Origin of the sequence: Bradyrhizobium sp. UFLA03-84 (assembly GCF_002289535.1) — a bacterium.
GTDB lineage: Bacteria > Pseudomonadota > Alphaproteobacteria > Rhizobiales > Xanthobacteraceae > Bradyrhizobium > Bradyrhizobium viridifuturi.
In genome coordinates this window covers 342417-573102 of the sequence record NZ_NSJY01000014.1, presented here as the reverse complement: position 1 = coordinate 573102, position 230686 = coordinate 342417, and the positions used below count along the sequence as shown (strand labels likewise).

Genomic DNA, 230686 nt, shown 5'->3' with positions numbered 1-230686 from the left:
TGCTCGGCACCATGATGATGGGCCTTGCCACCCCGACCGAAGCCGGCGCGATGGGCGCGGTCGGCGCCATCGTGCTCGCTGCGATCCACCACAAGGATTTCAGCGCGAACGGGCGCAAGGTGCTCATCGTCGGCGTGATCGCCGGCGGCATCGGCACCATCGTCGCGATGCTCTACGCCGAGAATCTGATCTTCAGGCTCGCCTTCGCGATCACCTATCTCGCGGTGGTCTGGATCTGCCTTGAGGCCGTGAAGATCCCGGATCTGCGCGACCTGATCAAGCAGGGCTACGAGACCACCATGCGTATCACCTGCATGGTCACCTTCATCCTGATCGGATCGACCTGCTTCTCGGTGGTGTTCCTCGGCGTGTCCGGCGGCACCTGGCTGGAGCACCATCTGACCTCGCTACCCGGCGGTGTCTGGGGCTTCCTGATCTTCATCAACATCTTCATCTTCTTCCTGGCGTTCTTCCTCGACTTCTTCGAGATCGCCTTCATCATCCTGCCGATGATCGCGCCGATCGCCCAGAAGGTGCTGGCGCCGGTGGTCGGCCCGGATGCCGCGCTGATCTGGTTCGGCGTGATGCTCTGCGTCAACATGCAGACCTCGTTCCTGCATCCGCCGTTCGGCTTCGCGCTGTTCTATCTGCGTGGCGTGGCACCGAAGGAAGTGAAGAGCTCCGACATCTACTGGGGCGCGATGCCCTGGATCGGGTTGCAGGCGATCATGGTGGCGCTGGTGATCGCATTCCCGGTCGTCGTCACCGGCCTGCTCGACAAGCCGCTCGACGTCGACCTCAACAAGGTCAAGATCGAGGTGCCGCAGATCGAGCTGCCGCCGCTCGATTTCGGCCAGCCGAAGCAGTAGCCGGCGCCCTGTCACCCGCTGGCCTGCCTCGCGAAGCGAGGCCGGCCGCGGCTGTTGACGGCGGCGAAGCAGCCTGTGAATAGACGAGGCACGGATCGCCCTCGAACTCACAGATTGCCGACCATGCCCCAATCGCGCCCCACCCGCTCGTTCGTTCGCCCGCTGATCGCATCCCTCGGCCTGGCGCTTGCCGCCACCATGGCGCAGGCTGCGCCGGCAGCCGACATTCGCTCGTTGGCACAACAGGAGCAGCAGCCGCTGCTCGACACCCTGCGCGACCTCGTGCAGATCGAATCCGGCAGCAAGGACATCGACGGCCTCAACCAGATCGCCGCACGCATCGCCGGCCAGCTCAAGCAGCTCGGCGGCACGGTGGACATCCTGCAAACCACCGACATCTATCACCTCGACGACACGCCCGAGAAGATCGGCCCGGCCGTGCAGGCCGTCTTCAAGGGCTCGGGCAGCGCGAAGATCATGCTGATCGCGCACATGGACACGGTCTATCTCAAGGGCATGCTGAAGGACCAACCCTTCCGCATCGACGGCGACAAGGCCTATGGGCTCGGCATCGCCGACGACAAGCAGGGCATCGCCACCATCATCCACACCGTTGCACTGCTGCAGAAGATGAACTTCAAGGACTACGGCACGCTTACGGTGCTCATCAATGGCGACGAGGAGATCTCCTCGCCCGGTTGGCGCTCAACCATCACCCGCGTCGCCTCGGAGCAGGACGCCGTGTTCTCGTTCGAGGGCAGCGACGCCAGCGGCACGCTCCGCCTCGCCACCAGCGGCATCGGCTCGGCCTATCTCACGGTGCACGGCAAGTCGTCGCATGCGGGGGCGAGGCCCGAAGGCGGCGTGAATGCACTCTACGAACTGTCGCATCAGGTGCTGCAGATGAAGGACCTGTCCAAGCCCGAGCAGGGCCTGAAGCTGAACTGGACGGTTTCCAAATCAGGCACCAACCGCAACGTGATCCCCGCCGAAGCCACTGCACAGGCCGATGCCCGTGCGCTCAAGGTGTCTGACTTCGACGAGCTCGAGAAAGCCCTACAAGACAAGATCAAGAACCGCCTGCTGCCCGACTCCAAGGTCGACGTGAAATTCGAGGTCCGCCGTCCGCCGCTCGAAGCCAACGACGCCTCGCGCAGCGTGGCCGGCCACGGCAAGGCGATTTATCAGGAACTGGGCTTGTCGATAAACGTCGCCGAGAGGGCCACGGGCGGGGGCACCGACGCCGCCTTTGCCGCGCTCAAGACCAAGGGCGCCGTGGTCGAAGGCATGGGCCTGTCCGGCTTCGGCGCACACTCCAACGATGCCGAATACGTCCAGATCAACAGCATCGTGCCGCGCCTGTATCTTGCCACGCGCATGATCATGGACCTGTCCGGCGGCAAGGTGAAGTAAACCGGTCGTCCCGCAGTACGACCGGTTGCCACGGACCGGGCCGCTCAGGCGGTCGCCGCTTCCGCTTTGGCGAGGCGGAAGCTCAGCGTGAACTGGGCACCGCCGGACGGCAGGTTCTCGACCTTGATCGTCGCGTCGTGATCGTCGACGACGCCGCGGACGATCGAGAGGCCGAGCCCTGCACCATCGGTGCGGTGGCGCTGCCGATCGCCGCGCCAGAAGCGCTGGAACACCAGGCCCTGCTCGGCGGGCGCAATGCCGGGCCCGCAGTCGCGCACCTGCACCGAACCGTCCTCATGCACCTCGACATCGACCGAGGTCGCGTCGGCGGTGTACTTGATGGCGTTCTCCGCCAAGTTGAAGATCGCGCGCTGCAGCATCTCGGCATTGCCCTTGACCCGCACCGGACCATCGGTGCCGCGCAGCGCGATGTCCTTCTGCTGCGCCAGTGCATAGGGCGCGATCGAGCCGACCACCTCGGCGCACACGGCGCGCAGGTCCGCGGTCTCGCCGGGGTCCAGCACCAGCGTATCGAGCTCGGCGATCTCGAGCAGCTGACTGACTATACGGCTCATGCTCTCGATGTCGGCATGCAGCTCCCTGGTCCCCTTGCTCACATCCAGCGTCTCGATCCGGGTCCTCAGGATCGCGAGCGGCGTGCGCAGCTGATGCGCGGCATCGGCCGTGAACTGGCGCTGCGCGTGAAATCCATCCTCCAGACGGTCGAAGGCCTGGTTGACGGCGGTCACCAGCGGCAGGATCTCGCTCGGAATCCCGTCCGTCGGGAGACGGATGTCGGTCCTCGCCGGCCCGATGCTCCTCGCCTCCTCCGAGGCGCGCAGCAGCGGAATCACGGCGCGGCGGAAGATCAGGATGTCGGTCGCAAGCAGGATCAGCAGGATCGGGATGGTGATCCAGCCGACCCGCCGGAAGAAATTGGAGACGATGTCGTCGATGATGACGTCGCGATGCGACAGGTCCTCGGCGACCTGGATGCGCAGCGTCGCGCCGCCGACGAGCTGGGTGACGCTGGCGCCGGAAATCCTATCGGCCGCAGCCGGCGGTCGCGGCGCCCCGCGATGCGACGAAAACAGCAGATTGTCGTCCGCATCGTAGATGTCGTAGCGGTAGCGGCCATAGGCGTCGGAATAGAGCCCTCTCAGGCTATCCGGCAGGTTGAGCTGCACCTTGCCGGCGGAATCGACCGTGAGGTTCTGGCCGAGATCGGCGGCCTGATCGCGCATCGCCTCGCGATGCAGCTGGTTGATCTCCGAGTTCAAGAGCCACAGCAGCAGCAGCGGCAGGAAGATCGCGGCGACCGCGACCGCCATGATGTGCAGGAACACGATCCGCGAGGTCAGCGACGTGAAGCGGAACACCACCCCTACTTCTCCTCCGCCATCAGATAGCCGACGCCACGAATGGTGTGGATGATCACCTTGGCGCGGTGCTCGCTGAGCAGCTTGCGCAGCCGCGACACGTAGACCTCGACGGCATTCGAAGCGACCTCGCCCGACAGTCCGAAGATATGATCCTCGACATTCTTCTTCGGCACCACCCGTCCCTGCCGCCGCAGCAGGATCTCGAGCACCGACGTCTCGCGCGCGGAAAACACGTGCGGCGCGCCGTCGACGAACACCTGCTTGCTCTCGGTGTCGTAGATGAGATTGGCGAGCTTCAGCGATGAGCCGAGCAGCTGGCCGGGTCGGCGCAGGATGGCTTCGAGCCGCGCCACCAACTCTTCCAGCGCGAACGGCTTCGCCAGATAGTCGTCCGCGCCGCTGCGCAGGCCATTGACCCGGTCCTGCAGCCCATTGCGCGCGGTCAGCACCAGGACCGGCAGCGGGTCGTTCTTGCGGCGCAACTCCGACAGCACCGACAGGCCATCACCGTCGGGCAGGCTGAGATCGAGGATCATGGCAGCATAGCTCACGCTGCGCAGCGCATCGCGCGCCTCGGCGACGCTGTTGACGATATCGGACTCATATCCCGCCGCCAGCAGCCCGCTGGCGAGCAATCTCGAGAGTTCGACGTTATCCTCGACGATCAGAAGGCGCATCGCGGCATTCCTGTCTTCATTCGACCGGCCTTCTGTTTGCACACCTTGTTGCGATGCGCCAGCCAAGCGAAAAATCCGCAACAGATCACGCGTTGAGCAAGTCCGATATGCAAACGACACGCATTTGAGCACACCGTCTCGATTGGCCGTCCGGCGCTATGTTTTGGCTATGTGAGGCGGCTCCCATTCCCACGCAAAATAGATAAACCGGCTCTCCCTGCAATCAAAATCGCGCGCCTGGCGCATCCCGGAAAAGGGCAAATGTAAGGCTGGCGTCAGCAAGCCCTGATAACTGTTCATCCGCTCTCACCGGGAGCTCGACGACGGCCCGCCACGCGGCAAGACCTCGTCTCCCGCGTGGAGCTCTCATGCAGTACTGGCCAGGCGGGCGATGTCATTTCGAATGAAGTTTATGGGCTTTGCGGCGATGCCGGTGCTGGCGGCGCTTCTCGTCGGCGCGTGGCTCACGACACGTGCCGACGGTGTCGTAAACGCCAAGGCCGTGCAGGAGACTGCGACGCAGGACGTCAATGTCGAGCAGCAATACGTTGCACTGAATGACAAGCAGGCGGCTTCCATGAAGATCATGGCCGCGGAGCCGCGCTCGTTCCGGACACTGAAGAACGCAGTCGGCTCGATCGATTTCAACCAGAACATGCTGGTGCAGGCGTTCACCCCGAATCCCGGCAGGATCGTCGACACGCCCCTCAACGTCGGTGACGAGGTCGCGAAGGGCGACAGGCTGTTCACGATCGACAGCCCCGATCTGTTGCAGGCCGAATCCTCGCTGCTCGCCTCGGCCGGCGTGCTCGAACTCCAGACCAGGACGCTGGCGCGGGTCAGGCAGCTGCTGAAGACCGGCGGCGGCGCGCAGAAGGACGTCGACCAGGCGACGTCGGACCAGCAGACCGCCGAGGGCAACTACAAGGCCGGCCGCGACGCCGTGCGCATCTTCGGCAAGACCGACGCCGAGATCGACCGCATCGTCGCCGACCGCAAGGTCGACTCCATCCTGGTGGTGCCGAGCCCGATCTCCGGCCGGATCATTGCCCGCAACGCCGCGCCGGGTCTCTTCGTGCAGCCCGGCAATGCACCGGCACCCTATTCGCTGGCCGACATCTCGACGATGTGGATGGTCGCCAATGTGATCGAGACCGATGCTCCCTCCTACCGGATCGGCCAGCCGGTCGAGGTGCGGGTGCCGGCCTATCCGAACGAGGTGTTTCGCGGCCGGGTGACGACGCTTGGTCTCAACATCGATCCGAACTCGCACCGCCAGCTTGTGCGTTCGGTGATCGACGATCCCCAGCACAAGCTGCGCGCCGGCATGCTGGCGAACTTCACCATCGAAACCGAGCCGCCGAAACTGTCGGTGAGCGTTCCGCTGGACGCCATCGTGCGTGAGGGCGACGGCACGATGACGGTGTGGGTCACGACCGACGGCCGCAAGTTCGACCGCCGCTCGGTGACGATCGGCATGGAGCAGGACGGTTGGCGGCAGATCCTCAGCGGCCTGCAAGCGGGCGAGAAGATCGCCTCCACCGGCGCGATCTTCCTCAGCAACAAGTTCGCCAACGCGGCCACCGGCTAGGCCCGTGCCAGCCGCGCCCTGGTCCGCTCAAGAGTAAGTGCACCTTGATCAAGAGCCTCCTCCAATTCGGTCTGACCCGAAGCGCCGTCATCGTGCTCGGCCTTGCCGTGTTCTGCGCCGCGGGCATCGCAGCGTTCAGCAAGCTGAACATCGAGGCCTATCCGAACCCGGCGCCCGTCATCCTCGAGATCACGGCGCAGGCCGCCGGCCTCTCCGCCGAGGAGATGGAGAAGTACTATACGATCCCGATGGAGATCGGGCTGTACTCGACGCCGGGTGTCGTCAACATCCGCTCGACCTCGTTCTACGGCCTGTCGTTCGTGAGGGTGACCTTCAGATACGGCGTCGACTATTATTTCGCGCTCTCGCAGGCCACCAACAATCTCACGCAGAACGTCCAGCTTCCCGGCAATCAGATCCCGCAGATCCAGCAGTCCAGCCTCGTTGGCGAGATCTACCGCTACCAGCTCGTCGGTCCGCCGAATTTCGGCCTGACCAACCTCAGGACCTTGCAGGATTACGTCGTCGCCCGCCGGCTGACGACGATACCGGGCGTCGTGCAGATCAACTCCTGGGGCGGCACCACCAAGCAGTTCAACGTCGACGCCGACCTTGCAAAGCTCGAGGCCTACAACATCACCGTGCCGCAGCTGATCAGCGCGCTCGGCAACGCCAACATCAACGTCGGCGGCCGCGAGATCGCGATCGGCCAGCAATCCGTCAACATTCGCGGCATCGGCCTGATCAACTCCGGCGGCGACGACGACATCACCAAGGGCTACAGGGTCCAGGACATCGAGAACGTCGTCCTGACGCAATCCAACGGGCTGCCGATCCAGATCAAGGACGTCGCCAAGGTTTCGGTCGGCTTTGTGCCGCGGCTCGGCATCGCAGGAAAGGACAAGAACGACGACGTCGCCGCGGCGATCGTCGTCATGGGCCGCACGCAGCATACCAACGACATCGTGCCGAAGGTCGAGGAGGAGGTCGCCAAGATCAACAGCGACGGCACCCTGCCGCCCGGCGTCAAGGTGGTGCCGTATTACGATCGCACCTCGCTGGTCAGCGTCACGACCCACACCGTGCTGCACAACCTGATGTTCGGCTGCCTGCTGGTGTTCGTGATCCAGTGGGTGTTCCTGGGCGACCTGCGCAGCGCGCTGATCGTCAGCGCCAACATCCCGTTCGCGCTGTTCTTCGCGATCATCATCCTGGTGCTGCAGGGCGAGGACGCCAACCTCTTGTCGCTCGGCGCCGTCGACTTCGGCATCATCGTCGATTCCGCCGTCATCATGATGGAGAACATCTTCCGCAACTTCCAGTCCAGCCCGGAGAACCGGCTGCGCGTGCTGCAAAACCTCGCCGAGGGCTATTGGGGAGGCGATCCCACCACGCGCAACGGCCAGCCCGCGCCGGGCTGGACCGAGCGGCTGCGGATGATCTTCGTCAGCGCATTGCAGGTCGACAAGGCGGTGTTCTTCACGGCGGCCATCACGGTGACCGCGTTCGTGCCGCTGTTCACCATGCAGGGCGTCGAAGGCCAGATCTTCGGACCGATGGCGCGAACCTACGGCTACGCGCTCGCAGGTGCGCTGCTGGCGACCTTCACGGTGACGCCAGTGCTGGCATCGCTGCTGCTGCCGAGGCACATCGAGGAAACCGAGACCATCATCGTGCGCTCGCTGCGCAAGGCCTACACGCCGGTGCTGCGCTGGTCGCTGACGCATCTGCGGGTCGCGGTCGCGGCCGGCATCGTTTTCCTCGGGCTCAGCGGCCTCGCCGCGAGCCAGCTCGGCAGTGAATTCCTGCCTGCGCTCGAGGAAGGCAATTTCTGGATCCGCGCCTCGATGCCATCGACCATGTCGCTCGACGCCGGCACTGAACCGACCCGCAAGATGCGCGAGATCCTGTTGCGGCACCCCGAGATCGTCACGGTGGTGTCGCAGCACGGCCGTCCCGACAACGGTAGCGACGCCTCGCCGTTTTCGAATGTCGAGCTATTCGCGCCGATCAAGCCGTTCGACCAGTGGCCGCCCGGCCTGACCAAGGAAAAGCTCACTGAGGAATTGCAGAAGGAGTTCGACGAGGAACTGCCGGGCGTCACCTTCAACTTCTCGCAATACATCCAGGACAACGTCGAGGAGGCGCTGTCGGGCGTCAAGGGCGCGAACTCGGTCAAGGTCATCGGTCCGAACCTCGCCGTGCTCGAACAGCTCGCGACCAAGGTCGCGCAGGAGATGGCCAAGGTGCGCGGCGTCGCCGATCTCGGCATCTTCCACCTGGTCGGGCAGCCCAACCTCAACATCAAGGTCAATCGCGAGAAGACCGCGCGCTACGGCCTCAACACCGGCGACGTCACGACCGTGGTCCAGGCCGCGCTCGGCGGCAGCAGCGCGACGACGGTGCTCGAGGGCGACCGGCAGTTCGGCGTGGTGGTGCGGCTCGATCCCAAGTTCCGCCAGAGCATCGACGAGGTGCGCGAGATCAAGGTCGCCTACCAGACGCCGTCCGGCACCAACGCCTACATCCCCCTCAGCGAGCTCGCCGACATCTCGCTCGATACCGGCGCGTCGTTCATCTATCGCGAGCGCAGCCAGCGCTACATCCCGATCAAGTTCAGCGTGCGCGGCCGCGATCTCGGCAGCACGGTGGCGGAGGCGCAGACGCGCGTCGCCGAAGCCGTGCAGCTTCCGGCCGGCTACCGGATGATCTGGTCCGGCGAATTCGACAATCTCGAAGCCGCCAAGGCGCGCCTGATGATCGTCGTGCCGGTGACGCTGCTGCTGATCTTCGTGCTGCTCTACAGCCTGTTCAACTCGCTGCGCGACAGCCTGCTGGCGCTGGCCGGCATTCCCTTCGCGGTCGGCGGCGGCCTGATCGCGCTGTTCCTCGCCGGGCTCGATTTCTCGATCTCGGCCGCGATCGGCTTCATCTCGCTGTTCGGCGTCGCGGTCATGGACGGCATCCTCAACATCACCTATTTCCGCGAATTGCGGGCCTCCGGCATGGATATCGCGGAGGCCGTGTTCAACGGCGCCGAGCAGCGCATGCGCCCGATGCTGATGACCGCGCTGTCGGCAGGCGTCGGCCTGTTCCCCGCCGCGCTGTCGCACGGCATCGGCAGCCAGGTTCAGCGGCCGCTCGCCACCGTGGTGGTCGGCGGCATGTTCATCGGACCGCTGCTGCTGCTCGTGGTGGCGCCCGCCTTGCGCAAGATATTCCTGTCGCGGGCAACGGAAGTTGCGAGCGAGGACAGCGCGGCCGAAGCACCGCCCGCAGCGGCGCATGAAGGGGGCGGCTGATGTCCAGGACCGTCACAAGGATCGTTGCCGCAATCGCACCGTGCGGGATGCGCGCGCTGCGCCCGGCGCTTGGCGCCGGGACCGCCGCCCTGTTGCTGGCAAGCTGCGCCGTCGGCCCGAATTTCGTGCCGCCCGCGGTTCCGGACGTCGATCGCTACACGCCGGAGCAGCTCTCCTCCCCCAGCATGAATGCCGGCGGCCCCAGCGTGCCGAAGCAGCATTTCGTCAACGGCGAGGACGTGTCGCTGCGCTGGTGGACGGCATTCCGGTCGAAGCCGCTCGACGAGTTGATCAAGATGTCGGTCGAGCACAACCCTTCCCTGCAGTCGGCGGAGGCTGCGATCAGGATCGCGCAATACAACGCGCTGGCCCAGCGCGGGCTGTTCTTCCCGCAGATCGGCGCGAACTACACGCCGTCCCAGCAACAGATTTCCGGCGCGTCGGGATCGGGACCGGGCGGCCAGTCCCCTTCGGTGTTCTCGCTGCACACCGCGCAATTGAACGTCAGCTTCGTGCCTGACATCTGGGGCCAGAATGTTCGCGCGGTCGAGAGTCTCGACGCGATCTCCGAGCAGCAGCTGTTCCAGCTGGAAGCGGCTTACCTCACGCTGACCGCCAACGTCGTCACCGCCGCGATCCAGGAAGCGTCGCTTCGCGGCCAGATTGCAGCGATCCAGCGCGTCGTGAAGATCGAACGCGGCATCCTGGAGATCGTGAAGAACCAGTTCAACGCGGGCGGCGCCGCCCAGGTCGACGTGCTGGCCCAGGAGGCTGCGCTGGCCCAGTCCGAGCAGCTGCTACCGCCGCTGGAAAAGCAGCTTGCGGTTCAGCGCGACCTGCTGACGTCGCTGGCCGGGCAATTCTCGGCCGACGAGATCCTGCAAAAGTTCACGCTCGACCGCCTGGCGCTCCCCGCCAACCTGCCGGTGAGCCTGCCGAGCAAGATGATCCGCCAGCGTCCGGACGTCAGGGCCGCGGAGGCGCTGCTGCATTCGGCGAACGCCCAGATCGGTGTGGCGATCGCAGCGCGGCTGCCCAACATCACGATCACCGGAAATACCGGAGCGGCCGCCTTTACCCTGGCCGAGTTGTTCACGCCGGGAACCAGCTTCTACGCCATCGCGGCGAGCGCGACCCAGCCAATCTTCGATGGCCTGACGCTCTACCACAAGCAGAAGGCCGCAGAGGCCGCGGTCGACCAGGCGGACGCGCTCTATCGACAGGCTGTGGTCACGGCGATGCAGAACGTCGCCGATGCCTTGAGAAGCCTGCAGGCCGACGCGCGCGCCTTGCAGGCTGCGGTCAAGGCCGAACTTGCCGCCAAGGCCAGCCTCGACATCATTCAGAAGCAGCTTGCCCTCGGGCAGGTCAGCCAGGTGGTCGTGCTCAACGCCCAGCAGGTCTATCTGACGGCTGCGGTCGTCCGCGTTCAGGCCCAGGCGACGCGCCTTTCGGACAGCGCCGCCCTGTTCATGGCGCTCGGCGGCGCTTGGCCGGCCAACTGCGCGTCCGACGACTGGCGCAAATGCGTGCTGGACGACGCACCCGCCCCGACGGCGCAGCGGGTCAGCGAAAACGGGCCTCCCGCGCGCTGACCTGGCGGCACGCGGTGCACGAACCGGAGAAATCGGCGAATGAAAAACATCCTCACTTTGGCAGCAATCCTGCTCGCGATATCGGCGGGATCCGCGGCCGCACAGAGCGCGGTCGGCGGCCCGAAAAAGCCGAGCAATCTCGGCGGCCCTACCGTCCAGAACAACCCGGTGGTGCGGGCTCCGCAGGGTAATGCTCCGCCGCCGCTATCATCGCCCAAGCGATTGCCGAAGAAATAGCGGCACGCCGGCACAATTGAATTGGCTCCCGGTATCCACGCTGATCGGCTCGATGAGACAAAAATGAAAAACACAGCGCGTCTGTTTCTTATCGCCACGGCCATCGCCGTGACGGCATCGGACGCCTGCGCGGCGCCCGTTCACGTCGCGAGGCTGTCGTCGCAACGGCCGGTGGCCGCCGTCCGGGTGCGACTCGCCTGCGACCAGGACTGCCGCTGCTGGCAGGCCCGTTATCAGCAGCGCAGGGATCGCCGCGCAACCGCCGATCAGACGCGCCTGGATCCGAACTACTGTCCAGGCGGCGGGCACTATAACGGCCATTACCGCACCGGGCCGGCGACCGGATTGAGCTTCGAGAGCCGCACGCCCGTGCGCGCCTTGCCGTTTCCATTCTGAGCGACGCGAACGCGCGGGCGCCTACCAGATGACGACCGCGCAGAGCAGCGCCAGCGGAAGCGCGGCGCCACCGATGACGACCCACCTGCGCATATCAGCCGGATCTCTCGAATACCTGAATATCTGAACGCCGACGAACAGGCAGACCGCGGCGCCCAGGATGATGCGAAACAAATCGGACGGCGTATCGTAGGCCGACCAGATGGTTTCGTTTTGCGGGCTTGCGACCCGTGCAGTGATGACCACCACAACGATCAGAAACAGCGTCCGAAGGAAAAGCCCGAGGAAACGCATGTGGCGCCCTGATTCATGCTGCCTCGACGAGGCTAGCACGAATCGGGCCCAAGAATCATTCGTTCGGACAAAGAGGCATTCAGCCTGCCCTCGCCGGCTTCAAACAAAACCCCGGAGCTCTGCCCCGGGATTTCCGCTTGCACTGAACGCGAGTGGCGTCAGGCCTGAGAATGCCGCGCCATGAAACTGTCATATCCGACTTCGGCAACCTGAAACCACTGATAGCCGTTGTTGGAGAACGACGTCAGCGAGTCATAGACCTTCTTGAAGTTGGCATTGCCCGCCGCGACCTCGGCATGCAGCTCCTTGGCGGCCTTGAAGGAAGCCTCCATCACCGTAGCCGGGAACGGGCGCAGCTTGGTGCCGACCGCGAGCAGCTTCTTCAGCGCGAGCGGGTTGGCCTGGTCGTACCGCGCCATCATCCAGTTGTTGGCGAGATGGCCGGCCTGCTCCAGCACGAACTGATAGTGCTTCGGCAGCGCGTTCCACTTGTCGAGGTTGATCATCGCGACCAGCATCGGGCCGCCTTCCCACCAGCCGGGGAAGTAATAGTTCGGCGCGACCTTGTAGAAGCCGAGCTTCTCGTCGTCGTAGGGACCGACCCACTCCGCCGCATCGATGGTGCCCTTCTCCAGCGCCGGATAGATGTCGCCGCCCGCGAGCTGCTGCGGCACCGCGCCGAGCTTCTGCATCACCCTTCCGGCAAAGCCGCCGATACGGAATTTGAGACCCTTGAGATCGTCGACGCTGTTGATCTCCTTGCGGAACCAACCACCCATCTGGCAGCCGGTGTTGCCGGCGAGCAGCGAAGTGACGTTGTAGCCCTTGTAGAACTCGTTGAGCAGCTCCTTGCCGCCGCCCAGCATGAACCAGGCCTGGTTGAGGCGCATGTTAGGCCCGAACGGCACCGAGGAGCCGAAGGTGAAAGTCGGATCCTTGCCGAAATAGTAATAGGGCGCGGTATGCCCCATCTCGACGGTGCCGTTCTGCACGGCGTCGAGCACCTGCAGGCCCGGCACGATCTCGCCGGCGGCAAACGTCTGGATCTGGAACTTGTTGTCGGTGGCCTCACCGACGGCCTTGGCCATCAGCTCGGCGCCGCCGTGCAGCGTGTCGAGCGACTTCGGCCAGCTCGTCGTCAGGCGCCATTTGAGCTCCGGCATCGACTGCGCAATCGCGGGAGCTGCGACTGTTGCCGCGCCCGCGACGCCGAGACCCGTGACCTTGATGAAATCTCTTCGCTTCATTTGAATCCCGCCCTGTATGATTGTGTTGTCCGAGCGTCGACTGCTTGCGATCGTCGCGCTGCTTTTCTTTGCCGTCATGACCGTTGACCGATCACACGCCGCCTTCGTGCCGAGGCTTCGGCGGCGAGCATGGAACATCCCCTCGGCGAATGCCAGACGCAAAAAACCCGGCCCCCTTGCGGAGGCCGGGCTACTTAAGTCGAAGCTTCTTAGCGCGTTCTCTTCTCGCGAATGCTCGAAACGCCTCAGCCGCGGGTGCGCGAGCGGATCATGAAGCTGTCGAAGGTGTACTCGGCGACCTGCCACCACAGATACTGGTCGGAACGATACGCCTGCATGGCATCGATCGACTTCTTGAAGTCGGCGTTCTTGGCCGAGATTTCACCCCACAGCTCGTTGGTCGCCTTGAGGCAGGCCTCGAGCACCTCGTTGGTGAACGGACGCAGCTGCGTGCCGCTGGCGACCAGCCGCTTCAGCGCCGAGGGGTTCTGCATGTCGTAGCGCGCAGCCATCCAGCTGTTGGCGTTGGCGGTCGCGTTGGTCAGGATCGCCTGGTAGTTCTTCGGCAGCGCGTTCCACTTCTCGAGGTTGCAATAGGCGTGCACGGTCGGGCCGCCCTCCCAGAAGCCCGGGTAGTAGTAGTACTTGGCGACCTTCTGGAAGCCGAGCTTCTCGTCGTCATAGGGACCGACCCACTCGGCGGCGTCGATGGTGCCCTTTTCCAGCGCCGGATAGATGTCGCCGCCAGCGAGCTGCTGCGGCACCACGCCGACCTTCTGCAGCACCTGGCCGGCAATGCCGCCGATGCGGAATTTGAGGCCGGAGAGATCGGCGACGGTCTTGATCTCCTTGCGGAACCAGCCGCCCATCTGGGTGCCGGTGTTGCCGCAGGGGAAGCCGATCACGCCGAACTTCTTGAAGAACTCGTTGCCGAGCGCCTCGCCGCCGCCCTGGTACCACCAGGAATTCTGCATGCGCGCGTTGAGGCCGAACGGCACCGACGCGTAGATCGCAAAGGTCGGGTCCTTGCCGACATAGTAATAAGACACGGTGTGGCACATCTCGACCGTGCCGTTCGACGTCGCGTCCAGCGCCTGCAGGCCGGGGACGATTTCACCCGCCGCGAACACCTGGATCTGGAACTTGTTGTCGGTCATTTCGGCGACGTACTTCGCCACCTGATCGGCGCCGCCATAGATGGTGTCCAGCGACTTCGGGAAGCTCGAGGTCAGGCGCCACTTGATTTCAGGCGAGGACTGCGCGATCGCCGGCGCGGCAACCGCCGTCGCGGCAGCACCGGCCGCAGAAACTTTCAAAAAATCACGACGCTTCATCGTAAGGCTTCTCCTTGAGGGGCGTTTCCCAGTGACCGCAAGCAGCTCTCCGGCAGGAGGCTCGCAAGCCGAACGCTTGCAAACACCCGCCGAGGCGCTCTGGGTCGGCCCTTTAACACGGAAGGCGGCCTCACGGAAACGCGACAATGGCATGACCGCGGCAATTAAACGAAAGTCTGATGACGCCGGAAATATGCCGGAAAATGCGGCTCGGGCTGCGACGATGACACCGCGCCGCCGCTCGCGGACCTTGCTGCCCATCACGCGGTAAATCGCCGCGCGCGGCCGGCCGGAGTGATCAGCGCCGCGTCGCTTCCCGCGCCTTCTTGGCTTTGTCGGCCAAATGCCGCCCGCGCCGGATCCAGCTTTGCGCGGTTGTCTTGCTGACGCCATACATCTTCGCGATCGTCGCTGCAGCTTCACCGATCGAGCCGGATTTCTTGGCGACGTTGAACGCCATCCGGGAGGCCTCTTCGCGCTTCTCCCGCGTCAGATGCTTGCGTTCCTTGCCTGCTTCGCGCGATGTTGCCATGTCGATGGTCGCCCCACGACCTTCCCGCGGTTTCGGCTTCATCCCCTGGCCACCTTCAACGGATCGAAGGGTGGTATGATTCGGCCAGTCCCGCACAAACATACAGGCCGGAACCGATTCAGCAATCGCCGCGGTACGACGGGCCTGTGAAGAAAGCCCGCCGCCGCGCCGCGGCCCCCAGAACAACTGCGCGGGCTCAAGCCACCGCGATCACGCCCTGCAACTGCTCGCGGACCTTATCGCCGATCGCGCGGTAGATCGCGGCGTGCGGGCCGTCCGGTTCGCTCTCGACCACCGGATTGCCGGCATCGGAGGCGGTGCGGATGGCGATGTGTAGGGGGATTTCGCCGAGGAACGGCACCCCGAGCTTCTCGGCTTCGTGGCGGGCGCCGCCATGGCCGAAGATATCCGAGCGGGTGCCGCAGTGCGGGCACTGGAAATAGCTCATGTTCTCGACAATGCCGAGCACCGGCACGTTGACCTTCTTGAACATCGCCAAGCCCCGCCGCGCGTCGATCAGCGAGAGGTCCTGCGGCGTCGAGATGATGACGGCGCCCTTGAGCGGGACGTTCTGCGCCAGCGTGAGCTGGGCATCGCCGGTGCCCGGCGGCATGTCGACCACCAGCACGTCGAGCGTGCCCCAGGCGACGTCGCGCAGCATCTGGGTGATCGCGGACATCACCATCGGTCCGCGCCAGATCATCGCCGTGTCCTCCTCGACCAGGAAGCCGATCGACATGATCGACAGGCCGAAGCGCACCAGCGGGATCATCTTCTTGTCGTCGTTGAGCTGCGGCTTTTCGCGGATGCCGGTCAGCCGCGGCACCGACGGGCCATAGATGTCGGCGTCGAGCAGCCCGACGCGCAGGCCGAGGTCACGCAGGCCGAGCGCAAGATTGAGCGCCGTGGTCGACTTGCCGACCCCGCCTTTGCCGGAGGCCACCGCGATCACGGCGGCGATGCCCGGGATCTCGGCCTGGCGCGCCATCGGCGATTGCGCACCGGGCGGATGCGGATGGCGGTGCGTGGACGCCGGCTGGACGCCACCGGTCGGCCGCGGGCTAGGCGCCGCACCACTGCCCGCTTTGCGCTCCGCGGTCAGCGCGATCATCGCGACGCTGACGCCGGGAATGCCGCGCACGGCGTTCTCGGCCTGCGCACGCACGCTCTCCCAGGCGCGGGCTTCCGCGGCATCGACGTTGATCGAGAAGAAAACCTTGCCGTCGGTGACCGTGATCGCCGACAGCACATTGGCGTTGGTCAAGGGGACGCCGCGTGGCGACATCACCTTGGCAAGGCAATCGAGAACCTGTTGCTGCGTCACGCTCACCGCGGATCTCCTGAAAAGTTCAAGAGACGACCCAATAGAGCGTTGCGGCGCAAAAGGCTACCTCGCTCCGACGTCGTCCCGCCGCTCGGCGGGGGCTGCCGAGCCGCCTTCCTTGGCGGCCTCGTAGTTCAGCTCGATCATGACCCCGTTGGGGTCGTTCACGAAGATCTGCCAGAGATCGCCGCCGGGAACCTGGCGCGAGTCGAATTCCATGCCCTTGGACTGAAGCCGCTTCCGCATCCCGTCAAAGCCCTGGCTGGCAAAGGCGACGTGGTGGACGACGCCCGAGTCCGGCTTTTGCGCCTCGTCGGTCGAGGAAATGTCGACCAGATGCACGACCGCCTTGCCCTCGCTGTACATCCACGCACCGGGGAACGCGAAGTTCGGGCGCGCGCCCTTTTCCAGGCCCAGAATGTCCTCGTAGAACCGCACCGTGGCGGTGAGATTCCGGGTCCGGATATTGAAATGATCGAGCACACCGACGCTCATGCCCATGCGAGACACTCCCTTTTTTGTGAGGTTCTTAGGTAGCCCGATCCTAGCACAAAACCGGGGTCTGCCATCCAACGAAGCCGTTGCCCTCCGCTGCGCAGGGGGTATGGTGCGGCTCCTTCCATGGACGGAATGCCCTGCCCGCCGCGACGATTTCCGGCGGTCTTGCGGGGCGATCACCACGGCAAATCACAAGGTATCAGACATGGCTAAAGTCGCTTTCCTCGGTCTCGGCGTAATGGGCTTCCCGATGGCGGGACATCTCGTGAAAAAGGGCGGCCATGAGGTCACCGTTTACAACCGGACCGCAGCGAAGGCGAAGGAATGGGCCGACAAGTTCGGCGGCAAGACCGCGCCGACCCCGAAGGCCGCCGCCGAAGGTCAGGACTTCGTGATGTGCTGCGTCGGCAACGACAATGACCTGCGCTCGGTCACGATCGGCCCCGACGGCGCCTTTGCCGGGATCAGGAAGGGCGCGACCTTCGTCGATCACACCACCGCTTCCGCCGAGGTCGCCCGCGAGCTCGATGCCGCCGCCAGCAAGGCCGGCTTCAAGTTCGTCGACGCGCCGGTGTCGGGCGGCCAGGCCGGCGCCGAGAACGGCGTGCTGACGGTGATGTGCGGCGGCGCCGAAGACGCCTATGCGGGCGCCGAGCCGATCATCACCGGCGCCTATGCGCGGATGTGCAAGCTGCTCGGACCGGCAGGCGCCGGCCAGCTCACCAAGATGGTCAACCAGATCTGCATCGCAGGCCTCGTGCAGGGCCTGTCGGAGGGCATCCACTTCGCCAAGAAGAGCGGGCTCGACGTCGCCGCCGTGATCGAGACCATCTCCAAGGGCGCCGCGCAGTCCTGGCAGATGGAAAACCGCTACAAGACCATGAACGAAGGCAAGTACGATTTCGGCTTCGCCGTCGAGTGGATGCGCAAGGACCTCTCGATCGCACTGGCGGAAGCCCGCCGCAACGGCGCCACCCTGCCCGCTACCGCACTGGTCGACCAGTTCTACGCCGAGGTCGAGAAGATGGGCGGCAAGCGCTGGGATACGTCGAGCCTGCTGGCGCGCCTGCAGCGCTGAGATCGGGCACGGAGCGAACAGTACGGGCGCGGCTCAGCCGCGCCCTTTTTGCAGGCGATGAACAGCCATTGCACAACGCTATCGGCGGTTCGCCGGCCGCGCCGCCAAAAGTTAATTTAACCTCCGGTTAACGAGTTTCTTTAGCTTCTTAAGTCATCGCTTAATGATTTGGCGTCACAGATAGACAATGCAAAAGGCCCGCGCGGTTCGCTGGCAGGATTTGTGTTGTTTATGAGTAATCCCGCAGAAAAGCCTGAAGTTGTAGCGCTTCCGGCAGGACCTCAGGTGGCAGCGCCGGTGAACAGCCGGCGCGTCGCTGCGCAGCGGGTGCGCGAGGCGCGGGATCGGTTAACGTCAACCAGTGGAACCCGCCCGGCGTTCGACGCCGAACTGCTCCGCCAATACGCCCAGACCCGGATCTCGGCGTCCTACGTCGTGATGCTGCTCGTGGTTGCAACCGGCGTGCTGTTCGGCCTCTGGATGAAGCCGTTCGTGGCAGGTGCCTGGACGGTCGGCATCCTCTGCGTCCATCTCCTGATCATCCGCAGCTGCTCGCACTTCCTCGCCGAGCCGACCTCGGTCGCGGTGACCCGCAAGTGGCGGACCCGCTTCGTGCTGCTCGACCTGCTCTACGGCCTGTGCTGGACGGCGATCCTGATCCACCCCGCCGGGCGCGATCTCGCGTCCAACACGCTGATGATGTTCCTGATGCTGCTGGTGATCGCGGTCTCCAGCATGCTGGCGGCGAGCCTACCGATCGCAGCGCTCGCGGCCACCGTTCCGGTGACGGTCGGGATCGCGCTCGACCTCGTGCTCAACGGCGCGTTCGACAATTACGTGCTGGCGCTGCTGGCGCTTGCCGCCGAGGGCTATTTCGCGCTGCTGGCGCACCGCCTGCATTCGACCACGCTGGCGACGCTGGAAGCCCGCGCCGAGAAAGACGCGCTGATCGGCGAGTTGGAACAGGCCAAAGCGATCTCCGACGAAGCGCGGCACCGCGCCGAATCCGCCAACGTCGCCAAGTCGCGCTTCCTGGCCCAGATGAGCCACGAACTGCGTACACCGCTCAACGCCATCCTCGGTTTCTCCGAGGTGATGAAGAGCGAGATCTTCGGCGCGCATGCGGTGCCCGTGTACAAGGAATACTCCGCCGACATCCATAATTCCGGCGTGCACCTGCTCAACCTCATCAACGAGATCCTCGACCTGTCGCGCATCGAGGCCGGCCGCTACGAGCTGAACGAAGAGGCCGTGGCGCTGGTGCATGTCGTCGCCGACTGCCACCATTTGCTGAAGCTGCGCGCCTCCAGCCGCGGCATCACCATCCACGAAGTATTCGAGCACGGCATGCCGAGGATCTGGGGCGACGAGCGCGCTATCCGCCAGGTCGTGCTCAATCTGCTCTCCAACTCGATCAAGTTCACGCCGCAGGGCGGCGAAATCTGGCTGAAGGTCGGCTGGACCGCGTCGGGCGGGCAATATCTGAGCGTCAAGGACACCGGAAGCGGCATCGCCGAGGACGAGATCCCGGTCGTGCTGGCCTCGTTCGGCCAGGGCTCCAACTCGATCAAGTCGGCGGAACAGGGTGCCGGCCTTGGACTGCCGATCGCGAAGAGCCTGATCGACATGCATGGCGGCACCTTCACGCTGAAATCGAAACTGCGCATCGGTACCGAGGTGATCGTGACCTTGCCGCCGGAGCGGGTGATGAGCGCGCTGGCGCCGATGGCGGAAGAATCGCCGCCGATGCAGCCGGAGCCCGCCGAGCCCACGATGGGCGCCGACCGGAAACGCGTGCGCCGCAAGTCGATCATGAGTGCCGGCACCGGATTGTAGAGCATGTCGCGGACAAACGTGACGCGGGTTTCAAGGTCAACAAACGGAAGGCGTTCGCGCCGGGACCATGCTCGCGACAAGAAGCCCGGGCGTGATGCAGCATCCCGCGCCGCTCGGCTTGCACTGTCCGCCGAAACCGTTCAACAGTCCAAGTATGAGCTCAGAAACGCCGTGTATCGCAGTCTGCATGATGGACCCCAGGACGAAGCTCTGCTTCGGCTGTGGCCGCACGCTTCCGGAGATCGCGCGCTGGCACAAGATGGACAGCACCGAGCGGCTATCTGTCATGGCGACGCTGCCGGCGCGCATGGCCGAGGCCGGGCTCGCGCGCATGGAGCCGCGCCCGAAGCGCGCCTGACGGCCGCCGCGACCGGGGGTGCAGCATGACCCGCATCCTCCTCGTCATCCTGCTGCTGATGGCAACCGCCGGCGCCGTCGTCGCCTATGGCGATCCCGACCAGATCGCGCGCGCCAGGGAGAACCTGACCCAGATCTTCGGCCGCAGCATCGTCGCGTCGGCCTCAGCCCCCTCCTCCGCGCCCGCGGTGCAGATCGCGCGCAGTCAGGGCGGTGAGTTCGCGTTCCGCGCCAAGATCAACGGCGTCAGCGCGCCGATGGTGATCGACACCGGCGCGACCTCGGTCGTCCTGACCTGGGAAACCGCCAAGGCGATCGGGCTGCCGACCGAGATGCTGGAATACAATGTCGATCTGGAAACCGCCGGCGGTCACACCAAGGCAGCGCGGCTGACGCTCGATCGTCTCGCGGTCGGCAAGCTGGTCGAGAAATCGGTGCCGGCGCTGGTGGTGCAGCGCGGCCAGATGAAGACGAACCTGCTCGGCATGAGCTTCCTCGACCGGCTCGAAAGCTGGGGCGTCCGCTCCGACACGCTGTCGCTGACCGGTTACCCCGACGTCACCGGCAGCATCAGCACCTCAAGCCGGCATCGGCGGCCGCGCACGGCGGTCGATTAGCGCTATCTGTCGTCGTCGTGGATCGACGATGGATGGCGGCACAGCGGCGTGACCTGGATCTCCATGAAGGGAAACAGCGGCAGGCTGGACAGGATGTCGTGCAACTCCTGCGCGCCCGATACGTCGAAGATGCTGACATTGGCGTAGCGTCCGGCCACCCGCCACAGATGGCGCCAGGCCCCGGAGCGTTGCAGCTCCATGGCGCGAACGCGTTCGGCCTGCTTCAAAGCATCGACCTTCTCGGCCGCGATGTCGTGCGGGATCCGGACATCCATTTCGACGTGGAACAGCATGGCAATGAACTCTCTCTGCAAAGATAGGGCCGCCACGCGGTCGCGGCGGCCCCATCGGACTGTCTACCAGATCGTCAGCCCTGCACCAGCCCGCGGCTGACGAGGTTGATATCATCGGGATTGACGAGGTCCTTCGCCGTCCAACCCGAGACGTCGTAGTCGCTCATGCAGTTGCGCACGAAATCCTGCATGGCGCCGAGATCGCCGGTCGCGCTCGCGGCCATCAACGTCTCGACGCGCAGATTCTCGTAATTGCCAGCGTAGTTGCGCTCGTAGAGCTCGTGACGGCCACCGAACTCGGAGCCCACCGCGTCCCACAGCAGCTTGAGCAGCTTGATCCGGTCGATCGCGGCATAGCCGTTGGAGCCGCGCACGAAGCGGTCGAGATAGGGCCGGATCGCCTCGCTCTCGAGGTCGGCCGAACTCGACGGCAGATAGATCAGGCCGCTCGCGACGTGGCGCTCGATCAACTCCTTGATCCGCGGATAGGCCATCGGCGCGAACACGCGATAGGCCAACCCGTAATTCAGGTTGGGCAGATTGTAGCCCTCGGTGCCCTGCCAGGCGATCGGCGACTTCACCATCGCATCGGCAATGCCGTGGAACAGATTGCGCCAGGCGATCACCTCGCCGACCGCGGTCTGCACGCCGCGGAAGTCCTTCGAGCCGGTCGCCTCGACCGCCATCGAGAACAGGCCGGCGATGAAGTCGAGCTTGACGGCAAGCCGGGTCACGCCGTGCAGCGTGAAGCGCGGGATGAAGCCTGACGCCGGGAAGAACTGGTTGATCTTGTCGACGTCGCCATAGATGAAGACGTTCTCCCAGGGCACCAGCACCTTGTCGAACACGAGGATGGAATCATTTTCATCGAAGCGGCTCGACAGTGGATAGTCGAACGGCGAGCCGGTCGCGGCCGCGGTGAATTCGTAGGACGAGCGGGCGATCAGCTTGATGCCCTTGGCGTCCATCGGCGCCGTGAAGATCAGCGCGAACGACTTGTCCTTGATCGGGATGCCGTAATGGGCGATGAAATTGTAGTGCGTCAGCGCCGAGCCGGTCGCGACCACCTTCGCGCCTGACACGATCAGGCCCGCATCTGTCTCCTTCTCGACATGCATGAAGACGTCGCGCACTTCTTCGATGGCGCGGTCGCGATCGATCGGCGGATTGACGATGGCGTGATTCCAGAAGTCGAGCCGCTCCTGGGTCCGCGAATACCACTTCTTCGCGTTGCCCGCGTATTCGCCGTAGAAGCCCGAATTCGCACCGAGCGTCCCGAGGAACGCCGCCTTGTAATCAGGTGAGCGGCCCATCCAGCCATACGCGACCTTCTGCAATTCGGCGATCGCATCGCGGCCCTTCACAAGGTCGTCGGCCGTTTTCGAGCCGAGGAAAAACGGATGGGTGATCTGTCCCGAGCCGGTATCGGTGAGAACGCCGATCTGATCCTTCTTCTCGTGAAAGCGGTCGTACCAGCGCGCCACCATCCGCGCCGAATTGCGGAACGCGGGATGCTGGGTGACGTTCTTGACGCGCTCGCCGTAGATGAAGATTTCTCGGCCGTCCTGGATGCTGTCCAGGAATTCCGCGCCGGTATAGACACTGGTCGTCGACGCAGGCGCGTCGGCTCGCAGGGCTGCTGCTGTAGTCATGGCTTCTCCTCCGCTGTGTCGTGGGACCGGCGCGGCGTCGCCGCACCGGCCCGGACCATCCCGTCACGCTCTTGGTCGGCGTGACATCGGGGGAAAAGCTACGCGCTCACCCTGAGCCGGCGAAAGGTATCACACCATACCGCGCGGACCGCTGCGGCTCGGGCTATGACAAGACGGCACGGACCGGACGACGATGATCGTTCGGCCGACGCAACGCCGCCACTGACGCAGTCGGCACGGCAAGGGAGCGCGCCATGGGCAAAGGCTTGGCCAAGGGTTTTGACAGCAGCGCTGTCGCTTTCCATCGCGATCGGGAATTGGCCCTGACGGCCAGCGTCGTCACCATCGGCGCGTTTGACGGCGTCCATCGCGGCCACCAGGAACTGCTTCGGCAGACCATTGCGGCGGCGCAACGCCGCGGGATCCCGGCCGTGGTCTACACGTTCGATCCGCCACCAAAGGTGTATTTCGGCCAGGCCGAGGCGCTGATCTCACTCGACGAAAAGCTCGAGCGCATCGCAACATTTGCGCCTGACCATGTCATCATCGCCGACTTCAACCAGATCTACGTCAGCCGCACCGCGGCCGATTTCCTCGCCGAGTTGCAGGTCCTGCACCCTCGCGAAGTGATCGTCGGTGAGGATTTCCGCTTCGGGTCCTGCAAGGGCGGCACCGCGAAGCTGCTGCGCCGACATTTCGAGACCCGCATCCTGCCGCCGGTGCGTTGCGGCAATGGCGAGATCGTCTCCAGCAGCCGGATCCGCTCGCTTCGGCGGTCCGGCCTTGCTGCTGCGGCGTCTGCACTGGAAAACTGGCGAGACGTCTTGACCGCGCCACCGGCCAATCCATCCAGCCTCGCCCAACTCGAGGTCATCAGCCAATGACCGCCATCGATCCGCGCGAGCTGCGCAATGCCTGTGGCCAGTTCGGCACCGGCGTCACCATCATCACGACACATTGCGAGGGACGCGATCACGGCATGACGGCCAATGCCTTCATGTCGGTTTCGCTCGATCCGCCGCTGGTCGCGATCTCGATCGCGAAAAGCGCGAAGATGCTTCGCAACATCCAGAGCACCGGCCGCTTCGCGGTCAGCGTGCTCGCCGAGGGCATGGAGGATCTGGCCTGGCATTTCGCCGGCAAGCCCAAGCTCGACCTCCGCGACGTGTTCGAGCGCCACAACGAGCTGCCGGTCATCGCCAACGCGGCGGCGTATTTCGTGACCGATCTCGCCGACGAGATCATCGCAGGCGACCACACCATCTTCCTCGGTCATGTCCGCGAGATGTCGCTGCAGCAGTGCAAGCGGCCGCTGCTGTTCTTCCGCGGCCGGTTCGGCGGCCTTGCCGACCCGCACCCTGCGCCTGCGATGCTGGAGAATGCCGCTTACGAATTTGTCTGGTGAAGCGACCAGTGGAAATTCCCGAAAACGGGAATGCAAGTTTGATCAAACTGCAAGAAAAGGAGGAAACGACCATGCTGAACGTCAACAAGGACACCATCACCGACCACGTGATCGCCGCGCTCTCGCCGGACATTCCGGATCGCAACCGCCAGATCATGACGAGCCTGATCCGCCACATGCACGCCTTCTGCAAGGAGGTCGACCTGACCTTCGCCGAATGGTTCGCGGCCTGCGAATTCCTGCGCCGCGCCGGCGACATCTCGGACGAGAAGCGCAACGAGTTCATCCTGATCGCTGACATCCTCGGCGTCGAAGTGCTGGTCGACATGCTCGACCACCGGGTGACCGACGGCGAGAGCGAGTCGACCGTGCTCGGCCCGTTCTACCGGGAAAACCCGCCGGTGCTGCCGAAGGGCGCCTCCATCATCAAGAAGACGTTCGACAACGCGCAGACCGTGAAGGTCTCGGGGCGCATCAGCGATACCGCGGGTCGGCCGATCGAAGGCGTCACCATCGACGTCTGGGAAGACGCGCCGAACGGGCTCTACGATCTGCAAGACCCCGAGCAGCCGGCCTACAATCTGCGTGGACGCTTCACGACCGATGCCAACGGCGAATATGCCTTCGTGGCGCTTCGCCCCGAGCCCTACCCGATCCCCTATGACGGCGCCGGCGGCGAGCTGCTGAAGTACATGGGTCACCATCCCTGGCGTCCCGGCCACATCCACTTCATGCTCTCCAAGGACGGCTATCAGTCGCTGATCTCGCAGATCTACGATTCCGAGACCAAATATCTCGACAACGACTCGGTGTTCGCCGTGAAGCAGAGCCTGATCGGCACGTTCGCCAAGGCGCCGGCCGGTGCCGACACCGATCTCGTTCTCGCCTTCGACTTCAAGCTCAAGAAGGCCGCGGTCGAGCGGCTCGTCGCGGCCGAGTGATACGTACCAGGCCCGCCGGACCTCGAAGGCCCGGCGGGCTCAACTTGAACTGACCTGCGAGGACATATGAGCCGTGCCGTGATTGAGATCGCCGAGCCTGTGGAGCAAGGGCGCCCCCTCGCCAAGGACACTGTGATCCGCAGTATCCGCGCCACCATCGTGGAAGCGCCGACCCGTCGGCGGCACAAGCTTTCGAACACGGAAGTCACGCATCAGGACTACGTGCTGGTGCGCGTGCTGCTCGACAACGGCGTGACGGGGATCGGCGAAGCCTCGACGCTCGGCGGACCGCGCTGGGCCGAGGAGAGCGTGGAATCGATCAAGGCCGCGGTCACGAACTACCTGGCGCCGGCGCTGCTCGGGCAGCCTGCCCTCGCCTTCGAGGCCAACGCCCTGCGCATGAGCAAGGCCGCCACCCGCAATTTCGCGGCCAAAGGCGCGATCGAGTCCGCGCTGCTGGATGCCGCCGGCAAGACGCTCGGCCTCGCGGCCAGCGCGCTGCTCGGCGGCGCCGTGCGCGAGCGCATGGAGGTGATCTGGGCGCTGGCCTCGGGCGACAGCGGCCAGGAGCTGGAGGAAGCCAGGGAAAAGCTGCGGCGCCGCGAGCACCGCCAGTTCAAGATCAAGTTCGGCTTCAACCGGCCGCCGGCCGATCTGAAGCGGCTTCAGACGCTGCGCGCCGGTCTCGGCGACGAGGTGCGCCTGATCGTCGACGTCAACCAGGCCTGGACCGAGGCCGAATGCATCCGCTTCATGCCCGCGCTGGAGGAGCTGGACGTCGCGCTGGTCGAACAGCCGGTGTCGGCGCTGCAGCTGGACACCATGGCACGCATCGCTGCGCGCACCTCGATCCCCTTGCTGGTCGACGAAGCGGCCTTCACCAAGGAAGAGATTGCGCGCGTCGCCATGATGGGCTGCGGCAGCGTCTACTCGCTGAAGCTCGTGAAGAGCGGCGGCCTGTTTGAAATGAAGCGTGCAGCCGCGGTCGCCGGCGCGCATGGCCTCGAACTCTACGGCGGCTGCCTGCTGGAGAGCAGTATCGGCGCGGCCGCGCATCTCGCCGCCTTCGCCACGCTGCCGAGGCTCGAATGGGGCACCGAGCATTTCGGTCCGCGGATTCTCGTCGAGGATCTGGTCGTCAATCCGATCAAATTCGACGCGTTCGAGATCTGCGTCCCTGACGGCCCGGGTCTCGGCGTCGAGGTCGACGAGGACAAGATCCGTGCCTTCGCCCGCAAGGACTAGTCAGATGGCGTCGTCCCCGCGGGCAATTGACAATCCCGGGACCCACGCCCAGTCTTCGCATAGCAACCATCGTGTCGAACGCGCGCTGATGTCCACGCGGCACCAAACCCGATCAGCCTTCCCGGCAGCTTCGCTTGAAGCGCGCGGCCGAACGTCCGGCTAACCCCCGTGACCGAGCGCGACGATGTCATGGACCTCAGGCGGCTGGTCTATTTCGTCGCCGTCGCCGAGGAATTGCATTTCGGCCGCGCCGCATCGCGGCTTGCGATCGCGCAGCCGCCGCTGAGCCGGCAGATTGCTCAGCTGGAGAGCGATCTCGGCGTCATCCTGATTGACCGGAGCCGCAGCCAGATCCGGCTGACCCAGGCCGGCAGCGTGCTGCTGGAACGTGCCCGCGACGTGCTGGAACGGCTCGACCGCACGCATCGCGAGATCAAGCGGATCGGCGAAGGTTTCTCAGGGCACCTTCGCGTCGCCTTCGTCGGATCGGCGACCTACGGCGTGCTGCCCAACGTGATCAAGGCGTTTCGTTCGGCCTATCCGGATGTCGAGCTCGCGCTGTCGGCGATGAACAATGCCGAGCAGAAGCGCGCCGTGATCCAGCGCGAGATCGATATCGCCGTCGCGCGGCCCTCGCTCGACGACGAGGAGTTGAAGTCGGAGCCGTTGCTGCAGGAGCCGTTGATCCTCGCGCTGTCCGACACCTCGCCGCTGCTCGAGCAACAGGTCACGCGGCTATCGGCATTGAAGTCCGAGACATTCGTTCTCTATCCGCGCAAGCCACGCCCGAGCTTCGCCGACCACATTCTCAATATCTGCCTCGAAGAGGGTTTCATTCCGAAATCACAGGTGCTGGCGCAGGACTATCAGACCGCGATCAGCCTGGTGTCGGTCGGCGTCGGGATCGCGTTGGTGCCGAAATCAGTCTCGCAGGCGGAACGCCCCGGCGTCGCCTATCGCGCCTATGAGGGACACAATCCGGGGACCGCGCTGTCGCTGAACTACCGGCGCGACAACCGGATGCCGCATTTGTTCAACTTCCTGAAGGTCGCGCAGGACGTGGTGCGGCGTCAGCGCAAGCAATAGCCGGCGCGGTCAGGCCGCGACCGGCGCAAGCGCGCGGTCGTCAACGCGCGCGACGGCGTCGCGAAGCACCTCGATCCCGGCGCCCGGCCGCACGCCGTTCTCCGCAAGGTGCCTGCGGAACGCACGCGCCCCAGAGACGCCGTGGAAGGCGCCGACAAAATGGCGCGTGATCGAATGCAGCCGCGTGCCCTCGGCCAATTGCCGCTCGATATAGGGCAGCATCGCTTCGAACACGTCCTTCATCGTCGCATGCGGCGACACCTCGCCGAACAGTTCGGAATCGACCGTCAGCAGCCGCCACGGCTCCTGATAGGCCGCCCGCCCCAGCATCACGCCATCGACCTGCGACAGATGCTGCTTCGCTTCAGCGAGACTCGTGATCCCGCCGTTGATAATGATGGGGACATCCGGCAGCGCCGCCTTGAGACGATAGACGCGATCATAGTCGAGCGGCGGGATGTCGCGGTTTTCCTTCGGCGACAACCCATTGAGCCAGGCCTTGCGTGCATGCACGACCAGCACATCGGCGCCCGCGGCAATCACGCCGCGCGCCAGCGCATCGAGCGCGACTTCCGGATCCTGGTCGTCGATGCCGATCCGGCATTTCACCGTGACGGGAATTTTCACCGCGCGTTTCATCGCCGCAACGCCCTCGGCGACCAGAACAGGCTCCGCCATCAGACAGGCGCCGAAGCGGCCGTTCTGCACCCGATCGGACGGACAGCCGACATTGAGATTGATCTCGTCGTAGCCAAAATCCTCGCCGATCTGGGCGGCGGTCGCGAGATCGCGCGGATCGGAACCGCCGAGTTGCAGCGCCACCGGATGCTCGCTGGCATCGAAGCCGAGCAACCGCGCCCGGTCGCCGTGGATCACGGCGCCGGTGGTCAGCATCTCCGTATAGAGCCGCGCCCGCCGCGACATCAGGCGATGGAAGACCCGACAATGCCGGTCCGTCCAATCCATCATCGGAGCCACAGAAAAGCGATAGTCTTGCGATTTCAATGATTTACTCTACCGTCTCACCAGGATGAAGCATCGGCCTGTCCGTCGTCAGGGCCAAAGTCGCCGACGTCGCAGCTTGCGGAATCCCTGCTTCTTTGTCGAAGGACAACCACCTTGGAATTCTGCGTCCTGGCAGTGCGCCGAAACTCGCCCCTTGTCCAGCATCTCTCGCCGTCCGGCAGCAAGCCTTGTCGCTCGAGGCGCAACATCCAGTTGATGGGATTGATTCAATCACGACACTCTTGCCAACCAGCGTTGCTCGGACCGGCGCGGAATGTGTGGCGCCAACGGTGGGATGAAAGGCACGATACCGAGCATCCCGCGACATGAATGGCGCGACGCATCCTCAACGCAACGGCACTAGCGCGCGGCTTCGAATCCGCCGAGCACGGCGGTCAGATTGGCACCGAGGATGTCGGAGAGATAGCCGCCCTCCTGCACCAGCACCGTCGGCAGGCCGAACCGGGCCAGCCCCTCGCCGATGCGGCGGAAGCCGTCGGTGGTGACGGCGAGGCCCGCCAGCGGGTCCTTCTCGGAGGCATCGAGGCCGAGCGCGACCACGAGCGCGGTCGGCGCGAAAGAATGGATCGCCCGCTCCGCCGCCGCCAGCGCCTTCATGTAATCGTCGTCGCCGGTGCCCTTGGCGAGCGGAATGTTGAGATTGGCGCCGAGGCCGGGTCCGGCGCCGCGCTCATGCGCGTAGCCCCAGACGAACGGATAGAAGAACGACGGATCGGCGTGGATCGAGACGGTGAAGACATCGCCCCGCTCGTAGAAGATGCCCTGCGTGCCGTTTCCGTGATGCACGTCGACATCGAGGATCGCGACGCGCTCATGCTTCTGGCGCAGATGCTCCGCCGCGATCGCGCTGTTGTTGAGGAAGCAGAAACCGCCGGCCATGTCGCGATAGGCATGGTGGCCGGGCGGACGGCACAGCGCATAGACGGCATCCTCGCCGTCCAGCACCATCTGCGCGGCGGTGACCGCGACGTCGCTCGAGGCGCAGGCACCGGCCCAGGTGCCCTCGCCGATTGGCGCTGCGGTATCCGCCGTGTGCCAGCCGAGCTTGCCGACGATATGGGTCGGATAGGTGGCGGCGTTGCGCACCGGGTGGATGTTCGCGATCATCTCCGGCCCGGCATCGCCGAGCGCAGACCATTGCTCCCACGCCTCGGCGAGAAAGCTCAGATATTCCGGACTGTGCACGCGGGCGCGCGGCCCCTGCCCGAATTTGGTCGGCTCGATCAGCGTGTGCTTGCCGGCCTTCAGGCCCGCCAGCAGGCGATCGGCGCGCTCGGGCTGCTCGGTGGTGCGCTGGACCACGCCGCGGACCAGGAAGAACTGCGGATCATGGCTGCGGTGCAGGTCACTGTAGACGGCCTTCACGGGACACTCCTGTTGGATGAATCAGAAAGATCGCAACATCGCGCGCGGCTATTTCGCCGCCGCCGGCCATGGCGGAATCTCGCGCACCAGCCGTCCGACTTCGCGCCAGGCATGGCCGATATGATAGTCGACATGCGCGACGATGCGCTCGGGATGACCTGCCTCGATCGCAGCGAGCACCGGCTCATGCGTGCGCGCAATCTCGTGCGGATCGTCATAGAGGCGACCAATCAGGCCGATCACCATGCGCAACTCGGAGGCGAGATCGTCGAACAGCCGCAGCATGCGCCGGTTGCCCGCGATCTCGCAGATCAGACGATGGAAGCGATAGTCTTCCTCGACCTGCCGCGCCGGATCGTCGAGATCGGCGGTCTCGTGCAGCACGTCGATTTGCCGTCGCAGCTTGTCGCGCGTCTCCGGCGTCAGGTTGCGCGCGGCAAGCACCGCGGCATGACGCTCGACGCACAAACGCAGGTCGTAGATCTCGTCGATATCATCGGCAGCGAACTGCCGGACAAAGAAGCCGCGGCGCGGATTGGCGACCAGCAAGCCCTGCTGCTCGAGCAGCCGCGCGGCCTCGCGCACCGGCGCCCGGCTCACCCCCAGCTCGCGCGCGATTCCGGCCTCGACGACCTTTGATCCCGGCGGCAACCGCCCCTGCACGATCGCTTCGGTCAGACGGCGGGCGACCTGACCGACGAGGTCGGTCTCGTTGAGGGCCGGCAAGCCGACCGGAGGGGAAATCGTGCGCATCAAATGGGTCCGTTTCGACCCTTGTACATTATTTAATCGTCGATTGTCGACAGTTTGATCTTGATCAATTCTTAGATTGTCGACAGTTTAGTGGCGCGGGCATTGCAGTGCAACAAAAACGGCCCGCGGACAGGGACTAGCAGCAACGATGACGACGCATGTGCGGCCCGACGCCGTGAAGGACCAGAACCAGCAATTTCGCATCGACCTCGCGGCGGCCTACCGGCTGATCCACCGGCTCGGGCTCGATGACAGCATCTACACCCACATCTCGGTGCGGCTGCCCGGCAGTCATGACCGCTTCCTGATCAATCCCTACGGCATGCGCTTCGAGGAGGTGACGGCGTCCAACCTCGTCACCGTCGATCTCGACGGCATCGTGATCGACGATCCGCTCGGGCTCGGCATCAATCCGGCCGGCTTTACCATCCACAGCGCGGTGCATGCCGCGCGGCCGGACGTCGCCTGCGTGCTGCACACCCACACAGTGGCCGGCGTCGCGGTGTCCTGCCAGAAGCAGGGACTGCTGCCGCTCAATCAATGGTCGATGCAGTTTACCGGCTGCCTCGCCTATCACGACTACGAAGGCATCGCGCTCGATCTCGACGAACGGGAGCGCCTGGTCGCCGACCTCGGCGCCAAGTTCGTGATGGTACTGCGCAATCACGGCATGCTGACCTGCGGCCGCTCGGTCTCGGAAGCCTTCAAGCTGATGCACAATCTGGAGCGCTCCTGCCGCGCGCAGCTTGCGATCCAGTCCGCCGGCGCCGAGATCGCGCCGCTGTCGGGCGCGGTCGCGCACAAGACCGCCGGGCAATACGCAACCTTCTACGACAGCATCGAGAGCAACGGCGTGCCCGATACCGAGTGGGCGGCCTTCAAGCGAATGCTCGCGCGCACCGATCCGGATTTCGTGAACTAGAGCGCTTTCAAGCAACGTGAATACCGGTTCGGAGCTGCGGCCGGGCAAATCGAACAAGAGAGCCTGAACATGTTGACGCGAGTTCTGTTGAGTCTTTTGGTGGCGAGTGCCCTGAGCACCGCGGCATTTGCCGAGGAGCCGAAATCCGGCGGCGTGATCAACGCGGTGATCCAGCCGGAGCCGCCGGGCCTGATGGTCGGCCTGGTGCAGAACGGCCCGACCCAGATGGTGGCCGGCAACATCTATGAAGGCCTGCTGCGCTACTCGCCCAAGCTCGAGCCGCTGCCAGGTCTCGCCGAAAGCTGGAGCGTCAGCGAGGACGGCAAGATCTATACCTTCAAGCTGCGCAAGGGCGTCACCTGGCACGACAACAAGCCGTTCACCTCGGCCGACGTCGCGTTCTCGATCGAATTCCTCAAGCAGACCCATCCGCGCGCCCGCGGCAACCTTGCCCAGCTCGACAAGGTCGAGACACCTGACGACTACACCGTGGTGTTCACGCTGAAGCAGCCATTCGGCCCGTTCCTCGGCATCTTCGAGGTCGGCTCGTTGCCGATGATCCCCAAGCACATCTACGAAGGCACCGACTACAAGACCAATCCGGCGAACAACACCCCTGTTGGTACCGGCCCCTTCATGTTCAAGGAATGGCAGAAGGGCTCGTTCATCCACCTGGTCAAGAACCCGAACTACTACATCAAGGGCCTGCCGCATCTCGACGAGATCTACTGGCACGTGATCCCCGACGCCGCGGCGCGCGCGGTGGCGTTCGAGACCGGCAAGGTCGACGTGCTGCCGGGCGGCTCGGTCGAGAATTTCGATGTGCCGCGTCTCACCAAGCTCAAGAATGTCTGCGTCACCGGCGCCGGCTGGGAATTCTTCAGCCCGCACTCCTGGCTGTGGCTCAACAACCGGCAGGGCCCGACCGCGAACAAGAAATTCCGCCAGGCGCTGATGTATGCGATCGACCGCAACTTCGCCAAGGACGTGATCTGGAACGGCCTCGCCAAGGTCGCGACCGGCCCGTCGGCCTCCACGATCAAATACTACACCGACAAGGTGACCACCTACGACTACGATCCGGCCAAGGCCAAGGCGCTGCTGAAGGAGGCCGGCTACAAGGGCGAGAAGGTCCGCCTGCTGCCGCTGCCCTATGGTGAAACCTGGCAGCGCTGGGCTGAAGCCGTGAAGCAGAATTTGCAGGACGTCGGCATCAATGTCGAGATGATCGCAACCGACGTTCCCGGCTGGAACCAGAAGGTCTCCGATTGGGACTACGACATCGCCTTCACCTATCTCTATCAGTATGGCGATCCTGCGCTCGGCGTCGGCCGCAACTATATCTCGAGCCAGATCTCCAAGGGCTCGCCGTTCAACAACGTCGAAGGCTACTCGAACCCCGAGATCGATCAGCTGTTCGCCGACGGCGCCACCGCCTTTCCCGACTCCAAGCGCGAGGACATCTATCTCAAGGCGCAGAAGATCCTGACCGACGACGTGCCGGTGGCCTGGCAGCTCGAACTCCAGTTCCCGACCATCACCCGTTGCAACGTCAAGAACCTCGTCACCACCGCGATCGGCGTCAACGACGGCTTCCGCGACGCCTGGCTCGACAAGTAACGACCCGTCTCGCCGCTTCGCCGTCCAGCGCCGCGGCTTCTGCCGTTTCCTCGAACGCAACGACGTCACCCATGCTCTCTTTCATTGCCCAGCGACTTGCCAAGGCCGTCGTCGTGCTGCTCGCGATCGTGGTCTTCAACTTCATGCTGATCCGGATGGCGCCGGGCGACCCGGCGATGGTGATGGCGGGCGAGGCCGGCGCCAGCGACAAGATCTTCGTCACCCAGTTGCGCGAGAAGTTCGGGCTCGACCAGCCGCTGCCGGTCCAGCTCTACCGCTACGTCAAGGGCATCGTGACGCTAGATCTCGGCTTCTCGTTCCGCCAGCAGATGCCGGTCGCCAAGCTGATCGCCGAGCGGCTGCCGGCGACGCTGCTGCTGACTGTCACGGCCTTCGTGATTTCGCTGCTGCTCGGCGTCCTGTTCGGCACACTCGCCGCACGTTTTGCCGGCACCTGGGCCGACACCGCGATCACGATACTGGCCCTGATCTTCTACGCCACGCCGTTGTTCTGGGTGGCGTTGATGGCGATCCTGCTGTTTTCAGTCGCGATGGATTGGCTGCCGAGCTTCGGCTACGAGACCGTCGGCGCCAACTACACCGGCTTCGCCCATGTGCTCGACGTCGGCGCCCATCTGATCCTGCCGGCGACGACGATGGGCCTGTTCTTCATGGCCACCTACGCCCGCATGACCCGCGCCTCGATGCTCGAGGTGAAGCGGCATGACTTCGTCAAGACCGCGCGCGCCAAGGGCCTGCGCGATGCCGTGATCCAGCGCCGCCATGTGCTGCGCAACGCGCTGCTGCCGGTGGTGACGCTGGCCGGCTTGCAGGCTGGCACGCTGGTCGGCGGCGCCGTGCTCACCGAGACCGTGTTCGCCTGGCCTGGCATCGGCCGCCTGATGTACGAGGCGCTGCTGCAGCGCGACTACAACCTGCTCCTCGGCGTCTTCGTGGTGTGCTCGGCGATGGTACTGGCCTTCAACCTGATCACCGACCTGATCTACCGCGCGGTCGATCCCCGCATCGAGTTCGCCTCATGAGCAAGTTCTGGCGCACCATGCTGCGCAACCCCGGCGGCGTGATCGGCCTTACGATCCTGCTGCTCGCGATCGCGATCGCGATCTTTGGACCCCTGCTGTTTCCGACCTCGCCCTGGCGCATGGTGCAGCGGCCGTTCCTGCCGCCGTTCACGATGCCCGGCCTGCCGCTCGGCACCGATGCGCTCGGCCGCGACGTGCTCGCCGGTATCATCTATGGCGCCCGCGTCTCGCTGCTGGTCGGCCTCGTTTCAACCATGGCCGCCCTCGCGGTCGGAATTCCCGTCGGCGCCCTCGCCGGCTATTTCGGCGGCAAGGTCGGCGACGCCCTGATGCGCTTCACCGAATTCTTCCAGACCGTGCCGAGCTTCGCGCTCGCCATCGTGCTGGTTGCGATCCTGCAGCCTTCGATCGTCTCGATCGTGCTGGCGATCGCGATCGTGAGCTGGCCGCCTGTCGCCCGCCTGGTGCGCGGCGAGGTGCTGTCGCTGCGCACGCGCGAATACGTCCAGGCCGCGATCGTCACCGGACAGAGCCACAGCTGGATCATCTGGCGCGAGATCCTGCCCAATGCGCTGTCGCCCGTCATCGTGCTGGCCTCGCTGATGGTCGCGACCGCGATCCTCCTGGAATCCTCGCTCTCCTTTCTCGGTCTCGGCGATCCCAATCTGATGTCCTGGGGCTACATGGTCGGCGCCGGCCGTACCGTGATCCGCCAGGCCTGGTGGATCACGCTGTTCCCAGGCATCGCGATCCTGCTCTCGGTGCTGGCGCTGAACCTGATCGGTGAAGGGCTCAACGACGCGTTCAATCCGCGCCTCAACAAGGAAGGGCGTTGACGCATGTCGGCCGCACCCGTCGTCTCGATCAAGAATTTGAAGCTCGCGCTGCCACCGGGCTCCGACCGCCCCTACGCCGTCGACGGGGTCTCGTTCGATCTCGTGCCCGGCAAGATCCTCTGCGTGGTCGGCGAGTCCGGTTCCGGCAAGTCGATGTGCGCACATGCGCTGATGGGGCTGTTGCCCGACACCATCATCCGCGAGGCCGGCGAGATTGCCTATGACGGCCAGAACCTGCTCACCCTTGACGATTCCGGCTGGCTTGCGCTTCGCGGTCGCCATATCGCGATGGTCTTCCAGGAGCCGATGACTGCGCTCAATCCGTTGATGCGGATCGGCGACCAGATCGCCGAGATGTTCGAGGCGCACAATCTGTTGACGCCACGCCAACGCAAGCAGAAGGCATTGCAGCTGCTGCGCGAGGTTGGCCTGCCCGAGCCCGAGCGCTCGATGCGCGCCTACCCGCACCAGCTGTCCGGCGGCCAGCGCCAGCGTGCGATGATCGCGATGGCGCTCGCGCTCGAGCCCGCCGTGCTGGTGGCGGACGAGCCGACCACTGCGCTCGATGTCACGACACAGGCACAGATCCTCGAGCTGATCCGCGATTTGCAGCTCCGCCGCAACATGGCAGTCATGTTCATCACCCACGACTTCGGCGTCGTCTCCGATATCGCCGACCGCGTCGTCGTGCTCCAGCACGGCAAGGTGGTCGAACAGGGTGCGGCTGACGACGTATTGCGGCGCCCCCAACACGCCTACACGCGGGCGCTGCTCGCGGCGGTGCCCTCGATGCAGCCGCCACCGCGCGCGCCGCTCGCGGATCGCGCCAAGGCGGTCGAGGTCGTCGGTCTCGACAAGACCTATGTCAGCGGCGGCGGCTGGTTCCAGCCGGGGCGGCGGGTACGCGCCGCGAACGAGGTCAATTTCGACATCCTGCAAGGCGAGACCGTCGGCCTGGTCGGCGAATCCGGCTCCGGCAAGTCATCCGTCGCCCGCCTCGTGATGCGCCTGATCGAGCCGGACCAAGGCACGGTCCGCCTCGGCGACACCGATTTCACCCGCGTCGCCGGCCGCGCGCTGCGCAGGGAGCGCAGCCGCATCCAGATGATCTTCCAGGATCCGTTCGCCTCGCTCAACCCGCGCCGCAAGGTTGGCAACATCATCGCTGACGGGCCGATCGCCCATGGCACCGATCCGGCGGTCGCACGTCAGCGTGCCGCTGAGCTACTTGGTCTCGTCGGCCTCAATGCCAGCGCGATGGAACGCTATCCGCACGAATTCTCAGGTGGCCAGCGCCAGCGCATCGGCATCGCCCGCGCGCTTGCGCTCGAGCCGGAAATCATCGTCGCCGACGAAGCCGTCTCGGCACTCGATGTCTCGGTGCAGGCGCAGGTGCTGAACCTGCTGGAAGACCTCAAGGCGCGGCTTGGCCTGTCGATGCTGTTCATCACCCACGATCTGCGCGTGGCGGCGCAAATCTGCGACCGGATCGCGGTAATGCAGCGCGGCGCGATCGTCGAGCTGAAGCCGACCGCGGCGCTGTTCTCGGCGCCCGAACATCCCTACACCCGCGAGCTGCTCGCCGCGGTGCCCGGGCAGATTTCCTCGTCGCGTGCGGCCTGAACCATGCGTTGTGCCCTGATCAGCAGCAGCCTCGATCTGCGCGACTATTTCGGCGCGGAGCTTGCCCGCATTGCGCCGCACATCGAGGTGGTCGACCATGCCGGCGATGCTGCGGATGTCCGGCTCGCCCTGGCCTGGCATCCGCCCGACGACGCGTTCGAACGCTATCCCGAGTTGCAGGCGGTGTGCTCGATCGCCGCCGGCGTCGACAACATCATGGCCTGCCCGAGCCTGCCGCCCGGTGTCGACGTGGTGCGCGTGGTCGATCCTGGACAGGGACAGATGATGTCGGGCTTCATCGCCTGGCATGCGATCGGGCATCAACGCGGCTTTGCCGCCTTCAGCGCCCAGCAGCGCGACCGGGTCTGGCAACGCCGCGCGCAGCGGCGCACGCAGGACGTTCCGGTCGGAATCCTCGGCAATGGCGAGATCGGCCGGCGCGTCGCCGTCGACCTCGCCCATCTCGGCTTTCCCGTGATGTCCTGGAGCCGGACCGCCAAGGTGATTTCATCGGCGACCCGGAGTTTTCACGGGCCCTCCGGTCTTGCCGCGATGCTCGGCGAGACCGAGGTACTGGTCAATCTGCTGCCGCTCACACTGGAGACGCGCAACATCCTCAACGGCGATCTGTTCGGCTGCATGCGCCGCGGCGGCTACCTGATCCAGGTTGGGCGCGGCGAACATCTTGTCGAAGCCGATCTGCTCGAAGCACTCGACAGCGGTCAGCTGTCAGGAGCTGCGCTCGACGTGTTCGCGACCGAACCGTTGCCTGCGCTACATCCGTTCTGGCGCCATCCGCGAATCGCCGTCACGCCGCATGACGCCAGCGACGTCAGCATCAGCGCCGTCGCGACGACGCTTGCCACGACCGCAGACGCGATCCGCGCTGGACGGCGTCCCCCGCACGCAATCGACCGCGCCCGCGGTTATTGATTGCGAGATCGAGGAGCGCCAGATGCAAATCCCCCGTTCGTCCGCCGATGCCGCGCACCCGCTCGACGGGCTGCGCGCTGCGGGGCCGATTACAGAGGCGCAGGCACAGACGCTGGTCGGTGAATATTACGGCCTGTCGCCCGACATTCGCCGGCTCGACAGCGAGCGAGACCAGAATTTCCGGCTGCGCACGCAGGACGGACGCGAATACGTCCTCAAGATCGCCAATCCCACCGAGGATCGCGCCGTCACCAATCTGCAGACCGAGGCGCTGCGCCACGTCGCGGTCCGTGACCCGCTGCTGCCGATTCCGCGCATTATTCCGGCGCGGAGCGGCGCGACCGAGCTCGAGATCTGCTTCGAGGACGGCTCGATGAGGGTGGTGCGGCTGCTGACGTTCCTTGCGGGAACGCCGATGCACCAGGCGCCGCCGTCGGCAGTGCTGCGCGGTGATGTCGGCCGCTGCGCTGCGCAGCTCGCCGTTGCGCTGCGCGACTTCGTTCATCCCGGTGCAAATCACAAATTGCTCTGGGACATTCAGCATGCCGCCGAACTGCGGCCGTTGCTCGGCGCGGTGCCATCTGCCCAGCGCGAAATGGTCGAACGCGCCCTCGATCATTTCGAGGCCGACGCCGTTCCTGTGCTGGCGCAGCTTCCGCGGCAACCTCTGCACAACGATCTCAATCCGCATAACATTGTCGTCGACGCCACTTCGCAGGCCCGCGTCTGCGGCATCATCGATTTCGGCGACATGACCGCGACCGCCCGCATCAACGACCTCGCAATCGCAGCGGCCTATCAGGTGACCGACAGCGACGCGCCGCTGGCGCCGGCGCTCGATGTGATTGCGGCCTATCATGCGGTCTCGCCACTCGAACCGCGCGAGCGCGGCATCCTGTTCGACCTGATCGCGACCCGTATGGTGATGACGATCGTGATCAGCAATATCAGGGCCGCTCGCTATCCGGAGAACAGCGGGTATATTCTGCGCAACAACAGACAGGCGTCGGCCCGGCTTGCCCGGATCGCGACACTGACGCGAGCACAGGCCACGCAGCAGATCGAGCGTGCCTGCCAGGGAGAGTGACACGATGCCGGCCGACACCTCGACCCAGCAGCTGATCGAGCGCCGCAACCGCCTGCTCGGCCCCGCCTACCGGTTGTTCTACGAGCAGCCGGTGCATGTGGTGCGCGGCGACGGCATCTGGCTGTACGACGCCGCAGGCAAGTGCTATCTCGACGCCTACAACAACGTCGCCTGCCTCGGCCACTGCCATCCGCACGTCATCGAGGCGATCGCGCGGCAGGCCGCGGTGCTCAACACCCACACCCGCTATCTGCACGAGACGATCCTCGACTACGCCGAGCGGCTGCTCGCGACCTTCCCGGCCGAAATCGGCCAGATGATGTTCACCTGCACCGGCAGCGAGGCCAACGATCTGGCGCTCCGCGTCGCCCGCACCTGCACCGGCGGCACCGGCGTCATCGTCACCCGGACCGCCTATCACGGCGTGACCGGCGCACTTGCCGAATTGTCGCCGTCGCTCGGCCTGCCCGAACCGACCGCGCCCCACGTTCGTCTGGTGCCGGCACCGCAGTCCGCCGGCGATGAAACGGGCGAGATCTTTGCGGGCCACGTCCGCGCAGCGTTTGCCGATATGACCCGCAGCGGCATTCGTCCGGCCGCACTGCTGGTCGATACGATCTTCTCCAGCGACGGCGTATTCGCCGATCCGCCGGGCTTCCTGCGGCCGGCGGTGGAGGCCGCGCGTGCGGCTGGCGCGTTGTTCATCGCCGACGAGGTGCAGCCCGGCTTTGGTCGCTGTGGCGAGGGCATGTGGGGCTTTGCCCGCCACGGCGTGGTCCCCGACATGGTCACGATGGGCAAGCCGATGGGTAACGGCCATCCGATCGCGGCGATGGCGGCACGACCGGAGTTGCTGAAGGAATTCGGCGCCCGCTCGCGCTATTTCAACACCTTTGGCGGCAATCCCGTATCCGCCGCCGCCGGTATGGCTGTGCTCGACGTAATCGAGCGGCAAGGCTTGGTCGAGAACGCCAGGCGCATCGGCACTTATTTGCGCGAGCGGCTCACCGCGCTGCGCACGCGGCATGAGCTCGTGGCGGAGGTTCGAGGCGCCGGTCTCTTCATCGGTGTCGAGCTCCGCCGCGGCGACTCGGCCGCCGCGGGTGAGACGACGAAACTGGTCAATGCAATGCGCAGACGGCATGTTCTGATCAGTGCGGCCGGTCCCGGCGCGAATGTGCTGAAGATTCGGCCGCCCCTGACATTCGGCATGGAGCACGGCGATCTACTGGTCGAGGCGCTCGACCAAGCGCTAAAGGAAAATTCGATTGACTGACGGTCTGGCGGATTGCTGGTCTTCGCCGGCAGAGGACAATACCGTCACGCGAGGACACATTTTCCTTTGATTTCCGCTACCTGCAGCCGATCGCGAGAGGCCGGTGATCCGCCAGCTCGTGCGGCATCTCGCGGGCACGCGAGGCCATCGAGTGATCGCCGGGCGGCCGGAGAAGATTGCTGACAACATCCGGATCTGGTTCGGGAACGGCGCGCCGACGGCTTCAATGTCATGCGACCCCGGTTGCCCGGCGGGCCTTCAATCTTTTCGCCGAGCAAGTCTTGCTGATCCTGCGCTGGCAGCGATGCTCGCTTTTTATTTTAAACATAAAATATCTGCGCTCGCCGGGGAACGCTGGCGCACTCGTCGCGAAACCACGGCGATCGCCATCCGGCGGGCTGGACACCGCAGATTCGGCACACCGTGTGCGCCGGTCCGCGCCCCCTGAACGAGCCTTGAATTTACTTTTGGCACGAACTATCTTGCAGCCTACATCGAGGCCGACACCTTCAACGGGCCCGGATGCCCGAGGAGATTCGATTTGGCAGTCGCGAAGGCGTCCCCGCCTGTTTCGCCCAAGAACGGGGGCGATCAGGAGGCCGAGTACAAGGCTCAGACACGGCTTTGGCTTCGGCTGCTCGCCTGCACGACCCTGATCGAGGGTGAGCTGCGGCGCCGGTTCCGCGAGGAATTCGATTTCACGATGCCGCGCTTCGACGTCCTGGCCCAGCTTGACCGCGAGCCGAGTGGACTGGTGCTGGGAGAGCTGCCGAAGCGCCTGATGGTGTCTGCCGGAAATCTGACGCCGATCGTCGATCGGCTGGTCGAGGACGGCTTCATCACCCGCACGCCTTCAAACCTCGACCGGCGCGTGCAGATCGTTTGCATGACTGTCGAGGGCCGCAAAGCCTTCAGGCGCATGGCCAAGAGCCACGGCTCGTGGCTGGCCGAGCTGCTAGCGGGATTTCCCGCTGACCGGCTCGATGGGTTGACCCGCGAGCTCGACGAACTCAAGGGCGCCGTCAGGGATACGACGCAGAAGCCGTAGGCTGGCGCTGCAACTCGCGCCGCAGCCGAACGCCCTCCGGCACACTCCGCCGCTCAATTAGGGCAGCAGCTTGTACTTTCCGTCCTCAATCTGAACCAGGATCCGCGCGCGAACATCGACACCGTGCCGATCCGCCGGCGTGTAGGTGTATACGCCCTGCGTCCCCGCCAGTTCCTTGGTGGTGAACAGCGCCTGGCGAAGCGCGGTGCGGAATTCCGGCGAGCCCGGCTTGGCGCCGGTCGCTATCGCGCGCTTGGCCGCATCGACGAGCAGCAGCCAGCCGTCGAACGAATAGGACGAGAACGAGTCGGTCGGCGCCTCGCCGTTCGCCTTCTCGAAGGCGGCGCGGAAATCCAGCGCAACCTTCTGGATCGGATTGCTGGCCGGAAGCTGCTCGGCCGCGGTCACCGGCCCGGTCGGGCAGATGATCCCGTTGGCGGCCTTGCCGGCGAGCCGCAGGAAGTCGGCGCTGATGAGCCCGTGGTTGCCGTAAAGCGGTCCCTTGTATCCACGTTCGGACAGAGCGATCACCGGCAATGCACCCGGCGTTCCCGTGCCGCCGAGCATGATGGCGTCGGGCCGCGCCGCCAACGCGCGCAGCACCTGGGCGGTCACCGACGAATCCGATCGGGCGTATCGCTCGTTGGCGATGACCTTGATGTCGGCCGCCTTGGCGCTTAGCGACAGCGAATCGTACATCAGGTCGCCAAAGGCATCCGAGAAGCCGATGAACGCCACCGTCTTCAACCCCTGCGCCTTCATGTGATCGACGATGCCCTGGACGAGAAGCGGCGTCGGTTGCGGCGTCTGCACCACCCAGGGCCCGCCATCGCCCGACGGCACCGGCGCGATCGGCGACACCGCGATCATCGGAATCTTCATCTCGATCGCGGCGGTCGCCATCGCCAGCGTCTGCGGCGCGCCCGATGTGCCGATCAGGATGTCGACCTTCTCCTGTTCAACGAGCTTGCGCGCGTTGCGCGCCGACGCCGTGGGATCGGAGGCGTCGTCGAGCTGAATGACGCGGAGCTTCTCACCGCCGACTTCGCCGACATAGGCCTCGCCGGCTGCGATGCCCTTTGCATTGGGAATCCCGATCGACGACACCGGCCCACTGAGGCCGGTGACGAATCCGACCAGGATCTCGGCCTGGCTGGCCTGCGGAACTGCGACAAGCAATGCGGCCGAGGCCAGCAGGGTCTTCATCGAGATCATTGCACCTGTCCTTCTTGATTTGCGTTTCTTGTTTCGGGCAAGCGCCATCCGCTCGCTTCAGTTCGCCGACACCAGCGCGATCACGCGCAGCGGGCTGCCGGAGCCGTTCTGGATCTTCAGCGGCGACGCCACGATGACGGCGCCGGTAGCGGGAAGCTGATCGAGGTTGCAGAGGCATTGCAGGCCGTAGCGGCCGGCGCCATGCAGGAAGTGATGCGCCGGATAAGGCGGCTCGAAATGGCCGGCCTGCCCGGCGTCGGTGCCGATCGTCTCGGTGCCGAAGCCGATGATGCCGCGCTCCTCCACCAGCCACTTCATGACGGCCGGATTCGGACCCGGCGTGTGTGCGCCGTCATCCCTGAGGTTAGCGTAGTCGCGCCAGCCCTTCTTCGACCAGTCGGTCCGCAACAGAACCCAGTGCCTTTCGGGAATCCGTCCGTGCTTTGCCTCCCAGGCTTCGACGAGCGGAACCGTGATCAGGAAATCAGGATCCTTTGCCGCGCCCGCCGAGCAATCGATGACGCAGGCCGGCGCGATCATGTCCTTGGCAGGCATCGTATCGACAGAATTGTTCGGCAGGTCCTTGCCGGTGAACCAGTGAATCGGCGCGTCGAAATGCGTGCCGGTGTGCTCGCCGAACGTCACATTGTTCCAGTACCAGGCCGGACCGCGACCGTCATAGCGCGAAATCTCCTGGATCCGGACCGGAGCGGCCTGGCCGAACTCCGGCGGCAGCACGATGACCGGGAAATCCGGACTGAGCGTGAAGGTCAGATCGACTACGCGCACCGCGCCGGACGAAATTGCACCTGCGAGCTCCAGGAGATTCTTGCCTTGCATCGTCACGTCCTCCCGTCTTGTTGAGATCCTGATCTTATCTGTCGAGCTCGCGCTCGAGCGCTTTCGGGTTGGCGGCAAGACGCTGCCTGATTTCCTCGGCGACGTCCCCGACATAGATCTCCTCGAGCCCGCCCCGGAGCCCGGACACGATCGCCTGCGCAACGGCGCGCGGCGCGACCTTGGGCGGCGGCACGGTCTGAAACCACTCGGTGTCGACCGGTCCCGTGAACAGGTTCATCACCTTGACGCCGCCGGGCCTGAGCTCGGCGCGAAGACAGTGCGACAGTGACAGGCAGGCGGCTTGCGACGCCGAGTAGGCGCCGAAAGCGGGCCAGTTCGCCAGCGCGTAGACAGACAGGATATTGACCCAGGCGGCGCTACTGCTGACACCATCCGCGCCCCGCATCCGCATCGCGGGACCGAAGGCCTGCGCAAGGTTGATGAAGCCGAGATAGGCCTGGTCGATCTCATCCCGCGCGATGCCGGTGCCCCTGCGGTCGAGAAGGCCGCCGGGCCGCACATATTCCGTCGTGTTGACGAGGATGTCGACCTTGCCGCCAATGTCGGCCGCGAGGTCAGTCGCCGACTTTTCATCGGCCGCGTCGAGCGTCACGACCTCGATCCCCTGTTGTCCGCGCAACAGCTGCTCGCCGGCGAAAGGCCGCCATGGTTCGGAAACGCCGACGAACACCGTCTTCGCGCCCGCGGCTTTCAGCGCCGCAACGGCCTCCTGGCCGATCAGGCTGCGGCCGTTGGTCACGAGCACTCGGCGGAATTTCGGATCGGCCGTCATTTCCCGCCATTGCCGGTCGTCTGCCATGTTGGGCGTCTCCCCCTCGGGTCGGGCAAAGGCCACCGCCTGACCGCTCTTATCGAGTTGAAACGACATCAGGACGGGCGCGCCCTCGGCACAGTCGGCATGCAGATGCGCCACCATCGTCGGACCGCAGTCCATCTTGACGAGACCGATGCGCCAGGGCGCCCGCTCGCGGAAATAAACGTCGCTCGGCACCCGCGCCGTCGTCTCGGCCAGCAGCGCGCCGCGCCGCGGCGCATCGACGAACGCAAGACCGGCCGACAGGCAGGCGGGGCATGCCTCGCGCGCCGGGTAGGCGAAGGCGCCGCAGGCCTCGCAGCGTTGCAGCATGAAGCGTCCTTCGGCGGCGGCGCGCGTGAAGCCGTGTGATGTCCGGCTGCGCGGCCGCGGCGGCGACGCGGGAAGCCGCGTCCGCAGCAGCGGGTTCTTGCGCCGGGGTGGCTCAATCGGATCGATCATCGCGCAGGCCCTGCAAAGATCGCGGCACCGGAGGCCAGGCCGCGGTCATAGTTGATCATACCGAAGCCCGAGGCCAGAGCGAGGGTTGCATCCTTGACTTGCGTCGGGCCGGCTTCGCCCAGGACCTGCCGCAATCCTTCGACCAACCCGAGATAGGCGCCGGCGGCACCGGCCTGCCCGGCGGAGAGCTGGCCGCCCGAAGTGTTGTGCGGGAAGTCGCCGCCAATCGTCAGATCGTGCTGACGAACGAAGGCCGCGCCCTCCCCCTTGTTGCAGAAGCCGAGATCCTCGAACTGCATCATCGTGATGACCGGATAGTCATCATAGGTCTGGACCACATCGAGATCGTCGGGCTTCACGCCGGCCATCGCGTAGAGCTCCCCGACATCCATCGCCCAGCCGCCGCGCACCTGCATCGGATCGTCGGCGAAGGCGTTGTGCCGCTCGATGGTCGACAGCAATCGCGCGGCCGGCAAGCCGAGCGATGCCGCGGTCTCGTCCCGCATCACCAGGAAGGCCTCGGCGCCGGCACACGGCATGACGCAATCGAACAGGTGAATGGGGTCGGATATCGGACGCGCCGCCAGATACTGCTCGATCGTCAGCGGCGTCTTCATCAGCGCATGCGGGTTGCGCAGCGCGTTGGCGCGCTGGGCGACCGCGATCCGGCCGACGTCCTCCCGCGTGACGCCATACGTCCGCATGTAATTGCGCGCGATCAGCGCAAAACTCGCATTGGCGCCACCCGCACCATAGGGATAGACCGCGTCCTGGTTGAAGCGCGAGAAATTCTCGAGCGTCAGGCGGAAGGAATCGACATGGTTGGTATCGCCGGCCACACAGGCGACGATATCGACATCGCGTGCCTGCACCGCGCGCGCCGCCTTCCGCAAGGCCGCGATGGCGCTGGCACCGCCGAGCGGGATCGTGTCCAGCCATCGGACGCACAGCCCGAAATGCTGCGTCAGTCCAATCCCGCTGTCGAGCCCCATGGTGAAGCTGGAAACGCACAGGCCGTCGATGTCGGACGCCTTGATGCCGGCCTTCGCGACCAGCGCGCTCAGCGCGCGGCCAATCCACCATTGCGCGCTCTCAATGGAATAGCGCGCATAGGGAATCGTGACGGGAGCCGCCATCACGATGCCCTCATACGGTGTGCGCAGCGAATTTTTCACCAGCCGCCTGCCTTGCCTGCCGCCTCAGATCACCGTCAGCTTCACGTCGATATTGCTACGAATAGCATTCGAATAGGGGCATCGCTCGTGCGCGCCCGCGACGATCTCCTCCGCCACCGCCTTCTCGACGCCGGGCAAGTTGACCCTCAGTTCGACCGCGAGCGCATAGCCGACAGGAACCGGTCCCATGGCAACCTTCGCGATGACGGACGGCTCGGCAGAGGGCGTGATCTTCCCGGTGCGCGCCACGAGCTTGACCGCGCCGAGAAAGCACGCGGCATAGCCGGCCGCAAAGAGCTGCTCCGGGTTGGTCCCCTCGCCGCCGGGGCCGCCCAGCGATTTCGGCACGGACAGCGACACCGACAGCAGTCCGTCGGCACTTGCCGTCGCGGCCGCCCGTCGCCGTCACCTCGGTCTCGTAGAGGATCTTCTCGGGTCTCATCATGACTCGTTCTCCAGAACTGACCGGCTGTTCCCGTTAGCGCTTGTTGCGCGCGAGCATCGCCCGGAAATCGTCGCGGGCGAGCGCGCTGGCGCGTTTGAAGCTCGGCCCGCGGCTCGGCTCGGTGCCGTTGAGCTGCCTGAGCTGCACCCACATCTCGGCGCTCTTCAATGCCACTGCAGCACAGTTCACCACTGGTGCGTGGCCGACCTTCAGGCCGTGCTCCCGCCCAATCAGCAGGCCCGGCAGCACGCCGGCGGGGATCACCACGTCGGCTCCGCGCTCCACCAGTGGAAGGGCGCAGGCCAGAAAATCCTCGATCATCCGGCCATGGGCCGCCTGATCGCCCGCGAACGCTTGCGCGAAATCCTCCGGCTTGCAACCGAGGCCGGTCACATGAACGACGCGATCACCGAGCCCGTAACGTTCGGCCTGCTCGTAGTGCCAGACCTCGAACACCGGATCGAGCGTCACGAGGCCGAGCCGCCGGCCGAGCTGCGAGGCCGCAAGCAACGTCGCCTCGCCGGTCCCGATCACTGGAATGTCGAGCGTCGCACGGAGCTCGTAAAGCCCGGGATCCTGGAAGTGGCCCATCACGAAGGCGTCGAACCCGCTCTCTTCGGCCGCGATGCCGTTGTCGATGGCCTGAACCGCGCAGCGCAGTTCGGCGAGCCGGCCGAACTCCCGGTCCGGCGGCGAAATGCCCTCGACCTGAACCGTCGTGCCGGGCGCGGCGATGTTGTTGAGGTACTCCGACAGCCGCGACATATAGGGCGCGTTCACGCTCGCATCGACGAAACTCTGCCAGAAGATGCGCATCGCCCTTCTCCTCAAGCGGTGACGGGAGCATCGGCCGTCGGCCTGCCGACGCAGATATTTCAACCATAAACTAATTGACGCGTCAAATGCGCGCGGCGGAGCCTGCCAAGGCGACTGCTCCATCGCAGCCCAACGACCCAATTTTCGGGAGAAAGAAATGAAGGAAAATGGCGCGCGCGGACGAAATTGTATGCAACAACATTTTTTTCTGACAGCCCCGTGACACGTGTTGACGGCGCCACGGAGAATACTTTAGGCTTTAAGTAATCGACCACCGGCCGCTGCCGGTGGCCATGAAGATGATGTTGCAGGGCACCGATTTTGAGAAACTCAATCGCGTGGACTAGCGTCGGGCCGCAATGGCCGGCAGCAGCATCGCCGGTCGCGCAGCGCGTCGACGGCATTCGTCTTCTTTCGCCTCGACAGACGCCCGCGGGCTGCAGTCGCCCCGCCCGCTATTCAAGCGGCACGCGTTGCCATGGCCGCTGACGCCCCGGCCGAGCGAAATTTCCCCTCGCAGCGCCCGGCGTCTGGCGCTGCAGCAATGCCTTCAACCGGTTCGTTCGTAGCTCGGGCTCCTGCCCGGCTTGCAGACATTCGTACCCAGCATCAACGGAGGACAACGCAAATGCGGCAGAAGACCCTGGGGTTACTCGCACTTGTCGCCGGCGTGTTCGCGGCACCGGCGGCGCAGGCCGACATCACGATCGGCTTCGTCACCTCGCTGAGCGGCAACGGCGCGTCGATCGGCATCCCCTATGGGCGCGGCATCAATGCCGCCTATGAATACAAGAAGACGATCAACGGCGAGACTATCCGCCTGATCCAGCTCGACGACGGTTCCGATCCGTCGGCCGCGACGCGCAACGCGCGCAAGCTCGTCGAGGAGGAGAAGGTCGACCTCATAATCGGTACCGCGACGACCCCCTCGACCATCGCCATGGCGGCCGTCGCCAGCGAATTGAAGGTGCCGATGATCGCAATCTCGCCCCTCGGCAAGCTTCCGGACTCGCCGGAGCAATGGGTGGTCGCGGTGCCGCAGCCGGCCTCGCTGCTGGTTAAAATCGTCGCCGACCGGATGAAGCGCGACGGCATGAAAAACATCGGCTATATCGGCTTCTCCGATGCGTGGGGCGACCTCGTCTACAACGGCGCCAAGGCCGCCGAGCCGACCGACGACATCAAGGTGCAGACCAACGAGCGCTATGCCCGCACCGATACCTCGGTGACCGCGCAGATCCTGAAGGTCATGGCCGCGCGTCCCGACGCGGTGCTGATCGGCGGCTCCGGCACGCAGGGCGCGCTGCCGCTCATCACGCTTTCCGAACGCGGCTTCAAGGGCAATACCTACGGCACCGTGGCGCTGGTCAATCCGGACTTCGTCACCGTGGGCGGCAAGGCCGCCGAGGGCATTCAGGTCTCCGCGGGCCCCGTGATCGTGGCCGAACAGCTTCCGGATGAGCACTTTGCCAAGAAGATCGCGCTCGATTTCCGCGCGGTCTACCAGAAGACCCACAACATTCCGACCACCGACGGGTTCTCCGCCTACTCCTTCGATGCCTGGCTGATCTTTGCCAATGCCGCCGAGCGGGCGCTGAAGACCGCAAAGCCCGGCACGGCCGAATTCCGCACCGCGCTGCGCGATGCCATCCTCAGCACCAAGGAGCTGCCCGGCGTGCATGCCGTCTACAACTTCAAGCCCGGCGCGGTGACCGGCGTCGACGAGCGCTCGCTGGTGGTGGTCCGCCTGACCGGCGGCGCCTGGAAGTACGCGCCGTAGGCGAAAGATGGCCGGCGGGCAGAACGGGGGAACGGCGTCTCCATGACGAGCGACATCGCGGCCATCCTTGCGATCGACGGAATCGCCACCGGTGCGGTCTACGCGCTGGTGGCGATCGGTACCGTCCTCATCTTCACGGTGACGCGGGTCATCTTCATTCCGTTCGGCGACATCGCCGCCTTCACCGCGCTGACGCTTGCGGCCCTCGATGCCAAGCGCTTTCCGGGGACCGGCGCGCTGGTCGTTGTGCTCGCTTGCCTTGCGACCCTGATCGAGATCATTTCGCTCATTCGAAACGGCGATATCCGCCTGCTGCCGCGCGCGCTGCTGTTCTATCTCGCCATTCCCCTGGCAGTGGTCGGTATCGCCTGGCTCGCCATGCGGACGGACCCGCCACTTGCGGTCCGGCTCGTGCTGGCGCTGATGCTGATCACGCCGATCGCTCCTCTGCTGGACCGGATCGTCTTCCGTCCGATCGCCGACGGCACCGTGCTGCTGCTGCTGACGGTCTCCGTGGCGCTGCATTTCGCGCTGGTCGGTCTTGGTCTGCTGTTCTTCGGCCCCGAGGGGGTCCGGACCGAGCCGCTGACGTCGTTCTCGACCGAGTTCGCCGGCGTCCTGATCTCGGGCCAGACCATGCTGATCGTGATCGCCGCGCTGGTCTTCAGCGGCCTGCTTTATCTGTTCTTCGACTTCACGCTGGTCGGCAAATCGCTCCGCGCCACCGCGGTGAACCGGACCGGCTCGCGGCTGATGGGAATCCGACCGGCGCGCGCCGGCACCATCGCCTATCTGCTGGGCTCGCTGATGGCCGGCGTATCGGGCATCCTGATCGCGCCGGTCAATACCGTGTTCTACGATTCCGGCTTCCTGATCGGCCTCAAGGCATTCGTCGGCGCCATCGTCGGCGGCATGACCAGCTATCCCGGTGCCGCGATTGGCGCGGTCGGGGTCGGTATCCTCGAAAGCTTCGCATCGTTCCAGAGCAGCGCGCTGAAAGACGTCATCGTGTTCTCGCTGCTGATCCCGATCCTGATCTGGCGATCCCTCGCCTCGCTGCATTCCGAGGAGGAGATCGAGGAATGACGCGCCTTCATGTTCAGCTCGCGGCGATAGCGGCACTGGCGTGCCTCGCACTCGCACCCGTCGTGCTGAGCCCGTTCAGCATCACGCTGATGAACTATATCGGCATCTATTCGCTGGTCGCCATCGGCCTTGCGCTGCTCACCGGCGTCGGCGGCATCGTGTCGTTCGGACAGGCCGCGTTCGTCGGCATCGCGGCCTATGCGACGGCGTGGGTCTCCGCCCTGAACGGGCAATCGCCCTGGCTCGGCCTGCTGTTCGGGGTGGTGCTGACCTGCGGCGTCGCGGCTGTCCTCGGCGTCGTCACCTTGCGCCTGCAGGGCCATTTCCTGTCGCTCTCGACCGTCGCATGGGGGCTCGCGATCGGCTTCCTGTTCGGCAACGTCGATGGGCTCGGCCGCTTCAACGGCATCTCGTCGATCCCGCCGATCAGCCTCGGCTCCTTCGCACTCGTCTCCAGCGCCCAGATCTATTACCTGATCTGGGGCATCGTCGCCCTGGTGCTCCTGCTCGGCTACAATCTCCTGGACTCGCGGCTCGGTCGCGCCATGCGGGCACTGCGCGGCGGCAACACGCTGGTCGAGAGCCTCGGCATCAACGCCTTCCGGATCAAGCTCGTGACATTCGTGATCGCGGCGTTCCTGGCCTCGCTCTCCGGCTGGCTTTACGCGCATATGAGCCGCTTCATCAGCCCGGGTCCGTTCGATGCCAGCATGGGCATCGAGTATCTGATGATGACGATGGTCGGCGGCGCGGGCAGCCTGCTCGGCGGTGTCGTCGGCGCTGCCATCGTCACCCTGCTCAAGAACAGCGTGCAGGATTATCTGCCGCTGATCGCCAAGGGCGCGTCCGGGCAGCTCGAGATCGTCGCCTTCTCCGCGCTGTTCATCCTGTTCCTGCAATGGGCGCGGCAGGGCATCGTGCCTTCCATCGCGCGCTATCTGCCGAAGATCAGGCGCGAACGGCCGCAGCCGGCGCCACCGCTGCCGCGCCGCCCGCAGCCGACACCGGGCGAGCTGCTTCTGAAGGTCGATGGCGCCGAGCGCCGTTTCGGCGGCCTCATCGCGGTCAACAATGTCAGCTTCGAGGTGAGATCGGGCGAGATCCTCGCCGTCATCGGCCCGAACGGCGCCGGCAAGAGCACGATGTTCAACTGCCTGACCGGCGCTCTGCGGGTCAGCAAGGGCGAAATCGCCTTTGCCGGACGCTCGATCACGCGCGATCCGCAGTCCCGCATCGCCAAGGCCGGCGTCGCCCGGACTTTCCAGCATGTCAAGCTGCGGCCGCGCATGAGCCTGCTGGAGAACGTCATGCTCGGCACCTACAGCCGAACCAGCAGCGGCCTGTTCGCCGGCGCGTTTCGCCTCAACCAGCGCGAGGAAGCCAGCGCCCGCCACGAGGCGCTGATGCAGCTCGAGCGCGTCGGGCTCGGCGACAAGCCGTTCGAGCTCGCCGGCAATCTTCCGCTCGGCAACCAGCGCATCCTGGAGATCGCGCGCGCCCTCGCCGCGGATCCCGCGCTGCTGGTCCTGGACGAGCCGGCGGCCGGCCTGCGCCGCCAGGAAAAGCTGCGACTGGCGGAGCTGCTCCGCTCGCTGCGGGCGGATCACCTGACCATCCTGATCGTCGAGCACGACATGGAGTTCGTGATGTCGCTGGTCGACCGCATCGTGGTGCTCGATTTCGGCTCCAAGCTCTGCGAGGGCATCCCGAGCGCGATCCGCAGCGATGAACGGGTGCAAGAGGCCTATCTCGGAGGCGTCGCGTGAGCCGGATGTTCTCCATGACCGACGTGACCGTCTGCTACGACAACGTCGAGGCCGTCCGCAACGTGTCGCTGTCGGTCGACGAGGGACAGATCGTGACCGTGATCGGTCCGAACGGCGCCGGCAAGACCACGCTGCTGATGGCCGCCATCGGCCTGCTCGCATCGCGCGGCAGCATGGTATTTCGCGGCAGCGACATCCGGAAGATGTCGGTCGAGGATCGCGTCGAACGCAGGCTCTGCCTCGTTCCGGAGAAGCGCGAGCTGTTCTCCGACATGTCGGTCGCCGACAACCTTCTGCTCGGCTCCTACAGCCTGCGCGACCGCTCGGGCGTCCAGAAGACACTGGACGAGGTCTATGATCGCTTTCCCCGGCTCAGCGAGCGGCAGCGCCAGGCCGCCGGCACGCTCTCAGGCGGCGAGCGCCAGATGCTCGCGCTGGGACGCGCGCTGATGGCAAAGCCCGCGCTGCTGATGCTCGACGAGCCCAGTCTCGGCCTTGCGCCGCTGATAGTGCGCGAGATCTTCCGCACCATCGCCTCGCTCCGCGACCTCGGCGTCTCGATCCTGCTGGTCGAGCAGAACGCCCGCGCCGCGCTCGAGACGGCCGATTACGGCTACGTGCTGGAGACCGGCGAGATCGTGCAGTCCGGCCCCGCCAAGGACCTGATTCACGATCCTCGGCTGATCACCGCCTATCTCGGCGGGCACTGACACCAAAATATCGAAAACAACCCCATGCACAGTCGCCGGCCGGTGCCGGGCGTTATTTCGCTTTTTACGAAATCACCTTGACACGTCGGGCAAATCAGGGGTGCACTGCCATCATCGCAGCGCAGGTCCGCTATCCGACCAGACGAGGGCGGCGTTGGTTTGCGAGCGGGTTCTCGAGCAGCACGGCGCGCAGCCATTCGCGGAAGCTGACGACCTCGGGACAATCTGCGGTGCCTTCAGGCGCAATCAGCCAATCCCCCAAACCGGATCCCTCGTTGAGCCGGTCGCAACGATAGCCCGGATGGTGGCCAAGGCCGCGGACGATCAGGAGGTCGACCTTGCCCTCGACCAACTCGTGCAAGCCCGCGGGCTGCAGCACCTGCAGACCGATTTCCAGATGCGCACTGCGAAACTCCGCCAATTTGAGGCGGCGCAGGTCGAAGCTGCCATGGACCCCCAATTGCAGCAGCACCGCAGCCGCCGGTTTCAATTGCGAGGTCGCGTCCGCGATATGGCGAAAGCCTTCGGAGATTCCCGGCAAATAGGCCTGCCCGGCCGCAGTCAGGATCAGTTGCTTATGCAGCCGCTCGAACAACTGCACGCCGAGACGCGCCTCCAGCGCTTTCACCTGCTGCCCCACGGCGGCAGGCGTCACGTGCAGCTCGTGCGCGGCCAGTTTGAAACTGAGATGCCGCGCAGCGGCCTCGAAGGCACGGAGCGCGTTGAGAGGTGGCAGGGCGTAGGTCATCGCGCGGGAGTTTGACACCGACAGGCGGTGGCCTTGCAATAGATTTTCTTGCGTTGAACCGCAGCAAACATGCTTTGCGCCGCGGCGACACAGCCGGATACGGTCAGGCCGCAATCCGGAGACACCCATGCCCGCAGCTCACATCGTCAGCCACAATCCCGCAACGGTCCACCCGCCCGCCGGCGGGTACTGCATGGGACTTGAACTGACGCAGCATCGCCGCCTGCTCTTCATCAGCGGCCAGGTGCCTGAGAGATGCGACGGAACCGTGCCCGAGGGCTTCGAGGCCCAATGCGAGCAGGCCTGGCGCAATGTCATCGAGGTGCTCGCCGCCGCCGGCCTTCGCGTCGAGCATCTGGTCAGGGTGACCACGTTCCTGACCGATCGGGATCAGCTCGTGGCCAACCGCACCGTTCGTCGCAGGATGCTCGGGGAGCATCAGCCCGCGCTGACGGTCATGATCGCCGAGACCGTCGACAGCAAATGGTTGCTGGAAATCGAGGCGATCGCCGCCGCATGAAACCAGCTTCCTCGACTTCGCAATGATCCACTGATTCAGGTGTCCAATGGCCGAGACCATCCATCCGTTCTATGAGCAGTATCGCGGCGCCATGGAGGCCGCCATGCGCCATCGCCTCGACCTCGCCGAAGCGATGTTGCGCGAGCGCGCGCATCTCACCGATGTCGACCGAGTTCGGCAGGAGGTGATGGGCGAATTCCAGATCGTGCTCACCCAAATGCCGTATGTCGGAGGTGCGGCAAGTCGCATGACTGATTTCTTCATGCGTCTCACCGGCTTCATGGCCATCAGCCGGGTGCTGCGGCGGCACGGCGTTCCGCCTCCGGTGATCGGCGAAATCGAACGGGAAACCTACAAGGCGCAATTGCTCGGGGAGCCCGAGGCGGCACGCCTTGCCTCAGGGCGTCAATTCATGTCGTCAGAGAATCAGGCCTTGCTGCGCGAACAGGCGATAGAAAGCGCGACAGAGAGCCATCAGAAGGAGTTCCCGGAAGATTTCGTCTACGATTTCGTCGAACCAGGTCCGGGCGACGAGTTTGAATTCGGCATCAATTACAGGGCTTGCGGCTTTTGCAAGTTCGCGGCTCGCCATGGAGACAAGGAAATCCTGCCGAACATTTGCGGGCTTGATTTCGACGCCTATGCAACGCGAGGCATCCGCCTGGAAAGAACGCAGACATTGGCCGGCGGCGCGAGCCACTGCAATTTCCGATTCTCGCGGCTCCCGTCGGACTGAGGCGCAACGGCCTGGGTTTTTATCTCATCACGCGGCTGGCCGCACCACCCGCGTCAACATCGGGAAATGCTTGTTGCCGCCCGCGAAGGGCGGAAACTGGACGAAGTCGGCGCGCATCCGCTTGATCACGTCGGAGCCCAGCGCGCGCGCAAGGGCCTGCGGGCTGTCGAACATCAGCCTGTTGCGCTGCATGTACTCGACCCGCTGCGACGGCAACCGGTCGACCCAATCGACCCGCGTGTAGATCTCGATCTGGCGGACGCCGGGGAAGGTCCGCATGATCGACGGATGATGCTCCAAATAATGCAAATTCCAGGCGTTCATGTCCTCGGCCGGCCCGGGATAATGCACGAGGTAGCTGCACGGCGTCACCGTGCCGCCCGCATGCGTGGCGTCGTCGACCGGAAAAGCGCGCGTCACCATTGCCTGGTGTGTCACGTCCAATCCGGCGAGGCTCGGCAGTCCGCGACCTGCTGCAAGATCTGCAAGCACGCCGTCACGATCGATCGCGGCCTCGCACGCAAACAGGTCCGGAAAATGCAGCTGGAGCGCAAAGACCGGCCCGGCCCCGTCGGCCTTGTAGGGATGATCGACCGACTGCTCCAGCGGCGTAAACAGCAGGCCCTCGGCCATCCCCGGGATCGACCCGACCATGGCGACCACAGCCGCAAGATCGTCCACATCAATTCGCCGCCCGCCTGTCGGATCGGAGAACGTCATGAACAGCGAGATCATGATGCCGCCGCCTCCTCGCCGGCTTGCAGATGCGACATGAGCGCCGCGCGAACGTCGTCGGGCCACGGGATCGCGTGATGGTCGATAAGCGACGTCGCGGCCAGGATCTGTTGCGCGCGCCAGCGCAGGCCATCCGCGCCCGTGACCACATGCGACAGATGGAGCGACGCGCGGCCGATCTTAACGATGTGCAGGCCGAACCACAGGCGGTCGCCGAACTTCGACGGCCGCGAGAAATCACAGGTCAAATGCACCGTCGGCGTCCCGATCTTCCGGATCGTGATCAGCTCCGGCCAGGAGAACCCGATCGTCGACCAGAACTCCTCAACCACGCCGTTGAGGATGTTGAGGTAGGACGGAAAATAGGCGATCCCCGACGGATCGCAATCGCCGAACCTCAGCTCGCGATCGAACGAGAATGACGTCATCAGATCGCGACGACCGGGTGGCGGATGACGCCAACGCCATCGACGCCGGCCTCCACCACGTCGCCGGGCCACAGCCATTCCTGCGGGCTCATGCCGGCACCGACGCCCTCAGGCGTTCCGGTCGCGATGATGTCGCCCGGTTCGAGCGTCATGCCCGACGAGATGTCGGCGATCAAAGCCGGAATATCGAAGATCATGTATTTGGTGTTGGAGTCCTGCTTCATGACGCCGTTCTTGGTCAGCCAGAGTCTGAGATCATGCGGATCGGGAATCTCATCCGCGGTCACGATGCAGGGGCCGAACGGCGCGTAGGTATCCATGCCCTTGGAGAAGATCCACTGCCCGGCGCGGCGATTGTCGCGCGCGGAGATGTCGATCATCACGGAATAGCCGAACACGTGATCCATCGCCTTCTCGACCGGGATGCGGGTCGCGGTCTTGCCGATGATGACCGCGAGCTCGACCTCCCAGTCGAGCTGCTGGGTCATGCCGGCATTGTGCTGGATCGCCGCGCCCGGCCCGATCACCGAGGTCGGCGGCTTGGAGAACACGACCGGCTGCTTCGGCAGGTCCTTGTCGGTGTCCAGGCTCTTGGCGGACTCCGCAACATGCGCACGGTAGTTCAGCCCGATGCCGAAGATGTTCTTGCGCGGGCGCGGGATCGGTGCCTGCAGCTTCACATCCTCGATCGGAACGGCTGCACCGGCCGGCAGGCTACCGTTGGCGCTGTCCAGGCACTGCTTCAACGCCGGCAGCAGCGTGACGGCGTTATCGATGAAGGACAGCATGTCGGCCGGCCAGGCAACGCCGCGCGCCGCGCCGAGGCGCTCGACATCGACGACCAATCCGTTAACGACGACCCCGAGGCGGGCGCCGCCGGAGCCCAAGGTGTAGGTGACAAGACGCATGAAAGCTCGATCCGGTTATTCGGGTTGAATTCTGCGCAAGAATGTCAGGCCGCGACCGGCTGATGGCCGGCATTGTCGCCATAGGCCTCTTCCCGGTAGAGGCCGAGCCCCTCGATGACGGGCAGATCGTTGAAGCAGAACAGGCAGGCGTCCTCGCTTTCCGAGGCGTTGCCGTGCTCATGCCAGGCCCAGGACGGAACGCAGAAGATATCGCGCTCCTGCCACTCGAACCGCTGACCGCCGATCACGGAATAACCGTGCCCCTTGGCGACCTGGTAGACGAAGCTGCCGGTGTGCCGGTGCGACCTGGTCTTCTCGCCCGGCCGCAGCATCTGCATGCTGGCGCCGATGGTCTGCATCACATGGCCGCCGGTGACCGGATTGACGTAGTTCATCAGGATGCCGTCATAGGGCGATCCGTCGGTCGCGGCGGCATATTTCAGCAGCGACTCGTAGGTCGGCTCCCACTCATATTTGAACATCGGCGAATAGCCGTTCGACCACCGCGAGCCCGCCGGCCGAAGACCGGGATTGCCCCAGGTCTTGGTCATGTCGTCGATGGGGTAGCCGGACTCCTCCTGCTGGATCTTGGGGTGCACGACGAAGAAATTGGCCTCCAGCGCGTTGACGAGCGGAATGTCGAGCCCGTCCTGCCAGATGCAGACCGAACCGTTGGCCTCGACGCCATGCTCGTGCCAGGTGCCGTTCGGCGTCAGCACGAAGTCCCGCGCGCCGAGCGTCATCTTGTGACCGTCGACGATGGTGTAGGCGCCCGCCCCTTCCATGATGAAGCGCAGGGCCGAAGCCGAATGCGCATGAGCCGATGCCACTTCACCGGGGTGCATGACCTGCAAGCCCGAATAGAGCCAGCCGACCGCGGCCGACACGTCACGGCGACCGGGATTGTTGAGGTAGATCACGCGCCGGCCCGCCTTCTCGGGCGAGACCAGTTCCACCGAGCGCAGCACGTGCGCGCGCAGATCGCTGTAGCGCCAGAGCACCGGAACGGACGCCGACTGCGGCTGCCACGGTTCGATCTTGTTCGCGACCGTCCACAGCGCGCCCGCCTCGAACTTCTCGAGATCCTTGTAATAGGCCTTGAGCTCCGGAGTGTCCTCGACATTGGCCCGGCCGATGATGTTCTCGCCCATGCTGTCCTCCAATTCTTGTCTCGTGACGTCCGGTTTCATGTAGTCCCGTCGCTATATCCACCGCTGTCGTCCTGGCGAAAGCCAGGACCCATAACCACCGTATTCGATTGTGAAGGGGATCGTGGCCGCGGATCGCTCGCCGATGACCAGTCGGGGTAATGGGTCCTGGCTTTCGCCAGGACGACGGTGAGGAGAGTTCGCGCTTCGTGGCGTTCCATCACTCCGTCCTGCCGAGAATTGATGTGAAGCTCGCCTGCTCCGCGGCATTCAACGCTGTCGTCCTGGCGAAAGCCAGGGCCCATGACCACCGCATTCGATTGTAAAAGGGATCGTGGCCGCGGATCGCTCGACGATGACCATTCGGGGTAATGGGTCCTGGCTTTCGCCAGGACGACGGTGCGGAAGGTTCGCGCGTCGTGGCGCCGCATCATTCCGTCCTGCCTGGAATTGAGACGAAGTTCGCCTGCTCCGCGACATCAGCTGCCTGGCCTTCGCCTTCCGCAAGACCGAGCGGCGCCTGCGGACGGCGGTTGACCCTGAGATCGAAAATATCGAACCGGTTGTAGTGCCCGACGATGTCGTGCATCTGCTTCGGCTGGATGCAGCGCTCGAGATCGATGTCGGCATAGACGATGCCTTCATCGTCGATCAGCGGCTCGCCGACGAGACGGCCGTCCGGACCGATCACGCCGGAGAATGCGCTCGACTTGCGCTGCAGGCGCGCCCGCGCATCGGGCACGACGGTGTGCATCGCCGCAATGATCTCCTCCGACACGGTCGAGCAGGACACGATCGTGAAGATCTTTCCTTCGAAGGAATGGGCAATGGCGCGCAGCTTGATCGCTTCCGCCATGTCGTAGTCGGGCGGCGCGACGGGCAGCGAAATGTAGCTCGCGACGTGAACCAGCTCGCCCTGCCCGAGCAGCGCAAAGCGCGCGAGCGTGTTGGTGTTCTCGCCGCAGGCGAGCCCACCGAGGCGCCCGATCTCGGTGTCATAGACGCGCAGGCTCGATCCGTCGCCGCCGGTCCAGGTCAGCTTCTCCGCCCAGGTCGGCACCAGCTTGCGGTGCTTGCCGAGCAGCGTTCCATCCGGGCCGATGAACACCAGCGTGTTGTAGATCGCGCCGAGCGACACCGGGCTGCGCTCGTTGACGCCAAGGACGACGTAGCATCCGGCATCGCGCGCGGCCTTGCGAACGATGTCGATCTCGGGGCCCGGCACCAGCACCGATGCCTTGACGAGCTTCTCGAACCAGGCGCTTCCGGTGACGGGATCGGTGATCCAGTTCCAATAGGGATAGCCGGGCACGAACACTTCAGGGAATGCGACCAGCCGCGCGCCGTTCGCCGCCGCCTCACGCACCAGTGAGGCAGCCTTGTCGGCGGTGGCGCTTGCATTGAGATATACAGGTGAAGCCTGGACGGCGGCGGCTCTAAAGCGCGGCAGCTTCAGCATTGGCCCTACCCTGTCGCTGGCTCGGTCGCCGTTCGGAGCAGACGATCTACAAAGTCGGACGGCACTCGCAGCGTTGACTTACTTTACATGTAAACGTATGCTATCGCATATTTCTGGAGGGTGCAATGGCTGAACGGTCTTTTGCTCGTGAAGTCGAGGATCTCCGGCTCGGCGACGGCGACACCTTCCGCGGCGAAGGCATCCTCGCCATCACCAAGGCGCTGCTGCAATCCGGCGTCGCCTATGTCGGCGGCTATCAGGGCTCGCCGATCTCGCATCTGATGGACGTGCTGGCCGACGCCAAGGACGTGCTCGACGATCTCGGTGTCGTGTTCCAGAGCTCCGCCAACGAAGCGGCGGCCGCGGCGATGCTGTCGGCTTCGGTGATGTATCCGCTGCGCGGCGCGGTGGCGTGGAAGTCGACGGTCGGCACCAATGTCGCCTCCGACGCACTGGCCAATCTCGCCTCCGGCGGCGTCACCGGCGGCACCATGATCATCGTCGGCGAGGATTACGGCGAAGGCTCATCGATCATGCAGGAGCGCACCCATGCCTTTGCGATGAAATCGCAGATCTGGCTGCTCGATCCGCGCCCCGACCATGAATGCATCGTCAATCTGATCGAGAAGGGCTTTGAGCTCTCGGAAGTCTCGAACACCCCCGTCATGCTGGAGGTGCGCGTCCGTGCCTGCCACATGCATGGAAGCTTTGCCTGCAAGGACAATGTCAGGCCGGCGCACACCATCAAGGACGCCCTGAACAATCCGAAGCGCGACGTCGGCCGCATCGTGCTGCCGCCGGCGGCCTACGAGCATGAGCAGGAGAAGATCAAAACGCGGATGCCCGCGGCCATCAACTTCGTCCGGGACAACAGGCTGAATGAATGGATGGGACCGAAACAGGGCAAGGTCGGCATCATCATGCAGGGCGGGATGTACAACAACGTCATCCGCGCGCTGCAATATCTCGGGCTGTCGGATGCCTATGGCAACACCCAGATCCCGCTCTACGTCATGAACGTCACCTACCCCGTGATCGACACCGAGGTCGCGGAGTTCTGCCTCGACAAGGACGCCGTCCTGATCGTCGAGGAAGGCCAGCCGGAATATCTGGAGCAGGCGATCAATACGGTACTGCGCCGCAGGGATATCCAGGCCCGCGTCCACGGCAAGGACGTGCTGCCGATGGGCGGCGACTATACCGCGCAGGTGCTGCTCGGAGGCGTGCGCGAGTTCCTCGAGAAGACCGAGCCGCGGCTGCTCGGCAACCGGCCGCCGGCGCCGGACGCAAGCACCGTGCTCAGCCATCCCGAGGTCGAGAAGCTGAAGCAGGTCGTGCCGGCGCGTCCGCCCGGGCTTTGCACCGGCTGTCCGGAGCGGCCGATCTTCGCCGCCATGAAGCTGGTCGAAAGCGAGCTCGGCGAACACCACGTCTCCGCCGACATCGGCTGTCATTTGTTCTCGATCCTGCCGCCCTTCAACATCGGCGCCACGACGATGGGTTTCGGCCTCGGCCCGGCCTCGACCTCGGCCTTCAACGTCAAGGCCGACAAGCGCTCGATCGCCGTGATGGGCGACGGCGGCTTCTGGCACAACGGGCTGACCAGCGGCATCGGCAACGCCGTCTTCAACAAGCATGACGGCGTCTTCGTCATCGTCGACAATTACTACACCTCGGCGACCGGCGGTCAGGACATCCTGTCGTCGCGCGCGGTGAGCAAGCGGCGCAACACCAACAACTCGATCGTGCAGGCCGTGAAGGGCATCGGCGGGCAATGGGTCCGGCAGATCGACCGCACCTACGATGTCGGCCGGATGCGCGACACGCTGAAGGAAGCGCTGACCACCAAGGAGCAAGGCCCGAAGGTCATCGTCGCCTCCTCCGAATGCATGCTGAACAAGCAGCGCCGCGTGAAGCCGCAGATCAGCAAGGCGATCAAGGACGGCGTCCGCACCGTCAAGGAACGGTTCGGCGTCGACGAGGATGTCTGCACCGGCGACCACGCCTGCATCCGCCTCTCCGGCTGCCCGTCGCTCTCGGTCAAGCAGCTCGACGATCCCCTGCGCGACGATCCCGTCGCGGCGATCGACAATTCCTGCGTCGGCTGCGGCAATTGCGGCGAGGTCGCGGATGCAGCCGTGCTGTGTCCCTCGTTTTACCGCGCCGACGTCATTCACAATCCGACCGGCTGGGACAAGTTCAAGTCGGGGATCGCGATGGCCGTGATCGGCTGGCTGCAGCGGCGACGCGATCGCCGGCGGCCGGCGCTCGAGGCTTTGGCATGAGAATTTGGACATGAGAGACGAGACCGTCCAGCTGGCGCTTCCAGCCGCGGGTGATGCGACCGAGCGGCCGATCTCGATCGCGATCGTCGCGATGGGTGGCCAGGGCGGCGGCGTCCTCACCGACTGGATCGTCCAGCTCGCCGAGAACCATGGCTGGGTCGCACAGTCGACCTCGGTGCCCGGCGTCGCCCAGCGCACCGGCGCCACGATCTATTATATCGAGGCGATGCCGCCGCTCGATGGTCGCAAACCGATCCTGTCGCTGATGCCGACGCCCGGCGACGTCGACGTGGTGATGGCGGCGGAATTCATGGAAGCCGGCCGCTCGATCCTGCGCGGCCTGGTGACGCCGGACCGCACCACGCTGATCGCATCCAATCACCGGACGTTTGCGATCGGCGAGAAGATCGCGCCGGGCAACGGCATCGCCGACCAGGGCGCGGTGACCGGCGCCATCGGGATCGCCGCCAAGACCGAGATCATCTTCGACATGAATGCGCTGGCGATCGCCAACGGCAGCGTGATCTCAGCCGCGATGTTCGGCGCACTCGCAGGCGCCGGCGTGCTGAGCTTCAGCCGCGACAGCTATCTCGACGTGATCCGCGCCGGCGAGAAAGGCGCGCAGGCCAGCATCCGCGCGTTCGACGCCGCGTTCGACCGGGTACAGTCGAAGTCTCCGGAGGTTGCGGCACCTCCGCCATCGGAGACGGCCACGACGCCCTCCTCGCCGGCTGTTCTGGATCCCCGTCTTGCCGGCCTCGCCGCCCGGCTGACGCAGGAATTGCCCGCGGCCGCGCAGGCCATCGGCCGCGCCGGGCTGAAGAAGGTGGTCGATTTCCAGGACGTCGCCTATGGCGGCGAATATCTCGACATCCTCGGCAGGCTCCACGCCGCCGATCGCAGCGCCAATGGCGCCGAGCGAAATTTTGCCTTCACCGAGGCCGCCGCAAAATATCTCGCCAACGCCATGACCTATGATGACGTCATCCGCGTGGCCGACCTCAAGACCCGATCGGCCCGCCGCGCGCGGATCGAGGGCGAGCTCGAGCTGTCCGGAGGCCAGGTGCTGCATACCACCGAGTTCATGCATCCCCGCATGGAAGAGGTGATGGGCATGCTGCCGGTGGGATTTGCCCGCTGGCTTGGCGACAGGCCGGGCCTGGTCGGCTGGCTCGACCGCCGCGTCAACAAGGGACGACGGGTCAAGACCTACTCGCTGCCCTGGTTCGTCGCGCTCTATGCCGTCGGCGGACTGCGCGGCATGCGCCGCCGCTCGCTGCGCCATGCCATCGAGACGGCGCACCGGGACGAATGGCTCAAGGCCGCGACAGAGGCCGTGCAGGCGAACTATCAGTTGGGCGTCGAGATCCTGCAATGCCGGCGCCTGGTCAAAGGCTATTCCGACACCCACAGCCGCGGCCTGTCGAAATTCGACAAGACGCTGGCCGCGATCAAGCTGGTCGCGCCGCGCGAGGATGCCGCCGACTGGGCGCGCCGGCTGCGGGAAGCCGCGCTGAAGGACAGCGCCGGCAAGGAACTCGACGGCGTGATCCAGACCATCAAGAGCTTCGCATGACGTCGTCGGCCCTCAAGGGGAGCACGGCTCCCGCCTTCGGGCAGGTCGAAACCAGGCTGTGGCTGCAACTGCTGTCGCTGCATGGCGAGCTGTTTGCGTCGTTGAATTCCATGCTGAGCTCGGAGTTCGGGTTGTCGCTGGCGAAATTCGACGTGCTGGCGCAACTCGATCGTTACCCGGATGGCCTCGCGCTCGGGCAGTTGTCGCAGAACCTGAAAGTGTCCGGCGGCAATGTCTCGGGCCTGGTGCAGCGCCTGCTGGCCGACGACCTCATCAGCAAGGCGATGTCGAGCGAAGACCGCCGCTCGTTCATCGTGCGCGTGACGCCGAAGGGCGCGGCCCTGTTCAGGAAGGCAGCCGACGTGCATAAGAGGCACCTGAGCGAACGGCTCGAAGGCATCCCAGCGCGGGAGCTGGAGACGGCACTGTCGATGTTGCGGTCGCTCTCCTCGAAACTCGGCAGCGAAAGCAAAAAGCAGGGTCGCAAGACATAATGGCCAAAGACTCCAGGAGCAGATGGAAATCCGGTCCACCGCGGACGCGGGACCAGCTGCAGAGCTATATTCCCTATCTGTTCAACCGGCTCGCCAATCGCTGGAACCTGGATCAGAACCGCGATCTCAGCGAGCACAACATCAACAACGTCGTGTTCCGGACGCTGTCGGTGCTGTTCATCTACAAGACCCTGACGGTCAACGAGATCGCCGTGCTGGCCGTCACCGAGCAGTCGACCGCGAGCCGCATGGTCGAGTCGATGGTGACATCGGGCCTGGTCAAGCGCGAGATCGCGGAAGAAGACCAGCGCCGCCGCGTCGTCGGCTTGACGGCGGAGGGCGAGGCCCTGCTGCGCAAGATCTGGCCGATCATGGAGAACAATTACGACCGCCTCACCGTCGGGATCGATCCCGACGAGATCGAGGTGTGCGCCCGCGTGCTGGCCAAGATGGTCGAGAACATCCGCCAGAACCAGATCTGATTCAGGGACCGAGGCCGGCTAGGCTGGTGCCGCCGCAGACATAGAGCACCTGGCCGGTGACGAAGTCCGAGCGCTCGTCGAGGAAGAAGCTGATCGCATGCGCGACGTCCTCGCGCGTGCCGAGCCGCCCGACCGGAACGTTGCGTGCCATCTTGTCCTGCTGCTCGGAGCCCTTCGGGACGATGCCCCAAAAATTGTCGGTCAGGATCGGGCCCGGCGCGACGACGTTGACCGTGATCCCGCTCGACGCCAGCTCCAGCGCCCAGGTCCGCGCCATGCCGTGCACGCCGGCCTTGGTCGCCGAATAGGCCGAGCGCGTGACCGCGCCCATCGCGGCGCGCGAACTCACGAACACGATCCGCCCGAACCGCCGCGAGCGCATCCCGTCCATCGCGGCCTGGGTCAGCAGCATCGGCGCGCCCAGATGCAACTGCGCCAGGGTCAGGATGTCCTCCGGCTTCGCATCGGCCAGCAGGTTCGGCAGGATGATTCCGGCATTGTGCACGAGGCAGTCGACCGCGTGATCGCGGGTGATCTCCTCGGCGATGGCCCGCGTCTCCGCGAGGCTGGTCAGGTCCGCGCGATAGGCGGTGAGCAGATCATGGGTCCACGCAGGTTCCTCAAGCCCGACCGAAACCACCCGCTGTCCTTCGGCGACGAGCTTCTTCGCCAGCGCCTCGCCGATTCCCGAATTGCCTCCGGTGATCAATGTGGTGCGGGTCTGGCTCATGATCGGCTCCCTGCAAGCGGCACGGGTCACTCCTGCCGCCGCTTGAGGTCGCGAAGGTCGAAGAACGCGCCTTCACGCATCAGCTTCGCGACGACATCCTTCAATCCGCCGCGCTGGATCTTCTCGGTCGCGGTCAGCGGCAGTTGATCGACAAAGCAGATCCAGCCCGGCGCCTTGTAATAGGCCATCTGCTCCAGGCTCCAGCGCACGATCTCCTCGGCGAGCGCGCGGTCGGCCCCCGGCTGCTCCGCGATGATGACGGCCGCGACCTCATCGCCACGCACCTGGTCGGGAGTCGCTGCGACCGCGGCCTGCCGGATCGCGCCATGGCGGTTGAGCACGGACTCGACCTCGACCGCGGCGATGTTCTCGCCGGAGCGGCGGATCACGTTCTTCTTGCGGTCGACGAAATGCAGATCGCCATCGGCATCGCGCGAGACGATATCACCGGTATGCAGCCAACCGTCCTTCCAAGCTTCAGTGGTGGCTTCCGGATTCTTCAGGTATTCCCTGAAGAAGCCGTAGCGGGGATCATCCCCTGCCCGCCGCACCAGCAGCTCGCCCGGCACGCCCGCCGCCGCATCGTTGCCGCCGTCGTCGACGATCCGAACCTCGACTTCGGGCGCCGGACGACCGAAACAGCTGGTGCCGACCTTGCGCGGCTCGGCATTGGCGGCGATCACGCCGCCGCTCCCGGTCTCGGTCATCGCCCAGGCCTCGAGCAGCGGGAAGCCGAAGCGCGCCTCGAACGGCGCGTGCAGCAGTTTGTCGACGCCGGCGCCGAAGCCGAACCGCACGGTGTGCGCGCGATCTTCATCAGATGGCGGCGCGCTCATCAGCATCGAGGGCATCACGCCGAGATAATGCAGGCAGGTCGCGCGGCTGTCGCGCACCGATGCCCACCAGCTGCGCGGATGGAAGCGATCGAGCATCGTCAGGCAGCCGCCGACCGACATCATCGCCATCAGCGACACCGCCATCGCGTTCATGTGGAACAGCGGCAGCGGCGTGATCATGCGCTCGCCGTCACGCCTCAGATCGATCAACCCGCCGACGTCGCGATACCAGTCTCCCGAATACAGGAAGTACGTATTGGTCAGCACGCAGCCCTTGGGCTGGCCGGTTGTTCCCGACGTATAGAGCAGCGCGCATTCGCTCGCACCGTCGCCGGCGCTCGCCGGCCGCGCGCCGCCGAACGGGCCCGGAACTTCGCCGTCATCGGTCACAACCGGAATCGGCCGGCCGGCCTGGCGCGCCGCCGTCTCGACCTCGTCGTGCCGCTTGGCGAGGACGAAGGCGGCATTCATCTCGGAATGGGCGATAATGTATTCGAGCTCGCTGACCCGCAGATCGGGGTTGATCGGCACCACGGAGACCCCGAGCGCGTTCAACGCAAACCACAGCTCGATGAAGATCGGCCGGTTCTGCAGCAGAAGCCCGACCCGATGGCCCGCACCATAGCCGCGGTCGGCAAACGCCGCGCGCCACCGCTCCACCCGCCCGAGCATGGTTTCGTACGAGATCTCCCCGGCGGCGATGCCGTAGATCCCGGCCGTCTCCGGCAGCACGTTGAGAAAGCTGGCTTCCCCCCGGCGGAGCGCGGTCTCGCGGAAGCGGGCATAGACTGTGGTCGCTGTGGTCAAGACGCACTCACATGAAAAGCTGGATATTGCCGAACGGCGCGTCGAAATTCACGAGATCGATGCGCTTGAGCTTGATCTTCAGGCCATCGCCGACCTGAACGAGATCGTGCGAGGCCCATCCTGAAAAGCGCTCCAACGTGTCGCCGCGCGTTTCGGTGTAGATAAAGGACGTCCGCGCCTTGAAGATGCCGGCCGCCGGATCGCAGGCAATGATCTGCGGCGCCTGCAGCAGATGATGGCAGCGGCTCTTCGGCTTCTGGCTGAAGGTGCGCTCGCCGGCCAGCCGTTCGATACGCACCTTCATCAGCAGCAGGTCCTCGTACATCAGTGACGGCTGCAGCACCGGATCCTGCTGTTGCCATTCCAGCGGCATCCAGTAGCGCCCCTCCGGGTGAAACAGGTCGAGCCAGGCCTGCCACTGCATGGTGTCGAGCAGATCGGCTTCCCGATAGACGAAATCGGTGATGGTTTTTTCGCTGATCATTCCGCGGCCTCGACCGGCTCGACCATATCCATGGTCATGAACTTGGCCCAGGCATGAAACTGGTTGCGCATCTGCCGCTCCGAGGTGCCGTTGATGACCGCGGTGACATCAGCCTCCTCGTTGCTCTCGTACAGCCGCCGCAGATTGACCCACTGATTGCCGTTGGTTTTCAACCCTTCCTGCGCCCGCTCATACATTTCGAGATCGTCGTGGCCGACGATCGAGGTCGGCGCGTTGATGAAGCGGTTGTACATCAGCGCGCGCTCGTAGAGCTTGTCGGGCGCGCCGACCAGACGATAGACCCAGCTCTCCACCAGCGTCCTGTCCACTGCGATCGGGATGAAGTTGCGCAGGATCTGCACCGCGCCCTTCACCATGATGTTCGGGAAATAGACCGTGTTGTGCCGGACCTCGCCCAGAATCTCGTGGGCCCGCTTCTCGCCATAGGCCGCCACCATCCGGCCGAGATAGCCCTCGATATCAGAATAGTTGGAATGGATGGAATTGGCGACGCCGGTATGACCATGGCCGTTGGGCCAGATCCGGATGCCGCTCTGCTCGTAGAACTCGTACGGGCTCATGAACGGCCCATAGAGCTGCACCGCCATCGGCGTTTCCTTGGAGGCGCCCTGTTCGCGCTGCCAGACCTTGATGGCGGTGCCGGCCGAGCTCTCATGCGCCACCATCGGATGGCAGGTGTCGGTCTGGTTCTCGACCAGCATCTTCCAATTGCAGGTGTGCATGTAGCGGATCGGCGCGGCCTCGACGGCGAGCTTTCCCTCCGGCGAGCGGTCGACCATGTTGTCGATGGTCGAGAGGCTTTCGCCGAAATAGTCCGCGAAGCCGACGCCGGTTTCGCTCAGGCGCGCGAAAATGAAATCGCGGTAGACGACGACGTTCTTGATCCGCGACAGCCCATTGTTCGCTTGGGTGTCGGTGAATCCGGTGCCCTCGTAGCCCTTCTTCAGCGGGATCGCCAGCAGCGAGCCGTCGGTCTTGAACGACCAGGCGTGATAGGGGCAGCGGAAGAACTTTCCGGTGTTGCCGCACGGTTCGGAGGCGATCTTGACGCCTTTGTGCGGACAGCGATTGTAGAACAGGTGGATCGAGCCGTCGGTGTGGCGGCTCGCCACCACCGGCTGCCGGCCGACATTTGCGGTGATGAAGTCGCCGGCCTTCGCCAGCTGGCTGGCATGCCCGACATAGATCCAGCTGTTGGGAAACAGATGCTCCATCTCGAGATCGAAGATCTCGGGATCGACATAGACGTCGCGATGCACCTCGGCCTCGCGCACCAGCCCGCCGATCGCGCGGGGATTCTTTCCATATTTCGCCATGGCGCCTCTTGCCTCCGCTCAGAGATCCAACACCAGCCGTTCCGACTTCGCACGCGACACGCAGATCTGCATGACCTTGTTGGACGCCTTCTCCTCGTCGCTGAGAATGACGTCGCGATGATCGGGCACGCCGGCGATCACGCCGCACTGGCAGATGCCGCAATCACCGCGCTGGCAGTCGTAGAGCACGTCGAGCCCGGCCGATTCCAGCGCCTGGATGATACTCTGATCGGTCGCGACCGTGATGACCTGCCCCGTCGACTTGAGTTCGACCTCGAACGGCTTGTTCGGCGACGTCGGCTGCTCCGCCTTGAACAGCTCGAAATGGATGCGGTCCGCCGGAATGCCCCTGGCGAGTGCCGCCGCCTTCACCGCGTCAATCAGGCCGGCCGGGCCGCAGACATAGACGTGAGCGTCCGCCGACGCATCGCCGAGCACTGCTGCGATATCGAGGCGGGACTCGTCGCTGTCGTAATGAATCGCCAAACCGTCCGAGCAGATCGCCTGCAACTGCGGCAGGAACGCCAGCAACCCCGGCATCCGCCCGGCATAATGCAGGCGATATCGAGCCCCCTGCGCCTTCAGCTCGGCCGCCATCGACAGGATCGGCGTAACGCCGATGCCGCCGGCAACCAGCAACGCCGGCGCGGATCCCTCGTGAAGGCCGAAATTGTTGACCGGCGCGCTCGCCCGGATGACGTCGCCGACCTGAAGGGCATGCATGAACTGCGAACCGCCGGCCGACGTCTCCTCACGGAGCACCCCGAGCGCAACCGCGCCCTCGGGCAGATCAGGCAGCGCCATCAGGGAATACGGCCGGTCGCCCCCGCCCGGCAGCAGCACGCGAATATGCGCGCCCGCTTGCCAGTCCGGCACAGCACCGCCCTCCACGTCGAACACAACGCTGCGAATGACTGGCGTCTCCGCAACGACCGACTGCACTCTGAGCTTGAGCGGATGCGCGTCCATTCGGGCATCTCATATTATATGAATTTGCATATTTTTATACATGTAATAATTGGCTGTCAATCGTCGAAGCAACGGGATGTCGGTGTCGCAAAGGAAGGCCCGCGCCCGGGCCGGCGCGGGTCCTCCGCGGCGAGCGGAGCGCGCAATCCATTCGGCAGGCAAGACGCCGTCGATCGCTGGGTGGGAAAGACCGCGAGATGCGCACGACGCATGAGCACGGCTGTCCCGGTTGGTTCAGGCTGCAACGTCCGTGGGGTTGCTCAGCAACCGACATCGTCGGCGATCGCGAGCGATCGCCATTGATGCGTTAGCGTTCGAGCGGCAGCGATGACCTGCCTGCGGTGGCTTCCGTTAAAGGGACGCGCGATCGCTACGTGCCGCCTGGCCCGGCATACGAGACCGCGAGCGTCGCCAGGACGGTCCTGTTGCTGATCTCGAGCTTGCGGAAGATGTGATGCAGGTGAACCTTGATGGTACCGTCGGCCACTTTCAAACGGCGGCCAATCTCCTTGTTCGACAGGCCTTCCGACACCAGGTTCATGATCTGACGCTCGCGCTCCGTCAGCATCGCGAGATACTTCTCCGGCATCGCGGTTTGCGAACAGGAGATGGCCTCCTCCCCCGAGGGCGGCGGCAGCATCTTCTGGCCGTCCGCGACCTGACGTAATGTCTGGATCAGGGTCTCAGGCTCCTCGTCGTGGAGAATAACGCCGTACGCACCGGCCGCTGCCAGCATCGCCAGATCGCGATCCTCAATGGAGGTAGCCAGAAAGACGAAGCGCACGGCAGGCGCTCCGCAATTGCCAACGTCGATCGTTGCCTGCTCAAAGATATCAGGCATCGACATGTCCAAAATGGCTATGTCGGGCGCTAGACCCCTCACTGCGTCGAAACAACTCGCAGTATCATTGCAACGAGCGACAACCTTGAAATCACGTTCTGCTTCGAGCAGGCAATTCAGACCCAATAAAACAACTGGATATCTGCTAGCAATCACCACACGACTGAAATGCATCTACGACCGATCCTCAATCCCTCCAGTTCAGCTCGGCGCCCAATCGATTAATAAGCTACTCCAATCTTAAGCTTTTTCGTAAGGTTTTGTTGTCGCGGGGGACCCGTGAATTTACTGCCCTGAAGTGTGTCAATGGACACATTTCAGCAACGCGTAATCGCAAGTCCAGAAGCACTCACCCAAAGCGGGTGCCCATCGAAAGGTGCTCGGCGCGCGTCCCACGAGGTCCGCCGGCTCTTTCTGATGACGATCGACATTTGAAACGCCGAGCGTCATCTCCGGCAATGACTATAACCAAAGGTATATAGGGATATTGGGGATTAGCATCTAACATTCTTAAATATTTAGAGTGGGCTCAGACTTTTTCGACCTCAGATTCGCCCGTTCGATCGGACAAGTCCGAGGAAGCGTTTTGAATACGACTTCTTTTTTTAGCTGGGTGATGAGCAACAAAATGAGCCGGCTTCAGCCGACCCGCCCATTGTTTCATTGTAGCGTCCGGGAGAGTTTCCATGAGACGACGATATCCTTTTGCTATTGTACTTGTTGGTGAAAATAGTCTTCGTAAAGAAGGTCTTGCAAGAATTCTGAACTCGGAGAGTTTTCAAGTCCTGACTTCGATATCCGACGCCGACGATTTGCTTGGCGTCGCCACGCCCCAAAGGGCCGCAGCCAATCAGCCATTGCTGCTCCTCATTGTTCACACCGGCGACGATTTTCGCCCGACAATCGAGCAGATCGAGTCCTTCACACGCCGCCACGCCGATGGACGCGTAGCCGTCGTCGCGGATCAATATCGTGTGAGCGACCTGGCTGCCGCGCTTCGGGCAGGCGCCACGGGGTACTTCATCGACGTGATGAATTGTGACGCGTTCATCAAGTCCATCGAACTCGTCATGATGGGTGGCACGGTCTTTCCGCCGGCGTTCCTGACGTCCGCACTCGACACCGAGGAACGCGACGCAGACGATGCACCCGTGCCTCATGACGACGATCCTGCTGCCGCGGAAGCGAACGACAGGCTCGCTCGGCAACTTTCGCCGCGGGAAATCTCGATTCTGCAGTGCCTGATCGAGGGCGATTCCAACAAGTGCATTGCCCGCAAGATCAACATTGCCGAAGCCACGGTGAAGGTTCACATCAAGGCGATCCTTCGCAAGATCAGGGTTCAGAATAGAACGCAGGCAGCGATCTGGGGCTTGCACCATCGCCCAGCGGCCTGGTCGAATGGCCACGGTTCGTCGCACCAGGCCACCGACGCCGAGCGGCCTCTCCCGCCGAAGCGAGAAATTCCCAAGGTCGCAAGAGCGAGCCGGCCGGCACCACTTGGCCCGATCGAGCACACGACGAACTATTTTGAAGTGCCCCTCACGAACGGCCACGGCCACAACGGCATGAGCTCGAAGATCGACGGGGCGATCCGGCTTCGCAAATAGCCGAAGCCTTCCCGTTTGATGTCCCGCCGGGTAATCCCGGCGGGATGTCGCGCGAACTGAAAGCCGCACAAACGGACGCGATGCGCGATGACCGATGCCGAGGTCCGCGCCAGACGATCGCGCATCAACGTATCGGCCGCCGCCGCAGCTAACCGTGGGCGTTGATCGCTCGTCGCCGTCGACGAGCGATGCGGAGCGATTGCCCGAGAGAGGCAACCTCCTCAATGGCCCCGCGGACGGGCAGACCTTTGTCGCTGGCGTCTTTCGGCGAGCAACGACAGCAGACCGCCGAGCACCAGAGCAGCGAGGAACGTCAGCGCGAACAGCAGCGGACCGTTGGGACCGGAGGGGATCGTCACCGCCTCCGCGGGCAGCAGCGTTTGACCCGCAGCGAACCTGACCATGTCAGTCGCCGGCGTGCCGTCCTGGTTGTCGGACGCGACATCCTTCTCCGCGCCCTCCACCACCTCCTTCAGACGTTCGAGTTTGGCTTGAGCGCTGAGATAGGTGGGATGACGCGGACCCAACACGGCCGAAAGCCCGGCCAATTCCCGCTCGGCCGCAGCGTACGCCTCGGTCGTCTGCGCGCGCAGCCGCCCACGCAGATATTCGGACGCTACCCAATTCGCCAAGTTGGCCGCGCGCTCCGGGTTCGACGTGGTCACGGCGATCGCGATCAAATAGGACCGCGGATCGTTGGTAACGGTGATCTGTTTCATGAGGCGCGTGATCGCGAGTTCGCGCGGCGTTGAGGTGTGATGAGCCCAGACATGGGACAACGCGCGCTCCAGGCGGCTCGGGCGCGTGTATTCGGGGTCCTGGTCGAGCCGCAATGCCGACACGACCGCGCTGGCGGTGCCGCGCGACCGGATGATGCGCGCCGAGCTGTCCACGACGGCAGTCGCATCGACGGCCGCTGTCGATTGCAGCCTCTCGCCGGCCATATTTTCGTTGCGGACAAAGTCGAGCTGTATGATGGCTTCGCCGGTGTAACGCGGTGCCATAAACATGAACGCGACCAGGAAGGCTGCCAGTGCCAGCACGACAGTTCCCATGACGAGCCGTCGCTGCCTCCATACGACACCCAGCGTATCGCGCACGACCTGCTCATAATGCATACGTGGGGCGCTGATCGCACCTGTCTCGACAAACATGTCCTGATCTCCCGAACGGGAACGGGTCCCCGATCTTTGCGAGTGGCCAAAGCGGCCGGCCTGTAGCCGATGGCTCAGTGACGTCATCGTATGAAAATCCTGAAAGTGGCCCGGTTGAAAAGCGCGCCGACCAGCGCACGGGCCTGAAGGCGGTCGGCTACCCTGAGCAGATCCAGAAACAGGCGCTCGCCGTCGGATTGGTCGGCCGGTTCTATCCGGCCATCGCACCCGTCGGCCTTTCGGTCGACAAGGGCGCCGACTATATCGAGCAGACCCCGCTGATAGGAATGGCGCGAGACTGTGCAGCCGAGCAGCCGCGCCTCTCGCTTGCATCGGATTTGCGCCGGGGCAAAGCTGCGCGTAGCCGTCCTAAACATCGGCAAATCGGCTTCGGTGTCGCCGATCGCAATCGTCTCGGCGTCCGGCCCCAGGACCCGATCGCGCAGGGCCGCCAGGCCTGTCCCCTTGTCGACGTCCTTTGCCACCACGGTGGTATCGCTCGTGGTTTGACGGAAGCAAAGCCGGTCGAGCCGCAGCGTCGTGATCAGATCGCGCACGATCAGCGTTGGCAGCGGGACCGGAACGCCCTGACCGACGGTGAAGCGGCGCATCCGCGATAGCAGGCTCTGGGGTTTCTTCTCGATCATGTAGGCCCGGATGGAATATCTGTGACGCTCGTCGAGAAATACGCCGGGAAGTTGCCGCAGCGCTCTCCTGAGCTCATCGAGCTGGACCAGCGTGTTCTGATCGATCAACGGCAGCCCGTGTCCGGCAACGGCATCCCACAAATACGCGCCGCTTTCCGCCACGCCCCCGGCCAGCCCGTAGGCTTCACAATAGTCCTTGACCTCGTAGACCGACCGCGCCGTGTTGAGCGCGACCGAGCAGCCGTGCTTCGATAGCAGGGAGAGCGCCTCGATGCCGGCCGCCGTCGTGGACGGATAACCGAAGATCCGTCGATCCAGGACGCCGTCGATGTCGAGGAAGACGAGCGGCGAGTGCCAGGACGCCGCTCGGGACGGCCGACACCGCGCACCGCAGAACTGAGCGGTCTGCACGGTCAGGAAATCCCACGCGCCGAGGAAGCGCCGGTGCTGCTCCTGTTGTTGCTTGCCGCACTGCACGACACTGAAGAGATTCTCCTGCGCGGTCTCCATTGCCCACAGGCCGGCGAGCAGCTTGTTGATGAAGAGCCGGTCTGCAACCGACGCGTCGCCGGAATGCTCGACGTAACGGCGGAGCAATCGATCCTCCTCGTCGGGCGACAGCTCGAAGCTCAAGATGGCGTCCGCGAGGTCGTAAGCTGGGTCGACGCTGTTCAGCAAGGTCTTGCCGAGGCCATGCCCGTAATAGCCCGTCTTCAACAGACCTGTCCTGTCCCCGATCCACTTGCCAGCTTCCATGTTGCCATCGATCAGCGTGGGATACGGGCAATGCAATTGATAGAGGCGCTGCTGGATCAACGACCGCATCGGTACATCGAGCACGAAACTGCCATACGCGCGACCGAACGCCTCCGCCAGCAGCGTCCAACCGTTCTCGTGCACGGCCTTGCCCGCAACACGCGACTTCGGCAGGGCCATGAGACGGGTGCGCGCAGCAACGTAGCAGGCCATCCTGTCGATCCAGGAATCGCGATTCAGTCCGACATCCGTCGCAGCCTGCTTTTGCGGAAGCCACTCACTGTAGAGGATGCCGTCACGCAGCCCGAGGACCGGCGCAACGAACTCGGACAGCCGCTGCGCGACAAGGAACGCCGGGTAACCGAGGTATCCCAGCCCAACGCCCTTCGCCACGAAGTGACGGACCTCGCGATCGCCTTGCGCTGCCTGCAGCTGCACCTTGAATATCCGCTTCAGCGTCGCGCCGCGTTTGCCGCTCGCGCCGTGCTGCTGACTGCCATCGAGCTCCTCCGCCCACCAGCTATCAAGAATCTGGACGTCGGCGAACCCACGTGGCGCAAGATATTCGGCCAATCGTGCCTGAACGATCCGGGGATCAAGCAACTGCTGCTTTCGCCAGCGCTCCGGCTCGAGCGTGATCACCAGGCCGTCAGGCAACATCGCGGCCCAGCCGGGCGTTGCCGGATGCGTCGGCACCAGCACCCTTATGCTGGAAAGGTCGAAGCCCGCCTGACGCGCGATATCGACGGCCAGAACGATCGTGCCTCCCGAATTCGGAGGGTCGTCTACAATGACGAGCGTGAAGCCCTTCCGGGCGTACTCCGACAACTGCCTGCGCTCCCGCTCGCTCGGGCCCTTTTTCGGTTGCACGGTGAGCGCGGCGATCCGGCTGTAACCTTCCGCCTTGAAGAAGGAGCACAGCAGCGCGGAAAAATAGGTGCCAGCCGTTCGCAAACCCAGGACGAGAACCGGCTGCGACCTGTCGGCGCTCTCCCGCATAAACTGCCGTCCCAGCTCGAACACATCGTCAGGTGTGAGATCGAGCCGATTGAATGCGGACGGTATGCCGAGGCGAGCGTCGCGCAGACCGGATGGGAGCCGCCGGCGCAACAACGCCGACAGCTTCCCGACGACCCCTGCGAACGGCGCCGCATCGCTGTCCGATCGCATCAGGTCGGCCAGGAGGATGTCGAGCCCGTTCTGCCACTCCTCGCTCCAGCGGCGAAGCTCGTTCTTGTGGCGCAGCGGGATCTTCTGCGCGGCTCTGTCGGTGGTCCGTAACGCGAGCCGTCCGAGCCGGGTTTTTGCTAGCTGCGGGGGTAAGCGCAGCGTGTGGCCGCGCAGATATTCGTCGACGCCATTCAACAGCGAGCACGAAAGCAGATATATGTTTGTCGCAACGTCCCGCGCCTGCCACCCCGGTTCAACATCGCCGAGCCGATCGAGCTCGGCGGCAAGTCGCTCGCTCGCTTCGCCGACCGTCAGATGAGGATCGAGGCACCAATCATAGGCGGAATAGAACTTGGTCTCGGCCGGCAGCGGGTCCAGCGCCACCGTCGATCGCCCGATTATCGCCTGCCTCTCCAGCATCAACATCGCTATTTCGGCTCCGATTCCCTGGAGGTTACGCCGCCGAACCCGCTTCGATTTCGGACAGATCGTGTCCGGCGTATTGATCGATCGCACGTGCATAGACCGCCATCAGCGCGTGGTAGTTGGCTTCGGCGGTGAAATACTGGTCAAACGTCTCTCGCGCAGCGCGGCGCATCTCAGTCAATACCGATGCCTCGGACCAGAGCGAGCGCACACATGCCGCGAGATCGTCCGCGTCGCCCGATGCAAAGCACACGCCGTTGTGCCCATCGACGATGTCTGCCATTGCGCCATGTCGGGGAACGATAACGGGCGTGCCCTTGGCGAACGCCTCGATCACGACGCGAGGGAGTGCCCCCTCGTAACATTGCGACGGCAGGATCAATGCCGCGGCGCCGCCGATCAGTTCGTAGACGTCCTCGTGGGCCACGCCGCGCAACCAGTCGATCGCCGCGTTACGCGCGGCCGCCTCGCGAACCAGCCCATCAAGTGGACCGTCGCCCACGATCTTCAGCGGCACCTCCAGCCCTTGCCAGGCCTTCAGAAGCGCTTGAATGCCCTTTTCCTCGGAAAGCCGGCCGACATAGACGGCGTAGCCGCCATCGCCGACGCCGACGCGCGGCTCGGGAAAGAGGAAGTTGGGCTTGACCACGATCTTTTCCGCGGGAAGCCCCCCTTCGACGAACTTCCGGCGACTGAATGCACTCAGGGCGACGTACGCATCGACGGCGTGTCGCCAGGTCCCCAGCATGCGATGCGCCCCAAGCATCGTCGCGACGGTCGCGCTCGCCGCTGTGCTATGCCGGTAGCAGTTGTGCGCGACGCCACGCCACAACGTCGCCTTGCCGAGGCAATCCTCACAAGGCTTGCCATCGCGGAACAGCAGCGCATTGACGCAAACAAGACGGAAATTGTGCAGCGTCTGCACCACCGGAACGCCCTCGGCATGCGCGGCGTAATAGGCGGCCGGAGACATCAGTGGAAACGTGTTGTGGAAGTGAACGACCTGCGGCCGATGCGAACGGATCAATTGCCGCATCTCGGCTATGGTCTGCCGGCTCCAGATCGTGCGGCTCGCGAGCTGCAGGCGCCCCATGTCGTCGATCGAGTCGTTGGAGAGGCAATACTGCGTCACCTCGTGGCCGTGCGCCCTGAGCAGCGCGACCTCGGCGGCGACGCATTGGTCCTCGCCGCCGGCGAGCTTGTAGAAATTGTGCGCCACGAGAATGTTCATCGACGTCCTCCTGCAGCTGCAGCTTCCGCGGCGGGCACCGTCTGACCGGACGCCGCGACGGGCGGCATCGGCAAGCGGCAAAGCTGCCCGTTGCTGACGGCCGGCGCCTGCCGCGCGAATTGCCCCATCAGGCGCAAGACACTCTCCAGCCGCTGCCACTGGTCGAGCTCCTCCAACTCCCAGGAATGTCCCCAGAGATGGAAGACGCCACCGCGCGCGACGACCTGAGACAGCAGCGATTCCGCAAGCGCGGGCCAATCCGCCGTGCGGCCGTGGCGGATGTAGCGCCAGAGGTTGCCGAAGGCCATCCGCTTGATCACGTTCCTCGCCAGCGCGGCACGGCGGTGCGGAAACGCCTGGACGGTCGTCGGTATGTGCAACAGGCCGGCCAGCGATCGCGGAAAGTCGATCGCAAGAAGCTCGACGGTGCGCAGGCCGATATATCCCGCTCGCTGGACCATGTGCACATGCTCCTTGCGATAGCGGCCGATTGGCGGGCAGAAGCACTCGCAACGAACGCCCGTGCTGTCCTCGATCCAGGACTTGGAATCGGCGATCTCCCGCGAGGCCGTTTCCGTCGTCACGGACGTCAAATCGACATGGTTGAGCGTGTGTGCACCAATTTCGAAACTTTTGCTGAGCTCGCGCAGCTGCTTGGCGGACATGGTCGGTCGGTCGCTCGTCGTCGCCGGCACGTAGAAGGTGCCCTCCAGTCGATATTTCGAGAGCAACGCCGCCACGCGATGATCCAGCGGATGGCCGTCGTCCCAACTGGTCGTGATGTAGGCCGGAAACGTCATGGCCTGCCTCCGACCACACTCAGGCGATGGCGCATCCGGACGTTCGCCTGTGCGGTGGCGAGCATCCGATCGATGCGGGGCATCGCGATGCTTCGCTGAATCAGGCGGAAAAGCCCGCGCGGCGACCATCGCAGGTCGAGCAGATTGAGCTCGGCCCGTGCGAACGCGCGGATTTCCGCGATCAGCTCCGGCTCCCGCTCCGGTGCTTCCATCATGGTCAGGAAGGCCGACAAGGCGTTTTCCGCGAACGTCCTCTTGCTCAGGGCCACGCGCCGATCGATGGTACGAATGTCAGTCGCCACATCGCAAAGCAGGACACCCAGATCGTAGGCCGCTGGGTCACTTCGGTTGAGTACGGCGCCGGCGCAAACCGGCCTGTCGGCGTCGACGAGCGTGAGAATGCGATGCGCAGGATCGTAGAGGATGTTCTGAAGGCAGAGATCACCATGCGCACTGCCCGCGGCCCAGTGCGGCTGCAACACGGTGACGAGAACCCGAGCCATGGCCGCCAGCACCTCGGGAGGTTGATCGCTATGGGCGGCAAGGGACTTGTTGAGGTCGGTGCCGGCAGCCATGGTCATCACCAGGGCCGGCGGCGCTTCGGAAACGTGAAGCGGCAATGGCGCGCGTAGCGTCCAGTCATGAACCGTCCTGCCGTCGACCGAGCCGTGCAGCCGCACCTGGGCGTCGAACTGCCGCCTTGCCGTTTCGACCGCGGCCGGCTCGTCGGGATAGAGCTTGACCGCCAGATCGCGATATCCCTGCCAGACCGCATCGTCCCTGTGGGTACGGATGCCGTAGATCCGGCCCTGGAATCCCTGCCCGATCTGCCTGATGTCCCATTCGACAGCCGGGTTCGGTTCCGCCAGTTGTTGCAGGACCTGCACGATCGGAGCGCGGACGTGATCCGCAGGACCGGGCCGGGCCGCGATCGTCAGGAATGCGGCCCAGCGCGCCACCGAGCCCGCAACGCTGCCGGCCAATATCCCGTAAGCCGCTCCGATCAATCCCCATTCGACGGTAAATGCCCAGACCGCCGCCGCCGTGACGACCGCTCCGGCCGACGTCGCGAACACGACCGCACGCGGCCGTTCCATGCTTGCCATTGCGTTGGAGGCCGACGCCCCGGCGGCAGTCGCAAGCACTGCCAGCGCCAGGATCGTCACCACGCTACCGCGCCCGTCGTATCCATGATCGTGGTAGACCACGCTCATCAAGGTGTCGCCGCTGAAAAGAATCACGACCCAGAACAGCGACATGATGCCGACAAGCAGAAGCGCGTCGCGCGTTGCTTGACGGCGCAGTCGCTCGACGCCCCCCTCCTTGAAAGCAAGGACCGAGCGCGGCGTCAGCGTGTTGCGGAATGCGCTCAACAGCGGGTTGGCCAGAGACGCGATGCTGTTGCAAGCCGCAAAAATGCCGGTCTCGACGAGGCTGATCAACAGCGGCAGCACCCAGTAGCTGACATAGCTCTGGATCGTGACAGCCATCTGTCCGGCACACAGCCATTTGCCAAGTCGCCAGCTCTCCGCGGTCGCCTGCCGCACGCGGCCCGTCGGAATCGAGAAATTCCGTCGCGCCAGGTAGAACCAGACGATGCTTGTCAACGCGCAGGCGCTCCCCAGCGCGATGCAGGCGCTGACAGCGGACATCCTGTCGGTCCATCCGAGCCAGGCCAGCAAAGGCAGTTGCACCGCCGCCACCCCGGCGTCCAGGATCAGCGCGTTCGCCACATTCAAATGCGCGAATGCATAGGTTCGATTGAACTCCCGCTGCAATGCGAACGGAACGGTCAGCACCAGCGTGCAAACCAGCCAGGTCAAATCCTTCCCGGCCCAGAACCCGATCATCACGCCGGCCGCGATTGCCAGCACGACAATGGCGGCAACTGACAACCACGCGTTATGCAGCAGCGCGAGCCCGGCATGCTGCGCGGGGCTTCGCGACGGGCGGTGCCGCTGTATCGTATACGGCATCAGGATGAGGGCGTCCTGCACGGCCAGCACAAATCCCAATACGGACAGCCCGATGGCGTAGATGCCGAGTTGGCTTGGCTGGGTAAAACGACCAACCAGCACCGTCGACAACAGGCTGGTGCCGCTCACGACCGCCTGGTCCGCCAACGCCAGGACGTGCGTTCCGAAGATGATGCGGGTGATCGCCGCCCACGCTGTGGCGCTCCGGCTTGCGGGTTCTTGCACAACGTGGGGCTTCGGGTGCGGCAGCGGATTGCGGTCCACACCAAGCACCAGGGAACGGTCTTTCACTCGGATTTTCCGCATTCCAACCTTCGACTTACCCGGCCTCACGCGACGGCATCGCACCGGTCGACTTTCGACTTCGCATGGCGTGTTGCAATAGCTCACCCGCCGCAAGGCAGGAGAATCCCGGGACGATGTAGGCGTAGCGCCGCCACAGACGCTTCGGCTCCGAGCACAGCCGGAACAGCCATTCGAGGCTATGACGCTGCATCCACAGCGGCGCCTGACGCTTGGTTCCCGCGAGGAAGTCGAACGCCGCGCCGACGCCGACCATCACCGGCGCATCGATCTGCTCGCGATGCGCCGCCATCCACCGCTCCTGCTTCGGCGTGCTCAGGCCGACCCAGACGATGTCCGGCCGCGCGGCGTTGATCATGTCAACGATTGCGCGGTCCTCCTCCGGCGTCAGTGCGCGAAACGGCGGCGAGATGGTGCCTACCACCTGCAGTCCAGGAGCGGTACGAACCAGCATGTCCTTCAGCTTCTCGGCGAGGCCGACATCTCCACCGTAGTAGAACTGGCGATAACCCCGCCTTGCGGAAAGCGCGGTCATCGCTCGCATCAGATCCGGCCCATAGACCCGTTGCGTGCGCTTCTTGCCGACAAGGCGCAGAAAATACACGAGCGGCATGCCGTCCGGGGTCACCATGCCGGCCTCATCGTGGATCTTGCGCAGCGACGGATCGCTCCGGCACTCCATCACGCCGTGCACCCCAGTGACGCAGACATATTCGCGGCGCCGCTCCTCGATCCAGCTCTCGAGCGTCGCGACGGCGTCGTCCATGTTAATGGCGCTCACGCCGACACCGAGCACGTCGCCACGATCAAGCGCTGATTCGGCCCTGGCGATCACTGGGGCATCTTCCACACGAGCTTGTCAGCCTCGCGCGGATCCGACAGCAGCTTGTCGAAATAGTCGATGGTCTTGCTCAGTCCTTCCGTCACACTCACGACCGGCGCCCAATGCAGAAGCTCGCGCGCGCGGGAAATGTCGGGCCGGCGCTGGCGCGGATCGTCTTGCGGCAACGGGCGGAACTCGAGCCTAGAGCGCGATCCCGTCAGCGAGATGATGAGCTCGGCGAGCTGGCACATGGTCATCTCGGTCGGATTGCCGAGATTGACCGATCCTTCAATGTCCGTACTCGCGTTCATCAACCGTGTCAGGCCATCGATCAGATCGTCGACGTAGCAGAACGATCGTGTCTGCATTCCCGTCCCGAAAACCGTGATCGGCTCGCCTCTGAGCGCCTGCACGATGAAGCTGGACACGACGCGGCCGTCCTGCGGATGCATGTTCGGGCCGTAGGTGTTGAAGATGCGGGCAACGCGAATATCCAGCCGATGCTGCCGCCGGTAATCGTAGAACAGCGTCTCCGTGCAGCGCTTTGCCTCGTCGTAACAGGCGCGCGGTCCGGCGATGTTGACGATGCCGCAGTAATCCTCGGTCTGGGGATGGACATCCGGATCGCCGTAGACCTCGCTGGTCGACGCCTGAAGGATACGGGCATGCAGCCGCTTGGCGAGGCCCAGCATATTGATCGCGCCGAGCACGCTCGTCTTCGTGGTCTGGATCGGGTCGCGCTGGTAGTGAATTGGCGATGCCGGGCAGGCGAGGTTGTAGATCTCGTCGACCTCGACATAGAGCGGGAAAGTGACGTCGTGCCGCATGACCTCGAACGCCGGCTCGCCGAGAAGCGGCTCGATATTCCGACGCATCCCGGTGAAGAAATTGTCGACGCAAAGCACCTCGCATTCCTGCTTCAACAGTCGCGCACACAGATGTGAGCCGAGGAACCCAGCTCCCCCGGTGACCAGAACACGTCTTTTCACGCTGCGTCTCCGCCAGTTTGCATGTTCGCCGGACAGTCTCCGGCGTTGCTGATCTTGCGGGAGCGAAGAGGCCGCCAACAGTCGCGCTCATGGATAAGCCGCAACGAATAGGAGCTATCCGGCGCGAATCGAGGGGTACCACCAGCGAAGTACCGCCGACGCGCGTCTCATTAGCCCCTGTTTTTCCGCACTTGGCCCACGCAACCACTAGTCTTGACGGCGCCGGCCATGGAGCGTCTGCGCGCATCCAGCTGGCAACGCGTGGAGTTCTCCGTGGATAGTGATCACCGACCGATTGCTTCCGGCACCGGCCCGTCGACGCCGATCCGCCGCTTGCTGACATCGTTGGCGGCGGCGTGTGTTTCCGTCCTGTTGTGCTCCGGCGTTGCGCCGGCAGGCCAAACGACCTACCGCCTTGCGCCGGGTGACCGCATCACGGTGACCATCTTCGGGCAGCCTGAACTCTCGGGTGACGTCCTGATCGATGATGCCGGCACCATCAGCCTGCCCCTTGCCGCGGCGATCGAGGTCAAGGACCTGACCGTGTTTGAATGCCAGGAACGGATCAACGATCAGCTGCTGGCCGAAGGCCTTCTTCGCACGCGATCGGTCGGCGTGCGCATCGCCGAACTGCGGCCGCTCTATGTGCTGGGCGACGTGCGGCTGCCGGGTGCCTATCCCTTCCGCTACGGCAGCACGACGCAGAGTGCAGTGGCACTCGCCGGAGGATATGGCCCCGTCGACGCACTGCGCCAGACCGCACTCTCCGACTATCTGTTAGCGGAAGAGCGCGTCCGCCAGCTCACCAACCAGAAGCGCACCATGCTCGTCCGTCAGGCTCGTCTCGAGGCGCAGCGCGACGGAAAGGACAGCTTCTCTCCGCCGGATCTCGGCAACGCGGCCAACGACAAGGAAACGCTCCGGATCATCGCAAGCGAGCAGGACATCTTCCGGGTCCAGTCTGCGATCCTGCAGGGCCAGATTGACCTGCTTCGGTCGCAGAAACCGCTGCTGAAGGAGCAGATCGAGGCCAACAGCGAACAGGGCAACGCCGGGAAGAAGCAGCTCGACCTGATCCGTCAGCAAATCGATCGATATGCCAACCTTCTCCGGCAAGGATTGGGGACACAGAACAACGACTTCAACTACCGCGTCCTCGAGGCAAACCAGGAAGCGGCGGTCTGGCGATCGCTCTCGGACGTCTCGCGGCTGCAGGTCGATGCGGGAAACGTGGATTTCAGGATCAAGGAGGTTGACGCGGCATTCAAGCGCCAGGTCGCGATCGATCTGCAGCTGACGCGCGATCAGCTCAACGACCTCGAAATCACGCTGCCGGCGGCCACTGCGGTCCGCGACGCCAGATGGCGGAACGTCGGCGGCAGCGCCGGTGCCAAGCATTTGATCAGCATCACGCGCATGCGCAATGGTCACGCCGTCGTCTCGGATGCCGACGAGACGACGCCCGTCGAGCCTGGAGACGTCATCGAGATCAAGAACGAGATGCCGGCCGGCATGACGTCGAACGACCAGGCCGCCGCGCAACCGCTTGGATCGCGATCCTCGGGGACTGAACAAGCCAACGGCCGGGACTCTACCAGCCCGATTGCCAGATAGCAGGTTGCGCCGCCATACGGACTGCCGCCGATGAATTGCGACTGCGCCTCCGGGAGCCATGACAACACCCGCCTCAACCGCGCGCGCCTTGGCTCCGGGGACAGCTACGTCCTCCTGGCATGTTGCGTTCTCACGGGTTATGCGCTGCTGGGAAACGTCTCTGCCTATTTTGGCCACCGGCCGATCCTCGTTGGTGAATTGACCTTCATCGCGGGATCGCTTGCTCTACTTCGGCCACGCCGCCTGATCGCCCTGCTCGCATCTGCTCCCTGCAACCTGCACACCAACCTATCGCGCGCCCTCGCCGGCCGGCGCATGCCGAGGCTCGCGGTCGGGCTGACGGCGTTGATCTGGCTCGTCTCGGCGCAGCCGGCGCTCTGCGGCCCCGTCGAGGAGCCGTGCCCGGCCGATGCCATTCCGATTCTGCCGGACCAACCGATCCAGCCCGCCGTCGATCGCGCCGAAATAGGTGCGGCGTTCTGTCTGAAGAACGGCATTCATCGCAGCCAAGCTGTCCGGCCGCGCAAAGACCAGCGCTTTTATGGAGAGGGCCGGACAATCCTGAATGGCAGCCGCGTTCTCACCGAGTTCAGCCGCGAAGGAACTTACTGGGTTGCCAGTGGCCAGACCCAGCAAGGACGCAGGGTGGGATCATGTGTCAAGTCGATGCCAGCTTGCAATCTGCCCGAGGCCGTCTTCGTCGACAACGTTCCGCTCACGCAGGTGCTGACGAAGAACGACGTCACTTCCGATCGCTTCTACTTCGACCATTCAGCCGGAAAGATATTCCTCGCCATTGACCCTTCGGCCCATACGATCGAAGTCACCGTCGCAGCGTTCGCATTCGACAGCACCGCACCCGGCATCCTGATCAAGAACCTCATCATCGAGAAATATGCCAGCGTCGGCCAGAAAGGTGCGGTCCAGGCCCAGGACGCCATCGGCTGGGTGGTCGAGAACTGCGAGCTTCGGCTGAACAGCGCGGCAGGGATCGCGGTCGGTTCCGGCACCCGGATCCGCGACTGCGACGTTCACCACAACGGCCAGATCGGGATCACGGGCGTCGGCCACGACGTTGTGATCGAACGCAATCGCGTATTCGAGAACAACACGCGCGAGTTCAATCCAAATTGGGAGGCCGGGGGCGTCAAGCTTGCAGTCAGCTCGAATGTCGTCATGCGCGACAATTTCGTCTACAACAATCGCGGCCCAGGCCTGTGGTGCGACATCGAGTGCCGCGACGTTCTCTACGAGGGCAACATCGCCGAAGGAAACAGCGAAGCCGGAATATTTCACGAGATCTCGTTCGCAGCGGTGATCCGCAATAACAAGCTTCGACACAACGGCCTCGGCAAGGGTGGGTTCTGGGGCAACAACCTCCTGATTGCCGCATCGCAAGGCGTCGATGTCTATGGCAACGAGCTGGTCGTAAGTCCCGGAAAGTGCGGCGTCATCCTTGTCGATCAGGGCCGCCGCACCAAATCGGGCGAGCTCTACAAGACCCGCGACAACCACATCCATGACAACGACACGACGTTCGAGGGTGCAGTTTGTGCCGGCGCCGCCTCCGACGTCGGACCTGACAACGCAAACGCCGATGTCATCGAGAACGGCAACAACCGGTTCGATCACAACATCTATCGCATCTCACGTGGCGGCGCGCCGGTCAGGTTCGCATGGGGACGTGCCGTGCTCGATTGGGATCGATTGCAACACGCCGGGCTCGAACAACACGGTAGCCTCCTCGTCCATTGACAGGAATCGGACCGCGACTTGTACGCCGCGCGCATCGACTGTTGTTTGGTTGGCTTCTGCGATTTTGGACTACCACCACGTTTCAATCGGGACTTTGAAACGGTCCGGCTAAGGTTGGCATCCGACGTTGCTCAATCCCTTCCGCGACTGATGTAGCTCAGGCAGCTACCGAGAGAACATGGAGGCGCGACAATGCGAGGCAGGAAAACGGCGCTCGTCACGGGTGCCGGTGGGTTCATCGGCCACCACTTGGTTAAGTACCTAGTCGGGCACGGATACTTCGTCCGTGGCGCCGACATCAAGGCTCCCGAATACGAAGAGACCGCCGCCGACGAGTTCATGATTGCCGACTTGCGTGACCGCGCGGAGTGCCTGCGTGTCACGAAAAACATCGACGAGGTCTATCATCTTGCCGCCGACATGGGCGGCATCGGCTATATCAGCACGCAGCACGCAGAGATCACGCTCAACAACACCCTGATCGATGCGCATATGCTGCAGGCCGCACAGCTCAACGAGGTCAAGCGCTTCCTGTTTTCCTCGTCCGCCTGCGTCTACCCGCAGCATCTGCAGTTAAATCCGGACGTGGTTCCGCTGCGCGAGGACGATGCGTTTCCGGCCGATCCGGAAGAAGGATACGGGCTCGAAAAGCTCTATACCGAAAAGCTCTGCCAGTACTTCACCGAGGACTGGAACCTGCCCACGCGTGTCGTCCGCTTCCACAACGTCTACGGTCCGCTCGGAACCTATGACGGCGGTCGCGAGAAGGCACCCGCGGCTCTTTCGCGCAAGATTGCTGGTCTCCATAGCGGAGACGAATTGCAGATCTGGGGCGACGGCAAGCAGACACGCTCGTTCATGTACATCGATGATTGCGTCGAAGGCATCCATCGCATCATGCAGTCCGACTATTCCCGTCCACTGAACCTTGGCACCGACGAACTGGTGACGGTCGACGAACTGGTCGACATCATTGCCGCCATCGCCGGCAAGTCCGTGATCAAGCGTCACGACACATCGAAGCCGCAGGGCGTGCGCGGCCGCAACAGCGACAATTCGCGGTTAAGGACGGTCCTCGGCTGGGAACCAAGAACGACGCTGCGGCAAGGCCTCGTTCCCACCTACCGCTGGATCGAAGGGCGAGTTCTCGGCAAGCCGGATCTCTCCAACATCGCAGCCGCATAGCCGTGGACGTCCTCCGGCATTGGAGCCGGAGGACGCTTTCCATTCGATAGAACGGAAGCAAGTACCAGCATGACGGACCAGGGGCTGAACCTGCGCCAAGCGAGCCGCGCGGACCTGCACTCCGGCGACCAACGTGGCCTTGGGTTGGTCCGTCGAAATCACAACTGGATCGTGACAGCCTGGCTGATCAGTGGCGATCTTGCCGCCGCCCTGGACGCGGGCTGCTGTACCGGCTTGCTGGCACGAGCGGCCGGGCTGCCGGCGCCGCAGCATCTAGGGGTCGCAGTGCTCCTCGCCGTTTTCGCGTTCTTCGTAACCGGGCTCTACAACGGTCGGAGGCCGGAACCCTACCAGCGCTTCCGGCAGCGCGCCCTTGGCGTTGGCATCGTCGTGGCGGTGTGGAGCCTTGTCACGGTAGCGCACCGCGGCGGCGAGAGCATCGCCCATGTCATCTTCATCCAGACCGCCTATGCGGGCTGCCTCCTGGTGATCAGCCACTATGTGGAAGTCGCACTGCGAACTCTGCTGATAGATTTCGGCCTGTGGAATGCTCCAACCATCCTGGTCGGTCCGGTCAGCCAATACCGTGACGCTGCACGATTTTCGCGGCAGAATTGGCTCCTCAAGCGAATGCTGGATCTCGTACTTGCTGTTCCGCTGGCGTTGCTCGCGCTGCCCGTCGTGACGCTGGCCGCGATATTGACCAAGTTGATCGACCCAGGTCCGGCTTTCTTTGCCCAAGAGCGCATCGGATACGGCGGAAAGCTGGTGAAGATGCACAAGTTGCGGACCATGTATGCCGACAGCAGTCGGCTGCTGGAGGAGCATCTCAATCGTGACCCGCATGCGCGCGCCGAGTGGCAACAGTTCTTCAAGCTGCGGAACGACCCGCGCATTCTGCCGATTATCGGCAACTTCCTGCGCCGCTCCAGCATCGATGAACTGCCGCAGCTCTGGAACGTCATCCGTGGCGACATGAGTCTGGTCGGCCCTCGCCCTCTCCCCGCTTACCATATCGAACAGCTCGATGAGGAGTTCCAGTCACTGCGCTCCACCGTTCTGCCGGGACTCACCGGACTGTGGCAGGTTTCGTCCCGCAGCGATGGCGACCTGCAAGTTCTGAGAGAGCAGGATCTCTCTTACATCCGCAATTCGTCATTCTGGCTGGACGTGTTCATCATGCTGCAGACCCTGCCGGCCGTGCTGGCAGCAAAGGGAGCTCGCTAGCCGTCCAGCCCATGCACCTGATCCGGCTTTGGAGCCATGAAGCGCATTCAACGCAGCGGACGGAAGAACTGTTTACGATGGTTGCCGCGTGACCGCCATGAATCACGGTCGAGGCGCGGCACGCGTTTCAGCCTGTTTGAGCCAGGCGACAGCCAGGAGGAAGGCCCGTGATCGTGAGCTATTGTCGCGTCGGTCCACGCGAACCCATCGAGCGACTTGACGCCCAGAAGCGCGACCTGGCCGCGCTCGGGGCGCAAGAGCACTTTTGCGAGAAGGCCAGCGTCTTCGGAAAGATGCCGGAGCTGGAGCGTGCGATCGAGGTCACCCGGAAAGGGGACGTGATAGCGATCACGAAACCCTATCGCGTGGCGCATTCGACCCGGGGCGTGCTGGCGCTCATCGAGCGGCTGGGCCGCAAGGGCGTCGGCCTTCGCATTCTAGGTACGCCGATTGACACGAGTACCACGACCGGACGGATGATCCTCGGGTCGGCGCCGCTTTGGTCGCTTGGCGCTTCCCCGCTGCGGTCCGTGCTATGGGATCTGAGCATCGGTAGGTGGCGCGGACGGTGACGGCCGCTTCCAACGTGCGGCGAGACGCCACTTAAGATGCCGAAACACATCTATTTTGAAAGGTGCTCGGTGTATCCAGTCCTGGAAACGCTAATCGCTGCCCGGCGAATGCGGGTTCTCCCGCCCCAGGCCGACTAGACGACCACCGGAACTGCTTTCGCGGTCGCCAAGACGGTGGCTGCCACGGGCCCCTCGATACGCAAGCTCGATGTACTGCCGTGCGACACGAAAACCATCGAACTGTTGGGCCATTCGACGGGCGCCGGCCGACAGCCGTAGCCAAAGAGCGTCGTCATTCAGGACGGATCGGAGCGCAATCGCCATCGCATCCGGGTCTGTATCGGTCACAAGCCCGTTCACGTCGTTCACGAGAACGTCCCGGCTGAGCCGTGAGGAGCCGACAATAGGCGTTCCGCTGGCGATCGCCTCCATGACAGTTGCAGACGCGACGGGGATCGCATAGCGCGTGGGGAAAGTTGCGACCCTGACCCGACCGTGCAGCATCCGTACGGTCTGCCCATCCGCGGACCCGAGGAGAGTAACGCGCCCGCGAAGCCGATCTGGGAGAGCATCCACCGCGGCTTGTGTCGGTCGAGTGATATCGCCTGCAACGTAGAGGCCCACCGACGGATCGTTGAGCACACCGAATGCCCGGATCGTGGCGACGGGATCCTTGTAGGGCGCGGTTCCGGAATGAAGGATCGCCCGCTCACGCACGGCGAGGTCGCCCCCGCGGTAAGCCTGAAGTTCAATGCATTTGGGGATCACGGCAAGCTCGCGCCGTGGCATGCCAAGATCGCGGACGAGTTCATCGCGAAGCTCCGTCGTCGTCGCGACCACGTAATCGCACCGCCTGGTGCTGTACCGCCGAATGCTCCGCCACAATGGAGCAAGCCGGCCGCTGCGAGGTTCGAGATCGTGGACAACCTGGACGATCGTGCCGCGGAGCGGGACCGGCACTGCTTCGCTATGGACAACGAGATCGGGCCTATAACGATCAATGATCCGTTTCGCGCCCAGCCAGGCCGCGGCGGAGGCAAGCCCCGTCAAGGGCGTGCGGCTCAGGGCAACGATCGGGAGATCGAGACGAGGACCTAGCAGGCGCCGGTACTCTTCATGGCTCTGGAGGCTTCCGACAACAATCGTCACCTCGTGATCAAGATCAGCCAGAGCTTGAGCAAGCGATACGATGAAAATATTGACGCCGTCGGGGCAGTCGAGAGCCTCGCGCCGAGTGAGGACAACACGCATACAACCTCTCCCTCTGTGATTTTGGATCACAGAGGGCACAGGCGCAACCATCGACGGAGGGGTACTCCATACGCCCGGACCTCCTGCCCTGACGGAGCCATCTGGGGCGCGGCGGTGCTTGCGCTGCTCTGACCGTTGAAATCATGCACTCGGCTAACTCACGGGGCATGGCCGGGAGGAAAGCCCGTCGCGTTGGCGCTTGGGGACGGCTCCGGTGACGACCCGAGCATGGAACCCGCAAACCGCGAACCTGGTACCCCCAGCGAAGTACTTCCGAAAGGCATTCCGGTAGCCCGTGTTTCTCGGCAACAGGGCGTACGCAACCACTAGTCTCGGGATCTCGGGCCGACAACATGACCAACGCGAGCCTGCGCCACGATGTATCGATCCTTCACGGGCTACGGTCGGATATCGACAATTCCCGCAAGCCGATCCCGCGCCGCGGCGTTTGCGCGGACGATCCTGCAAGGCGGGCGAGAACCGGTTCTGGCCGGATCGAGGTCCAGTTTCTCGCTGATCCCGGCTGGCGCCAGCTGCGGCGGCGTCACGAGAATTCTTGCGTAGTGCGGATGTTGGAATCGGGAACGGCGGCCCACGGGCATACGAAGGGTGAACCACCAAGATGAATACTCCGATCTGTCCTCAATGCAGGCACCAGGGAGACGCTTGCGTGCACTGGCAGGCGCCCCGCTTCCTGCGCTGCCGTGAATGCGGCACGATATTCCGTGATCCCTATCCGGACGAGTCGGAGCTTGCGAGCTATTACCGCGAAGGATGGAAAGAACCTGACCGAAACCCCGTCGAAACCGGCGCTACGGATGAAGCTGTCGCCCGATGCCTCGTGGATTCACTGACAGATACGCTGGGCGTACGTGGACTCTCCGGCATGCGCATCCTGGATTTCGGTGCCGGCCGCGGCGCAATGACTTTCGAATTGATGAAGCGCGGCGCCAAGGTCGCCGCTGTTGAACCGTTCGGATATCAGTTCCTTGCCGAACGCGGCATTGCAGTTTACCGGGATCTTGCAGCTATCCCCGATGGATCGAGCTTCGACGGGATCGTATCCCTCGAGGTCATTGAGCACCTTCGCGACCCCAGCGCCGTGCTGGCAGGCTTGTACGAGCGCTTGTCACCGGGCGGCTGGCTCCTGATCACCACTCCGAATGCAGCTGGCTTTCCGGCACGGCTGATGGGTCAGCGTTGGCGCGAAGCGGCAAGGCCAGGTCATATCGTCTTCTTCACTCCCGCAGCGCTCGCCAGGATCCTGAAGAAGAATGGATTCAACCGCGTCCAGCGTCAGCGCTGGCATGTTCGGTACCCTGAGGCCTCTCCGTTACGTGCGCTTCTTCACGTCGGGATGCAGAAGCTCGCTGTCGACGGAGGTTTGCGTATGGTCGCCTACAGGCCGTAAGCAAGGGGGTGAATTCCTGAATTGTCATGACCAGCCCTCTCCCACGTTCACCATCTGCAGGTCTGGGCGACCGCTATACCCTCGCGCTCTGCTGCGCCTTGGCGGGATATGCGCTGATGGGAAAGGGTTTCGCCTATTGGGGCTATCGGCCGCTTTTCGTCGGCGAGATCGCTTTCCTCGCCGGGGTGTTTGTGCTGTTGCGGTCAGGTTGCCTGTTGGCCGTATTCGCATCCGGACCGAGCCTGGTCCTCGCGGTGGCCATGGGCTGGGCCTTGTTGCGCACATTTCCGTATCTTGACATCTACGGCTTCGACGCATTGCGCGACAGCGTGATCCTCGTCTATGGGGTCTTCTCCTTCGTGGTCGCAGCCCTTCTGATCGAAGACTTTCGCCGTATCGATACGGTCATTGGTTACTACCGGAAATTCCTGGATATCTACGTTCCTGTCGTCCCCATCCTGTTTCCGCTCAGCTTCTATTTTGCAGACTATATACCGGATGTGCCCGGCACCGACGTCGGTCTGATCTGGCTCGGCGCCGGCGAAGTCGCGACACACCTTGCAGGCGCCGCCGTGTTCGTTCTCGCGGGCTTGCGCAAACCAACTCCGATCTGGACGGCCAGTCTCATCGCGGGAGTGGTTGTCATCAGCGCCGTCAGCCGTGCGGCCTTTCTGGCATTTGCCGTGCCAGTCACTCTGGCGGCGCTGGCGGTCGGTAAAGTGCGCCCGCTCCTCGCCGTCGTCGCGACCGGCGCAGTGCTCCTTGCCGCTTCCTATGCGATCGAGATGAGCATCTCCGGCTACCAGGAAGCCCGCGTCTCGACCGAACGGCGGATCAGCGTTGCGCAAATCGTCGAGAATATTTCCAGCATCGTCGGCCAGGGTGGCGCCCAGACCGAGGACACCACGCAATGGCGCGCGAATTGGTGGCGGACCATCGTCGACAAGACGGTGCATGGACCGTACTTCTGGACCGGCCGCGGATTTGGGGTGAACCTGGCTGTCGAGGACGGGCTTGCGAGGGCTAACAGCGAGCGGCCCCTGCGCAGTCCGCACAGCGCCCATATGACGATCCTGGCACGCGCGGGGGTGCCGGGGCTTGTGCTGTGGGTAGCTTTCCTCGCCGCTTGGTTTGGCACGCTGCTTCGCGCCATGGTGCAGGCCCACAGCCGAGGGCACACCGAATGGGCCGCACTGATGCTGTTTATCGCCTGCTACGTCTCATCCTGCATCATCAACGCTTCGTTCGACGTCGCGCTCGAGGCGCCGATGCAGGGGATCTGGTTCTGGTGCCTGATCGGCTTCGGTATCGGCACGACGATGCTCTACCGCTATCTGCTGGGGCAGGACGAATACGAAGTTGGAACCGGCGCTCTCAAGCATGCCCACGAATGACAATCTCAAGCGCTCTCCGAAGGGGTAACACCGATGAACCCAGTGGCGCGAAGACCTGTCCGCTAACATCGACCACGCACATGCACTCGTGGGGTTGAAGCAATGTCGGCGGAGACAGAGATTTTCGACTATATCATTGTCGGCGCCGGGGCCGCGGGGTGCATATTGGCCAATCGACTGGCTTCCACGGACGGCTGCACCGTTTGCCTGCTCGAAGCCGGCCCGCCGGACTACAGTGTCTTCCTGCGTGTCCCCGCCGGGGTCTATAAGGCCGCATCAATTCCCAAATTTGCATGGCAGTACGAAACGGAGCCGAACCCGGCAACGGCGAACCGTGCCATACCGATCCCGCAGGGCAAGACGCTCGGCGGTTCGACTGCCATCAACGGAATGAACTACAACCGGGGCCATCACGACGATTTCGATGGTTGGGCCCGACGCGGCAACCGGGGCTGGGGCTACGCCGACGTGCTGCCGTACTTCAAGAAAACCGAACGAAGAATCGGGACCTGCGACACCACGTACCGAGGTGTCGAGGGAGCGCTGCCGATCACTGACTGCGATTGGAAACACCCGATTTGCGATTCACTTATTGAGGCTGCGCGCAACCTCGGTCTCCCGCACAATTCCGACTACAACGGCGCAAGGCAGGCAGGTTTCGGATACTATCAGCGCTACATCGAGAACGGCTGGCGCGTAAGCGCCGCGCGGGCATTTCTGCGACCCGTTGCCAAGAAGAAGAACCTGGAGATTCGGACCAGGGCCCAGGCCACCGCCGTGCTGTTCGAGGGAAAGCGAGCGGTTGGTGTTCGGTACGCCCAAGGACCTGGCCAGCCCGCTCGCGAAGTGAAGGCGCGTCGCGAGGTGATCCTCACCGCCGGAGCTGTGAACACGCCGAGGCTGCTGCAGATTTCAGGGGTCGGCTCACCGGCATTGCTTGCAGGCTTCGGGGTTCCGGTGCTGCATGACCTGCCTGGCGTCGGCCAGAACCTGCAAGACCACTACATGATCCACTTCATCGTCCGGGTGAAGGGCAAGACGGTCAGCGGGCGCGGCCTGAATCTGCTTCGGGAAGGCACCAAATGGATCCTCGGTCGTCCGAGCGTTCTCGCTCTCAGCCCGTCGCTCGTGTACGGCTTCGCCAATTCGCGGGATCTCTCCTCCACGCCGGACGTTCAGATCGACGTTGCCATCGGGAATTATTCCAATCTCCGGGAGCGCTTTCCCGTCCTCAAGCCCGGTTTCTATCAGCTACGGCCGCACAGCACCGGGTTCGTCCACGCGAACTCAGCAGATCCCTTCCGTGCCCCAATCATTCAGCCCAACTTTCTCGTCGACGAAAGGGACCAGCGCGTTGCTGTCGACGGCATCAGGATGATGCGGCGGCTGCTCGCCGCCCCCGAGCTTCAGCCCTACTACTACGGAGAGGAATTGCCCGGTCCTTCGGTCACGGACGACGCCGAGTGCCTGCAATTTGCGCGGGAAGCCGGACTGACGTCGTATCATCCGTGCGGGACGTGCCAAATGGGCCCGCAGGACAACCCGGCGTCCGTCGTCGATGATCAGTTGCGTGTCCACGGTTTGGAGAACCTGCGGATAGCCGACGCTTCGATCATGCCCACCGTGCCCTCCGCCAACACGTCCGCGGCCGTCTTCATGATCGCAGAAAAGGCCGCGGACATGATACTGGGACGGCATTCGCCCGCAATGCATTCTGATCCCTCCGACCGAGTCCAGCGTCCTCAGCGCGCCTTGATGGCGTAGATCGCAATCCCGAGGCCCTGCTGGTCAAAAGGTGAATGGAGGACCTGTCCTTGAAGAGACGAATCCTCGTTGCTTCCGACTTTAACGCGAAAGATCGAGCCCACTTCGCATCGTCCTACGAGTTCTGCCGTATCGTCACCGAGTGCGATCATGCAGACCTCGTCGCGCCTGGTATCGACAACTACCTGACGAAATATCTCAGCGGCATTCTGCCATCCCATGACAACCAGAGCGTCCAGCGCGACTTCAACAGGCTGGTCAACGGTGTCCGCAAGGGGGTCGGACTGAAGAACGCGCCGACGGTTGAGCGGGTCGATCTCGACCAGAACTACGACGTCTTCTTCTTTGTGGCCTGGAGCCCGCAAAGTTTCGTTGAGCTCTCGCGTATCCGAAACTGGCGCAGTCGATGCAAGATCGCCGTCGCATATCTGATCGAGCTCTGGTCCAGCACACTCGAACAGGACCGCCAATACCTGAGACTGTTGGACCAGTTCGACCACGTGTTTCTGCTTCACAGCGCAAGCGTTGCGCGCCTTTCGGCGTACACGCGCACCCCCTGCTCCTTTCTGGCGACGGGCGTCGATTGCCTGATTGCCACACCGTATCCGTCGCCCCCCGAACGGGTCGTCGATATTTATTCGATGGGCAATCGTGCAGCGGGGCCACATCGCCAATTGCTGGCGCTGGCTGAACGCCGCAATCTCTTCTATCTCTATGACTCGCTCTCGAGCGGCAATTCCCAGGTCAAGGACTGGCGCGAGCATCGGCTGCTCCTTGCCAATACGATCAAGCGCACCCGTTACTTCATGGGCTTCAATCCCTCGGCAGTCGCGGGCGCAAACTCGCACAAGGTCGCGGGCGAGCAGGTCCTGCCGTCACGTCTGTTCGAGGGCGCCGCCGGCGGCGCCGTCATCCTTGGAAACGCGCCGCAATGCGCCGAGTTCAACGAATACTTCGATTGGCCGGATGCGGTGATCGAGGTATCTCCGCAGACAACCGACATCGCCGCCGTAATCGAGGAACTGGATGCGCAGCCGGAGCGGATAGCGCGCGTGCGCCGGACCAACGCGGTACGCAGCCTGCAGCGACACGATTGGGTCTACCGCTGGGAGCACATCCTGTCTGCAATCGGAATGGAGCCGCTTCCGCAGCTCCACGATCGCAAGTCCAAGCTCAGCGAGGTCGCGGCCGCTGCCATGTCGCCATTGCCGGCATGACGCACAGCCTGAGATGCCCGCACTTCCGGCCGTCGTAAGAAGCAGCGGAAATTTTCCGCTCGCGACCAATGATGTTTGTGGTCGCCATCCGGCCTACCCCCAAAGAGTGAATGTCGCGCGGCAAGAACTGGCGTCTAATGCATCCAGAGGTTTGAGCCATCGTTCACCTTGGAGAACCGGGCGTATGCGCACGATTCGATCTGAATCACCACATGTGCAGCCGGTGATCTCGACACCACCGGAGACGTCGGACGTCATCTCGATGCATTTCGAGAATGTGCGGCGTGTGTTGGCGGAAGTTCAGGTGCACGCAGTCCGGAGACTGGTCGATATTTTTCGCGAGGCTCGCGACCGGGGCGCCTTCATCTACATCGCGGGAAATGGCGGCAGTTCTTCGACCGCCTCTCACTGGGTAAATGACCTCGGCAAGGCGACCAAACGCTCGGGCTGCCGACCGCTGAAAGTCATGTGCTTGTCCGACAACGTGTCCTGGTTCTCGGCTCTGTCGAACGACGAAGGCTACGAGCGGGCATTCTCCGGCCAGCTCGAGAATTTCGCGACGCCGGGAGACGTGTTGGCCTGCATTTCCGCGAGCGGCAACTCCCCGAACCTGGTTCGCGCGGTCGAACTGGCTCGGGGGAAGAAGCTCACCACCGTGGCACTCCTTGGATTTGACGGCGGCGCGCTGAGAGGCCTGGTCGATGAGCCGGTGTGCGTCGAGACCGAGAAAGGCAAATACGAGCTCGTCGAGGACGTCCATTCGGCGATCTGTCACGCGGTCACAAGGTGCCTCGTTGCCGACAGACCGGGTCTGAACTAATGGCCGCCCTCGACGGCACGTCTCGCCCAGCGCTGATCGAAGGCCGGATCTATGATCGGCCGACACAGGCGGTCATCCTTGCCGGTGGCCGCGGCACCCGAATGCAGCCGATCACGAATGATCGGCCCAAGCCGATGGTGCCGATTCTCGGGCGTCCTTTTCTGGAGTACCAGATCGAGCAATTGCGCGACCAGGGCTTTGAACGGGTCCTGCTCCTTCTCGGGTACTTGCCCGAGGTCGTACAGAGTCATTTTGGCGATGGTCGTGAGTGGGGTGTGCACATCGAGTACTCGATAACGGAACCCGACCAATTGACCAGCAGCCGAGTTGCAACTGCTCGGCACATGATCGATCCCTGCTTCCTGCTGCTGTACTGCGACAACTACTGGCCGATGCAGATGGACCGGATGTGGGCGCGGTTCCGCGAGGCCGGGAAGCCCGGTTTGATCACTGTCTATAACAACAAGGATCATTACTCCCGAGGCAGCGCCCTGCTCGACCACGACGGTCACGTGAGCGTATTCGATCGTTTGCGCACGACGCCCGGACTTCAGCAAGTCGAAATCAGCTACGCGATCCTCACAGACCTCGCCCTCGCGCTGCTGCCCGAGCAGGACACGCTGCTCGAGGAGGCGATCTATACACCGCTCGCCCAACAGGGGCGGCTCACCGCCTACGCGAGTGATCACCGCTATTACAGCGTCGGCTCGCTGGATCGGCTGCCAGCGACGGAAGCTTTCATGCGGCGCAAACCGACCGTGATCCTCGATCGCGACGGCGTGCTCAACCGCAAGCCGCCGCAAGCGCAATACGTACGAAACTGGAATGAGTGGTCGTGGTGCCCCGGCTCGCTGGAAGCACTCCGGCTCCTGCACGAGCGCGGTTACCGCACGATCATCGCCTCGAACCAACCCGGCATCGGCCGCGGCGTCATGAGTGAAGCCGACCTCGAAGCCGTACATGACCGCATGAAGCGAGAGGTCTCGCAGGCGGGAGGACGGATCGACGCGATATACTACTGTCCGCACGGTTGGGAGGACGGCTGCGAGTGTCGCAAGCCGAAACCCGGTCTCCTCTACCAGGCCCAGCGTGACTTCCACCTCGACCTCACGCGCACGCTGTTCGTTGGTGACGACGAGCGCGACGCTGCCGCAGCGTCGGCAGCCGACTGTCCCTTCCGCCGCGTGACCGATGCCTGCTCGCTCCTCGACCTCACCCGACAAATGCTGAACGGAACCCCGGAATATGCCTGACAACAAGCGCATCCTGATCACCGGCAACAATGGCTATATCGGATCGGTCATGGCGCCCTGGCTCCAGCGCCAGGGATTCGACGTGGTCGGTCTCGACACCGGATATTTCTCTGCCTGCACACTCGTCCCCGACCTCGGTGAGGTCCCGACGATCCGTCAGGACCTGCGCGAGGTTACCGCCAAGGAGCTCGCCGGCTTCGACGCAGTGATTCATCTGGCCGCACTCAGCAACGATCCGATCGGCAATTTGAACGAAGCCTGGACGCGGGAGATCAACTCGCAGGGGACGATCCGGCTTGCGAAGCTGGCGAAGCAGGCGGGCGTCACGCGCTTCATCTTTTCATCCTCTTGCATCATGTACGGGACCTCCGAAGCGGCGGTCGTCGACGAGAATGCGCCGCTCGCGCCGCGCACCGAATATGCTCGCTCCAAGGTCGAAGCGGAGACGGCGTTGCGCGCCCTCGCCGACGATCGTTTCTCTCCGACGTATTGCCGCAACGGGACCGTCTACGGCCTGTCGCCGCGAATGCGGTTTGACACTGTCCTCAACGATTTCATGGGCAACGCCTTCACGACGGGCCGCATCGTGATCCAGAGCGACGGTACGCCCTGGCGACCGGTCGTCCATGTCCAAGACGTTGCGCGCGCGTTTCAGGCGGTGCTCGAGGCTCCGTTGGAGACTGTCCATAACCAGGCCTTCAACGTCGGTGCTGACCAACTCAACCACCAGATCCGCGATCTTGGGCAGATTGCTGCGCAAAGCGTTCCCGGCTGCGAGCTCGCGAGCGTGCCGCAGCCCGGAGCTGATCAGCGCACCTACAAGGCGGATTTTGCCAAGTTCAAGCGAACCTTTCCGGAGTTCAGCTTCCGATGGACGGCAACGGACGGAGCCAGGGAGCTCTATACCGCGTTCCAAAGAATCGGCCTCAAGCATGGTGCGTTCAAGGACAAGCGCTTTACGCGTCTCAGCTGGTTACGACATTTGCTCGACAGCGGATCAGTCGACGAGTCGCTCAGGTGGACGGAGATCAGCGCCAACGTGAGTCGAATTCGAGCCTGAGTCTGGAACGGTTGGGAGGCCGAACGCAGTGGAAACTTTAACGACGCGGGAACGGGAACTCGGGCATACATCCGTCGTCCCTAACACGGAGCTGATCCGAGCCGCCAACGCCAGCTGGCGTCCGACCGATATCGTCATGACGCGGACCCCGCTGCGCGTCAGCTTTGCGGGAGGCGGCACGGATTTGCCGGAATTCTACGAGGTTGAGGAAGGCGCGGTACTGAGCGCGGCCGTCGACAAATACGTCTACGTCACCGTGAAGCGCCACAGCGACCTCTTCAACGAGCCGATCCGGCTCAACTACTCACGCACCGAGCAGGTCAATACGATCGAGGAGATCGACAACAACATCGCGCGTGAGTGTCTCAAGTTTCTCAACATCGAGCCTCCGATTTTCATCAGCACCGTTGCCGACATGCCAGCCTCCACCGGCATGGGCGGATCGAGCGCCTTCGCAGTGGGATTGCTCCACGCGCTCCATGCCTTCCGTGGCGAGCGCGTCACTGCCGGCCAGCTGGCCGAGGAGGCCTGCCATATCGAGATGGAGGTTCTCAAGGAGCCGATCGGAAAGCAGGACCAATACGCCGCAGCGTTCGGCGGCCTGAATCTGCTGCGGTTCGCGCGCGGCGGCCGCGTGACGGTCGAGCCGCAGCCGGCCCGAAACGGTTCCGTTGCCTATTTGTTCAGCAGCATCATGATGTTCTGGACCGGTCATCAGCGCCCTGCCGCCTCGGTGCTCACCGAGCAGAGAAGCAACACGTCGCGAAACCTGGACGTTCTGCGGCACATGCGCAACGACGCCTTCGAGTTTCGTTCCATCTTCTCCGGTCAAAACATCGAGCTCGAGCAGGTGGGCGGGGCCCTGCACCGCGGCTGGACGCTGAAGCGGGGTCTTGCTTCCAAGATCTCCACCTCCGAGATCGATCGCTACTACGCACGGGCCATCGAGGCAGGCGCCGAAGGTGGCAAGCTCTGCGGCGCCGGCGGTGGCGGCTTTCTCATGTTCATCGTGAAGCCGGAGAAGCGCGAGCGGGTGCGCCAGGCGCTCTCGGACCTCCCCCTGGTTTCGCTCGGGTACGAGGTGCACGGCTCGCGAGTGCTGTACCCGGTCGGGTGACGCTGGTCTTGGAGGATTAGATGATTTTCAAGACCACCGAGATCGAGGGCGCATGCACGGTAGAGCTCGAAAAGCGAGCCGACAGCCGTGGCTTTTTTGCTCGTGGCTGGTGCAGCCAGGAGTTCGAAGATCACGGCCTACCCAGCCGGATCGCCCAGATGAACATCTCCTTCAACCGCCAAAAGCACACGTTGCGCGGCTTCCACTACCAGGTCGCTCCCCATCAGGAGGACAAGCTTCTGCGCTGCGTTCGCGGCGCCGTGCACGACGTGATGCTCGATCTGAGGCCCGACTCGCCAACGTTCATGCATCACATCTCGGTCGAGCTAAGCGCTGAAAACTACCGCATGCTCCTCGTCCCGAAAGGATGCGCGAACGCCTTTTTGACCCTCGCGGACGAGACCGAGGTCACGTACCTCGTGTCCGAGTTCTACACGCCGGCCGCCGAGCGGGGTGTGCGCTGGAACGATCCGGCGTTTCGCATCAGGTGGCCCGCCGATCCCGCCGTCATCTCGGAGAAGGACTCCAGCTGGCCCGATTTTGTGGACGAGCGCCGGCTCGTCGCGACTGCCGATGAGAGGTAGACAGCATGTTCATCGTCGATCGCGAACTCGAGCGGCTGCAACGGAGCGGCACCCCGATCAGGGTGGGAATGGTGGGTGCCGGCTTCATGGCCAAAGGCATCGCGCGTCAGATGCTGCAGTATACCAAGGGCATCGAACTCGCGGCGATCTGCAACCGCCACCTCGACGAAGCCCGCAAGGCCTACGCCGAATCCGGCGAGAGCAACGTCACACAGGTAAGCCGCGTGGACGAACTGAATGACTGCATCGCCCGGGGCCGGCGCGCGATCACCGACGATCCAATGCTGCTTTGCAACGCTGATGGGATCGATGTGATTCTGGAGGTCACCGGCACGATCGAATTCGCGGCCGGCGTGGTGATGCAGGCGATCGCCCGAGCCAAGCACGTCGTCATGATGAACGCCGAACTCGACGGCACTCTCGGCCCCATCCTGAAGACTTATGCCGACCGCGCCGGCGTCGTCATCACCAACACGGAAGGTGACCAGCCGGGCGTCATCATGAATCTGTACCGGTGGGTGAAGGGATTGGGTATCAAGCCCGTTCTGTGCGGGAACATCAAAGGCCTGCACGACCCCTACCGCAATCCGACAACCCAGGAAGGGTTTGCCAAAAAATGGGGAATGAAGGCCCCGATGGTCACGTCCTTCGCTGACGGCACCAAGATATCCTTCGAGAATGCGATCGTTGCCAATGCAACGGGAATGCGGGTCGCGAGGCGCGGAATGCACGGACCAGTCGTGGAGGCCGGCACCCCGATCCAGGAAGCGGTCAACTGGTATCCGGTCGATGAGCTTCTCGAGGGTCCCGGCATCGTCGATTATTGTGTGGGAGCGATGCCGAACCCAGGCATATTCGTACTTGGGACAACGAACGATACGGTCGAGAAGCACTACCTGTCGCTCTACAAGATGGGAGCAGGGCCCCTCTATTGCTTCTACTGGCCCTATCATCTTTGTCACTTCGAAGTCCCGTTCACCGTTGCCCGCGCGGCGATCTTCGGGGATGCGACCATCACTCCGCTCGGCGCCCCGCATGTCGATGTGGTTGCTGCTGCCAAGAGGAATCTCAGGGCTGGCGAGGTCCTCGACGGGCTTGGTCACTACATGACCTACGGCTTGTGCGAGAACGCGCAGGTCGTTCACTCCGAGCGCCTTCTTCCGATCGGTCTCGCCGAAGGTTGTCGTCTTCGGCGGAATGTCGCGCGAGACCAGGTGCTCGCATACGACGACGTCGAGATTCCGGCGGGCCGAATGTGCGATGCGCTTCGCCAGGAGCAAGACACTCTCTTCTTCGGCAGGCCGTCATTCATACGCCCCGAAGCTGCCTGAGCCGGGATCGGCTTCGCACGGTTCGGCCGCGCGTGATTTGAGCTGGACCGCCGCATCGACATGCGGCGGCGCAGAGAAAAATAATCAATTCAATTCAATACAATACCGTGTCACTGCAGAACGCCGGAATCGGTCTCGCAGTCTGCCGGGATGCGCTATGCCGGACCAGTCCGGTTCCGCCGGTAGCGCGCAGGGCTGCCCGTATGCGGCGCTCCGCTGACAACGATCGCCTGTCGCCATTCGTGCGGCAGCCAACCAGGACCGCGAGCGAAAGTCGCGCCCGATTCGATCTCTTAGGTCAGCATCGAAATGATCGACTGCAGCTGATCGGATGCCGACGTCACGAGCCCGTCGAACGACGTCTGGCCGTGGGCTGCCGCCCGCAGGATGCATTCGGCAACGGCCGCCTTGAGGCCGAACACGGATTGATCGGCCGGCACGCTTGCCATCACCGTCTCTAGCGCATCGCGCATCGTCTGGATCAGTTCGGCGCTGAACTTCATGGCTATCCTCCGCACGCTCAGGATAGACCCGGCGCGCCATGCCACCACTCACAAGCCCGCGATTCCAAATTGCCTTTTCTTAATGCGATGACAGATCGGTGAACCGGCGCGGCGCTAGAGCTCCTTCTCGGCCAGCTTGCGGAAATCGTCAGGCACCGAACGAGCAACCTCCAGCGCCGCCGAACCGTATCCGATCGCATCCCAGCCAAAACGATCGCGGACCTTGTCGACGGCACGGTCCGCCGCCCACCGCGCCATCCCTGCCCGGCTGCCGGCGCGCAGCGCTTCATCGGCCAGTCCAAGCGGAAGCTCGAGCGCAAGATCCCAATGCTCCTCGAGGTGCGACACCGAAATCGCCAGCAGCGAAATGGACTTCTCGTCCGGATGGTCGGCAAGGGCGGCGCGCACCAGACTCTCGGCGAGCCGGGCGAGGATCATCGTCGTGCACACCGGCGCATCGAGCGTCATCGAGCGCGTCACCGATTTCAGGTCGGCGAAGCGAACACGCACCGTCACGGTTCGTCCGGGCCGCGACTTCGCCCGCAGCCGCGTGGCGACGCGGTCGGCGAGATGAAGCAGCGTCGGCCGAATGACCCGCTCGATCGCGGGCTTTCGGCCGAGCGCCGATTGCGCTCCTGCCGAGCGCGCGCGCCGATGCGGCTTGAGTTGTCGCGGATCGCGGTTCCAGGACAGCGCTGCAAGCTTCTCGCCCGCCGCAGGACCCAGCAACCGGGTCAGCGACTGCTCCGACAATCCAGCAAGCTGGCCGATCGTCGAGACGCCGATCGCGTCCAGCCGTGTCCGGGTGACCGGCCCTACCCCCCACATCAATTCAACCGGCAATTCGTGAAGGAAGCCGAGCTCGGCGTCGGGATCGACGACGACAAGTCCGTCGGGCTTGGCGACCTGCGAGGCGATCTTCGCGAGATGCTTGGTGCGGGCGACGCCGACGGAGATCGCAAGGCCGAGTTCGGTGCGCACGCGTCGCCGGATCGCCGCGGCAATTTCGGCGGGCGCTCCGAACAGGTGCGTGCAGCCGGCAACGTCGGCAAACGCCTCGTCGATCGAGATGCGCTCGACGAGCGGCGTGAAGTCGCCGATCACCTTGATGGCCGCATCACCCAGCCGCTGGTAGTCGCTGAAGTGGCCGCCGACGAAGATGAGCTGCGGGCAGACCCGACGAGCTTCCCGTCCCGACATGCCACCGTGCACCCCGAAGGCCTTGGCCTCATAGGACGCCGCGAGCACAACCCCGCCCCCGACGGCGATCGGCTTGCCTTGCAGCGACGGTTCAAGCAACTGCTCGACCGACGCGTAAAATGCGTCGAGGTCCGCGTGAAGGATGGTGGCTACTGCTGCCATCTCAACCCGTTCATCCCTGACCTGACCCAGACCGCCCGGGTTTGGACGCTACGACGGCCACAAGAACAAATCAAGAACATCGTCAATCGGGTCAACCCGGAATTTGCCGCAAGCGCACATGGCTCGGGCGATGCCGTTCCGTCAGCGGAGGTTCGCATTGGCGCTGACCTTGGCTCGCGCGATATCGGAGCGAGCTACCGTGGGGGGTTGGCGGATCGCCCGGGCATCCCGCGCGACGACGCACGGTTCGCGTATCCCCGCCGCACCGGCGTGCAAGGGCCGGATGATTTGACCGACCGGCTTTTTCGGGTAGATATCCCGGAATGACCGACCCCTCTCATCAGGTGGACTTCCAGGCCGCTGCCTACCTTTACAAATGGCCCTCTCTCGGCAATTCCAGACGAGAGGATCGCGCGCCGTATATGATCGTCAACGGAACGCTCGACCAATGCATTCGGGACTTCATGGGCAAGCCCGACAAGACCCGACATCTCTACGAGATCCGGACCAAGTCGCAGCCTCCCCTCGTCCCCGATGTGCTGTCGCCCGAGCACGTGATCGAGCTCTCCAGGCTTCGCGAGTTTCTCTGAGTTCGCCGGTCGACCTGATCCTGGCGCTCTCATCCGCGGGCAGACTTATCCATCTGTCGTGCGCCTGAAGGCGGATTGTTTGCCCGCTGGCGAGCCGCTACAGTCGCCGGGCTCTCCGACTGACGGGCGTCCGCGACGGCATGTTTGATCCGCTTCGACCTCCACTGAGGTTCGCACGTCGCCGGCACGGCAGAGCAACGGCTGCGCGACCGCTTGATGGGACATCGAGGGGCGCCACATGAGATTCAACCTGGCGATCCTGAGCGTGCTGGCCGCAAGACCCGAGCAACGGATCCCGCTCGACGAGGTCAGCCGCGAAGTCAAACGCATGATCGCGGCGGGCGATGCGGCCACGAAGTTGAAGCGATCCTCCGAGCTTGGCGACGCCGACGTGTTCCAGTCTGGATGGGCCTCGATCAATGAGACCGGGCTCCAGATCACGGAGTCCGGCCTTGCGCTATGGCACTCGCTCGAAGCGTCGCGCGTCGAACAGGAACGCATCGAGCAGGAGCTCGACGAGCCGGAGACCGGCGAACCGCAGGCCGAGCAATTGGAGATTGTTGCGGCCGACAGGCGCGATGCGAACGGCAATGCTGCGGTCGAGCAGCCCGGCGACATTGCCCGGCAACTGCCTCGCCTGATGGAAGAGCTTGCCGGTCGCGCGACCTCGAACGCAAGCCGCCCGACGGCGCCATCCGACCTGCCCGCACCCGCTTCGATGGTCCCCGAGCCGGCATTCGGCTCCATTCATCGGATCGATCGAAACGATTCCCGGTTGTCGCAGCTTGCCGCCTGGCTCGGCGCCAGCATGCCCAGGCTCGGCCGCGCGCGCAAACGGCGATCCGCGGTCGAAGGACCGGATCGACGCACCCAAAGCCGCGGCGGAATGACCGGGCTGGCCGTTGCGTGCCTCAGCCTGATTTCGGTCGTTGCGTGCGTTGCTGCCGCGATCGCACTCGGCCAGATCTCCTCGTTGAAGTCGGACAATGCCGCGCTGCGTCGGGAGCTGGTTCCATTGAGGGACCGTCTCGCAAGGCTCGAGCAGGACGCCGCGAAACGCGAAGCCGCCGAGCAGGACGCAGCGCAAGACAAGGCCGAAGCGGAAAAACGAGCGGCGATCAGCGAGCAGGCGGCACTCAATCTCTCGCGAGAAGAGGCTCAATTGATCAAGGAATACATCAAGGCAGCGCCTTCGGCTGGCGCAAGCGGCCCGCCGGTCAACGTCGGTGATCCCGTCACCGGCGCAATGATCCCGCTGCCATCACCGCTGACCGATAAAATTCCGAGACTCGTCGGTGCGAGATTTGCCATCCGCAACGGCGCCATCATCATCAGCACGAGAAGCAGCCGGCGCGTCGATGCGGTGCTGACGAATTAGATCGCGCGGGCGGCGTGAATTGGCCGATAGGGATCCCAAGTGGCGGAAAAGCGGACGGTCCCGAAGCACCTTCTCTTGCTTTACGAGAATGTTTGAACGGACTTGGGCCCGAAGCCCAATTCCCTGCATAACAGGGCAATAACAGGGACTTTGTCGCGTTTCGTTGCCCTCGAACAAGCCCACTCAGCGAACAAAAGCCGCCTTCTAAGGAGCTTTCCGGAAAACAAGAGCAAAAATTAACAGGCGGAATATGCTGCGATAACAGGAGTAGATTCTGCATTATCAGGGAGCAGGCTCGCTGTAACAGGGCAAAACGGAAGCGCGCCCCTTTTTCGCCAGCGCCTCTATATTGGCGGGATCGTTAGCAGGTCGCTTTGTGCAAGGAGGAGTATGTTAACAACATCTAAACGCCGCCGGGGACGCCCGCGAGGACCCACGTTGAGAAATGCTGATTTCTACGCTCAAGTTTGGGTTGCTGTCCGGCTGCTGCGTATTCGCATTTTCGCCGAGACCAGGAAGACCCCCTCGATCCTTCGAGTTTGTAATGAATTGTCGGCGCAGGGTGGCATTCATTCCCTTGTGGGCGGAAACGTCGAGGCTCTCGCCGATGTGGCCGCCAACGCAACGAAAAAATGGCATCGATTTGCAATCGATTCGACAAGATCGGCGCTGACGCCGAGCGCCAAGGGAACCATCTTTTCGAAGCACAGCGTGACGAATGCTCACACATTGAGAACTTGTTATGTAGATGCTGATGAGATGGTCAAGCGTGACCGGCGTCTGCGACTCGTGTGGATGAACCTGTGCCGGCAGCACCTCGGCATGCCGCCCAAAAATCCTCGGGCGATCGTTACGCATTCCCGAACCGGGTAATTTTATTTCGCTTTTTCCGCGCAACATTGCCCGTCGAATCAGTATTATTGAAGTGCTCCGATAAACCCGGAGCACGCGCTTTGACCCAAAAGAAGCAGACCACCCCTACCCCGTTGGCCCCTCAGCAGGCCGCACGCCCCGAAGCACGAGGGCGCACGAACGCTGGCTTGGTCGAAATCCACATCCAATACCGTGCGGTCGCGGACCTCCTGTTGGACGCCCGCAATCCGCGCCAGCACTCCAATCGTCAGGTCAATCAGCTCGCCGACAGCATCCGAGAGTTCGGTTTCGTGATGCCTATTGTCACAGATGACAAGGGGAACGTGATCGTCGGCCACGGACGGGTTCTCGCGGCCCAGAAGCTCGGAATGCCGAAAATACCTGTGGTCGAGATCCGGCACCTGTCGGCCGCGCAGCTTAAGGCACTCCGGATCGCCGACAACAAACTGGCATTGAATGCGCATTGGGACGAACGCCTGCTGGGCGAAAGCCTCCTGGAGCTGAAGGAGCTCGACCAGGATTTTGATTTATCGGTGACGGGGTTCACCCTGCCCGAGATCGATTTGACGATTCAGAAACTTAGCGAAGTGCCTGTCGAAGATAGTGAAGATACCAGCGCTGTCACGGGCGTGCCGGTGTGCCGGGTTGGGGATCTTTGGCAACTTGGCGGCCATCGCGTGTATTGTGGCGACGCCAGATCGGACTCCAGCTTCGACAGGCTCATGGCAACGGAGCGCGGTGACGTTGTCATCATCGATCCGCCCTACAATGTTCCGATCGGCGGCCACGTCTCCGGCAACGGGAAAACGGTCCACCGCGAATTTGCTCAGGGCGTCGGCGAGCTGAGCAGGGAGGAATTCACTCGCTTCCTGATCGATAGCTGCGGGCTGCTGGCGAAATACAGCAAGAGTGGCGCCATCCATTATGTCTTCATGGACTGGGCGCATCTTGACGAGCTCCTTGCCGCCGGCCGCGAGACCTATAGCGAGCTGAAGAACATCGTGGTCTGGGTCAAGAGCTCAGCCGGCATGGGGTCGCTCTATCGCTCGCAGCATGAACTCGTGTGTGTCTTCAAGTCCGGCAAGGAGCCGCACACCAACAACATCGAACTCGGCAAGAACGGCCGAAATCGTACCAACGTTTGGAAGTACGACAGCGCCAGCACCGAGTCTAGAAAAGGCAACAACGTGCTCGAGCTGCATCCGACGGTCAAACCCCTCCCGCTCGTGATGGACGCTCTGCTGGATTGCTCGCATCGCGGCGAAATCGTCATCGACTCGTTCTTAGGCAGCGGCACTACGCTGCTTGCCGCAGAACGAACGGGCCGCGTCTGCCGCGGGATCGAACTCGATCCTCTCTATGTCGATACCGCTATTCGGCGCTGGCAGAACCTGACCGGGCAAGATGCCATTCGATCCTCGGATGGTAGGCGGTTCGGTGATATCGAAGCTGAAGCGGACGGGGCCGCCCGTGATTAAAAAAACGGAGAGCGGCGATATGGTCGGCTACCGAAGGCCACCCGTTGGCACGCGCTTCAAGAAGGGGCGGTCGGGGAATCCGCGCGGGCGCCCTAAAAAGAATCGTCAGGAATTTCAGCCTGGAAAGATCTTGCAATCGATCGATAGCGAGGAGCTTGTCGTCAACATCAACGGCAAGCCCATACGAATGTCCAAAGCGGAGATTCAGTTTCGGCAGATGTTCACCAAAGCGATCAAGGGAGACATGAATGCAGCGAGGATCATAGCAAAATTGGCCAAGCAATATTTCGGTCCAGAGGCCGAGGGCCCGCCGGAGATCGAATTCATAGTTGCGCCTGCAGGAACCGCGCACGCCGCAAAAAGCTAATGTCGGAACAGTCCAATGAGCACTCGAGGCAATTCGAACAATACACAATTCCAAAAGGGCCGCTCGGGAAATCCGAAAGGTCGACCAAAAAAATCGAAGCGACCGATGTCGGTCGGCTTCCTGTTTCGCAAAGTCGCTCAACAGGAGATTCGACTCGAGATCGATGGACGCATAGTCACCATGTCTCTCTGGGACGCCTTCGTGAGCCAGATCTATACCATGGCCCTCAACAAGCGCACTGATGCGGTGCGCCTGTTGCACCAACTTCGCAGACAATTTCCTGGTGATCCGTTGCCTGGCGATAAAATAACGATTGGTATCAGCGAAGCCGACGCGAAGCTCTGAAATAAGTCACGGCCGCGTGCGCGAATGCGCTTGGCCTATAACGAACATCGCATAATGCTATGCCAGCAGCGGGACGATTGCCCGTATCTTTACGGTATGGGCGGCGGCGTCGAATTGCTAAATCGCGAAGGCGTTACGTTCAGGGTGTCGACGATCAATTCGAGATCATCATCGAGCTCCGGTGAAGTGGCGGGTGGCTCGACTGCCACGGGAGCGGAACGTTCGTGAGCATAGTTCAGCCGGGCAAAGACGCCTGACAACAAAGGCCCTGCGAGGTGGCACACGCTGAGGCCGAGGACGAACGTCATGTCGGGTAAGTCTGCGCCAGCACGAGCGCGGCCGCAATAGAACTGCATGTCAGGTGCAGTGACCCATCCCAGTAACGGCTCCGACGCTCACCGGGGTTGGCTGGCAACGCGCCGGAGCCGTGCCCACTAAACGCTCCGGTGGGAGCGCCGACTTTATCTTACTGAGAAGAGCGGCAGTGGCGACGACGCACCCGGATTACCTCTCCGACCCCAGCGAGAGGCCGACTAGAAAAGGGTCCGTCTCACGCGACGGCCCCTCTACCGGACAAATGAAAATTGCTTCGGGATGAAATCTAGCCCCGGTATCAAGATTTTAGAATCAAATGGCCCTGATGTTGACTCCGTAGAATCATGGAGCGGAAAAAGCCCCCGGCGCGCGGCCAGGGGTTCTGGGAGTTTTCCTATGCGTCAACTAAAATCGGGACGTGACCCGATGCGTTTAGGACTAGCACGTCACGGCTTCATTCATCCATAGCAATTACCACTTTTTCCCGACCGAAAAGCAGCGGCCCTGCTACGCCTAATCTAGGCCGGCTATCTCACCCAGCACGGGTGCGCCCGGCCCAAGCTCGATGTCGTTGTCATCCGCAAGATGTCGACCGGCGCGAGCTACATCGGCTAACTTGCGGAGCCCGTGGTGAATCAGTAAGCCACGCTCGAGACCCACGGATGCGTTGGGGTTTGGCAGTTCCGAGCAAACCATCGAAAGTATCGATCTGCGATCGAGAGTTAGATTGGGTTTGGACTGCAAGCGGCCGCAAGGTTCGCCACTGGTCGAGCGCCGCATCACGGCGGATTGAGAGCGGTTCGCTAACGCAGACCAAATTTGGAATAGCTTCCTGCGCGTTCTGCAGCACGGAGAATAGGCACCCAAGTGAAGTGGAGTAATTTTCCTTGATGTCAGGGGCGTAGCTCCTTGGTCGTTAGCCTGCTAATCCGGAATTGCCACTTTGTCCCGCCGCCAGATCTGCGGGATCCAATTTGCCTAGACTTCCACGTGAAAAGGCTTGCCTTCCGCCATCATGTCGGCCTCCGCTAGTCCTCACGTCTCGGGCGCCTATTTTTTGCCCACTTTCGATGATGGCAGCGAGTTCTATTGAAGAAGGCTGCAATGCGCCGATGACGTGCTTGTTTGAACTACGCGCCTCATGGTTGCGAGCAGTTCATCGCGGTTCTGACCAAAGTGGTAATCCCTCGTCGGTATTTACCTAGGCTATGTCGTTGATCAACCTACGATGATTACGTGCGCGATCGTTGATTGCGCCAGGTCGCAAGCAAATATCGCCACACCATTTATGGTTTTTTGCTTTCCCGGTTTGCATCCCTCGCCGCAAATAGTTACGGCGAACTGGAGGGCGCATGCCGCAACGTTCGATCATTGATGTATCGGAGTGCTGGCCATCCAGCGGCGCTCCAGGCAAGGTCAATTGGCCAGACCGGGAGTTTTGATACCTCCGCCTGGCCCCCGTTTTTTTTGAGTACCGCACTCGTGATCTTCGGCAACGATGCCCGGAGACCGACGCGCCGTGGAATTTCTGTGCCGTGCAGTTGCCATCAGCCTGATCGTAAAGCTCACAACTCGCTGAGGAGCATGCCATGTCACTTACCATCACCAGCAAAGTTATTGAGGACGAGAACCTCGGGCTGACAACCCTGGCCGCCGACGTCGACGCCACCGATCCCGACAACAACGTCGTTCTCTCCACCTTCCAGAGCAGCATCAGCACCTCATCGTCGCTCGGGACCGAGCTGACGACACTGGGGATTTATCTCGATACGACCACGAACGCCGGCACCGGCACGAAGCAGGCGATCGGGATCGCGGAGAACGCGATCGTCAGCACCACCGACCAGAATTTGAAATTCACCACCAGCAGCGGCGGGACCCTGAGCGCCGTCGATGCCGGCTTCAAGGCCGATGATGGCAACGAGATTTTCCTCTATTCCGATCCGAGCAATCCCGACATCGTGCTCGGCCGCGAAGGCACCGGCACGACCGCAAATCCCAATGGCACGGTGGCCTTCGCGCTCCTGCTGCAGCCGACGGCCGGCGGCGCGACGATCTGGGTCGTGCAGTACGAGGCGCTCTTCAACACAAATCCGTCGGCGGGAGAGGACGCCAACACCCTCGATCTCACCAACAAGGTCTACGTCAGCGGCTCGTCCACCTCCACTTCCTCGTTCAACATCGGCACCAAGCAGCCCGGACAGAACTACTGGTTGCCGTTCGCCAACACGACCAGCACCCAGACTGTCCTCGTGACCGGGCTCGATGCGAGTTCGTCCAATCCCGACACCGTCAACACCAGTTCGGTCGGCGACGGCAGCGACAGCCAGGCGGTCACCCCCGGCCAGGCGCTACGCTTCGATTTCGTCAGCAGCTATGCGGTCGGCTCCGGCGGCAGCACCAAGGACAAAACCTTCCTCACCGACGGGACACTCAACACCCTCGTCTATACCGAAGGCACGGGGGCGAGCTTCGACATCAGCCAGGTGACCCCCACCCACAGCCTGATCAACGTGAAGATCATCGCACAGAACGAGTCCGCCGCCACGTTCGGCTCCGCGCAGACCAACACTTCCACCAGCACGGTCGCGATCGGCGAGATCAAGGTCTGGACCGGCGGGATCGGTGGGACCCTGATCGCCGACTCCGCGCGGACGACCGGCAACAACGGCATCACCTTCGGCGGCTCCACCAGCGGCCCCGACGGTACCGTCAACGGCCTCACAGCGGGAGAAACGATCCAGTTCACCTCCCTGGGCAACGCGCAATTCGACCAGTTCGTGGTCGAGAATACCCTGCCCCCGGGCAACACGCCGGGCTTCGATATTCTCAACGTCACGGAAGCGCAGACGAACACGACCACCGACACCACGGAAGTCGGCTCGCACATCCTCTTCGAGGACAGTGCGCCGACGGCGAGCACAGCCACGGTGACGGCCACGGTGGACGAAGACGCCCTGGCCGGCGAGACGACCGGCGAGACCGGCTTTGGCGGCACGTCCACCGGCTCGGTGACCAGCCTGTTTAATTCCGGCGCCGACAAGCCATTGACCTTCACGCTGTCCGGCTCCACCTCCGGACTGCCTGCCTTGACGTCGGACGGCGTCGCGGTGACCTATTCGATCAGTAGCGCCGCGGGCGTCGACACCCTGACCGCCAAGGCGGGGACGACGACCGTCTTCACCTTCGCACTGACCGAGGCGACGGGAGCCTACACGTTCACACTGTCGGCCCCGATCGATCAGGAGACCCCGCAGAACGGCTCGCCGGAGGGGACGTTCTCCTTCAGCAGCCTCAGCTCGCTGATCCACGCCACGGACGCTGACGGCAGCATAGCCACCGCTGCCAGTGGTGCCCTGACGCTGACCATCATCGACGACCAGCCGACGGCGAGCACGGCCACGGTGACGGCCACGGTCGACGAGGACGCCCTGGCCGGCGAGACCACCGGCGAGACCGGCTTCGGCGGCACGGCCACCGGCTCGGTGACCAGCCTGTTCAATGCCGGCGCCGACAAGCCATTGACCTTCACGCTGTCCGGCTCCACCTCCGGACTGCCTGCCTTGACGTCGGACGGCGTCGCGGTGACCTATTCGATCAGTAGCGCCGCGGGCGTCGACACCCTGACCGCCAAGGCGGGGACGACGACCGTCTTCACCTTCGCACTGACCGAGGCGACGGGAGCCTACACGTTCACACTGTCGGCCCCGATCGATCAGGAGACCCCGCAGAACGGCTCGCCGGAGGGGACGTTCTCCTTCAGCAGCCTCAGCTCGCTGATCCACGCCACGGACGCTGACGGCAGCATAGCCACCGCTGCCAGTGGTGCCGTGACGCTGACCATCATCGACGACCAGCCGGCGTTCGTCGCTAACGCATCGTCGTCGGGAAGCGTCGACGAGGACGCGCTTTCGACCAACCTTCTGCCCGACGCGAGCGGGGCGAGCGCGACGGCATCGGGCTCGGTCAAATCGTTGTTCACAACGGGGGCGGACGCGCCGCTCTCGTTCAGTTTGTCGAGCATAGTCACCAGCCTGACCAGCCAAAACCTGGTTTCGGGCGGTACGGCGCTGACCTATTCCGTTGCAAGTAGCGGCGGGATCGACACGTTGACCGCGAAGGCGGGCTCAACGACCGTCTTCACGCTGGAACTGGCCGACCATGATGGCGTGACTTTCCCCGACGAAACCGGCAGCCGAACCGCCGGTGACTGGTTTTTCAAGCTCTTCGCGCCCGTCGATCAGGCGCCTGGTGCCAACGACTCGAGCAACACCAAGATCGACTTCAGCGCGCTGATCCAGGCGACCGACGCCGACGGCAGCATGGCAACCGCCCCGGCTAACGCCTGGACGGTCACCGCGATCGACGACGTGCCGGTGAACTTTAATCCGGAGGCCATCGTCGCCGCGGATAACGTGCAGGATGCTGCCGGCTCGACTTTCACCGCGAACCTGGTCAACACGGTCGCGGCCGACGGAACCGTCGACGCCAACTCGTCGCTCACCATCGACCAGCACGCCGGCGCCGACGGCTACGGCGCGCTGTTCTTCACCGGCACCAACGGCTCGCAGCTGTCGGGTCAAATTGGCGGCTCGACCCAGAACCTGAAAGCGAACGGGAGTAATATCTACCTGTTCGGGTTCGGCACGGGCACGCTGACGGCGACCACGGATTCGACCGGCGCCGGGCTTCCCGGCGGTGCGAGTGGATCCCCCATTACGGCGGATGAGGTGTTCACGATCGCGCTGAACCACACGAGCGGTCAGTACACCTTCAACATGCTCCAGCCGATCAGCAACGGTGCCAACTTCACGTTCAGTGATTTCGCCGACGTGCCGCCCAACAACTACGCGTGGTTCTCGCTGCCGTTCAACCCGACGACGAAGCAGCCCGTCAGCCCTGGAAAATCGGTGGTCTTCACCGGGCTCAGCCCCGGTGTCGACACTGTCAATCCTAGCTCGACCGGGGTCGGCACGGACAAGCAGTCGGTGGCCCCGGGTGCGGCCATCCGTCTTGACTTCGTTGACAACGTCCACTCGATCACCAGCACGACCGACCTGAAGTCGCTCAGCACCCTCGGCTATCTCGATCACTACGAGGTCAACAACAGCGGCTTCACGCTCTCGCAAGTTAATCCGAGCGGAAAGGCCGTCGACATTCGCCTGGACGCCTACGAGATGCCGGAAGCGACGTCGCTCTCCCCCGGCGGGACGTTCCCGGCTGACTCGAGCGGCACGCATGAGGCGATCACCGAGGTCAAGGTCGTGACCGAGGACGCTAGCGGCAATATCACCGGCACTCTTGCGGACTTCACGGCAGATGGGACGAAGACGTTCACCGGTGGCGGCGTCAGCCAAACCGTGACAGCGGATTTCGCACCAACAGGCGACAGTAATGGCGTGGACCTGCAAGGCCTTAAACTGGCCCCCGGAGAGTTCGTGCTGGTGAGCACGGCGACCGGGTTCGATCGCCTGCTGGCGACCAACATCGGCAGTGTCTACAACAACAAGAACACGTTCGACATGGGCGCGGTGTCAGTCTCGACCCTCAACGTCGGTCAACCCGTCAGCATGGCCTTCAATCTCGCGCTGCAGGACTATGATGCGTTCCACGCAATGGGAGGAGGCGTCACTAACCTCACGGAGGTGGGAACGGGCACGCTCAACATCAATCTGACCGCGCCGACGCACGCATGAGTGCTGCGATGCGATCGGCACTTGCAGGCAATCCTGGGCCGGGCGATCAGCCCGGCCCAGGTCCGGCGCAGCACCGAACTGCGCGGAGCGCGAGATGAGCGACGTGGCGGCGCGGGCGGAAATGGCCGAGGTCAAGCCGGCGACCGCCGGCACGCCTAACGTCGAACCGCGGTCCGGGCCAATCACGGCGATGGACTTCGGACTGGCCGGGCTCGCCGTGATCGCGGGATATTACCGGATCGCGGCCGACCCGGCGCAACTGCATCATGAACTCGCGTTGACCGGCCGGTTTGCCGAGCCGGAGGATATCGTCCGCGGCGCCAGCCAACTGAAATTGCGCTCGCGCATCCTGCGCGGCGTCACGGCCAAGCGCCTCGCCGCCATTCCCTATCCGGCGCTGATCCGTCTTGCGGACGGCACCTTCAACGTGCTGGCCGCCTCACCCACGAAGGGGCTCGCGCGGCTGCTCGATCCGATCGCCCGCATTGCGCAGGAGCTGCCGATCGAGGAGATCGCGGCGCGGTCATCGGGCGAGGTGGTGCTGATCACGCGCCGCCTCGGCGGAGCCGGGACAAACCCAAGGACGTTTGGATTCCTCTGGTTCCTGCCGTCGATCCTGCGCTACCGGTGGCCGCTTACCCAGGTCGCGATCGCATCGCTTTTCGTGCAGCTGTTCGCACTGGTCACGCCGATCTTCTTCCAGCTCGTCGTCGACAAGGTGCTTGTCCACAAGGGCCTCTCTACGCTGACCGTTCTGATCGTCGGTCTGTTCACGCTCGGACTGTTCGAGTGCGTTCTGCAATTCCTGCGCTCCTATACGCTGAGCCACACCACCAACCGGATCGATGTCGAGCTCGGCCGGCGTCTGTTCCATCATCTGTTTCGGCTGCCGCTGGCCTATTTCGAGACGCGCGCCGCCGGCCAGACCGTCGCGCGCGTGCGTGAGCTCGAGACGATCCGCAGCTTCTTGACCGGTCAGGGGCTGACTTCGCTGCTCGACCTCGTCTTCACGCTCGTCTTCTTCGTGGTGATGTTCATCTATTCGTCGAGACTGACGCTGGTCGTGCTCGGCACGATTCCGGTCTATCTTCTGATCGCGGTGCTCATCCGCCCGATCTTGCGTGAACAGATCAACGAAAAATTCAACCGCGGGGCGAGATCGCAGCAGTTTCTCGTCGAATCGATCGTTGGGGCGCCGACATTGAAGGCAGCCAGCGTCGAGCCGATGATGCAGGCGCAGTGGGAGGAGCGGCTCGCGTCCTATGTTCGCACGTCGTTCGATGCCGGGGTCACCGGCTCGCTCGGCCAGAACCTCGTTCAGTATGTCAGCAAGGCAACGACGGCGCTGATCCTGCTGTTCGGCGCACAGGCGGTGATCGACGGTGCAATGACCGTCGGCGAGCTGATCGCGTTCAACATGATCGCCTCCCAGGTCGTGGCGCCGGTTCTCCGCCTCTCCCAGCTCTGGCAGGACTTCCAGCAGGTCCAGGTTTCCGTGGCGCGGCTTGGCGACATCCTGAACACGCCGCCGGAGCCCACGCCACAGAACCTGTTGACGCTGCCGCCGCCGAGGGGCGCGATCGAGCTGCGCGGCGTGTCGCTGCGCTATCGGGCGGATGCGGCCGCAGCGGTGCGCAACGTCACTCTGTCGATCGCCGCGGGCGAAGTCATCGGCTTCGTCGGAGCGTCGGGCTCGGGCAAGTCCACCCTCGTCAAGCTGGTGCAGAGGCTTTATGCGCCGGAGGCGGGACAGGTGATGCTTGACGGCGTCGATATCGCCCAGCTCGATCCGGGCTGGCTTCGTCGCCAGATCGGCGTGGTGTTGCAGGAGAACATCCTGTTCAATCGGTCGATCCACGAGAACATCGCGCTCGGCGATCCCGCCGCGCCCCGGGCGTGGGTGATCGAGGCGGCGAAGCTCGCCGGCGCCGACGAGTTCATCGCGCAGATGCCGCAGGGCTACGACACGATCATCGAGGAGCGCGGCGCCAATCTCTCCGGCGGTCAGCGCCAGCGCATCGCGATCGCGCGCGCGCTCGCCACCAATCCGCGCATCCTGATCTTCGACGAGGCGACTTCGTCGCTGGATTACGAGAGCGAGCGCATCATTCAGGAGAACATGCGCGCGATCGTGCGCGGCCGCACGGTGCTGATCATCGCCCATCGGCTGGCGGCGGTGCGTCCGTGCACGCGCATTGTGGGAATGGACAAGGGCGAGATCGTCGAGGTCGGAACCCATGAGGAGCTCCTGGCGCGTCGAGGCGGCCTCTACGAGCGACTCTGGGCGTTGCAGTCGGATCAGGCGAGGGCGCAGGCATGAACCAAAGAGCCGCACCGCTGCCCGCACCAGCGCCCCGTCCACCTCCCTCCTCGCCCGCCGTGATTGTCAGCGGCCGCGACCGCGAATTCCTGCCGGCCGCGATCGAGATCCTGGAAACGCCGGCACCGCCCCTGCCCGCCGCGACGATGCTGACGATCTGCCTGTTCTTCGCGGCCGCGCTTGCCTGGTCGTTCTATGGCCGGCTCGACGTGCACGCGGTGGCGCCCGGCAAGATCGACACGGCCGGGCACGCCAAAGTGATCCAGCCGCTCGATCCCGGCAAGATCGCCGCCCTCCATGTCGAGAATGGACAGCACGTGAGGGCGGGCGACCTGCTGCTGGAGCTCGATCCCGCGGAAGCGGCCGCGGAGGAAAGTACCCAGCGCGATGCGCTCTATGCGGGTCTCGCCGAAATCGCCCGCCGACGCTTCGCCATCGCGACCGCGCGCGCAGTGCTCAACGGTCCAGCGAAATCGAGGGAAGCAGGCGCGCACGAGGCCGTTATCGCGCAACTCGAGCAAGTCGCCGCGGACCCGGCGCCGCGCATTGTCTGGGGTGCCGAATTCCCGGAAGCGATCCGCTTGCGCGAGGCTGCGGTGTTGACGGCCGACGTCAACCACCTCATCGGCGACTTGCAAAGCATCGACAAGCAGATGGCCCAGAAGGAGGCGACACGCCGCCGCCTGGACATGAGGATCGCCTATCAGGACAAGCTGATCCAGACGCTGACCGAGCTCCTCGGCGTGCGCCAGCAATCATATGATCTCAAGGTCGGGACCAAGATCAATCTCTACGACGCCAGGGGCGAACTGGAGAAGTCGCAATCATCGCGGGCCTCCGACCAAGGCGAGTTGATCGAAACCGAAGCTGCGCTGACGGAGCTCGCGAGCGAGAAAATCAAGACCCTGTCGCAATTCGTCGCCGATAACGGAAACAAGCAGGCTGAGGCCGAGCGCAAGGCGGACGGCGCCAAACAGGCGCGGGTCAAGGCGTGGGTGCGGCTGGCCCGCACCAGGCTCCATTCGCCGGTCGACGGCGTCGCGCAACAGATCGCGGTGACCACGGTCGGTCAGGTCGTCACCACCGGCCAGCAGCTTCTGGTCGTGGCGCCGACCGAAGGGGCGCTGCAAGTCGAGGCGCTTGTCGCCAATCTCGACATCGGCTTCATCAGGCCGGGCCAGACCGCAGCGATCAAGGTCGACGCCTTTCCCTTCACCCGTTTCGGCGTTCTGCACGGAACGGTGATGCGTATCGCATCCGAGGCGGTCGAGGAGCAGGAAGCCAAGCGCGGTCTCGCCAACGCGCCCGCCACTGCCAATACGGCTGGCGCCCCGCCCGCCAGCCAGGCCGGGCAGTCCCCGAGCTTCGTTTTTCCGATCACAATCGCACTCGAAGAACAGGCAATAAACGTCGACGGTACGGTGATGACACTCACCCCGGGCATGACCGTGACAGTGGAAATCAAGACGGACAGCCGCCGCGTGATCGACTACCTGCTCTCGCCGCTTGTCAAGGTTGCATCCGAGGCGTTTAAGGAGAGGTAGGAGCCGCGCGTGGTCGGCCGTGGCTTGGACCTTAGAAATCGAGTCGCAACTGAAGCCGCAGGGTTACCTCTCGCTAGGTAAGAAACGCTACACGCTAACGCAGTTCTCTCCTCGTCAGGATTTTGCACTTCAATCCTGGGGCTAGAGCCAATGCTGCCCGTATGCATTTTAAGTGGGAAGTGTTGTGCCCTGGTCGTGGCCGATCGAGACCACCATGCCAAAGATGAGCGGTCACAAGTGCAAAAGTGCGCAGAGGACCGGGCCAGCTTCAACCAAAGGACCAATCCCGCAATGCTAGGACGAAAAGAGTCGCGAGTACCAACACCAACGGTTTGATGGTGGGGTTAGGTTGAAGACGAACAAGTGGCGGCGGACCGCCGATCGCAGTCGCCCCCGTGCCGCCGCACACCGCGCGCTGAATTTTTCCTGCCCCAACGCAGGGATTGCAAAGTTCGATACCGTCGCCGCCCTTTTTGGAACCCAGCCATGACTGCAAGCGCCCCCGGATACGGCGCCTTTCCTGATCCTCCACACTAGAAGCACGCAAGCCATCTAATCGAACACTACAATACTGGCGTGCGGATGATTGAGCGGCGTCTCACGCAACAAGCGCGCACCTACAACGAGAAACAAGGTACTCGCGGCAGACGCCTTGATGCCGCCAGTACAGGGCTCTCGGTTGTTTTCCGCTGTTCGGAATCCCCCGTAAAATTGGCGCTTTCGTCGGCAGGCTGTATTCCTTAATTCGCCGTCGTTCCTCACTATCGAAGCGCAAACGGTAGCTTGGGACCTAGGCTCGGAGGATGGTTTTGATCGGAGGAACACGTGGTTGGAAAACTCAAGCCGCTCGATGTCGAACGCGAAACGAGGCGCGGAAAGTATCCGGACGGCGGCGGTCTCTACCTGATCGTGACTGGTTCCTCGGCGAAGAGCTGGTCCTATCGTTATTGGAAGGACGGCAAGGAGCGATGGCATGGCCTCGGCTCCTTCAGGGATGTAACCCTTAAGAGCGCTCGTCTCGCACGTGATGCAGCTCGCCTGCGTGTGAAAGGGGACCAAAATACAGCCGGCATAGACATCGTGCAGGAGCGCCGTGAGGCTGGCCAAAAGGCGAAGGCCGTGAAAGTGCAGGATACGGCGACGCCGACCTTTGAAGATTGCGCAGAGATCTACATCCGCGCGCTGTGGTCCACGTGGAGCGAAAAACACCGCGATCAGTGGCCCTCCTCGCTTAAGCGATATGCCTATCCGACGATCGGAAAGCTAACCATCGCGGACATCAAGCCAAGCCACATCCACGACCTGCTCGTGCCCATCTGGTTGACGAAACGCGAGACCGCTAACCGGGTGCGCGGCCGGATCGAAACTATTATCGCAAAGAACGCCGACATTGACGACTTCCACTTCCGCAATCCAGCGGAATTGACGAAGCAGCTCCGCGAGAAGCTACCAAAGCGGCCGAAGCGTTTCGTTCGCCACCACCCGGCCCTTCCCTATGCGGATGCGGCGCACTTTATGAGCGAGCTTCGTACGGCTGAGGGACGCGCTGGGATGGCGCTGCGCTTCCTAATCTTCACGGTGTGCCGCACGAATGAAATCCTCGGCGTCAGATGGTCCGAGATCGATCGGACCTATCCGACCGGTGCGGTGTGGCGGATCCCCGGCGAGCGGATGAAGATGGACCAGGACCACTGCATCCCGCTCCCGCAGCCCGCGCTGGATGTGCTCGACGAGCTGAGCAAAGGCCAGCAGAACGAACTAATCTTCACCAACCCGGACGGTCACGAGTTTTCTAAGAATGCGATGCTCGCTGTACTCGATCGGATGGGCTACGGGCACGTCACTGTCCATGGCTTCCGAGCGACTTTTGCGACTTGGGCGGAGGAATGCACAGACTATCCCGACGGAGTGCGAGAAGCTGCGCTGGCCCACAAATACAAATCCGAAACGACCGCCGCCTACCAGCGTGGGGCCAAACTGGAAAAGCGTCGAGCTCTTATGCATGACTGGGCCGAATTCCTCCTTGCGTCAAGCAATGCAACCCGCTTGGCGCGTGACTAGAATTTTCGTTAGACACGGCGCCTAGCGTCAAAATGATTTGCGCGCCGGATCCCCCTGCGGGGTCGACCATCGGCGAGACCGTCTGTAAACCAGAGCACACTTCGGCCCCGTAAAACTACGTCCGTAGTTGTGTCACCGTCTCTGAGCTATTCTTAATGAGAGCATTGACGAGGCTCTATGGGGGCAACCGACGAATGAAGGTTTGGATCTATACCGACACAAGCAAGAACGTCGGCGGCCCGTTGCATCTGCAGGTCTTTGCGACCACGGAAACGGCACAGCACTGGTTCAAGCAGAACGATCCCGAAGGCGTCGCGTACGCTTACGAGGTTACTTTGGGGGCACACTACCTCGCCAAAACGCTGTTGGTGCTCGTCGTCCTAATCCTTGGAATCGCCGATCTGTTTACCACTAACACGATCCTCAATCTCGGCGGGGGCGAGGCGAATCCATTCATGCATGTCGCGCAAAGGCTGCTGGGTTCTTGGTGGCTGATCCCGAAGCTAGCTTTCACCTACCTCATGATGTGGCTACTTTGGCGCAGCCACAATCCTTACAATATCGCGCTCGTAGTGGCCTTCTGCTCCACGCCAGTACTGAACAATCTTCTAATCATCGCGAGCGCACAGTGAACTGTGGCGCTGGCGATATCACCTGATCCAGGACAAGAGAGCCATTTCCCGACAAAAATCAGCATCGTCGCTAACACGATAAAGGCTGTTCACAGTGATGGCACCCAAGTTGATGGTGACGTTCTGGGTAGAGCTTCCGCCGAGGCTCTGACCAGGTCGCCGAAACGACACGGTCTCACCGGTTGTGACGGGGATTTTTGCCCGCAGTTTGCATTGGCGCCATAACCGCCCGGCGATTGACGGCTTGCTAAAAGCAAACTGATCAGCCGATACGGGAGACAACTTTGACGCGACGCGGGATCCACTCATTTCGATCGGCCCTAACGAGCCGATCCGCCTCTCCGCGACGTCGAAGTTCTCCGGAACGAAGCCAAATCGGTCTTTTGCCGCTCACGCTTGCTTTGATCTTAGCGAGCGAAGAGCGCGCTTCTGCGCGGCGAACGCGCTGCGCTCGTAGCGCTCCAGGCTCTTTAGGCGCTGCAGGGTTTCTGCGGCCGGATATTCTGATAGGTTGGCCAACATCGCCTGCCGGACCTCTCGTGTGCACAGCAAGTCTCGCTTGGCCTCTGCGACGGCAGCCAGCAACTCCGCCGCCGCCGGGTGGCCGAGGCAAGCGCCATCCAAGACGGACATGAAACGTGTCAGCTGCGCAGCATCGTCTTGGCGCGGCCGCGCCAGGCCATGGCGGTAGGCGTTTTGGCTGGACCTCGCTTTTCCATCCGCCGTTTTCGGGCCGGTGCTGCGCTTGGCATTGATGCGATTGGCTTTGATTTGTCGAAATGACGCCATTGGCCTGCCTTTGCGCGCTCGGTTTTGCGTTCGGTAGCATCCCTCCAGGGCCTTGCAACATCAAGTTTTTCGGGCTCAAAAGAGCAACAATCTTGCTGCGGAAAGGACTGGCCTTCGCCGGCAAAACGAGCGTTACTGATTCGACCGGGCCTTGCCGATGGCCTCGGTATCTCCCCCGCAGTTGCGGGGCTTTTGGCAGTGCGGCGGCAAGCCGCGTGATGTCAAACCAAGGAGATACCGGTGGCCACAATTCAAGCTAACGGCGCCGAGGCGCCCCGTTCCGTTATCAAGTTCACCCATCATGATCGGCGAGCCTTTATCGGCGGTTCGGATGCGCGTATCATCATGGGCGACGATCAGGACAGGCTCGTTCGCCTATGGCGCGAAAAGCGCGGCGAGCTCGCCCCAGAGGATTTTTCGCGCAACCTGATCGTTCAACTCGGCGTAACCACCGAAAATTTGAACCGCAATTGGTACCAAGGCTGTACGGGACAAACCGTCACCGACGTCCAGAAAAGGGTTCGACATCCCGTCCATACGTGGATGGCTGCGACGCTCGACGGCATCGTCGAACAGACCGGGGCGGTGTTCGAAGCCAAGTTCATGTTGCCCTGGGCCTTTAGTGAGGAAGCCGCAGCCGGAAAGCACATGGCGCAGCTGCAGCACAACATGTGGGTGATTGCGGCAAGGTCGGCGGTGCTGTCGGTGATCACCGGGGGTGGCAAATGGATCGAGATCACGGTGCATGCCGACCCGCTGTACCAACACCTTCTGCTGACCGCGGAGAAGAAGTTCTGGCGCTGCGTGCAAAGCGGTGAACAACCGGCCCTCTTTGGGAGCGAGGCGCCACGCCCGCGCCTGGCGGCCGTCAAGGTCGTCGACATGACCGCTTCCACGCTATGGGCCGAGTACGCGGCAAGCTATCTCCATACCCGTGTTGCCCACGGCGACCACGAGCGGGCGAAATCGGAGTTGAAAAAGCTTGTGCCCGAGGATGCCAAGGAAGCGTTCGGCTATGGCGTTCGCGCCAAGCGCGCGAAATCTGGCGCCATCAGCTTTGATCCGCTTGAGATGGAGAGCGTCGATGCATCAGGCCAGTGAGCATATCGGCGCGATCGCAGCCGCGCTCGCCAAAGCGCAAGCCGAGCTGACCAACCCGGAAAAAACTCAAACCGCGATGATCCGCTCGCCGTTCCTGCGCGATGATGATCGGACCTTCCGCTATGCGTCGCTCGCCGCGGGTCTCGACATCGTGCGCAAGACCCTGAGCCGGCACGAGATCGCCACCATCCAAACCACTCGGATCGAGACTAGCACCGGGCACATTCACCTCACCACCCTGCTCGCTCACGCCTCCGGAGAATGGATTTCCTCGGACTGGCCGGTTTGCGCCGTCAAGGACGTCGAGGCGCCGCACCGTATGGGAGCGGCACTCACATATGCCCGCCGCTACGCCCTGTTCGCCCTGGTTGGCATCGCAGGCGAGGACGACCTCGACGCACCAGACGCTGTGGCCGGTCCACCGGCCTCGGCGCCACGATCGCCCATTGACGCGAGAGCCAAGTCCGTCAAGGGCGTTCTCAACCGGGGGCTGGTGTTGGACTCATTGCAATCGGCTGAACTCCGGGAGAGGCTGTTAAGCGAGCTCTCAGTCCTGTCTGGCGGCACCGACCTACTCATCTGGGCCAAGTCCAGCCTTCCGCTGAAAAACACCCTTTGGGAGGCGGATGCCAAACTAGTCGAGGCCGCCTATCTGACCAAGCTGCAGGAGGCAGACCGAAACGGCATGGTCGAACGGGGTCCTGTCTTTCCCGACCCAGGCGTTGCGGCAGAGCCGTGCCCGGCGACTCCTGCGAGCCTCGAGGATGCGCCGCAAGCCCTCTTACCAGCGGCGCCCGAGACGGAGCTGACTTTTCCCAAGGATCCGCCGCGCAAGCGAAGCAAGGCGCACCTGTTGTTCGTCCGGGACCAGCTCTGCCTTGTCTGCCGGCTAAGTCCATGCGATGCGCACCATTTGAGGTTCGCCCAGCCAAGGGCTCTCGGTCGCAAGGTTAGCGACGAATATACCGTTCCATTGTGCCGCGCCCATCACCAGGATCTCCATCGGCATGGAAACGAAAGGGCTTGGTGGGCGAATCTGAAGATCGAGCCGTTGCAGGCGGCGCATGACTTATGGTCAGCGAGTCCGATCCACAGCCCGCTTGAGACCGCCGTCGTCAGCGCCGCCGCGCCCTCGCACTTGGGATCGGAGGTTACTCGACCATGAATGGGCCAATCCAAAGCTCGCTTGAGCTGACTGCAACAACACCAACCCCGCCGGTCGAGTTTGAGGTGTTGGCGCCGCCTCCCCTACTGCTCCCCGGTGAGCGGCATGAGCATTACCAGGCGCTGCGCCAAACGATCTTCGCCGATTTGGCGCCACGGTCTGCCATCGAATGGTTGCTCGCAATCGACGTCGCCGAACTCTCCTGGGAGATCCAGCGTTACCGCCTTTTACGCCACAGGCTGCTGGTGACCTATCGGCAAAAGGCGGTCGAGGCCGCCCTACGCAATATCGACATGGTCGGGATTGCGCCTGAGTTCGAAGCCGAGGCCGACTATTACACCCGTCAAAACGCGCTGAGTTGGCGCCTCGATCCGGTTGCCACGAACGAGATCGAGACACGTCTGGCGTCGTACGGTTTCGATCAGCATTCCATTAATATGGACGTCTACGTCCAGGCCCGAGAGGTCTTCGGCTTGTTCGAGGGCCTACTCAATGGAGCGCAAGCCAGACGCCTTCTGCTGATCAGAGAGATCAAGAAGCATCGCTTCCTAGCTTAGCACCTTCGAGGCCAAGGCTCCGTCGAAACCGGCTCGCGAGGTTCGAACGTGCTCTCAAAGGCGATAAGTGCTCAATTGAGCTGCTGCCGGTTTGATGGACACCGAGATTGGGTGTTTCATGAAGCCGGAGGTGGGTCACGGGGAGACGTAGGTTTAGTCGAGAGTTCAAGGTCGAGGAGGTCAGGCTGGTGAAGGATCGCGGGGTCTCGGTGGCGCAAGCGGCGCGGGATCTGGACGTTCGTGAGAACGTGCTGCGCACGTGGGTGAAGGAGCTTGGCAGCGATCCAGCGCATGCTTTCCCGGACCACGGGCAGATGAAGCCCGAGCAGCAGGAGATTGAGCGGCCGCGTCGCGAGGTCGCCAGGCTGAAAGCGGAGCGGGATATCCTAAAAAAGGCCGCAGCCTACTTCGCGAGGGAATCGACATGAAGTTCGGCTTCATCGCGAAGCACCGGACGATCTGGCCGGTGGCATGGCTATGCGACGCACTGGGTGTGTCACGGTCGGGCTTCCATGCCTGGCTGACCCGCTCGCCCAGCGCCAGATCCCGCAGCGACGACGCTCTCGGCGCACAGGCCAAGGCCAGCTTCCTCGGCAGCGATCGCACCTACGGCGCGCGCCGGGCGTGGCGCGATCTGCTCGCCAATGGATCGGAATGCGGCCTGCATCGGGTCGAGCGGCTGATGCGCTTACAGGCCTTGCGGGCGCGGCCGCGACGTCGGCGCCTACCGAAGGACGAAGGCTCTCGCCAGCTCGAGGTCATGCCAGTCAATCTGCTGGATCGGCAGTTCGACGCCGAGGGGCCGATCCAGAAATGGATCGCCGACTTCACCTACATCTGGACCGCCGAGGGCTGGCTTTACGTGGCGGCCGTCATCGATCTGTTCTCGCGTCGCGTGGTTGGCTGGTTGATGAGCGCCGGCATGCCGGCGCAACTGGTCGCGGATGCTCTGCTGATGGCGATCTGGCGTCGCGGCAAGCCAAACGCGCTGCTGCACCACTCCGATAGGGGCAGCCAATACACCAGCGAGCAGTTTCAGCGGCTGATGGCCGACAGCGGCATCGTGTGCAGCATGAGTTGAGCGGGCAAAGTCTGGGACAACTCGGCGATGGAGAGCTTCTTCTCGTAGCTCAAGACCGAGCGCACCGCGCGGAACCAGGAACGAGGCCAGAGCCGATGTCTTCGACTATATTGAGCGGTTATACAACGCCACCCGACGGCACTCGCGACGATCGGCTATCTCAGCCCGGTTGAGTTCGAGCGAAAGGTGGGATTAAGCTTAACTGAGCGTCCACGAAACCGGCAGCAGCTCAATTTCGGCAGCGCATATTGCAGCCACCGGAGCGAGCATATTTTCCAGCCCGACGCTCACGATGAACTGCCAGCCAACCATCAAGAAATTCGGAGTGGGGAATATGGGCCACCTCTTCTCCAAAGCGGCGAGTGCAATATTAAATTCCCATGTACAAGGCGGCGTAGTCAGCCGTGCGCCCCAATTACACTATCGGTCAGAAATGACGGGAGCATCTGTACCCCTGAGGTTGTGATTGCAGCTTTGGCTGGATTGAGTTACCCACCGGAGGTTGCTGGTTGTACGCCTCTTTCGCATCCATCGTGATTGTGGTGGATCTCTACAAATACGCATTTCATCGATTACAACGCGCGATTCCGACCCTTTGGTCGATGCATTCGTTTTATCACAGCGCGAATGCCGTCACATTCATACCGGCGGCCGACATTATTGGCTCAAGCGGGTGCTTTCTGACGCCTTACTTCCAATCAATGTCATCTTGTTTCGGGTCCCGACACACATGGCATTAGCCGTGGGCGTAGTCATCTTTATCCCCGATACGGGTTCTCACTTACTTCGGTCGGTTTGCGACATGGATCAACAACCCGCAATGGCATCGGATCCATCACTCAGTGCGGCTGGAGCATCGAGACAGGAATTTCGCCGCGTTTTTCCGTTCTGGGACATAATGTTCGGCACGGCGTGGGTGCCGACCGCGGATGAATATCCTACAACGGGACTTGTGCCTGCTGAACGAGCGGACATATCAATAGCTTGAGCTGGCCAATCCGGCATCTCCGGCATCGCAAGGATCAGAACGAACTAGGTAAGGAAAGCCGGACACCCGGCGCCAAGCGCCGGCCTGCAGAAATCATCGATCTGTTTTGGGCCAGGTTCAGATAGCGAACAAAGCGTGCCGCTCACGGCTTCGAGACTGCGGCGCAGCGCGGGCTCGGCCTCCGGCTGCCGGATTGTTTGAGGCGTCGATTGGTCTGCCATTTGTCGCGCTCGCGCGACCGCCCCTGCCCCTGCCGCAGAAGGCATGATTAGAACGAAGCCGCCGCCCCGCGAGGGGCCAGCTCCTCTACGGCTGATTGTTCGGCGGCCGCTCGATGAACTTCCGGCTGCCGTTGAGCAGCTCGAGGTTGTTGGCGATGACCGGGTTGCCCGGATCGAGCGAATACGCCTTCTCGAACTTGCGCCGCGCGCCGCCCAGATTGCCGCGCAGCATGAGGGAATATCCCTGGTCGTTCAGGATCTGCACGGTTTCGCCGCCAATCCGGATCGCCTGCGCATAGGCCTGATCGGCAAGATCGAAGCGGCGCAACTTGTCATAGCTCGCCGCAAGCCCGACCCACGCCGTGACGTCCTTGGGCGCCTTCTCCACCGCATCCTTGAAATAGCGCTGGGAGATGCCGTAGTTGCCGCGATTGTACTGCTCGAGCCCCAACCGCACCGGCTCGTCCGAGGGATAGTATTTGACGTCGGTCGGCTCCTGCACGGGGTCGCCGCCGGGCGGGTCTACCGGCGCGACGATCGCAGCTTCCCGCGTCGTGTAGTCGCAAGCCCCAAGGCCGGTCGCCAGGCAGCAGCAGAGCAACGCCGGCGCGAGACGACGCAACCCTCGTCCCGTTCCCCAAGTCCAGCGCATCTCTTGCCCCATTCGAAACATCATCGCGAAACTACCTACGAGAAACAGACCGCGCGACCGAAACACCGAGGCCAGCGCCAGAACCCAACGTCGCACTTCCCTTTCGAGCCCGCCCCGGCATCTGGTCCCCGCCGCCGGGTCAGCTCACGGCTACTTGCCCCCAACCCCGACGGCCACCGAGCCTCCGGTCCCGGCTCCCAATCCGGTCGTGTTGACATTCTGAATCGTGGTGACCGGCGGCGCCTGACCCATCGCCTTGGTCGGTTCGCCGAAGTCGGGCAGCTGATCGACCGGCCGTGACGTGGTGCCGTAGCGCTTCACGCTCTCGGTCGCACGACGTGCGTCATACGCGATCCGGCGATCGCCGACATAGGCCGGCCACGGGTGGATCGTGTGGGTGGCGGCGTTGACCTCCTTGGCATTGCCGGCACTCATCGTGATGGTGTCGGAACGCTGCACGTAGCGGTCCATCTCGTCATGCCCGTAAACGCCGTAGCAGCCGCCGAGCAGGAAGGGTGCGAGCAGAGCCAGGTATCTGAAAGACATCTCTCGCCTCCTCTAGTTCAGGGTCTTCACGACCGGCTGGTCTGCAGCGGCGGCCGGTGGCGGAGCGCGGACGACCGCATCGGGCGCGATGATGTGGCCATAGGGGCCCTTCACGTCGCCGCCGGAATTGACGTAGTCGTTATAGCGCTTGCGGACTTCCATCTGGCCATTGAGGAAGAAATCGACGTCGTTGGCCGGCAGGCGCGAGTCGAGCGGCGATGCCAGTTGCTGGCCGGGCGCCGCCGGCGCGACCAGGCGCGGCGTCACGATGATGACCAGGTCGGTTTCCTGCTGCTGGTAGGACTTGCTGCTGAACAAGGCTCCGAGCACCGGCACCGAGCCGATCCACGGCAATTGCGAGACGTCCTGCTGGTTGCGGGTCTGCAGCAGGCCGGCGATGGCGAAGCTCTGGCCGTCGCGCAATTCGACCGTGGTGCGTGCGTCGCGGCGGGTTAGTGACGGGACGTTGGTGCCCTGGATCGTGACCGAATTGGCGAAGTCGAGCTCGCTGACCGAGGGCTCGACGCGGAGGTTGATCAGGCCGCGCGAGAGCACGGTCGGGACGAAGGCCAGCTCGACGCCGAACTTCTTGTACTCGATCGCCACGGTCGGGAACCCGTTCGACGATTGGCTTGGGACCGGCACCGGAAATTCGCCACCGGCTAGGAAGCGCGCGGCATCGCCGGAAAGCGTGGTCAGGTTCGGCTCCGCCAGCCGGCGCGCCAGTCCCTTGGTTTCCAGCGCGGTGATCAGAAGATCCACCGAACTGCCGTTGCTGGTCCTGAGGATGCTGGTCAGCAGGCTTCCGAATGGCGCCGGAGACACGCCGCCGGCGGACCCGACGAGCGTATTTATCGTTCCTAGCACTGGAAGGCTGCCGGTGGGTGGGGCACCGACTGGACCGCCTCCGGCACCGAACTGGCCATTGTTGGTGTTGATACCCCCAATGGGAGCTCGGCCAGCGGCTGCAACGCCACCCGCCCCCGAAATGCCGATGTTGGTGCCGTTGGCGTTGGCTGCCATCAGGTTCACACCGAGGTCGCGCCCCGCCTGGCGGCTGACCTCGAGGAAGCGCACCTCGAGCATGACCTGCTGCGGCGCAGCGACGCTCATCGCGTTGACGACGATGCCGCCCTCGGGAACGCTGCCCTTGGCAATCGCCAGCGCCTTCTCCGCGACGACCGCGTCGGCGGCCATGCCGCTCAACACCACCTGGCCTTCCGACGCCGATACGCGAATGCCGCGCGTTCCCGTGCCGGACTGAATGTTCTGCTGCAGATTGCTGATATCGAACGTCACCTCGACGTCGAGGATGCCGATCTGCTTCATCGAGCTGTCGAACAGGATGACGTTGGTGGTGCCGGTCTTCTTGCCCTGGACATAGACCAGATGGTCGCTCAGCGACTTGACGTCGGCGATGTCGGGCGAGCCTGCGACGATCGTCGAAAATGCCGTGTCGACCCTGAAGGTCCGTGACTTGTTGACGGTCACCCGGACGCGCTGGACGTCGCTCATCTCGCTGACGAAGACGCCGCCGGTCTGAACCCGCCGCTCCGCGGCGGCGGCTGGATCGGCGAAATGAAACAGGGCAACCGCAGCGCCAAACGCGATCGCGCTCAAGGCGACCAGCCCAAGTCCCGCATCAACCGAAACGCGACTTCCCATCATGCCAATCCCCTTCGCCGCGTCTCCACGACGATCCCCCGTAAACCTACGGCCTCGGCGTCCCGATCACTCCAGCTCGTGCACCACGCCGTAGAGCTTACAGTCTGTCCGACTACAAATAGTTACTCGCGAAATTCCCATTCCCTGGCGTGTCGAGCTGAACCAAAACGCAGTTCGCTCCGTGATCCCCACCCGCCAGGCCGCTAATGGCGGCTCCTGATAATCTCCCGCCACGCGTCCTGATTGCAAGGAAAGAGCCCGGCCGGGCAGCGCCGACCCCTGAGAAAACTGCCCGATGTTGCCACCGCGCACCACTTCCGTAGCCCGGTTGGGTTATTTGCGGGCGCGCCCAATGGCGCGGACGCCCAGGCGGCTGCCTGCCCGAACGATCCAAGCCGGGACTGCCTCGAATCGGGCTTGTCAGAACGGAATCTGGGTGGACGCGCTCGGGGCGTTGAACGAGGTGCCCCAGACCGACATCATCATCTGGAAGTTGGGCGAAGACGCCGTCACGGTCAGCGCCGAGGCGCCCGCAGTGGTGGTCACCGTCGGCGAGAGTCCCACACTGGAGTTATACAGGAAGGGAGCGGCCGCTTGCTTCTGTGTATCCGACAAATAGTCAGTGGTACAAGCGGACGGTGATGTGCCCGCGATGACGGCAGGTGTGTAGCATTGAATGATGTTCGCCCGCGCGCCGGCATCAGCAAGCGCGCGCAACGACTGCATCGTGATCGCGTACCGCCCGAAATCGATGATGGCAAAGATCAGGGTGAACAGCGGCACCGCAACGATGCAGAATTCCAGGGCCGCGACGCCGCGCTGATCGAGCTTCCTCATCACTGCACCAAACGTACGGTTTGAACATTCGGCCTGCTCGCCCCATCGGACGTACACTTACTGTTGTCCAGCGTCGTATTGCCTTGGAATGTCACGGCGTAGGCTATGACCTGATAGCAGCCGGAAGCGGGGGCGCCCGACGTGCTGTTCCCTCCGTATGTGACGGGAGCATTCGGCACATAAACCGTGCCGTTGAAATAGCTTGTGGAGGTGCCACTGATGTTGACACCTTGCTTTGAATAGGCCTCACCATCGTAGATCAGAAGATCTTTCATCTGCGCCTTGACCGAAGCTGACAATACCGACGGCCCGGAAGGCGATTTCATTGCCGTCAACTGGATCGTCGGGCTGCCGGTAATCGTGAGCGATGCTCCTGCGAAGAATATCAGGGTGGCCGTACCCGTTATGGTTGGATTCATATTGATTTTGACGTTCCCCGAAAAATAGTACGTGCCACTTAGCGCGGAACCAAACGTCGGATTATTGCTGCTATTGTAACAGCTGCACGTCTCATACGGCAAAGGCGTCGAGCTGTTGTTCTTGCTCGCAAAATCTGACGTCTTCAACGCGGATAGCGCAGTGTTTACGGCACTCAACGGGTCGGGAATCGGCTGCTGATAAGTCTGCACGCCCGTGCATTGGCTTCCTCCGGTTTGAGAGCAGCCGCCGACCGTATAGCTTGGCGCACTGACCGAGATGCCGGAATTGCCGATGAAGCCGATTGCATTTGACGCCGCACTGTCCGACGAAATACCGCATGTTGTCGACGTCACAGTTGCGCTGCCTTGAAATGTGACAGCGTCCTTCAGAGCCAACACGCATGGCGGCTTGGCGAGACTATCAACTTGGGCGACTGCCAACGCGCCAACATTGATCGTCGACATACCGAGGACCGTGGCCAAGTAGGCCGGCTGCTGCTGGCTAACGATGGCCTGGACGAACGTTCCCGCGTTTCCATTCCACGACGTCAGCGAAGCGATCTGGACACTCTGAGAAACGTTGCTCGGAAGGCTCGTCGAGCAAATGGAGCCGGGATACGATGTGTCGCCCGAATTGCAGAACGCATTCTGAGCGGCGACCTGCTTGCCGCGATAATCGTATGCCTGTGAATTATTGCAGCTTACGCCAGGTTGTGGAGCACTGTCGCACGCCAACCGCAAGGCGCCCGCATAGGCGGCCGCGTCAGCCGCCCCCTGGGCGCGCTGCTGGGTGACGTACCACATTCCTGCCTCTCCGCCGAGCGCCATCACTCCGATCAGCGGCACCAGCGCAATGACTGTTGCGAACGCGGCCGAGCCTCTACGGCAATGGAGCATGTTTCGCATGGAACACCTATTGAAACCGTTCCGAGTAATACAGCGTAAAAGCACAGGGATTGGTATTGCCGCTGACGCACAACACTGACTGCAGCACCATCGGCGCCAACGTGACCGTTGTTGCGTATGAGTAATACTTCGGCTGCGAAGGATCGGAGTTGCTTGAGGAGCAGACAGCATTGCTGTCGCCACAAATCAGCTGAAAGTTGGTGATCGGATATCGGCTATCGGCCTTGGCGGTCGCGGTATTCTGCCAAGTGGTCGCACTGGTGACGTCAGGAGGCGGGGAATACAAGATGGATTGGCCGAACCCGCGTAACGCTGCGAACGCCGATATGTACTGGAAGCCCGCGACCGCAAGATCGGCAAGCGGCAGAAGAACGACCAGGAGCAGGAAAACGTAGACGACCGGCACCTCCAACGCGACGGCGCCGCGCTGATCCGCGATCAGCAAACGCTTGAGGCTCTTACGACTCTCCCTGCTAGGCATGGCAGCTCACCAAACGTAGGGAATCAATCTCCAGCGCGATGCCTCGTAGCTGGAATATTCAGGAAGCGTACGCCGAAGCACGTCCTCCTCGTAGAGGATCCGGCTGACCTGGATGCCGATGTGCAGGATCAGCAGGGCCACGGTCATCCAGCTCAAATGCTGCAACACCACCCCGAGGAACACGATCTCTTCCGATAGATAGAGAGGATGCTTGATCCATTTGTACGGGCCGGTCTGCACCACCGAACGTGCCTGCGGCACCAGGCTGAACGACCGTCCAAGGTGCCGAATCGTGACGAGGATCATGATCACGCCCGCCAGCACGCAAACCGTGGATGCCAGGTTTGCCAGCGTCCCTTCGGTCTTGTCGAAGAACGTGATCGTCCATGGGAAATAGGTGCCGACGAAGGCCGCAATCCGCGGCAGCAGGCCTTCCGCCTGCGCCTTGGCAGGCCCCCGGGTGAGGATCAGCAGAGCCAGCAGCAGGTAGAACACCGCGACGCAAAGGCTCGACACGATCGATGGCCAGGGTTCGCCACCCATCGTTCCGAGCTTGAGCGTGACGACCAGCCCGAGAAGGAAAAACCACGCGCTGCCGAGGACCCGGGTGATCCGATCGTAGGCCAGGCTTGCCGGCAATGTCATTGTACTTGCACTCATGGTAGTTGCGCTCTTGGCTTAGTGACCGAGGTTGGTGAATGTACGCATGAGGTGGAGGAACGGGCTTCCGCCCAGGATGACGAACATTGCCGGCAGCAGGAACAGCACCATCGGAACCGTGAGCTTGGCGCCCAGCTTGTGCGCCCTCTCTTCCAGCTTGGTGATGCGCTCCCGGCGCAAGTCCGTCGCGATGCTGCGCAGCGCCTGGCTCAGCGGCGTGCCGTATTGCAGGCTCTGGCTGACCATGGTGCCGAAACGACGGAGCCCATCCGACGTCGTAGCAAGCTTCTCGAACGCCTCTGCACGGGTCGGCAGGATCCGCAGATCATCGAGCAGACCGTGCAACACATGGGCGATCGCAGGATTGGTCTCCCGCATTTCGTCCGCCACGCGTTCCAGCGCGCTCTCCAGGCCCATGCCGGCTTCGCTGCAGACCACGAGCAGGTCGATCATGTCGGGCGTGCCCGCGCGAATTGCCGCATCGAAGCGCCGCTTCGTGACCATCAGAATCAGGCGTGGGGCCATGATTCCGACCGCCAGGCCCATGAACGTGAAGATCATCACGTCGCTGAACGGCCTTCCCAGAACTTCCGAGATGGCGAAGGCCGCGATCGGAAGCAGGAACGAGCTCACCATCTTGAAGCCGATCCAGATCGGCAACATCCGATAGTGATTGAAGCCGGCCGATTGCAGGACCAACCGCAGCTCGGCGAGATTTTCCTGCGCGTAGAAGCGCCTGTAGCGCGTGCCGACCGATGAAAGCCACCCGATCAGGTCCTGCGGCGAGTTGGATCGGTCGGGGATGCCCAGCACCGCGTTCGACACGCGCGTGTCCAGGGCGCGGAGATGGAGCTCGCGAATGATCAACAGGAAGGTCGCAGCCGCGACTGCGACGGCGAGCCCCGCCAAACCGACACCGGCCGTCATAGCGACGTTTCCCTTCTCACCATCCAGCGGATGACAAAATGACCCATCACGACCGAACACACCGCGTACGCAAGCAGCATGTTTCCTTGCGGATCGGAGAACAGCAGGTCGACAGACCGCGGATTGATCCAGTAAAGCATCCCGCCAATGAGCGCCGGCGCGGCCGTGAGGGCGCGCGAGGAGAAGATCACCTCTCCGGCCAGCGCCTTGGCACGGGCCGCCAGCGCGACCCGCTGGCTGACCGTCTCGCCCAGCGTCTGCAGCGTTTCCGCGAGACTGCCGCCGGTCTTCAATTGCACCGCAAGCGTCACCGCGAACATCGCATATTCCGGCACCTGCGTTCGCCGATAGACGTCTTCCACGGCCTCCTCAGGCGACCTGCCGAGATTCAATTCATTGCAGACGATGGCGAATTGCCCGGAAGTCGGTTGCGGCATCTCGCGCGCGATGGTGCGGAACGCTTCGTTGACAGGCAATCCCGACCGGACGGTACCCGTCACCAACTGGATCGCGTCGGGAAGCTGCTGGAACAGTTGGTTTGCGACCCGCCGCTGCTGCCATCCAAACAGGCCGCGCACGACCAGCAAGGCGACGATCGCGGCTGCGGTACCCGCCTTCAGGCCGGAGAATTTCAAGAACTGGTTGGCATAGAGGACCCCGGCCGCCGCGAATGCCGCGGCAAGCAGCACATAGACCGGACGCACGGCGTACACCATCTGGGGCCGGTAGTTGGCCACGCGATTGAGCAGATTCCAACGCGAATCCTTGGCCGCGCGACGAATGGACACCAGGGTTGCCGCCTGAGCCGTTGGCAGCGCGATCTCGAGCTGGCGGTCCATGCGCCGCTGTCGCGAATCGAGCCACAGCGTGTTGAGCGTCGCACACAGCAGAAGCGCCAGAACGATGACCAGGGGGGTCGACATCAGATCTGCCTCATCGCATCGGCCCAGGCCCGGTCAAGCCCGTAATAGACTAGGCGGCTCTTGAATTTCGGGACCGCGTTGGTGGACCTGTAGGTACCTGAAATCCGCCCGTGAATGTCCTCGTCCTTGTACTCGAACAGCGCAATGTCATTGGTGGTGATCACTTCGCCCTCGAGACCGATCACCTCGCTGACCTGCACGATGCGTCGCTGACCGTCCCGCATGCGCTCGACCTGCACGATGAGATCCAGCGCGGCGACGATCTGGGAGCGGATCGCACGCGAGGGCAGATTGACCTGCCCCATCTGCACCATGTTTTCCACGCGAGTCAGTGCATCGCGCGTGCTGTTGGCGTGCACCGTCGAGATCGATCCGTCATGACCGGTGTTCATCGCCTGCAGCATGTCGAATGCCTCGGCGCCGCGCACCTCGCCCACGACGATGCGGTCCGGCCGCATACGCAGTGCGTTCCACAACAGATCGCGCTGATTCACCTGTCCCGTGCCTTCGAGGCTCGGCGGCCGCGTCTCCAGGCTGATCACATGCGGCTGCTGCAGCTGGAGCTCGGCCGCGTCCTCGATCGTGACGATACGCTCGCTGTGGTCGATGAACTGGCTCAAGGCGTTCAGCAAGGTCGTCTTGCCCGAACCGGTGCCGCCGGAGACCAGCACGTTGAGCCGACAACGCGAGGCGATCTCGAGCAGCTGGCCAAGCGCCGCGTTCATCGTTCCGTTCTCGATCATCGCGGCGATGTTGTAGCGCCGGCTCGGGAACTTGCGGATCGAGATGCACGGGCTGTGGATGGCCAGCGGCGGCAGGATGATGTTGACGCGGCTGCCGTCAGGCAGACGGCAGTCCACCATCGGGCTGGATTCGTCGACGCGGCGGCCGACCTGCGAGGCGATCTTCTGCGCGACGGAGGCGATGTGGTCATTGTCGCGAAACCGGACCGCTACCCGCTCCAGCTTGCCGGCCCGCTCGACATAGACGTTGCTCGGCCCGTTGATCATGATGTCGTTGATCGTCTCGTCGAGCAGCAGCGGACGAAGCGGCCCGTAGCCGGTCATGTCGTCGGCGATCTCCTCCGCCAGGAAGAGCTGCTCGCGGCCCGACAGCTCGAGCCGCTCCTGGTTGGCGATGCCGTGGATGATTTCCTCGATCTGCCGCCGCAGCACGTCGCGGGAAACTGTCGTTGCCACCGCCGGCTCGATCTGCTCGATCACCCGTTCGCGCAGCGATGCCGGCATCACCGGATGGTGCGAAGGCTCTTCACGCTTCGGCGCCGACGCAAACAGGCTGGGCGGCGATGGGGCCGCGCCTGGTTCCACCGGCGGCAAGGGTGGCGGGACCGGCTGCACGCTTGCTGCCGGGGTCGGCGCGACCAGCACCGCACCGGGCATCCGCACCGGCATTTCATCTGCGCGCCTGCCGAACTTTTTCATAGCCCGAGCCACCTCTTCCACCCGGCCTTCTTGTTGGCGCCGACGCCGGTGATCTCCCGTACGATCGGAGCCAGGTGACGCCGCAACCCGGATACGTGCTTGAGCGCGGGAACGCCGAGGTTGACCGCCTGGGTCATGCCCTTGCCGAGATCGGGGATCACCATGTCGGGCTCGGCGCCAAGCGCCTTCACGATCGTCGCCCTGGGCAGGCCGCCAGGCCGGCCGGCACGGTTGAGCAACGTGAAGACCCGGTCCTTGCCCGCGATGTTGGTGACGGCGTTGCGGAGCGCGTGCGCGTTGCGCAGGCCGGTCACCTCGGCTTCCAGCAGCACCAGCACGTGACGCGACATCTGGATCACCGGATAGATCGATGCCGGGAACGGCACCGGCACGTCGACCACGACGTAGTTGAACCGCTGGCGCAGCAAGCCCAGAACGTGCCGCACGCCTGCCTCGGTGATGTCGAGCTTGGCATCGAGATCTTCGTCGCCGGCGATCAAGCAAACCCGATCGTTCACCTCGATTGCCGCGCGCTCCAGAAACAGCGTGTCGGCCCGCATCGGATTTTCGAGCGCGATGCGCAAACCAGGCCCCGGACGGACACCCAGCATCACCGCGGTTTCGCCATTCTGCAGATGCAGGTCGAGCAGCGCCACTTTCGCCTTGGTGGTCTCTGCCAGTTGTATCGCGAGGTTGATCGCAATGCTGGTCGCGCCGGCGCCGCCCTGTGCGCCGCAGATCGAGACCACGTGCCCGCCGCGGTCATTATGCGCAGGCGCGGCATCGCCGATCAGCTTCGGACGCAGCTGGTCCAGCACCATATCCCGGGTGATCGGCGTCGGAAGGTACTCGGTAAGACCGATCTCCATCAGCTCGCGGTAGAAGGTGATCTCCCTGTTATCGCCGATCAGGGCCACCTTCACGTCGGGCGGACAGACGCTGGCGAGGCGCTCCAGCTCGGTGAAGGGATCATCCAGCCCGCTGATGTCGGTCACCAGCGCGTACAGATCGGTGTCGGTCTCGAGCATCCGTGTCGCATGCCGGATGGTGCCACGCCGGATCACCAGATTGCTGCCGTCCAGACCCTTGCGCAGGGCTGCCGCGCTCAGTTCGTCGTTCACGAAGCAGACGATACGATTACGCGCAACAAGGGACGTCGTCGTCTCTTCGGGCGGATCAACCATTGCCATGTTCACACTCATCAACGTTTCTCCGCCCCTTTGACAAGGTCGCTGGCCGCCGCTGTGGTCTGAGCCTCGAGCGGGGACGGCCCATCGCATCCTGCACGGTAGTCGTCGTCCGCATCCTGCTTTTTGACCGAGTATTGCTTCATCCCGCTGCCGGAATAGATCGCCACCGTGGTGCTCTGGCCGGCAACCGCACTCTGACGCGCCAACTCGGGCGAGACATCGCAGCTCGATGTCGCACCTGTGTCGGCCTTGTCCCACTGCTCGGCCGCAGCCCGGACCACGAGCGACAGCGTTCCTAGCTGCTTTGCGACGGCGACCTTCTTGACTTGCTCCGGCTTGAGCTCCAGCGAAACGGTTTGCGCGGTCTTGCCGACGACGGCGTTGCTGACGGGACGCCCGCCCTGTGCAATCTCCTGGTCGATCGCGATGACGCGCACATTGGACAGAACGGTTTCGCTGACGGCGCGCTTCACCGGATCCGCCTTCTCGAACACCTGGGTCAGCACCACGTCGACATTGTCGCCAGGCCTGATCAGACCCGAGACGCCGGTTTCCTCGTCGACCTTGATGCTGATCGCGCGGCTGTCCGGCGCCAGCACGCTGGCGAGGAAGCCACGATCCTTCGGACGGAGGATGTCCTCCAAGGTGATGGCGCTGCCGGCTTCGACGAACTTGCGGACCAGAGAACCGGGAAGTCCGGCCTTGCTGTCAGGCGTTTCGAGGATTGCCCCTGCCGGGACAGCTTTCGGCACCGCCTGGCGCACCGCGAAATCCTCGTCCCGCGCCAGCGTTCCCTTCGGCAGCGGACGCGTCGCAACGAAGTAACCGACGGTCGCCGCCGGCGCCACCGGCGCTACCTGCTTTTCCGCTACCTCGGCGACAACCACGTCCTTGCGGTTCGCGTTGTAGGCAATGAGCCCGAGTGCCGTAGCCGCGAGCAGCAGCACCATGATGATCGAGACGCGCAGGGCGGACGACATGTCAAAATCCTTTGCTCAAAATAGCCCAGATACCGCCGCATGCGATGGCGACCCCGTAGGGCAGCGGTGCATGCCTCAAGTGACGCCAGCGCTCGACCGCATAGACCCTTCGCGCAAGCGAGGATCCGGCGGGCGCCAGCCTCGGATATGGCAGACGGCGCATCATCAAATGCACTGCGGCCAGAGCGCCACCGGCCAATGCAGTTACGGTCAGCAATTCAATCACGCCGGCGAGCGGCAGACCGATCGCCAGGGCAACCAGCAATTTGAGATCGCCGCCGCCGATCATTCCCTGCTGGTAGATCACGAACAGCACCAGAAACAGGATTGCAGCAACGATCAGCGACTGGCCAATCTGCATCGGACCGGCCAATTGACCAACGATCCCGAGGAACGCCAGTGCCAGACAAACTTCGTTTCGGATCAACCGTGTCGCGATATCGATCGTTGCGACATAGAACAACAATGCGATTTCCAGACACGAGGTCGTGGACGCAATCCAATTCATAAAATATACGCCTCAGAAGTAGCGGGGGCATAAAATGATGCCCCCGCCGAAGCGAGATCTTCCCTGCTTAAGCAGAAGCCGCGGCGGTAACAGTGCTCGTGATGGTGCTAATCGCACTGGACAGCGCAGAGCCGATACCGGTCGTGGCGTCTGTTCCGAAAGCGGCAGCAACAGCGGCGACGATGCAAGCGGCCACGATCACGTATTCGAACGACACGACGCCGTCCTTGTCCGTGCGCAGACGCAGCAACGTTTCCCTGGCCTTGATGTAACGCAACATGGAGATAACCTCCTCTACCTTGCCGACATCGCAATCCGGTTGACGACTGTTGGCAGAATGACTCTGCCAACGCCGTCGATGTTCGGATCAGGCCGAGACCGCAGCGGTGACGTTGGTGGTGATCGTGCTGATCGCGGAGCTCAGCGCCGAGCCGATGCCGGACCCGGTGCCGGTTCCGAATGCCGCGGCGACGGCAGCGACGACGCAAGCGGCCACGATCACGTACTCGAACGACACAACGCCGTCCTTGTCCGAGGCGAGACGCTTGAAGGCTTCGGTGGTCTGGATATAGAGATTCAACATAGGAAAATATCCCTTTTACGATGAATTTACGCAATACGTTGGCGGGCAAAATCCAAAGCCAACTAGGATTTTCTTATAATGCGTCGCGAGAAAGCTGTCACTTGGTAATCGTTTATTAACCCTACTGGCGTAGGCGGCCGACATGCTCGTCGGCCACGACGATGTGGAGGCAATGGCGGGAACCCCTTAAATTATAGGGATTTCCGCATTTCGTGACGTTTCCATGCGATCACTCCGTGCGAATACGGTCAGAGCAGCCGCCGCTCGGCGCCGCCGCCTATGCGGCCGCCGAGCCCGACCGCGGCCCCCGGTATTTTGCGGTCCCAACCAGCCAATGGGAGCCTGCCAGGCGGTCATGAAGTATCGAGCTACTTCCGCAATGGCGCACTGTCGCCCTGCCGTCGCCGAACGTGGACGACGGCCACGTCATCGGCGTAGACCCGCTGCCACTCCGGCAACCGATCGAGCAGCCCTACCGCAGGAGTCGACGGCGCCAGGAGCGTCGCGTCGATCTTGAATTCATCGAGCATCCTGACGAAATCCGGCAGGTCATAGAGCGAGATGGCATTCACGTAGCGATCGAGAAAGGCCGATCCGTACAGTTCGGCCCGCGAATCAATGAACACCGGAATGTCCTGGAACATCAGATATCCGCAGAAGAAGTAGGCATTGAGGACGCGACTTGCGCCTTGCTCCTTCAGCTTCTCAACCGCGGCGCGCGGCACGAGTGGTGGCGAGAGTTCCTTGACCGCGATCATCACGCCGCTGGCGATGACGAGAGCGGTGATCGCTGCGATCATCGTCGAGCGCGCCGGGGCGACAACTTTGCGGTCGTGCCGCAACTGCGGCCACGACAGGTGCTGCGCCAACGGACCCGCAACGAAGAACGGCGCAACCAGTGCAAAAACATCGACATAGCGCACGTGGACGAGCATCTGATAAACCACCGCCAGGAGCATCGCGATCCTGATCGGTGGGAGCTTGAGCCCGCTGTAAAGCAGGTAGGCGAGGCCTGCTATCAGGCATGGCGTGACAGCATTGAACGAGCTGAAGTCGATCGGCTGCCACTCGCTGATATGGGCGAGCGCGCCTCCCAGGTGCAAAATGCGCCCGATCACCAGCATCGATTCCGGCCCATACGGGGTGATGCAAGCCGCCCCAAGCGCCAGCACCCCAAAGCGAATCCATTGGACTGCAATCCTGACGCGGTCCGATCGATCCGACATCCAGAGCGCCTCCAGGGCGAACGGCCCAATCAGCGCCAAGGCCAGCGTGAAGCTTCCGTGAAGGTTGGCCCAGAGCGTGACGAGTGGGAGATAGACCAGGGAAGGCGCCCGTCGCTCGCCGCTGGCACTGACCAGAGCGTCAGCCCATACCACCATCAGGGGAAAGACCAGGACATGCGGGCGGGTGAACACGTGGAACGACGTCATGACGATTGCAGCCGACGTCAGGATCGCGGCCGGTATGTTCGGCAATCTTTTCAGCAGCAGGAGCGCAAGCAGGTAGTACGCGGCCGACGCCGATAGCGCCGCCAGCATCACGGGTCCCGTCCATCCGGTCAGCTTGTAGGCAACGAAAAAAAGGACTTCCGAGAGCCACTCGCTGGTGATCCAGGGTGCACCGCGCATCGTGAAGGAGAACATATCGGCGTGAGGCACGGCACGATGATCGACGATCCACTGGCCGACCATGATGTGCCAGTAGATGTCGGCATCCTTCAGCAGGAAAGTGCCCCTGGCGACGATCGTGAGATAGGCAGTCGCAGCGAGCAACAGCGGCAACCAGGGCCGAAGGTAGTCGCTGCGCCCAGAATTCACGCTCGGCCCCGTCTCGTGGCTCACTTGAAGTGAGTTACCGCCTGACTGCATGCTTTACGTCCCTCACCGCCGATCATCGTCGACTCGGACCGGTGGGTGCAACCCAGCAGTCCCCAGAAATCGCTTTCGTCAAAAACAAGTCGCAGCGTCGCCTCCGAGCCGGCCACACCCCTCCGGGTTGGATTGTCGCCATTGCGTGGCTGCGAGAGGCGGCTTGCTCACGTCGGCAGGCGCCGCCTCCAGCCTGCTGCGCTCTTCGTCGAGGAGTTGCGCATGGAGCTTCTGGATCTGGACGTTTCGCTCAAGCAGGGACATCGTCCTCGCCTGGACCTGCTCTGCCAGCGCCTTGCGCAGCGCGTTCTCCCGATCGAGCAATTCAGGAAACGGCAACAGCGGCCGTACCGGTTCGGTTGCCTTGATCACGCAAGCCGCCCTCGCCACCGCCTGCGTAATCTGATCCGGGAAGGTGTTGCGACATTCAGCGAGTGCGCCGCTCAAATTGACCGTTTCCGACGCTGGTGACGGCGTCCTTGTCGCCTCCGGGGGCGGTGCCGGTATCGTTGTCGCCGCTGGTGTCGGCTCGGTGGCCGCTGTTACCGTCTCCGCTGTCGGGTCTGCTGCCGGCCCCGCCTCCTTTTCATTGGCCTGCCGCGCAGCGCCGCAACAGGAGAGCAGGACACAGAGCAAGGCCACGAGTGCGCAACGAAAATAGTCCCTCAAAGCTTGCGGGAATTTTGACTTTATCACCACACGTATCATGGGCTCAGCTGGCGGCGCCGAGCGCAACGGCCGGACCACTCAGCGCAACCGCGGGCGCGCGACCACCCCGCGTTACCAGGCCGACGTCCTACATTGGGCCACGCCGCAGCTGCGCGGTTATTTGTGAGCTCACATCCATCGCCCTGCCCCCAATCGAGCTCAATCATTGCATCCCATCTTGCAGTCATTTCTGCCGGAACGAATTATTGAACGACATGATGAGCGGCCCGACGATATACTCAAATGCGGTGCGCTGGACCGTTGGAACCATGACGGTAGCGGGCATTCCTGGATAAAGGTGGATATTGGGAAGGTCTGCGAGCTCGTTCTCGTCGATCCGCACGAAAGCAACGTAGTATGGATTGTTGGTCTTTGGATCGGTGAGACGGTCGGCCGAAACTTGAATGACATCTCCGTGGATGATTGGAACGATACGCTGCTTGTAGGCCGTCAGATGGACTTCGGCACGCATATTCGGACGCACATCGCTGATGTCGTCGACCGCAATCTGCGCCTCAATTGTCAGAAGGTCTTGATCAGGAACGATGTCAAGGATCTTGTCGCCTCGCTGAATGACACCACCAACCGAGAATACCGAAAGGCCAACCACACGGCCCGCATACGGGGCCCGGATTTCCATTCGCCCGAGGACCGCTTTGGCATTCATTGTCTTCGGGATCACCTCAAGTATCTTCGCCTGAGTATCGCGTAGATCCTTTGTCACGTCGGTCATGCGATCATTGTCGAGCTGCGCGATCTGTTGGTCTTGTTCGGCGATCGCCTGGCGGGCCTTGGCGATGCTGGCATTGGCGTCTGCAATCTGGCCCTCGAGCCCGTACGCGGAGCGCTCGAGCTGAAGAATTCGTGGTCTTGCGATGAGTCCGCGCGCGACCAGTGGCGCGATGTCCTTGGCTTCCGCACGGACCGACGTGATCTGATCGGTAAACGACTTGACCTGGGCTTCGGCTCCTGTGATCTGCGATCCAAGCTGATTAATCTTCTCGCGGATGACACTGCGCTGGCCCTCCAGGGCCGACTTGCGGCTTTCGAACTGACTAACCTGCCCGTTCCAGACGCTTTTCAGATAAGGATCGCCGGATCGGGCCTTCAGGTCGTCGGGCATCGAAAGTGTCGAACCGTGATCAAGCTCCGTGAGCAGGCGCACCTCGGTTGCGCGAAGCACGAGGTATTGCTGCGAAAGGACATCGTATTCGGCCTGCGCCTGGGTCTCGTCGAGGACGATCAGCGTATCGCCGAAATTGACTTTGTCCCCTTCTTTGACCCGCAGCTCCTTGACGATGCCGCCATCCAGATGTTGCACGCTCTTGCGGTTGCCGTCGACCTTCACGACGGCGTTGCCGACGACCGCGCCATTGAGGGGCGCAGTGACAGCCCACGTACCTATGCCGCCGAAAAAGATCGCAATGATGATCCAGCCGACCAGCGCTATGCCGCGGATGGAATCGCTCTGCGCTTGATCGGCAGGCGTCTTCCGAGGAATTGGCGCGGAAGGCGATTCCCGAACGCTGATGTCCAAGATGCTCATGGGCTGCCCTCTAGCTCGCTGTACTCCGCACGGCAGGAACCGGCACCGGACGCGTGAGACGCGCCAAAATCTCGGCCCGGGGCCCGAACATCTCGGCGACGCCATCTCTCAGCACCAGGATCTTGTCCACGACCCCAATCGTTGCCGGTCGGTGAGACACGATCACGACCGTTGTTCCCTGCTTCTTCAGCTGCACGACGCAATCTGCGAGCGCCGCGTCCCCGTCCGCATCCAAATTCGAACTCGGTTCGTCGAGCACCACGAGACTTGGGTTTCCAAACACCGCACGCGCCAGGCCGATGCGCTGGCGATATCCGCCTGAGAGGATCGAGGCTCCCTCGCCGACCTGCGTGTCATAGCCTTCGGGCAGGTGCAAAATCATCTCGTGAACGCCGGCCATTTGCGCCGCAAAGATCGTCTCCTGGTCCCGGCCTTTCTGAAAGCGACTGACGTTGGCCGCGATCGTATCCGCGAACAGCTCAATATCTTGCGGCAGATAGCCGATATGGTCGCCCAACGAGGTTTTGACCCAGCTGGAAACCTCGCCTCCATCCAGTCGCACTGCGCCTGCGCTCGGCCTCAGGACGCCGACAAGATGGCGGGATAGCGTCGACTTGCCCGCACCCGACGGGCCGATGATCCCGAGCACCTCTCCCGGCTCGATCGCAAAGGTGACCCCGCGAAGGATCGGCCTGTTCGACATCGGCGGGACAAAGGTCACCCCCTCGACCGACAATCGCCCCGCAGGGCGCGGCAGAGAAAGTCCGCTATCTCGGACCGGGTTGGCCGACAATAGGTCCTGGATCCGCCGAAAGGCGGCTCGCGCTGACACCAAATTGCGCCAGGAGCCGACCAGTTGCTCCACCGGCTGGAGCGTGCGTCCCAACAAGATGCTAGCCGCAAACATCGAGCCGGCCGTGGTCATCCGCTCGATAACAAGATAGGCGCCAAGACCGAGGATCAGGGATTGCATTGCGAGCCTCAGAAAACGGATCAGGCTCTGCATCGTTGCCGCGCGATCGCTTGCCAGGACCTGTCGTTCGAGCATCCTGTCGCGATCCCGACGCCAGCGCCGCAGCAGACCACCGGTCATGCCCATTGCGCGCACGACCTCGGTGTTGCGCAGGCTCATCTCGGTGAAACTGTAGTTGCGTGCGGAGCTCTCTCCGGCTTCGGTCAACGGCAGCTTCGTCAGCCATTCATTAAGCAGTGCCATCAGGATGAGCAAACACACGCAACCGAGCGCAAAGGCGCCAAGAAACGGGTGCAACACGAAGATGACGGCAACGTAGATCGGGGCCCACGGCAAGTCGAAGATCGCATTGATACCGGGGCCAGTGATGAACTGTCGGAACGTATCGAAGTCGCGCAGCAGTTGGCTGCGCGTGCCGCCGGCATTGGCAGATCGATCAATGATCGCGGTCATGACGCGCGCCGCAATCTTCTGGTCGAGCCGGACGCTCGCCCGGGTCAGCACGCGGGCACGAACCGCGTCCAGTCCGGCAAGCGCCATGAACGCCAGCAGAAGCGCGATCGTCAGCATCAGCAACGTCATCTCGCTGGCGCTCGAGATCACGCGGTCGTAGACCTGCAGCATGTAAAGCGGGCCCGCCAGGTACAGCAGGTTGATGGCGAGGCTGAAGATGCCGGCCGTCGCGAAGTAACCTTGGCAGGTCTGGAGGAGGTGCCGGAGTTCGTCCGGCCTCTTGGAAGGCACGCTCACGCAACCTGGCGGATGACCGCCCCTCTCATAAAAAATGACCGCCAGTTCACCCGGCAGAGCTCAGAACGCATTGGCCGCAAATTACAATTTTCGAATAATTTGACGTAATATTTAGCACAGACATCGCTGCTCAAGGAAGCAACGCGTGTTCGAAGAGTTAAAGCGCCCGTAGAGCTACGGAGTGTCCAGACGGGTTTGGTGGAGCGGATTTCGATCTCGCCAGCAACATGAAACCTGCGTCGCGTTACGGCGGAGTTTCCTGGGCGCACATCATCCTTCGGCATACCGACGTTGTCTGCCGTCCCGTCCGAAATCGCACAACGCGCGGGCACCGATTCAACCATACGGTGCCCGACGACTATCGTCAGATCAGGTGCTCCTGGCTCAACGTGTGCCAGAAATTGTCGAGGTCATTGGCGTGAACGTTCTCGAACGTGCCGTTGTTGTTCCAGGCAACTTGGGAACCGTTCTGCGAGACCACAAGCTGGCCCTGGTTGAACCACCCCAACGCGTTCGCAATATCCTGGCCATTGACCATGAACGGCCCACTGCCGTCCGCGGGGGAGACAGCGTGGTCCGATCCCCAAGTTCCGTTCCAGCCGGCGCCTCCGGCTCCGAGCACCACCTGGTTCTTGGAGACAGTGGCCTCCGAATTCGTAAGTACGCCGTCGGCGAGAATGCCACCGGTGCCCTTCAGCCAGGTAATCGCTTCGTCGACCAACTTCTGCGGCTCGAGGTCGGCAACACCATACTTGTTCCAGTCGTTGTTGATGTTGAGCTGCGTCGCGATCAACTGAGCCAGCATGATTCCTCGCGGATCGCCCAACTTGGCGGACGACTCGAGGGACTGCGCAAGCTTAAGATCGATCGACAGGTCGAAAGCGTCGTCGGCGATACCATTATGGTTGTCATCTCCGATGATGAGCTGGGTCTTGTTCCAGTTGGCCTCGGCCGCAACGTCAGAGGGACTCGTCGTCTTTCCGAGGCCCGGATTTCCATCCCAAGCGGCGGTATGTGAGCCCCAGTAGCCTTGGGTCAAGGTAGCGGCCGGCTTGAACAGATAGTTGGCGAAGTTCTCGCCCGTCGTGGTGTTGCCGCTGGTCGCCGCGACCGTATAGCCGGCCGCGCCATAGGTCTCGGTATCGCCGGCCGGCAGCGTCTCCTGCACGAAGTAGCTGTGGCCCGCCGCCAGCGGACCGAGCCCGGTGAACGAGTAGCTGCCGTTCACGCCGGTCAGCTGGCTCGTGATCAGCGTGTCGGTGTTGGTGGCGCCGTTGTGGTCGTACAGGTTGATCGTCACCCCGGCGAGCACCGTGTCGTCAGACCCGATCGCGGTCTGGTTGTCGTGACCGTCGACGTCGGTGTACTTGGTGCCCGAGATCGAGAACTGCTGGAAGTTGGCGAAGTCCTCGCCCGTCGTGGTGTTACCGCTGGTCGCCGCGACCGTATAGCCGGCCGCGCCATAGGTCTCGGTATCGCCGGCCGGCAGCGTCTCCTGCACGAAGTAGCTGTGGCCCGCCGCCAGCGGACCGAGCCCGGTGAACGAGTAGCTGCCGTTCACGCCGGTCAGCTGGCTCGTGATCAGCGTGTCGGTGTTGGTGGCGCCGTTGTGGTCGTACAGGTTGATCGTCACTCCGGCCAGCACCGTGTCGTCAGACCCGATCGCGGCCTGGTTGTCGTGGCCGTCGACGTCGGTGTACTTGGTGCCCGAGATCGAGAACTGCTGGAAGTTGGCGAAGTTCTCGCCCGTCGTGGTGTTGCCGCTGGTCGCAGCGACCGTATAGCCGGCCGCGCCATAGGTCTCGGTATCGCCGGCCGGCAGCGTCTCCTGCACGAAGTAGCTGTGGCCCGCCGCCAGCGGACCGAGCCCGGTGAACGAGTAGCTGCCGTTCACGCCGGTCAGCTGGCTCGTGATCAGCGTGTCGGTGTTGGTGGCGCCGTTGTGGTCGTACAGGTTGATCGTCACCCCGGCGAGCACCGTGTCGTCAGACCCGATCGCGGTCTGGTTGTCGTGACCGTCGACGTCGGTGTACTTGGTGCCCGAGATCGAGAACTGCTGGAAGTTGGCGAAGTTCTCGCCCGTCGTGGTGTTGCCGCTGGTCGCAGCGACCGTATAGCCGGCCGCGCCATAGGTCTCGGTATCGCCGGCCGGCAGCGTCTCCTGCACGAAGTAGCTGTGGCCCGCCGCCAGCGGACCGAGCCCGGTGAACGAGTAGCTGCCGTTCACGCCGGTCAGCTGGCTCGTGATCAGCGTGTCGGTGTTGGTGGCGCCGTTGTGGTCGTACAGGTTGATCGTCACTCCGGCCAGCACCGTGTCGTCAGACCCGATCGCGGCCTGGTTGTCGTGGCCGTCGACGTCGGTGTACTTGGTGCCCGAGATCGAGAACTGCTGGAAGTTGATGAAGTTCAGGCCTGATTGCGTGCCGCCGGCGGCCACGGTCACGGTGAATTCATCGGGACTCTGCGGTGCGAGTTGGGTCCATCCCGCTGGGAGAACTTCGCGAACCGTATAGGTGCCTGCAGCGAGGTTCGTGAACGTAAATTGTCCGTTCGCGTCCGTTGTCGTCGACAGTTCGCCAGAGTCCAGCTGGTTGTTATTGTTTGCATCGATATAGATGGTCCAGCCGGCACGCGGCGTCTCGTCGCCCGTGGTCTGAAGGTTGCCGTCGGCGTCGATCAGCTTGGATCCCGTAATTGTCGCCGATGCCTTCGAGACGCTCCATTCTTCGTAGGTACTGTCCTGAACGTAGCTGATGCCGTTGACCGTGCCTTGATAGCCGAACGCGGAATACAGCAAAACATCGGAGGTCGAGGTGGCGCCTGCAGCGGTGAAGTAGGAGTCCGGGATCAACACCCGGTAATTGGTCTGTCCGTTACCTGCGTTCAGGTCCTTTAGCGCCAGCCATGTATCGCCGCCCCCATCGAGATCGTACACGAGGGTGCCACCAGCTACGCCGCTTGATGCCGTACCGTCCTGTTGAAGCGGTCGATCCATCGTCGAGACGGTCGCGAGGCTTGCGCCACCGACGTAAACTTGGAGCGAATCCAGCGAGAGGTAGGCCTGATCGTTGCTGCCGTTGCCTGCTTCACCGAGATCGAGGCGGAATTCGCGATACTGAACGCCGCCGACAGTCACGATCGGCACAAGGTTCAGCGTTAGCGAGTGCGTGAAAGTAAGGCTATCGATATCGTCCAGCGGCGCTTTCGGCGGGGTACGGAAGTCTGTGTTGAACCCCTCTTCCGTCGTAGCCGAGCCGTCGGTGTCATTCGGCGCGCCGTTGACGCGCAAGAAAGCCGTAACCGAGCCACTGCCGGTGCCTGTGCCGGTCACTTCCTGGAAGATGGCACCGCCGACCGTCCCCTGAGCGCCCGCTGTCGTCAGATCGAGGGCTGCGGGACTCGGGTTCGGCGTTGCGAGCTGGATGGCCGGCGTCGTGCCGTTGTTCGGCGCATCCGTGAATGTCGTCGTCGCAAGGTAGCCCGTCGTCTGATCCATCGCGCTGAGTACGAACGATTCGCCGGCTGCATCCTGGCCCACCGCCCACGTGGTCTGGATCACTCCGTTCGCGAGCCCATCGAGATCCCCTGGCCCGCCATCGGTCACCGTCCAGGGCTGGCTGGTACCGGAGATGGCCTTGCCAAGGGTGTCGCTCACATTGAAGGTGATGATGTCGCCGATTCCGACATTCGCAGTAAAGTTTGCTGTCGAGCCTGGCGCGTAATCGGCAAGATCTGTCGCGACCGAGAAATTGGCGATTGAAGGATCGGAACCAAGGAGAGTCGAGCCATCGACGAGAACGTACGTATTGGTGCTTGCGTCGTACTTGTAAACTGACATGACTGAAATCCTTCCAATACTTGCACTGGATCAGGCACGCGTCGCTCGTAACCGGCTCGCTCAGGACCAGCGTAAGAAGACCTATTGAGATGACGGAGTGGACATGCCGCTTTGCTTCACGTCTTTCAGCAACCAACAAACTGTCTGCGCAATCAGGACGGAAAACCGTCGTCGTTGACTTGGCGAATCGCTTCGTATCGACGAAAATTGAATGTGCGAAAAATCGGCAATAAGAAATCGCGGCCGGGCGAAACTGCGCTTAGGTCGCTCAGTCGAAATTTAAAAGTGTTTCTGTCGGTAACGCAATAGTAACCTTACATCGCCGGCTGTTGCATTGCACAATGCTCCCGACCTCTATGGCAGCGCTTGGGCCCGAACTGCGGTCCACTGGCATGACGTTCCTCGCCTCCAGCGGGCGGCGTTCGCGTTATGCCTGCTAACCCCGGCGAAGGCGCATTGGGCCTTGCGAAGTACCTCTCATCCAAAACCACGCTTCGATGGCTGGCCGGAGTCGCTTTTGCCGCCGCCTTATCAATGCGCGCACGATCCGCGTTGTGCTGTGGGAAAATCCTTCTCCTTCCCGAGCAAAACCCACTAGGGTTAATCATTTCGTCTAGGGTGCTCCCACAATGCGCTCAAGCACTTTTCAGTACCAAAGCGTACAGAGACTGATCCGGTGTGACGGGGATTTGAATGACCGATCGCATTGCCCTTTTTATCGATGGTGCGAACCTCCACACCACCGTCAAGAACCTCGGGTTCGAAGTCGACTTCCGTCGACTACTCACGGAGTTCGGCAAGTACGGGCAGATCCTCCGTGCCTATTTCTACACGGTCGTGAGGGACGACGACGAGTTCAGCAGCCTGCGGCCGCTGGTGGATTGGCTCGACTACAACGGCTATGCGGTCAGGAGAAAGGCGGCCAAGCAGCATGAGGACGGCGATGGACGGCGGCGCATCAAGCGCAGCATCGGCATCGAGCTCGCGGTTGACGCGTTGGAAATCGCGCACCGCATCGACCATGCCTTCCTGTTCTCTGGCGATGGGGACCTGCGCGCCGTTGTCGAAGCCGTCAGGCGGATGGGCGTACGCGTCACCGTCGTTTCCAGCATTCGAACGAAGCCCCCGATGATCGCCGATGAGCTGCGCAGGCACGCCGACGTATTCGTCGAGCTCGAGAGCCTCAGGTCATCGATCGAGCGTCCACCGCATCCAATCGCGCCGGAGTGACGATGCGCCTTCCAACGTCCGGTTGAGATTGACCGGCAGCGGGCACGCAGCCGGGCCCGTACATCACCGAGTTGCGCTGGCTGGGCCGAGGCCCCTATGATTCCAACCAACGCAACGGTGGAAGGAAAAACCAATGTGGAGGTCGGTCGGCTGCGTCTTGTTGTTGCTGGTGACGACAGGCGCAGCGATAGCTCAGCCTTCAAAGTTCAGCTGTGACACGCCGCGAGGCAAACGGGTTGAGGTGGGTACGTCCGGCAAGGCCGGCGACGTGCAGTGGATCGAGGACGATCTGGATGCGGTCCGGCCGTCGGTGGTGATCGACGGCGAAACCTTCTCGGTCACCTGGGGGACCTCCGTGGCGACGGAAGGCAAGGCAGCCAAACTCACCACCTATGTCTTTGCGGCTGCCCACCGCACCGCTGCATCAATCTTCGCGACCCGCGTGGACGAGTCCACGGCCGAAATCTTCCGGTTCTATTTTGCCAGCAAATCGCTCTACAAACTGACGAGCCAATTGGCGGGGCCCTCCCCGGATGCCAAGGCCGCGCCCCTGGTTGCGACCTACCTGGCGATCTGTCGTGAGCAGTAGGCGGCAGCCAGGCGCACGTTAAGACAAGCTTAACTGACCTTTCCGGTTCCGATCGCCGGTGTTGCCGGCGGGCACCATCCCCGGGGGCCAAGGAACAGAAGCCAAAGCATTGGATTTTAATAAAAATCTCGATTTCTCCGGCCGCCGACGCACGATTGCCCCGCCCCTACTTAGAGCCGCTGTGTGGCGGAAATGTCATAGGTTACGGAACCATCCGCTGTTAGCCTTCGCCAGATTCTACGTAATATTTTTGTGAGTAGGGGCGGAGATTATGAAATCGGCATACACGGTAATTGCGTGCCTCTGCCTGGCGGCAGCGTCAGCGCGTGCCGAGGTTTTTTCCATTAACGATGCTTTGCGCCAGGCGATGCAGACGAACCCCGGCGTGGGCGAAGCCTCCGCCAATCGGCGAGCTACGGAAAGCGAACTGAGACAGACTCAGAGCACACTGCTGCCTCAGGTGCGTGTTGACGCCAGCTACGGGCCGGAAAAGTTTGATCAGTCGCCGGGCTTCATCAGCCCTTCTCTGCAAGTGCCGACAGCGGGATCCGGACCGTGGCGCAACGGCAGCCAGGAATCCGTAGTTGTACGGCAACTGCTCTGGGATGGCTTCTCCTCAATCTATGATGTCTGGCGTCAGACCGCGCGGGTGAATGCCGCGGCCTCGCGCGTCAAGGAACGAACCGAGTTGCTGGCCCTCGACGCCGCCGAAGGCTACATGGACGTCGTGCGCTATATGCGGCTGGTGAGCCTCGCCCAGCAGAACGTCGCCAATCACGAGAAGATCTTCGCCAACGTGAATTCCCGCTTCTCCGGCGGCCGGGCCGGCGAAGGCGACCTTGAGCAGGCGCGGGAGCGCGTCGAGGCCGCGCGCGCCGCGCTCGCCGAATTCCAGCGCAGCCTCGATGACGCACGGGCGAAGTACCGCAAGACGGTCGGCCTCGAGCCGATCAATGTTCGCTTCCCCGCCCCACTCGCGGGATTGCCGCACAGCCGTGACGAGGCGCTGGCGACCACGCTGCGCTTCAATTCGACGATTGCGGCGGCCCAGTCCGACGCCGATGCCGCCAAGCATGCGTTCAAGGCGACCGACGGCACGTTCGGCCCAAAATTCTATCTCGAGGGACGCGCGACCCACTACGACAACTCGTTCCCGTACGTAACCGCGCCGGGAAACCCCTCTGTGACCCATGAGGATTACAGCGGCAAGGTGGTGATGTCCTGGGACATCTTCCGCGGCGGCCAGGACGCCTGGAACAGGTCGGAGAAGGCTGAGCGCTATACCGAGGCCACCATGCGCCACGCGCGCTTGCAGCGCGACGCCTATGAGTCGATCGACAAGGCATGGAATGCCCGTACGATTACGGCCACGCGCATCGCGGCCCTGACCCGGCAGCTCGAAGCCGACCGCAAGACCATCTCGGCCTTCCAGAAGGAGTACGAGCTCGGTCAACGTTCGCTGATCGATCTCTTGAACGCGCAGAACCAGTTCTTCAACGCATCGGTCTCACTCACCTCGGCTCGCAGCGTCGTCGTTTTCGCCGACTACCAGCTGCTCGCCGCGATGGGGACCCTGATCGAGTATCTGAAAGCTCCGCCGCCGGTCGACGCGGCGCCCACCGACATGCTGTCGATTGGTTTGCCGCGCTATTCGTTCCCCACCCTTCGCGTGAACCTGCCGCAAACGGGCTCCGAGCCGCTGCATGTCACCGCTCCGGCTCCCGTCGCCTCGGTCCGGCCCGCCAAGGGCTACAAGGAGGGCTATGCGGCAGCCCAGCCGGCAAAGGATGTCGGGTTTGCTGACCGGTTCAGCGGTTCGACCACGACCGCTTCGGTGCCCGGCTCCTCGGAATGGATGCAGCAGCAAAAGAGCGCTGCGGACGGCCCGAACGTCATTTACGCGGATCCGTCGGTCACGGCGAATGCGAGTTCCTATGCGTCGACAAAGCCGCACTGGCTCCTGTCGGCCTTCCCGAGTTCCGCTCAATAGAAGCGGCGAGCCGCCATCAGGACTTCCGAAAGGGCCCCAAACGGGGCCCTTTCGATTCCCGTATTAATACTTAAAGCAAGTTTCGCTGATTTTGTTCGCCATTTGTTGTAGCCTGCCCGAAATCATCGAATGTGATTTCTGCATTTCCATTTTGGTTGTCGAGGTTTCAGTTGTTGTTTCGAACCCCCAGCGCGGCGGCTGACGCCGTTCGCCCTTCGCCGGATGACTCAACCTCGAAGCCTCCCGCGCCAAGTCGGCCGCGTGCATTGGGCGACGATCCCCTCACCGCATCGCTGACTTTTCTCGCGGCGCATCACGGCCGCGCCGTCAGCCGCGAAGCGCTGCTCGGCGGCCTTCCGATCACGGACGGGCGGCTGTCCGTCTCGCTCTACGATCGCGCGGCAAGGCGCGCGGGTCTGGAGACCGAGGCGATCAAGCGCGACATTTCGAACATTCCCGCTCTGGTGTTGCCGGCCGTCCTGATCATGAAGAACGGCTCTGCGCTGATCCTGCTCGGCACGGACGCGGCGGGCAAGACGATCAAGATCGTCGATCCGGCCACGCCGAATGCCCCGCGCGTCGCCGACATCGCTTCGCTTGCCGCGGACTATACCGGCTACGCGTTCCTGGTGCGAAGCGCCGCGCAGGCCGACGCACGCACTGTCGCCGCGGGAGACATTCCCAAGAACCACTGGTTCTGGTCGGTGGTGAAGACGCACTGGCGCAGCTACGGACACATTGCGATCGCCGCCTTCCTGACCAACATCCTCGCGCTGGCGACGCCGCTGTTCACGATGAGCGTCTACGACCGCGTCATCCCCAACGGGGCGATCCCCTCCCTGATCGCGCTGTCGATCGGCATGGGGCTCGGCATCGTCTTCGATTTCATCTTCCGCATGGTCCGCAGCCGTATGATCGACGTGACCGGCAAGACCATCGACGTCGTGCTCGCCGCCAACATCTTCGAGCACGTGATGTCGGTGAAGATGGCGCAGCGGCCGACCTCCGTCGGCATCATCGCCAACCAGCTCCGCGACTTCGATTCGGTGCGCGAATTCTTCACATCCGGAAGCGTGGTTTCGGCGACGGACCTGCTGTTCGCGATCCTGTTCGTCGGCGTGCTGTTCATCATCGCCGGGCCGCTGGCCTGGATCCCGCTGGTCATGCTCCCGCTGGTGATGCTGATCGGCTTCCTGCTGCAGCGCCCGCTCGATCGCGCGATGAAGCGGCTGCAGGCCGAATCCGCCGCCAGGCACGGCGTGCTCGTCGAGTCGCTGTCTAGCCTCGAGACCGTCCGCGCGACCGGCGCCGAAGCGCGGATGCAGACCCTGTGGGAACGCTCGGTCGCGGCGACCGCCCGATCCGGTGAGGACGTTCACTTCTGGTCGTCGATGTCGCTGACCAGCGCGGCCACCGCCCAGCAGATCACCAGCCTGCTCCTGGTCATCGTCGGCATTTTCCTGATCCTCGACGGCAAGCTGAGCGTCGGCGCGCTGGTCGCCTCAAACATGCTCGCCGGCCGCATCCTGGCGCCGATCGCCGGCATCGCCTCCGTGATCACCAAGGGAACGCAGACGCTGTCGGCGCTCAAGGCCATCGACCGCATCATGTCGATCGAGCGGGAACGCTCGCCGACCCGGTCCTATGTCGCAAGGCGGATCGACGACGGCAAGATCGCCTTCGAGAACGTGTCGTTCGCCTACCCCAACGCGCCGGGCAACGCGCTCGAAAAAGTCAGCTTCAAGATCGAGGGCGGAGAAAAGGTCGGCATCATCGGGCGGGTGGGATCAGGCAAGACCACGGTCGGCCGCTTGCTGCTCGGATTCTACGAGCCGAAGGAAGGCCGCATCCTGGTCGACGGCGTCGACTCGCGACAATACGACCCCTCGGACCTGCGCGCCGGCATCGGCTTTGCGATGCAGGACACCGACCTGTTCTACGGCAAGCTGCGCGACAACATCGCGCTCGGCAAGCCGGAGGCGACCGACGAGGAGATCCTGCTTGCCGCGCGGCTCTCCGGCGTCGAGAGCTTCATCGCCGGCCATCCGATGGGCTATGACATGCCCATCTCGGAAGGCGGCCGCAGCCTGTCGGGCGGCCAGAAGCAGGCGATCGGACTGGCGCGCGTCCTGATCCGCAAGCCGCGCGTGCTCTTCCTCGACGAGCCGACCGCGCACTTCGACATTCGCAGCGAGCAGGAATTCCTCGAGCGGCTCAAGGGGCTGCGCGACGACCGCATGACCATCATCATTTCGACCCATCGTCTGTCATTGCTGAACATGGTCGATCGCCTGCTGCTGTTCGACAACGGCCGCCTGGTGGCCGACGGCCCGCGCGACAAGGTGCTCGCCCTGCTCCAGGGCAAGCCCGCGGCTGCGGCGCCTGCGCCCGAGAATACGATCCAGCCGAAATCTGCATAACGAGCGAATATTATGGCGTCTTCCGATTTTGCCTTTGCAAACGACATCCGCTCCGCGGCGCTGCTGCGCACGCCCCGCACCTCCCGCATGCTGTTGTGGACGTCCTGCGCGCTGCTGGCGACGTTTGTGGTCTGGGCGCATTTTGCCGTGCTCGACGAAGTCAAACGCGGCAGCGGCCGCGTCGTGCCGTCGCGGCAGATGCAGGTGGTGCAATCGCTCGAAGGCGGCATCGTCGGCGACATCCTGGTGCGCGAAGGCGACATCGTTCAGCAGGGCCAGTCGCTGATGCGCATCGACGATACCAAATTCGCCTCCGAGTTCGGCGAGATCCGCGAGCGCCGCGCCGCGATGGCGGCGCGGGTGGCGCGCCTCGACGCCGAGGCGCGTGGACGCAGCGAGATCACCTTCCCGGACGATCTCGACAAGATCATTCCCGCAGCCGTCGCGACCGAGACCAGCGTGTTCAAGATGCGCGGGCAGAAGGTCGCGCAGGACATCGACGTCCTCAACCAGCAGGTCACCCGCCTCTCCGGCTCGCTGAAGCTGCTGGAACGTGAGCAGACCCTGACGCGCAAGCTGTATGATCAGAAGGTGGTGCCCGAGATCGAGATGCTGCGGCTCGACCGGCAGGCTACCGAGATGAAGGGACAGCTGGCCGAGGCGCAATCGAAGATCGCCAACATCACCGCGTCGTTCCGTTCGCAGGCCGACGAGGATCTGGCCAAATCGCGTGCTGACCTCGCCGTGCTCGACGAGAACATCAAATCCGCCCAGGACCGGGTGCGCCGCACCGATCTGAAGGCGCCGGTCCACGGCATCGTCAATAAATTGAACATCAGCACCATCGGTGCCGTGGTGCAGCCCGGCGCCAATCTGATGGACATCGTGCCGCTGGACGACACGCTGCTGGTGGAGGGGCGGATCCGTCCGCAGGACATCGCCTTCATCCGCCCCGACCAGGATGCGGTGGTCAAGATCAGCGCTTACGATTCCTCGGTCTATGGATCGCTCAAGGGCAAGGTCGAACGCATCAGCGCCGACACCATCGTCGACGACAAGGCGGAGAAGACCGAGCGCCAGGAAACCTTCTATCGGGTGATGGTGCGCACCGATAAGAACCATCTCGGCACCGAGCAGCATCCGCTGCCGATCATTCCCGGCATGGTCACCACGGTCGAAATCCTGACCGGCGAGAAGTCCGTGCTGGACTACATCGTGAAGCCCGCCCGCCTGCTGCGTGACGAGGCCCTGCGCGAGCGCTGATCGGGAACACGGTATCGGTGGTTAATCGATCATGACTTCAGGTCGTTCAATTTCGAACGAACCGGCAAACCCTGGATTGACCGCCTTCTCGACAATCCAGTCGGCGCGCCCCTCCACTTAACCCGCCTTAAGCGGCCAAGGCGCCAGTCTGCGTCCCGATAACAGCGGGGACGCAGATCGACGCACAGACGTTGACGGTCCCCGGCATTGGGGACGTCATATGAAGTCGCTGAAGTTCGCTTCGTCGGCCGTCATGGCCGTGGCTGCATTTTCAATAAGTCTTTGTGGTACGCCGTCCGCGTTTGCCGCGGACGAGCTCTCTTTCGGCACTCCCGCCGGCGAGCTTGCGCCGGCTTCGGATGCCGCGTCGAATCGCCCGCCGGCCACCTTCTTCACCATCACCGACGTCCTCGCCAAGCTCGATCGGCAGCGCGGCCGTGGACCGAACGCCATCCGCACCGCCGCGCTGACGCCGCCCAATACGGCGACCGATGCAATGCCGGCGGCAAAGCCGCTGCTGCCCGAGGGCACCGAGCCGTTCGGCCTGTTCACCTTTCGCGCGCCGGAGAACGGCCTGTGGCGCAAATGGCGTGGTCTTGAAGCCGATCTCGCCAGGGAGCACACCGTCCTCGAGCAGTGCCGCGAGAATGCGGCGGGCTGTCCGCCCAATGCCGCGCAATTCCTGCGGCTGATCGGCGCGGTCAAGGCCAAATCCGGACGCGAGCGACTGGATGAAGCCAACCGCGGCGTCAACCAGGCGGTCCGCTATGTCAGCGACTTCGCCCAGTTCGGCGAGGCCGACCGCTGGACGGCGCCGCTCGCCACCTTTGCCACCGGCAAGGGCGATTGCGAAGACTACGCGATCGCGAAGTACATCGCGCTCAGCGAAGCCGGCTTCCCGCGCGAGGAGCTGCGCCTGGTGCTGGGCCGCGATCGCGCCATCCGCCAGGATCATGCCGTGCTGGCGGCGCGGCTGGATGGCCATTGGCTGATCCTGGACAGCCGCCGCTCCGAGCTGATCGACGACGGCGAACTCGCCAACTTCACGCCGATGTTTGCGATCAACGAACGCGGCGTGCAGCTGTTTGCGGCGCCCTACGCCAAGCGGCTGCCGCTCGGCGACGAGCTCGACGCGGCGCCCGCCGCAGCGAATGTGGCGGAGGCCGAATGGACCGGCGCGGAGCAGTTCGAGGCGGCAGGGCCGCTCCCCGGTTTTCTGCCCGTGCTCATGTAGCAGCGCGCAAGCAAAAACAAACCCCGTCGAAAACTCGACGGGGTTTGCAGAATTCGTAGCGCCGATCAGTAGACGTGAACGTTTGTTGCGGCCGGCACGCCGGTGCTGACGTGCGCAAGGTCCACCTTGTCGGTGCCGGTACCGTTGGCCGAATACCACAGTTCTTGTGTTGCGGCGTTGAACACGAACTCCTTCCCGGTACCGCCATTCCAGGTCGCAGCGTTGGTCTCGTCGCCGGTATGGAAGTTGGCGGCGGCAACCGTGGATGCCTGGCCGATCGACAGATTGTCGCCGAGGTTGACGAAGATCTGGTCGGACAGCGCGTTGAAGTTGTTGATGGTGTCGTGTCCGCCGCCGTTCAACTGCAGGACGAAGGTGTCGTTGCCGGCGCCGCCGTTCAGGGTGTCGTTGCCGGCACCACCGTCGAGATAATTGCCGCCGGCGGCGAGGCCGGTCAGGGTATCGTTGCCGCTGCCGCCGAGAATGCCCTCGATGCTGCTGTAGGTATCACCCTGGGCGCTGCCACCAGTACCGGTACCGGTCTGCAGGTTGACCGTGACGCCGGTCGTATCGTCCCGATAGTCGACGATGTCCGTGCCTCCGCCGCCAACCACCGTATCGGTGTGCGAGCTCGTTGCGATGACGTCGGCGGTCGCGCCGCCCGTCAGCGTGAAGTTACCGCTGGAGTCGCCGGCGACGACATGGATGCCCAGCGTCGACGACGTCGTGTGATCGCCATCGCCATCGGTCGCCACGATCCCGAACGAGAGGTTTTGGTCCGATGGCAGAACCGTCTTTCCGATCTCCGCTGCTGTCAGGCGAATGCTCTCGTTTCCGACTCCCGTAACCTGCAGCAAATTGAATGAGATCGTTGGATCGATCAGCAGATGTCCAGTCGCATCCAGCGACGCCGTGCCGGATTGCGTGATGTTATGAACCGTGTCCGTCGCGGTCCACGACACGGTGTCGCCCACGTTGCCGGAATTGACGCTGAAGTTGACGAAATCCACAAACTGAGGGTTCGAATTTGGGAGGTCGTTGGTTCCAACTCCTGTCCCCGGCACATGAAACTCCATCGTGAACGTTTCCCCGCCATTGAGGAAGTTGTTCCCGACGCCAAAGCCTTGCGTTGAGGAGTTGATATCACCCGGAGAGGAAAATTCGATGCTGCCGTCAGCAAGTTCGACCCACGGAACGTGTCCGCTGGTCAGACCCAGCAAACTGTCGGTGACGGTCGTCGCCGCCTGCGGATGCAGCAGGTCGAACGTGTAAGTGCCGTCCTCGAACACCTTCAGATCGAACACCTGGGTCGCGCCGGCCGACCCGATCAGCTCCGTGCCGATCGCGTGACCACTGGCATCGGTCAACGTGACCGTCGAGTAGGCGATGCCCGCAATGGTCGGACCGGTGAGCGTGAACCCGCCGAAACCATCGGCGCCGAAGTTGACGGCGAAGGTACCGTGCACCGAGCCGATGTCGTTCGGCAGCGTCCCGTTGACGAATGCGCCGAGGGTCGGGCCGTCGTCGAGGAAGCTGATGTGTGTGCCGATGTCCGCGGACGAAGTCGCATGATCGCCATCGGAGTCGGTCACCGTAACCGTCGCGCCGACCTTGCCAGCCGCCATCGTGAGAACGTCGTTGGGGTTGGTCGTGTCGTTCTGATGCAGCGACAGGTATTCCGCCACATAAAGCTGACCGGTCGCCGGATCGATGGCGATCGCAAACGCCACCTTGCCGGTCAGGCTGGGGTTGGCGGCATCAGCGCCGACCGTACCGATGATCCGGCCGCTGGCATCCAGGGACAGCGTGATCGCCGTACCATCCGTCAGGGTCAGACCGGACGCAGCATTGAGCACCGACAGGGCATAGACCGTCGTCCCCGCGCCATCCGCACCGTAGCTGCCGCCGGATGCCGTCAGGATGCTGGCGGCCCCCGTGGAAGCGAAGCTGAGCGCACCGTTGTCCAGCACCGCGGACGATACGTCGGTATCGGTGCCCGCGTTCGCGACGGTCGCGAACAGACCGGCAACCGTCGCCGCAGCGCCATTGAACGTAATCGCGGTCGAGCCAAGAACGTCGCTTGCGCCACCGACCGTTTGGACGCCAGGCGTCTCGTCGACGCCCACCGTTGCCGCACTCACCGTCAGCGTCGGCGCCTTCGGACCGTCGTCACCGAACGAGATCTGGTGACCGACGTCGATCGAGGCCGAGGCCGTGACCGTCTTGTCGCCTTCGCTGTCGGTGGTGAACGCGCTTGCCTTCAGGTCGATCAGGTTGGCCGCAAGCTGCTTGACGTCGTTGATGTAGGAGCCGCTGTAGGTGTCGGTCTGCGAGTGGTCGATCGACTCGAACTGCGTCAGCGTCACGATGCCGGTGGTCAGGCCGACGCTCAGCGTGAACGCGGTGTTGCCGGCATTGATGCCGGCCTGGGTGGCCGAGGTCGAGCCGGTCACGATGCCGGTCACGCTGTCGAGATACAGGTAGATCGTGCTGCCGGCATGGGTCAGCCCGCTGGGGCTGCCGTTGGCCACGCCGCTATGCAGGCCGAGCGTGTAGTTGATCGTGGTCGCGCCGGCCCCGTCAGCACCATAGAGGTTGGTATTGCCGATGGTGAACGCGCCGGAGAAGTTCTCGGTCGCGATCGTCGCCGACGGATTGGTGTCGTGCGAATCCTGCGTACCGACGAAGTTGCCGCCGGCCAGGCCGCCGTCGAACGTCAGCAGCACCGGCGCCGTGAACGCCGCCAGCGTCACGGTCGGGGTCTGCGGACCGTCGTCACCGAACGAGATCTGGTGGCCGACATCGATCGAGGCCGAGGCCGTGACCGTCTTGTCGCCTTCATGATCCGTCGTGAACGCACTTGCGGTCAGGTCGATCAGGTTGGCGGCAAGCTGCTTGACGTCGTTGATGTAGGAGCCGCTGTAGGTGTCGGTCTGCGAGTGGTCGATCGACTCCAACTGCGTCAGCGTCACGATGCCGGTGGTCAGGCCGACGCTCAGCGTGAACGCGGTGTTGCCGGCATTGATGCCGGCCTGCGTGGCCGAGGTCGAGCCGGTCACGATGCCGGTCACACTGTCGAGATACAGGTAGATCGTGCTGCCGGCATGGGTCAGCCCGCTGGGGCTGCCATTGGCCACGCCGCTATGCAGGCCGAGCGTGTAGTTGATCGTGGTCGCGCCGGCCCCGTCAGCACCATAGAGGTTGGTATTGCCGATGGTGAACGCGCCGGAGAAATTCTCGGTCGCGATCGTCGCCGACGCATTGGTGTCGTGCGAGTCCTGGGTACCGGTGAAGTTGCCACCGGCCAGGCCGCCGTCGAACGTCAGCAGCACCGGCGCCGTGAACGCCGCCAGCGTCACGGTCGGGGTCTGCGGACCGTCGTCGCCGAACGAGATCTGGTGGCCGACATCGATCGAGGCCGAGGCCGTGACCGTCTTGTCGCCTTCATGATCCGTCGTGAACGCACTTGCGGTCAGGTCGATCAGGTTGGCCGCAAGCTGCTTGATATCGTTGATGTAGGAGCCGCTGTAGGTGTCAGTCTGCGAATGATCGATCGACTCCAGTTGCGTCAGCGTCACGATGCCGGTGGTGAGGCCGACGCTTAGCGTGAACGCGGTGTTGCCGGCATTGATGCCGGCCTGCGTGGCCGAGGTCGAGCCGGTCACGATGCCGGTCACGCTGTCGAGATACAGGTAGATCGTACTGCCGGCATGGGTCAGCCCGCTGGGGCTGCCATTGGCCACGCCGCTATGCAGGCCGAGCGTGTAGTTGATCGTGGTCGCGCCGGCCCCATCAGCGCCGTAGAGGTTGGTATTGCCGATGGTGAACGCGCCGGAGAAGTTCTCGGTCGCGATCGTCGCCGACGCATTGGTGTCGTGCGAGTCCTGGGGGCCGGTGAAGTTGCCGCCGGCCAGGCCGCCGTCGAACGTCAGCAGCACCGGCGCCGTGAACGCCGCCAGCGTCACGGTCGGGGTCTGCGGACCGTCATCGCCGAACGAGATCTGGTGACCGACGTCGACCGAGGCCGAAGCCGTGACCGTCTTGTCGCCTTCGCTGTCGGTGGTGAACGCGCTTGCGGTCAGGTCGATCAGGTTGGCGGCAAGCTGCTTGACGTCGTTGATGTAGGAGCCGCTGTAGGTGTCGGTCTGCGAGTGGTCGATCGACTCGAACTGGGTCAGCGTCACGATGCCGGTGGTCAGGCCGACGCTCAGCGTGAACGCGGTGTTGCCAGCGTTGATGCCGCCTGCGGTCGTCGAGGTCGAACCGGTGATGACGCCGCCGACGTCGTACAGGTAGATCGTGCTGCCGGCATGGGTCAGGCCGCTGCTAACGCCGTCGGCGACGCCGGTGTGGAAGCCCAGCGTGTAGTTGATCGTGGTCGCACCGGCTCCGTCAGCGCCATAGAGGTTGGTATTGCCGATGGTGAACGCGCCGGAGAAGTCTTCGGTCGCGATCGTCGCCGACGCGTTGGTGTCGTGCGAGTCCTGGGCACCGGTGAAGTTGCCGCCGGCCAGGCCGCCGTCGAACGTCAGCAGCACCGGCGCCGTGAACGCCGCCAGCGTCACGGTCGGGGTCTGCGGGCCGTCGTCGCCGAACTCGATCTGATGACCGACGTCGACCGAGGCCGAAGCCGTGACCGTCTTGTCGCCTTCGCTGTCGGTGGTGAACGCGCTCGCGGTCAGATCGATCAGGTTGGCCGCGATCTGCTTGATGTCGTTGATGTAGGAGCCGCTGTAGGTGTCGGTCTGCGAGTGGTCGATCGACTCCAGCTGGGTCAGCGTCACGATGCCGGTGGTCAGGCCGACGCTCAGCGTGAACGCGGTGTTGCCAGCGTTGATGCCGCCCGCGGTCGTCGAGGTCGAACCGGTGATGACGCCGCCGACGTCGTACAGGTAGATCGTGCTGCCGGCATGGGTGAGGCCGCTGCTAACGCCGTCGGCGACGCCGGTGTGGAAGCCCAGCGTGTAGTTGATCGTGGTCGCACCGGCGCCGTCAGCGCCATAGAGGTTGGTGTTGCCGATGGTGAACGCACCGGAGAAGTCCTCGGTCGCGATCGTCGCCGACGCATTGGTGTCGTGCGCATCCTGCGTACCGGTGAAGTTGCCACCGGCCAGGCCGCCGTCGAACGTCAGCAGCACCGGCGCCCTGAACGCCGCCAGCGTCACGGTCGGGGTCTGCGGGCCGTCATCGCCGAACTCGATCTGATGACCGACGTCGACCGAGGCCGAAGCCGTGACCGTCTTGTCGCCTTCGCTGTCGGTGGTGAATGCGCTCGCGGTCAGATCGACCAGGTTGGCCGCGATCTGCTTGATGTCGTTGATGTACGAGCCGCTGTAGGTGTCGGTCTGCGAGTGGTCGATCGACTCCAGCTGCGTCAGCGTCACGATGCCGGTGGTGAGGCCGACGCTCAGCGTGAACGCGGTGTTGCCGGCGTTGATGCCGCCCGCGGTCGTCGAGGTCGAGCCGGTGATGACACCGCCGACGTCGTACAGGTAGATCGTGCTGCCGGCATGGGTCAGCCCGCTGTCGACGCCGTCGGCCACGCCGGTGTGGAAGCCCAGCGTGTAGCTGATCGTGGTCGCACCGGCGCCGTCGGCGCCGTAGAGGTTGGTGTTGCCGATGGTGAACGCGCCGGAGAAGTCTTCGGTCGCGACCGTCGCCGACGCATTGGTGTCGTGCGCATCCTGCGTGCCGGTGAAGTTGCCGCCGGCGAGGCCGCCGTCGAACGTCAGCAGCACCGGCGCCGTGAACGCCGCCAGCGTCACGGTCGGGGTCTGCGGGCCGTCATCGCCGAACTCGATCTGGTGACCGACGTCGATCGTGGCCGTCGCCGTGACCGACTTGTCGCCTTCGCTGTCGGTGACGAACCCGCTCGCCGTCAGGTCGATCAGGTTGGCCGCGATCTGCTTGACGTCATTGATATACGAGCCGCTGTAGGTGTCGGTCTGCGAGTGGTCGATCGACTCCAGCTGCGTCAGCGTCACGATGCCGGTGGTGAGGCCGACGCTCAGCGTGAACACCGTGTTGCCGGCGTTGATGCCGCCTGCGGTCGTCGAGGTCGAACCGGTGATGACGCCGCCGACGTCGTACAGGTAGATCGTGCTGCCGGCATGGGTCAGCCCGCTGGCACTACCATCGGCGACGCCGGTGTGCAGTGCGAGCGTGTAACTGATGGTCGTGGATCCTGGACCATCCGCTCCGTACAGACTGGTGTTGCCGACCGTGAACGCGCCGGAGAAGTCCTCGGTCGCGATCGTCGCCGATGCGTTGGTGTCGTGCGAGTCCTGGGTACCGGTGAAGTTGCCACCGGCCAGGCCGCCGTCGAACGTCAGCAGCACCGGTGCGTTGAACGCTCCCGGCGTCACAGTCGGGGCCTGCGGGCCGTCATCGCCGAACTGGATCTGGTGGCCGACGTCGACCGAGGCCGAAGCCGTGACCGTCTTGTCGCCTTCGCTGTCGGTGGTGAACGCGCTCGCGGTCAGATCGATCAGGTTGGCAGCAAGCTGCTTGACGTCGTTGATGTAGGCGCCGTTGTAGATGTCGGTCTGCGAGTGGTCGATCGACTCCAGCTGGGTCAGCGTCACGATACCGGTGGTGAGGTCGACGCTGAGCGTGAACGCGGTGTTGCCGGCGTTGATGCCGCCCGCGGTCGTCGAGGTCGAACCGGTGATGACACCGCCGACGTCGTACAGGTAGATCGTGCTGCCGCCATGGGTCAGCCCGCTGTCGACGCCGTCGGCGACGCCGGTGTGGAAGCCCAGCGTGTAGTTGATCGTGGTCGCACCGGCTCCGTCAGCGCCATAGAGGTTGGTGTTGCCGATGGTGAACGCACCGGAGAAGTCTTCGGTCGCGACCGTCGCCGACGCATTGGTGTCGTGCACATCCTGGGTACCGACGAAGTTGCCGCCGGGCAAACCGCCGTCGAACGTCAGCAGCACCGGCGCCCTGAACGCCGCCAGCGTCACGGTCGGGGTCTGCGGGCCGTCGTCGCCGAACTCGATCTGATGACCGACGTCGACCGAGGCCGAGGCCGTGACCGTCTTGTCGCCTTCGCTGTCGGTGGTGAACGCGCTTGCCGTCAGATCGATCAGGTTGGCCGCGATCTGCTTGATGTCGTTGATGTACGAGCCGCTGTAGGTGTCAGTCTGCGAGTGGTCGATCGACTCCAGCTGGGTCAGCGTCACAATGCCGGTGGTGAGGTCGACGCTGAGCGTGAACGCGGTGTTGCCGGCGTTGATGCCGCCTGCGGTCGTCGAGGTCGAACCGGTGATCACGCCGCCGACGTCGTACAGGTAGATCGTGCTGCCGCCATGGGTCAGCCCGCTGTCGACGCCGTCAGCGACGCCGGCGTGGAAGCCCAGCGTGTAGTTGATCGTGGTCGCACCGGCGCCGTCGGCGCCATAGAGGTTGGTATTGCCGATGGTGAACGCGCCGGAGAAGTCTTCGGTCGCGATTGTCGCCGACGCGTTGGTGTCGTGCACATCCTGCGTGCCGGTGAAATTGCCGCCGGCCAGGCCACCGTCGAACGTCAGCAGCACCGGCGCCGTGAACGCCGCCAGCGTCACGGTCGGGGTCTGCGGGCCGTCATCGCCGAACTCGATCTGGTGGCCGACGTCGACCGACGCCGAGGCCGTGACCGTCTTGTCGCCTTCACTGTCGGTGGTGAACGCGCTCGCCGTCAGATCGATCAGGTTCGCCGCGATCTGCTTGATGTCGCTGAGATACGAGCCGTTGTAGGTGTCGGTCTGCGAGTGGTCGATCGACTCCAGTTGCGTCAGCGTCACGATACCGGTGGTGAGGTCGACGCTGAGCGTGAACGCGGTGTTGCCGGCGTTGATGCCGCCTGCGGTCGTCGAGGTCGAGCCGGTGATCACGCCGCCGACGTCGTACAGGTAGATCGTGCTGCCGGCATGGGTCAGCCCGCTGTCGACGCCGTCAGCGACGCCGGCGTGGAAGCCCAGCGTGTAGTTGATCGTGGTCGCACCGGCGCCGTCGGCGCCATAGAGGCTGGTATTGCCGATGGTGAACGCGCCGGAGAAGTCTTCGGTCGCGATTGTCGCCGACGCGTTGGTGTCGTGCGAGTCCTGGGTGCCGGTGAAGTTGCCGCCGGCCAGGCCGCCGTCGAACGTCAGCAGCACCGGCGCCGTGAACGCCGCCAGCGTCACGGTCGGGGTCTGCGGGCCGTCATCGCCGAACTGGATCTGGTGGCCGACGTCGACCGACGCCGAGGCCGTGACCGTCTTGTCGCCTTCGCTGTCGGTGGTGAACGCGCTCGCCGTCAGATCGATCAGGTTCGCCGCGATCTGCTTGATGTCGCTGATATACGAGCCGTTGTAGGTGTCGGTCTGCGAGTGGTCGATCGACTCCAGTTGCGTCAGCGTCACGATACCGGTGGTGAGGTCGACGCTGAGCGTGAACGCGGTGTTGCCGGCGTTGATGCCGCCTGCGGTCGTCGAGGTCGAGCCGGTGATGGCGCCGCCGACATCGTACAGGTAGATCGTGCTGCCGGCATGGGTCAGCCCGCTGTCGACGCCGTCGGCCACGCCGGCGTGGAAGCCCAGCGTGTAGTCGATCGTGGTCGCACCGGCGCCGTCGGCGCCGTAGAGGTTGGTGTTGCCGATGGTGAACGCGGTCGAGAAGTCCTCGGTCGCGACCGTCGCCGACGCATTGGTGTCGTGCACATCCTGCGTGCCGGTGAAGTTGCCGCCGGCGAGGCCACCGTCAAACGTCAGCAGTTCTCCAGTTTTCAATCCCGAGAGCGTAACCGTCGGCACCTTCGGACCGTCGTCGCCGAATTGAACGTTGCCGCCCAGATCGAGCACGGCCGAGATCGTGGCGGAGGTATCGCCATCGTTGTCGGTGGTAACGGCACTGGCCTTCAGATCGATAAGGTTCGCAGCCAGCGACTTGATGTCGTTGATGTACGAGCCGTTGTAGGTATCCGTCTGCGAGTGATCGATCGACTCGAACTGGGTCAGCGTCACGATGCCGGTGGTGAGGCCGACGCTCAGCGTGAACACCGTGTTGCCGGCGTTGATGCCGCCTGCGGTGGCCGACGTCGAACCGGTGATCACACCGCCAACGTCGTACACGAAGATCGTGCTGCCGGCATGCGTGAGTCCGCTGGCGCTGCCGTCGACCACGCCAGCGTGCAGGCCAAGCGTGTAGCTGATCGCCGTTGTACCGCCGTCGGCACCGGCAGCGTTCAAATTGCCGAACGTGAACGCACCGGAGAAGTTCTCCGTCGCGACCGTCGCCGACGCATTGGTGTCGTGCACATCCTGCGTACCGGTGAAGTTACCGCCGGCCAAGCCGCCGTCGAATGTCAGCAGTTCTCCCGGATTTACTCCAGACAGCGTCACCGTCGGATTGAGCGGACCATCGTCCAGGAACGTCAGATGCGGACCGACATCGGCAGTCGCGGTGCCCGTCTGGTTGAAGAGATCCGTCACCGTCGCCGTCAGCGTCACCATCCCGGCAGGCAGATGCACGCCTTCGTTGATGTCGCCGCCCGCCTCGCCGACGCCCTCGTGCATCGCGCGCAGATCGGTGAGCGTGATATGGCCGGTTGCGTCCACGGAGATCGTGAAGTCAGCGAGGCCGTTCTGGCCTCCTTCCCTGCCGACGACCTGCCCGTTCTCCAGGAACAGGAACACGTGGTTGCCGGTCTGCGAATCGATCAAGCCGGAATCGACGCCTTGCGCACTGACCGACAGCGCGAAGGTCAGCGATTTCTCGCCGCCGGGCACGGAGATCGAGAACGGCATCAGCCCCGTCGCCACGGTCGACCCTGCGGGCCCCAGTCCGGAACCGGCGACGCCGTTGGTCGCAACAGTCAGGAAGCTCTCATCGACCGCCAGGTCCGGCGCAGTGCCCAATGAAATCGTCGGAGCCGGAGAGATCCCGTTGAGCACGAAGCCGGTCGGCGCGTTGTCCGTGAAGCCCGGCAGTTCTTCGTTCCCCGCCAGCGCGTTGGTGCCGACAGGGGCGAGCGGATCAACCGCGAACGGGCTGAAGTTCGCACCGCTCGCCTGCGCGTTGCCGTTCGAGTTGCCGCCATTGTCGGCTGCCGGCAACACGGAGCCATCCGTGCCGATCGGAAACAGGCTTGCAAATTCCTGCACCGAGACGTCGCGCCCCGGCGCCATTTCGATGGTGATGTTGTGCTGCCCGTCCGTGCGGGAGTCGAAGAACGGCTCAACCGTGACGGTCGACTGGTTGTCGAACAGGATGATCAGCTTTTCGCCGATGTGAACCAGCGTGATCTTTTCGTTGGCGATCGACGAGAAGTCGACCTTCACCTTCTGGTCGTATCCGAGATTGACGACCACTGCCTGATCGGTCAGCGGCTTCGTCAGCTTGTAAATTCGTACGGGAGCCGAATTGGTGGAATTGCCGGTGCCGGTAGCCTGAGCGACCTGAAACGAACCCTGCATTATCAACTCCGCAAAATGCGATTAGAGGAAAAATTGTAGAAAAATTTAGTTTTAGGCTATTGTTAACCCTCCCCCCGGTCAAGGAATGTATTTGGTTAATCAATGCTTTCCGTGGAAGTGTGGTAAAGATCGGACAGGTCGAGGCTGCAAGAACAACGGCTTAGCCCGATTTACTTGGTCGCAAGGCAGTATTTGCCCGGCCCTGTTCGTCCCGATCGGCGATTTGGAGCGGTCGATGCGTGTGATTCTTCAGGCGTGCGCCGCCATTTTGATTTGCGGCTGTTTCGGTGCGGCGGCCGCGCAGGCCCCCCAACAACCGGTCCCCTCCGAGACCACGGTCGAACGCCAGTATCGGGCGCTGGCCAACCGGGACACCCAAATCGGCATCTACCTAAATGTATTGCCCGACTGCACGTCGGGGCCATTGCCGACCATCCGCCTGGTCAGTCCACCCACCGCCGGGAAGGTTGTGGTGAAGTCAGCGAAGGCCAAGGCCACCAATTACAAGGCCTGTCTGGCGCTCGAGGTGCCCGCCTATGTCGCCTTCTACAAGGCGCCGCCCGAATTCCTTGGCGACGATGTCCTGACCATCGAGGTCAAGTACCAGGGCGGCCGCACCGAGATTCAGAAGATCACCGTCAAGGTCAGCGGGCCCGGCGGCCAGCAGAAGATCTGAGGCGCCAGAGGCGATTGCTCCCGCCGATCCAGCGGGTGCATCGGCATGAAGCCGCGCCAGGCCTGAACGCCGCCCTAGAGCGGCTCGCCCTCTGCCGTCTCCTGCTCCACATCGTGCGCGACCTCGCTCGGCGCGGCGGCCGGCTGACGAAGCTGCGCCCGGTCCTCGTGGCAGTCGCTGATCCGGCGCGCGACCACCCGGTCCGTCCGCGGCGCCTGGCCGTGGACTTCATTGACCTCGGTATAGGCCTCGTCGCTCAGCACCGTGATGACGGTGCTGACCGGCCCCATGTAGTCGCAGCGGTTGGAAAAGACGTACTTGTTGTTCACCTTCTCCGGCCTCGACGAATGGCAATTTCCGATCGACGGCGACGAGAACGTCGCCTTCATCGCCTGGGTCGGGTCGACACAGCGCAGCATTTCGCGCTCGAGCAGCTTTTGCCGGACATTCGAGGGCGACACGAGCTCCATCGTCCGCACGAACCGCCACATCCCCTTTCGGAAGGTCGGCCCGCTGAAGCTCTCCTCGGCCACAGCACTCCGGGAAGCGAGCAAGGATAGGGAAAGCGCCATCACGGCACCAAGCGCGCAGGCGAAGACCTTCGACTGCCCGAAGCCCTCACGCGAAGTCATTTGATGAATCCTTATCGGCTGCACGGTGCGCATCGCGTGACTTCACTTGAAGCACGCCCAACCTCACTTCATTCCAGAACACTTCGCGTTAAGGTCGAGTAAATACTCGTCCTTTTGGTTGAGGTTCTCCGCGGCCAAATGCTCGACCCGGCGCGAGGCAGCATCAAGGCTGACCGCGGAAAACCCGCTCCGTAAAAATACGGCCGGGGGCGGCTCCGCCGCGAAACCGGGCCCACGCGTCAGCCCCTGGCGAGCTGACGCCGGCACGAGCCTTTGGCCGATCGCGAGCTAGTGCTGCAAGCGCGCCGCGGCGGTTTTTTCGGAGTTGGCGGCGCCGGCATCGTCACAGTCGCCGATCCGCGTGGCGACCACCGTGTCGGTCCTTGGATGCTCGCCGGTGCTGACCTCGTTCAGCTCGGTATACGCCTCGTCGCTGCGCACGGTGATCACGGTGCTGACCGCGCCCATGTAGTCGCACCGATGCCCGAAGGTGTATCGATTGCCGACCTTCTCAGGCTTGTCCGAGACACAGCCTCCGACCGGTTCTGGCGAGAAGGTGGCCTTCATGGCGAAGGTCGGGTCGACGCAGCGCGTCGTCTCCGCGTTGACCACCCGGTACTTGAAATTCTTGTTCGCGCTCCTGACGACGTCGAGCGTTCGGATGAAGCGCCACAGGCCCTTGCGAAAGCTCGGGCCGGAGAACGATTGATCGCCTTGGGCGGGTTGAGCCGCCGCTGTCCGGCCATTCACCGGCTGAGGAGATGGCGTCTGCGCGTGCACCGTCAGCGACGACACGGGGACGATCATGAAGGTCAGTACCGAACCTGCAATGGCACCACGGAAGTTCATTCCCACCCCCGATGTTCGTCCAAAACCCGTTCGCGATACGATCCGGCCTGGCGCGTGAAGCAGTCCCTGCGCAACGACTCAACTACCCCCACCACTTGCAGGCCAATTGTGGCCAGTAAAGGCACGTTGTCGCAGCCGGACGATCTTCAGCTCAATTCAGTTCCACTGCAGCAAACTTGCAACAGTTTGCGCTCCAACACGGTGCATGGCGCTGCCGCAGGTTTGACCTTGGAGCCTTTTTTTGCTCATTTAGCGCCAGTTATTTTTCCTCAATTACTTAGCCTATCGCTGGACGAGGGGGCACTGATGCGGATTCGGTTTTGCTACATGGTCGCGGGCATTTTGGCTCTGGGTGCAACGCTGTCGGGCCATGCGAGGCCGGCGGCGGCCGCGGATCTCGGCCTGGTCACGAAAGCACCGGTCGGCACCTGCACCGAGATCGTGTTCACCTGCGAGAACGGTCATCAATATCCGCTGTGCCCGCGCGCCGTGTCGGTCGAGGGCGAGGTGGTCACGGCCTCCCTGCTCACGGGCCGTGGCGGCATCCATGTGCGGCACGTTCCGATGGGCGTCGGCTATCGCTATGCCGGCCGCGGCGTCTGGCTGGATGGCTTCCGGGAAAATGCGCTGCTCAACTTCGGCAAGCACCATCAGGTGGCGTGCACCATCGCGCACTCATAAGGCGCAGGCGCTCTGCGTCACTCCGATTGGCGTGACGCAGAACTCTTCAAACCGCGAAGTTGCTCCTCACCCCTTGGTGCGGAGCACGACGCGCGACGATCGTGAGAACATATACGCCTTCGGATGGACGTAGACCGGGCAGTAATCCTGCCACTGGTACAGCTGCCAATTCCATTTCCAGCAGCCAGATTCAATCTGCGGCTCCTGCACGTAGTCCAGCCGGTACGGCGGATCGCCGAACGGATAGTCGCCGCATTTCGCCGCCGTCGATGACAGGACGACGATGGAAGCGGCCGCAGCAATGATCACGGAAAATGACTTGTTCATAACGCCCCTCGATCGAATGACGTAACGGCGCAAGAGTGCCAAATCCACCGGGCCTTATCAAGGTGCCGGCCGCCACACCCCGCCGCCAATCGACCGTTCCAGAGCGTTTTCGAGCGAAGTGGATCCCGGTTCGCGTGAAGAAAACGCGTCAGACAAAAATCTAGACCGCGCGATTCTGCGTCGGCGCGCGGCCGCCGCCATCGGCGACCAGCACCGCTCCCGTCACGAACGACGCCTCGTCGGACGCCAGGAACAGACAGCACGCCGCGATCTCGGCCGGCTCGGCCATCCTGCCCAAAGCGATCCGTTGTTCGACGCCGCGAAACTCTGTCTCGGCATTGGTGCCGTTCTGGTCCGCGAGCAGTTGCATTTCATAGGTGCTCATCGGCGTCCGCACCCAGCCGGGCGCCACGGCATTGGCTCTGACGCCGTCGGCGCCGTGCGCGTAGGCCAGCGAACGCGTATAGGCGACGACCGCCGCCTTGCTGGCGGCGTAGCTTGCGCTGTCCGGGCTGGCATTGAACGCGGCAACCGAGGCGATGTTGACGATGGCGCCGCCGCGCTGCCGCAGCAGCGGCAAGGATGCCCGGCAGACCCGCATCGTACCCGTCAGGTTCACGTCAAGCGTTCTGGCCCAGACCTCGTCGGAGACGCTTGCGGGCTGATCCGGCACGATCAGGCCGGCGGCGTTGACGACGATGTCGAGCCACGCGCCGCAGGCGGTAACGGCCTTGGCGACGTCGTCCGGCCGGGTGACGTCACCATGGACCGCCTGCCCACCGCACTCGGCCGCCGCGGCCTCAAGCTCGGCGTCGCCGAGGCCGAACAGCACGACGCGCGCGCCGCTCAGCGCCAGCAATGTCGCCGTGGCCCGCCCGATCCCGGTGGCCGCGCCCGTCACCAGCGCCGTCTTTCCATCCAACCGCGGCATCAATGCATGATCCGGAAAGGTGGAAATCTGCGCACCGAAGAGATCATGCCCATCTAGAGCCCCCACTGCCGTTCGACGGCAAATCCGGTCTCCGGCAGCGTCGAACCGCCATCGACCACGATGGTCTGCCCGGTGACGTATCTGGCCTCAACGGAGGCGAGATAGAGCATGGCGCAGGCGATATCGTCGGCGCTTCCCATATGCCCCATCGGAATGAAGCGTTCGAGCTTCGCCTTGTTCTCCGGCGCGCTCATGGTGCCGCGGCCGGGCTTCTCGATGAAGCCGGCCTCCACACCGTTGACCGTGATGCCATCGCGCGCGAGCTCGAAGGCGGCACCGCGGATAAACGCGTTTGCGCCCGCTTTCGCCGCCGAATAATGCGCGCCGCCGCCCATCGCAACGCGCGCGGACACCGAGGACGTCACGAGGATGCGCCCGAACTTGTTGGCACGCATATGCGGAATTGCCGCCTGTGCAAGCCAGATGCTGGCGTTCAGGTTCAGCGCCAGCGTCTCGTCGAGCCTGGCTTCATCGAGTTCTTCCAGCGAGGCCCACGGACAGCCGCCGGCATTGTGCACGACGATATCGAGCCGGCCGTATCTGGCGGCCACATCGTCGACCATTGCGCGCAAGCTGCTGCGATCGAGCCGGTCGAACGGGACGCAATGCGCCGTCCCGCCTTCTGCCACCAGTTCGCGCGCGAGCGCTTCGGCGACGTCGGTCGTACGGTTGGCAATCACGGCGATCGCGCCGACCTGCGCGAGCCGCCTCACGATGGCCGCGCCGATCCCCCTGCCTCCACCCGTGACGATGGCGACTCGGCCGTCAAGGTTGAACGGACCCGCCTGCATCAGATTGCTCCCGCACCTTTCAGCAAATCGATGAACTGCGCGAACGCCGCCGTGTGCATGTCGACGTCCCGCGCCGAGGTCGCCGGGCACATCAGCAACATCGTGTGGAACGGTGTCACCAGAATGCCCTCGTTCATGTAGAACGCATGCAGCAGGGTCTCGAGATCGGGTTGTCTGCCTGCGATGACGTCGGCGCCGCTGCGCGGCGGCTGCGGCATGAACATGATCTCGGCGCGAGCGCCGATCTGGGTGACGTGCCAGGGCAGACCGACCGCTTCGATCAGCCGGCGCGCTTCCTGCGCGAGCCAGGTCGCCGTTCCGATCATCCGCTCGTAATTCGCAGAGGTCAGGACCTTCTCAAGCACCGCGCGCATGGTGGCGACCGTCAGCGCGTTGCCGGCGAGCGTGCCGCCGAAGCCGAGATGCGCGGACTGCCGCTGGCGCGGATTGACGTGCGGAACGAGTTTCCAGAGCCGCTCGGCGATCTCCTGGCTGAGCCCGAACACGCCGGCGGGGATGCCACCCGCGATCGCCTTGCCGGCGACAAAGATGTCGGACTCCAGGCCATACGCCTGGCTGTAACCTCCCGGTCCGCAGGACAGCGTGTGGGTCTCGTCGATGATGAGCACGGTGCCGGCGCGCCGGGTCAGGTCGCGCAAGGCCTGGTGAAAACCAGGATCGACCGGGATCATGCCGAAATTCGTCATCAGCGGCTCGGTCAGCACGCAGGCGACGTCGCCCTGCGCCAGCGCCGCCTCGAGTGCCGCGACGTCGTTGAACTCGACCACCCGGCTCACCGCGTCATGATCGATGCCGTTGGGATGGATCATGTTGCGCAGGCCGACCCGGCCGTCGCGGATCTCGACATGCGCTTCCTCGACGCCGCCATGATAGCAGCCGGAGAACACCAGCACCTTGCGCCGGCCGGTGATCATGCGCGAGATCCGGATCGCGGCGCGATTGGCGTCGGTCGCCGACGTCGTCAACGTCCAGTATTTCGGACCGAAGCGGCGCGACAGTTCGGCGCCGACCCAGAGACTGTCTTCGGTCGGCAGCATCATGGTCGCGCCACGCTTGAGCTGCGCGAGCGCGGCTTCCGTCACCGCCTCCGGTGCGTGCCCGCACATGCCGCCGGTATCGCCGAGGCAGAAATCGATATAGTCGCGCCCGTCGATATCCCTGATATGTGCGCCCTGCGCCTCCTCGGCATAGATCGGAAAGCCGCCGGCCCAGCGCCGCATCCAGTGCGACGGGCCGCCATAGAGGTAATGCTGCCGGCCTTCCTGCCACGCCGCGGCCGATCGCGGGTGCAGCGCGCGAAAGCGCTCCTGCTCCGCATCGAGCAATCGGTTCAGAATGCCGGCTCGCTCAGTCGTTGCAGATGTCATAGCGCGATCCAGGCGGTCTTGAGGTCGGTATAGGCGTCGAGGGCGTGGAGCGACTTGTCGCGTCCGAAGCCGGATTGCTTGAATCCACCGAGCGGCACCGTGATGTCGGCGCCGCCATAGGCATTGACGTGCACGACGCCCGCCCTCACCGCGCGCACCATGCGGTGCGCTGTCGACAGAGCGCCGGTCCACACCGCCGACGCAAGCCCGTAGGGTGTCGCATTGGCGAGCGCGATGGCATCGTCCTCGCTATCGAACCGCGTGACCGAGAGCACCGGACCGAACACCTCCTCGCGCCAGACCTCCATCTCCGGCGTTACCTCGGCGAGGATCGCCGGCGCCATGAAGTTGCCGCCGCTCTCAATGCGGATCTGCTCGCCGCCGATCAGCCGCGTCGCACCCTGCTCTTCCGCGCGGGCCACGGCATCGAGGTTCTTGCGCAGCTGCTCCTTGCTCGCGACGGCGCCGATATCGGACGTCAGATCGAGGGGATCGCCAACCCGGAGCTTCGCGGTGGCACCGAGCAGTTCGTCCATGAAGCGGTCATAGATCGCAGACTGCACCAGCAGCCGCGAGCCGGCGACACAGACCTGGCCGGAGTTGCGGAAGATGCCGTTGGCCGAGACCCTGGCCGCGTGCTTGATGTCGGGCACATCGGCAAACACGATGTTGGGCGACTTGCCGCCAAGCTCGAGATGCACCCGCTTCAAGTTCGACCGCGCCGAGCATTCCAGCAGCCGTCGGCCGACCGCGCCCGAGCCGGTGAAGGCCAGCACATCGACATCCATATGCAGCGCGAGCGCCTCGCCGGCCGATGCGCCGCGGCCGGTGACGACGTTGAACACGCCGTCCGGCAGGCCCGCTTCGGTCGCGAGCTCAGCCAACCGTAGCAGTGTGAGCGACGCCAGCTCCGGCGGTTTGACCACGACCGAGTTACCTGCGGCGAGCGCAGGAGCGATCTTCCAGGCGCCGATCATCAGCGGGAAATTCCATGGCACGATGACACCGACGACGCCGAGCGGCTCACGATGCACCAGCCCGAGCACGTCGGCGGAGGTCGGCGCGATCTCGCCATACACCTTGTCGATCGCCTCGGCGTAGTAGCGGACAGTGCCTGCCGCCGACAGCGGTTCGGCCTTGTAGGCCATGCCGATCTCGGTGCCGTTGTCGCGCACGCCGAGCACGGCGATCTCCAGCGCATGCTGCTCGATGAGATCGGCGAACCGCAGCAGAACCTTCTTGCGCAGCGCGGGCGCAGCGCGCGACCAGCGTCCCTGCTCGAAGACCTGCCGCGCCTGTCTCACCGCATGGTCGACATCGGCAGCATCGCCGTCGGCAATGCTGGCCAGCAGCTTGCCGTCGATCGGCGACACGACGTCGAGCCGCGCCGTGCCGACCGCCTGCACGACGCGGCCGCCGATGAAGAGCTGCTGTGCCGGAATGGCGGCGGATCGGTACAGATCGATCTGGGCTTGCTGCATGCGAGATCAGTGTGACGGTGACGAAAGCGGCTCGCGATCGGGATCGCTGGCATGACGCAATCCTCGCCAAATCAAGGCTTTGGCAGCAATCAACCGATAGGTGGATGTCACCGCGGCCACTCCCCTCATAGCGTGATCGCACGATGGCCGAACGCTCCGCACGCTCGGTGCAAATCAGTCGCCCACGATCATCCACGCCTGCCGGCGAGCACCGACAAGGTCATGTCCGAGATCACGCAGCCCCGCATTCTTCTGATCGGCACTGGCGACACCAAGGCCGACGAACTGCTGTTCATGAGCGAGTGCATCGCGCGCGCCGGCGGCAGAACGGTCATGATGGACATCAGCGTGCTCGGCGATCCGCCGTACCAGCCCGCACATGACAAGCACGCGGTGGCTGCTGCCGCGCAGACCACCATCGACGCCATCGCATCGAGCGGCGACGAAAACTCCGCGATGTCGCTGATGGCGGTTGGCGCCGCCAATCTTGCGCGCGAGCTCGCGGCGCGCGAGGCCATCGACGGCGTAATCGCGATCGGCGGCACGATGGGCACCGACCTCGCGCTCGACGTCGCGCAGGCGCTGCCGCTCGGCCTGCCGAAGTTGATCGTCTCGACGGTTGCGTTCTCGCATCTGATCCCGCCCGAGCGCGTCGCCGCCGACCTGATGATGATCCTGTGGGCCGGTGGCCTCTATGGCCTCAACGGCACCTGCACCGCGGTGCTGTCGCAGGCCTGCGGCGCGATCGTCGGCGCGGCCAGGAGTGCGATCAAGCCGCGCAAGGACCGGCCGGTGGTTGCGATCACCTCGCTCGGCAAGAGCTGCCTGCGCTACATGGTCGAGCTCAAGCCGCAGCTCGAGCGGCGCGGCTACGAGGTGGTCGTCTTCCACACCACCGGCATGGGTGGCCGCGCGATGGAGTCGATCGCGGCCCAAGGCGGTTTCGCCGCCGTGCTGGACCTCAGCCTGCAGGAAGTCGCCAACCAGCTTACCGGCTCGGTGGTCAATTCCGGCGCCGATAGGCTGGAGAACGCGGGCAGAGCCGGCATTCCGCAGATCGTCGCCCCCGGCGCGATCGACATGGTGGATTTCCCGGCGTGGCTGCCGGTTCCGGACGAATTGTCGGATCGTCCGTTCCACGCGCATAACCGGCTGCTTGCCTCGGCGACGTCGCGACCGGTCGAGCGCCGCAGGATCGCGAAGGGGATTGCGGAGAAACTGTCCCACGCCAACGCACCGGTCGCCTTCGTGCTGCCCGCCGGCGGCATCCAGCAATGGGACCGCGAAGGCGAGGCCCTGCACGACCCTGACGCCCTCGCCGCCTTTGTCGACGCCATGCGGTCGGCGATCCAGCCACCGGTCGAACTGCACGAGATCAAGGACCACATCAACAGCACGGCATTCAATGAAACCGTGCTCGGCATCTTCGACCGCTGGGTTGCCGCCGGCATTGTCCGCCCCGGCCACTCGACGGCTGCCGCATGATGCGGCCGCACGCCCAGGCGCTGGTGCTCGATTTCGGCGGCGTGATCTCGAAGACCCTGTTCGAGACCCATGATTTGACCGAGCGCACGCTCGGTCTCGCACCCTGCACGCTGAAATGGCTTGGACCGTTCGCCCCCGACAGCGATCCGCTGTGGACGTCGATGCAGCGCGGCGAGATTTCCGAACGCGACTACTGGCTGACCCGCAGCCGCGAGGTCGGCCGGATGCTCGGCGAGGACTGGCGCGACATGGAGACCTTCGTGAAGCGCGCACGCGGCGCCGACCCTGATACCGTGATCCGGCCCGAGGCGACGCGCGCGATCAATCTCGCCGCTGACGCCGGGGTCCGGCTCGCGATCCTCTCGAACGAGCTCGACCTGTTCTACGGTGCCGATTTCCGCACCCGGCTTTCGATCCTGAAGCGCTTCGATACCATCGTCGACGCGACCCATACCGGGATCCTGAAACCAGACCCGCGCGCCTATCAAAGCGTGCTGGACGAACTGGCGCTGGAGGCAGACAATTGCGTCTTCGTCGACGACCAGCGCCGCAACATCGCGGGCGCCGTTGCGTGCGACATGCGCACGGTGCTGTTTGATGTGCGCAACCCGGCCGCGTCCTACGGCGAGGCGCTGCGGCACTTCGGGCTGCAGTTCGAGTAAAGCGTTTTCGAGCGAAGTGGGTACCGGTTCGCGTGAAGAAAACGCGTCAAAATGAGAATCTGGAGCCTCCGTTCCATCGGGACGGAAAGGCCCCTAGCCGGACAGAGAGCAATCATGCGCGACAGAAACTTCCTGGTTGAGAACAACGCCAAGCCGATCTGGCACCCGATGGCCCACCCCGCCGAGATGCGGGCGCAGCCGCCGCGGATCGTGATGAAGGGCGAAGGCGTTCATGTCACCGACATCGACGGCAAGACGGTGATCGACGCGGTCGGCGGGTTGTGGAACGTCAACCTCGGCTACAGCTGCGATCCGATCAAGCAGGCGATCACAGAGCAGCTCAGCGCGCTGCCGTATTACTCGGGCTTCCGCGGCACCTCATCCGGTCCCTCGATCGAGTTGGCCTACGAGCTCACCGAATGGTTCAAGCAGGAAGGCATGGTGCGCGCCTTCTTCACCTCAGGTGGATCGGACTCGGTCGAGACCGCGCTGCGGCTTTCCCGGCAATACTGGAAGATCAAGGGCCAGGCCGACCGCACCAAATTCCTGGCCCTGAAGAAGGGCTATCACGGCACCCATTTCGGCGGCGCGTCGGTCAACGGCAACGCCAATTTCCGCCGCAACTATGAGCCGATGCTTCCCGGCGTATTCCACATCCCGGCGCCGTCGACCTATCGCAACCCCTTCAACGAGACCGATCCTGCAAGACTCGCGCAGCTCTGCGCGGCAGCAATGGAGGAGGAGATCGCATTTCAGAGCGCCGACACCATCGCGGCCTTCATCATGGAGCCGGTGCTGGGAGCCGGCGGCGTGATCGTACCGCCGGACAGTTTCATGAAGCTCGTGCGCGAGATCTGCGACCGTCACGGTATCCTGATGATCGCGGACGAGGTCGTCACCGGGTTCGGCCGCACCGGCGCATGGTCGGGCTCGCGGCTGTGGGGCGTGAAGCCCGACATGATGACGATGGCGAAGGCGATCACCTCGGGCTATTTCCCGCTCGGCGCGACGCTGATCGGCGAAGCCGTTGCGGAAGCCTTCGAGTCTGATGCGACGACGTTCGGTTCGATCGGCCATGGCTATACCTATTCGGGCCATCCGGTCGGCTGCGCTGCAGGTATCGCGGCGCTCGCCGAGACCCGCCGCCTCAAGCTCGACGAGAATGCCGCCGCGCGCGGCAACGACCTTGCGCAGGCGTTGGCCGCGCTCAAGGCGAAGCATGCGCTGGTCGGCGACGTCAGGGGCAAGGGCCTGATGGCCGCGCTTGAGCTGGTCGCCGATCGCGACAGCAAGAAGCCCGCGGACAAGAAGACCATGGCGAAGGTTGCGGATGCCGCCTATGAGGCCGGCGTGATGCTGCGCGTCTCCGGCAACAACCTGATCCTGTCCCCGCCCCTCATCCTCACCTCGCTGGACGTCAAGGCGATCGCCGAAGGAATCGACGCCGGCCTCTCAGCGGCCGGCTGATGACAATGTGCTGACGCAGGCCATGGCGCGCTCGAACGGCGCGCCATCGGCTTTGTCGCGGTCGAGGCAGTCGGCCAGCGAGGCCGCCGACATCCTCTGATCAGTGCAGAAGATCCGCATGAAGTCGGCCGCGAGCGCAACCTTGCCCGGAGAGGACTGCCGCTCCCAGTCGTCGCTGCTCAGATAGAGCAAGGACGCAGTGTCCGTACCGCCTTCAGCCGAAGCTGGCACACCGCGCGCTGCCTGCCCGATCGCCAACGACAGCAGCAGCACGCGGGCCGTTGTACCGATGCAATGCACGCGACCGCGCATTTGATGCCCTGGCATTCGCCGTCGAGGTTGACGGCGCTGCAACGCTGAAGCTTCCGCGTAACCGTGTCAACTGGCGATCAAGCTCGACCTGGCATCGACGCCCAATTCTGTCCCTTTGCGTAAGTCTTATCTTGACGGCAGCGGAGAGATTCAGCGAACGGCGCGCGAGGCGCGTCAAGTTCCACTGATCGCGCTCCGGCGGCTGTCGCATGCCCTGATCATTGACAACGGGAGTTCCATTTCAAGGTGAGATGTATCGCTTGCATGATACTTGCAAGCGAGAATCCGGCCCGACGGAACATAACCTTAGGTTGCAATGTCACGCCGAAGTCACGCCACATGCAGAACATGACGATTGCAACCTGCCGCCACATAAGCGCCCTCAGTTGCTCCTTGAATGGATGCGAACCGCATGATTGTGGCTTGGGACTAAGGGACAGCGATGATGCCGATAGCCGTACAACGGTTGACACGACTATTTATTGTGCTTGCGACGGCGCTCTTCTCGTTCCCTGTCACGGCTCAGGTGAGCAAAGGCAATCCGTCCACCGCAGTGTCAGCGTCATCAGCCAAGGTCACGCTGGGTGCTATCAGGTGGGACAACTGGAGTCTCGACAGTCCCTATGGACAGGTCCTGGCCGACCCCGGATTGCGGGAGCGCGCGCCATATTACACGGAGCGTCTGCCGAACGGGCAATTGGGCTTTCCCGGAAACACCGAACGGGCGCTCAATGCGGACGTCCATTATGCGAAGTCCGCAGGCCTGGATTACTTCATCTTCGGCTACTACCTGGAGAGTTCCGCCTGGGGACGCGATCCAAAGCGTGCCGTGGCGCTCAATCGCGCCATGGAGAATTTCGTTCGCCTGCCCAACAAGCTCGGCGTCAAATACGCGCTGAATTTCAACCTGTCATTTCCTTCCCGCGACGTGCCGATGGTCAGCGATGCGATCAGCAAGGCCGTGCGCGGGCCCGACTACATGCGGACGAACGACGGCTCTGCGCCGGTGTTCTTCCTCGTGAATTCCATGACTCCATGGCTGAAGGGCCTCGGTGGCGAGGACAGCGCAAAGGCAGCCCTCAAAGACATCAAGGATCGCGTCAAGGCCGCGACGGGCCAAAATCTCTATCTGGTCGCCTTGCTCTTCAACTTGCCAGAAACAGGACCCGTCGCTCACAGGATCGGATTTGATGCGACCAGCACATATGCCACCGCCCTTGGGTCGAATGGAAAGTCCCTGCCCTATGCGAGTTGCGCCGCCCTCGCGCAGAGCGCATGGCGCGCGGAAACCAAGGGTGGCATGGGAGGCTTCCTGCCAACCGTTACGCTCGGGTGGGATTACCGTCCGGCGTTGCGCGATCCGCAGGAAATGAAAACGCGCAAGCCGAATCCTGATTGGTGTCAGCCTGCCACCGATGAGGAATGGACGCGGCAGATCCGCGGTGCGATCAGCGAGGCGTCCAGCAATCCGCGCAACGGTCGCTTCCAGAGCGTCGTGATTTATGCCTGGAACGAAAGTTCGGAAGGTGGCTGGATTCAGCCGACGTTGTCAGAAGGCGTACGACGGCTCAAGGTGATAGCCAGTGCGACGGGGCGGCATCCGGCAATTCCGCCCTTCAAGCTCGCATGGCCGACCCGGATTGACCCGAAGGCCTGCGCCGTTGGTTCGTCATCCATCTCAACTACAACGGCAAGCGCCGGATGCAAATCGGCCGATGACTCGATGACGACTGCCTGGCCATGTCCGCCGGGCATGCAGGTTGCCAGCGAAGAATTGCGCGAAGGGCCTTCAGAAGAAGGCGAGAAAACGCCGCTCATCTGGCGAGAGAGGCTCTGCTCACCGCAGGGCAAATGACAACGACGATCCTAATAGCGACAGGGGGTTCCAATGGATGAAGTCTGGAGTGATGAGAACAACTTCGTGATCAACAACATGAAGTTCAATCTAATTAGACAGAACTTCAACGATGCCAGGACGACGAAAGATACCGTAGCGATCATCAAGAACCGCGGGATGATCGATCGGTACAAGAGCCTCATTCGCGAGAACGGCGTAACCAACATCCTGGAATTTGGCATCTTCGAAGGCGGCTCGGCTTTGCTGCTTGCCGCAATCGAGGAACGCATCAAGTTCGTCGGCATCGACATCAGACCTGCGAGCCCGGCGGTCCTCGGCCTGATACGAGACCACGGTCTGACGGACCGCGTAAAGCTTTACTACAATACGTCGCAAGGCGACACCGCCCGTGTCCAGGAGATCATCAGGAAGGAATTCCCCGGACAACGGATCGATATGATCATCGACGACGCCTCTCATCAATACGAGCTCTCCAAAGCAAGCTTTGAGGCGTCATTCCACTATCTCAAGAGCGAGGGTCTCTATCTGATCGAGGATTGGGCCTGGGCTCATTGGGAGGAGCCGTATCAGACGCAGCTATGGACTGACATGCCGGCGCTCACCAACCTGATTTTCGAGCTCGTCATGCTCTGCGGCAGCCGGCCGGACATCATATCGGAGATGAGCGTTCAAAAGGCGATCGCGATTTTTCGCAAAGGCAGCCAGGAAGTCGGCAACTTCAGCCTGTCAAAGCTCTACCGTCATCGCAACAGATGGACCCCCGCGCTTTAGAGATCGCGTCTCGCACGCATCTCACGTGCACCCGACCTTGATGATCCTTCAAAGGGATCGCCAAGGCGGGCAACGCGCGGGCCCTCGTCATTTCGTTTCCCTGGCCGTGGTGACGGGCGGCACGTCGAGCGCCGGATTGCGGTCGAAGAAATTGAACGGACGCAGCCGGAAGCCATGCCACAGGCCGGGCATCACGGGCCAATCCTCGGCGCGCGGCACGTGGCGGAAGCCGACGGTGTACCACAGCACAAGGTCGCGATCCTCGATCGGCCGCTTCGCTGCGGTCCATTTCGGCAGGCCATCGACGTCAGGGTTTTCGTTCGGATACGTGCCGGCGGCGTAGCGCTCGTCCTTGGCGTAGGCCGAGGTCCACAGCGTGTAGGCGCTGAAGCCGGCGCGCAACTGGATCGGATCGTCCTTGGCGAGCAGCGAGACGTCGGAATGGCCGGGCATCAGCTGATAGCTGGTGCGGTAGCCCTGTTTGTTGGTCTTGCCCGTGCTCTCGATCCGAAACTGCGCCGCGCCCAGCGGCGTCGTCACCGGGCCCTCGGTCGCGACCGGCTTGGTGTCGACCTGCCACAAGCTCTTGCGCTGGCCCTGCTCCAGCCGCCGGACGCTGAAGCGATCCTCGACCAGCCGGTTCGCGGTGCCGTCGACGTCCATGTCGATTCGGAATGTCATGTAGTGATCGTGATTGACCGCCAGCAGCCGCTCGTCGACCAGCGTTCCATAAGCGGTATCCTGCGCGGCGGTGGGGTCGCTCAAATTCCGGCTTGCCACCCCTTTGGTCGCATCGATGCCGTAGGCGCCGAGCCGCACATCGATGTTGCCGGCGCGGTCGAACACATAGTCGACCAGATAGTCGTAATTGCCGACCACCGGCGCCATCCGCACCACGAGCTCGTTGTTCGGCCTCACCTCGGCAGTGTTGTTGATCAGCTCGCTGTGCCGCCAGATCGGATCGCCGGTCGGCCGCTCGAAGATGCAGACCGCGCCCTTGGAGACGACCGGATTGCCCTTGGTGTCCGAGATGGTCAGATCGAGATAATGCGCACCTTCGGGACAATCGATGCCGCGCTGCAATTCGCTGGAGAGCACGCCGAAGCCATACTCGCCGATATCCATGTAGGCGCGGAACGACCAGGTCGGCGCCGGATCCATATAGGGCACGAACATCTCGCTCGCCGACATCTGGTAGGCGATGTCGCGGAACGTGCCGTGGTCATCGTAGCGGATCAGCGACAGCACCGCGCCGACACGCGGCTCGAGGCGGACGTGGAACGACCAATTGTCCCAGCGGACCTGGCCGCCCTCCACCTTCACATTGCTGCCCTCAGGCGCGGTGATTTCGATCGGCTTCGGCGGCTTGCGGTATTTTCCGGAGTCGGCATAGGCGTGCGACGGCGACTGCGCCGGGGGCGGCACCACACCGAGATCGGTCACCGACAGCACCGTCCGGCTCTTGAGATCGACCTGGGCCACCAAATTCTCGATCGGCTTGCCCCAGAGATTGTTGCCAGCGCCCGTGGTGTCGACGCAGGGAACGTTGAGCAGGCGGCGGCCTTTCAGCGCCGGGTCGCTCACCGGCCCGACGGTCAGCGGCAGGCACAGCACGTTCTTGAAGTCGGTGATGCCGCGCTTGGCCATCGCGGCGATCCAGCGCGGGTCCTGCTTCGGCAGATCGCCGGCGGACATCAATTCGTCGATGGTCAGCGCGGCCTCGTGATCGCTGACCTCGTCCCAGCCGACGAGACTGCGCGCGGCGAGGTCGACATGCGCCTCGTAGAGATGCCCGCCGCTCAGCAGGGTCGCGTGCGCCCGGCGTACGAAGGGCTGTCCGGGCTTCCACGCCCGCACCTCGTCCTTGGGGTCCTCCTCGACCGTCATCGAGACGACGCGCGCCGCATCGTCGAGCTTGCCGGCGCTGCGGAGGATTTCGGAGACCGAACGGATCTCATCCGTCGTCAGCCCATCCATCGGGTGCGTCGCGGCCGCCTGCGGCCACATCCTCCGCTCGGCCTGTGCCGGCGTCGCCAGTGTCGCTGCGACCAGGCCTGCCAATGCCCATCCGCCATGCCGCGATATCAGAGCCATCACGCCCTCCACTCAAAACCAGAACGGTCAGAATACAAGCTATGGTGACGGCGTGAAGCCCTGCCTCATCCGGTAACCCGTTCCGACACACCCGGCGGGATGGTCGCGGTGGCCGGGCGCGGCGCGGCGCGATGGACATCGAGCAGCCGCACGCCGAGCCGATCTCGCAAGGCCGGCCAGATGCCGCGCGGCGCCACGATCATCACGACCACGGCGAGGATGCCGAGCCCAACCAGATACCAGCCGCCGGACAGGCCGAGCGGGCCGGTCATCAATTCGCGCAGGCCGAAGAAGATGATGACGCCCAGAATCGGACCTTCGAGCGTGCCGATGCCGCCGATGATCACGATGAACATCATGTAGACCGACCAGTTGACGTCGAACGCCGCCAGCGGCGCGATGAACAGGTTGCCCATGAAGCTGAGCGCACCGGCCAGCCCGCATCCCGCCGCCGACAGCACAAAGGCGATGAAGCGGTTGTGGCGGACGTCGACGCCGACGCTCATCGCGGCAAGATCGTTGTCGCGGACACTCATCAGCCCGAGCCCGAAGCTCGAGGTCATCATCTTGTACAACGCGGCGATGGTGACAAGCGTCAGGCCGCCCGCGAGCCAGAACATCGTCGGCTCGAACCAATCGAAATCGATCAGCTTGCTGGTCGCGAGCGGCACGCCCGAGGTGCCGCCGACCGCCTGCGATTTCATCGTGAAGGCGCCGATGATCTCGGCAAACACCCACATCGCGATCGAAAAATAGGCATCGCGCAACCTGAACAGCGGAAACGCGATGATCGCGGCGACGGCCGCGGCCACCAGCGGCGCCACCGGCAGCACCCAGATCGGGGTCACCTCGAGCCAGCCCGAGGTCAGAAACAGCGCGTAGGCGCCGAAGGCGATGAACACCTGGTGGCCGAGCGAGACCAGCCCGGCATACCCGGCCAGCAGATTCCACATCTGTGCCATCGTCAGCAGCAGCAGGCACTCGGTCGCGAGCCGCAGGAAGCCTTCGTTCAGCACGAAGGGCGCACCGGCGATCACAGCGATGAGCACGATGCAGCAGGCCAGGAGAAGTGTCCGTGTCGGCATCGGCTTCACACCCTGCTCGACACAAGACCCGACGGGCGGATCAACAGCATGATGAAGAACAACAGATGCGCATAGAGCAGCCCGGCATTCGGATCCATCTTCAGCCCGATCAACTGCGCCATGCCGAGCGCGATGCCGCCGAGCAGCGCGCCCCAGAACGAGCCGAGCCCGCCGAGCACCACGACCTCGAAGGCGATCAGGAGCCGCTCGGCGCCCGAGAACGGCGTGAAGCTCGAGCGCACCGCGAGCAGGACGCCGCCGATCGCGCCGAGTGCGAGCGACAGGCCCATGACATAGTTATAGACCCGGTCCGGCTTGACCCCGGACAGCCGGACGATGTCGCGGCGGTCGGCGGTGGCGCGCACGATGCGGCCGAATTCGGTGTGGCGCAGCACGAGTTGCAGCGCCATGAACAGAAGTGCCGCGAGCACAAGCGTCAGCAACGGCATGATTCCGATGTTGAGGCCGGCAATCTCGAGGCTGGCGCGCGAGAGCTCGCCGACCTGCAGGCTGCGCACGTCGGCGCCGAACACCTCGACCATCACGTTGCGCAGGATCACCGAGACGCCGAAGGTCAGCAGCAATGGCGACAGCGGATCGGGCGACGTCACCACCCGGTTGACGATGACAGCCTGGTACAGCCATCCGACCGCAAAGGACAGCGCGATCACCGGGATCAGCATCAGCAATGGCGGCACCTGCGGAAACAGGCTGGAGAGCAGCACGGCGCAGAACGCGCTCAGCACCATGAATTCGCCATGCGCGATGTTGACGACTCGCATTACGCCGAACACCAGCGCGAGCCCGATGCCGAGCAGTGCATACAGCCCGCCCAGCAAGGCTCCGTTGATCAATGTCTCAACCCAGATCATGTTCGTTGCCAACCCTGGCTAGTTTCCGAAATAGGCGTGCGTCAGCTGCTCCGGCTGCAACCCCTGCGCAGGGCCGGTCAGCGACACCCGCCCCTTCAACAGGCAATAGATCCGCTCGGAGGTCGCAAGCGCGCGCTTGACGTCCTGCTCGACCAGCACCACCGCGGTGCCCTCGCGGCGGATGTCGGCAAACGAGCGATAGATCTGCTCGACCACGACGGGCGCGAGCCCGAGCGAAATCTCGTCGCACAGCAGGAGGCGCGGGTTCGACATCAGTGCGCGGCCGATCGCTGCCATCTGCTGCTGGCCGCCGGAGAGCTGACCGGGAAACATCCGCCGCCGCTCTTCCAGGATCGGGAACAGGTCGAACACCCGCCGCAGGGTCCAGCTGCCCTTGCGCCGGTTCACCGTGCCCATCAAGAGGTTCTCCTCGACGGTCAGCGAGTCGAACAGCAGGCGTCCCTCAGGCACCATGATCAGCCCGAGCCGCGACACCTGCTCGGCCGGCATCTGCGAGATGTCGATGCCGTCGAAAAGTACCGCCCCGCGCCGCTCCTCGTTGAGCCCGACCAGCGCCTTCAGGAAGGTGGACTTGCCGGCGCCGTTGGCGCCGACCAGCGCCACCGCCTCGCCGTCCGCCACGGTGAAGTTCATGTCGAACACGGCCTGGAGATCGCCGTAGAAGATCTCGAGGCCGTTCACATCAAGCAACGCCATCGGCCTTCAATCCCATGTAGATCTCGCGCACCACGGCGCTGTCCATCACCTCGGCCGGCGGCCCTTCAAGCACCTTGCGGCCGAAATCGAGCACCAGGATGCGATCCGACACCGCACGCAGCGCATGCGGAATGTGCTCGATCCAGATCATGGCGTGATCGGCCTTGACCGACTTGATGATCGCGACCAGCCGCTCGACCTCGGGCTCGGTCAGCCCGGCGGCGATTTCGTCGAGCAGGATCAGCTTCGGCTTCGAGGCCAGCGCCTTGGCGAATTCCAGCCGCTTGCGGTCGATCAGCGGCAAGGCGCCGGCGAGCTTGTCGGCCTTGGCCTCGAGCCCGGTCCGCTGCAACACCTCCATCGTCCAGCTCGATGCCGCCTCGCCATAGAGGCCCGCGCCGTAGGACGCGGCGACCAGCGCGTTCTCGTAGACCGACAGATGCGGGAACGGCTGCGGGATCTGGAACGCGCGCCCGAGCCCCATTCGTGCCCGTTGGTGCGGCGGCAGCCCCGTTATGTCCTTGTCGTCGAGCATGATCGAACCGCCGTCGGCCGTGAGCAGGCCGACGATCAGGTTCAACAGCGAGCTCTTGCCGGCGCCGTTCGGGCCGATCACGCCGAGGCATTCGCCGCGCGCCAGCTCGAAGCTGACGGCGTCGGCGACCACGATCTCGCCAAAGCGTTTCGACAGCCCACTGACGCGCAGAAGCGGTGCCATCTCAGGCGAGCTTCGATAGCAGCTGGAGATCGGCCTGCTTCGGGATGAACGGGGCGGTGCCGTTGTGCACGATCAGGAGCTCGTATTTCGACTTGCCGCCCTTGGACTTGCGCCACTGCCCGCCCGACAGCGAGGTCACCGCGACGTTCTTGATCGGGCTGTCCTTGAACTTGACCCGGCCGACCACGGTCTCCATGTCGAGCCCGGCAATCGCATCGCGCAGCGAGTTCTTGTCCTTGGGATCGCTGTTCTGCAACGCCGCGAGTCCGACCTCCCACAGCGCGTGGGCATAGCCGATCGGCTGGGTCCACTGCTTGCCGGTGGTCTTCTCCCACTCGGCAGCAAGTTCGGCAGCGCTCTGCCCGGTCAGCGACGACTTGAACGGATAGGCCGGCGTCCACCACACCTCGGTCGACATGCCGTCGCCGCGATCGCCGAGCGCGTTCACCGCGGCCGGGAACAGGAAGGCCGCCGCCACCGTGCAGATCTGCGGCTTGAAGCCGGCCTGCGCGGCCTGGTTCCACAGCGTCACCCAGTGATTGCTGAAGGTGAAGCCGGAGACGATATCGACACCGTTGCTCTTGAACAGCGCGATCTGGTTGGTGAAGTCGTCGGTCGCGATCTGGAATTTGCCGGCCGAGAATTCCTGATAGCCGGCCCCCGAGATACCCGCCGGCAGCCCGAGCTTCGGATCGGAGAATGCCTGGCCCGGCGGATTGTCGATGTAGAGCGTGCCGACCTTCTTGTTGGTCTCGACCGACTGCCACATGCCGAGGAAGTTCCTGGCGACGTCGTCGGCGCCCCAGAAGAAGTGATAGCTGTAGGGAAAGCCCTTGTCCGGCGTCGACTTGCGCGGGAACATCCAGCCCTGCCACGGCACCTGGGTCGAGATCGTCGGAATGCCGCGGGCGTCGGCGAGCTCCTGCACCGGCGGCTGGGCGTCGCCGTCCTCGATCAGGATCAGGTCGCACTTTTCACGCAGCACCAGTTCACTCGCGATCACCGACGACCGGTTCGGATCGGATTGATTGTCCTTGAACACCAGCTCGACCTGATAGGTCTTGCCGCCGATCTTCAGGCCGTCTTTCAGACGCGCCTTGATGCGCTCGTGAATCCAGGGATCGGGCTCGGCGAACTGCGCGCGGACGCCGGAGAGGCACCCGACCCAGCCGATCTTGATGGTGTTGCCGGCGGCGCGCGCGATGTTCACCAGCGGCACGTTCATCGCCGATGCGAGTCCCGTGGCGCCGGCCGCCTTCAGCAGCGTGCGCCGGTCGAGCCGGCCGGACGCTGTCGTCTTTGAATTCTCAGTCATGTCCCTCTCCCCTGAAACAATTGTCTGAACTACGTCTCGCCTCAAGCCGCAGATCGTTGAATCGCCGCACGGCTCACCGCGGCAAACTTGCACAAGGTGTTTTCGATGATTTGGCGCGGGATGCCGCGCACGATGAAGACGAGCCGCGAGCGCCGATCCGCCGACGGCCAGCCGGCGAGCGTGATCGGCGGATGGAAGACATGCTGCACGCCATGCACCACCATGGGCGCATCCGGCTGCTCGGCGACATGCACGATCGCCTTGAAGCGCAGCAGATCCTCGCCTTTCAGCGCCGCGACATAATCGAGCCAGCGCGCGAACGCCTCGCGCTGGATCGGCTCGTCGATGATCAGGCTGTAGGAGGACACGCCGGCATCATGCGTGTGATGGCTGTGATGACCGCAATCTGCTCCATGGCAATCGTGATCGGCGTGTTGATGCGGCGCATTCGCCGCCTGCGCTGCCAGATCGAACCAGCGCACCACGTCGGCGGAACGGGCCGCCGGATCGAACAGCCCGGCATCGAGGACCTTCGCCGGCTCGACCATTCCATCACGGACCTGGTGGCGCACGGCGACCGGATTGATCGCCGCAAGTTGCGCGTCGAGCCGCGCCGGCGTGTCATCGGCGGCAAGATCCGTCTTGGTCACCAGCAGCCGGTCGGCGACCGCGATCTGCCTAACGGCCTCGCCATGCGTTGCCAGGGTGTGTACGCCGTTGACGGTGTCGACAGTCGCGACCACGCCGTCGATCCGGTAGCGACTGAGAATATCGGGCGCCGTCATCAGCGTGTGCAGCACCGGCACGGGATCGGCGAGCCCGGTGGTCTCGACCAGCACACGATGAAACGGCGGAATCGTGCCGGCGGCGCGACGCGCGGCGAGATCGGCCAGCGTCTCGATCAGATCCTCGCGCACCGAGCAGCAGATGCAGCCATTGTCGAGCAGCGCCAGCCGGTCCTCGCTGCTCTCGACCAGGAGATGGTCCAGCGGTACCTCGCCGAACTCGTTGATGATGGCGACGACGCCATTGAGCTCCTTCTGGCGCAGCAGATGGTTCAGCACCGTGGTCTTGCCGCTGCCGAGGAAGCCGGTCAGCACCGTGACCGGGATCTGATCCACAGCACTCATCATGCACTCCGCTCGTAGACCTTGCGGCCTTCGAAGAAGGTCATCTCGACCCGCGTGTCGGCCAGCTGGTCCGGCGGGATGTCGAAGATCATCTGGTCGAGCACGATCAGATCGGCCGACTTGCCCACCTCGATCGAGCCGATCGACTGGCCAAGGCCGGCCGCGCGCGCGGCATCGATGGTGTAGATGTCGATCACGGTCGCAAGGTCGAGCGCCTGCTCGGCCCACAGCGACTTGCCGGGAAAGTCCCCGGTCGGATTTTGCCGCGTCACCATGCCCTCGATCCCTTGCCAGGGATCGGGGATCGGGATGACAGGCCAGTCCGAGCCGCCGGCCATCAGCGCGCCGGCCTCCTTCAAATCCTTGTTCGGCCAGAAGCGCTGCGCACGCTCCTCGCCCATCGCGGCCTTGTGCGCCTCGAGGAAGATGGTCGGATACCAGATGATCGGCGACAGGTCGGCCGCGACGCCGAGCTCGGCGAAGCGCTTGATGTCATCGGGCGCGATGTAGCTCGCATGCGCGATCTGGTGCACCAGATGGGTCGGACCGTTGAAGCTGCGCACCACATCGATGGCGTCGAGCGCCTGCGTCACCGCGGCATCGCCGGCGCAATGGATCTTGGCGGCCAGGCCGAGCTTCTCGCAGCGCCCGAGCCAGCGGATCAGGTCCGGCACGGTCAGCATGGTGGCGCCGCGGAAGCAGCAGCCCCGCACGGGATCGGCGACATACGGCTCGTGGAACGCCGCCGTCTTGGCGCCCGGCACGCCGTCGAGGAACACCTTCACATAATCAGGCTTCACATGCGCGCCGCGATACTGTTCGCGCAGCGCAAACAGCTCCTCGCCGGCCTTGCCGAACATGAAGCCCGGCTCGACCACCGGCATCGCACAGACCGCCCAGGCCGTGAGTTCGCCGCGGTCGTCGAGCCCCTTCAGCGCCGCCATGATCGGCTGCATGCTGGCGGCGTCGATGAAGGCGGTGACGCCGTAGGTGTTCAGGACCGAAATCGAGCGCGCCACCGCCGCACGGTCCATCTCGGCCGTATAGTGACCGGAGGCTGCAAGCGCCCGCTCCACCAGGCCCGAGGCGGCCTCGATCATGATCCCGGTCAGCGTTCCGGTCTTGAGGTCGCGGCCGATCTCGCCGTCGGTCGGATCAGGTGTGTCGGCCTGCACGCCGGCAAGCCGCAGTGCCGCCGAGCTGGCCCAGCGATTGTGATAGGTGTCGTCGCGCAGCACGACGGGATGCCCGAGGGACGCCGCATCGAGCAGCGCGCAGGACTCCGCGGTATTCGTCTCGTTCAGCAGATTGTTGCCGAACTGCCCGCCGACGATCCAGGCGCCGGGCGCTGCCGCCGAGGCGGCCTTGTGCAGGGTCTCGGCAATCCTTGGAATGCTGTCGGCGTTGGAGAAGCGCAGCTCGTAGAGATCGGCCTGCCCGCCCATCATGATGTGGTTGTGGATGTCGACGATCCCCGGCATCGCCATCCGGCCGCCGAGATCGACGGTCGCCGTCCCCTCGCCGATCAGCGACGCGACGTCACGCTCCTCGCCGACCGCGATGAACCGGCCGGCCTTGACCGCCGCGCATGCCGCCCAGGGCTGCGCCCGGTTCGACGTGTAGATCCGGCCGTTGCGGAAGACCGTGTCGGCGAAAGTCCTGTTCATGCGGATCAACTTCTCGATTGGGAAAGCCTGGAGCGCTCACTGTGCGGTGCACAGCGGCCGAACCGCGCACGACGCAAGCGTGACGCCAAACGTTCGGCATGTCGGCATTTGGAACAATCCACCGTCCGGTGGATGCTACGGCTGAGGCGGAGTCGGAAGGCCGAAACGGGCAGCCGTCGGGGAGCCGCACCATCGACGCGGCTCCCATTCTCTCCGTCGCGCGCTGTACGCCGGCGCCTGCGTTACTTGGTGAACATCGGGCGCTTGGGCGTCGCCGGCTCGTCCGGCGCCCACAGCCGGAAGCTCAGATTGGCGAACACCGAGTAGCCCTTGGTAATTGACGCAGTATCGATTCCGGGCAGGCCGGCAGTGCCGCCGGAGGCATTCGAGGAGAACTCGTGCGTCGCCCAGACCGTCAGCGCGGCCGGCCCGAAATTGTAGCCGACCAGGCCGCCGCCGGCCCAGATGTTGTACCGGTTGACGTTGATCGCGCCGTTGTAGAACGCGCTCGACGTATCGCCGGTCACCTGTCCTGCGTAATAGGCGATCGGCCCGAAGGTCCAGTTGCCGATCGTCTTGGCGGCGGTGAACTCGGCGTGGAAGACGTCGCCGGAGCGATAGCCGGTGATCGAATTCCTTGTGTTGATCTCGTGGTACAGATTGGCCGTGAGATTCCAGCCGTCCTTTAGATAGGACACGACCAGCTCGGGCTGGAAGGTCCACCAGGGATTGCCGACATTGTTGAGGCCGGACGGACCGCTGATCGACCCGTTCGGCACGTACATGCCAAGGCCGGTCTTGACGAAGAAACCGCTGTCGCCGAGCTTCCAGCTCAACTCCCCCGGCACGATGAAGGTGTTGTGCATACCCGCCTGCTGGACGTTAATCGGGCCGCCGACATCGGCCATGATCCAGGGCTGCACGATGACCGCATCATACGTCGCGCCGAGGAAGGTCCAGCCCGGCACCCACAGGAGACCGGATGCTTCGACGGCGGCATGGACCGGCGTCGACGCACCACCGACGTTGGGCGCCCCCGGACCGACGATGTTCGCCTGATAGGTGAAGACCTGATTGAAGCTGTAAAGGCCGGGCGGCGGCGTGCCGGCCGTGCCTCCGCCCAACGTGATGCCCGGTTTCTGCGCCCAGCCGGGAGAACCAAACTCATACGCGTTGGCCGATGTTGTAGCCGCACCCGCCACGATCAGCGCAGCAGCAGCGATTGTCCGATATGTTGTCATGTACCCCCCTGTCCCCAACCGCGCTGCACTGCATTTCGATCGACGATCGATCGTGCGGGCTCCGCGCGGAGCGGGCGAAATCTAGAAAGGGGATTTCAAGCGGCGTTATCCGGAATCGGCAGAAGCAACTGCCGCGCAGTGAAAATTCCTAGCGTGAGGCGGATGTCACACGCTGCACGGTGTGCGAGGGCAGCTCGCCGAACAGTTGCCGGTAGTTTTCGGTGAAGCGGCTCCAGTGCCAGAAGCCCCACCGCGCCGCGACGTCGCCGATCGAGACCGGCTGGCCCGTCGCGGCAACGGCACGCAGCTCGCGGCGCACCGCGTTCAGCCGGAGCGTGCGCAAATACTGCAACGGCGTCAGCCCGAGCGCGTCCTGAAAGCAACCTTGCAAGGTCCTGCGGCTGACGCCGACATGACGGCAGAGTTCGGCGATGCGCGGCGGATCCTCGACCCGCTCGAACACATATTCGCGGATGCGGTCGACCGTCTTCTTTTGTGCGGTGCAGCCGCGAACGTGGGCCCAGTCGTTCTGCGACAGGATGTCGGCGAGCGCGCCGACAAGGGTGTCCTGAAGCGAACGGCGCACGTGCTCGAACCCGAGCGCCGGTCCGAGCCGCTCGCCCTGGTCGCAGAGCTGGCGAAGGCCATGCTGAAGGCCGGCCAGGCCGGGCCCGCTGAAGAAATGCTGCTGCCCGCGCAGGCCCGCGATGAAGTCGGCCGCGCGGGTCTCGCCGAGCACATCCAGGCACCGCGACAGCCGATTGCGCGCGACCACAACCGATACGACATCGACCCGCGTCGAGGTCAGCAACGGCAGCAGGTTGGCGCCGTCGCTGAGCAACAGCTGCGGAAACTCCAGCGGACGGCCGTTGTAATACCCGGGGTTGGATATCGCGAGCGGCAGGCTGAAGACCAGCGCATCCGGCCAGGCAGATCCCTGCTTGAGCAAGGCCTGCGTCGTCGTCTCCCGGACGATCTCGAGACCGCGGAGGCGGATCATCACCAGCCGCCCGGCGAACCTTCCGGGCGACACCTGGTCCATTCGCATGTTCCAGCCGCTCATGCGACCGGCATGGTCGTTCGCATCGACCGACTCGACGATCGACACGCCGGCCATCTCGGTCGCGGCGCGCTTGTCGCTCATGATGCACTCCCCCAGCATCCAGCTTGGAGAGCGCGCGACGCGGTAACAATCAACCGTTCGAACGATACCGTCGAGGTAACCTAGTTTGTGGCTAGAAACCTAGCGCCAGCCCATCCTTGCGATGGTCGGAAGCGCCGAACAGCACGCCGCGCGCATGGTCGATGCGGATCGCCTGGCAGCCGCCGATCGGGTCCTCCGAGAATCGCGCATCGTGGCCGCGGGCGCGAAGGTCGTCACGGATATCCGGAGAGATCGTCGTCTCCAGCGACAGCGCGCCGTCGAAGGCAAAGGAGCGCGGCGCCTCGGCCGCCGCCTGGATGTCCATCTTCAGATCGAAGATGTTCGACAGCAGATTGGCATGGCCCGTGGCCTGGTAGTGCCCGCCCATCACCCCGAACGACATCACGGTCTTGCCGTCCTTGCGCAGGAGGCCCGGGATGATCGTGTGCATCGGGCGCTTGCGCGGTCCGAGCGAGTTGAGATGTCCGGGCCTGGCACGAAAGCTCCAGCCGCGGTTGTGCAGCAGGATGCCCGATTTCGGCGCGTAGATGCCGCTGCCAAACGGATAGAACAGCGAGTTGATCAGCGAGACGGCGTTGAGATCGCGATCGACCACCGTGACATAGACGGTGTCGCGGTGCTCGATATCGTCCCACGTTGCGGGCACGGAAGCGCTGTCCATGTCGATCTTGCTGCGGATCCTTCCGATATAGTCTTCGGCCAGGAATGCAGCCGGATCGACCTTGCTGGTCGCCGGATCGCAGAAGAAGGCGTCGCGCGCGCGGTAGGCGGCCTTGGTCGCTTCGGCGAGCAGATGAATGCGATCGGCCTGCGCAAGGGCGCCGACATCGAAGCCGGCGAGCGTGCGCAGGATCATCAGCGCGGCGAGGCCCTGCCCATTCGGCGGACACTCGACCACGTCATGGTCATGGTAGCGCGCCGAGATCGGCTGGACGTAATCGGAGGTCTGCGCGGCGAAATCCTCGCTGCTGTGCGCCCCGCCGAGGCCACGCAAGATGCCGGTCATTTCATCGGCGGCTTCGCCCGCATAGAAGGCGTCGCGCCCGTGCTGCGCGATCCGGCGCAGGGTGCGGCCGAGCGCAGGTTGGGCACGGATGTCGCCGACGTCAGGCACCTTGCCGCCGGGAAGGAACTGCGCCGCCGCATTGGCGTCGATCTCGATCCGCGCCCGGAAGCGGCGCCAGTCCTCTGCGACGCGCGGCGTGACGCAGAAGCCCTGCTCGGCAGCCAGAATCGCCGGCCGGAAGATCTCCTCCAGCGATTTGCTGCCGTGATCGGCGACCAGCCGGCACCAGGCGTCGATCGCGCCGGGCACGGTCACCGCCTCCGGCGCGGTCGGCGGAATGTCGCGCGCCTCGCTCGCGGAGTATTTCTCGACGTCGGTGGCTGCCGGCGTGCGGCCGGAGCCGTTCAGTGCGATCGGCTCGCCGGCCTTCGGCGAATAGAGCGCAAAGCAGTCGCCGCCGATCCCGGTCATCTGCGGCTCGACCACGCCCTGCACCGCGACCGCGGCCACCGCGGCATCGACGGCATTGCCGCCGGCCTTCAGCATCTCGACCGCGGCAAGCGTCGCCTGCGGGTGCGAGGTCGCGGCCATGCCGCGCTCCGCAACCGCCACCGAACGGCCGATGGCCATGAAATCACGCATGTCGTTATCCTCTGATGCTGCGAGCGGCAGCCGCTCGCCAACATTGTCGAAAACGACACCGGTCCTTGGGGAAATCTCGTCTCGTGCGTGCTGTAGCGGCAATCCACCTAACGGTGGATCAAGCAGGCAAGTCATGTCGCGAGAATATGGGACCTGTTACTTAGAGGCCGCGCCACTCACTCGGTGTCGTCCTGGCGGAAGCCGGGACCCATTACCCCAAATGGCAATTGCTGTGCGACCCTGAAGCCACACCCCCGCTCACAATCAACGGCGGTGGTTATGGGTCCTGGCTTACGCCAGGACGACGCCTGAAGGCAGCCGGAGCGCGACCCTCGCCCTAATGCGGCCGCGACATCATCGCCACCACGGCAGACCGGGTCTCGACGCCGAGCTTCTCGAAAATATGGATCAGATGCGTCTTCACCGTCGCGAGACCGATGTTGAGGCATTCGCCGATCTCGCGATTGGTCCGGCCGCAGCATAGCAGCTCGACCACTTCCATCTCGCGCGAGGTCAGTCCGTAACGCGCGGGCTCGTCGGGATTCGACGACAGGCGGCCGGTCAGGTTGAATTCGAGATAGTCGTGGATCTTCTCGGCAATGTGCATGCTGCCGTCGGGAATCGCGCAGCCCGGCGCCCAGAGCACGCTCATGCCGGCGACGATGCGGTCGTTGCGGCGGAAGAAGAACTCGATCATGTCGGCAACGCCGCATTGTCCGGCGAAGGCGCGGTAGGTCGCCGCCTCCTGGGACGCGCATTGGTCGAGGGCCGTGCTCAGCCGGGCAATCGGCCGGTTGCTCGCCGAGCGCGGATGCAGCGGATCGAGCCGGTTCATGCCGGCAAGATACTGGTCGTGGAAGCTCGGCGGAACGTTGCTGGAGAGCACGAAGCGGTTGAGAGTCAAATTGCCGTCGACTTCGTAGAACGCGGTCGCGGAACCCTCGAGAATTCCTCGCGCGAACTGAATGGCCTGCGTGGTCGCCGGATCCGGTCGGCCCAGAAGCGCGATCATGACCTACCTCCCGATGTTCCCCGATGGCGAACGTCTGCGCGTCGCATGCCCGGCACGCTGGGGCAGACGCAGGGCGTAGTCAAGCAATTTGCGGGCCAAGCGCACATCCTGGAAACGGTTACGCCGGAGTAACCTGATGCCCCTCTCCACCATCCGGTTGATTGCGGACGGCGCGACCCATGCGGAACCTTCGCACCTCCCCACGCATCATTGGATCAAGAATGAATTCGCGTCGCATCATGGCCGATTTCCCGTCGGCGCCGGACGAACAGGTCACGCTCGCCAACTGGCGTCAGCATCCTCACAACGAGTGGGCATTTCGCAATGTCCGCGAGCTGCTGCCCACCGCGAACATCGCGCGCGCATCGGCGCCCGCGCCGTTGTCCTTTGCGCCGCGCCATCTCGACGACGTCAGCTTCGCCGACCCGCGCGGCGAGACGGTGGGCGTCCGCCACGCGCTGCGCGCCAGCCACAGCGACGGCATCGTGGTGTCGCACCGCGGACAGGTCGTGTTCGAATGGTACGCCCACGGCATGACACCGGACACGCCGCACCTCATCTTCTCCGTCAGCAAGTCGGTCGCCGGGACGCTGGGCGGCATCCTGGCCGATCACGGCAAGCTCGACCCCGACGCCCCGGTGACGCGTTACATCCCGGAGATGGAGGGATCGGTCTATGGCGGCAGCTGCACCGTGCGCCACCTGCTCGACATGAGCGTCGGCATCCGCTTCGAAGAAGACTACATGGCGCGCGACGGCGACATCATGAACTACCGCCGATCGACCGGCTGGGAGCCGCCGGATCCCGCGATTCCGCCGAGCAACCTGCGCGACTATCTGCGCACGCTGCGGCCGAACGGCGCGCCGCACGGGCAGACCTTCCACTACGTCTCGACCAACACCGACGTACTCGGCTGGGTCTATGAGCGCGCCTGCGGCATGTCCTATGCGAAAATCCTCTCCCACTATCTGTGGCAACCGATGGGCGCGGAGCACGACGGCTACATCACGGTCGATTCACGCGGCGCGGCGCGCGTCGCCGGCGGCGTCTGCGCGACGCTGCGCGACCTCGCCCGCTTCGGCGAGATGATGCGCAATCACGGCATCAGCAACGGACGGCAGGTGGTGCCGGGCTGGTGGATCGACGACATCAGGCAGAACGGCAATGCCGAAGCCTGGTCGCGCGGCGACCTGACCAAGGTGTTTCCGAACGGCAATTACCGCAACAAATGGTACACGCTCGACCGGGGCGAAACGCCGTTTGCGGCCGTTGGCATCCACGGCCAGTGGATCTACATCGATCCGGTCAACGAGACCGTGATCGCGCGCGTGTCCTCGCAGCCGCTGCCGATGGACCTCGATCTCGACCACATGTGGATGCGCGGCTATCGCGCGATCGCGGCAAGGCTTGCCGGCACGGCCGTGACCGACTGACAGCGCTATTCGATCGGCGGCCGCCGCGTATGCCAGTCCGTTATCGACTGATACGCGGCGCCGGCGCGGACCAGCACGTCTTCGGACAGATGCGGGCCGACCAGTTGCATGCTCAGCGGCATCTGGTCGGACGCCATGCCCATCGGCAAGGTGATGGTCGGGCTGCCCGAGAAGTCGAACACCGCCGTGAAGCGCAGGATGCTCAGCAGCACGTTGGGGTCGGCGCCGTATTCGCTCATCTTGGTGAGAGTCGGGATCGGCACCGGCATCGTGGGGATCAACAGGAGATCGATATCCTCGAACATCGCGGCAAGGCTGCCTGCGAACTTCAGCCGCTCGTGATGGATCGCCGCAATATCGACGCCGCTCATCGCCCTGCCCTGCTCGATCAGCTGGGCGAGGTCGGGGCCGTATTCCGACTTCCGCGACGGGTAAGTGTCGAGATGCGCCTCCGCCGTCTCCACCGAGCACATCGCAATCCACTGGCTGACGAGCTTCTGATAGGGCGGGAAATGCACCTCGCGGATCTCGGCGCCGAGATCGGCCAGCGTACGCTCGGCTTGCACCAGGGAGCTCACGACCTGGCGATCAATACCCTCCTGGGTGTAGCGGCGATCGACGCCGATCCTCAAACCCCGGATGCCCTCGCCAACGCCGGCCAGATAGTTCGGCACCGGCGCCCGCAACGCGGTCGGATCGTTGGCGTCGGCACCGGCGATGACGCCGAGCATCGCCGCGGCATCCGCAGCACTCCGGCACATCGGTCCGACGTGATCGAGCGAGTCAGCCAACGGGAAGACGCCGTAGCGGCTGACGCGGCCCCAGGTCGGCTTGATGCCGGTCAGGCCGCAAGTCGCCGACGGAAACCGGATCGAGCCGCCGGTGTCGCTGCCGATCGAGCCGTAGCAAAGGCCGGCCGACGTCGCGACGCCCGAGCCGCTCGACGACGAGCCGACCCAATAGTTCACATTCCACGGATTGAGCGGAGCCTCGACGGCCGGATGGTGGCTGGTATAGGCGCCCTCCGTCATCTTGAGCTTGCCGAGCGTCACCGCGCCGGCGACTTCGAGCCGGTCCACGATCGTGGCGTTGAAGGACGGCACGAACTTCGCGTGGATCGTGGTGCCGCCCGCGGTCGGAGCAAACGACGTGTAGCAGAGGTCCTTTAGCCCGATCGGAACGCCATGCAGCGGGCCGCGCCAGATACCCCTGGCGATCTCGGCGTCGCGCTGCTTCGCCTGCGCCATGGCCCGCTCCGCAAGCACGAGCGCGTAGCCGTGAAACTGTCCATCCAGCTTCGCGATCCGGCCGAGGATTGCCTCCGTGACCTCCGAGGATTTTGCATCGCCGCGGCGAATGAGCCCGGAGATCTCGGTGATCGACTTGTAGTGCAATGGATCCGCTGACATCTGACGCCCTGTTGTTTTCGGAGAATGCCTGTCCGGACCGCCGCTCCGGGCGGCGGTCTCGTCACTGACGGCGTGCTGCGCCTAGAACTGGACACCGCGCGTCAACGCTCCGTCCACCACGAGGTTGGTGCCGGTGATGAAGCTTGCCGCCTTGCTCGCCAGGAACACGACGGCATTGGCCATCTCCTGCGGCGTGCCCATGCGGCCGGTCGGGTTGAGCGCCAGCGCGGACTTGTACAGTTCGGGATTGCCGTCCTTGATCATGTTCCAGACGCCGCCCTCGAAATAGGTGTTGCCCGGCGACACCGAGTTGGCGCGGATGCCCTTGGCGGCAAGCTGGTAGGCCAGGCCCTGCGTGTAGTGGATGATCGCGGCCTTGAACGTCCCGTAGGGACCGCTGGCAAAATCGACCTCGCGTCCGGAGACACTGGAGATGGTGACGATCGCGGCCGCCTTGCTCTTCTCCAGATGCGGCATCGCCGCGTTGACGAGCCGCACCGTCCCCATCATGTCGGTGGAGAATTCCTTCTCCCAGCTCTCCTCGTCCTGCCCGATCGAGAGCGCGCTGACATTGGCGACCACGACATCGATGCCGCCGAGCTTGGACGCCATGTCGGCGACCCAGGCTTTCAGTGCCGGTCCGTTCGAGACGTCGACGGCTGAGCCAAACGCCGCAACGCCCTTGGCCTTGATCGCGGTGACCGCGGCATCGACGTCAGCCTGATTGCGTGCGCAGATGCCGACATTGGCGCCCTCGGCCGCGAATGTGTCGGCGATTGCCCTACCGATGCCCTTGGTGCTGCCGGTGACGAGAACCTTTGCTCCCTTGAGTCCCAGATCCATATCCATTCCCTCCGTTATTATCGATTTTGGACCACGCACTTCCGAACCAGATTGCGCGGCGGATCAAAGCAGCAGCTGCGCGCGCACATTGTCTTCGTTGACATCGTCGCCAGCCAGCGATCGCGTGATCTTGCCCTTCTCCATGATGTAGCAGCGCTGCGCGACAGCAAGGATGGTGTCGAGATTCTGCTCGACGATGATGATCGTCGTCCCCAGTTCCTCCCGGAACGACTTCAGCGCCTCGCAGATATGCTGCACGATCGAGGGCTGGATGCCTTCGGACGGCTCGTCGAGGATCATCAGCGACGGATTGCCGATCAGCGCGCGGCCGATCGCAAGCTGCTGCTGCTCGCCGCCCGACATGGTGCCTGCGATCTGCCGCCGGCGCTCCTTCAGGCGCGGAAAATACGCATAGACCAGTTCCGGGAGCTTCTTTCCATCCGGCCCGCCGATCAACTCGCCGACCTGTAAATTCTCCTCGACGGTCATCTGCGGAAACACGTCGCGGCCCTGCGGGATGTAGCCGAAGCCGGCGCGCGCCCGCGCGTCGGCCTCGAGCTGCGTCACGTCCTGATCCATGAAGGTGATGGTGCCCCGCCAGCTCTGCAGCAGGCCGATCAGGCAGCGCATCAGCGTCGACTTGCCGACGCCGTTGCGGCCGATCACCCCGACGATCTCGCCGCGCGAAACCTGCATGCTGACGCCCTGCAGGATCGGCGTCGCGCCGTAGCCGGCCCAGAGTCCCGAGACGTCCAGAATGCGATCAGTGGGCATGGGTCTTACCCAGATAGATTTCGGCAACCTGCTCGTCTTCCAGGATAGCCTCGAGGCTGCCGCGCGCGAAGATCTTGCCGAGATGCAGAACGGTGACGCGCTGGGCGACCTGCCGCACGAACGCCATGTCGTGCTCGACGACGAGGACCGTCATGCCCTCGGCATTGAACGACTTGATTAGCTCGCCGGTCTTGTAAGTCTCCTCCGGCGACATGCCGGCGGTCGGCTCGTCCAGCAGCAGGAGCTGCGGCCGCAATGCCAGCGCCATTCCGATCTCGAGCCATTGCTGCTGGCCATGCGACAACGCGCCGGCCAGCTTGCCGCAGTCGTCAGCCAGATTGAGCAGCGACAGCAGCCGGTCCTCTTCGGCGTTGCGTTCGGCACCCGCAAGCCGCTCCTGGAGAGCGATCTGGATGTTCTGCCGCACCGGCAGCTCCTTGAACACGCTCGGCGCCTGCATCTTGATGCTCATGCCCCGTTGCACCCGTGCGTAGGGACGCTCAGTGGTGATATCGACCGAGTCGAAGAAGATGCTGCCCGCGGTCGGCGGATAGAGGCCGACGATCAGCTTGAACAGCGTGCTCTTCCCGGCACCATTGGGCCCGATCAGGCAGTGCACCTCGCCGGCATTGACCGTCAGGTCGACGTCGGAGACCGCCGTCAGACCGCCAAAACGCTTGGACACGCCTTTCACATCGACCAGTGCCATGGATCAGGTCTCATCCGATTGCAGACAGCCGGCATCGGCGAGCGCGGGGCTCTCGTTGCGCCGCCGTCGCCTGCTCCACCAATCGACAACGAGCTTGCCGATGCCGAGCACGAAGCCCTGCGGCGCCAGCATCACGGTGGCGAGCAGCAGCACGCCCATCAGCACCAGCGCCGCCTGCTGGCTGTAGACGGTAATGGTCTGGAAGCCGAACAGCAGCAGGAACGAGCCGACCAGGGTCGCGGTCAGATCGTTGCGCCCGGAGAACGCGACCCACACGATCGGCATGGCGGCGGCCGGCAGTCCGATGCTGGACGGCGTGATGAACTGCCCCCAGGAGGTGTACAGGGCGCCGCTGAGCCCCGCGAGGCCGCTGCCGATCACAAAGGTCAGGAGTTGATACTTGCGGACGTCGTAACCGAGCATCTCGGCGCGCTGCGGGTTTTCCCGCGTCGCCACGATCACGTTGCCGACGCTCGAGTTCACCAGCATGCGCAGCGCGATGTAGACGATCACGATCAGCGCGATCATGACGTAGTAGAGCGCCGATCCCTCGATGTCGAAGCTGCCGACGGTGAGCGGGTCCATCCCCTTCATGCCGTTGAAGCCGTTCAACCGCGCCGGACCGATATGCCATTCGGGCCCGGCGGTCTGCCCGAGGAAGAAAGCGAGCACCAGCGTCGCCGACAGAGTGACGATGCCGAAGAAGATGCCGCTGATGCCGCCCCAGATCATGAAATAGCCGAGGATTCCCGCCGCGATCATCGCGATGACAACCGACAGCACGAGCGCAGCGATCGTCGCCGTTCCACCGCCCATGTTGATGGCGAGCACGCCATAGCCGTAGCCGGCAATGCCGAAGAAGAAGGTCTGGCCGAACGACAGCATGCCGCCGTAGCCCCACATCAGGCAGAGCCCGAGGGCCATGAAGATCCAGATCAGGAAGTAGGCGAAATTGCCGACATCATAGGAATCGGCGAACAGCGGATAGATCAGCGCGCCCGCCAGCACGGCAAGGAAGCAGGACCAGAAGATCCTGCCGCGTCCGAGCGTCTGTGGACCGTCGAGCAGCTTGAGCATCGGAAATTCCCGTCTAGCGCCCACGGCGCACCAGCACGCTGGATAGCCCTTCGGGCAGCACCCGAATGATCAGGATGACAGCAAACAGCATGCCGATCTGCCCGATGATCTGCCCGTAGCTCGCATTCAGCGCCATCCGGATCATCGCCAGGAACACCGCCGCCGGCGCGGTCCCGAGCAGCACGTTGGCGCCGCCGATCACCACGGTCACGAAGCTCTCGACCACGAAGGTCGCGCCCATGGTCGGGATCAGCGTCATGGTCGGCGCATAGAGCGCACCGCAGAGCCCCGCGAGCGCGGTACCGATCCCGAAGCTGATCGAGTAGATGCGCCCGGTGCGCGCACCGAGCGCCTTCGCCATCGCGGCGTTCTGCATCGTTGCCCGCGCGATCACACCAAAGCGCGTCTTCATGAAGATGATGTAGAGCCCGGCCAGCACCGCCACCGCGCAGAAGAACAGCACAAGGCGGTAGGTCGAGAAAGTATAGCCGCCGATCGCAAAGCTTCCCTCCGGGGTGCCGATGCCGCGGACGGCGGAGCCAACAATCAGCAGCATCGACTGCGTCACGATCAGGCTGAGGCCCCAGGTCGCGAGCAGCGAGTCCAGTGGACGTTTGTAGAAGCGCCTCACGATCAGCAGCTCGACGATCATGCCGATGATCCCTGCGGTGAGCGCGGCGAGGATCTGGGCAATCGGGAGTGGGACGCCGAGGTTCACCAGCCCGACCGTCACATAGGCGCCGCACATGATGAACTCGCCATGCGCCATGTTGATGACGCCCATCATGCCGAACACGATGGCAAGGCCCGCCGCTGACAGGATCAGAAACGCGAAGACGTCGGCGAACTGATAGAATACCGAGAAGAGTTCAGCCGACATTCCGCTCTCCGTGGTCACGGCGCCGCAGCATTGCGGCGCCGGTTCGCTTGGAAGTCATGAAGCAATAACACGAGCAAGATTCGTGCCCGCACGGATCACGATTTGCTGGGAAGATGACTCGGCGTGTACTGATCCTTGTCGTTCTTCTTGGTGAGATCGCAACCGATCTCGCCGAGCCAGTACGGCTGGATCGTCCCGTAGTCCTTCTCGACGGTCACTTCATGCTTCGGCCCGACCGAGATCAGGCGCATGCGGTGCGAGGTATGCTGGCTCTTCGGATCGATGCAGACCTTGCCTTCGGGCGCGTCAATGCAGGCATCGCCGGTCGCGATCACCTTGCGCATGTCCTCGAGCTTGGTCGATTTCGCCTTCTCGACCAGCGCCTTGTACATGTAGAGCGCGTTGTAGGCGTTGTAGCCCATGTCATTGATGTAGAGCTCATCGGGGAACTTGGCGTGCCAGCGCTTTTTGAAGTCGTTGGCTTCAGGCGTGTCGATCTCCTCGAACCAGTTCGCGGTCGCATGCATGTTGTTGAGCGCCGGCGGCTTGAACCGCTTGTGCTCGAAGCCGAGCATGATCTTGATCGACGAGCCCATCGGCAGATTGAGATTGGCCGCGGCCGCCTGCTCGAAGAACGAGTCCTGCGCCGCGCCGACATTGATGGTCAGCAGCCAATCCGGCTTCGCCTTCTGGATGTTCTGGATCGTCTGCGCAAACTGCGAGACGCCGAGCGGGATGAATTCTTCTCCCACGACCTCGCCGCCGAGATCCTTCATGATCTTCCGGTTCCACTCCGCGGAGATCTGACCGAAATTGTAGTCCGCGGCGATCACGTAGACCTTCTTGCCGAACTTCTGGACCATCCAGGGGATCAGGGTCGAGAACTGCTGCTCCGGCACCGCTCCCATGCTGACCATGCTGGCGTCGCAAACACCGCCTTCATACTGGTTCGTATAGAAGTACGGCGTGGTGGTGCGATCGACGATCGGACGCAATGCCTCGCGCGAAGCCGAGGTGATGCCGCCGATCAACACGTCGACCTTGTCGCGATTGAGCAGGCGGCGGCCGAATTCCTGATAGCGGGCATTGTCACCCTGGGGATCGAGGTGGATCAGCTCGATCTGGCGGCCGAGAATGCCGCCGCTCTTGTTGATCTCCTCGACCGCCAGCTGCGATCCGTGCAGCTTCGGCATGCCCATGAACGCGAGATCGCCGGAGACGTCCTCCAGCAAGCCGACCTTCAGCGGCGGTTCTGCCGCCTGCGTGCTACCTGTTGCCGCGATTCCAAGCATTGCGCCAAGCAAAGCCATTCCAACTATTCGCCCCGAATTCATCGCGATGTTCCTTGTCGTTGAATGATTGTTGGAAGTTCACGCCTTGAGGTAATTCTTCAGGATCGACGCCCCCATCGTGTATTTGGGGTCGACCATGTTGCCGAGCCGCATCCGGCCGGCCTGGCTGAGCAGCATGTAGGCGTCGATCTCGTCGAAGCCGTAATCGGCGCTCATCCACCGCACCAGCTCGCGATAGGCGATCCGCGCCGCGTCCTCGAGCGGGCGCGCGCTGCCGATCGTCATGATGAAGTCAGCTGTCTCGAGCCGCGGCCAGGCAAAGCTCCAGTTCTTGATCAGGTCGATCTGCAGCGTCACGGTCGCGCGCTGTTCGAGTGCGACGCCGGAGAGCTCGCCATCGCCCTGGGTTGCGTGGCAGTCACCGACATAGAGCAGCCCGCCTTCGGTATGCACCGGCAGATAGATGATCGCGCCGGGTGCGACGTCGGGCAGGTCCATGTTGCCGCCGTGATAGTCGGGCTGCAGCGAGGAGATCGCCTCGATCTCGGGCGACACGCCGATCGTGCCGATGAACGGCTCGTAGGGCAGCGTGATCTTGTCGTTCCAGCGCACGCCGTTGCGGTCGACATGCAGCTTCTTGACCCGCTCGGGCAGCGGCGGATTGAGCAGTGCGGTCGATGCGGTCCCGACCAGGCCGCCGAACTCCGGAATGATGCAGGTGGTGCCGGCCGGCTGCGCGCCGCGGGTCTCGACGTCGCGGATATAGACCGCGAGACAATCGCCTTTCCTGGCGCCCTTCACCGCGATCGGCCCGCATTGCGGATTGAGGTACGGGAAGTTCAGCTTGGCCGTCGGGCTGTCGCTTTCGCTGGTCAGCACTCCGCCGAAGGCGTCTTCGGTCTCGACAACGACCACGCCGCCGGGATCGATCGACAGCGTCGGCTTGGCATAGGGTCCATAGACGTAATGGAAGCCGCCCTGTTGCTCGATCGTCAAACTATGGGTCGTGCCGGTCGCGCCCTTGGCAACGGCCCGCCTGGCCATGATGGAACTCTTCAACCAGTCTTCGGTCATGCTGACAGCTCCTTGGGCTCAGATCGCGGGATGGCGCTTGTGCCAGTCGGTGACGCGCTGGAAGGCATCGCCCGCCCGCACGAGGCTCGCCTCGTCGAAATGACGGCCGACGAACTGGAAGGCGACCGGGCCGCCGTTCGGGGCGAAGCCGCCCGGAAGCGTCACGGTCGGGCTGCCGGTCATGTCGAACGGACAGGTGAAGCGCAGCAGCCCAGTGATCAGCGACGGGTCTTCACCGAGCGCCGCCATCTTGGCCAATGTCGGCGCAGCGAATGCCTGTGCCGGAACCGCAATGAGATCGACGGTCTCGAACAGCAGCCGCACCGCGCCGCGGAACGCTTCGCGCCGCAGCACGATCTTCTGATAGTCCAGGCCCGATTGCGCCCGGCCGAGATCGAGCAAGCCGGCAAGCGCCGGGCCGTATTCGTCCTTGCGTGCGGGATAGGTCTCTTCATGCGCAACGGCCACTTCGATGCCGCACAGCGGGAACCAATCCTCGATCACGGCCTTCGGATCGGGGAACGTGATGTCCTTGATCTTGGCACCGAGGTCGGCGGCCACCCGCAGACCTTCGCTGAGCACCTTGCCGGCCGCCTCGTCGGTGCCCTCGCTGGTCCAGCGCCGGTCAGCGCCGATCGACACGCCGCGCAGATCTCCGGTGAGACCCGCGAGATAATCCGGCACCGGCAACGGCACGGACGTGGTGTCCTTCGGATCCTGGCCCGCAATCACAGCGAGGATCGCGCCGCAATCAGCAGCACTACGCGCCATCGGGCCGATGTGATCGAGCGTCGCCGCGAGTTCGAACGCGCCGTAACGGCTGACGCGCCCCCAGGTCGGCTTCAATCCGGTGATGCCGTTGGCGGCCGAGGGAAAGCGGATCGACCCGCCGGTATCGGTTCCAAGCGAACCGAAGCAAAGCCCAGCGGCGGTGGCGACGCCGGAACCGCTCGAGGACGCGCCGGACCACAGATCGGCGTTCCACGGGTTCTTCGGCGGATCGATCTTCGGATGATGGTCGGCATAGGCGCCCTCGGTCTGCTGCAGCTTGCCGAGAATGATCGCGCCGGCCTCCTTCAGCCGCGCCACGACCGTGGCGTCCTCGCTCGGGCGGAAATCGCGATGAATGGTCATGCCGTGCGCGGCGGGCGCGCCCTTGGCCCAGCACAGATCCTTGACCGCGATCGGCACGCCGTGCAGCGGCCCCTTGATCTTGCCGGATACGATGTCCTTCTCCGCTGCTGCGGCTTCGGCAAGCGCCGCCTCGCCCATCACGTAGGCGTAGCTCTTGAGCTTGCCGTCGAGCTGCTCGATCCGTCCGAGCATCGCCCTGGTCACCTCGACCGGCGAGAGCTTCCTGGACTGGATTTGCTGTCCGATCTCGATCAGCCCGAGATAGTGAAGTTCCGTCGTCGGCATCGTTTCCCTTCCCCGCACTTGGCACCGCATTTGGCACGACGCACGCGCAGGCACTGCCCATCGCCGCGCATGCGCCTCCGGCTTGACGACACGGGCGTGTCGCCAAATTGTTCGGCGGCAAAAGCAAAAAGCCACCCGCCCCTCCAAAACGAAGGTGACGAATGGCCCAAATGCCGCGGCTATGATCTATCGCAAGGGACCGTGATCGAACGGAGCACTCTGCGCGGCGATCGGGACGTCATCGGCCAGATCGACGCGCGCAAGGTTCGACAGGAAGCCCTGTAGGAGAAAATTCTAAGGAGGTGTGCAGCGCGTTGTCAACGAGGCTGGCTGCACAAATTTCGCAAGGTGCATGCGCAGCAAATCGGCATGACCTCTTGCACCGACCTCTGCGAAGATGATTTCCTTCGCGCGTTGAACCGAAAGTCCTCGATGACCAAGCCGTCCATTCCCGTTGGCATTATCTGCTCGCAGCATGGGCCCTATCAGGCCATGGGACGCGAGATCCTGAAGAGCGCCATGATGGCGGTCGACGAGATCAACGAGCAGGACGAGTTCGACTTCGCGATATCAGCGCATGTCCGCGATCCCCGCGGAATCATTTCCGAGTACCATACGGTCTGCGACGACCTCATTCGCAATGTCGGGGTCGAGCACATCATCGGCTGCTACACCTCGGCGTCGCGCAAGCAGGTGCTGCCGATCGTCGAGCGCACCGACCGCCTGCTCTGGTATCCGGCGCGTTACGAGGGGTTCGAGTGCTCTGACAACGTCATCTATGTCGGCGCCTCGCCCAACCACAACGTGCTGCCGCTGGTGCGCTACGTGCTCGACAATCTGTCGCGCGAGATCTTCTGCGTCGGCTCCAACTATGTCTGGACCTGGGAAACCAACCGCGTCACCCGCGAGCTGGTGACGGCGGCGCGGGGAAAGATCCTCGCCGAACGCCTGCTCGAGCTCGGCGAAAGTGCGGTCACGCACATCGTCGACGAGATCGTGCGGCGCCGGCCGCCGGTCGTGTTCAACACGCTGGTCGGCAGCTCGAGCTATGACTTCATTCGCGCCTTCCATGCGGCAACCACGGCTGCGGGTCTCGACATCCCGATGCTGAGCTGCAGCCTGTGCGAGCCCGAGCTGAAGATCGCCGGCCCCGCGTCGGCCGGGTGCATCACCTCGTCGGCCTATTTCGAAAGCATTCGCCTGCCCGAAAACCAGGCCTTCGTCGCGCGCTGGAAGGCGCGTCACGGCGAGCACTCCAGCCCGTCGGTGGACGGGCAATCCGCCTATGTCGCGGTCTATCTGCTGGCCCGCGCGCTACAACGCGCCGGGACCTCCGATATCGGCGAGGTACGGCGTGCCGCGGCCGGCCATCGCTACAATTCGCCGCAAGGTCCGGTCTGGATCGACGGCAGCAACAACCACTGCGTCCTGACGCCGCGGCTGGCCGTCTCCAACGCCGCAGGACAGTTCGACATCTTCTGGGAAGCTGAAGCTCCTGTTAAGCCGGATCCCTATCTGACGCAGCTCGACATCGCCGCCAGCCCCGCCAGGGATGGAACGTTGCCGAATGCGCCGCATTTGCGGGTGGTGAAATGAGCAAGCCGTCGTCATTTTCGCTGCGCGGGCGCAAGGCACTCGTTGCCATCAGGGACGAGCGCGACGCCACCATCGTCAGGCGCCAGTTCGAGCGCCTCGGGATCGACATCGTGAGCTGGGAGCCCGGCGCCACGATCGACTGCCGGCCGGATGTGGCGCTGATCGACGACGAGTTCCTGCCGCTCACCTCACCGGCGCAGCGCGCCGCGCTCGGACGAAGCCCGGTGATCGCCCTGCTCGGCACCGAGACGCCGAGCCGCCTGAAGCTGGTGCTCGACCTCGATCCGGCCTCGTTCCTGGTCAAGCCACTGCGCTCGGCCGGTATCTATGCCGCACTGGTGCTGGCGTTCGAACGAAGCGAGCGCACCAACGAGCTGAAGCAGCAGATCGTCAAGCTCGACCAGCGCCTTCGATCGCGGCGCGTCGTGCTCGCCGCGGTGCTTCAGGTCATGCACACGCATGCCCTGGCCGAGCCGGCAGCCTTCGCGCTGATCCGGCGAACCGCGATGGAACAGCGCAAGACCATCGAAGAGCTCTCGGCCGAGATCACGGCAAAGGGCGCGCTGCCCCGGGCGACCGGCTAGCCGGTGTCCCCGATGCCCGCCTCGCAGGTGCGCGCTGCCAAAAATATCGAAAACAACCCCATGCAAAGGAGCCCGGGGGCTGCGGGCGCTCGATAGAGCAGCTTGACACGTCGGGCAACTCAGGGATATTCTTCTAATATTCCGAAATCGTGCAAAGCGCCGCCCGCCCGCAAATGCGGGGCGAGATGAGGCGGAACCTGCACGTCAGGCCATCGCGCGTTAGCTCTCTGTTTGAGCATGGTCTCTTCGGAAAACCGCTTCGCACGTTTCCGGATCATGCATTAGTTCACAACCTGGCGCCGCTCGTCCGGCGTCAGCTTCTTCATCTGCTCCGCCGTCAATTGGCCGTCGCCGATCACCTGAAAGGCGCTGTTCGGATCGTACTGGCTCTGCTTGTCGCTGCCGCGACGCTTCTGCTCATCACCACCACCGTCGCGGCCACCGCCGTGTCCGAGGCTTCGCTCGGGGCGCGCCGCCGAGGCGGACAGGCTCTCTTGTCCCATCGCGAGGTCGGCACCGGCTCAACGGGCAAAGACAGATCAAAAAAGCACAATCGACAAGACAGCGGTGCGTAGGCGCGCGGGAGGTGGCCGGCAGCTCGACGGCGGCACTCTCTATTTCTTCAGTTCCGCGTAGAGCTGCATCACCCGGTGCGGCAGCACCTCGATGCGCGGTACCCGGAGCGCATGGCGCTCGCCGAAAATGCGATCGAGCTGGGGAAATCGGTGTTCTCCGACACCGAAAGCAAAAATATCGGTGCCACGCCGCCGCAATTGCTGCGCGGCCCGGCGCGCGTCCTCCACGAGATATTGCGGATCCGGCACATCGACGTCGGACGGCTCGCCATCGGTGAGGACCAGCAGCACCTTGCGGAACGCGCGTCGTCCCTCAAGGTAGTCCCCGGCGTGGCGCAAGGCCGCACCAAGCCGGGTGGAATGGCTGCTGCCAAGCCCCGCGAGACGCGAGCGCACCACGGCATCCATCGGCTCCTCAAAGCCCTTGACGCGCAGATAGCGCACGTGCTCGCGGCCGTCGGAGCTGAAGCCATGCACCGCGATCGCATCATTGGCGGCCTCGACCGCCGCTGCCATGATCGCGGCCGCCTTGCGCTCGACCTCGAGAACCGTGCGGCCACGGCGGTCGCGGTCGGCGGTCGATTGCGACAGGTCGAGCAGCAGCAGAATGGCGAGATCACGCGGTCCCGGCGCATCGCGCTGGTAGACCCTTGGCTCGCTGATGCTGCCGGCGCGACGCTCGATGGTCAGCGCAATCGCCGCGTCGATGTCGAGCGCCTCGCCGTCGCGCTGGGCCTTGTGCCTGATCCGGCGGCCGATCGAGGCGTCGCTGGTCAACCGCGTGATCCAGCGGGTCGTCTCGGTGTCCGTCGGCAGTTCGAACGGCCGCGCGGAGACGACGGCATCAGCCTCCAGGATCGTTGTCCAGTCGGCCCGCTCGGTCCGCGCGGCATAATCCCATTCCGGATAGGTCGCGACCGGAAATCCGTCGAGCAGCGTCACCGCGGCGGCCTTCGCACGCAGCGTCTCGTCGGGCCTTGCGTTGTCGTCGGTGGACTGTCCATCGGCGTCCTCGCGACGCTCCACGCGCACGGAATCGACCGCAAGTTCGATGGTCTCGGTCGGACTGTCCGGCTGATCGCCAAAATCCCACAGCGCCAGATTGTCGTCGCGGTACGCCGGTTCGACGACGTAGCTCTTGGCGTTGAACTGCAGCCGCATCTGCCCGATGTCGTTGCCGAGCAGTCCGCCGATCTCGCGGCTGATGGCGGGATCCGTGCAGCGGCCGGCGGCATCGGCAAACAACTGTCGTCCCTTGGTCACCCACGCATCCGGATCCTGATAGTTGGGATCGATCAGCGCCCGCGCCAATCGCATCATCAGTCCCGCCGCGGTTGCCTGACCGGAGGGCGTCGCGCTGTGAAACGGCAGCCACAGCCGGCGCAGCCCGGGCATCTCGCGCAGCGCCAGCGTCTCGACCCTGGCATCCTCGATCAGCGAGACCAGCGCGATCTGCAACGCCTTCAGCCGTCCCACGGGAAAGCGCACAGTGGAATGCACCAAGTGGGCTCCGGCATGCGCGACCGCCGCGAGATAGACCGTGTCCGCCGCCTCGCCCGCGAAGCCGGGAAAGGTCTCCGGGAGGCCGATGAAGCCGACGGCGAGCGAAGTGCGCCGCGGCACCGGCGTCGGTGCCATGGCAAGCTTGCGGAAGCGCGGCCTTCTGTTCCACAGCGCAAGCGTCGTTGCAGCGAGACGCTTCTCGAGCCGGGCAAAATCATCGCCGGTGCGACCGACGGCGAACAGCCGTGCCGAAAGCGGATCGTCGAGCGCGAAATAAGCGCGCCGCCGCGATGCCCGGCCGCCGCTCGCGCGCAAGCCGGCAGACACCCAGGCGGCGAAATCCTCACCGCCGGCGTGCGCGAGCAGCGGCTCCAGCCGGCCGATCGCAAGGCCCACCGATTCCGGGCCACCATCTGCGAGTTGGCCAAGCGCGGCGAGAACGGCGGTGAGCCCTCCAGCACCGACAAGCCGCGGCAGCACCTTGGACAATTCGATCAGCAACGCATGAGCGGCGCGGCTGCCGGCGCCGCGGCCGATATCGCCTGCGGCGCGCCCGATCGCGATCAGATCATCGGTCGACCGCTGCGCCGGCCATTGCTCCGACAGTTGCAGAAAGACCAAGACCACGGCGTGGCCAAGATTGGCGTCGAACAGGACGTGCACCACCTCATCCCAGGCCGCGAGGTGATCGATCGACCCTGCGCGTTGCAATGCGGCCCGCGCCGCCTGCACGGCCGAGCCGATCTCATCGTGGCCGCGCAGCAGCGCCGCGAGCCGGCGTCCGGACCGGAAGCTATCGAGCGAACTGATTTGCGCGACGGCCACCTGTGAGCGCCCGTTCACGCAGAGGCCGAGATCACGTCGCGCAACGTGTTCCTGGTATCCGCATCGTCGGTCAGCGGGACCACGATCGTGGTCTCGCAGGCCTTCTCGAGGCTGATGCCGCAGCCGATCAAGCGGCCGGCATTGACCAGCATCCGGGTCGACGCGCCCTCATCGAGCCCCTGACCTTTCAGATTGCGGCTATGCTGCGCGATCCTCACCAGGAGATCGGCAAGGTTCGGTTCGATGCCGGCCTCGCGCGACACCACCTCGGTCTCCGCCGAGCGGTCCGGATAGCCGAAATCCAGCGCCGCAAAGCGCTGCTTGGTCGACTCCTTGAGGTCCTTGATCGCACTCTGGTAGCCCGGATTGTAGGAAATCACGAGCTGGAAGTCGGAATGGGCGTGGATCAGCTCGCCACGCTTTTCCAGCGGCAGCACACGGCGGTCGTCGGTCAGAGGATGGATCACGACCGTGGTGTCCTGACGCGCCTCGACGATCTCGTCGAGATAGCAGATCGCGCCAAGACGAACGGCCGTGGTCAGCGGCCCGTCGCTCCACACCGTTCCCTCCGCATCGAGCAGCCAGCGCCCGACCAGGTCCGCCGCGGTCATGTCCTCGTGACAGGCGACCGTGATAAGCGGACGGCCGAGCCGCCAGGCCATGTACTCGATGAAGCGGGTCTTGCCGCAGCCGGTGGGGCCTTTCAGCATCACCGGCATACGGCTCGCATAGGCCGCACCGAACAGTTCGACCTCATCCCTAAGCGGCCGGTAATACGGCTCCTGCCGGATGCGGTACTGGTCGAGCAGCAGAGCGGGATTGGACAAGCTCACGCCTCCCATGATCGCGCAGGCAGCCGTTCGCAATCGTTCGAGATCACGATGCGAGCAATTCCCTAAGCTTGCCATCGATGAAGGCGACATCGACCGGATTCGTCCCCGGCCCGCCCGCGAAGTGGCCCCAGATCGACGGCACCGGCACGAACTTGGCGTTCGGCATGTTCGCGACCTCGTTCTCGCTGTCTTCAGGCGGGAAGTAGAGATCGGTCTGCCCCGGCATGACATAGGTCTTGGCCTTGATCGCCCGCAGCGCAGCCTTGAAGTCGCCGTTGTAGATCTCGTTGGCGCTGATGTCGCCGTTCTGCCAGGTCCACAGCATGGTGAGCAAGTTGTTGGGATCCTTCGGCAGGAAGAAGCCCTCCCAGAACGCCACCAGGAAATCCTCCAGCGACGAATAGCCCATCGTCTTGATGTCGAGTTGCTCGCGATAGAACGCCTGCGAGAAGCCCCAGCCCGCATACACCCGCGCGGCGGCGCGCAGGCCGCGGGCCGGCTTGTCGGTGTACCAGCCCTCCTTCCACGCGGCGTCCGCCGTGAGCGCAGCCTTGACGCCTTCGAGGAACACATAATTGTGCCGCGAACATTTCGCCGAGCCGCAGAACGGCGCCAGCAGGTCCATCATGTCAGGGTAAAGCGCGCCCCAATGGAACGTCTGCAACGCGCCCATCGACCATCCGACCACCAAGCGGATGTGCTTGATGCCGAATTTCTCGGTCACCAGCCGGTGCTGAGCGCGAACATTGTCATAGGCCGTCACCTGCGGAAATCGCGGTCCGTTATAGGGCTCCGGCGTGTTGCTCGGCGACGACGACAGGCCGTTGCCCAGCATGTTCGGAATGATGATGAAGTACTTCGCCGGATCGAGCGCCATGCCCGGCCCGATCAGCCATTCATTGTCGTAGTGCTGACCGGAGTACCAGGTCGGATAGACGATCACATTGTCCTTGGCCGCGTTGAGCTGGCCAAACGTCTTGTAGGCAAGCTTGCAGTCGCGGAGGGTCGCGCCGCGCTGCAAAGTCAAATTGCCGAGATCATAGATCTGATAGTCGACGCTCATTGATGTACCCTTCTTGCTTGATTGAGCTGATCGCTTAGGCGGGACGCGCCACCTTTTCGGTCGAGGAGTCCACCCGCGCGATCGCCCCGTACACGATGCCGGCGACCAGCGCGGCTGAGATCGCAGTGGACAGCCCCGGCATCAGGTTTTCAACCGCAAAAGCGCACAGCGACCCGATGCCCCAGGCAATGAAGGGCTTCGCGCGCCAGTCGACATCCGCACGCGCCTCGGTGCGCAGCAGATATTGATCGACCAGGATGATGGCGCCGATCGGCGGCACCAGGATGCCGAGCAGCGACAGCCACTGGATGAAGAACGCCCAGACGTTGCCTGCCGCCACGACGATGCCGATGGCGCCGAGGATCACGGCCATCAGCCGCATGTTGGTGCCGAGAATGCGCGACCAGCCGGTCGCCGCATTGTAAAGACAGTGAGAGCAAACCGAGCCGAGATTGGTGTAGAGGAAGATGAAGGCGAGGATGCTGAGCCAGGTCAGCTGCTTGCCGTTCATGAAGCCGAACATGTTGTCGACACCGAATGGATTGGCGTTCGGCACGGCGAGCGCCGCCGTCATCACGCCGCCGACCAGCATCGCCACCAGGTTGGCGAACGGAAACGCGCTGAACGTGGCGAACAGCGACGCTCCCGGACTCGGCGCCCAGCGGTTGAAGTCCGCAGTCACCGTTCCGGCGTCGATGAACAGCGCCAGCACCACAGTGAGGCCGACGCCCATCGACATGCTGGCCACGCCATTGTTGCCGGCATAGCCAAAGATCGCAGCCGACGTCGTGGTCGACGCTGCGTCGGCGGCAACCCAGAGGCCGAGCACGACGAACAGCGGCACCGACGCCAGCCCGATATAGTGCAATCCCTTCACCCCGACGAACGTGATCCCGATATAGAGCACGCCGGCGACGATGGTCATCGCCACATAGTTGAGGCCGTAGGTCGAGGAGATCAGTGCGCCGGTGATCCCGGTCTGCACCGCATACCAGCCGAGCAGCAGGGTCGACAGCAGGCCCGACGCCAGCACATAGCCCTTCTTGCCGAACACGATGCTGGCGATCAGCGCGAAGTTCATGCCCTTCCGCGTGCCGATCAGGCCGAGCGCGCCGACATAGGCGAACATGATCAGATTGCCGATGATCATCGCCACCAGCGCATTCTTGAACCCCATGCCCAGCACCAGCAGCGATCCGGTCATCGCGCCGGTGATGATCATCGGAAAGCCCAGCCACACCATGGTGACCGAGAAGGCGCTGCGCCGGGCGCTGATCGGCACCGGCTCGTGCTCGAATTCATGACCGAGAAGGTCGTCGATCTGTCCCTCGGTCTGGTGAACGATACCGCTATTCGCTTGGCTGTTCATGGTAACCCCCGCTTCCCCTTGCAACAGTTTTGAGAACTGTGCCGGCGCATGATCGCGCCGGCACAGCCTGGCTTCTCAAATCAACGATGTGCGACTTTCTGGTTCGGGATACCCTCGATCGGGCATTCATCCGTCCCGACGGTCGGACGGGTCATGGCCTCGACCATCTCCCGCGTCCCCTCCGGATCCGTGATCCAGTTCTTGTAGAAGGTGTACGGGCAGACCGCGTGGCCGCGGTCGCCGTCGCCGGAGTTGATCAGGCCGGTGTAGCCGCGGTGCATCAGCTTGAAGAGATGGTTCTGCGACTGCATGTTGCGGCGGGCGTCGCGGATCAGCGACACCGAGAGCTGCGCGTACTGGATGCCATTCTCCTCGGTGCCGCACTCGCCGAGCGTCCTTCCGTCGAAGCCGATCAGCGCCGAATGGCCGAAGTAGGAATAGACGCCGTCGAAGCCGGAGGCGTTGGCGACCGCGACGTAGCAGTTGTTGGCCCAGGCCATCGACTTCGAGATCTGGATCTGCTGTTCCTTGGCCGGATACATGTAGCCCTGGCAGCGGATGATCAGCTCGGCGCCGCGCATCGCGCAGTCACGCCAGATCTCCGGGTAGTTGCCGTCGTCGCAGATGATCAGGCTGATCTTCAGCCCCTTCGGCCCTTCCGAGACGTAGGTGCAGTCGCCCGGATACCAGCCCTCGATCGGCACCCACGGCATGATCTTGCGATACTTCTGGACGATCTCGCCCTTGTCGTTCATCAGGATCAGGGTGTTGTACGGAGCCTTGTTGGGATGTTCCTCGTGGCGCTCGCCGGTCAGCGAGAACACGCCCCAGACCTTGGCCTTGCGGCAGGCGTCGGCGAAGATGCGGGTCTCCTCGCCCGGCACCGACGACGCCGTCTCGTACATCTCCTTGGAGTCGTACATGATGCCGTGGGTCGAGTATTCCGGGAAGATCACGAGATCCATGCCCGGCAGGCCGAGCTTCATGCCCTCGACCATCTTGGCGATGTTGCGCGCGTTATCCAGCACCTCGGCCTTGGTGTGCAGACGCGGCATCTTGTAATTGACCACGGCAACGCCGACCGTGTCCTTGCTGCTCGATATATCTCCATGCAACATGTCTCGACTCCCTTTCTTGAACGATAATTCCCGCTACACGGCCATGTGCAGCTGGATGAGATCATCGGTGAGCTCACCGATCGCGCCCTTGGCGACGACGCGTCCCTTTTCGAGCAGCGCGAAGCGGTGAGACGCACGCCGCGCGAACGCGACATTCTGTTCGACCAGCACGACCGTGATGCCGCGCTCGCGATTGAGGCGCGTGATCACGTCCTCGATCTGCTGGACGATGTTTGGCTGGATGCCCTCGGTCGGCTCGTCCAGCAGGATGACCTTGGGCTGGGCCAGCAGCGCACGCGCGATCGCGAGCTGCTGCTGCTGGCCGCCGGAGAGATTGCCGCCGTAGCGATTGAGGAAGTCCTTGAGCACCGGAAACAGCTCGAGCACCCATTCCTCGATGCCATTGGCTGATTTCGCTGCGAAGGTGCCGAGCGTCAGGTTCTCCCGCACGGTGAATTTCGGCAGGATGCCGCGGCCCTGCGGCACATAGGCGATGCCGGCCTTGGCGCGCTGATAGGTCCGCAGCGGCGAGATGTCGGCGCCGTCGAGCGAAAGACGTCCGGTGACCCGGTCCATCAGGCCGAGGATGCTGCGCATCAGCGTGGTCTTGCCGACGCCGTTGCGGCCGAGCACCGAGAGGAACTCGCCGTTGCCGACCATCAGGTTGATCCCCTGCAAGGCGCGGCTGTTGCCGTAGAACGCGTCGACGTCGGTCAGCTCAAGCATGGCTGATGCCTCCCGATCCCAAATAAGCGCGGCGCACTTCCGGATGTGCCTCCACTTCCGCCGCGGTGCCTTCAGCCAGCATCTGGCCCATATGCATCACCGAGATGATGTCGCCGATCGCTTTCACAAAACCCATGTCGTGCTCGACCACGATCAGCGTGTGCTTGCCCTTCAGCCGCGCGAACAATTCGGCGGTCTTGCGGGTCTCCTGCGCGGTCATGCCCGCGGTCGGCTCATCCATCAGGATCAGCTCGGCGTCCTGGGCGACCAGCATGCCGATCTCCAGCCACTGGGTCTGGCCGTGCGACAGATAGGCCGCCGGCCGGTCGAGCTGCTCGGTGAGCCCGACCAGTTCGGCCAGGCGTTCGATGTCTTCGCGCCCGGAATTGCCGGTGTTCCAGCGCAGATTGCCCAGCACGGAAGTGCGGCGCGCCCGCGCCACTTCGAGATTGTCGCTGACCGAGAGCTCGCGGAACACACTCGGCACCTGGAACTTGCGGCCGACGCCGGCGCGGGCGATCTCGTATTCCTCGAGATCCTGTAGCGCGGTGCCGTCAAAACTGACGGTGCCGCTGCTCGGCTTGACCTTGCCGCAGATGATGTCCAGCGCCGTGGTCTTGCCGGCGCCGTTCGGTCCGATCAGGCAGCGCAGCTCGCCCTTGCGCACGCTCATGTTGAGCGCGTTGAGCGCCTTGAAACCGTTGAAGCTGACCGAGACGTCGCGGAGATCGAGATGCGAGCTCATGTGCTGCCCTCCGTCTGGCCGACGCCTTGCGCGACGCGGCCGCTGGCGGCCTGGCGGCGCTGCACGATCCAGCGCAGGATGACTTGCGCTAGGCCGGCGAGACCCTTCGGCAGGAACAGCACGACGAGCACGAACAGCGCGCCCATCACCAGCGTCCAGGTTTCGAGGAAGGCCGCGGATTCCGACAGCGCGCCCTGCATGCCCGCCACCAGCACGGCGCCGAGGAACGCCCCGACCAGGCTTTGCCGGCCGCCGACGGCGCACCAAACCACGACTGACAGCGATAGCTGCACGCCGAGGAAGGTCGGCGAAGCGAACTCCATCACGACCGTGTAGAGCATACCGGCCAGGCCCGCGATCGCCGCCGACAGCGCGAAAACGAAGATCTGGTAGAGCGCGACGTCGTAGCCGAAATAGCGCACCCGGCTCTCATGATCGCGGATCGCCTGCACGATCAGCCCGGCCTTGGACTTGGTGAAGGCAAAGGCGACCAGCAGGCTGAGAAGTACGCAACCGGCGACGAGATAATAGGTGGCGCGGCCATAGGCATCGAAGGCGACGCCGAAGATCTCGAGCTGGGCGAGATCGGTGATGCCGTTGAACCCGCCGGTGTAGCTCTGCTGGTCGATGATCACGAGATTGATCACTACCATGGTGGCGAGCGTGATGATCGAGACGTAGACGCCGGTCACACGCCCGCGAAACATGAACCAGCCGAGCGCCGCCGCGACCAGCGCCGGCACGATCAGGCCCGCGGCGATCGCAAAGGACAGCGAGCGGAACGGCTCCCAGAACCACGGCAGATGCGCAACATTGTTCCAGACCATGAAGTCCGGCAGGCCACTTGCTCCGGTGTGCACAGGAACGGTCTTGAGCTTCAGCGCCATCGCCATCGCGTAGGAGCCGAGCCCGAAGCTCATCGCCTGGCCGAGATTGAGGATCCCGCCGAAGCCCCAGGACAGCCCGAGCGATATCGTGAGGATGCCGAGCACCAGATAGCGCGCGACCTTGTTGAGCAGGAAGTCGTTGTTGAGCAGCACCGGGAGCGCGAACACCACGGCGCAGACAATGAGCAGCGGTGCGAGCTGCGCGATCAGGCGCTGCAATCCGCTGGAGTTAGGAGCATTCGACGGCATAGATGAGCGATCTGTCTCAGGCCCGCACGCGTGCGGTGAAAAGCCCTTCAGGGCGGAAACGGATGAGGACGACGATGGCGAGCAGCACGATCGCCTTGGCCACCGTGTCGTTCTGCAGGAAGGCGATGCCGCCGGAGAGCTCGCCGAGGATGAAGGCGCTCGCCACGGTGCCGGCAAGGCTCTGCACGCCGCCGAGCACGACCACCATGAAGGCATCGACCACATAGCCGGTGCCCATGTCCGGCGACACGCTCTTGAGCGGCGACACCAGCGCACCGGCCAGCCCCGCAAGGCCCGCACCGTAGGCAAATGTCAGCGCATAGACCCGCTTGGCGTTGATCCCGAAGGAGGCGGCGACCGAGCGGTCCTGGATGATGGCACGCAGCTTCATCCCGACCGGCGTCCGGTTCATCAGCAACCAGGTCGCCCCGAACAGCGCGATCGACACCACGAACAGGAACACCCGATACGACGAGACCGAGATGCCGAACACGTCCATGCTGTCGGACAGCGCCGGCGGCAGCTGCACGTAACGCAGCTCGCTACCGACCGACAGCCGCACCGCCTGCTGCAGCATGATGCCGACGCCCCAGGTCGCGAGGATCGTATCCAGCGGCCGGTTGTTGAGCAGGCTCAGGACGTAGCGTTCGATGATCCAGCCGAACGCGGCAACCACGAGGAAGATCGGAACCAGGCTCGCCAGCAGGCCGAGCCCGAGATAGGTGTGGAACACCCAGGCCGCGTAAGCGCCGAGCATCACGAACTCGCCGTGGGCGAGATTGATGATGCCCATCGAGCCGTAGATGATCGACAGGCCGAGCGCGACCAGCAGCAGGATCGACCCGATGCTGAGGCCCGTGACGATTTGTTCAATGAATTGGTCCACGTCGGGATCCGCTCTGCAGTGTTCGTTTGATGCGCCCTGCCGCCCGCACGCATCCGCGCGAGAGGCGGCGTCGCGGGGAGCCGGCCGCCGGCGCCGCACGCCGACGGCCTCGTCAGCCCCCGTCGTCAGCTCTTCTCGACCAGGCCCTTTTCGGTACAGGACTGCCCGGGATAGGCCGCGTAAGGCACCGGCTTCAGCCACTCCTTGGCCTCGACGAGAATCTCGAACTGGCCGTTCGACTTCGCCTGCGCGATCTTGGGCCACAGCCAGGTGTGCAGGTTCTCCGGCTCGATCTGGACCTTGCCCTGCGGCGCAATCATGCTCTGGCCCTTGACCGCGTCGCGGATGTTCGGCGGCGTCAGGTCGCTGGTGGCGAGCTTCTCGACCGCCTGCTTGAACAGATAGGCCTGGAAGTAGCAGGCCTCCGAGACGAAATGCGTCACCTTGTCGGCGCCCCAGCGCTTCTTGTAGGCCTCGACGAATTTCTCGTTCTCCGGCGACTTATGCACCATGAAGTACGGCGCCGAGGTGAAGTGACCCGCGGCGGCCTCACCGCCCATCGCCGCGACCTCGTTCTCCGACGTCGTGAGGCTGGCCATCGGCATCTTCTCGGGATCGAGGCCGGCGGCCTTGTACTGACGATGCAGCGCGACCACGGAATCGCCGACCACGGTGGAGAAGATCACGTTCGGCTGGGTCGAGCGGATCTTGTTGATGACCGAAGAGAATTCGGAATGGCCGAGCGGCACATATTCTTCCGCCACGACCTCGCCGCCGAGCTTCTCGAGCAGCTTCTTGCAGTAGTTGTTCTCTTCCTTCGGATAGATGTAGTTGGATCCGATCAGATAGAACTTCTTGCCGAACTTCTTGACCAGCCAGGGCACGAACTCATCCTGCTGCTGGTTCGGCACCGCGCCGGTGTAGATCACGTTCTTCGAGCACTCGCGGCCTTCATAGAGCGTCGGATACCAATAGAGATTGTTCTGCCGCTCGAACACCGGGAGCACCGCCTTGCGGCTCGCCGAGGTGTAGGAGCCGAACACGCTGACGCATTTGTCGCCGACGACAAGCTTGCGCGCCTTCTCGGAGAAGGTCGCCGGATCGGATGCCGGATCCTCGACGATCGGAACGATCTTGCTGCCTTTGATGCCGCCGGCTGCGTTGATTTCCTCGATCGCGAGCAGCGTCGCCTTGTTCAGCGATTCCTCGATGATCGCGGTCGTACCCGTCAGCGAGAACAGCACGCCGACCTTGATCTCGCCGCCTGCGGCGTAAGCTAGGTCGGCGTTCTTGATCCAGATATGCGGCAGTCCGGCGCCGGCAAATGCGCCAAGCGCCGCGGTATTCCTCAGCAAAGTCCGCCGTGAAATGCTCATCCCTTAGCTCCCTTCAGGACCGAAAAAACAAAAAGCCCTCCCGATGCGCGCTTACGCGAGCATTGGGAGGGCTTTGTTGCCGGTTGTGTCGAAGGCGGCGCTGTCGCCGCCGGCCCCGCTATTGGGGCTTACTGTTGATGATCGTAGCCAAGCAGTTCGAACGAGTCAACAATCGCCGCGGCGACTGCGCTTGCCGACACGCGACGATCCATCGCCTGTCGCCTGATGAAGCCATAGGCTTCGGTTTCCGGCATCTGCCGCGTCGCCATCAGGATCGCCTTGGCGCGTTCCACCGTGCGCATCGAACGCAGATTGTCGTCGAGCTTCTCGATCTTGCTGCGCAGGCGCCGCTCGTAACCGAACTGGCTGCGCGCCAGCACGAGGCTCGACAGCACCGCATTCGGCGTGAACGGCCGCGGCAGCACGGCGTTCGGCGTCGCATGACACAACGCGTCGGCGTGCACGCTCTCCGTCGCCGGCAGGATCACGACCAGCGCGGAACGCGCGTCGCCGGGAATCCACGGCAAGCGCCGCGCGAGGTCAGGAGAATATTCGCAATACACCACGTCGGCATCGGCCGGAACGCTTTCCGGCATCGGCCAGACCTGACGCACCCGCATCCGGAATCGCTGCAGTTCGCGCAGCAGCATGCCGACCTGATCGTCGACCGGTGCGACCACCACGGCCGAGAGATCGGCGAGTTCCTGAACCATGGTCTTGCGTCCGCCGACGTCTCGGCTCAGCTGCGGCTTACGCGACATTTCGTTCATTGGACGCTTCCTGTTTGCGTTGCACGACCATATCCGATCAGGAACGGATCGGCATGCACCGGCTCTTTTGACTGGCTGACGACATCGAACTGCCCCTGGCGGTTGGCGCGTCCGATCCGGGTCCACAGATCGGTATGCCCCGACATCGGGTTGACGGTAACCGCACCTTGCGGCGCATCGAAGCTGGTGCCGAACACCATGGAGCGCAGCACTTCGGTGTCGAGCGAATTGACCTGCTCGAGCGCCTTCGCAAACAGATGCAGCTGGAAATAGGACGCCTCGGCGCACATGTTGGTCGAGATGTCGGCGCCGAACCGCTTCTTGAAGCGCTGCACGAAGGCGTTGTTGGCGCTGCCCTCGACCCCCTGGAAATAGGACGCCGCCGTGACGTGCCCCTCGCCGACGTCGAAGCCCATGGCGGCGATTTCGGCTTCCGTCGTGGTCAGGCTGGCGATCGGGACCTGCTTCGGATCGAGCCCGACATTGGCATAGGCCTGATAGAGGAACACGGTGCCTTCGCCGACGACGGTCGAGAAGATCACATCGGGCCTGACGCGCTTGATGTCCTGGATGATCGGGACGAAGTCCTGCCAGCGCGCGTAGACATTGACGTAGCGCTCGCCGACCACCGAGCCGCCGTTGCTCTTCAGCAGCTCGCGCATCACCCGGTTGGACTCGCGCGGATAGATGTAGTCCGAACCCACGAAGTAGAATCGTGTTCCGAACGTATCCATCAGATAGCGGCACAGCGCGAGGCTGTTCTGATTCGGCGAGGCGCCGGTGTAGATGACGTTCGGCGACGCCTCGAACCCCTCATAGAGCGTCGGGTACCAAAGCAGGCCGTTCAGCCGTTCGACGACCGGCAGCACCGCCTTGCGGCTCGACGAGGTGTAGCAGCCGAATATAGTGCTGACCTGATCCTCCACCATCAACCGTTTGGCGTAGTGGCCATAGGCGGCCGAGTCCGAGCCGGGGTCGTAGGCGACGGGAACCAGTTCGCGGCCGCACACTCCGCCCGCCTCGTTCACCTCTTCGATCGCAAGCTGCGTGCCCTGATATTGGGTTTCCTCGATGACCGACATGAAGCCGGTTCGCGAAAACAGGACTCCTATCCGCCACGGGGCGGAGGTCGCTTGGGTAGGATTCGACATGATCAGGCCCTCGACAGAATTGGAGGGACGAGAGGGATTATTGTTCTTGTTGCTCTCGAACAGCATTGCCGGGAGCGGAAGATTGCATGTCATCTGCCGCGAGACAAGGACCCTCGCAGCTCATCCTGTCAGCGACGCTGACGCGAAAGCAGGCAAACCGGATGTCACCGGCGACAGATCACAGGTGCAGCGGTCCTTGGACCAGCTATCTCCGGTAGACGCGCGATCGATTGCCCGTATCGGGCGCAACAGGATAGTAACTCCGGGGAAACCTACAGCCGCCGCCATTGCAGCAACGAGTAAGGCGGATCCTGCTCCGGGTGATGCTCGAACACACCTTCGAGATCGGCGCCGATTGCAACCGTCTGATCGGGAGTGCCGAGCAGATTGCCGACCATGCGAATGCCGCCGGCATGCGGCAGTTCGACAAGCACCGCGATGTAGGGTCCATGGCCTCTGAGCGCCGCATGCGACGGATGCCACGCACGTTCCCAGCTGAAGATCTTGCCGCGCGGCTCGACTTCGATCCAGGCGGGATCGAAGGCGTGGCAGCGATGGCAGAGCCACTCGGGTCCGAACTGCCACGTGTTGCAGCGGCCGCAGCGTTGCACCAACAGCTTGCCTTGACGCAATCCCTCCCAGTAAGGCGCAGATAGGCCGTCCGGTTCAGCAACCGGGATCGGCAGACCCGCCGGGAGATAGCGCGCGCTCGGGTTGCTCATAGGGTTGCCTCCGAACCCAGAATGAGACTGCTCGCGGGAGAGACCATCGGGCCTCCGATGACCAACGCGACGTCGCTGCGCCGGGCCTGGCTGGTCGACGTGCCGCGCACCTGGCGAACCGCCTCGAGGACGAGCTCGAAGCCGTGCATGTAGCATTCGGCGAGGTTGCCGCCGCTGGTGTTGAGCGGCAGTTTCCCGGACGGCGCGATCAGGTTGTCGAAGGTCAGGAAGTCGTTGGCCTCCTCCGGCTTGAAGAAGCCGTGCTCCGCCAGCGCCATCACGACGCCGCCGGTGAAATTCTCATACGCCTGCACCACGCCGACATCTGACGGCCCCACCCCGGCCATGCGATAGAGATCGGGCGCGACAGTCTCGAAGCTCGCGGTGGCGTAGAACGGCGCATTGTGCGCCGTCGCCGCCGCGCGATGTCCGGACCCGGAGGCCGCGCCGAGCACATAGGCGCCCTTGTGCCGGAAGTCGCCGGCGCGCTCCGCCGGAACAAGCAGCAAGGCTGCGGCGCCATCATTTTCCATGCAGCAATCGAACAGATGAAAAGGCTCCACGATCCAGCGCGAGGCGTCGTACTTCTCGGTCACCAGCGGCTTGCCGTACATCACCGCGCGCGGATTGGCCTGGGCGTGGTGGTAGGAGGCGAGCGCGATCGCACGCAACGCCTCCTGCCGAACGCCGTGCTCGTACATGTAGCGCTGCACCCGCATCGCAAACCGCTGCGGCGGTGCCAGCACGCCGTAAGGCATCAAGTAGGATCGTTCGCCCGAAACGGTGTGGATGCCGGCCGCCTGCCCGTACCGCCCATACTGGCCCTGCGCCAGCGAGCGGAACACCACGACACAATCGGCAAGGCCCGCGACGATCGAGGCCGCCGCATTGGCAACCGCCGCACAGCACCCGCCGCCGCCGCCACCCCATTGCATCGTCGCCGTACGCAATTGGCGCGTGCCCAGCGCCGCAGCCAGCCGCGACGCCTCGCTGCGATCGTCGCTGTAGGAGGAAAACCCGTCGATGTCGCGGGGATCGAGCCCGGCATCCGCGCACGCCGCCAGAATGGCTTTCAGCGCCAGCTTGAATTCCGGATCGGGAGACGCGCCATGACGATAATAGTCGGTCTCACCGATCCCGACGACCGCGACCCGGCCGCGCAGCGTCCGCTCGTCTCGCGCGCGCGCCGTCACGGTTTGGTATCCTCCTTGACCGCCTCACGCGAGGGCTGGCCACCGAAAGCTCCGCCCCCAGCGAGTTGCGCAATGCGCGCGTCGTCATAGCCGAGCAGTTCGCGCAGCACGCCCTCGGTATGCTGGCCGACGGCCGGTGCCGCGACGGGATCGACGATCGGCGTCCGCGAATAGCGGATCGGCAGGTTCACATTCGGCACCCAGCCGATCGTCTCGTGCGGAATTCTCGTGACGATCCCGCGTTCCCGCGCCTCCGGCGAGCGGATCGCCTCGCCGACACTGCGCACCTGGCCGCAGGGTACGCCGGCTGCCCGCATCCGTGACTGCCAGTGCGACCACGGCTGCCGGGCAAACGCCTCGCCGAGAATCGCGAACAGCTCCTCGCGCCGGCGGATCCGATCAGGACCCGTCGCGTAAATCTCGGCCGCCGCGAGATCCTGCCGCTCGAGCACCTGCGCCATCAAGCGCTGGAAGATCTTGTCGTTGCCGCAGTTGATGTAGAACGAGCAATCGCTGGCCAGGAACACGCCCGACGGGCAGGTGTCGGGACTGGTATTGCCGCTCCGCTTTGGATCGGCATTGTTGAAAAGCGACTGCATGGTCGCATACCCGGTCATCAGGACGGCATTCTCGAACAATGATACTTCGATGGCCTGGCCGAGGCCACTGCGCTCGCGCGCCAGCAGCGCACCCAGGATCGCATTGCTCGCCATCATCGCGGTGCTGATATCCATCACCGGCGACAAGGCCCGCACGCCCTCGCGGTCGGCGTAGCCGTTCATCGAGACGAAGCCGCTCTCAACCTGCGCGATCGGATCGAAGCCGAGCCTGTCGGCAAACGCCCCGTCACGGCCGTAGGCCGACACCGAGCAATAGACAATCTCGGGCTTGATCTTGCGGCAGCTCTCGTAGTCGAGCCCGAGCCGCGCCATCACGCTTGCCGAAAAGTTCTCGACGACGACGTCGGCGGTCGCGATCAGCTCACGCGCGACCTGCAAGCCCTCAGCGGATTTGAGGTCGATAGCGACGCTGCGCTTGTTGCGGTTGGTCCACAGGAACGGAGCACCGTGCCTGAGGTCCGGATGCACCGGAGGATACCGGCGCAGATCGTCGCCCCGGCCAGGCGCTTCGACCTTGATCACCTCGGCGCCCATGTCGGCCAGGATCATGGTCGCGAACGGACCCGCGATGAAGTGCGAGAAATCGACCACCCGGATTCCCTCAAGCGCCCTCGGCGCGCCGGCCGGACGAGGCGTATGCTCGGGGAATTCGGCTTCAAGCTGGTCCAGCATGCGAGACATCCATAATTCTTGAGAAAGGTTGATCGGGGTTCACGACCATCGTCTTCAATTGCCGGCCGGAGGCGCGACAAGCGAGCAACCGCCCTGATCGAGCGGCCGGAACGCCTCCGGGCCCGTGAGCACGCCGACCTGCTCGAGCAGATCCCATTTGCTCTTCGACGCATTCGGGCTCTTCGCCTTGAAGATGTACATGTTGTGGATGGCGCGGCCGTCCGCACGCACCACGACCGGCCCGAACAAGGCGTCATCGATCGGGTTCTCCTTCAGCTTGCGGATCACCGCCTGCGCATCATTGGTTCCGGCGGCCTGCGCCGCATTCAGATAGGCCAGTACGGAGGAATAGACGCCGGCATGAAATGCCGTCGGCGACTGCCCGTGCTGCCGCTCGCTGAACCTGGCCGACCAGGCACGGCTGGCATCGTTGAGGTCCCAGTAGAACGGCTGGGTGATGATCAGCCCCTCGCCGACCGCGAGCCCGCTCGACTCGATGTCATTGGTGGTGGTCAGCAGCGCCGCGAAGGTCCGCCCGCTCTGCTTCAGCCCGAACTCTGCGGACTGCTTGACCAGGCTGACGGTGTCGCCGCCGGCGGTCGCGAAGGCAATCACGTCGGCGCCCGAGCCGTCGGCCTGCAGGATGAACGACGCATAGTCCGCGTTGTTGATCGGCACATTGACCGATCCGAGAACGGTGCCGCCGCCGGCGCCGATCACCGCCGTCCCGTCGCGCACCATCGATTTGCCGAGCGCATTGTCGGTGGCGATGAAATACCATTTCTTGCCGCCGTGCCGCACCAGATAGGCGCCGATCGTGTGCGAGGCCGCCCAGGTATCGAAGGTCCACTGGATCGTGTTTGGCGAGCAGTATTTCCCGGTCAGATCCGAGGACGCCGCGCTCGATGCGATAAGCGCCGCCTTGGTGCCGCGCACGACCTCGTTGACGGCGAGCCCGACGGCCGAGTTCGGCACATCGGCGACCGCATCGACCTTCTCCTGGTCGATCCATCGCCGCGCGATCGCGGCGCCGACGTCTGCCTTGTTCTGGTGGTCGGCCGATACGATCTCGACCTTGAAATCGGGATGCAGCCGCATGAAATCCTCGGCCGCCATCTTGGCCGCCGTCACCGAACCTTCGCCGGCATTGTCCGAATAAGGGCCAGACGCGTCGTTGAGCACGCCGATCTTCAGGGCGCGCGCGGCGTCCGCCGACGCCGGCGAGGTGGCGCAAACAGCCAGCAACGACAGCGCGAGAATGCGAGATAGATACTTCACTTGTTTCCACCCATCTTGTGTTGTTGTTCTCAGAGATCGAGCACCAGCGTGCCGGACTTCGCGCCCGAGCAGCAGATCATCACGCTCCTGTTGGTCGCCTGCTCCTCTTCGCTCAGGAACTGATCGCGATGATCCGGTATGCCGTCGAGCACGCGCGTCTCGCAGGTGCCGCAGACCCCTTCGGTACAGGCGTAGTTAGCGGCAATCCCGGCATCCAGCAGCGCATCGAGAATGGTCTTGCCGGCCCCGACCGCGATCGTGCGGTTGCTCCGCGCGAGCCTGACCTCGAAGCCACCCTCGGTGGCCGGCGCTTCCCGCGCCTTGAAGTACTCGACATGCACGCGATCGGCCGGGCGATCGGCGGTCGCCGCCTCGAATGCCGCGAGCATCGGCACTGGCCCGCAACAATAGAGATGCGCGTGTGCCGGTGCGGTTCCGACGATGGCCGCGAGATCGAACACCCGTCCGGCTCGCTCGTCGTCGAAATCGACGTGCAGGCGGGCATCGGATCGGAGCGCGCCGAGCTCGTCGAGAAATGCTGCGGCGGCACGCGTCCGCGCGGCGTAGTGCAGGTCCCAGCGGCGGCCGAGCGCCTCCAGGCGCCGGATCATCGACAGCAATGGCGTGATGCCGATACCCCCGGCGATCAGGATCGAGTGTTCGGCCTGTTCGCAAAGCGCGAAGTTGTTGCGCGGCGGGGAAATCGTCATGATCTCCCCGACCCTGACGGTGTCGTGAACGAAGCTGGAGCCGCCACGGCTCTCGGCATCCCTGTTCACCGCGATGACATAGCGATGCCGCTCGCGCTGATCGTTGACCAGCGAGTAGCTGCGGATCATGCCGTTCGGCAGATGCAGGTCGATATGGCTGCCAGCCGTGAACGGGGCCAGTTCGCTGCCGGTCGGCGCGATCAGTTCATAGGAGTGGATCCGCTCGGCCTCGTAGCCGATGCGCTTGACCAGCACCTGCTGCGCGTCGGCCATGTGGCCGGATCCGCTCACAGCTCGTACCCGAAATCGGCACCGAGCTTCGCCCGCATGAACGGCGCGCCGACATCGACCCAGGAATCCTCCGGCGGCAACCGCAGCGACACCGCCCGCACCATGAACACGTCGGGGTCCAAGACCCCCTTGGGCTTGATCGCGTGCTCGCGATAGGCGCCGAGCGCCTCCAGAATGAAGCGCCGAGTCATCGCGATGCCGGTATCGCTCGAGCAGAGCGTCTCCTTGGTGCGGTCGAAGATCGGCGACACGCCACTCTGGCAGGCGCCGTCCTGCACCCAGAGCCCCGGCAGGCCCGAGAACCAGGTGGTCCGCTGCGCCTCGTAGTCGAACTGGAAACCGTTCTGCGGATTGTATCTGGTCCAGTAGCCGGCATACGGCACCGTCACCGGGTGCTGCACCAGCGCATGGCGGCTGGCATGACCGCTCTCGCGGCCCTTGTGGCCCTCCGCGAACACCTGCCGGGTTTTCTCCAGCAGCGGTTCCGACGGATGATAGGAGAACATGATGCAGAGCGTGTTCTCGTCGTCGATCGGCACCCAGGCATGCCCGCTCAGATCCGGGAACGGCGAGAGCGGCGGCACCAGCGTGTAGAACGGCAGCAGGAACTGGTTGACGCGCCAGTACAGCGTGTTGGCGTCGTAATTGCGCCGCGCGGCAATGCTCATGCCGAAATCCTGCTTGATGCATTCGAAGGTCGGCCGCAGATCGCGCTTCTGAATCCAGGCGCTGGTCGTGCCCTGGGCGTCGAGCCGGCCGTGCAGCAGCGGTGCGTGGGCGGAGTCGATCTCGCCCTCGACCGCCTGCAGCCAGTTGCACTCCTGGACGCGCACCGAGATGTGCACCTGCTCGGCCGGCACCAGATTCCATTCGAGGTTCGGCAACGGCGGAAGCTCGGCCTGGTCGGGACCCATATAGGTCCAGATCATCCCGTTGCGCTCCTTGCAGGGATAGGCCTTGATCCGTACCCGCTCCTTGAGGCGGCTTCGCACCGGCTCCGCCGGCATGTCCGTCACCGCGCCGGTGACGTCGAATTTCCAGCCGTGATAGACGCAACGCAGCCCGCAATCCTCGTTTCGTGCGAAGATCAGCGGCGCGCCGCGATGCGGGCAGGCCTGGTCGACCAACCCGACGCGGCCCTCGGTGTCGCGGAACGCGACCAGATCCTCGCCAAGCAAACGGATCCGCTTCGGTTGCCCGTCCTTGGCGAGATCAGCCGACGGCAGGAACGGAATCCAGTAAAGCCGAAACAGATCGCCGA

General features: G+C 63.8%; 193 protein-coding genes and 2 pseudogenes (2 of these 195 only partly in view). 83 read left to right on the top strand and 112 right to left on the bottom strand.

Annotated elements, in window-relative coordinates:
* Positions 1-869, top strand: partial view of a TRAP transporter large permease gene (locus CK489_RS24205; protein ID WP_050628988.1) — the 3' portion only. 736 nt of this gene lie to the left of the window's left edge; only the last 869 of its 1605 coding nucleotides appear in the window; the start codon falls outside the window, past its left edge; its stop codon occupies positions 867-869.
* A gap of 123 nt (positions 870-992) precedes the next feature.
* Positions 993-2282, top strand: a complete 1290-nt coding sequence (locus tag CK489_RS24200) for a M20/M25/M40 family metallo-hydrolase (RefSeq protein ID WP_095734077.1) — start codon at positions 993-995, stop codon at positions 2280-2282.
* Positions 2283-2326: 44 nt separating this feature from the next.
* Here the strand turns inward: CK489_RS24200 and CK489_RS24195 are convergent, their stop codons facing one another.
* The gene (locus CK489_RS24195; protein ID WP_050629019.1) at positions 2327-3661 is read right to left on the bottom strand and encodes a sensor histidine kinase; all 1335 of its coding nucleotides are present in this window, start codon (positions 3659-3661) and stop codon (positions 2327-2329) included.
* Positions 3662-3666: 5 nt separating this feature from the next.
* Positions 3667-4341 carry a response regulator transcription factor gene (locus tag CK489_RS24190; RefSeq protein WP_050628986.1) on the bottom strand — a complete coding sequence of 225 codons (675 nt, stop codon included), beginning with the start codon at positions 4339-4341 and terminating at the stop codon, positions 3667-3669.
* 403 nt (positions 4342-4744) lie between these two features.
* Between CK489_RS24190 and CK489_RS24185 the strand changes: the two genes are divergently transcribed.
* From CK489_RS24185 to CK489_RS24170, 5 genes are all read left to right on the top strand, one after another.
* On the top strand, positions 4745-5932 hold the full coding sequence (locus CK489_RS24185) for an efflux RND transporter periplasmic adaptor subunit (RefSeq protein WP_245350499.1): 1188 nt from the start codon (positions 4745-4747) through the stop codon (positions 5930-5932).
* 44 nt (positions 5933-5976) lie between these two features.
* Complete coding sequence (locus CK489_RS24180; RefSeq protein WP_095734076.1) at positions 5977-9234, top strand: efflux RND transporter permease subunit; 3258 nt, start codon at positions 5977-5979, stop codon at positions 9232-9234.
* The gene (locus tag CK489_RS24175) at positions 9234-10829 is read left to right on the top strand and encodes an efflux transporter outer membrane subunit (protein WP_349626939.1); all 1596 of its coding nucleotides are present in this window, start codon (positions 9234-9236) and stop codon (positions 10827-10829) included. The genes CK489_RS24180 and CK489_RS24175 overlap by 1 nt, the downstream gene beginning before the upstream one ends.
* A 39-nt stretch (positions 10830-10868) precedes the next feature.
* Positions 10869-11066, top strand: a complete 198-nt coding sequence (locus CK489_RS40940; RefSeq protein ID WP_143278216.1) for a hypothetical protein — start codon at positions 10869-10871, stop codon at positions 11064-11066.
* Between the two features lie 63 nt (positions 11067-11129).
* Positions 11130-11462: a hypothetical protein gene (locus CK489_RS24170; RefSeq protein ID WP_095734074.1), complete on the top strand. Its 333-nt coding sequence runs from the start codon at positions 11130-11132 to the stop codon at positions 11460-11462.
* Positions 11463-11483: 21 nt separating this feature from the next.
* Here the strand turns inward: CK489_RS24170 and CK489_RS24165 are convergent, their stop codons facing one another.
* The 6 genes from CK489_RS24165 to CK489_RS24140 all read right to left on the bottom strand — a co-directional run bounded on the left by CK489_RS24165 (position 11484) and on the right by CK489_RS24140 (position 16694).
* Complete coding sequence (locus tag CK489_RS24165) at positions 11484-11756, bottom strand: hypothetical protein (RefSeq protein WP_095734073.1); 273 nt, start codon at positions 11754-11756, stop codon at positions 11484-11486.
* Between the two features lie 158 nt (positions 11757-11914).
* On the bottom strand, positions 11915-13003 hold the full coding sequence (locus CK489_RS24160; RefSeq protein ID WP_095734072.1) for a TRAP transporter substrate-binding protein: 1089 nt from the start codon (positions 13001-13003) through the stop codon (positions 11915-11917).
* A 245-nt stretch (positions 13004-13248) separates the two neighbouring features.
* Positions 13249-14337: a TRAP transporter substrate-binding protein gene (locus tag CK489_RS24155; protein ID WP_021082298.1), complete on the bottom strand. Its 1089-nt coding sequence runs from the start codon at positions 14335-14337 to the stop codon at positions 13249-13251.
* Positions 14338-14635: 298 nt separating this feature from the next.
* Positions 14636-15055, bottom strand: coding sequence for a hypothetical protein (locus tag CK489_RS42345; protein ID WP_245350498.1), 420 nt, complete (start codon positions 15053-15055; stop codon positions 14636-14638).
* Positions 15056-15065: 10 nt separating this feature from the next.
* Positions 15066-16199, bottom strand: a complete 1134-nt coding sequence (locus CK489_RS24145) for an Mrp/NBP35 family ATP-binding protein (RefSeq protein WP_198961010.1) — start codon at positions 16197-16199, stop codon at positions 15066-15068.
* 57 nt (positions 16200-16256) lie between these two features.
* Positions 16257-16694: a VOC family protein gene (locus tag CK489_RS24140; RefSeq protein WP_050628981.1), complete on the bottom strand. Its 438-nt coding sequence runs from the start codon at positions 16692-16694 to the stop codon at positions 16257-16259.
* Between the two features lie 172 nt (positions 16695-16866).
* On the opposite strand from CK489_RS24140, the gene CK489_RS24135 reads away from it, so the two are divergent.
* From CK489_RS24135 to CK489_RS24120, 4 genes are all read left to right on the top strand, one after another.
* Complete coding sequence (locus tag CK489_RS24135) at positions 16867-17769, top strand: NAD(P)-dependent oxidoreductase (protein ID WP_283806283.1); 903 nt, start codon at positions 16867-16869, stop codon at positions 17767-17769.
* 231 nt (positions 17770-18000) lie between these two features.
* The gene (locus tag CK489_RS24130; protein WP_050628979.1) at positions 18001-19605 is read left to right on the top strand and encodes a sensor histidine kinase; all 1605 of its coding nucleotides are present in this window, start codon (positions 18001-18003) and stop codon (positions 19603-19605) included.
* Between the two features lie 154 nt (positions 19606-19759).
* Complete coding sequence (locus tag CK489_RS24125; protein ID WP_095734070.1) at positions 19760-19963, top strand: DUF1289 domain-containing protein; 204 nt, start codon at positions 19760-19762, stop codon at positions 19961-19963.
* Between the two features lie 25 nt (positions 19964-19988).
* Entirely contained in the window at positions 19989-20579 is a 591-nt protein-coding gene (locus CK489_RS24120) for a TIGR02281 family clan AA aspartic protease (RefSeq protein WP_095734069.1), read from the top strand.
* 2 nt (positions 20580-20581) lie between these two features.
* Here CK489_RS24120 and catC read toward each other — a convergent pair whose 3' ends face one another.
* The gene (gene catC / locus CK489_RS24115; protein ID WP_095734068.1) at positions 20582-20872 is read right to left on the bottom strand and encodes a muconolactone Delta-isomerase; all 291 of its coding nucleotides are present in this window, start codon (positions 20870-20872) and stop codon (positions 20582-20584) included.
* A 74-nt stretch (positions 20873-20946) separates the two neighbouring features.
* Positions 20947-22524: a 4-hydroxyphenylacetate 3-hydroxylase N-terminal domain-containing protein gene (locus tag CK489_RS24110; protein WP_095734067.1), complete on the bottom strand. Its 1578-nt coding sequence runs from the start codon at positions 22522-22524 to the stop codon at positions 20947-20949.
* A 254-nt stretch (positions 22525-22778) separates the two neighbouring features.
* On the opposite strand from CK489_RS24110, the gene CK489_RS24105 reads away from it, so the two are divergent.
* The 5 genes from CK489_RS24105 to CK489_RS24085 all read left to right on the top strand — a co-directional run bounded on the left by CK489_RS24105 (position 22779) and on the right by CK489_RS24085 (position 27201).
* Entirely contained in the window at positions 22779-23408 is a 630-nt protein-coding gene (locus CK489_RS24105) for a nucleotidyl transferase family protein (protein WP_245350497.1), read from the top strand.
* Positions 23405-23929, top strand: coding sequence for a flavin reductase family protein (locus CK489_RS24100; RefSeq protein WP_095734066.1), 525 nt, complete (start codon positions 23405-23407; stop codon positions 23927-23929). Before CK489_RS24105 ends, CK489_RS24100 begins: the two co-directional genes overlap by 4 nt.
* Positions 23930-24000: 71 nt before the next feature.
* Positions 24001-24870, top strand: a complete 870-nt coding sequence (locus CK489_RS24095; RefSeq protein WP_095734634.1) for an intradiol ring-cleavage dioxygenase — start codon at positions 24001-24003, stop codon at positions 24868-24870.
* 66 nt (positions 24871-24936) lie between these two features.
* On the top strand, positions 24937-26115 hold the full coding sequence (locus tag CK489_RS24090) for a muconate/chloromuconate family cycloisomerase (RefSeq protein ID WP_095734065.1): 1179 nt from the start codon (positions 24937-24939) through the stop codon (positions 26113-26115).
* Positions 26116-26283: 168 nt separating this feature from the next.
* Positions 26284-27201, top strand: coding sequence for a LysR family transcriptional regulator (locus tag CK489_RS24085; protein ID WP_245350496.1), 918 nt, complete (start codon positions 26284-26286; stop codon positions 27199-27201).
* Between the two features lie 9 nt (positions 27202-27210).
* On the opposite strand, the gene dusA is transcribed toward CK489_RS24085, so the two are convergent.
* The 3 genes from dusA to CK489_RS24070 form a co-directional block, all read right to left on the bottom strand.
* Positions 27211-28206: a tRNA dihydrouridine(20/20a) synthase DusA gene (gene dusA / locus CK489_RS24080; RefSeq protein ID WP_095734064.1), complete on the bottom strand. Its 996-nt coding sequence runs from the start codon at positions 28204-28206 to the stop codon at positions 27211-27213.
* A 360-nt stretch (positions 28207-28566) separates the two neighbouring features.
* Complete coding sequence (locus CK489_RS24075; protein WP_095734063.1) at positions 28567-29592, bottom strand: histone deacetylase family protein; 1026 nt, start codon at positions 29590-29592, stop codon at positions 28567-28569.
* Between the two features lie 48 nt (positions 29593-29640).
* The gene (locus tag CK489_RS24070) at positions 29641-30345 is read right to left on the bottom strand and encodes a GntR family transcriptional regulator (RefSeq protein ID WP_050628972.1); all 705 of its coding nucleotides are present in this window, start codon (positions 30343-30345) and stop codon (positions 29641-29643) included.
* 148 nt (positions 30346-30493) lie between these two features.
* On the opposite strand from CK489_RS24070, the gene CK489_RS24065 reads away from it, so the two are divergent.
* The 9 genes from CK489_RS24065 to CK489_RS24020 all read left to right on the top strand — a co-directional run bounded on the left by CK489_RS24065 (position 30494) and on the right by CK489_RS24020 (position 40733).
* Positions 30494-31267: a class II aldolase/adducin family protein gene (locus CK489_RS24065; protein ID WP_095734062.1), complete on the top strand. Its 774-nt coding sequence runs from the start codon at positions 30494-30496 to the stop codon at positions 31265-31267.
* Between the two features lie 69 nt (positions 31268-31336).
* Positions 31337-32887, top strand: a complete 1551-nt coding sequence (locus tag CK489_RS24060; protein ID WP_095734061.1) for an ABC transporter substrate-binding protein — start codon at positions 31337-31339, stop codon at positions 32885-32887.
* Positions 32888-32958: 71 nt separating this feature from the next.
* Positions 32959-33930, top strand: coding sequence for an ABC transporter permease (locus CK489_RS24055; protein ID WP_050628969.1), 972 nt, complete (start codon positions 32959-32961; stop codon positions 33928-33930).
* On the top strand, positions 33927-34766 hold the full coding sequence (locus CK489_RS24050) for an ABC transporter permease (protein ID WP_050628968.1): 840 nt from the start codon (positions 33927-33929) through the stop codon (positions 34764-34766). The genes CK489_RS24055 and CK489_RS24050 overlap by 4 nt, the downstream gene beginning before the upstream one ends.
* Positions 34767-34769: 3 nt before the next feature.
* Positions 34770-36389, top strand: a complete 1620-nt coding sequence (locus CK489_RS24045) for an ABC transporter ATP-binding protein (protein WP_095734060.1) — start codon at positions 34770-34772, stop codon at positions 36387-36389.
* Positions 36390-36392: 3 nt separating this feature from the next.
* Positions 36393-37322 carry a 2-hydroxyacid dehydrogenase gene (locus CK489_RS24040; protein ID WP_095734059.1) on the top strand — a complete coding sequence of 310 codons (930 nt, stop codon included), beginning with the start codon at positions 36393-36395 and terminating at the stop codon, positions 37320-37322.
* Positions 37323-37344: 22 nt separating this feature from the next.
* Entirely contained in the window at positions 37345-38409 is a 1065-nt protein-coding gene (locus tag CK489_RS24035; protein ID WP_158226498.1) for a phosphotransferase, read from the top strand.
* Between the two features lie 4 nt (positions 38410-38413).
* On the top strand, positions 38414-39685 hold the full coding sequence (locus tag CK489_RS24030; RefSeq protein WP_095734057.1) for an aspartate aminotransferase family protein: 1272 nt from the start codon (positions 38414-38416) through the stop codon (positions 39683-39685).
* A gap of 541 nt (positions 39686-40226) precedes the next feature.
* Positions 40227-40733 carry a MarR family winged helix-turn-helix transcriptional regulator gene (locus CK489_RS24020; protein ID WP_050628963.1) on the top strand — a complete coding sequence of 169 codons (507 nt, stop codon included), beginning with the start codon at positions 40227-40229 and terminating at the stop codon, positions 40731-40733.
* A 57-nt stretch (positions 40734-40790) separates the two neighbouring features.
* Here the strand turns inward: CK489_RS24020 and CK489_RS24015 are convergent, their stop codons facing one another.
* The 7 genes and pseudogenes from CK489_RS24015 to CK489_RS40935 form a co-directional block, all read right to left on the bottom strand.
* Positions 40791-41948, bottom strand: coding sequence for an ABC transporter substrate-binding protein (locus CK489_RS24015; RefSeq protein ID WP_198961009.1), 1158 nt, complete (start codon positions 41946-41948; stop codon positions 40791-40793).
* A 57-nt stretch (positions 41949-42005) separates the two neighbouring features.
* Entirely contained in the window at positions 42006-42788 is a 783-nt protein-coding gene (locus CK489_RS24010; protein WP_198961008.1) for a cyclase family protein, read from the bottom strand.
* 34 nt (positions 42789-42822) lie between these two features.
* Positions 42823-44064, bottom strand: a complete 1242-nt coding sequence (locus tag CK489_RS24005; protein WP_095734054.1) for an SDR family NAD(P)-dependent oxidoreductase — start codon at positions 44062-44064, stop codon at positions 42823-42825.
* Entirely contained in the window at positions 44061-45239 is a 1179-nt protein-coding gene (locus CK489_RS24000) for a thiolase family protein (RefSeq protein WP_095734053.1), read from the bottom strand. The genes CK489_RS24005 and CK489_RS24000 overlap by 4 nt, the downstream gene beginning before the upstream one ends.
* Positions 45240-45263: 24 nt before the next feature.
* Positions 45264-45684 (bottom strand): annotated as a pseudogene (locus tag CK489_RS23995) (organic hydroperoxide resistance protein).
* A 33-nt stretch (positions 45685-45717) separates the two neighbouring features.
* Positions 45718-46500 (bottom strand): aspartate/glutamate racemase family protein, encoded by a 783-nt coding sequence (locus CK489_RS23990; protein ID WP_198961007.1) that lies wholly within the window; start codon positions 46498-46500, stop codon positions 45718-45720.
* A 59-nt stretch (positions 46501-46559) separates the two neighbouring features.
* A complete protein-coding gene (locus tag CK489_RS40935) occupies positions 46560-46904 on the bottom strand; it encodes a hypothetical protein (protein ID WP_143278215.1) in 345 nt (114 codons plus the stop codon).
* Between the two features lie 224 nt (positions 46905-47128).
* On the opposite strand from CK489_RS40935, the gene CK489_RS23985 reads away from it, so the two are divergent.
* The 4 genes from CK489_RS23985 to CK489_RS23970 are packed head-to-tail and all read left to right on the top strand — an operon-like array spanning position 47129 to position 51842.
* Complete coding sequence (locus CK489_RS23985) at positions 47129-48280, top strand: ABC transporter substrate-binding protein (protein ID WP_050628960.1); 1152 nt, start codon at positions 47129-47131, stop codon at positions 48278-48280.
* A gap of 42 nt (positions 48281-48322) precedes the next feature.
* Entirely contained in the window at positions 48323-49366 is a 1044-nt protein-coding gene (locus CK489_RS23980) for a branched-chain amino acid ABC transporter permease (RefSeq protein ID WP_050628959.1), read from the top strand.
* The gene (locus CK489_RS23975) at positions 49363-51132 is read left to right on the top strand and encodes a branched-chain amino acid ABC transporter ATP-binding protein/permease (protein WP_095734051.1); all 1770 of its coding nucleotides are present in this window, start codon (positions 49363-49365) and stop codon (positions 51130-51132) included. Before CK489_RS23980 ends, CK489_RS23975 begins: the two co-directional genes overlap by 4 nt.
* Complete coding sequence (locus CK489_RS23970) at positions 51129-51842, top strand: ABC transporter ATP-binding protein (protein WP_095734050.1); 714 nt, start codon at positions 51129-51131, stop codon at positions 51840-51842. The genes CK489_RS23975 and CK489_RS23970 overlap by 4 nt, the downstream gene beginning before the upstream one ends.
* Positions 51843-51972: 130 nt before the next feature.
* On the opposite strand, the gene CK489_RS23965 is transcribed toward CK489_RS23970, so the two are convergent.
* Positions 51973-52590, bottom strand: coding sequence for a LysR family transcriptional regulator (locus CK489_RS23965; protein WP_050628956.1), 618 nt, complete (start codon positions 52588-52590; stop codon positions 51973-51975).
* Between the two features lie 127 nt (positions 52591-52717).
* On the opposite strand from CK489_RS23965, the gene CK489_RS23960 reads away from it, so the two are divergent.
* Both CK489_RS23960 and CK489_RS23955 read left to right on the top strand, forming a co-directional pair.
* The gene (locus CK489_RS23960; protein ID WP_095734049.1) at positions 52718-53110 is read left to right on the top strand and encodes a RidA family protein; all 393 of its coding nucleotides are present in this window, start codon (positions 52718-52720) and stop codon (positions 53108-53110) included.
* Positions 53111-53156: 46 nt separating this feature from the next.
* Entirely contained in the window at positions 53157-53846 is a 690-nt protein-coding gene (locus tag CK489_RS23955) for an L-2-amino-thiazoline-4-carboxylic acid hydrolase (protein ID WP_095734048.1), read from the top strand.
* 27 nt (positions 53847-53873) lie between these two features.
* On the opposite strand, the gene CK489_RS23950 is transcribed toward CK489_RS23955, so the two are convergent.
* From CK489_RS23950 to CK489_RS23930, 5 genes are all read right to left on the bottom strand, one after another.
* Complete coding sequence (locus CK489_RS23950; protein ID WP_095734047.1) at positions 53874-54581, bottom strand: EthD family reductase; 708 nt, start codon at positions 54579-54581, stop codon at positions 53874-53876.
* Entirely contained in the window at positions 54578-55009 is a 432-nt protein-coding gene (locus CK489_RS23945; RefSeq protein WP_095734046.1) for an acyl-CoA thioesterase, read from the bottom strand. Before CK489_RS23945 ends, CK489_RS23950 begins: the two co-directional genes overlap by 4 nt.
* Positions 55009-55917 carry a fumarylacetoacetate hydrolase family protein gene (locus tag CK489_RS23940; protein WP_095734045.1) on the bottom strand — a complete coding sequence of 303 codons (909 nt, stop codon included), beginning with the start codon at positions 55915-55917 and terminating at the stop codon, positions 55009-55011. Before CK489_RS23940 ends, CK489_RS23945 begins: the two co-directional genes overlap by 1 nt.
* A gap of 44 nt (positions 55918-55961) precedes the next feature.
* On the bottom strand, positions 55962-57068 hold the full coding sequence (locus CK489_RS23935; protein ID WP_095734044.1) for a cupin domain-containing protein: 1107 nt from the start codon (positions 57066-57068) through the stop codon (positions 55962-55964).
* Between the two features lie 427 nt (positions 57069-57495).
* Entirely contained in the window at positions 57496-58524 is a 1029-nt protein-coding gene (locus CK489_RS23930) for a carbon-nitrogen hydrolase family protein (RefSeq protein WP_095734043.1), read from the bottom strand.
* A gap of 125 nt (positions 58525-58649) precedes the next feature.
* Between CK489_RS23930 and CK489_RS23925 the strand changes: the two genes are divergently transcribed.
* The 4 genes from CK489_RS23925 to CK489_RS23910 are packed head-to-tail and all read left to right on the top strand — an operon-like array spanning position 58650 to position 63361.
* Positions 58650-60809, top strand: coding sequence for a thiamine pyrophosphate-dependent enzyme (locus tag CK489_RS23925; RefSeq protein WP_095734042.1), 2160 nt, complete (start codon positions 58650-58652; stop codon positions 60807-60809).
* A gap of 10 nt (positions 60810-60819) precedes the next feature.
* Positions 60820-62385 (top strand): indolepyruvate oxidoreductase subunit beta family protein, encoded by a 1566-nt coding sequence (locus CK489_RS23920; RefSeq protein WP_095734041.1) that lies wholly within the window; start codon positions 60820-60822, stop codon positions 62383-62385.
* Complete coding sequence (locus tag CK489_RS23915; protein ID WP_095734040.1) at positions 62382-62879, top strand: MarR family winged helix-turn-helix transcriptional regulator; 498 nt, start codon at positions 62382-62384, stop codon at positions 62877-62879. Before CK489_RS23920 ends, CK489_RS23915 begins: the two co-directional genes overlap by 4 nt.
* A complete protein-coding gene (locus CK489_RS23910; protein ID WP_095734039.1) occupies positions 62879-63361 on the top strand; it encodes a MarR family winged helix-turn-helix transcriptional regulator in 483 nt (160 codons plus the stop codon). Before CK489_RS23915 ends, CK489_RS23910 begins: the two co-directional genes overlap by 1 nt.
* Before the next feature lies 1 nt (position 63362).
* Here CK489_RS23910 and CK489_RS23905 read toward each other — a convergent pair whose 3' ends face one another.
* The 6 genes from CK489_RS23905 to CK489_RS23880 all read right to left on the bottom strand — a co-directional run bounded on the left by CK489_RS23905 (position 63363) and on the right by CK489_RS23880 (position 69365).
* On the bottom strand, positions 63363-64091 hold the full coding sequence (locus tag CK489_RS23905) for an SDR family NAD(P)-dependent oxidoreductase (protein WP_095734038.1): 729 nt from the start codon (positions 64089-64091) through the stop codon (positions 63363-63365).
* A 26-nt stretch (positions 64092-64117) separates the two neighbouring features.
* A complete protein-coding gene (locus CK489_RS23900; protein WP_198961006.1) occupies positions 64118-65734 on the bottom strand; it encodes an ATP-dependent acyl-CoA ligase in 1617 nt (538 codons plus the stop codon).
* 7 nt (positions 65735-65741) lie between these two features.
* A complete protein-coding gene (locus tag CK489_RS23895) occupies positions 65742-66218 on the bottom strand; it encodes an aromatic-ring-hydroxylating dioxygenase subunit beta (protein ID WP_050628948.1) in 477 nt (158 codons plus the stop codon).
* The gene (locus CK489_RS23890; protein ID WP_095734037.1) at positions 66215-67555 is read right to left on the bottom strand and encodes an aromatic ring-hydroxylating dioxygenase subunit alpha; all 1341 of its coding nucleotides are present in this window, start codon (positions 67553-67555) and stop codon (positions 66215-66217) included. Before CK489_RS23890 ends, CK489_RS23895 begins: the two co-directional genes overlap by 4 nt.
* Positions 67556-67573: 18 nt before the next feature.
* Positions 67574-68524, bottom strand: a complete 951-nt coding sequence (locus tag CK489_RS23885; protein WP_095734036.1) for a PDR/VanB family oxidoreductase — start codon at positions 68522-68524, stop codon at positions 67574-67576.
* A gap of 370 nt (positions 68525-68894) precedes the next feature.
* A complete protein-coding gene (locus CK489_RS23880; protein ID WP_244486187.1) occupies positions 68895-69365 on the bottom strand; it encodes a LuxR C-terminal-related transcriptional regulator in 471 nt (156 codons plus the stop codon).
* Positions 69366-70051: 686 nt separating this feature from the next.
* Here CK489_RS23880 and CK489_RS23875 point away from each other — a divergent pair.
* The gene (locus tag CK489_RS23875) at positions 70052-70975 is read left to right on the top strand and encodes a response regulator transcription factor (protein ID WP_095734035.1); all 924 of its coding nucleotides are present in this window, start codon (positions 70052-70054) and stop codon (positions 70973-70975) included.
* Between the two features lie 221 nt (positions 70976-71196).
* On the opposite strand, the gene CK489_RS23870 is transcribed toward CK489_RS23875, so the two are convergent.
* From CK489_RS23870 to CK489_RS23845, 7 genes are all read right to left on the bottom strand, one after another.
* On the bottom strand, positions 71197-72129 hold the full coding sequence (locus tag CK489_RS23870) for a Wzz/FepE/Etk N-terminal domain-containing protein (protein ID WP_158226497.1): 933 nt from the start codon (positions 72127-72129) through the stop codon (positions 71197-71199).
* An 83-nt stretch (positions 72130-72212) separates the two neighbouring features.
* Complete coding sequence (locus tag CK489_RS23865; protein ID WP_158226496.1) at positions 72213-75128, bottom strand: HAD hydrolase family protein; 2916 nt, start codon at positions 75126-75128, stop codon at positions 72213-72215.
* Positions 75129-75156: 28 nt separating this feature from the next.
* Positions 75157-76440, bottom strand: a complete 1284-nt coding sequence (locus CK489_RS23860; protein WP_198961005.1) for a glycosyltransferase family 4 protein — start codon at positions 76438-76440, stop codon at positions 75157-75159.
* Positions 76356-77159: a polysaccharide deacetylase family protein gene (locus CK489_RS23855; protein ID WP_050628941.1), complete on the bottom strand. Its 804-nt coding sequence runs from the start codon at positions 77157-77159 to the stop codon at positions 76356-76358. The genes CK489_RS23860 and CK489_RS23855 overlap by 85 nt, the downstream gene beginning before the upstream one ends.
* Positions 77156-79426 (bottom strand): oligosaccharide flippase family protein, encoded by a 2271-nt coding sequence (locus tag CK489_RS40930; protein ID WP_158226495.1) that lies wholly within the window; start codon positions 79424-79426, stop codon positions 77156-77158. The genes CK489_RS23855 and CK489_RS40930 overlap by 4 nt, the downstream gene beginning before the upstream one ends.
* 28 nt (positions 79427-79454) lie before the next feature.
* A complete protein-coding gene (locus CK489_RS23850; RefSeq protein WP_502694147.1) occupies positions 79455-80234 on the bottom strand; it encodes a WecB/TagA/CpsF family glycosyltransferase in 780 nt (259 codons plus the stop codon).
* Between the two features lie 35 nt (positions 80235-80269).
* A complete protein-coding gene (locus CK489_RS23845; RefSeq protein WP_050628940.1) occupies positions 80270-81250 on the bottom strand; it encodes a UDP-glucuronic acid decarboxylase family protein in 981 nt (326 codons plus the stop codon).
* A 273-nt stretch (positions 81251-81523) separates the two neighbouring features.
* On the opposite strand from CK489_RS23845, the gene CK489_RS23840 reads away from it, so the two are divergent.
* The 5 genes from CK489_RS23840 to CK489_RS23820 all read left to right on the top strand — a co-directional run bounded on the left by CK489_RS23840 (position 81524) and on the right by CK489_RS23820 (position 87603).
* Positions 81524-82864: a polysaccharide biosynthesis/export family protein gene (locus CK489_RS23840; protein ID WP_158226494.1), complete on the top strand. Its 1341-nt coding sequence runs from the start codon at positions 81524-81526 to the stop codon at positions 82862-82864.
* A 30-nt stretch (positions 82865-82894) separates the two neighbouring features.
* Positions 82895-84619, top strand: coding sequence for a right-handed parallel beta-helix repeat-containing protein (locus CK489_RS23835; protein WP_095734030.1), 1725 nt, complete (start codon positions 82895-82897; stop codon positions 84617-84619).
* Positions 84620-84811: 192 nt separating this feature from the next.
* Entirely contained in the window at positions 84812-85804 is a 993-nt protein-coding gene (locus CK489_RS23830; RefSeq protein WP_095734029.1) for an NAD-dependent epimerase/dehydratase family protein, read from the top strand.
* Positions 85805-85873: 69 nt separating this feature from the next.
* Positions 85874-87031 (top strand): sugar transferase, encoded by a 1158-nt coding sequence (locus tag CK489_RS23825; protein WP_095734028.1) that lies wholly within the window; start codon positions 85874-85876, stop codon positions 87029-87031.
* Positions 87032-87198: 167 nt separating this feature from the next.
* Positions 87199-87603 carry a recombinase family protein gene (locus CK489_RS23820; protein WP_050628934.1) on the top strand — a complete coding sequence of 135 codons (405 nt, stop codon included), beginning with the start codon at positions 87199-87201 and terminating at the stop codon, positions 87601-87603.
* A 90-nt stretch (positions 87604-87693) separates the two neighbouring features.
* On the opposite strand, the gene CK489_RS23815 is transcribed toward CK489_RS23820, so the two are convergent.
* Entirely contained in the window at positions 87694-88854 is a 1161-nt protein-coding gene (locus tag CK489_RS23815; RefSeq protein ID WP_158226493.1) for a glycosyltransferase family 4 protein, read from the bottom strand.
* A gap of 670 nt (positions 88855-89524) precedes the next feature.
* Here CK489_RS23815 and CK489_RS23810 point away from each other — a divergent pair.
* The 10 genes from CK489_RS23810 (at position 89525) to CK489_RS23765 (ending at position 100805) form a co-directional block, all read left to right on the top strand.
* The gene (locus tag CK489_RS23810; protein ID WP_157860925.1) at positions 89525-90265 is read left to right on the top strand and encodes a class I SAM-dependent methyltransferase; all 741 of its coding nucleotides are present in this window, start codon (positions 89525-89527) and stop codon (positions 90263-90265) included.
* Positions 90266-90381: 116 nt separating this feature from the next.
* The gene (locus tag CK489_RS23805; RefSeq protein ID WP_158226492.1) at positions 90382-91659 is read left to right on the top strand and encodes an O-antigen ligase family protein; all 1278 of its coding nucleotides are present in this window, start codon (positions 90382-90384) and stop codon (positions 91657-91659) included.
* 102 nt (positions 91660-91761) lie between these two features.
* On the top strand, positions 91762-93423 hold the full coding sequence (locus CK489_RS23800; protein ID WP_095734025.1) for a GMC family oxidoreductase: 1662 nt from the start codon (positions 91762-91764) through the stop codon (positions 93421-93423).
* Between the two features lie 50 nt (positions 93424-93473).
* Positions 93474-94640: a glycosyltransferase gene (locus CK489_RS23795; protein ID WP_158226491.1), complete on the top strand. Its 1167-nt coding sequence runs from the start codon at positions 93474-93476 to the stop codon at positions 94638-94640.
* Positions 94641-94824: 184 nt separating this feature from the next.
* The gene (locus CK489_RS23790; protein WP_157860923.1) at positions 94825-95460 is read left to right on the top strand and encodes a D-sedoheptulose-7-phosphate isomerase; all 636 of its coding nucleotides are present in this window, start codon (positions 94825-94827) and stop codon (positions 95458-95460) included.
* Positions 95460-96713, top strand: a complete 1254-nt coding sequence (locus CK489_RS23785) for an HAD-IIIA family hydrolase (RefSeq protein WP_095734022.1) — start codon at positions 95460-95462, stop codon at positions 96711-96713. Before CK489_RS23790 ends, CK489_RS23785 begins: the two co-directional genes overlap by 1 nt.
* Entirely contained in the window at positions 96706-97773 is a 1068-nt protein-coding gene (locus CK489_RS23780) for an NAD-dependent epimerase/dehydratase family protein (protein WP_050628925.1), read from the top strand. The genes CK489_RS23785 and CK489_RS23780 overlap by 8 nt, the downstream gene beginning before the upstream one ends.
* Positions 97774-97957: 184 nt before the next feature.
* Entirely contained in the window at positions 97958-98890 is a 933-nt protein-coding gene (locus CK489_RS23775; protein ID WP_158226490.1) for a GHMP family kinase ATP-binding protein, read from the top strand.
* Between the two features lie 20 nt (positions 98891-98910).
* Positions 98911-99474 (top strand): dTDP-4-dehydrorhamnose 3,5-epimerase, encoded by a 564-nt coding sequence (gene rfbC, locus CK489_RS23770; protein WP_050628924.1) that lies wholly within the window; start codon positions 98911-98913, stop codon positions 99472-99474.
* A gap of 5 nt (positions 99475-99479) precedes the next feature.
* Positions 99480-100805 carry an NAD(P)H-dependent oxidoreductase gene (locus CK489_RS23765; protein ID WP_095734021.1) on the top strand — a complete coding sequence of 442 codons (1326 nt, stop codon included), beginning with the start codon at positions 99480-99482 and terminating at the stop codon, positions 100803-100805.
* 293 nt (positions 100806-101098) lie between these two features.
* Here the strand turns inward: CK489_RS23765 and CK489_RS23760 are convergent, their stop codons facing one another.
* Both CK489_RS23760 and dinB read right to left on the bottom strand, forming a co-directional pair.
* Positions 101099-101308, bottom strand: coding sequence for a hypothetical protein (locus CK489_RS23760; protein WP_050424668.1), 210 nt, complete (start codon positions 101306-101308; stop codon positions 101099-101101).
* A 114-nt stretch (positions 101309-101422) separates the two neighbouring features.
* The gene (gene dinB / locus CK489_RS23755; RefSeq protein ID WP_095734020.1) at positions 101423-102670 is read right to left on the bottom strand and encodes a DNA polymerase IV; all 1248 of its coding nucleotides are present in this window, start codon (positions 102668-102670) and stop codon (positions 101423-101425) included.
* Between dinB and CK489_RS40925 the strand changes: the two genes are divergently transcribed.
* The 12 genes from CK489_RS40925 to CK489_RS23705 all read left to right on the top strand — a co-directional run bounded on the left by CK489_RS40925 (position 102644) and on the right by CK489_RS23705 (position 120269).
* Complete coding sequence (locus tag CK489_RS40925) at positions 102644-102997, top strand: hypothetical protein (protein ID WP_143278212.1); 354 nt, start codon at positions 102644-102646, stop codon at positions 102995-102997. The two genes, dinB and CK489_RS40925, sit on opposite strands and share 27 nt — an antisense overlap.
* Positions 102994-103260: a hypothetical protein gene (locus CK489_RS23750; RefSeq protein WP_095734019.1), complete on the top strand. Its 267-nt coding sequence runs from the start codon at positions 102994-102996 to the stop codon at positions 103258-103260. The genes CK489_RS40925 and CK489_RS23750 overlap by 4 nt, the downstream gene beginning before the upstream one ends.
* 238 nt (positions 103261-103498) lie before the next feature.
* Entirely contained in the window at positions 103499-104638 is a 1140-nt protein-coding gene (locus CK489_RS23745) for a hypothetical protein (RefSeq protein ID WP_095734018.1), read from the top strand.
* A gap of 438 nt (positions 104639-105076) precedes the next feature.
* Positions 105077-105511 (top strand): hypothetical protein, encoded by a 435-nt coding sequence (locus CK489_RS40920; RefSeq protein WP_143278211.1) that lies wholly within the window; start codon positions 105077-105079, stop codon positions 105509-105511.
* 80 nt (positions 105512-105591) lie between these two features.
* Positions 105592-106989 carry a site-specific DNA-methyltransferase gene (locus CK489_RS23740; protein WP_245350494.1) on the top strand — a complete coding sequence of 466 codons (1398 nt, stop codon included), beginning with the start codon at positions 105592-105594 and terminating at the stop codon, positions 106987-106989.
* Complete coding sequence (locus CK489_RS23735; protein WP_143278210.1) at positions 106982-107356, top strand: DUF5681 domain-containing protein; 375 nt, start codon at positions 106982-106984, stop codon at positions 107354-107356. Before CK489_RS23740 ends, CK489_RS23735 begins: the two co-directional genes overlap by 8 nt.
* 15 nt (positions 107357-107371) lie before the next feature.
* Complete coding sequence (locus tag CK489_RS23730; RefSeq protein ID WP_245350493.1) at positions 107372-107701, top strand: DUF5681 domain-containing protein; 330 nt, start codon at positions 107372-107374, stop codon at positions 107699-107701.
* A gap of 1904 nt (positions 107702-109605) precedes the next feature.
* The gene (locus CK489_RS23725; protein ID WP_095734014.1) at positions 109606-113712 is read left to right on the top strand and encodes a T1SS-143 repeat domain-containing protein; all 4107 of its coding nucleotides are present in this window, start codon (positions 109606-109608) and stop codon (positions 113710-113712) included.
* Between the two features lie 190 nt (positions 113713-113902).
* Positions 113903-116032: a type I secretion system permease/ATPase gene (locus CK489_RS23720; protein WP_245350524.1), complete on the top strand. Its 2130-nt coding sequence runs from the start codon at positions 113903-113905 to the stop codon at positions 116030-116032.
* A 146-nt stretch (positions 116033-116178) separates the two neighbouring features.
* Positions 116179-117576 carry an HlyD family type I secretion periplasmic adaptor subunit gene (locus CK489_RS23715; protein WP_158226489.1) on the top strand — a complete coding sequence of 466 codons (1398 nt, stop codon included), beginning with the start codon at positions 116179-116181 and terminating at the stop codon, positions 117574-117576.
* Between the two features lie 825 nt (positions 117577-118401).
* Positions 118402-119637: a tyrosine-type recombinase/integrase gene (locus CK489_RS23710; RefSeq protein WP_095734012.1), complete on the top strand. Its 1236-nt coding sequence runs from the start codon at positions 118402-118404 to the stop codon at positions 119635-119637.
* A gap of 194 nt (positions 119638-119831) precedes the next feature.
* Positions 119832-120269: a DUF5658 family protein gene (locus tag CK489_RS23705; RefSeq protein ID WP_095734011.1), complete on the top strand. Its 438-nt coding sequence runs from the start codon at positions 119832-119834 to the stop codon at positions 120267-120269.
* Between the two features lie 390 nt (positions 120270-120659).
* Here CK489_RS23705 and CK489_RS23700 read toward each other — a convergent pair whose 3' ends face one another.
* Positions 120660-121058: a hypothetical protein gene (locus CK489_RS23700; RefSeq protein ID WP_095734010.1), complete on the bottom strand. Its 399-nt coding sequence runs from the start codon at positions 121056-121058 to the stop codon at positions 120660-120662.
* A 249-nt stretch (positions 121059-121307) separates the two neighbouring features.
* Here CK489_RS23700 and CK489_RS23695 point away from each other — a divergent pair, with 249 nt between their 5' ends.
* From CK489_RS23695 to CK489_RS23680, 4 genes and pseudogenes are all read left to right on the top strand, one after another.
* Entirely contained in the window at positions 121308-122159 is an 852-nt protein-coding gene (locus CK489_RS23695) for a YqaJ viral recombinase family protein (protein ID WP_502694146.1), read from the top strand.
* Complete coding sequence (locus tag CK489_RS23690; protein ID WP_095734008.1) at positions 122143-123324, top strand: ERF family protein; 1182 nt, start codon at positions 122143-122145, stop codon at positions 123322-123324. Before CK489_RS23695 ends, CK489_RS23690 begins: the two co-directional genes overlap by 17 nt.
* On the top strand, positions 123321-123881 hold the full coding sequence (locus CK489_RS23685) for a hypothetical protein (protein ID WP_095734007.1): 561 nt from the start codon (positions 123321-123323) through the stop codon (positions 123879-123881). Before CK489_RS23690 ends, CK489_RS23685 begins: the two co-directional genes overlap by 4 nt.
* 185 nt (positions 123882-124066) lie before the next feature.
* Positions 124067-125160, top strand: a pseudogene (locus CK489_RS23680) (IS3 family transposase); the annotation flags it as partial.
* 1096 nt (positions 125161-126256) lie between these two features.
* On the opposite strand, the gene CK489_RS23675 reads toward CK489_RS23680, so the two are convergent.
* The 20 genes from CK489_RS23675 to CK489_RS23585 form a co-directional block, all read right to left on the bottom strand.
* Complete coding sequence (locus CK489_RS23675) at positions 126257-126823, bottom strand: tetratricopeptide repeat protein (RefSeq protein WP_095734006.1); 567 nt, start codon at positions 126821-126823, stop codon at positions 126257-126259.
* Between the two features lie 150 nt (positions 126824-126973).
* The gene (locus CK489_RS23670) at positions 126974-127369 is read right to left on the bottom strand and encodes a hypothetical protein (RefSeq protein ID WP_050631811.1); all 396 of its coding nucleotides are present in this window, start codon (positions 127367-127369) and stop codon (positions 126974-126976) included.
* A gap of 12 nt (positions 127370-127381) precedes the next feature.
* Positions 127382-129037, bottom strand: a complete 1656-nt coding sequence (locus tag CK489_RS23665; protein WP_095734005.1) for a type II and III secretion system protein family protein — start codon at positions 129035-129037, stop codon at positions 127382-127384.
* A 417-nt stretch (positions 129038-129454) separates the two neighbouring features.
* Positions 129455-129871 carry a TadE/TadG family type IV pilus assembly protein gene (locus tag CK489_RS23660; protein ID WP_245350492.1) on the bottom strand — a complete coding sequence of 139 codons (417 nt, stop codon included), beginning with the start codon at positions 129869-129871 and terminating at the stop codon, positions 129455-129457.
* Positions 129871-131196 (bottom strand): pilus assembly protein TadG-related protein, encoded by a 1326-nt coding sequence (locus CK489_RS23655; RefSeq protein ID WP_158226488.1) that lies wholly within the window; start codon positions 131194-131196, stop codon positions 129871-129873. Before CK489_RS23655 ends, CK489_RS23660 begins: the two co-directional genes overlap by 1 nt.
* Before the next feature lie 7 nt (positions 131197-131203).
* Positions 131204-131677, bottom strand: coding sequence for a hypothetical protein (locus CK489_RS41445; RefSeq protein WP_158226487.1), 474 nt, complete (start codon positions 131675-131677; stop codon positions 131204-131206).
* A 6-nt stretch (positions 131678-131683) separates the two neighbouring features.
* Positions 131684-132337 carry a methyltransferase family protein gene (locus CK489_RS23650; protein WP_095734002.1) on the bottom strand — a complete coding sequence of 218 codons (654 nt, stop codon included), beginning with the start codon at positions 132335-132337 and terminating at the stop codon, positions 131684-131686.
* Between the two features lie 18 nt (positions 132338-132355).
* Positions 132356-133264, bottom strand: coding sequence for a type II secretion system F family protein (locus CK489_RS23645; RefSeq protein WP_095734001.1), 909 nt, complete (start codon positions 133262-133264; stop codon positions 132356-132358).
* Positions 133261-134103: a type II secretion system F family protein gene (locus CK489_RS23640; protein ID WP_245350491.1), complete on the bottom strand. Its 843-nt coding sequence runs from the start codon at positions 134101-134103 to the stop codon at positions 133261-133263. Before CK489_RS23640 ends, CK489_RS23645 begins: the two co-directional genes overlap by 4 nt.
* Positions 134104-134186: 83 nt before the next feature.
* Complete coding sequence (locus tag CK489_RS23635) at positions 134187-135629, bottom strand: TadA family conjugal transfer-associated ATPase (protein WP_095733999.1); 1443 nt, start codon at positions 135627-135629, stop codon at positions 134187-134189.
* Positions 135626-136819 (bottom strand): CpaE/TadZ family protein, encoded by a 1194-nt coding sequence (locus CK489_RS23630; protein ID WP_245350490.1) that lies wholly within the window; start codon positions 136817-136819, stop codon positions 135626-135628. The genes CK489_RS23635 and CK489_RS23630 overlap by 4 nt, the downstream gene beginning before the upstream one ends.
* A gap of 11 nt (positions 136820-136830) precedes the next feature.
* Complete coding sequence (cpaB, locus tag CK489_RS23625) at positions 136831-137799, bottom strand: Flp pilus assembly protein CpaB (RefSeq protein ID WP_095733998.1); 969 nt, start codon at positions 137797-137799, stop codon at positions 136831-136833.
* A 1-nt stretch (position 137800) separates the two neighbouring features.
* Positions 137801-138307: an A24 family peptidase gene (locus CK489_RS23620; protein ID WP_095733997.1), complete on the bottom strand. Its 507-nt coding sequence runs from the start codon at positions 138305-138307 to the stop codon at positions 137801-137803.
* Positions 138308-138374: 67 nt separating this feature from the next.
* Positions 138375-138587, bottom strand: a complete 213-nt coding sequence (locus tag CK489_RS23615) for a hypothetical protein (protein WP_095733996.1) — start codon at positions 138585-138587, stop codon at positions 138375-138377.
* Positions 138588-138674: 87 nt separating this feature from the next.
* Positions 138675-138890 carry a hypothetical protein gene (locus tag CK489_RS23610; protein WP_095733995.1) on the bottom strand — a complete coding sequence of 72 codons (216 nt, stop codon included), beginning with the start codon at positions 138888-138890 and terminating at the stop codon, positions 138675-138677.
* A gap of 368 nt (positions 138891-139258) precedes the next feature.
* A complete protein-coding gene (locus CK489_RS23605; RefSeq protein ID WP_245350489.1) occupies positions 139259-140761 on the bottom strand; it encodes a hypothetical protein in 1503 nt (500 codons plus the stop codon).
* Between the two features lie 78 nt (positions 140762-140839).
* Positions 140840-141208, bottom strand: coding sequence for a hypothetical protein (locus tag CK489_RS23600; protein ID WP_143278209.1), 369 nt, complete (start codon positions 141206-141208; stop codon positions 140840-140842).
* 445 nt (positions 141209-141653) lie between these two features.
* Entirely contained in the window at positions 141654-143015 is a 1362-nt protein-coding gene (locus CK489_RS23595; protein WP_095733992.1) for an HlyD family type I secretion periplasmic adaptor subunit, read from the bottom strand.
* A 10-nt stretch (positions 143016-143025) separates the two neighbouring features.
* A complete protein-coding gene (locus CK489_RS23590) occupies positions 143026-144738 on the bottom strand; it encodes a type I secretion system permease/ATPase (protein WP_095733991.1) in 1713 nt (570 codons plus the stop codon).
* A 364-nt stretch (positions 144739-145102) separates the two neighbouring features.
* Positions 145103-148576 carry a beta strand repeat-containing protein gene (locus CK489_RS23585; protein ID WP_095733990.1) on the bottom strand — a complete coding sequence of 1158 codons (3474 nt, stop codon included), beginning with the start codon at positions 148574-148576 and terminating at the stop codon, positions 145103-145105.
* Positions 148577-149269: 693 nt separating this feature from the next.
* On the opposite strand from CK489_RS23585, the gene CK489_RS23580 reads away from it, so the two are divergent.
* The 6 genes from CK489_RS23580 to CK489_RS23550 all read left to right on the top strand — a co-directional run bounded on the left by CK489_RS23580 (position 149270) and on the right by CK489_RS23550 (position 157302).
* Positions 149270-149806 carry a LabA-like NYN domain-containing protein gene (locus tag CK489_RS23580; protein WP_095733989.1) on the top strand — a complete coding sequence of 179 codons (537 nt, stop codon included), beginning with the start codon at positions 149270-149272 and terminating at the stop codon, positions 149804-149806.
* Between the two features lie 133 nt (positions 149807-149939).
* Complete coding sequence (locus CK489_RS23575) at positions 149940-150395, top strand: hypothetical protein (protein ID WP_128089721.1); 456 nt, start codon at positions 149940-149942, stop codon at positions 150393-150395.
* A gap of 271 nt (positions 150396-150666) precedes the next feature.
* Positions 150667-152385, top strand: coding sequence for a TolC family outer membrane protein (locus CK489_RS23570; RefSeq protein ID WP_095733988.1), 1719 nt, complete (start codon positions 150667-150669; stop codon positions 152383-152385).
* A gap of 266 nt (positions 152386-152651) precedes the next feature.
* Entirely contained in the window at positions 152652-154805 is a 2154-nt protein-coding gene (locus CK489_RS23560; protein WP_095733986.1) for a type I secretion system permease/ATPase, read from the top strand.
* Between the two features lie 12 nt (positions 154806-154817).
* Positions 154818-156068 (top strand): HlyD family type I secretion periplasmic adaptor subunit, encoded by a 1251-nt coding sequence (locus CK489_RS23555; protein ID WP_095733985.1) that lies wholly within the window; start codon positions 154818-154820, stop codon positions 156066-156068.
* 220 nt (positions 156069-156288) lie between these two features.
* The gene (locus tag CK489_RS23550; RefSeq protein ID WP_095733984.1) at positions 156289-157302 is read left to right on the top strand and encodes a transglutaminase-like cysteine peptidase; all 1014 of its coding nucleotides are present in this window, start codon (positions 156289-156291) and stop codon (positions 157300-157302) included.
* A gap of 65 nt (positions 157303-157367) precedes the next feature.
* On the opposite strand, the gene CK489_RS23545 is transcribed toward CK489_RS23550, so the two are convergent.
* A complete protein-coding gene (locus CK489_RS23545; protein WP_095733983.1) occupies positions 157368-167738 on the bottom strand; it encodes a DUF5801 repeats-in-toxin domain-containing protein in 10371 nt (3456 codons plus the stop codon).
* Between the two features lie 235 nt (positions 167739-167973).
* Here CK489_RS23545 and CK489_RS42340 point away from each other — a divergent pair, with 235 nt between their 5' ends.
* A complete protein-coding gene (locus CK489_RS42340) occupies positions 167974-168414 on the top strand; it encodes a hypothetical protein (protein ID WP_245350488.1) in 441 nt (146 codons plus the stop codon).
* 74 nt (positions 168415-168488) lie between these two features.
* Here the strand turns inward: CK489_RS42340 and CK489_RS23535 are convergent, their stop codons facing one another.
* Positions 168489-169079 carry a DUF3617 domain-containing protein gene (locus CK489_RS23535; protein ID WP_244486097.1) on the bottom strand — a complete coding sequence of 197 codons (591 nt, stop codon included), beginning with the start codon at positions 169077-169079 and terminating at the stop codon, positions 168489-168491.
* 255 nt (positions 169080-169334) lie between these two features.
* Positions 169335-169901 (bottom strand): DUF3617 family protein, encoded by a 567-nt coding sequence (locus CK489_RS23525; RefSeq protein ID WP_143278208.1) that lies wholly within the window; start codon positions 169899-169901, stop codon positions 169335-169337.
* Positions 169902-170201: 300 nt separating this feature from the next.
* Between CK489_RS23525 and CK489_RS23520 the strand changes: the two genes are divergently transcribed.
* The gene (locus tag CK489_RS23520; protein WP_095733981.1) at positions 170202-170576 is read left to right on the top strand and encodes a hypothetical protein; all 375 of its coding nucleotides are present in this window, start codon (positions 170202-170204) and stop codon (positions 170574-170576) included.
* A gap of 66 nt (positions 170577-170642) precedes the next feature.
* Here the strand turns inward: CK489_RS23520 and CK489_RS23515 are convergent, their stop codons facing one another.
* The 5 genes from CK489_RS23515 to CK489_RS23495 all read right to left on the bottom strand — a co-directional run bounded on the left by CK489_RS23515 (position 170643) and on the right by CK489_RS23495 (position 175554).
* Positions 170643-170903: a hypothetical protein gene (locus tag CK489_RS23515; RefSeq protein WP_050424419.1), complete on the bottom strand. Its 261-nt coding sequence runs from the start codon at positions 170901-170903 to the stop codon at positions 170643-170645.
* Positions 170904-171063: 160 nt separating this feature from the next.
* A complete protein-coding gene (locus tag CK489_RS23510; protein ID WP_095733980.1) occupies positions 171064-171834 on the bottom strand; it encodes an SDR family NAD(P)-dependent oxidoreductase in 771 nt (256 codons plus the stop codon).
* A 53-nt stretch (positions 171835-171887) separates the two neighbouring features.
* A complete protein-coding gene (locus tag CK489_RS23505) occupies positions 171888-172685 on the bottom strand; it encodes an SDR family NAD(P)-dependent oxidoreductase (RefSeq protein WP_095733979.1) in 798 nt (265 codons plus the stop codon).
* A complete protein-coding gene (locus CK489_RS23500) occupies positions 172685-174073 on the bottom strand; it encodes a transaminase (protein WP_095733978.1) in 1389 nt (462 codons plus the stop codon). Before CK489_RS23500 ends, CK489_RS23505 begins: the two co-directional genes overlap by 1 nt.
* On the bottom strand, positions 174070-175554 hold the full coding sequence (locus CK489_RS23495) for an aldehyde dehydrogenase (RefSeq protein WP_095733977.1): 1485 nt from the start codon (positions 175552-175554) through the stop codon (positions 174070-174072). The genes CK489_RS23500 and CK489_RS23495 overlap by 4 nt, the downstream gene beginning before the upstream one ends.
* A gap of 222 nt (positions 175555-175776) precedes the next feature.
* Between CK489_RS23495 and CK489_RS23490 the strand changes: the two genes are divergently transcribed.
* The 3 genes from CK489_RS23490 (at position 175777) to CK489_RS23480 (ending at position 179168) form a co-directional block, all read left to right on the top strand.
* Positions 175777-177039: a Tm-1-like ATP-binding domain-containing protein gene (locus tag CK489_RS23490; protein WP_095733976.1), complete on the top strand. Its 1263-nt coding sequence runs from the start codon at positions 175777-175779 to the stop codon at positions 177037-177039.
* On the top strand, positions 177036-177701 hold the full coding sequence (locus CK489_RS23485) for an HAD family hydrolase (protein ID WP_095733975.1): 666 nt from the start codon (positions 177036-177038) through the stop codon (positions 177699-177701). Before CK489_RS23490 ends, CK489_RS23485 begins: the two co-directional genes overlap by 4 nt.
* A 114-nt stretch (positions 177702-177815) precedes the next feature.
* Positions 177816-179168, top strand: coding sequence for an aminotransferase class III-fold pyridoxal phosphate-dependent enzyme (locus CK489_RS23480; protein ID WP_095733974.1), 1353 nt, complete (start codon positions 177816-177818; stop codon positions 179166-179168).
* On the opposite strand, the gene CK489_RS23475 is transcribed toward CK489_RS23480, so the two are convergent.
* Positions 179154-179480, bottom strand: a complete 327-nt coding sequence (locus tag CK489_RS23475) for a hypothetical protein (protein WP_095733973.1) — start codon at positions 179478-179480, stop codon at positions 179154-179156. The two genes, CK489_RS23480 and CK489_RS23475, sit on opposite strands and share 15 nt — an antisense overlap.
* A gap of 442 nt (positions 179481-179922) precedes the next feature.
* On the opposite strand from CK489_RS23475, the gene CK489_RS23470 reads away from it, so the two are divergent.
* Positions 179923-181335 carry a glycoside hydrolase family 71/99 protein gene (locus CK489_RS23470; RefSeq protein ID WP_143278207.1) on the top strand — a complete coding sequence of 471 codons (1413 nt, stop codon included), beginning with the start codon at positions 179923-179925 and terminating at the stop codon, positions 181333-181335.
* Between the two features lie 33 nt (positions 181336-181368).
* Positions 181369-182109 carry a class I SAM-dependent methyltransferase gene (locus tag CK489_RS23465; protein WP_095733971.1) on the top strand — a complete coding sequence of 247 codons (741 nt, stop codon included), beginning with the start codon at positions 181369-181371 and terminating at the stop codon, positions 182107-182109.
* An 87-nt stretch (positions 182110-182196) separates the two neighbouring features.
* Here CK489_RS23465 and CK489_RS23460 read toward each other — a convergent pair whose 3' ends face one another.
* From CK489_RS23460 to CK489_RS23405, 12 genes are all read right to left on the bottom strand, one after another.
* Positions 182197-184203, bottom strand: coding sequence for a copper amine oxidase (locus CK489_RS23460; protein ID WP_094193902.1), 2007 nt, complete (start codon positions 184201-184203; stop codon positions 182197-182199).
* A gap of 65 nt (positions 184204-184268) precedes the next feature.
* Positions 184269-185288: a branched-chain amino acid ABC transporter permease gene (locus CK489_RS23455; RefSeq protein WP_244486094.1), complete on the bottom strand. Its 1020-nt coding sequence runs from the start codon at positions 185286-185288 to the stop codon at positions 184269-184271.
* 5 nt (positions 185289-185293) lie between these two features.
* Positions 185294-186160, bottom strand: a complete 867-nt coding sequence (locus tag CK489_RS23450; RefSeq protein WP_095733970.1) for a branched-chain amino acid ABC transporter permease — start codon at positions 186158-186160, stop codon at positions 185294-185296.
* An 18-nt stretch (positions 186161-186178) separates the two neighbouring features.
* Positions 186179-186877 carry an ABC transporter ATP-binding protein gene (locus tag CK489_RS23445; protein WP_095733969.1) on the bottom strand — a complete coding sequence of 233 codons (699 nt, stop codon included), beginning with the start codon at positions 186875-186877 and terminating at the stop codon, positions 186179-186181.
* Entirely contained in the window at positions 186864-187595 is a 732-nt protein-coding gene (locus CK489_RS23440; RefSeq protein WP_095733968.1) for an ABC transporter ATP-binding protein, read from the bottom strand. The genes CK489_RS23445 and CK489_RS23440 overlap by 14 nt, the downstream gene beginning before the upstream one ends.
* Position 187596: 1 nt before the next feature.
* Entirely contained in the window at positions 187597-188910 is a 1314-nt protein-coding gene (locus CK489_RS23435) for an ABC transporter substrate-binding protein (RefSeq protein WP_245350487.1), read from the bottom strand.
* 41 nt (positions 188911-188951) lie between these two features.
* Complete coding sequence (locus CK489_RS23430; protein WP_245350486.1) at positions 188952-190043, bottom strand: CobW family GTP-binding protein; 1092 nt, start codon at positions 190041-190043, stop codon at positions 188952-188954.
* On the bottom strand, positions 190040-191707 hold the full coding sequence (locus CK489_RS23425; RefSeq protein WP_095733967.1) for an amidohydrolase: 1668 nt from the start codon (positions 191705-191707) through the stop codon (positions 190040-190042). Before CK489_RS23425 ends, CK489_RS23430 begins: the two co-directional genes overlap by 4 nt.
* 242 nt (positions 191708-191949) lie before the next feature.
* Positions 191950-192948 carry a SphA family protein gene (locus CK489_RS23420; RefSeq protein ID WP_095733966.1) on the bottom strand — a complete coding sequence of 333 codons (999 nt, stop codon included), beginning with the start codon at positions 192946-192948 and terminating at the stop codon, positions 191950-191952.
* A 148-nt stretch (positions 192949-193096) separates the two neighbouring features.
* Positions 193097-194092: a helix-turn-helix domain-containing protein gene (locus CK489_RS23415; protein WP_143278206.1), complete on the bottom strand. Its 996-nt coding sequence runs from the start codon at positions 194090-194092 to the stop codon at positions 193097-193099.
* A 91-nt stretch (positions 194093-194183) separates the two neighbouring features.
* Positions 194184-195761 carry a gamma-glutamyltransferase family protein gene (locus CK489_RS23410; protein ID WP_095733964.1) on the bottom strand — a complete coding sequence of 526 codons (1578 nt, stop codon included), beginning with the start codon at positions 195759-195761 and terminating at the stop codon, positions 194184-194186.
* A 337-nt stretch (positions 195762-196098) separates the two neighbouring features.
* The gene (locus CK489_RS23405; protein WP_050627907.1) at positions 196099-196773 is read right to left on the bottom strand and encodes a helix-turn-helix transcriptional regulator; all 675 of its coding nucleotides are present in this window, start codon (positions 196771-196773) and stop codon (positions 196099-196101) included.
* Positions 196774-196994: 221 nt separating this feature from the next.
* Between CK489_RS23405 and CK489_RS23400 the strand changes: the two genes are divergently transcribed.
* The gene (locus CK489_RS23400) at positions 196995-198206 is read left to right on the top strand and encodes a serine hydrolase domain-containing protein (protein ID WP_095733963.1); all 1212 of its coding nucleotides are present in this window, start codon (positions 196995-196997) and stop codon (positions 198204-198206) included.
* Positions 198207-198211: 5 nt separating this feature from the next.
* On the opposite strand, the gene CK489_RS23395 is transcribed toward CK489_RS23400, so the two are convergent.
* The 9 genes from CK489_RS23395 to CK489_RS23355 all read right to left on the bottom strand — a co-directional run bounded on the left by CK489_RS23395 (position 198212) and on the right by CK489_RS23355 (position 207683).
* Positions 198212-199615, bottom strand: coding sequence for an amidase (locus tag CK489_RS23395; RefSeq protein ID WP_095733962.1), 1404 nt, complete (start codon positions 199613-199615; stop codon positions 198212-198214).
* An 81-nt stretch (positions 199616-199696) separates the two neighbouring features.
* Positions 199697-200458 carry an SDR family NAD(P)-dependent oxidoreductase gene (locus tag CK489_RS23390; RefSeq protein ID WP_095733961.1) on the bottom strand — a complete coding sequence of 254 codons (762 nt, stop codon included), beginning with the start codon at positions 200456-200458 and terminating at the stop codon, positions 199697-199699.
* A gap of 63 nt (positions 200459-200521) precedes the next feature.
* Complete coding sequence (locus CK489_RS23385) at positions 200522-201232, bottom strand: ABC transporter ATP-binding protein (protein WP_095733960.1); 711 nt, start codon at positions 201230-201232, stop codon at positions 200522-200524.
* On the bottom strand, positions 201222-201941 hold the full coding sequence (locus CK489_RS23380) for an ABC transporter ATP-binding protein (protein WP_050627904.1): 720 nt from the start codon (positions 201939-201941) through the stop codon (positions 201222-201224). The genes CK489_RS23385 and CK489_RS23380 overlap by 11 nt, the downstream gene beginning before the upstream one ends.
* Before the next feature lie 3 nt (positions 201942-201944).
* Positions 201945-203018, bottom strand: a complete 1074-nt coding sequence (locus tag CK489_RS23375; protein WP_095733959.1) for a branched-chain amino acid ABC transporter permease — start codon at positions 203016-203018, stop codon at positions 201945-201947.
* Between the two features lie 13 nt (positions 203019-203031).
* Positions 203032-203898 (bottom strand): ABC transporter permease subunit, encoded by an 867-nt coding sequence (locus CK489_RS23370; protein WP_050627902.1) that lies wholly within the window; start codon positions 203896-203898, stop codon positions 203032-203034.
* A 95-nt stretch (positions 203899-203993) separates the two neighbouring features.
* The gene (locus tag CK489_RS23365; protein ID WP_245350485.1) at positions 203994-205208 is read right to left on the bottom strand and encodes an urea ABC transporter substrate-binding protein; all 1215 of its coding nucleotides are present in this window, start codon (positions 205206-205208) and stop codon (positions 203994-203996) included.
* Between the two features lie 60 nt (positions 205209-205268).
* Positions 205269-206264 (bottom strand): acetamidase/formamidase family protein, encoded by a 996-nt coding sequence (locus tag CK489_RS23360; protein WP_095733957.1) that lies wholly within the window; start codon positions 206262-206264, stop codon positions 205269-205271.
* Positions 206265-206282: 18 nt separating this feature from the next.
* A complete protein-coding gene (locus CK489_RS23355; RefSeq protein WP_095733956.1) occupies positions 206283-207683 on the bottom strand; it encodes an amidase in 1401 nt (466 codons plus the stop codon).
* A gap of 432 nt (positions 207684-208115) precedes the next feature.
* Between CK489_RS23355 and CK489_RS23350 the strand changes: the two genes are divergently transcribed.
* Positions 208116-209279 carry a transporter substrate-binding domain-containing protein gene (locus CK489_RS23350; protein ID WP_050627899.1) on the top strand — a complete coding sequence of 388 codons (1164 nt, stop codon included), beginning with the start codon at positions 208116-208118 and terminating at the stop codon, positions 209277-209279.
* The gene (locus tag CK489_RS23345; protein WP_095733955.1) at positions 209276-209863 is read left to right on the top strand and encodes an ANTAR domain-containing response regulator; all 588 of its coding nucleotides are present in this window, start codon (positions 209276-209278) and stop codon (positions 209861-209863) included. The genes CK489_RS23350 and CK489_RS23345 overlap by 4 nt, the downstream gene beginning before the upstream one ends.
* 281 nt (positions 209864-210144) lie before the next feature.
* Here CK489_RS23345 and CK489_RS23340 read toward each other — a convergent pair whose 3' ends face one another.
* The 19 genes from CK489_RS23340 to CK489_RS23250 all read right to left on the bottom strand — a co-directional run.
* Entirely contained in the window at positions 210145-210366 is a 222-nt protein-coding gene (locus CK489_RS23340) for a hypothetical protein (RefSeq protein WP_095733954.1), read from the bottom strand.
* Positions 210367-210477: 111 nt separating this feature from the next.
* Positions 210478-212766: a nitric oxide reductase activation protein NorD gene (locus CK489_RS23335; protein ID WP_143278205.1), complete on the bottom strand. Its 2289-nt coding sequence runs from the start codon at positions 212764-212766 to the stop codon at positions 210478-210480.
* Between the two features lie 14 nt (positions 212767-212780).
* On the bottom strand, positions 212781-213593 hold the full coding sequence (locus CK489_RS23330) for a CbbQ/NirQ/NorQ/GpvN family protein (protein WP_283806270.1): 813 nt from the start codon (positions 213591-213593) through the stop codon (positions 212781-212783).
* 49 nt (positions 213594-213642) lie between these two features.
* Positions 213643-214662, bottom strand: a complete 1020-nt coding sequence (locus tag CK489_RS23325) for an alpha/beta fold hydrolase (RefSeq protein WP_050627893.1) — start codon at positions 214660-214662, stop codon at positions 213643-213645.
* 34 nt (positions 214663-214696) lie between these two features.
* A complete protein-coding gene (locus CK489_RS23320) occupies positions 214697-216031 on the bottom strand; it encodes a purine-cytosine permease family protein (protein ID WP_095733952.1) in 1335 nt (444 codons plus the stop codon).
* Positions 216032-216111: 80 nt separating this feature from the next.
* Entirely contained in the window at positions 216112-217149 is a 1038-nt protein-coding gene (locus CK489_RS23315) for an aliphatic amidase (RefSeq protein ID WP_095733951.1), read from the bottom strand.
* 33 nt (positions 217150-217182) lie between these two features.
* Positions 217183-217875 (bottom strand): urea ABC transporter ATP-binding subunit UrtE, encoded by a 693-nt coding sequence (gene urtE / locus CK489_RS23310; protein ID WP_095733950.1) that lies wholly within the window; start codon positions 217873-217875, stop codon positions 217183-217185.
* On the bottom strand, positions 217868-218620 hold the full coding sequence (gene urtD, locus CK489_RS23305; protein ID WP_050627891.1) for an urea ABC transporter ATP-binding protein UrtD: 753 nt from the start codon (positions 218618-218620) through the stop codon (positions 217868-217870). The genes urtE and urtD overlap by 8 nt, the downstream gene beginning before the upstream one ends.
* Positions 218617-219756, bottom strand: a complete 1140-nt coding sequence (urtC, locus tag CK489_RS23300; protein WP_095733949.1) for an urea ABC transporter permease subunit UrtC — start codon at positions 219754-219756, stop codon at positions 218617-218619. The genes urtD and urtC overlap by 4 nt, the downstream gene beginning before the upstream one ends.
* Before the next feature lie 16 nt (positions 219757-219772).
* Positions 219773-220642 carry an urea ABC transporter permease subunit UrtB gene (gene urtB / locus CK489_RS23295; protein WP_050627888.1) on the bottom strand — a complete coding sequence of 290 codons (870 nt, stop codon included), beginning with the start codon at positions 220640-220642 and terminating at the stop codon, positions 219773-219775.
* Between the two features lie 125 nt (positions 220643-220767).
* Positions 220768-222018, bottom strand: coding sequence for a transporter substrate-binding domain-containing protein (locus CK489_RS23290; RefSeq protein WP_245350484.1), 1251 nt, complete (start codon positions 222016-222018; stop codon positions 220768-220770).
* A gap of 128 nt (positions 222019-222146) precedes the next feature.
* Entirely contained in the window at positions 222147-222788 is a 642-nt protein-coding gene (locus CK489_RS23285; RefSeq protein ID WP_050627886.1) for an ANTAR domain-containing response regulator, read from the bottom strand.
* A complete protein-coding gene (locus CK489_RS23280; RefSeq protein ID WP_198961004.1) occupies positions 222785-223939 on the bottom strand; it encodes a transporter substrate-binding domain-containing protein in 1155 nt (384 codons plus the stop codon). Before CK489_RS23280 ends, CK489_RS23285 begins: the two co-directional genes overlap by 4 nt.
* A 272-nt stretch (positions 223940-224211) precedes the next feature.
* Entirely contained in the window at positions 224212-224661 is a 450-nt protein-coding gene (locus CK489_RS23275) for a Zn-ribbon domain-containing OB-fold protein (RefSeq protein ID WP_095733946.1), read from the bottom strand.
* Positions 224658-225854 carry a thiolase C-terminal domain-containing protein gene (locus tag CK489_RS23270; protein ID WP_095733945.1) on the bottom strand — a complete coding sequence of 399 codons (1197 nt, stop codon included), beginning with the start codon at positions 225852-225854 and terminating at the stop codon, positions 224658-224660. Before CK489_RS23270 ends, CK489_RS23275 begins: the two co-directional genes overlap by 4 nt.
* Entirely contained in the window at positions 225851-227146 is a 1296-nt protein-coding gene (locus CK489_RS23265) for a CaiB/BaiF CoA transferase family protein (protein ID WP_095733944.1), read from the bottom strand. The genes CK489_RS23270 and CK489_RS23265 overlap by 4 nt, the downstream gene beginning before the upstream one ends.
* A gap of 54 nt (positions 227147-227200) precedes the next feature.
* Positions 227201-228424 (bottom strand): ABC transporter substrate-binding protein, encoded by a 1224-nt coding sequence (locus CK489_RS23260; protein WP_095733943.1) that lies wholly within the window; start codon positions 228422-228424, stop codon positions 227201-227203.
* A 29-nt stretch (positions 228425-228453) separates the two neighbouring features.
* Positions 228454-229407, bottom strand: a complete 954-nt coding sequence (locus tag CK489_RS23255) for a PDR/VanB family oxidoreductase (protein ID WP_095733942.1) — start codon at positions 229405-229407, stop codon at positions 228454-228456.
* A gap of 14 nt (positions 229408-229421) precedes the next feature.
* On the bottom strand, positions 229422-230686 hold the 3' portion of the coding sequence (locus tag CK489_RS23250) for a Rieske 2Fe-2S domain-containing protein (RefSeq protein ID WP_095733941.1). 55 nt of this gene lie beyond the right edge of the window; only the last 1265 of its 1320 coding nucleotides appear in the window; its start codon lies off the right edge, out of view; it ends in the stop codon at positions 229422-229424.

What these genes read in the sequence shown, in the direction of transcription:
- CK489_RS24200 (WP_095734077.1), top strand. Translation starts at nt 993, where the DNA reads ATGCCCCAATCGCGCCCCACCCGCTCGTTCGTTCGCCCGCTGATCGCA.
- CK489_RS24190 (WP_050628986.1), bottom strand. Translation starts at nt 4,341, where the DNA reads ATGCGCCTTCTGATCGTCGAGGATAACGTCGAACTCTCGAGATTGCTC.
- CK489_RS24185 (WP_245350499.1), top strand. Translation starts at nt 4,745, where the DNA reads ATGAAGTTTATGGGCTTTGCGGCGATGCCGGTGCTGGCGGCGCTTCTC.
- CK489_RS24175 (WP_349626939.1), top strand. Translation starts at nt 9,234, where the DNA reads ATGTCCAGGACCGTCACAAGGATCGTTGCCGCAATCGCACCGTGCGGG.
- CK489_RS40940 (WP_143278216.1), top strand. Translation starts at nt 10,869, where the DNA reads ATGAAAAACATCCTCACTTTGGCAGCAATCCTGCTCGCGATATCGGCG.
- CK489_RS24170 (WP_095734074.1), top strand. Translation starts at nt 11,130, where the DNA reads ATGAAAAACACAGCGCGTCTGTTTCTTATCGCCACGGCCATCGCCGTG.
- CK489_RS24165 (WP_095734073.1), bottom strand. Translation starts at nt 11,756, where the DNA reads ATGCGTTTCCTCGGGCTTTTCCTTCGGACGCTGTTTCTGATCGTTGTG.
- CK489_RS24160 (WP_095734072.1), bottom strand. Translation starts at nt 13,003, where the DNA reads ATGAAGCGAAGAGATTTCATCAAGGTCACGGGTCTCGGCGTCGCGGGC.
- CK489_RS24155 (WP_021082298.1), bottom strand. Translation starts at nt 14,337, where the DNA reads ATGAAGCGTCGTGATTTTTTGAAAGTTTCTGCGGCCGGTGCTGCCGCG.
- CK489_RS24140 (WP_050628981.1), bottom strand. Translation starts at nt 16,694, where the DNA reads ATGGGCATGAGCGTCGGTGTGCTCGATCATTTCAATATCCGGACCCGG.
- CK489_RS24130 (WP_050628979.1), top strand. Translation starts at nt 18,001, where the DNA reads ATGAGTAATCCCGCAGAAAAGCCTGAAGTTGTAGCGCTTCCGGCAGGA.
- CK489_RS24125 (WP_095734070.1), top strand. Translation starts at nt 19,760, where the DNA reads ATGAGCTCAGAAACGCCGTGTATCGCAGTCTGCATGATGGACCCCAGG.
- CK489_RS24120 (WP_095734069.1), top strand. Translation starts at nt 19,989, where the DNA reads ATGACCCGCATCCTCCTCGTCATCCTGCTGCTGATGGCAACCGCCGGC.
- catC (WP_095734068.1), bottom strand. Translation starts at nt 20,872, where the DNA reads ATGCTGTTCCACGTCGAAATGGATGTCCGGATCCCGCACGACATCGCG.
- CK489_RS24110 (WP_095734067.1), bottom strand. Translation starts at nt 22,524, where the DNA reads ATGACTACAGCAGCAGCCCTGCGAGCCGACGCGCCTGCGTCGACGACC.
- CK489_RS24105 (WP_245350497.1), top strand. Translation starts at nt 22,779, where the DNA reads ATGGGCAAAGGCTTGGCCAAGGGTTTTGACAGCAGCGCTGTCGCTTTC.
- CK489_RS24100 (WP_095734066.1), top strand. Translation starts at nt 23,405, where the DNA reads ATGACCGCCATCGATCCGCGCGAGCTGCGCAATGCCTGTGGCCAGTTC.
- CK489_RS24095 (WP_095734634.1), top strand. Translation starts at nt 24,001, where the DNA reads ATGCTGAACGTCAACAAGGACACCATCACCGACCACGTGATCGCCGCG.
- CK489_RS24090 (WP_095734065.1), top strand. Translation starts at nt 24,937, where the DNA reads ATGAGCCGTGCCGTGATTGAGATCGCCGAGCCTGTGGAGCAAGGGCGC.
- CK489_RS24070 (WP_050628972.1), bottom strand. Translation starts at nt 30,345, where the DNA reads ATGCGCACGATTTCCCCTCCGGTCGGCTTGCCGGCCCTCAACGAGACC.
- CK489_RS24065 (WP_095734062.1), top strand. Translation starts at nt 30,494, where the DNA reads ATGACGACGCATGTGCGGCCCGACGCCGTGAAGGACCAGAACCAGCAA.
- CK489_RS24060 (WP_095734061.1), top strand. Translation starts at nt 31,337, where the DNA reads ATGTTGACGCGAGTTCTGTTGAGTCTTTTGGTGGCGAGTGCCCTGAGC.
- CK489_RS24055 (WP_050628969.1), top strand. Translation starts at nt 32,959, where the DNA reads ATGCTCTCTTTCATTGCCCAGCGACTTGCCAAGGCCGTCGTCGTGCTG.
- CK489_RS24050 (WP_050628968.1), top strand. Translation starts at nt 33,927, where the DNA reads ATGAGCAAGTTCTGGCGCACCATGCTGCGCAACCCCGGCGGCGTGATC.
- CK489_RS24045 (WP_095734060.1), top strand. Translation starts at nt 34,770, where the DNA reads ATGTCGGCCGCACCCGTCGTCTCGATCAAGAATTTGAAGCTCGCGCTG.
- CK489_RS24040 (WP_095734059.1), top strand. Translation starts at nt 36,393, where the DNA reads ATGCGTTGTGCCCTGATCAGCAGCAGCCTCGATCTGCGCGACTATTTC.
- CK489_RS24035 (WP_158226498.1), top strand. Translation starts at nt 37,345, where the DNA reads ATGCAAATCCCCCGTTCGTCCGCCGATGCCGCGCACCCGCTCGACGGG.
- CK489_RS24030 (WP_095734057.1), top strand. Translation starts at nt 38,414, where the DNA reads ATGCCGGCCGACACCTCGACCCAGCAGCTGATCGAGCGCCGCAACCGC.
- CK489_RS24015 (WP_198961009.1), bottom strand. Translation starts at nt 41,948, where the DNA reads ATGATCTCGATGAAGACCCTGCTGGCCTCGGCCGCATTGCTTGTCGCA.
- CK489_RS24010 (WP_198961008.1), bottom strand. Translation starts at nt 42,788, where the DNA reads ATGCAAGGCAAGAATCTCCTGGAGCTCGCAGGTGCAATTTCGTCCGGC.
- CK489_RS24005 (WP_095734054.1), bottom strand. Translation starts at nt 44,064, where the DNA reads ATGATCGATCCGATTGAGCCACCCCGGCGCAAGAACCCGCTGCTGCGG.
- CK489_RS23990 (WP_198961007.1), bottom strand. Translation starts at nt 46,500, where the DNA reads ATGCGCATCTTCTGGCAGAGTTTCGTCGATGCGAGCGTGAACGCGCCC.
- CK489_RS40935 (WP_143278215.1), bottom strand. Translation starts at nt 46,904, where the DNA reads ATGCCGTCGACGCGCTGCGCGACCGGCGATGCTGCTGCCGGCCATTGC.
- CK489_RS23985 (WP_050628960.1), top strand. Translation starts at nt 47,129, where the DNA reads ATGCGGCAGAAGACCCTGGGGTTACTCGCACTTGTCGCCGGCGTGTTC.
- CK489_RS23980 (WP_050628959.1), top strand. Translation starts at nt 48,323, where the DNA reads ATGACGAGCGACATCGCGGCCATCCTTGCGATCGACGGAATCGCCACC.
- CK489_RS23975 (WP_095734051.1), top strand. Translation starts at nt 49,363, where the DNA reads ATGACGCGCCTTCATGTTCAGCTCGCGGCGATAGCGGCACTGGCGTGC.
- CK489_RS23965 (WP_050628956.1), bottom strand. Translation starts at nt 52,590, where the DNA reads ATGACCTACGCCCTGCCACCTCTCAACGCGCTCCGTGCCTTCGAGGCC.
- CK489_RS23960 (WP_095734049.1), top strand. Translation starts at nt 52,718, where the DNA reads ATGCCCGCAGCTCACATCGTCAGCCACAATCCCGCAACGGTCCACCCG.
- CK489_RS23955 (WP_095734048.1), top strand. Translation starts at nt 53,157, where the DNA reads ATGGCCGAGACCATCCATCCGTTCTATGAGCAGTATCGCGGCGCCATG.
- CK489_RS23950 (WP_095734047.1), bottom strand. Translation starts at nt 54,581, where the DNA reads ATGATCTCGCTGTTCATGACGTTCTCCGATCCGACAGGCGGGCGGCGA.
- CK489_RS23945 (WP_095734046.1), bottom strand. Translation starts at nt 55,009, where the DNA reads ATGACGTCATTCTCGTTCGATCGCGAGCTGAGGTTCGGCGATTGCGAT.
- CK489_RS23940 (WP_095734045.1), bottom strand. Translation starts at nt 55,917, where the DNA reads ATGCGTCTTGTCACCTACACCTTGGGCTCCGGCGGCGCCCGCCTCGGG.
- CK489_RS23935 (WP_095734044.1), bottom strand. Translation starts at nt 57,068, where the DNA reads ATGGGCGAGAACATCATCGGCCGGGCCAATGTCGAGGACACTCCGGAG.
- CK489_RS23930 (WP_095734043.1), bottom strand. Translation starts at nt 58,524, where the DNA reads ATGCTGAAGCTGCCGCGCTTTAGAGCCGCCGCCGTCCAGGCTTCACCT.
- CK489_RS23925 (WP_095734042.1), top strand. Translation starts at nt 58,650, where the DNA reads ATGGCTGAACGGTCTTTTGCTCGTGAAGTCGAGGATCTCCGGCTCGGC.
- CK489_RS23920 (WP_095734041.1), top strand. Translation starts at nt 60,820, where the DNA reads ATGAGAGACGAGACCGTCCAGCTGGCGCTTCCAGCCGCGGGTGATGCG.
- CK489_RS23915 (WP_095734040.1), top strand. Translation starts at nt 62,382, where the DNA reads ATGACGTCGTCGGCCCTCAAGGGGAGCACGGCTCCCGCCTTCGGGCAG.
- CK489_RS23910 (WP_095734039.1), top strand. Translation starts at nt 62,879, where the DNA reads ATGGCCAAAGACTCCAGGAGCAGATGGAAATCCGGTCCACCGCGGACG.
- CK489_RS23905 (WP_095734038.1), bottom strand. Translation starts at nt 64,091, where the DNA reads ATGAGCCAGACCCGCACCACATTGATCACCGGAGGCAATTCGGGAATC.
- CK489_RS23895 (WP_050628948.1), bottom strand. Translation starts at nt 66,218, where the DNA reads ATGATCAGCGAAAAAACCATCACCGATTTCGTCTATCGGGAAGCCGAT.
- CK489_RS23890 (WP_095734037.1), bottom strand. Translation starts at nt 67,555, where the DNA reads ATGGCGAAATATGGAAAGAATCCCCGCGCGATCGGCGGGCTGGTGCGC.
- CK489_RS23885 (WP_095734036.1), bottom strand. Translation starts at nt 68,524, where the DNA reads ATGGACGCGCATCCGCTCAAGCTCAGAGTGCAGTCGGTCGTTGCGGAG.
- CK489_RS23880 (WP_244486187.1), bottom strand. Translation starts at nt 69,365, where the DNA reads ATGCCTGATATCTTTGAGCAGGCAACGATCGACGTTGGCAATTGCGGA.
- CK489_RS23875 (WP_095734035.1), top strand. Translation starts at nt 70,052, where the DNA reads ATGAGACGACGATATCCTTTTGCTATTGTACTTGTTGGTGAAAATAGT.
- CK489_RS23870 (WP_158226497.1), bottom strand. Translation starts at nt 72,129, where the DNA reads ATGTTTGTCGAGACAGGTGCGATCAGCGCCCCACGTATGCATTATGAG.
- CK489_RS23865 (WP_158226496.1), bottom strand. Translation starts at nt 75,128, where the DNA reads ATGTTGATGCTGGAGAGGCAGGCGATAATCGGGCGATCGACGGTGGCG.
- CK489_RS23855 (WP_050628941.1), bottom strand. Translation starts at nt 77,159, where the DNA reads ATGACGTTTCCGGCCTACATCACGACCAGTTGGGACGACGGCCATCCG.
- CK489_RS23835 (WP_095734030.1), top strand. Translation starts at nt 82,895, where the DNA reads ATGAATTGCGACTGCGCCTCCGGGAGCCATGACAACACCCGCCTCAAC.
- CK489_RS23830 (WP_095734029.1), top strand. Translation starts at nt 84,812, where the DNA reads ATGCGAGGCAGGAAAACGGCGCTCGTCACGGGTGCCGGTGGGTTCATC.
- CK489_RS23825 (WP_095734028.1), top strand. Translation starts at nt 85,874, where the DNA reads ATGACGGACCAGGGGCTGAACCTGCGCCAAGCGAGCCGCGCGGACCTG.
- CK489_RS23815 (WP_158226493.1), bottom strand. Translation starts at nt 88,854, where the DNA reads ATGCGTGTTGTCCTCACTCGGCGCGAGGCTCTCGACTGCCCCGACGGC.
- CK489_RS23805 (WP_158226492.1), top strand. Translation starts at nt 90,382, where the DNA reads ATGGGAAAGGGTTTCGCCTATTGGGGCTATCGGCCGCTTTTCGTCGGC.
- CK489_RS23800 (WP_095734025.1), top strand. Translation starts at nt 91,762, where the DNA reads ATGTCGGCGGAGACAGAGATTTTCGACTATATCATTGTCGGCGCCGGG.
- CK489_RS23790 (WP_157860923.1), top strand. Translation starts at nt 94,825, where the DNA reads ATGCGCACGATTCGATCTGAATCACCACATGTGCAGCCGGTGATCTCG.
- CK489_RS23785 (WP_095734022.1), top strand. Translation starts at nt 95,460, where the DNA reads ATGGCCGCCCTCGACGGCACGTCTCGCCCAGCGCTGATCGAAGGCCGG.
- CK489_RS23780 (WP_050628925.1), top strand. Translation starts at nt 96,706, where the DNA reads ATGCCTGACAACAAGCGCATCCTGATCACCGGCAACAATGGCTATATC.
- rfbC (WP_050628924.1), top strand. Translation starts at nt 98,911, where the DNA reads ATGATTTTCAAGACCACCGAGATCGAGGGCGCATGCACGGTAGAGCTC.
- CK489_RS23765 (WP_095734021.1), top strand. Translation starts at nt 99,480, where the DNA reads ATGTTCATCGTCGATCGCGAACTCGAGCGGCTGCAACGGAGCGGCACC.
- CK489_RS23760 (WP_050424668.1), bottom strand. Translation starts at nt 101,308, where the DNA reads ATGAAGTTCAGCGCCGAACTGATCCAGACGATGCGCGATGCGCTAGAG.
- dinB (WP_095734020.1), bottom strand. Translation starts at nt 102,670, where the DNA reads ATGGCAGCAGTAGCCACCATCCTTCACGCGGACCTCGACGCATTTTAC.
- CK489_RS23750 (WP_095734019.1), top strand. Translation starts at nt 102,994, where the DNA reads ATGACCGACCCCTCTCATCAGGTGGACTTCCAGGCCGCTGCCTACCTT.
- CK489_RS23745 (WP_095734018.1), top strand. Translation starts at nt 103,499, where the DNA reads ATGAGATTCAACCTGGCGATCCTGAGCGTGCTGGCCGCAAGACCCGAG.
- CK489_RS23730 (WP_245350493.1), top strand. Translation starts at nt 107,372, where the DNA reads ATGAGCACTCGAGGCAATTCGAACAATACACAATTCCAAAAGGGCCGC.
- CK489_RS23725 (WP_095734014.1), top strand. Translation starts at nt 109,606, where the DNA reads ATGTCACTTACCATCACCAGCAAAGTTATTGAGGACGAGAACCTCGGG.
- CK489_RS23720 (WP_245350524.1), top strand. Translation starts at nt 113,903, where the DNA reads ATGGACTTCGGACTGGCCGGGCTCGCCGTGATCGCGGGATATTACCGG.
- CK489_RS23715 (WP_158226489.1), top strand. Translation starts at nt 116,179, where the DNA reads ATGCTGACGATCTGCCTGTTCTTCGCGGCCGCGCTTGCCTGGTCGTTC.
- CK489_RS23705 (WP_095734011.1), top strand. Translation starts at nt 119,832, where the DNA reads ATGAAGGTTTGGATCTATACCGACACAAGCAAGAACGTCGGCGGCCCG.
- CK489_RS23700 (WP_095734010.1), bottom strand. Translation starts at nt 121,058, where the DNA reads ATGGCGTCATTTCGACAAATCAAAGCCAATCGCATCAATGCCAAGCGC.
- CK489_RS23690 (WP_095734008.1), top strand. Translation starts at nt 122,143, where the DNA reads ATGCATCAGGCCAGTGAGCATATCGGCGCGATCGCAGCCGCGCTCGCC.
- CK489_RS23685 (WP_095734007.1), top strand. Translation starts at nt 123,321, where the DNA reads ATGAATGGGCCAATCCAAAGCTCGCTTGAGCTGACTGCAACAACACCA.
- CK489_RS23675 (WP_095734006.1), bottom strand. Translation starts at nt 126,823, where the DNA reads ATGCGCTGGACTTGGGGAACGGGACGAGGGTTGCGTCGTCTCGCGCCG.
- CK489_RS23670 (WP_050631811.1), bottom strand. Translation starts at nt 127,369, where the DNA reads ATGTCTTTCAGATACCTGGCTCTGCTCGCACCCTTCCTGCTCGGCGGC.
- CK489_RS23665 (WP_095734005.1), bottom strand. Translation starts at nt 129,037, where the DNA reads ATGATGGGAAGTCGCGTTTCGGTTGATGCGGGACTTGGGCTGGTCGCC.
- CK489_RS23660 (WP_245350492.1), bottom strand. Translation starts at nt 129,871, where the DNA reads ATGAGGAAGCTCGATCAGCGCGGCGTCGCGGCCCTGGAATTCTGCATC.
- CK489_RS23655 (WP_158226488.1), bottom strand. Translation starts at nt 131,196, where the DNA reads ATGCGAAACATGCTCCATTGCCGTAGAGGCTCGGCCGCGTTCGCAACA.
- CK489_RS41445 (WP_158226487.1), bottom strand. Translation starts at nt 131,677, where the DNA reads ATGCCTAGCAGGGAGAGTCGTAAGAGCCTCAAGCGTTTGCTGATCGCG.
- CK489_RS23650 (WP_095734002.1), bottom strand. Translation starts at nt 132,337, where the DNA reads ATGAGTGCAAGTACAATGACATTGCCGGCAAGCCTGGCCTACGATCGG.
- CK489_RS23645 (WP_095734001.1), bottom strand. Translation starts at nt 133,264, where the DNA reads ATGACGGCCGGTGTCGGTTTGGCGGGGCTCGCCGTCGCAGTCGCGGCT.
- CK489_RS23640 (WP_245350491.1), bottom strand. Translation starts at nt 134,103, where the DNA reads ATGGACCGCCAGCTCGAGATCGCGCTGCCAACGGCTCAGGCGGCAACC.
- CK489_RS23635 (WP_095733999.1), bottom strand. Translation starts at nt 135,629, where the DNA reads ATGAAAAAGTTCGGCAGGCGCGCAGATGAAATGCCGGTGCGGATGCCC.
- CK489_RS23630 (WP_245350490.1), bottom strand. Translation starts at nt 136,819, where the DNA reads ATGGCAATGGTTGATCCGCCCGAAGAGACGACGACGTCCCTTGTTGCG.
- cpaB (WP_095733998.1), bottom strand. Translation starts at nt 137,799, where the DNA reads ATGTCGTCCGCCCTGCGCGTCTCGATCATCATGGTGCTGCTGCTCGCG.
- CK489_RS23620 (WP_095733997.1), bottom strand. Translation starts at nt 138,307, where the DNA reads ATGAATTGGATTGCGTCCACGACCTCGTGTCTGGAAATCGCATTGTTG.
- CK489_RS23615 (WP_095733996.1), bottom strand. Translation starts at nt 138,587, where the DNA reads ATGTTGCGTTACATCAAGGCCAGGGAAACGTTGCTGCGTCTGCGCACG.
- CK489_RS23610 (WP_095733995.1), bottom strand. Translation starts at nt 138,890, where the DNA reads ATGTTGAATCTCTATATCCAGACCACCGAAGCCTTCAAGCGTCTCGCC.
- CK489_RS23605 (WP_245350489.1), bottom strand. Translation starts at nt 140,761, where the DNA reads ATGCAGTCAGGCGGTAACTCACTTCAAGTGAGCCACGAGACGGGGCCG.
- CK489_RS23595 (WP_095733992.1), bottom strand. Translation starts at nt 143,015, where the DNA reads ATGAGCATCTTGGACATCAGCGTTCGGGAATCGCCTTCCGCGCCAATT.
- CK489_RS23585 (WP_095733990.1), bottom strand. Translation starts at nt 148,576, where the DNA reads ATGTCAGTTTACAAGTACGACGCAAGCACCAATACGTACGTTCTCGTC.
- CK489_RS23580 (WP_095733989.1), top strand. Translation starts at nt 149,270, where the DNA reads ATGACCGATCGCATTGCCCTTTTTATCGATGGTGCGAACCTCCACACC.
- CK489_RS23575 (WP_128089721.1), top strand. Translation starts at nt 149,940, where the DNA reads ATGTGGAGGTCGGTCGGCTGCGTCTTGTTGTTGCTGGTGACGACAGGC.
- CK489_RS23570 (WP_095733988.1), top strand. Translation starts at nt 150,667, where the DNA reads ATGAAATCGGCATACACGGTAATTGCGTGCCTCTGCCTGGCGGCAGCG.
- CK489_RS23555 (WP_095733985.1), top strand. Translation starts at nt 154,818, where the DNA reads ATGGCGTCTTCCGATTTTGCCTTTGCAAACGACATCCGCTCCGCGGCG.
- CK489_RS23550 (WP_095733984.1), top strand. Translation starts at nt 156,289, where the DNA reads ATGAAGTCGCTGAAGTTCGCTTCGTCGGCCGTCATGGCCGTGGCTGCA.
- CK489_RS23545 (WP_095733983.1), bottom strand. Translation starts at nt 167,738, where the DNA reads ATGCAGGGTTCGTTTCAGGTCGCTCAGGCTACCGGCACCGGCAATTCC.
- CK489_RS42340 (WP_245350488.1), top strand. Translation starts at nt 167,974, where the DNA reads ATGCGTGTGATTCTTCAGGCGTGCGCCGCCATTTTGATTTGCGGCTGT.
- CK489_RS23535 (WP_244486097.1), bottom strand. Translation starts at nt 169,079, where the DNA reads ATGCGCACCGTGCAGCCGATAAGGATTCATCAAATGACTTCGCGTGAG.
- CK489_RS23520 (WP_095733981.1), top strand. Translation starts at nt 170,202, where the DNA reads ATGCGGATTCGGTTTTGCTACATGGTCGCGGGCATTTTGGCTCTGGGT.
- CK489_RS23515 (WP_050424419.1), bottom strand. Translation starts at nt 170,903, where the DNA reads ATGAACAAGTCATTTTCCGTGATCATTGCTGCGGCCGCTTCCATCGTC.
- CK489_RS23510 (WP_095733980.1), bottom strand. Translation starts at nt 171,834, where the DNA reads ATGCCGCGGTTGGATGGAAAGACGGCGCTGGTGACGGGCGCGGCCACC.
- CK489_RS23505 (WP_095733979.1), bottom strand. Translation starts at nt 172,685, where the DNA reads ATGCAGGCGGGTCCGTTCAACCTTGACGGCCGAGTCGCCATCGTCACG.
- CK489_RS23500 (WP_095733978.1), bottom strand. Translation starts at nt 174,073, where the DNA reads ATGACATCTGCAACGACTGAGCGAGCCGGCATTCTGAACCGATTGCTC.
- CK489_RS23495 (WP_095733977.1), bottom strand. Translation starts at nt 175,554, where the DNA reads ATGCAGCAAGCCCAGATCGATCTGTACCGATCCGCCGCCATTCCGGCA.
- CK489_RS23490 (WP_095733976.1), top strand. Translation starts at nt 175,777, where the DNA reads ATGTCCGAGATCACGCAGCCCCGCATTCTTCTGATCGGCACTGGCGAC.
- CK489_RS23485 (WP_095733975.1), top strand. Translation starts at nt 177,036, where the DNA reads ATGATGCGGCCGCACGCCCAGGCGCTGGTGCTCGATTTCGGCGGCGTG.
- CK489_RS23480 (WP_095733974.1), top strand. Translation starts at nt 177,816, where the DNA reads ATGCGCGACAGAAACTTCCTGGTTGAGAACAACGCCAAGCCGATCTGG.
- CK489_RS23475 (WP_095733973.1), bottom strand. Translation starts at nt 179,480, where the DNA reads ATGCGCGGTCGCGTGCATTGCATCGGTACAACGGCCCGCGTGCTGCTG.
- CK489_RS23470 (WP_143278207.1), top strand. Translation starts at nt 179,923, where the DNA reads ATGATGCCGATAGCCGTACAACGGTTGACACGACTATTTATTGTGCTT.
- CK489_RS23465 (WP_095733971.1), top strand. Translation starts at nt 181,369, where the DNA reads ATGGATGAAGTCTGGAGTGATGAGAACAACTTCGTGATCAACAACATG.
- CK489_RS23460 (WP_094193902.1), bottom strand. Translation starts at nt 184,203, where the DNA reads ATGGCTCTGATATCGCGGCATGGCGGATGGGCATTGGCAGGCCTGGTC.
- CK489_RS23455 (WP_244486094.1), bottom strand. Translation starts at nt 185,288, where the DNA reads ATGCCGACACGGACACTTCTCCTGGCCTGCTGCATCGTGCTCATCGCT.
- CK489_RS23450 (WP_095733970.1), bottom strand. Translation starts at nt 186,160, where the DNA reads ATGATCTGGGTTGAGACATTGATCAACGGAGCCTTGCTGGGCGGGCTG.
- CK489_RS23445 (WP_095733969.1), bottom strand. Translation starts at nt 186,877, where the DNA reads ATGGCGTTGCTTGATGTGAACGGCCTCGAGATCTTCTACGGCGATCTC.
- CK489_RS23440 (WP_095733968.1), bottom strand. Translation starts at nt 187,595, where the DNA reads ATGGCACCGCTTCTGCGCGTCAGTGGGCTGTCGAAACGCTTTGGCGAG.
- CK489_RS23435 (WP_245350487.1), bottom strand. Translation starts at nt 188,910, where the DNA reads ATGACTGAGAATTCAAAGACGACAGCGTCCGGCCGGCTCGACCGGCGC.
- CK489_RS23430 (WP_245350486.1), bottom strand. Translation starts at nt 190,043, where the DNA reads ATGATGAGTGCTGTGGATCAGATCCCGGTCACGGTGCTGACCGGCTTC.
- CK489_RS23425 (WP_095733967.1), bottom strand. Translation starts at nt 191,707, where the DNA reads ATGAACAGGACTTTCGCCGACACGGTCTTCCGCAACGGCCGGATCTAC.
- CK489_RS23420 (WP_095733966.1), bottom strand. Translation starts at nt 192,948, where the DNA reads ATGACAACATATCGGACAATCGCTGCTGCTGCGCTGATCGTGGCGGGT.
- CK489_RS23415 (WP_143278206.1), bottom strand. Translation starts at nt 194,092, where the DNA reads ATGAGCGACAAGCGCGCCGCGACCGAGATGGCCGGCGTGTCGATCGTC.
- CK489_RS23410 (WP_095733964.1), bottom strand. Translation starts at nt 195,761, where the DNA reads ATGCGTGATTTCATGGCCATCGGCCGTTCGGTGGCGGTTGCGGAGCGC.
- CK489_RS23405 (WP_050627907.1), bottom strand. Translation starts at nt 196,773, where the DNA reads ATGATCGCGCTTCTGGGCCGACCGGATCCGGCGACCACGCAGGCCATT.
- CK489_RS23400 (WP_095733963.1), top strand. Translation starts at nt 196,995, where the DNA reads ATGAATTCGCGTCGCATCATGGCCGATTTCCCGTCGGCGCCGGACGAA.
- CK489_RS23395 (WP_095733962.1), bottom strand. Translation starts at nt 199,615, where the DNA reads ATGTCAGCGGATCCATTGCACTACAAGTCGATCACCGAGATCTCCGGG.
- CK489_RS23390 (WP_095733961.1), bottom strand. Translation starts at nt 200,458, where the DNA reads ATGGATCTGGGACTCAAGGGAGCAAAGGTTCTCGTCACCGGCAGCACC.
- CK489_RS23385 (WP_095733960.1), bottom strand. Translation starts at nt 201,232, where the DNA reads ATGCCCACTGATCGCATTCTGGACGTCTCGGGACTCTGGGCCGGCTAC.
- CK489_RS23380 (WP_050627904.1), bottom strand. Translation starts at nt 201,941, where the DNA reads ATGGCACTGGTCGATGTGAAAGGCGTGTCCAAGCGTTTTGGCGGTCTG.
- CK489_RS23375 (WP_095733959.1), bottom strand. Translation starts at nt 203,018, where the DNA reads ATGCTCAAGCTGCTCGACGGTCCACAGACGCTCGGACGCGGCAGGATC.
- CK489_RS23370 (WP_050627902.1), bottom strand. Translation starts at nt 203,898, where the DNA reads ATGTCGGCTGAACTCTTCTCGGTATTCTATCAGTTCGCCGACGTCTTC.
- CK489_RS23365 (WP_245350485.1), bottom strand. Translation starts at nt 205,208, where the DNA reads ATGGCTTTGCTTGGCGCAATGCTTGGAATCGCGGCAACAGGTAGCACG.
- CK489_RS23360 (WP_095733957.1), bottom strand. Translation starts at nt 206,264, where the DNA reads ATGACCGAAGACTGGTTGAAGAGTTCCATCATGGCCAGGCGGGCCGTT.
- CK489_RS23355 (WP_095733956.1), bottom strand. Translation starts at nt 207,683, where the DNA reads ATGCCGACGACGGAACTTCACTATCTCGGGCTGATCGAGATCGGACAG.
- CK489_RS23350 (WP_050627899.1), top strand. Translation starts at nt 208,116, where the DNA reads ATGACCAAGCCGTCCATTCCCGTTGGCATTATCTGCTCGCAGCATGGG.
- CK489_RS23345 (WP_095733955.1), top strand. Translation starts at nt 209,276, where the DNA reads ATGAGCAAGCCGTCGTCATTTTCGCTGCGCGGGCGCAAGGCACTCGTT.
- CK489_RS23340 (WP_095733954.1), bottom strand. Translation starts at nt 210,366, where the DNA reads ATGGGACAAGAGAGCCTGTCCGCCTCGGCGGCGCGCCCCGAGCGAAGC.
- CK489_RS23325 (WP_050627893.1), bottom strand. Translation starts at nt 214,662, where the DNA reads ATGAGCGTCGACTATCAGATCTATGATCTCGGCAATTTGACTTTGCAG.
- CK489_RS23320 (WP_095733952.1), bottom strand. Translation starts at nt 216,031, where the DNA reads ATGAACAGCCAAGCGAATAGCGGTATCGTTCACCAGACCGAGGGACAG.
- CK489_RS23315 (WP_095733951.1), bottom strand. Translation starts at nt 217,149, where the DNA reads ATGTTGCATGGAGATATATCGAGCAGCAAGGACACGGTCGGCGTTGCC.
- urtE (WP_095733950.1), bottom strand. Translation starts at nt 217,875, where the DNA reads ATGCTTGAGCTGACCGACGTCGACGCGTTCTACGGCAACAGCCGCGCC.
- urtD (WP_050627891.1), bottom strand. Translation starts at nt 218,620, where the DNA reads ATGAGCTCGCATCTCGATCTCCGCGACGTCTCGGTCAGCTTCAACGGT.
- urtC (WP_095733949.1), bottom strand. Translation starts at nt 219,756, where the DNA reads ATGCCGTCGAATGCTCCTAACTCCAGCGGATTGCAGCGCCTGATCGCG.
- CK489_RS23290 (WP_245350484.1), bottom strand. Translation starts at nt 222,018, where the DNA reads ATGAGCATTTCACGGCGGACTTTGCTGAGGAATACCGCGGCGCTTGGC.
- CK489_RS23285 (WP_050627886.1), bottom strand. Translation starts at nt 222,788, where the DNA reads ATGAACGAAATGTCGCGTAAGCCGCAGCTGAGCCGAGACGTCGGCGGA.
- CK489_RS23280 (WP_198961004.1), bottom strand. Translation starts at nt 223,939, where the DNA reads ATGTCGAATCCTACCCAAGCGACCTCCGCCCCGTGGCGGATAGGAGTC.
- CK489_RS23275 (WP_095733946.1), bottom strand. Translation starts at nt 224,661, where the DNA reads ATGAGCAACCCGAGCGCGCGCTATCTCCCGGCGGGTCTGCCGATCCCG.
- CK489_RS23265 (WP_095733944.1), bottom strand. Translation starts at nt 227,146, where the DNA reads ATGCTGGACCAGCTTGAAGCCGAATTCCCCGAGCATACGCCTCGTCCG.
- CK489_RS23255 (WP_095733942.1), bottom strand. Translation starts at nt 229,407, where the DNA reads ATGGCCGACGCGCAGCAGGTGCTGGTCAAGCGCATCGGCTACGAGGCC.